Source organism: Shewanella canadensis (assembly GCF_003966225.1).
Taxonomy (GTDB): domain Bacteria; phylum Pseudomonadota; class Gammaproteobacteria; order Enterobacterales; family Shewanellaceae; genus Shewanella; species Shewanella canadensis.
The window spans coordinates 288,358-519,043 of sequence record NZ_RXNU01000002.1 but is presented as its reverse complement, the minus strand read 5'-3'; the positions used below and the strand labels follow the sequence as shown (position 1 = coordinate 519,043).

At 47.3% G+C, this 230,686-nt stretch carries 187 protein-coding genes, 1 pseudogene and 1 riboswitch (2 of these 189 running past the window's edge); of the genes and pseudogenes, 99 read left to right on the top strand and 89 right to left on the bottom strand.

Translation table 11 applies throughout. The features are described from left to right. Positions 1–22, top strand: partial view of a lactate utilization protein B gene (locus EKG38_RS05720; RefSeq protein WP_126519284.1) — the final stretch only. 1,352 nt of this gene lie to the left of the window's left edge; 22 of the gene's 1,374 nt are visible here — the last part of the coding sequence; its start codon lies off the left edge, out of view; the stop codon is at positions 20–22. Positions 23–26: 4 nt separating this feature from the next. Next, complete coding sequence (locus tag EKG38_RS05715) at positions 27–596, top strand: LutC/YkgG family protein (protein ID WP_126519283.1); 570 nt, start codon at positions 27–29, stop codon at positions 594–596. Positions 597–757: 161 nt separating this feature from the next. Here the strand turns inward: EKG38_RS05715 and EKG38_RS05710 are convergent, their stop codons facing one another. Both EKG38_RS05710 and EKG38_RS05705 read right to left on the bottom strand, forming a co-directional pair. After that, positions 758–1,654, bottom strand: coding sequence for a LysR family transcriptional regulator (locus tag EKG38_RS05710; protein ID WP_126519282.1), 897 nt, complete (start codon positions 1,652–1,654; stop codon positions 758–760). 154 nt (positions 1,655–1,808) lie between these two features. Then, positions 1,809–2,549, bottom strand: coding sequence for a substrate-binding periplasmic protein (locus EKG38_RS05705; protein ID WP_126519281.1), 741 nt, complete (start codon positions 2,547–2,549; stop codon positions 1,809–1,811). A gap of 403 nt (positions 2,550–2,952) precedes the next feature. Here EKG38_RS05705 and EKG38_RS05700 point away from each other — a divergent pair, with 403 nt between their 5' ends. Further along, positions 2,953–5,004 (top strand): cation:proton antiporter, encoded by a 2,052-nt coding sequence (locus EKG38_RS05700; RefSeq protein WP_126519280.1) that lies wholly within the window; start codon positions 2,953–2,955, stop codon positions 5,002–5,004. Between the two features lie 130 nt (positions 5,005–5,134). Here the strand turns inward: EKG38_RS05700 and EKG38_RS05695 are convergent, their stop codons facing one another. Then, complete coding sequence (locus EKG38_RS05695; RefSeq protein ID WP_126519279.1) at positions 5,135–5,839, bottom strand: oxidative stress defense protein; 705 nt, start codon at positions 5,837–5,839, stop codon at positions 5,135–5,137. Positions 5,840–6,149: 310 nt separating this feature from the next. Here EKG38_RS05695 and EKG38_RS05690 point away from each other — a divergent pair, with 310 nt between their 5' ends. The 3 genes from EKG38_RS05690 (at position 6,150) to EKG38_RS05680 (ending at position 9,864) form a co-directional block, all read left to right on the top strand. Then, positions 6,150–6,770 (top strand): hypothetical protein, encoded by a 621-nt coding sequence (locus EKG38_RS05690; RefSeq protein ID WP_126519278.1) that lies wholly within the window; start codon positions 6,150–6,152, stop codon positions 6,768–6,770. A 352-nt stretch (positions 6,771–7,122) separates the two neighbouring features. Beyond that, entirely contained in the window at positions 7,123–8,520 is a 1,398-nt protein-coding gene (locus EKG38_RS05685; RefSeq protein WP_126519277.1) for a tryptophanase, read from the top strand. A gap of 273 nt (positions 8,521–8,793) precedes the next feature. After that, entirely contained in the window at positions 8,794–9,864 is a 1,071-nt protein-coding gene (locus EKG38_RS05680; protein ID WP_126519276.1) for an HD-GYP domain-containing protein, read from the top strand. A gap of 222 nt (positions 9,865–10,086) precedes the next feature. On the opposite strand, the gene EKG38_RS05675 is transcribed toward EKG38_RS05680, so the two are convergent. Then, positions 10,087–10,731, bottom strand: coding sequence for a NifB/NifX family molybdenum-iron cluster-binding protein (locus EKG38_RS05675; protein WP_126519275.1), 645 nt, complete (start codon positions 10,729–10,731; stop codon positions 10,087–10,089). A 62-nt stretch (positions 10,732–10,793) separates the two neighbouring features. Then, positions 10,794–11,084, bottom strand: coding sequence for a DUF134 domain-containing protein (locus tag EKG38_RS05670; RefSeq protein ID WP_126519274.1), 291 nt, complete (start codon positions 11,082–11,084; stop codon positions 10,794–10,796). 866 nt (positions 11,085–11,950) lie between these two features. On the opposite strand from EKG38_RS05670, the gene mpl reads away from it, so the two are divergent. From mpl to EKG38_RS05645, 5 genes are all read left to right on the top strand, one after another. Further along, positions 11,951–13,357, top strand: a complete 1,407-nt coding sequence (mpl, locus tag EKG38_RS05665; RefSeq protein WP_126519273.1) for a UDP-N-acetylmuramate:L-alanyl-gamma-D-glutamyl-meso-diaminopimelate ligase — start codon at positions 11,951–11,953, stop codon at positions 13,355–13,357. A 31-nt stretch (positions 13,358–13,388) separates the two neighbouring features. Continuing rightward, on the top strand, positions 13,389–14,048 hold the full coding sequence (locus tag EKG38_RS05660) for a flavin prenyltransferase UbiX (protein WP_126519272.1): 660 nt from the start codon (positions 13,389–13,391) through the stop codon (positions 14,046–14,048). 18 nt (positions 14,049–14,066) lie between these two features. Continuing rightward, positions 14,067–14,597: a hypoxanthine phosphoribosyltransferase gene (gene hpt / locus EKG38_RS05655; RefSeq protein WP_126519271.1), complete on the top strand. Its 531-nt coding sequence runs from the start codon at positions 14,067–14,069 to the stop codon at positions 14,595–14,597. Between the two features lie 82 nt (positions 14,598–14,679). Continuing rightward, positions 14,680–15,639 carry an ABC transporter ATP-binding protein gene (locus EKG38_RS05650; protein ID WP_126519270.1) on the top strand — a complete coding sequence of 320 codons (960 nt, stop codon included), beginning with the start codon at positions 14,680–14,682 and terminating at the stop codon, positions 15,637–15,639. A 2-nt stretch (positions 15,640–15,641) separates the two neighbouring features. Further along, complete coding sequence (locus EKG38_RS05645; RefSeq protein ID WP_126519414.1) at positions 15,642–16,412, top strand: ABC transporter permease; 771 nt, start codon at positions 15,642–15,644, stop codon at positions 16,410–16,412. Positions 16,413–16,476: 64 nt separating this feature from the next. Here the strand turns inward: EKG38_RS05645 and EKG38_RS05640 are convergent, their stop codons facing one another. The 10 genes and pseudogenes from EKG38_RS05640 to EKG38_RS05595 all read right to left on the bottom strand — a co-directional run bounded on the left by EKG38_RS05640 (position 16,477) and on the right by EKG38_RS05595 (position 24,677). Then, positions 16,477–16,842, bottom strand: coding sequence for a DUF4144 family protein (locus EKG38_RS05640; protein ID WP_126519269.1), 366 nt, complete (start codon positions 16,840–16,842; stop codon positions 16,477–16,479). Between the two features lie 12 nt (positions 16,843–16,854). Further along, positions 16,855–17,271 carry a hypothetical protein gene (locus EKG38_RS05635; protein ID WP_126519268.1) on the bottom strand — a complete coding sequence of 139 codons (417 nt, stop codon included), beginning with the start codon at positions 17,269–17,271 and terminating at the stop codon, positions 16,855–16,857. Between the two features lie 125 nt (positions 17,272–17,396). Beyond that, positions 17,397–17,918, bottom strand: coding sequence for a DUF4124 domain-containing protein (locus tag EKG38_RS05630; protein WP_126519267.1), 522 nt, complete (start codon positions 17,916–17,918; stop codon positions 17,397–17,399). 290 nt (positions 17,919–18,208) lie between these two features. Next, positions 18,209–19,054, bottom strand: coding sequence for a pantoate--beta-alanine ligase (gene panC, locus EKG38_RS05625; RefSeq protein ID WP_126519266.1), 846 nt, complete (start codon positions 19,052–19,054; stop codon positions 18,209–18,211). 118 nt (positions 19,055–19,172) lie between these two features. Further along, positions 19,173–19,967, bottom strand: a complete 795-nt coding sequence (panB, locus tag EKG38_RS05620) for a 3-methyl-2-oxobutanoate hydroxymethyltransferase (RefSeq protein ID WP_126519265.1) — start codon at positions 19,965–19,967, stop codon at positions 19,173–19,175. Positions 19,968–20,047: 80 nt separating this feature from the next. After that, positions 20,048–20,539 carry a 2-amino-4-hydroxy-6-hydroxymethyldihydropteridine diphosphokinase gene (gene folK, locus EKG38_RS05615; protein WP_126519264.1) on the bottom strand — a complete coding sequence of 164 codons (492 nt, stop codon included), beginning with the start codon at positions 20,537–20,539 and terminating at the stop codon, positions 20,048–20,050. Beyond that, positions 20,539–21,996: a polynucleotide adenylyltransferase PcnB gene (gene pcnB, locus EKG38_RS05610; protein WP_185826791.1), complete on the bottom strand. Its 1,458-nt coding sequence runs from the start codon at positions 21,994–21,996 to the stop codon at positions 20,539–20,541. The genes folK and pcnB overlap by 1 nt, the downstream gene beginning before the upstream one ends. A 223-nt stretch (positions 21,997–22,219) precedes the next feature. Then, entirely contained in the window at positions 22,220–23,092 is an 873-nt protein-coding gene (gene gluQRS / locus EKG38_RS05605) for a tRNA glutamyl-Q(34) synthetase GluQRS (RefSeq protein ID WP_126519263.1), read from the bottom strand. A 222-nt stretch (positions 23,093–23,314) separates the two neighbouring features. Next, positions 23,315–23,759 (bottom strand): annotated as a pseudogene (dksA, locus tag EKG38_RS05600) (RNA polymerase-binding protein DksA). Between the two features lie 159 nt (positions 23,760–23,918). Continuing rightward, positions 23,919–24,677, bottom strand: coding sequence for a DNA/RNA nuclease SfsA (locus EKG38_RS05595; RefSeq protein WP_126519262.1), 759 nt, complete (start codon positions 24,675–24,677; stop codon positions 23,919–23,921). Between the two features lie 269 nt (positions 24,678–24,946). Here EKG38_RS05595 and pepB point away from each other — a divergent pair, with 269 nt between their 5' ends. Further along, positions 24,947–26,224, top strand: coding sequence for an aminopeptidase PepB (gene pepB, locus EKG38_RS05590; protein ID WP_126519261.1), 1,278 nt, complete (start codon positions 24,947–24,949; stop codon positions 26,222–26,224). 458 nt (positions 26,225–26,682) lie between these two features. On the opposite strand, the gene EKG38_RS05580 is transcribed toward pepB, so the two are convergent. Both EKG38_RS05580 and EKG38_RS25340 read right to left on the bottom strand, forming a co-directional pair. Beyond that, positions 26,683–27,351 (bottom strand): 2'-5' RNA ligase family protein, encoded by a 669-nt coding sequence (locus tag EKG38_RS05580; protein WP_126519260.1) that lies wholly within the window; start codon positions 27,349–27,351, stop codon positions 26,683–26,685. Between the two features lie 102 nt (positions 27,352–27,453). Further along, positions 27,454–27,576 carry a hypothetical protein gene (locus EKG38_RS25340; RefSeq protein WP_281276946.1) on the bottom strand — a complete coding sequence of 41 codons (123 nt, stop codon included), beginning with the start codon at positions 27,574–27,576 and terminating at the stop codon, positions 27,454–27,456. Between the two features lie 73 nt (positions 27,577–27,649). On the opposite strand from EKG38_RS25340, the gene hrpB reads away from it, so the two are divergent. Both hrpB and mrcB read left to right on the top strand, forming a co-directional pair. Next, complete coding sequence (gene hrpB, locus EKG38_RS05575) at positions 27,650–30,226, top strand: ATP-dependent helicase HrpB (RefSeq protein ID WP_126519259.1); 2,577 nt, start codon at positions 27,650–27,652, stop codon at positions 30,224–30,226. Between the two features lie 156 nt (positions 30,227–30,382). Then, positions 30,383–32,746, top strand: coding sequence for a penicillin-binding protein 1B (gene mrcB / locus EKG38_RS05570; protein ID WP_126519258.1), 2,364 nt, complete (start codon positions 30,383–30,385; stop codon positions 32,744–32,746). Positions 32,747–33,143: 397 nt separating this feature from the next. On the opposite strand, the gene EKG38_RS05565 is transcribed toward mrcB, so the two are convergent. Beyond that, positions 33,144–33,848, bottom strand: coding sequence for a hypothetical protein (locus EKG38_RS05565; RefSeq protein ID WP_126519257.1), 705 nt, complete (start codon positions 33,846–33,848; stop codon positions 33,144–33,146). A 144-nt stretch (positions 33,849–33,992) separates the two neighbouring features. Here EKG38_RS05565 and EKG38_RS05560 point away from each other — a divergent pair, with 144 nt between their 5' ends. Next, positions 33,993–34,172, top strand: coding sequence for a hypothetical protein (locus EKG38_RS05560; RefSeq protein ID WP_126519256.1), 180 nt, complete (start codon positions 33,993–33,995; stop codon positions 34,170–34,172). A 72-nt stretch (positions 34,173–34,244) separates the two neighbouring features. On the opposite strand, the gene EKG38_RS05555 is transcribed toward EKG38_RS05560, so the two are convergent. The 4 genes from EKG38_RS05555 to EKG38_RS05540 all read right to left on the bottom strand — a co-directional run bounded on the left by EKG38_RS05555 (position 34,245) and on the right by EKG38_RS05540 (position 39,406). Continuing rightward, on the bottom strand, positions 34,245–35,039 hold the full coding sequence (locus tag EKG38_RS05555) for a PepSY-associated TM helix domain-containing protein (protein ID WP_126519255.1): 795 nt from the start codon (positions 35,037–35,039) through the stop codon (positions 34,245–34,247). Between the two features lie 85 nt (positions 35,040–35,124). After that, complete coding sequence (locus tag EKG38_RS05550) at positions 35,125–35,643, bottom strand: FMN-binding protein (protein WP_126519254.1); 519 nt, start codon at positions 35,641–35,643, stop codon at positions 35,125–35,127. A gap of 120 nt (positions 35,644–35,763) precedes the next feature. Then, positions 35,764–36,939 carry a porin gene (locus EKG38_RS05545; RefSeq protein WP_126519253.1) on the bottom strand — a complete coding sequence of 392 codons (1,176 nt, stop codon included), beginning with the start codon at positions 36,937–36,939 and terminating at the stop codon, positions 35,764–35,766. Positions 36,940–37,207: 268 nt separating this feature from the next. After that, positions 37,208–39,406 carry a TonB-dependent receptor family protein gene (locus EKG38_RS05540; RefSeq protein ID WP_126519252.1) on the bottom strand — a complete coding sequence of 733 codons (2,199 nt, stop codon included), beginning with the start codon at positions 39,404–39,406 and terminating at the stop codon, positions 37,208–37,210. A gap of 282 nt (positions 39,407–39,688) precedes the next feature. Between EKG38_RS05540 and EKG38_RS05535 the strand changes: the two genes are divergently transcribed. The 9 genes from EKG38_RS05535 to EKG38_RS05500 all read left to right on the top strand — a co-directional run bounded on the left by EKG38_RS05535 (position 39,689) and on the right by EKG38_RS05500 (position 54,082). After that, a complete protein-coding gene (locus EKG38_RS05535) occupies positions 39,689–40,390 on the top strand; it encodes a DUF3581 domain-containing protein (protein WP_126519251.1) in 702 nt (233 codons plus the stop codon). A gap of 541 nt (positions 40,391–40,931) precedes the next feature. Further along, a riboswitch (glycine riboswitch) is annotated at positions 40,932–41,095 on the top strand. Continuing rightward, on the top strand, positions 41,094–41,231 hold the full coding sequence (locus tag EKG38_RS24885; RefSeq protein ID WP_185826783.1) for a hypothetical protein: 138 nt from the start codon (positions 41,094–41,096) through the stop codon (positions 41,229–41,231). (Overlaps the previous riboswitch by 2 nt.) Before the next feature lie 286 nt (positions 41,232–41,517). Beyond that, on the top strand, positions 41,518–42,897 hold the full coding sequence (locus tag EKG38_RS05530; protein WP_126519250.1) for an alanine/glycine:cation symporter family protein: 1,380 nt from the start codon (positions 41,518–41,520) through the stop codon (positions 42,895–42,897). A gap of 391 nt (positions 42,898–43,288) precedes the next feature. Further along, complete coding sequence (locus EKG38_RS05525) at positions 43,289–46,963, top strand: ATP-binding protein (RefSeq protein ID WP_126519249.1); 3,675 nt, start codon at positions 43,289–43,291, stop codon at positions 46,961–46,963. Further along, on the top strand, positions 46,963–47,616 hold the full coding sequence (locus tag EKG38_RS05520) for a condensin complex protein MksE (RefSeq protein WP_126519248.1): 654 nt from the start codon (positions 46,963–46,965) through the stop codon (positions 47,614–47,616). The genes EKG38_RS05525 and EKG38_RS05520 overlap by 1 nt, the downstream gene beginning before the upstream one ends. A gap of 1 nt (position 47,617) precedes the next feature. After that, positions 47,618–48,838, top strand: coding sequence for a phosphoenolpyruvate carboxylase (locus EKG38_RS05515; RefSeq protein WP_126519247.1), 1,221 nt, complete (start codon positions 47,618–47,620; stop codon positions 48,836–48,838). A gap of 532 nt (positions 48,839–49,370) precedes the next feature. Then, positions 49,371–50,645, top strand: coding sequence for a dicarboxylate/amino acid:cation symporter (locus EKG38_RS05510; protein ID WP_126519246.1), 1,275 nt, complete (start codon positions 49,371–49,373; stop codon positions 50,643–50,645). Positions 50,646–50,807: 162 nt separating this feature from the next. After that, positions 50,808–52,043 carry an urea ABC transporter substrate-binding protein gene (locus tag EKG38_RS05505; protein ID WP_126519245.1) on the top strand — a complete coding sequence of 412 codons (1,236 nt, stop codon included), beginning with the start codon at positions 50,808–50,810 and terminating at the stop codon, positions 52,041–52,043. Continuing rightward, a complete protein-coding gene (locus tag EKG38_RS05500) occupies positions 52,040–54,082 on the top strand; it encodes a sensor histidine kinase (protein ID WP_126519244.1) in 2,043 nt (680 codons plus the stop codon). The genes EKG38_RS05505 and EKG38_RS05500 overlap by 4 nt, the downstream gene beginning before the upstream one ends. 68 nt (positions 54,083–54,150) lie before the next feature. Here EKG38_RS05500 and EKG38_RS05495 read toward each other — a convergent pair whose 3' ends face one another. Both EKG38_RS05495 and EKG38_RS05490 read right to left on the bottom strand, forming a co-directional pair. Continuing rightward, a complete protein-coding gene (locus EKG38_RS05495) occupies positions 54,151–55,533 on the bottom strand; it encodes a sigma-54-dependent transcriptional regulator (RefSeq protein ID WP_126519243.1) in 1,383 nt (460 codons plus the stop codon). Then, on the bottom strand, positions 55,530–57,542 hold the full coding sequence (locus tag EKG38_RS05490) for an ATP-binding protein (RefSeq protein WP_185826790.1): 2,013 nt from the start codon (positions 57,540–57,542) through the stop codon (positions 55,530–55,532). The genes EKG38_RS05495 and EKG38_RS05490 overlap by 4 nt, the downstream gene beginning before the upstream one ends. Before the next feature lie 408 nt (positions 57,543–57,950). Here EKG38_RS05490 and EKG38_RS05485 point away from each other — a divergent pair, with 408 nt between their 5' ends. Further along, the gene (locus tag EKG38_RS05485) at positions 57,951–59,741 is read left to right on the top strand and encodes a flavocytochrome c (protein WP_126519241.1); all 1,791 of its coding nucleotides are present in this window, start codon (positions 57,951–57,953) and stop codon (positions 59,739–59,741) included. A gap of 1,575 nt (positions 59,742–61,316) precedes the next feature. Here EKG38_RS05485 and EKG38_RS05480 read toward each other — a convergent pair. The 4 genes from EKG38_RS05480 to crp form a co-directional block, all read right to left on the bottom strand. Continuing rightward, positions 61,317–62,642: an ATP-binding protein gene (locus tag EKG38_RS05480; protein ID WP_126519240.1), complete on the bottom strand. Its 1,326-nt coding sequence runs from the start codon at positions 62,640–62,642 to the stop codon at positions 61,317–61,319. Then, on the bottom strand, positions 62,639–63,313 hold the full coding sequence (locus tag EKG38_RS05475) for a response regulator transcription factor (protein WP_012144209.1): 675 nt from the start codon (positions 63,311–63,313) through the stop codon (positions 62,639–62,641). The genes EKG38_RS05480 and EKG38_RS05475 overlap by 4 nt, the downstream gene beginning before the upstream one ends. 47 nt (positions 63,314–63,360) lie before the next feature. After that, complete coding sequence (locus EKG38_RS05470; protein WP_126519239.1) at positions 63,361–63,699, bottom strand: PepSY domain-containing protein; 339 nt, start codon at positions 63,697–63,699, stop codon at positions 63,361–63,363. A gap of 82 nt (positions 63,700–63,781) precedes the next feature. Further along, positions 63,782–64,417: a cAMP-activated global transcriptional regulator CRP gene (gene crp, locus EKG38_RS05465; RefSeq protein ID WP_012144207.1), complete on the bottom strand. Its 636-nt coding sequence runs from the start codon at positions 64,415–64,417 to the stop codon at positions 63,782–63,784. A 445-nt stretch (positions 64,418–64,862) separates the two neighbouring features. Between crp and EKG38_RS05460 the strand changes: the two genes are divergently transcribed. The 5 genes from EKG38_RS05460 to EKG38_RS05440 all read left to right on the top strand — a co-directional run bounded on the left by EKG38_RS05460 (position 64,863) and on the right by EKG38_RS05440 (position 72,211). Further along, positions 64,863–65,639: an SEL1-like repeat protein gene (locus tag EKG38_RS05460; protein ID WP_126519238.1), complete on the top strand. Its 777-nt coding sequence runs from the start codon at positions 64,863–64,865 to the stop codon at positions 65,637–65,639. Positions 65,640–65,967: 328 nt separating this feature from the next. Continuing rightward, entirely contained in the window at positions 65,968–66,282 is a 315-nt protein-coding gene (locus EKG38_RS05455; RefSeq protein ID WP_246033098.1) for a hypothetical protein, read from the top strand. Between the two features lie 137 nt (positions 66,283–66,419). Then, positions 66,420–67,766, top strand: coding sequence for a TolC family protein (locus EKG38_RS05450; RefSeq protein WP_126519236.1), 1,347 nt, complete (start codon positions 66,420–66,422; stop codon positions 67,764–67,766). Next, positions 67,766–69,064 (top strand): efflux RND transporter periplasmic adaptor subunit, encoded by a 1,299-nt coding sequence (locus EKG38_RS05445; protein WP_126519235.1) that lies wholly within the window; start codon positions 67,766–67,768, stop codon positions 69,062–69,064. Before EKG38_RS05450 ends, EKG38_RS05445 begins: the two co-directional genes overlap by 1 nt. Before the next feature lie 9 nt (positions 69,065–69,073). After that, positions 69,074–72,211, top strand: a complete 3,138-nt coding sequence (locus EKG38_RS05440; RefSeq protein WP_126519234.1) for an efflux RND transporter permease subunit — start codon at positions 69,074–69,076, stop codon at positions 72,209–72,211. A gap of 516 nt (positions 72,212–72,727) precedes the next feature. On the opposite strand, the gene EKG38_RS05435 is transcribed toward EKG38_RS05440, so the two are convergent. The 3 genes from EKG38_RS05435 to EKG38_RS05425 all read right to left on the bottom strand — a co-directional run bounded on the left by EKG38_RS05435 (position 72,728) and on the right by EKG38_RS05425 (position 74,931). Then, a complete protein-coding gene (locus EKG38_RS05435; protein WP_126519233.1) occupies positions 72,728–73,618 on the bottom strand; it encodes a phosphoribulokinase in 891 nt (296 codons plus the stop codon). A 102-nt stretch (positions 73,619–73,720) separates the two neighbouring features. After that, on the bottom strand, positions 73,721–73,957 hold the full coding sequence (locus EKG38_RS05430) for a YheU family protein (RefSeq protein ID WP_126519232.1): 237 nt from the start codon (positions 73,955–73,957) through the stop codon (positions 73,721–73,723). Continuing rightward, on the bottom strand, positions 73,951–74,931 hold the full coding sequence (locus EKG38_RS05425) for a hydrolase (protein WP_126519231.1): 981 nt from the start codon (positions 74,929–74,931) through the stop codon (positions 73,951–73,953). Before EKG38_RS05425 ends, EKG38_RS05430 begins: the two co-directional genes overlap by 7 nt. A 132-nt stretch (positions 74,932–75,063) precedes the next feature. Between EKG38_RS05425 and EKG38_RS05420 the strand changes: the two genes are divergently transcribed. Then, complete coding sequence (locus EKG38_RS05420) at positions 75,064–75,579, top strand: TAT leader-containing periplasmic protein (protein ID WP_126519230.1); 516 nt, start codon at positions 75,064–75,066, stop codon at positions 75,577–75,579. 74 nt (positions 75,580–75,653) lie between these two features. After that, positions 75,654–77,243, top strand: coding sequence for a GMC family oxidoreductase (locus EKG38_RS05415; protein WP_126519229.1), 1,590 nt, complete (start codon positions 75,654–75,656; stop codon positions 77,241–77,243). A gap of 59 nt (positions 77,244–77,302) precedes the next feature. Here EKG38_RS05415 and EKG38_RS05410 read toward each other — a convergent pair whose 3' ends face one another. Both EKG38_RS05410 and EKG38_RS05405 read right to left on the bottom strand, forming a co-directional pair. Then, positions 77,303–77,740, bottom strand: a complete 438-nt coding sequence (locus EKG38_RS05410; RefSeq protein ID WP_126519228.1) for a TIGR02444 family protein — start codon at positions 77,738–77,740, stop codon at positions 77,303–77,305. A 78-nt stretch (positions 77,741–77,818) separates the two neighbouring features. Beyond that, positions 77,819–79,729, bottom strand: coding sequence for an ABC transporter ATP-binding protein (locus EKG38_RS05405; RefSeq protein WP_126519227.1), 1,911 nt, complete (start codon positions 79,727–79,729; stop codon positions 77,819–77,821). A 193-nt stretch (positions 79,730–79,922) separates the two neighbouring features. On the opposite strand from EKG38_RS05405, the gene EKG38_RS05400 reads away from it, so the two are divergent. Continuing rightward, positions 79,923–80,123, top strand: coding sequence for a YheV family putative zinc ribbon protein (locus tag EKG38_RS05400; protein WP_126519226.1), 201 nt, complete (start codon positions 79,923–79,925; stop codon positions 80,121–80,123). Between the two features lie 48 nt (positions 80,124–80,171). Here the strand turns inward: EKG38_RS05400 and EKG38_RS05395 are convergent, their stop codons facing one another. Then, entirely contained in the window at positions 80,172–82,094 is a 1,923-nt protein-coding gene (locus tag EKG38_RS05395; protein WP_126519225.1) for a methyl-accepting chemotaxis protein, read from the bottom strand. 140 nt (positions 82,095–82,234) lie between these two features. Continuing rightward, positions 82,235–82,546 (bottom strand): hypothetical protein, encoded by a 312-nt coding sequence (locus EKG38_RS05390; protein WP_126519412.1) that lies wholly within the window; start codon positions 82,544–82,546, stop codon positions 82,235–82,237. 482 nt (positions 82,547–83,028) lie between these two features. On the opposite strand from EKG38_RS05390, the gene EKG38_RS05385 reads away from it, so the two are divergent. The 7 genes from EKG38_RS05385 (at position 83,029) to EKG38_RS24880 (ending at position 89,733) form a co-directional block, all read left to right on the top strand. Beyond that, complete coding sequence (locus tag EKG38_RS05385) at positions 83,029–84,438, top strand: MFS transporter (RefSeq protein WP_126519224.1); 1,410 nt, start codon at positions 83,029–83,031, stop codon at positions 84,436–84,438. A gap of 336 nt (positions 84,439–84,774) precedes the next feature. After that, positions 84,775–85,470 carry a DUF3313 domain-containing protein gene (locus EKG38_RS05380; RefSeq protein ID WP_126519223.1) on the top strand — a complete coding sequence of 232 codons (696 nt, stop codon included), beginning with the start codon at positions 84,775–84,777 and terminating at the stop codon, positions 85,468–85,470. A gap of 369 nt (positions 85,471–85,839) precedes the next feature. Continuing rightward, entirely contained in the window at positions 85,840–87,216 is a 1,377-nt protein-coding gene (dbpA, locus tag EKG38_RS05375) for an ATP-dependent RNA helicase DbpA (RefSeq protein WP_126519411.1), read from the top strand. A 576-nt stretch (positions 87,217–87,792) separates the two neighbouring features. After that, complete coding sequence (locus tag EKG38_RS05370; protein WP_126519222.1) at positions 87,793–88,344, top strand: hypothetical protein; 552 nt, start codon at positions 87,793–87,795, stop codon at positions 88,342–88,344. A gap of 81 nt (positions 88,345–88,425) precedes the next feature. Beyond that, on the top strand, positions 88,426–88,863 hold the full coding sequence (locus EKG38_RS05365; RefSeq protein ID WP_126519221.1) for a hypothetical protein: 438 nt from the start codon (positions 88,426–88,428) through the stop codon (positions 88,861–88,863). A gap of 120 nt (positions 88,864–88,983) precedes the next feature. Continuing rightward, positions 88,984–89,520 carry a V3/V1b-type arginine vasotocin receptor gene (locus EKG38_RS05360; RefSeq protein ID WP_126519220.1) on the top strand — a complete coding sequence of 179 codons (537 nt, stop codon included), beginning with the start codon at positions 88,984–88,986 and terminating at the stop codon, positions 89,518–89,520. Between the two features lie 45 nt (positions 89,521–89,565). After that, the gene (locus tag EKG38_RS24880; RefSeq protein ID WP_185826782.1) at positions 89,566–89,733 is read left to right on the top strand and encodes a hypothetical protein; all 168 of its coding nucleotides are present in this window, start codon (positions 89,566–89,568) and stop codon (positions 89,731–89,733) included. A 602-nt stretch (positions 89,734–90,335) separates the two neighbouring features. Here the strand turns inward: EKG38_RS24880 and EKG38_RS05355 are convergent. Next, a complete protein-coding gene (locus tag EKG38_RS05355) occupies positions 90,336–91,844 on the bottom strand; it encodes a DEAD/DEAH box helicase (RefSeq protein ID WP_126519219.1) in 1,509 nt (502 codons plus the stop codon). A 333-nt stretch (positions 91,845–92,177) separates the two neighbouring features. Here EKG38_RS05355 and EKG38_RS05350 point away from each other — a divergent pair, with 333 nt between their 5' ends. From EKG38_RS05350 to cydC, 4 genes are all read left to right on the top strand, one after another. Then, positions 92,178–92,381 (top strand): DUF3565 domain-containing protein, encoded by a 204-nt coding sequence (locus EKG38_RS05350; RefSeq protein ID WP_126519410.1) that lies wholly within the window; start codon positions 92,178–92,180, stop codon positions 92,379–92,381. A gap of 167 nt (positions 92,382–92,548) precedes the next feature. Then, complete coding sequence (locus tag EKG38_RS05345) at positions 92,549–92,908, top strand: DUF3622 domain-containing protein (RefSeq protein ID WP_126519218.1); 360 nt, start codon at positions 92,549–92,551, stop codon at positions 92,906–92,908. A 370-nt stretch (positions 92,909–93,278) separates the two neighbouring features. Beyond that, positions 93,279–95,108, top strand: coding sequence for a heme ABC transporter permease/ATP-binding protein CydD (gene cydD / locus EKG38_RS05340; RefSeq protein ID WP_126519217.1), 1,830 nt, complete (start codon positions 93,279–93,281; stop codon positions 95,106–95,108). Next, on the top strand, positions 95,105–96,919 hold the full coding sequence (gene cydC / locus EKG38_RS05335) for a heme ABC transporter ATP-binding protein/permease CydC (protein WP_126519216.1): 1,815 nt from the start codon (positions 95,105–95,107) through the stop codon (positions 96,917–96,919). Before cydD ends, cydC begins: the two co-directional genes overlap by 4 nt. Positions 96,920–96,985: 66 nt before the next feature. On the opposite strand, the gene EKG38_RS05330 is transcribed toward cydC, so the two are convergent. From EKG38_RS05330 to EKG38_RS05310, 5 genes are all read right to left on the bottom strand, one after another. Next, positions 96,986–97,162 (bottom strand): helix-turn-helix domain-containing protein, encoded by a 177-nt coding sequence (locus EKG38_RS05330; RefSeq protein WP_126519215.1) that lies wholly within the window; start codon positions 97,160–97,162, stop codon positions 96,986–96,988. A 131-nt stretch (positions 97,163–97,293) separates the two neighbouring features. Then, positions 97,294–100,488, bottom strand: coding sequence for a bifunctional proline dehydrogenase/L-glutamate gamma-semialdehyde dehydrogenase PutA (gene putA / locus EKG38_RS05325; RefSeq protein ID WP_185826781.1), 3,195 nt, complete (start codon positions 100,486–100,488; stop codon positions 97,294–97,296). A 309-nt stretch (positions 100,489–100,797) separates the two neighbouring features. After that, the gene (locus EKG38_RS05320; RefSeq protein WP_439332643.1) at positions 100,798–101,373 is read right to left on the bottom strand and encodes a TIGR04211 family SH3 domain-containing protein; all 576 of its coding nucleotides are present in this window, start codon (positions 101,371–101,373) and stop codon (positions 100,798–100,800) included. Positions 101,374–101,664: 291 nt separating this feature from the next. Further along, a complete protein-coding gene (locus tag EKG38_RS05315; RefSeq protein ID WP_126519213.1) occupies positions 101,665–102,933 on the bottom strand; it encodes an inorganic phosphate transporter in 1,269 nt (422 codons plus the stop codon). 24 nt (positions 102,934–102,957) lie between these two features. Beyond that, positions 102,958–103,638 carry a TIGR00153 family protein gene (locus EKG38_RS05310; RefSeq protein ID WP_126519212.1) on the bottom strand — a complete coding sequence of 227 codons (681 nt, stop codon included), beginning with the start codon at positions 103,636–103,638 and terminating at the stop codon, positions 102,958–102,960. 286 nt (positions 103,639–103,924) lie between these two features. Here EKG38_RS05310 and EKG38_RS05305 point away from each other — a divergent pair, with 286 nt between their 5' ends. Next, entirely contained in the window at positions 103,925–105,427 is a 1,503-nt protein-coding gene (locus EKG38_RS05305) for a CYTH domain-containing protein (RefSeq protein ID WP_126519211.1), read from the top strand. A gap of 82 nt (positions 105,428–105,509) precedes the next feature. Here EKG38_RS05305 and EKG38_RS05300 read toward each other — a convergent pair whose 3' ends face one another. From EKG38_RS05300 to EKG38_RS05265, 8 genes are all read right to left on the bottom strand, one after another. Beyond that, the gene (locus EKG38_RS05300) at positions 105,510–106,316 is read right to left on the bottom strand and encodes an ion transporter (RefSeq protein WP_126519210.1); all 807 of its coding nucleotides are present in this window, start codon (positions 106,314–106,316) and stop codon (positions 105,510–105,512) included. 70 nt (positions 106,317–106,386) lie between these two features. After that, positions 106,387–106,716 carry a hypothetical protein gene (locus tag EKG38_RS05295; RefSeq protein ID WP_126519209.1) on the bottom strand — a complete coding sequence of 110 codons (330 nt, stop codon included), beginning with the start codon at positions 106,714–106,716 and terminating at the stop codon, positions 106,387–106,389. A gap of 66 nt (positions 106,717–106,782) precedes the next feature. Continuing rightward, complete coding sequence (locus tag EKG38_RS05290; RefSeq protein WP_126519408.1) at positions 106,783–107,436, bottom strand: hypothetical protein; 654 nt, start codon at positions 107,434–107,436, stop codon at positions 106,783–106,785. Between the two features lie 214 nt (positions 107,437–107,650). Beyond that, the gene (locus EKG38_RS05285; RefSeq protein WP_126519208.1) at positions 107,651–108,337 is read right to left on the bottom strand and encodes a PspA/IM30 family protein; all 687 of its coding nucleotides are present in this window, start codon (positions 108,335–108,337) and stop codon (positions 107,651–107,653) included. A 61-nt stretch (positions 108,338–108,398) separates the two neighbouring features. Beyond that, positions 108,399–108,812 carry a YjfI family protein gene (locus EKG38_RS05280; RefSeq protein WP_126519207.1) on the bottom strand — a complete coding sequence of 138 codons (414 nt, stop codon included), beginning with the start codon at positions 108,810–108,812 and terminating at the stop codon, positions 108,399–108,401. A 192-nt stretch (positions 108,813–109,004) separates the two neighbouring features. Next, positions 109,005–110,777 carry a polyamine aminopropyltransferase gene (locus tag EKG38_RS05275; protein ID WP_439332642.1) on the bottom strand — a complete coding sequence of 591 codons (1,773 nt, stop codon included), beginning with the start codon at positions 110,775–110,777 and terminating at the stop codon, positions 109,005–109,007. 90 nt (positions 110,778–110,867) lie between these two features. Continuing rightward, on the bottom strand, positions 110,868–111,767 hold the full coding sequence (locus tag EKG38_RS05270) for a DUF350 domain-containing protein (RefSeq protein ID WP_126519206.1): 900 nt from the start codon (positions 111,765–111,767) through the stop codon (positions 110,868–110,870). Between the two features lie 13 nt (positions 111,768–111,780). Then, positions 111,781–112,740, bottom strand: coding sequence for a hypothetical protein (locus tag EKG38_RS05265; RefSeq protein ID WP_126519205.1), 960 nt, complete (start codon positions 112,738–112,740; stop codon positions 111,781–111,783). Between the two features lie 220 nt (positions 112,741–112,960). Here EKG38_RS05265 and glnE point away from each other — a divergent pair, with 220 nt between their 5' ends. The 4 genes from glnE (at position 112,961) to EKG38_RS05245 (ending at position 118,385) form a co-directional block, all read left to right on the top strand. After that, a complete protein-coding gene (gene glnE, locus EKG38_RS05260; RefSeq protein ID WP_126519406.1) occupies positions 112,961–115,831 on the top strand; it encodes a bifunctional [glutamate--ammonia ligase]-adenylyl-L-tyrosine phosphorylase/[glutamate--ammonia-ligase] adenylyltransferase in 2,871 nt (956 codons plus the stop codon). Positions 115,832–116,009: 178 nt separating this feature from the next. Then, positions 116,010–116,774: a putative outer membrane beta-barrel protein gene (locus EKG38_RS05255; RefSeq protein WP_126519204.1), complete on the top strand. Its 765-nt coding sequence runs from the start codon at positions 116,010–116,012 to the stop codon at positions 116,772–116,774. A 152-nt stretch (positions 116,775–116,926) separates the two neighbouring features. Further along, a complete protein-coding gene (locus EKG38_RS05250) occupies positions 116,927–117,394 on the top strand; it encodes a hypothetical protein (RefSeq protein ID WP_126519203.1) in 468 nt (155 codons plus the stop codon). A 223-nt stretch (positions 117,395–117,617) separates the two neighbouring features. Next, the gene (locus EKG38_RS05245) at positions 117,618–118,385 is read left to right on the top strand and encodes a substrate-binding periplasmic protein (protein WP_246033097.1); all 768 of its coding nucleotides are present in this window, start codon (positions 117,618–117,620) and stop codon (positions 118,383–118,385) included. A 72-nt stretch (positions 118,386–118,457) separates the two neighbouring features. Here the strand turns inward: EKG38_RS05245 and EKG38_RS05240 are convergent, their stop codons facing one another. From EKG38_RS05240 to EKG38_RS05195, 10 genes are all read right to left on the bottom strand, one after another. Then, positions 118,458–119,249, bottom strand: coding sequence for an ABC transporter permease (locus EKG38_RS05240; RefSeq protein ID WP_126519202.1), 792 nt, complete (start codon positions 119,247–119,249; stop codon positions 118,458–118,460). Positions 119,250–119,432: 183 nt separating this feature from the next. Then, the gene (locus EKG38_RS05235; protein WP_126519201.1) at positions 119,433–121,100 is read right to left on the bottom strand and encodes a methyl-accepting chemotaxis protein; all 1,668 of its coding nucleotides are present in this window, start codon (positions 121,098–121,100) and stop codon (positions 119,433–119,435) included. 46 nt (positions 121,101–121,146) lie between these two features. After that, positions 121,147–122,007 carry a carbonic anhydrase gene (locus tag EKG38_RS05230; protein WP_126519200.1) on the bottom strand — a complete coding sequence of 287 codons (861 nt, stop codon included), beginning with the start codon at positions 122,005–122,007 and terminating at the stop codon, positions 121,147–121,149. Positions 122,008–122,180: 173 nt separating this feature from the next. Then, complete coding sequence (locus EKG38_RS05225) at positions 122,181–124,421, bottom strand: DUF6351 family protein (protein ID WP_126519199.1); 2,241 nt, start codon at positions 124,419–124,421, stop codon at positions 122,181–122,183. Between the two features lie 178 nt (positions 124,422–124,599). Next, on the bottom strand, positions 124,600–126,687 hold the full coding sequence (locus tag EKG38_RS05220; RefSeq protein WP_126519198.1) for a methyl-accepting chemotaxis protein: 2,088 nt from the start codon (positions 126,685–126,687) through the stop codon (positions 124,600–124,602). Between the two features lie 194 nt (positions 126,688–126,881). Then, the gene (zapE, locus tag EKG38_RS05215) at positions 126,882–128,036 is read right to left on the bottom strand and encodes a cell division protein ZapE (RefSeq protein WP_126519197.1); all 1,155 of its coding nucleotides are present in this window, start codon (positions 128,034–128,036) and stop codon (positions 126,882–126,884) included. Between the two features lie 66 nt (positions 128,037–128,102). Beyond that, positions 128,103–129,665, bottom strand: a complete 1,563-nt coding sequence (locus tag EKG38_RS05210; protein ID WP_126519196.1) for a M16 family metallopeptidase — start codon at positions 129,663–129,665, stop codon at positions 128,103–128,105. Next, on the bottom strand, positions 129,662–131,098 hold the full coding sequence (locus EKG38_RS05205; protein WP_439332645.1) for a M16 family metallopeptidase: 1,437 nt from the start codon (positions 131,096–131,098) through the stop codon (positions 129,662–129,664). Before EKG38_RS05205 ends, EKG38_RS05210 begins: the two co-directional genes overlap by 4 nt. A gap of 129 nt (positions 131,099–131,227) precedes the next feature. Further along, a complete protein-coding gene (norR, locus tag EKG38_RS05200; protein WP_126519195.1) occupies positions 131,228–132,781 on the bottom strand; it encodes a nitric oxide reductase transcriptional regulator NorR in 1,554 nt (517 codons plus the stop codon). A gap of 233 nt (positions 132,782–133,014) precedes the next feature. Continuing rightward, complete coding sequence (locus tag EKG38_RS05195; protein ID WP_126519194.1) at positions 133,015–135,300, bottom strand: nitric-oxide reductase large subunit; 2,286 nt, start codon at positions 135,298–135,300, stop codon at positions 133,015–133,017. Between the two features lie 573 nt (positions 135,301–135,873). Here EKG38_RS05195 and EKG38_RS05190 point away from each other — a divergent pair. From EKG38_RS05190 to EKG38_RS05165, 6 genes are all read left to right on the top strand, one after another. Then, entirely contained in the window at positions 135,874–137,598 is a 1,725-nt protein-coding gene (locus EKG38_RS05190) for a potassium/proton antiporter (RefSeq protein ID WP_126519193.1), read from the top strand. Positions 137,599–137,692: 94 nt separating this feature from the next. Next, on the top strand, positions 137,693–138,874 hold the full coding sequence (fliB, locus tag EKG38_RS05185; protein ID WP_126519192.1) for a flagellin lysine-N-methylase: 1,182 nt from the start codon (positions 137,693–137,695) through the stop codon (positions 138,872–138,874). Between the two features lie 379 nt (positions 138,875–139,253). Beyond that, positions 139,254–139,721 (top strand): TlpA family protein disulfide reductase, encoded by a 468-nt coding sequence (locus EKG38_RS05180; protein WP_126519191.1) that lies wholly within the window; start codon positions 139,254–139,256, stop codon positions 139,719–139,721. A 3-nt stretch (positions 139,722–139,724) separates the two neighbouring features. Beyond that, entirely contained in the window at positions 139,725–139,940 is a 216-nt protein-coding gene (locus EKG38_RS05175) for a DUF4266 domain-containing protein (RefSeq protein WP_126519190.1), read from the top strand. Continuing rightward, positions 139,931–141,229, top strand: a complete 1,299-nt coding sequence (locus EKG38_RS05170; protein WP_126519189.1) for a DUF3570 domain-containing protein — start codon at positions 139,931–139,933, stop codon at positions 141,227–141,229. Before EKG38_RS05175 ends, EKG38_RS05170 begins: the two co-directional genes overlap by 10 nt. A gap of 25 nt (positions 141,230–141,254) precedes the next feature. Then, positions 141,255–142,169, top strand: coding sequence for an FAD:protein FMN transferase (locus EKG38_RS05165; RefSeq protein WP_126519188.1), 915 nt, complete (start codon positions 141,255–141,257; stop codon positions 142,167–142,169). A gap of 410 nt (positions 142,170–142,579) precedes the next feature. Here the strand turns inward: EKG38_RS05165 and EKG38_RS05160 are convergent, their stop codons facing one another. Further along, complete coding sequence (locus tag EKG38_RS05160) at positions 142,580–143,503, bottom strand: LpxL/LpxP family Kdo(2)-lipid IV(A) lauroyl/palmitoleoyl acyltransferase (RefSeq protein WP_126519187.1); 924 nt, start codon at positions 143,501–143,503, stop codon at positions 142,580–142,582. A gap of 159 nt (positions 143,504–143,662) precedes the next feature. Between EKG38_RS05160 and hldE the strand changes: the two genes are divergently transcribed. From hldE to EKG38_RS05140, 3 genes are all read left to right on the top strand, one after another. Continuing rightward, positions 143,663–145,093, top strand: a complete 1,431-nt coding sequence (gene hldE, locus EKG38_RS05155) for a bifunctional D-glycero-beta-D-manno-heptose-7-phosphate kinase/D-glycero-beta-D-manno-heptose 1-phosphate adenylyltransferase HldE (RefSeq protein ID WP_126519186.1) — start codon at positions 143,663–143,665, stop codon at positions 145,091–145,093. Next, the gene (locus tag EKG38_RS05150) at positions 145,090–145,965 is read left to right on the top strand and encodes a hypothetical protein (protein WP_246033095.1); all 876 of its coding nucleotides are present in this window, start codon (positions 145,090–145,092) and stop codon (positions 145,963–145,965) included. Before hldE ends, EKG38_RS05150 begins: the two co-directional genes overlap by 4 nt. A 385-nt stretch (positions 145,966–146,350) precedes the next feature. Further along, positions 146,351–146,830, top strand: coding sequence for a TetR/AcrR family transcriptional regulator (locus EKG38_RS05140; protein WP_126519185.1), 480 nt, complete (start codon positions 146,351–146,353; stop codon positions 146,828–146,830). Positions 146,831–146,995: 165 nt separating this feature from the next. Here EKG38_RS05140 and EKG38_RS05135 read toward each other — a convergent pair whose 3' ends face one another. Together EKG38_RS05135 and EKG38_RS05130 are read right to left on the bottom strand one after the other, a co-directional pair. Continuing rightward, positions 146,996–147,271, bottom strand: a complete 276-nt coding sequence (locus tag EKG38_RS05135; RefSeq protein WP_126519184.1) for a hypothetical protein — start codon at positions 147,269–147,271, stop codon at positions 146,996–146,998. Positions 147,272–147,579: 308 nt separating this feature from the next. Next, entirely contained in the window at positions 147,580–148,962 is a 1,383-nt protein-coding gene (locus tag EKG38_RS05130) for a MipA/OmpV family protein (protein ID WP_126519183.1), read from the bottom strand. Between the two features lie 351 nt (positions 148,963–149,313). Between EKG38_RS05130 and EKG38_RS05125 the strand changes: the two genes are divergently transcribed. The 6 genes from EKG38_RS05125 to EKG38_RS05100 all read left to right on the top strand — a co-directional run bounded on the left by EKG38_RS05125 (position 149,314) and on the right by EKG38_RS05100 (position 157,552). Continuing rightward, positions 149,314–151,089 (top strand): assimilatory sulfite reductase (NADPH) flavoprotein subunit, encoded by a 1,776-nt coding sequence (locus EKG38_RS05125; RefSeq protein ID WP_126519182.1) that lies wholly within the window; start codon positions 149,314–149,316, stop codon positions 151,087–151,089. A 120-nt stretch (positions 151,090–151,209) separates the two neighbouring features. Continuing rightward, positions 151,210–152,919, top strand: a complete 1,710-nt coding sequence (gene cysI / locus EKG38_RS05120) for an assimilatory sulfite reductase (NADPH) hemoprotein subunit (protein WP_126519181.1) — start codon at positions 151,210–151,212, stop codon at positions 152,917–152,919. Then, complete coding sequence (locus EKG38_RS05115) at positions 152,912–153,679, top strand: phosphoadenylyl-sulfate reductase (protein WP_185826780.1); 768 nt, start codon at positions 152,912–152,914, stop codon at positions 153,677–153,679. Before cysI ends, EKG38_RS05115 begins: the two co-directional genes overlap by 8 nt. 645 nt (positions 153,680–154,324) lie before the next feature. After that, positions 154,325–156,073, top strand: a complete 1,749-nt coding sequence (locus EKG38_RS05110) for a hypothetical protein (protein WP_126519179.1) — start codon at positions 154,325–154,327, stop codon at positions 156,071–156,073. Between the two features lie 84 nt (positions 156,074–156,157). Continuing rightward, on the top strand, positions 156,158–156,571 hold the full coding sequence (locus EKG38_RS05105; protein ID WP_126519178.1) for a DUF3010 family protein: 414 nt from the start codon (positions 156,158–156,160) through the stop codon (positions 156,569–156,571). Positions 156,572–156,697: 126 nt separating this feature from the next. After that, positions 156,698–157,552, top strand: a complete 855-nt coding sequence (locus EKG38_RS05100; RefSeq protein WP_126519177.1) for a PA4780 family RIO1-like protein kinase — start codon at positions 156,698–156,700, stop codon at positions 157,550–157,552. Positions 157,553–157,852: 300 nt separating this feature from the next. Here EKG38_RS05100 and EKG38_RS05095 read toward each other — a convergent pair whose 3' ends face one another. From EKG38_RS05095 to EKG38_RS05080, 4 genes are all read right to left on the bottom strand, one after another. After that, on the bottom strand, positions 157,853–158,383 hold the full coding sequence (locus EKG38_RS05095) for a peroxiredoxin family protein (protein WP_126519176.1): 531 nt from the start codon (positions 158,381–158,383) through the stop codon (positions 157,853–157,855). A gap of 55 nt (positions 158,384–158,438) precedes the next feature. Then, positions 158,439–158,819: a hypothetical protein gene (locus EKG38_RS05090; protein ID WP_126519175.1), complete on the bottom strand. Its 381-nt coding sequence runs from the start codon at positions 158,817–158,819 to the stop codon at positions 158,439–158,441. A 95-nt stretch (positions 158,820–158,914) separates the two neighbouring features. Beyond that, the gene (locus EKG38_RS05085; protein WP_126519174.1) at positions 158,915–159,262 is read right to left on the bottom strand and encodes a hypothetical protein; all 348 of its coding nucleotides are present in this window, start codon (positions 159,260–159,262) and stop codon (positions 158,915–158,917) included. A 128-nt stretch (positions 159,263–159,390) separates the two neighbouring features. Then, positions 159,391–160,935, bottom strand: a complete 1,545-nt coding sequence (locus EKG38_RS05080) for a S41 family peptidase (RefSeq protein ID WP_126519173.1) — start codon at positions 160,933–160,935, stop codon at positions 159,391–159,393. A gap of 952 nt (positions 160,936–161,887) precedes the next feature. Here EKG38_RS05080 and cobA point away from each other — a divergent pair. Beyond that, positions 161,888–162,697 (top strand): uroporphyrinogen-III C-methyltransferase, encoded by an 810-nt coding sequence (gene cobA, locus EKG38_RS05070; protein WP_126519172.1) that lies wholly within the window; start codon positions 161,888–161,890, stop codon positions 162,695–162,697. Between the two features lie 155 nt (positions 162,698–162,852). Here the strand turns inward: cobA and EKG38_RS05065 are convergent, their stop codons facing one another. After that, positions 162,853–163,686: a TIGR03899 family protein gene (locus EKG38_RS05065; RefSeq protein WP_126519171.1), complete on the bottom strand. Its 834-nt coding sequence runs from the start codon at positions 163,684–163,686 to the stop codon at positions 162,853–162,855. A 60-nt stretch (positions 163,687–163,746) separates the two neighbouring features. Further along, on the bottom strand, positions 163,747–164,937 hold the full coding sequence (locus EKG38_RS05060) for an MFS transporter (protein ID WP_126519170.1): 1,191 nt from the start codon (positions 164,935–164,937) through the stop codon (positions 163,747–163,749). Between the two features lie 242 nt (positions 164,938–165,179). Here EKG38_RS05060 and EKG38_RS05055 point away from each other — a divergent pair, with 242 nt between their 5' ends. The 7 genes from EKG38_RS05055 to EKG38_RS05025 all read left to right on the top strand — a co-directional run bounded on the left by EKG38_RS05055 (position 165,180) and on the right by EKG38_RS05025 (position 173,248). Then, positions 165,180–166,040, top strand: coding sequence for a formylglycine-generating enzyme family protein (locus EKG38_RS05055; RefSeq protein ID WP_126519169.1), 861 nt, complete (start codon positions 165,180–165,182; stop codon positions 166,038–166,040). Positions 166,041–166,307: 267 nt separating this feature from the next. After that, entirely contained in the window at positions 166,308–167,705 is a 1,398-nt protein-coding gene (locus EKG38_RS05050) for a porin family protein (protein ID WP_126519168.1), read from the top strand. 62 nt (positions 167,706–167,767) lie between these two features. Then, entirely contained in the window at positions 167,768–168,916 is a 1,149-nt protein-coding gene (locus EKG38_RS05045; RefSeq protein WP_126519167.1) for an imelysin family protein, read from the top strand. Positions 168,917–169,062: 146 nt separating this feature from the next. Next, complete coding sequence (locus tag EKG38_RS05040; protein ID WP_439332641.1) at positions 169,063–170,682, top strand: di-heme oxidoredictase family protein; 1,620 nt, start codon at positions 169,063–169,065, stop codon at positions 170,680–170,682. Between the two features lie 241 nt (positions 170,683–170,923). Continuing rightward, entirely contained in the window at positions 170,924–171,445 is a 522-nt protein-coding gene (hemG, locus tag EKG38_RS05035; protein WP_185826779.1) for a menaquinone-dependent protoporphyrinogen IX dehydrogenase, read from the top strand. 98 nt (positions 171,446–171,543) lie between these two features. Next, entirely contained in the window at positions 171,544–172,080 is a 537-nt protein-coding gene (locus EKG38_RS05030) for a cytochrome b/b6 domain-containing protein (RefSeq protein WP_126519164.1), read from the top strand. A gap of 118 nt (positions 172,081–172,198) precedes the next feature. Continuing rightward, entirely contained in the window at positions 172,199–173,248 is a 1,050-nt protein-coding gene (locus EKG38_RS05025; protein ID WP_126519162.1) for a glycosyltransferase family 4 protein, read from the top strand. A gap of 93 nt (positions 173,249–173,341) precedes the next feature. On the opposite strand, the gene EKG38_RS05020 is transcribed toward EKG38_RS05025, so the two are convergent. From EKG38_RS05020 to nfsB, 3 genes are all read right to left on the bottom strand, one after another. Then, entirely contained in the window at positions 173,342–174,004 is a 663-nt protein-coding gene (locus tag EKG38_RS05020) for a thiol:disulfide interchange protein DsbA/DsbL (protein ID WP_126519160.1), read from the bottom strand. Positions 174,005–174,174: 170 nt separating this feature from the next. Continuing rightward, positions 174,175–174,834, bottom strand: a complete 660-nt coding sequence (locus EKG38_RS05015) for a DNA-J related domain-containing protein (RefSeq protein WP_126519158.1) — start codon at positions 174,832–174,834, stop codon at positions 174,175–174,177. 136 nt (positions 174,835–174,970) lie between these two features. After that, on the bottom strand, positions 174,971–175,624 hold the full coding sequence (gene nfsB / locus EKG38_RS05010) for an oxygen-insensitive NAD(P)H nitroreductase (RefSeq protein WP_126519156.1): 654 nt from the start codon (positions 175,622–175,624) through the stop codon (positions 174,971–174,973). 582 nt (positions 175,625–176,206) lie between these two features. On the opposite strand from nfsB, the gene EKG38_RS05005 reads away from it, so the two are divergent. After that, a complete protein-coding gene (locus tag EKG38_RS05005) occupies positions 176,207–177,856 on the top strand; it encodes a CHASE domain-containing protein (protein WP_126519154.1) in 1,650 nt (549 codons plus the stop codon). A gap of 161 nt (positions 177,857–178,017) precedes the next feature. Continuing rightward, the gene (locus EKG38_RS05000) at positions 178,018–179,670 is read left to right on the top strand and encodes a diguanylate cyclase domain-containing protein (RefSeq protein ID WP_126519152.1); all 1,653 of its coding nucleotides are present in this window, start codon (positions 178,018–178,020) and stop codon (positions 179,668–179,670) included. Between the two features lie 125 nt (positions 179,671–179,795). Here EKG38_RS05000 and EKG38_RS04995 read toward each other — a convergent pair whose 3' ends face one another. After that, positions 179,796–181,064, bottom strand: a complete 1,269-nt coding sequence (locus EKG38_RS04995) for a lipopolysaccharide biosynthesis protein (protein ID WP_126519150.1) — start codon at positions 181,062–181,064, stop codon at positions 179,796–179,798. 258 nt (positions 181,065–181,322) lie between these two features. Between EKG38_RS04995 and EKG38_RS04990 the strand changes: the two genes are divergently transcribed. The 8 genes from EKG38_RS04990 (at position 181,323) to EKG38_RS04955 (ending at position 190,986) form a co-directional block, all read left to right on the top strand. After that, positions 181,323–182,399, top strand: a complete 1,077-nt coding sequence (locus tag EKG38_RS04990; protein WP_246033094.1) for an endonuclease/exonuclease/phosphatase family protein — start codon at positions 181,323–181,325, stop codon at positions 182,397–182,399. 124 nt (positions 182,400–182,523) lie between these two features. Beyond that, complete coding sequence (locus EKG38_RS04985) at positions 182,524–183,855, top strand: BamA/TamA family outer membrane protein (RefSeq protein ID WP_126519147.1); 1,332 nt, start codon at positions 182,524–182,526, stop codon at positions 183,853–183,855. Positions 183,856–183,912: 57 nt separating this feature from the next. Beyond that, on the top strand, positions 183,913–184,842 hold the full coding sequence (locus tag EKG38_RS04980) for a hypothetical protein (protein WP_126519145.1): 930 nt from the start codon (positions 183,913–183,915) through the stop codon (positions 184,840–184,842). Positions 184,843–185,185: 343 nt separating this feature from the next. Continuing rightward, positions 185,186–185,389, top strand: coding sequence for a hypothetical protein (locus EKG38_RS04975; protein ID WP_126519142.1), 204 nt, complete (start codon positions 185,186–185,188; stop codon positions 185,387–185,389). Positions 185,390–185,754: 365 nt separating this feature from the next. Then, positions 185,755–186,243 (top strand): hypothetical protein, encoded by a 489-nt coding sequence (locus EKG38_RS04970; RefSeq protein ID WP_126519140.1) that lies wholly within the window; start codon positions 185,755–185,757, stop codon positions 186,241–186,243. Between the two features lie 321 nt (positions 186,244–186,564). Continuing rightward, on the top strand, positions 186,565–188,454 hold the full coding sequence (locus tag EKG38_RS04965; RefSeq protein ID WP_126519138.1) for an HD domain-containing phosphohydrolase: 1,890 nt from the start codon (positions 186,565–186,567) through the stop codon (positions 188,452–188,454). A gap of 129 nt (positions 188,455–188,583) precedes the next feature. After that, positions 188,584–189,579 carry an ABC transporter substrate-binding protein gene (locus tag EKG38_RS04960; protein WP_126519136.1) on the top strand — a complete coding sequence of 332 codons (996 nt, stop codon included), beginning with the start codon at positions 188,584–188,586 and terminating at the stop codon, positions 189,577–189,579. Between the two features lie 78 nt (positions 189,580–189,657). After that, entirely contained in the window at positions 189,658–190,986 is a 1,329-nt protein-coding gene (locus EKG38_RS04955; protein WP_246033093.1) for a diguanylate cyclase domain-containing protein, read from the top strand. Between the two features lie 165 nt (positions 190,987–191,151). On the opposite strand, the gene EKG38_RS04950 is transcribed toward EKG38_RS04955, so the two are convergent. The 3 genes from EKG38_RS04950 to EKG38_RS04940 form a co-directional block, all read right to left on the bottom strand. Continuing rightward, positions 191,152–192,075, bottom strand: a complete 924-nt coding sequence (locus EKG38_RS04950) for a DMT family transporter (protein ID WP_126519134.1) — start codon at positions 192,073–192,075, stop codon at positions 191,152–191,154. A gap of 285 nt (positions 192,076–192,360) precedes the next feature. Beyond that, positions 192,361–192,576 (bottom strand): ribosome alternative rescue factor ArfA, encoded by a 216-nt coding sequence (locus tag EKG38_RS04945; RefSeq protein WP_126519132.1) that lies wholly within the window; start codon positions 192,574–192,576, stop codon positions 192,361–192,363. A 210-nt stretch (positions 192,577–192,786) separates the two neighbouring features. Further along, a complete protein-coding gene (locus EKG38_RS04940; RefSeq protein ID WP_126519130.1) occupies positions 192,787–193,851 on the bottom strand; it encodes an MBL fold metallo-hydrolase in 1,065 nt (354 codons plus the stop codon). Between the two features lie 363 nt (positions 193,852–194,214). Here EKG38_RS04940 and EKG38_RS04935 point away from each other — a divergent pair, with 363 nt between their 5' ends. Next, positions 194,215–195,696: a protein adenylyltransferase SelO gene (locus tag EKG38_RS04935; protein WP_185826778.1), complete on the top strand. Its 1,482-nt coding sequence runs from the start codon at positions 194,215–194,217 to the stop codon at positions 195,694–195,696. 45 nt (positions 195,697–195,741) lie between these two features. On the opposite strand, the gene EKG38_RS04930 is transcribed toward EKG38_RS04935, so the two are convergent. After that, positions 195,742–196,623, bottom strand: coding sequence for a pirin family protein (locus EKG38_RS04930; RefSeq protein ID WP_126519128.1), 882 nt, complete (start codon positions 196,621–196,623; stop codon positions 195,742–195,744). Between the two features lie 366 nt (positions 196,624–196,989). On the opposite strand from EKG38_RS04930, the gene EKG38_RS04925 reads away from it, so the two are divergent. The 5 genes from EKG38_RS04925 to EKG38_RS04905 all read left to right on the top strand — a co-directional run bounded on the left by EKG38_RS04925 (position 196,990) and on the right by EKG38_RS04905 (position 203,182). Continuing rightward, positions 196,990–197,961 (top strand): LysR family transcriptional regulator, encoded by a 972-nt coding sequence (locus EKG38_RS04925; protein WP_126519126.1) that lies wholly within the window; start codon positions 196,990–196,992, stop codon positions 197,959–197,961. 86 nt (positions 197,962–198,047) lie between these two features. Beyond that, entirely contained in the window at positions 198,048–199,454 is a 1,407-nt protein-coding gene (locus EKG38_RS04920; protein WP_126519124.1) for a reductive dehalogenase, read from the top strand. Positions 199,455–199,456: 2 nt separating this feature from the next. Continuing rightward, a complete protein-coding gene (locus tag EKG38_RS04915) occupies positions 199,457–199,741 on the top strand; it encodes a VcrB family reductive dehalogenase putative membrane anchor (RefSeq protein WP_012144102.1) in 285 nt (94 codons plus the stop codon). A 229-nt stretch (positions 199,742–199,970) separates the two neighbouring features. Then, positions 199,971–202,874, top strand: coding sequence for a flavodoxin domain-containing protein (locus tag EKG38_RS04910; protein WP_185826777.1), 2,904 nt, complete (start codon positions 199,971–199,973; stop codon positions 202,872–202,874). A 101-nt stretch (positions 202,875–202,975) separates the two neighbouring features. After that, the gene (locus tag EKG38_RS04905) at positions 202,976–203,182 is read left to right on the top strand and encodes a hypothetical protein (protein WP_126519120.1); all 207 of its coding nucleotides are present in this window, start codon (positions 202,976–202,978) and stop codon (positions 203,180–203,182) included. A gap of 108 nt (positions 203,183–203,290) precedes the next feature. On the opposite strand, the gene EKG38_RS04900 is transcribed toward EKG38_RS04905, so the two are convergent. Beyond that, positions 203,291–203,944, bottom strand: a complete 654-nt coding sequence (locus tag EKG38_RS04900; protein WP_012144099.1) for a LiaF domain-containing protein — start codon at positions 203,942–203,944, stop codon at positions 203,291–203,293. A gap of 370 nt (positions 203,945–204,314) precedes the next feature. Here EKG38_RS04900 and EKG38_RS04895 point away from each other — a divergent pair, with 370 nt between their 5' ends. Both EKG38_RS04895 and EKG38_RS04890 read left to right on the top strand, forming a co-directional pair. Continuing rightward, complete coding sequence (locus EKG38_RS04895; protein WP_012144098.1) at positions 204,315–204,680, top strand: response regulator; 366 nt, start codon at positions 204,315–204,317, stop codon at positions 204,678–204,680. Positions 204,681–205,041: 361 nt separating this feature from the next. Continuing rightward, on the top strand, positions 205,042–205,701 hold the full coding sequence (locus EKG38_RS04890; protein WP_126519118.1) for a hypothetical protein: 660 nt from the start codon (positions 205,042–205,044) through the stop codon (positions 205,699–205,701). Between the two features lie 131 nt (positions 205,702–205,832). On the opposite strand, the gene EKG38_RS04885 is transcribed toward EKG38_RS04890, so the two are convergent. The 6 genes from EKG38_RS04885 to EKG38_RS04860 form a co-directional block, all read right to left on the bottom strand. Beyond that, positions 205,833–206,438 carry a hypothetical protein gene (locus tag EKG38_RS04885; RefSeq protein WP_126519116.1) on the bottom strand — a complete coding sequence of 202 codons (606 nt, stop codon included), beginning with the start codon at positions 206,436–206,438 and terminating at the stop codon, positions 205,833–205,835. Between the two features lie 12 nt (positions 206,439–206,450). Next, complete coding sequence (locus EKG38_RS04880) at positions 206,451–206,975, bottom strand: uracil-DNA glycosylase (RefSeq protein WP_185826776.1); 525 nt, start codon at positions 206,973–206,975, stop codon at positions 206,451–206,453. A gap of 403 nt (positions 206,976–207,378) precedes the next feature. After that, on the bottom strand, positions 207,379–208,104 hold the full coding sequence (locus EKG38_RS04875) for an amino acid ABC transporter ATP-binding protein (RefSeq protein ID WP_126519112.1): 726 nt from the start codon (positions 208,102–208,104) through the stop codon (positions 207,379–207,381). Further along, positions 208,097–208,777, bottom strand: a complete 681-nt coding sequence (locus tag EKG38_RS04870; protein WP_126519110.1) for an amino acid ABC transporter permease — start codon at positions 208,775–208,777, stop codon at positions 208,097–208,099. Before EKG38_RS04870 ends, EKG38_RS04875 begins: the two co-directional genes overlap by 8 nt. Before the next feature lie 7 nt (positions 208,778–208,784). Then, positions 208,785–209,522, bottom strand: coding sequence for a basic amino acid ABC transporter substrate-binding protein (locus EKG38_RS04865; RefSeq protein ID WP_126519108.1), 738 nt, complete (start codon positions 209,520–209,522; stop codon positions 208,785–208,787). A gap of 417 nt (positions 209,523–209,939) precedes the next feature. After that, the gene (locus EKG38_RS04860) at positions 209,940–210,269 is read right to left on the bottom strand and encodes a hypothetical protein (RefSeq protein ID WP_246033092.1); all 330 of its coding nucleotides are present in this window, start codon (positions 210,267–210,269) and stop codon (positions 209,940–209,942) included. A 534-nt stretch (positions 210,270–210,803) separates the two neighbouring features. On the opposite strand from EKG38_RS04860, the gene EKG38_RS04855 reads away from it, so the two are divergent. After that, positions 210,804–212,105: a multiheme c-type cytochrome gene (locus tag EKG38_RS04855; protein ID WP_246033091.1), complete on the top strand. Its 1,302-nt coding sequence runs from the start codon at positions 210,804–210,806 to the stop codon at positions 212,103–212,105. A gap of 275 nt (positions 212,106–212,380) precedes the next feature. Next, positions 212,381–213,058, top strand: coding sequence for a 2OG-Fe(II) oxygenase (locus EKG38_RS04850; RefSeq protein ID WP_126519107.1), 678 nt, complete (start codon positions 212,381–212,383; stop codon positions 213,056–213,058). A gap of 32 nt (positions 213,059–213,090) precedes the next feature. Here EKG38_RS04850 and EKG38_RS04845 read toward each other — a convergent pair whose 3' ends face one another. Further along, the gene (locus tag EKG38_RS04845) at positions 213,091–214,257 is read right to left on the bottom strand and encodes a membrane dipeptidase (protein WP_126519105.1); all 1,167 of its coding nucleotides are present in this window, start codon (positions 214,255–214,257) and stop codon (positions 213,091–213,093) included. Between the two features lie 404 nt (positions 214,258–214,661). Here EKG38_RS04845 and EKG38_RS04835 point away from each other — a divergent pair, with 404 nt between their 5' ends. Then, positions 214,662–216,905, top strand: a complete 2,244-nt coding sequence (locus tag EKG38_RS04835; RefSeq protein WP_126519101.1) for a peptidase U32 family protein — start codon at positions 214,662–214,664, stop codon at positions 216,903–216,905. Positions 216,906–217,030: 125 nt separating this feature from the next. Here EKG38_RS04835 and EKG38_RS04830 read toward each other — a convergent pair whose 3' ends face one another. Together EKG38_RS04830 and EKG38_RS04825 are read right to left on the bottom strand one after the other, a co-directional pair. After that, positions 217,031–217,684, bottom strand: coding sequence for a glutathione S-transferase (locus EKG38_RS04830; protein ID WP_126519100.1), 654 nt, complete (start codon positions 217,682–217,684; stop codon positions 217,031–217,033). Positions 217,685–217,969: 285 nt separating this feature from the next. After that, positions 217,970–218,326, bottom strand: coding sequence for a TM2 domain-containing protein (locus EKG38_RS04825; RefSeq protein ID WP_185826775.1), 357 nt, complete (start codon positions 218,324–218,326; stop codon positions 217,970–217,972). Between the two features lie 620 nt (positions 218,327–218,946). On the opposite strand from EKG38_RS04825, the gene EKG38_RS04820 reads away from it, so the two are divergent. Next, positions 218,947–219,198, top strand: coding sequence for a hypothetical protein (locus EKG38_RS04820; RefSeq protein WP_126519098.1), 252 nt, complete (start codon positions 218,947–218,949; stop codon positions 219,196–219,198). 51 nt (positions 219,199–219,249) lie between these two features. Next, entirely contained in the window at positions 219,250–221,430 is a 2,181-nt protein-coding gene (locus EKG38_RS04815; RefSeq protein ID WP_126519096.1) for an ATP-binding protein, read from the top strand. 198 nt (positions 221,431–221,628) lie between these two features. On the opposite strand, the gene EKG38_RS04810 is transcribed toward EKG38_RS04815, so the two are convergent. Further along, positions 221,629–222,228 carry an SH3 domain-containing protein gene (locus EKG38_RS04810; RefSeq protein ID WP_126519094.1) on the bottom strand — a complete coding sequence of 200 codons (600 nt, stop codon included), beginning with the start codon at positions 222,226–222,228 and terminating at the stop codon, positions 221,629–221,631. 711 nt (positions 222,229–222,939) lie between these two features. On the opposite strand from EKG38_RS04810, the gene glnD reads away from it, so the two are divergent. Next, a complete protein-coding gene (gene glnD / locus EKG38_RS04805) occupies positions 222,940–225,543 on the top strand; it encodes a [protein-PII] uridylyltransferase (protein ID WP_012144080.1) in 2,604 nt (867 codons plus the stop codon). Between the two features lie 632 nt (positions 225,544–226,175). On the opposite strand, the gene EKG38_RS04800 is transcribed toward glnD, so the two are convergent. Further along, positions 226,176–226,421, bottom strand: a complete 246-nt coding sequence (locus EKG38_RS04800) for an HP1242/YdcH family protein (RefSeq protein ID WP_012144079.1) — start codon at positions 226,419–226,421, stop codon at positions 226,176–226,178. A gap of 691 nt (positions 226,422–227,112) precedes the next feature. Between EKG38_RS04800 and EKG38_RS04795 the strand changes: the two genes are divergently transcribed. After that, the gene (locus EKG38_RS04795) at positions 227,113–228,834 is read left to right on the top strand and encodes an ammonia-forming cytochrome c nitrite reductase subunit c552 (protein ID WP_126519093.1); all 1,722 of its coding nucleotides are present in this window, start codon (positions 227,113–227,115) and stop codon (positions 228,832–228,834) included. Positions 228,835–228,916: 82 nt separating this feature from the next. Here EKG38_RS04795 and EKG38_RS04790 read toward each other — a convergent pair whose 3' ends face one another. Next, complete coding sequence (locus tag EKG38_RS04790; RefSeq protein WP_185826774.1) at positions 228,917–229,357, bottom strand: PACE efflux transporter; 441 nt, start codon at positions 229,355–229,357, stop codon at positions 228,917–228,919. Positions 229,358–229,451: 94 nt separating this feature from the next. Here EKG38_RS04790 and EKG38_RS04785 point away from each other — a divergent pair, with 94 nt between their 5' ends. Both EKG38_RS04785 and EKG38_RS04780 read left to right on the top strand, forming a co-directional pair. Beyond that, a complete protein-coding gene (locus tag EKG38_RS04785) occupies positions 229,452–230,330 on the top strand; it encodes a LysR family transcriptional regulator (protein WP_126519090.1) in 879 nt (292 codons plus the stop codon). Positions 230,331–230,533: 203 nt separating this feature from the next. Continuing rightward, a protein-coding gene (locus EKG38_RS04780; RefSeq protein WP_126519088.1) for a flavin-containing monooxygenase crosses the window boundary here: on the top strand, positions 230,534–230,686 show its start. Its footprint extends 891 nt past the window's final position; 153 of the gene's 1,044 nt are visible here — the first part of the coding sequence; its start codon is at positions 230,534–230,536; the stop codon falls past the right edge of the window.

Sequence of the window (230,686 nt, the reverse complement as noted above, 5' to 3'; positions counted from 1 at the left end):
GTTTAAGAAAAACAGAGGCTAAAAAGATGTCGAGTAAAGATTATATTTTGAATGCGCTTAAGAGCTCGGCCATCGCCCCTCAGGCTATGCCGGTGTTTAATGTGGCTCCGCGAATTGATGACCTTGTGGGTCAGTTTGAGACCAACCTTAATACCGTGGCGGGAACACTCCATAGGGAAGGCGGGTTAGAGGCGTTGCAGCAGAAGGTTGATGAGCTTATGGCTCAGGGGCTGCAAGTTATCTCTATGGTCGATGGCATTAAGGGAAACCGAGCGGTCACAGAGACTGCACATGAACTCAGAGATATCGATTATGCGGTGATCCCCGGCGATCTCGGTGTGGCCGAGAATGGGGCTATCTGGGTGAATAACAAAAACCTGGGCCACAGAGTCACGCCATTTATCTGTGAAAACCTCTTTCTGGTTATTGAAGCCGATACGATTGTGGCCAATATGCATCAGGCTGCCTCTAAGGTCACTCTTGAGAAGGGAGAGTTCGGTACCTTTATCGCGGGCCCGTCAAAAACCGCCGATATCGAACAGGCGTTGGTTGTGGGTGCCCACGGAGCCTGTAGCTTAAACGTATATCTGGCATAAGTTAGAGAGGCGAAGTTCCGGTTGTTTTGCAATTGGCTTCGCCTTCGTCTATTCGATATTTGATTGTTCTGCCCTGAATTTCAGGGTTTGCTAGCCGCAGTGAACTTGATAATACAGTGGTGACTCTAATCTTTGAGTCGCCATTTTTGGCTTTAATCCCTCTATACCGTAAAAAGATCTTGAGCTTTTGACTGCATAAATTCAATAAAGAGTTTGACCTTAAGAGGTTGCTGGCTACGTTGATGATACAACATGGAAATCCGTCGCTGCTCTCCTGTCCATTCAGGCAGTACTTCGACCAGCTGGCCGGATTTTATCTGCTGCTTCACAAATAACTCGGGTCCATACAAGATGCCACCGTCATCTACGGCGGCATGGACTGCACCATACAGATCGCCTAAGGTAAGTTTGGCCGGGCCATCATAGTAAAAATCTTCACCACTTCGGTGTTTAAGCGTCCAGTTAAACAGGGGCCACACCTTGATTAAGGCGTGTTGCTTCAGCTGATTTGGGTGGTCGATTTCTGCGGCCTGCGTTAAATAGCTTGGTGAGGCATACAGACCATAGTTGAGCACACCCAGTGAGTTCGATACCCAGGATGAGTCGGGTTGAGCACCACCGACGATAGCAATATCGACACCCTCTTCAACCAGATCTATAGCGTTATTATTTTGAGCTATATGCAGTTGAATATCGGGGTGCATCTTTGAAAATTCATTTAACGCACCGATAAATATCATTGATATTATCGATACCGGCGCCGCAATTCTCAGCGTTCCTTCCGGTTTGTTTATCGCTGAGTCGGAACAATTATCGAATTGAGATATGGCATCTTGATAACGCTTAAATAGCGCTTCGCCCTCTTCGGTCAAACGCAGTTTTCGGGTGCTGCGCATGATGAGTTGAGTATCAAGGCTCTCCTCAAGTTTATGCACTTTACGGCTCACCGTTGCGATAGGCATGTTTAGCGCTTTTGCGACCTGTGAGAACCCGCCAGTGTTGACCAGATGGACAAAAAGGTAGATTAATTGCAGCTCGCAAGCGGGGTTTGCACTCATTTGAACAGCCTTTCGCGTTAATACAGATGGAGGAATTATAGCAAGGCTCGTTTGAGCCTTATTGAAGTAAATCAGTAAATGTCTATTTAGCAGATTGTTATATTTACTCTTTCAACGCTAAAGAGGGCCATTATAGGTAATCGTTGGGCTCATATCATTTCAGATATTTATCATAGATCTCTTGATAGCGCCCCGTCTCTTTAAGGTGTTTTAGACCGGCATTGAAGTCATCTCGAATATGTTCATCCCAAAAGACAGGTCGATAATCCATTGGATTAAGTTCTACAAAATGATGCTCCTCAACAGGCTTGGGGTTGAATCCTTTTTCCCGTTGTAGGTGTAAAGTGAAGTATTTGAAAATATTTCGGTCGCTGAGCACCACATCATAATGTTGTCTGTTGAGGGTCAGTGCCTGCAATGACTGGTTATTCTGTTCGAAATAGAGGTTTGAATCTTGAACACTCTGGAGCCATTGGGGATATCGTTTTGCGGCGCCTTGAAAGGCAATCACACTCAAGCCTTGTAGATCTTCCGGCTTCTCGATAGTGAAGTTTCGTTCCTTTAGTGTGATAAATACATTGTCATAAAACACCGCCGGATCGCCGTAGAGAGCGCCTTCCGACTCCATATCCTGGCCCAAGTCGCTCATGGCGGCATCGACAGTGCGCGCTAAAAAAGTGACCGGGATTCTGGCAAAGGGATAATATTCCGGTTTCAGTACGTGACCGCGATGGGCCAAAGCCTCACCTATCACCTCTAGTTCAATCCCCGAGTCTGTCGCAGGGAAACAGAAGGGCGGTATCTTCTCTCCGAAGGCCACCGTGACCTCTGCCGCGAATAGCGGTGAAGCAGATATCCAAAGCAGAACTATTATTAATATTTTACTTATATTCATTCTCTAGCTCTTGATTTTGGCTACATTGCCATTGGCCACATCAAATATGGGTCAGCTCGAGACAGTTCGCTAGCTCACTATGATATCCATTCGGTTAGAATTAACGGTTCTTAGCTGATTAGTATCAATTGTAATTCAGGTGTTACTAAGTGATCGTACAACATATGGACATGTTAGTCAGTTTAAACTGTACTTAACTGTTCAGATCAGACCTCTGAATTGTGACGGCACTCAATCACTGCGGCTAATTTCAGATAAGAGATTGGAAGTGGGTTATGTCCGGTGTGATGCCGTTGGCAATCTTACACTGATGGGTATTACCTTTGGGTAATTGCGCTTTTACGACTACTTTTAATAGAGAGGGATTCGACAATTTTTGTCAGGCAATTTGATAGGTGGCGTCATGCATATGCAAACGACCTTGCTGCTGTTGGTCTTTTTTGTGATAGCGATTTTATTGGGAATAATACTGCGCAGGTTACTGAAAAATACTGCGATCCCATACTCGGTGGCCCTGTTGTTGCTCGGCATGTTAATTGGTACTAGTCTGAATGTTGACTCGCATATTCCAGTCTTGAATGAACTCAATTCGGCGTTTGTTTTAGCCAGCCAGTTAGATGCCAACCTCATCATGTTTATCTTCCTGCCTGCATTGGTGTTTGAGTCAGCCTTCTCTCTCGAGGTGCATCTATTTAAACGTATGTTCTCACAAATTGCGGTATTGGCTATCCCCGGTTTGGTGATCTGTACTCTATTTACGGCCATCTTGAGCCTGACGGTGTTGCCATGGAATTGGTCTCTCGGTACGGCCTTGATGTTTGGCGCGATAGTGAGCGCGACCGATCCCGTTGCCGTGGTGTCTCTGCTCAAGGAGATGTGCTCGCGGGTTAGGTTGCAGACATTAATCGAGGGTGAGTCGCTGCTCAATGACGGTACGGCGATCGTGATGTTTACGCTGTTTCTCTCCCTGGCGACTCAGGTCAAACCTGAATTTAATACGCTGGAGGTGATTGTTGAGTTCTTCCGTGTCGTTTCAATCGGTGTGCTTATCGGGGCTGCGGTCGCGGCGATAAGCCTTAAGTTTATTGGCTCTATATTCAACGATAGCTTGATTGAGATCGCGCTGACATTGGTGTTGCCCTATCTGGTTTTTTATCTGTCAGAGCATCTTTTTCATGCCTCTGGTGTCGTGAGTGTTGTCACCTTAGCCCTGATATATGCAGGCCCGGGTCGAACACGCTTTTCTCCCGAGGTGATGGAGCATCTGCACCATTTTTGGCATACACTCTCTTTTCTCTTCAATACCCTGATTTTTCTTCTGGTTGGATTAGTCGTCTCTACCCGCTTGGGTATCGCCGATCTCGCAAATTGGCAATATCTTGCGGTCATCTTTGTCGGGATCTTAGTGATCCGTGCCGTCGTCATTATCGGCCTGATGCCTGTTCTTGCCAGGATCGGGATAGGTTTAACGAAGGAGAAGTCAATTGTATTGATATGGGGCGGGCTGCGTGGCGCCGTTTCATTGGCCCTGGCTCTAATCGTTGCCACCAACGAGTCCCTGGATATTCAGCTGCGGGATCAAATCCTGTTTCTGAGTGCAGGCATCGTGGTATTAACTATCATAGTGAATGGATCATCCATGCGCTTCGTGATGGCAAAGTTAGGCTTAGATAGGCTCCCTAAGGCCAAGCAGCAGGCGTTTGCCAAGGTACAGCACAAGATCTCCGATGAAATTATCATGGTCAGAGAGCGATTACATGCCGACGAACATCTGAAAGCCGTTAACTGGCCCCTGGTAGATGGCAACATAGTGACGGTCAGTGAGCCTTTTACAGATGAACAGAGTTTAGATACTGAGGTTGAGTTTTTACGTAAGCTATTGGAATCGGAGCGACAGTTTTACTGGAATCAGTTTGCCAAGGGATTACTCAGTCAGGATGCAACCCATATTCTGGTCGAGGCCATAGAGAAAGCGCTCGATGGTACGCCTAAAATATGGCCCAGAAGTTCGATAGAGAAACATTGGAAAATTCCGCAGTGGTCCCTGCGCTGCGGTTCGCTCCCCCTTATTGGCGCCTATGCTCGCGGTGTAAGCTACAGACAACATATCATTATCTTTGAGAGTGCCAGGGGGTTATTCGAGGCGAGCCAGTATATACAAGCGCTGGCGCCGAGTTTATCACTGGAGCCTGCGCAGCTTGAGCAAGCTATGAAGCAGATAGTGCAAGTGAATCTATTTGCAAAGAATACCTTGAATGATTTCAGGCAAAAATCACCGCATCTGGTCGAGCGGGTCGAGTCATATCTGGCATTGCGTATCTTGTTAAATACAGAGCGAAAGATGATACAGGAGCTATCTCATGAGGGGATGATCTCTGAGGTCGATGCAGAGAAACTGATCGAAGCCGTCGAATTTAAGATGCATGAAAGTAAGAAGCAGAGCCAGTTAACTTAGCTAATCTCTTAAGCCAATAGTATTCGAGATAGTATTGGCTTTTTTACACTCTAATTAGAGGTACAGAGAGCCGACTGAACACTCTTATTTCAAGCTATCATCGGCTCCTGTTTTTAAAAATAGCCAACTGTTATTTTAACCGGTAGACCACCTCTATTCGGTCTCTAATCGTCACTTCCCCCTGCTGATAACTCTCGGCTACATCGTAACTCGCGCCTTTGGCATTCATACGTAGCATGACAGGTTGAACCGGATGTTGCTCGAAGTAGCGGATCTCCCAAACCCCCTCGATCTGTTCACCAAATCCTTCGGCCAGTAGTTGCGCTTTTTGTTGAGCATCTTTGATGGCTGCGAGTCTGGCCTTAGCCACATACTCATCTTCCTTACTGGATTTGAGTGCGATGTTATTGACCCGGTTGATGCCCTCTTCTAATGCCGAGTCTAAGATGGCGTTGAGGCGGGATAAATCTTGTATCGTGACGGTTAGACGACGACTGGCCCTGTAACCGGTCAATTGGGCGGGCTTATCTTTCTCATAGTGGTATTGCGGCTGTAGATTCAGATTTGCACTCTGGATAAGCGAACGCTCTATGCCCGCTTTTTTCAATCGCGCGATAAATTTAGCGACGGCCTTATCTGAACCATCTTTCGCGCCTTTGGCGGTTTTATCTCTAATAACGACTTCGACATTGAGTTCGGCCATGTCGGCTTCTACGGCCAGCTCACTGACGCCTATCGTCTCAAGGTGAGGGAAATTGAGTTCACTGGCTTCAAGCTGTGGCGCAGCCAGAATAAGGCTGCCGGATATGATTGCTGCTAATAGTGATTTTTTCATTATTTGGAACTCCAAAAGCGAAAGGTAAAAGTGATTTCTGAAGTTATAAACGCAGGCAACTTAAGAAAGGGTTTTATTTTTCCTTTATATTTTATTTTTCCTTTTTTTAGGGACTCCCCTCCCGGTGCATCAAATTGTTACCTATAGTCAATATAGATTGTCTTTTACGCCGTAAGATATCAAAGTGTTATTTATAGGTTGTTTTTTTGTGTTTTTGGTCGAGCCTAAACCAGAAACTGAGCGGGTATCTGGCAGGCCGTTCGCTTCAGATGAGAGTGCCTGAAACAACGAAAACTAAGGTGAGGTCGGTATGTATTCTATAAAAAGAAATCTGCTTTTAGGCTTAGCTATTGTCTTTTGCTACATCTTCGTCAGTATTTATAGTGCCAAACTTGATGATGTCTCTTTCGCAACCCAAGCCCATCAGTATGGCACCGACTTGGCCTATAACGCGTCAGAGTTTGGCGATCTCAGAGTGTCACCCGCGACTATCTACAACAGAGCCAAGATTAATCATCTGCACTCAGTCGGAAGGGATAGTCGTGAGAGAAGTGATAAGGAGAGTAAAAGCGGAATTAACCGTAATAATGCTTATAGAAGTAATGAATATGGGAGTTTAAATCGCAGAGCCGATAATGTTGGTGTCACACAAAAATCCCAGATAAACAGTGTTGAGCTAGAAAAAACGAGAGTCGCGGGTATACTCAACGCTGCTGTTTTTCTATTGGGTGTCACCATAGTTTCATTGGCATTTACCGGCGAAAACATCAAGTCAGAATTTGATGAGAAGGTTATATTCCTGTCGATACTGATTTTTATCGATGTCCTTTTTATCGGGGGGCAATATACCATGGCACTTCCAGTCTTAGGGCTTATTTTGCTTTATGGTAGACGCTATCTGGGAACCTATTTTACCCCGCATCAAGAGTAGCTTGTTTTAACCTCAACTCAAGGTTAGTCTTAGATAAACGACTTGCCAAAGGAGGATGACGCCGATGCTGAAACTGCTCGCCAACAACACGCCTGTGTTGTTCCATTGGTACAACTGCGATATTCAACTCGCCTACGATTTCCCCAACGTTTAGTCCTGCCCGATGCTGGCTGCATATCAGCCCGCACTTAAGCTAATTAAGCTAATTCAACTAATTAAATTAAGTCAGTTAATAATAACGTGCTACTTAGCCGAACTCTGCCACGCAATTTTGCTGACATTGTTGCGGTATTTAATCGACTCGGTAGGTGCACTAATACCAATTGGTATAAATGCTACAAGGGATTAAACAATGAAACGTATTCCAGAACCTTTTCGTATCAAGATGGTTGAGTCAATTCGAATGACTAACCTTGAAGACAGAGAGCAAGCCCTGACCCAAGCAGGTCTCAACCCCTTCCTGCTTCGCAGCGAAGATGTCTATATCGATCTGCTCACCGACTCCGGCACCGGCGCGATGAGTGATGTGCAGTGGGCGGGACTCATGATGGGCGATGAGTCCTATGCGGGTAGTCGTAACTATTTCAACCTGTGTGAATCTGTAGAACACTTCTTTGGTTATAAACTCACCGTGCCGGTTCATCAGGGGCGCGGCGCCGAGCAGATACTGTTTCCCTGCCTGATAGAGCGGATGAAACAGGTACGCGGTGGTACCGAGCCGATATTTATCTCTAATTATCATTTCGATACCACGGCGGGTCATATCGAGATGAACGGCGGTAAGGCGCTCAATGTCGTGACCGAAAAGGCGTTCGATACCGAGAGTTACTACGACTGGAAGGGGGACTTCGATCTCGATAAGCTTCGCGACACCATAGCCACCTATGGTGCCAACAATATCGCCGCCATCATAACAACTGTGACCTGTAATAGCTCCGGCGGGCAACCTGTCTCTATGGCGAACATGCGTGCCGTCTATGAGATCGCTCAGAAACATGACATTCCTGTCGTTATCGACTCAGCCCGATATTGTGAAAATGCCTATTTCATCAAGCAGCGTGAGGCAGGATATGAAGATAGCTCCATGTTGGAGATCATCCGTGAGATGTTCCAGTATGGCGATATGCTTACCCTGTCGGCGAAGAAAGATCCTATGGTCAACATAGGCGGGCTCTGCTGTGTGCGCGATCATGAAGAGTTATTCAGAGCCGTGCAGACACGATGCGTGCCCATGGAAGGGTTTGTCACCTATGGCGGCATGGCGGGTCGTGATATGGAGGCGCTGGCCAGAGGCATGCATGAAGGCGCCGATGAAGATTTTCTTCACTATCGAGTCAGTCAGGTTGCCTATCTTGGGGAACGTCTTCGCGAGGCGGGGATCCCCATCCAATATCCCACGGGAGGGCATGCGGTGTTTGTCGATGCGGCTAAGATGTTGCCCCATATTCCAGCCCATCAGTTTCCTGCACAATCTTTGTGTAATGCCCTCTATCTCGAGGCAGGTATTCGGGCGGTAGAGATAGGTTCATTGTTGCTTGGACGCGATCCCGAAACCTCAGAGCAGAAGGTGTCGCCTATGGAGCTGATGCGACTCACGATTCCACGAAGGGTTTATACCAATGATCATATGGATTACGTTGCCGATGCTCTCATCACCATCAAAGAGCAGGCGGCGTCGCTTAAGGGATTAACCTTCGATTACGAGCCGCCGGTATTGAGACACTTTACCGCTAAGTTCAACTCACTTTAGAGTACCATTGCGTTACAGCCCGAGGTGAGATTTCAAGCTCACCTCGGGTTAGATTTCCTCTCAAAAATTTATTCGGTTTATAAAGGATATTCAATTTAACTCTTTCTGTATTCACAACTTTTTCTTAAATTACATAGCTTCTATCTCATTGTAGGTACGTGAGTTAATGCACTTATAAATTTGTGATGCCCCAAAAAAGAACTAGTGTTAATCATAGGACATGTATGTGTTGGTGTGCTGAAGAGCATGACCAAGCCGCAATAGGGACGTTTGATGAATCTACATACTCAGGAGCCAGGAACGATAAATGTCGTTATCTGTGATGATTCGGTTACTAATGTTTTGATCATAGCTGAAATCTTAAAATCTATTGATATGGAGTTGAATGTCACTAAAATCACCGATCCGCGTAAGGTGATGAATGAATTGGATAGTCAAGTAACCCTGCTTATTTTAGATCTGGAAATGCCCTATTTTACCGGTTATGAAATTCTCGAAAAAATCAGAATACTTTACAGTCCCGAGAAATTACCCGTTATCGTTGTCAGTGGTTTGAGCGATCAAAAGTCTCAAATTAAGGCATTGAAATTGGGTGCAAATGATTTCATCTGTAAACCATTTAATGAGTATGAGCTTAAACTTCGGGTTATCAATCAGCTTAATATCATGAACGCTTTTAAGCTACAGTCCAGGCTCAATTATGAGCTTGAGAAACGTGTGAAATTGCGTACCTTCGAGCTTGAGCAGGCGACCGAATGTCTGATTAATAAGTTGGCTATGGTTGCCGAAATGCATGATGAAAATACCGGGCAACATATTCTTAGAGTGGGGAAATATTCAGGAGTGCTGGCTCGAAAGCTTGGGTTAACAGAGCAGGTGTCGTATATGATAGAAAAAGCCGCACCCATGCATGATATGGGGAAAATAATGATCCCTGATGAGATCTTATTTAAACCGGGTAAGCTTAGCGAATCAGAACATTTAGTCATGAAACAGCACGTTGAAAAAGCGAATGACTTGTTTGATGACCACCCATCGATGATGATTCAAATGGCTAAATCTATTGCAGTATATCATCACGAGAAATGGGACGGTTCTGGTTATGCTAAGGGCCTTAAAGGCCACTCCATTCCGATAGAAGGACAAATAGTCGGACTCGTTGATGTATTCGACGCGTTAACTACCGAGAGACCTTATAAACATGCATGGACAATCGAAGATTCGGTTCAATACCTAAAAGATCAATCCGGAAGCCACTTCGATCCTAAGCTCGTTAATCTGTTTATTGAACATCTGCCTGAGATATTGGAGATAAAGGCTGCGTTTCCCGAGAGGGCACTTTAGTGTTTCACTCGTTTTAAAGCGTAGCTTTTCGATGATGAAGCGTGATTTGGAGTTTTGAGTACCATAGATTACAGGTCCTCATGCCCACGCAAGGCGGCTGCCGGAAGTATCTGCTGCATCTACTGTTAGATAGAACCTGAATCTGAAGATGTTAATTACCTTCTAACTGCTGAAAGTGGGAACAGTTGAAATACAAGATATTTCAACTGTTATCAGGCAACACTACATTTTTCTAAAACCTGCGTAGCTTGCATTCTCCTGTGAAGCGTTAGCCTGGTCACCTCGACCCATCTGGCTCATGACCGATTCATCCCGGCTCTTGGTTTTACCGCCACAGCCACACCCACCAGACTTTCCATGTTCATGACCTGCATGGCCACCACAGCATCCACCGGCCTTTTTTCCTGTACTGCCGTGAGCATCAGAGTCATCGCTATGTGAGTGAGAGCCGCAACCACATCCACCCGACTTGCCATCTCCTGACTGGCCGCCACAACAGCCGCCTTTCTTCTCATGATTGAGTGAGGCTCTGCCCTGTGAGGCATCGAGAAGACGCAGATTCAGATTTCGTGTAGTTTGCAATAGCTCTTCGACGCAAAGAGAGCTATCGCCTTTGCTGACGCTGATCCCCGCATCGAGTAGCTTGACGAGCATACGCTCGCCGATGTGCTGCACTATGATGATGTTGGTCTTGTTATTGATGATTAGCTCCAACATCGCCTTCTTGGCGCTGCAACCTTCGGCCTGTAAGGCCGGGTTGGCGAAGCTGCCGATTAACTGATGCTGTTCGTTGAAGAAACCGATCTGTTGGGCTTTGGTAAAGTGGCTCGCGAGTCGGTCACGACTCATTGGCATTGCAATAATCATAATCATTCCTTGTGAGACCTTAATACTTGCCTATTAAGGTCCTATATTAGTTTGGTATCGACTTAGCTCTCTTGGCTTTCTTGAGGCAGCACCAGTGCATGTCCGCGGGTGATAGCGGTAGCGACTTTCTTACGTGCGCTGGCCAACAGGTTGCCGAATGTCTGTCTGGATATGCCCATCTTGGCCGCGGCATCGAGCTGACTCATCTTCTCTACATCGCCTAAATTCAGCGCCTCAAACTCATCGGCTTCCAGTTGGATCTTGGTTAACTCGACCGAAGGGATCCCATTGGGCTTAAACATGCTACAGGGCACACAGGCCGATAGACGACGACACTTTCTGGGTCTGGGCATAATGGATCGTCTCCGCTCTTGTTAGTCAAAAAAGTTATTAGTTATTGGCGTACGCTAATAACTAGAGATTATCATGTAAGTTCACAAAACAAACCGTGAAGTAGATCACTCACAAAAATATTCGTATAGGCTAAATAATCGGGTGCTTATGGCCTCACAAGGCGAATATGGCAAAGCCATGAACTGCAAATGATTCATGAATAAGATCATGCTGCTTACGGTCATCTAAGTTAGACCAATCAATATGGATAATTGGTAGCTTCATTTCTCCTAACACCAAATGCCATGAATGTGCCTCATACTTTTTCCTATCTCATTATTCTGTTTATCTTTTTGTGTGAGGCCTCAGATACTGAGTCTAATACTATTTTTATTAGTAGTGAGGTTGTTTAGTACTACTGAGGCTATAAATGAAAAATGCGGTCTCGGTTTACAAGAGTCCCCATTGAAGTTGCCGAAGTTCGTTGGAATCAATAGCGTGAGTCCAGACATGGATGTCTGGCTAACTTTCGGGGTACAGGATGTACCATCGGAAGTGATAGCTATTTATCCGTAAGCATGAGGCTCGTAATCAACTGCATGTAACTTCGTTGGGGCGTCATGGAGGATAAGGACGGGCAGTCCTCCTTGCCCTGGTGTGGAATGGAATTCCACGACTTTAATCCAAACGAAGTTTGGAAAACCAATTGTAAGCGTACCGCAGGTAATAAATACCATAGTAGCTATGGTCTACATCTCTTTCCCCCCAAATAAACACCACAAAAGTTAAAAGTTAAAACAGAAGTTATTTAAACCATTGTTAACTGACAATGGCCTCCCCAAGCGATAGAATACCCCTCAGATTATTCCTCATCAGAGCCAACCTCATGCATGTACACATCTTAGGCATCTGCGGCACCTTTATGGGTGGTCTAGCACTGCTAGCCAGAGCCGAAGGCCACAAGGTTACCGGCAGCGATGCCAACGTCTATCCGCCAATGAGCACTCAGCTCGAAGAGCAGGGCATCGAGCTTATTCAGGGCTTCGACCCGAGTCAGCTCGGGAAAAACGAAGATGATGCGCCGGATCTGGTGGTTGTCGGCAACGCGATGAGCCGTGGTAACCCATGCGTCGAGGCGGTATTGAATCGCGGCCTTAAATACACCTCAGGGCCACAGTTTCTGGCTGAGCATATTCTACCTAATCGCTGGGTGCTGGCGGTATCGGGAACCCATGGTAAGACGTCGACCTCGAGCATGCTGGCATGGATTTTAGAAGAGTGTGGCTATGAGCCGGGCTTCTTGATCGGTGGCGTGCCGCAAAATTTCGGTGTATCTGCACGTCTGGGTAACTCGCCATTTTTTGTGGTAGAAGCCGATGAGTATGATAGCGCCTTCTTCGATAAGCGTTCCAAGTTCGTTCACTATCAGCCACGTACCCTGGTGATCAATAACCTGGAGTTCGATCATGCCGACATCTTCGACGACTTAAAAGCGATTCAACGCCAGTTTAACCACGTGATACGCACCGTACCCGGTCAGGGGAAAGTTATCTGGCCGAAGGACAGTGTGGCGGTACAGCAGGTGATAGAGATGGGCTGCTGGAGCGAGCAGGAGACCTATACTAAGAGTCAGAGTCGTGGGCCTAAAGCGATAGAGCAACAAGCGCCAGCTCAAGGTTGGTCGACTCAACTTATTGCCGATGATGGCCATAAGTTTGAGCTGTTTTTTAATGGCGATTCCCTGGGCATCTTGGATTGGAGTCTGATCGGCCAGCACAATGTCGAGAATGCTACCATGGCGATTGCCGCGGCTCGTCATGTGGGCGTACAGCCTGAAGCGGCTATCGAAGCGCTCACCAAGTTTTTGCCACCTAAGCGCCGTATGGAGCTTATCGGTACGGTGAACGGCATTGAAGTCTATGACGATTTTGCCCACCATCCCACGGCGATTGCGACGACCCTGCAGGGGACTCGCGCTAAGGTCGGTGAGGGTAAGATCACCATTATCCTAGAGCCACGCTCGAATACCATGAAAAGTGGTGTGCACAAGGATACCTTAGCCGGTTCGATGGAGCTTGCCGATGAGGCCTATCTCTATCAGGCGGATAATATCGGTTGGGATGTACAGGCGGCGATGGATAAAGCCCAACTGCCCGTCACTGTGCTATACCAAATAGATGAGATAATCGATGCAGTGGCCAGTAAGGCAAAGTCCGGTGACACCATCATAGTGATGAGCAATGGCGGCTTCGGTGGCTTGCATCAGAAGCTGTTAGCTAAATTAAGTACCTAGTATCTAGGTTCTTGTAAATTGAGATTTTTAAATGAGTTACCCAAGAAAAACTAAATCTATCAGTCTGGCCTGGACCGGCGCCTCGGGGGCACCTTACGGCCTTAAGCTGCTGGAGTGTCTGCTTGCTGCCGATTATCAGGTGTTCCTGATGATCTCCTCTGCCGCCAGAATAGTGATGGCTACCGAGCATGGCTTGCAGTTGAGTGCTAACAGTGACAAGGCAAGAGACCAACTGCTCGAGCTATTTAGTGAACAGGGCGTCGAAACCACCGGAATGCTGCATGTTCTGGGCAAGGAGGAGTGGTTCTCCCCTCCGGCCTCAGGATCGGCTGCACCTAAGCAGATGGTGATCTGTCCCTGTAGTACGGGAACGTTAGCGGCCGTGGCAACCGGAATGAGCAATAGTTTGCTCGAACGTGCCGCCGATGTGGTCATAAAAGAGCGCGGTCAATTGATCTTGGTTCCCAGAGAAACCCCCTTTAGTTCTATACATTTAGAGCATATGTTGTCGCTCTCTCGTCTGGGTGCGACCATTATGCCTGCGGCTCCGGGCTTTTATCATGATCCCAAATCGATACAAGATCTGGTAAACTTCATGGTCGCCCGGATACTTGACCATTTGGGCGTTGAACACGAATTAACGAATCGCTGGGGCTATGATAAGCATAGTGCCAGTGACAGCGACAATTAAGACTATGTTGAGAGTACTATGAAACACACCATCGAAGAGATGATCTCTACCCAAGAGATAGACGAGAAACTGGATCTGTTAGCCGAGCAGATCAATGCTCATTATGCTAACAGCGAGCGCCTGTTAATGGTGGGTTTGTTGAAAGGCTCAGTTGTGTTTATGGCTGATCTTTGTCGCCGTATTAAAGGCCATGTTGAGATCGATTTCATGTCGGTATCCAGTTACGGCAATGCGATGACCAGTACACGTGAAGTTAAAATTCTTAAAGACGTGCAATCGGATATCCAGGGACGCGACGTGCTTATCGTCGAAGACCTAATCGACTCGGGTAACACCCTCAATAAGATCCGTGAGATGCTTTTACTCCGTGAGCCTAAGAGTCTGGCGCTATGTACCTTGCTCGATAAGCCTGAGCGTCGTGAAATTGATGTGCCAGTCGATTTTATCGGCTTTACCATCCCGGATGAGTTTATCGTAGGTTACGGTATCGATTACGCCGAGCAGTATCGAAACCTGCCTTACATTGCGAAGGTTATCCCGCAAGAATAAGCTCGCTCGCTTTATCATTAACTCCCGCAACTGGCGGGAGTTTTTCGTTATACAGATATCGGTTTACTGCACTGGAAGAAAAATGTTAAATACAGAGAACGCATTAGTTATCGACTCGCTGAAGAAAACCTATAAAGGTGGAGTCGAAGCGGTAAAAGGAATTAGCCTTAAGGTTAAAAAGGGCGATTTTTTTGCGCTACTCGGCCCTAATGGTGCGGGTAAGTCGACGACCATAGGTGTGATTAGCTCGCTGGTGCAGAAGAGTGAAGGTAAGGTGTCTGTGTTTGAGCACGATATCGACAGTGAGCTGGAGTTGGCTAAGCTCTGTATCGGTTTGGTGCCACAGGAGTTTAACTTCAACCAGTTTGAAACTGTTCTGCAGATAGTGGTCAATCAGGCGGGTTATTACGGTGTGACCAAGGCTGTCGCCCTCGAGCGCGCCGAGAAGTATTTGACCCAATTGGATCTTTGGGAAAAGCGTAACAGTCCCTCACGGACACTGTCCGGTGGCATGAAGCGTCGTTTAATGATTGCCAGAGCGCTGATGCATGAGCCAAAGCTGCTTATTCTCGATGAACCGACGGCGGGTGTCGACATTGAGCTCAGACGTTCGATGTGGACCTTCCTGACGGAGCTTAATGCCGAAGGAGTGACGATTATTCTGACGACTCACTATCTGGAAGAGGCTGAGATGCTTTGCCGTAATATCGGTATTATCGATAAAGGTATCTTGGTTGAGTGCACCAGTATGAAGTCGTTACTGAGCCGTTTAAATCTTGAAACCTTTGTGCTCGACCTGAGCACGGATCTCACAGAGACGCCAATGCTTAAGGGGTTCATCTGCCGTTTAAGCGATGCTCATACCTTAGAGGTCGATGTAGAGAAAGATCAGAGTCTTAATGCGGTATTTACTCAACTCAGCGAGCAAGGGCTCGAGGTGTTGTCGATGCGCAATAAGGCCAACCGTTTAGAGGAGCTGTTTGTGGAGCTGGTAGAGAAAGGTAAGCATCAGCAACCTCAGGATAAAGGAGTGGCATTATGAATATGAGAGCGCTTTATGCCACGGCATTTAAGAGTATTTTAACCAAAGAGGTTAATCGTTTCACTCGGATCTGGATACAGACTCTGGTACCTCCGGCCATCAGTATGACGCTCTACTTCCTGATATTCGGTAACCTGGTCGGTAAGCGGATCGGTGAGATGGGTGGTGTCACCTATATGGAGTTTATCGCGCCGGGCTTGATTATGATGGCGGTGATCACAGCCTCTTACTCTAATGTGGCTTCATCATTTTTCAGCGCCAAGTTTCAGCGTAACCTCGAAGAGTTGATTGTTGCCCCGGTGCCTCATTATGTGATTATTGCCGGTTATGTGGGTGGAGGTGTTGCGCGGGGGCTGTGCGTGGGTAGCATAGTGACCGGAGTCGCTATGTTCTTCGTCGATATCTCTTTGCATCACGCGGGCTTAGTGGCGATAACAGTGCTGCTTACCTCGATTCTGTTCGCGCTGGGTGGCTTAATCAATGCTATATTTGCAAAGAGTTATGATGATATCAGTATTGTGCCAACCTTTGTGTTAACGCCGCTCACCTATCTCGGTGGTGTGTTCTACTCCCTATCCCTGTTACCCGATTTCTGGCAAGGTGTGTCGGCACTGAACCCCGTGGTTTACATGATTAATGTGTTTCGTTACGGCTTCTTAGGCTACGCCGATATCAGTGTGCCGTTTTCGATTGCCGTTATGGTGGGCTTCTGTGTCGGCTTGTGGAGTCTGGCGTATTATCTGATCAGCCGTGGCATAGGTTTACGTAGCTAGAAGGTTAGAAGATTAGAGTTTCGGTGGGAGTCATATCTGGCTCCTTTTTCTGGATCCCGAACCTTTAGTTTTCTTCTATATATTTCATTATCTCAAAAACCTGCTCCATAGTTTCAGCCCCCAGCTTGGCGGTGCAGCAGTGACCTGACACACTGGCATGCACTCTGACCAAAGCCAATACCTGAGGTAAACACAGAGGTTCATCCGATACTTGCCAGCTTAGTCGCGTGTCTGGCTTCAATTGAGCACGCTGCGCCAAGGAGAGATTATAGGTGACGCCCGATGCGTCTAAAAGACGACTCATTTCCTCTATGTGGTTCTGTTCCTCAAGTCGCCACTCTTGCTCCGATGCAAGATAGACGAGCTCGGCTTGTTCTTCTTGAATGAGTATTGCTGGCCACTGAATATGCCTGTTCTCGTCATGGTTCATATCGTCTTCTTATTACTTGTTTTTCTTACTTTCTTTGAGCAGCCAAGGATATTGACTGTTGCAGCTATATTGCTCGAAGGCGGTGGCTTTATCTGCAATAGCGTCGGCGATTCCGAAGGCGTACCCCTTCACGTAAATCAACACGAATAAGGCACGCATCTCGCCATTATCCATAGGTTTAAGTTGCTCATTTAACGTGAGGTTGAGGCGCATGTTATCGATTTTATGGCCATTACTCATGGCGAGTTTGCTACAAACGAGCAGATCCATCACTTCTGGCATATTAAGTACTGCATGTGCAGTATCGACAAAACCGTGCATCCCCATGCCGCCTCGACTGGCGATGATCTTTTGCAGCGTGAAATAGGATAGGAGGGAGCCCAGGAGTAAGCCTGTAATAAAAAGAGTGAGATAAGTGAGTTTTTTCATCGAAATGTTGAATGCTTCTGTTTTTGAGTAAGGGAAAGCCACGAGTTAAAGACAGAGCTAAGAAAGTCTCGAGTCGCGAAAAGCATGCCGTGGCTGATTGCTCGTGGCTCGCAGCCCGCAACTGTTTATTGCGGCTCCACTTCGGCTTCTATCAGCGCCTTGCGCTCTTGCAGGAGATCTATGCTCTTCTGGTTATTCGAGATAAGCTCATTGAAATAGAGGTGCATCTCCTTTAACTCTTTAAGGTACTCGGGGTCATCTTTTTCATGTTTCTGCCAGTAACGCTTTCGCTCAATCTTCTGAATCTCGCTGGCTCTCAATATATCGAAATAGCTGTTTTCCTGCTTTAAACGGTACATCTCTCCGTTGATCAGCTGCATCAGCTTCTCTTTCGAGATAGTTTTCATATCGAGCAGTGCAGATAGAGGATCGATAAAACTTTGGGGTTTATCTGAATCGATCTCTGTGGTGATCCCCAGATCATATTCGATCTGGTGCTGACTGAACTCTTTCGGACAGGTGGTTTGGCTAAAGACGACCTTGTCATCCTTAATACATTTAAAAATGCTACCAGCCACTGCAGTGCCGGGTAATAGCAGGCCTGAAAAAGTCAGACCGATAAAAATAATGGGTATCACTCTTGCCATCAGGCTACACATCCTCTGTTCAGCTTTCGACTCACTCATAGGGTGAGTGTCATGTTTTCCGGCTGTATATCGAAAAATACCTGAGTATTATTCGAACATCCATTCAGCCTTATTTATGATTACTTTTATGCATACTACTATGGCGTAACTTGCTTGATAAAACCAGTGTTTTGAGGATGAGTTGCGTCTATGCTTAGCCGGATTAATAAGAAAATCGTGAGAGAAATAGCTATCAGGAAATGCAGGGCTAAGCAGGGCACGAAACGTGCCCTCGATAGTGCAGTAATTATTTAGCGAGTGAAGCAGAGGTTATCTATTAGGCGAGTATCGCCCATGTAGGCCGCAGCGAGTATGACTAGTGAAGAATCTTCGCCGGATGCCGGTGACAGGTCAGATGTACTGCGTATCTCGAGGTAATCAGGTTTGAATCCTGCCTCACACAGTTGGCTATTGCCGCTTTGAATCGCATTGGCAATCGACTCGCCTTGCTGTATTGCTACAGACATGGTGTCCATGGTTTGCTTAAGCGTCGCCGCCTTATCTTTTTGGTCCTGGCTGAGGTAGCCATTACGCGAACTCATGGCTAAGCCTGAGGCTTCACGTATGGTGTCGACGCCAATTATCTCAATAGGCATAGAGAGATCTGCCACCATGGTCTCGATCACCAGCAGTTGTTGGAAATCTTTACGACCGAAGAGGGCAATATCGGGCTGGACGATATTAAACAGCTTACAGACCACTGTGGCGACGCCACGAAAATGTCCCGGACGGCTCGCACCACACAGTTGCTCGCCGATGTTGGGCACCTCGACAAAGCTCTGCTGCTCCATCCCTTTGGGATAGATTATCTCCGGTGTAGGAGTGAAGAGTAGCTCAGCTCCTGCTTCGGTTAAGGCTTGCTGATCGACCGTTAATGTTCTCGGGTAAGCATCGAGATCTTCGTTCTGACCAAACTGCATCGGATTGACGAAGATTGAAGCGACAACGTGATCGGCACGTTTGACGGCTTCTTTAATGAGTGTGATGTGACCCAGATGCAGATTGCCCATAGTGGGAACAAATGCGACGGTTTCGCCTTTTGCATGCCATGCACGAACTTGCTGACGGATCTGACTGATTTCTTGAGTGGTGATCATAGTAACTCTGCACTATTTTGTTTTGCTTAACATGCTTGCGACTCATCAGAGCGCATATGCGCTCAAGTCAAACCGCTAGTGAATCTTAGGGCTCACAAGCGGCTGAGTAAGCGTGAGATTAGTTAAAAGTGTGGTCGCTGCCAGGGAAGATACCTTGTGCAACTTCGTCGATATAAGCCCGGATAGCCTCGCGGATCTCACCAGTTTGCTTCAGGTAATTCTTTGAGAAACGAGGAATGTAGCCGCTGGAGATCCCCAGCACGTCGTGCATCACTAATATCTGACCATCGGTGTCTGCGCCGGCTCCGATGCCAATTACCGGAATCGTCAATGCTTCACTGATTGTCTTGGCGAGAGGTGCCGGGATACATTCGACAACGAGCAGTTGAGCGCCAGCAGCTTCGATGGCCTTGGCCTCATCGAGGATACGTTGGGCATTATCTGAGTCGCGTCCCTGAACTTTAAACCCACCGAAAACGTGAACCGATTGTGGCGTCAGCCCCAAGTGGGCACAGACGGGAATGCCACGTTCGGTGAGTTTACTGATGGTTTCGAGTAACCAGTGACCGCCTTCAAGCTTGACCATATTGGCGCCAGCTTGCATCAATACGGTGGCATTGGTCATCGCTTGCTCGCTTGTGGCGTAGCTCATAAAAGGCATATCGGCGATAAGCAGGGAGCGCTCGATACCGCGACGTACACAACGTGTATGGTAGGCAATATCTTCGACCGTTACCGGTAGCGTATCATCATGTCCTTGAAGCACCATCCCCATAGAGTCGCCAACGAGCAGTACATCAATTCCTTCACTATCGAAGGCGCTGGCAAAGCTTGCGTCATAAGCTGTGAGTGCAGTGAACTTTTTACCTTCCTGCTTAAATTTGAGCAGGGTAGAGCTAGTTATTTTAGACATAGTGATGATCTTAAATCGATTAATTATATTAGCGCTTAGATAGTGTGCTTTTATATGCCAACACAGAGCCAAATTCAATCTTATCTGACAATTTGTTCTAATTCTGCGGTCAATTCGGCATTTATCAGTCGCTCTAGTCTTGTGCCACAAGGAAGCAAAAGCTGGGGGGCGATATCGGCTAATGGGACTAATACGAAGCTTCGCTGTTTCATTCCATAGTGGGGGATAGTGAGTCTTGGAGAGTCTATGGTTTGATTGTCATACAGGAGAATATCGAGATCTAAGGTTCTTGGACCCCAGCGCTCCAGCCTCACCCGGCCTTGCTCGTTCTCAATTTTCTGCAGTGCATCTAGCAACTCGATAGGTTCGAGTGTCGTATTAAAGCCAACAACGGCATTGACGTAATCGGGCTGTACCACCTCTCCCATAGGAGCGGAACGGTAGTAAGGTGATACTTGAAGTGTCGAATTTGAGGAGCATAAAGCCAGCTCGATAATCGCTTTACAGGCGTTATCGAGCTGAGTCACAGGGTCGGTTAGGTTTGCCCCTAGAGCAACAAAAACTAACGGCATTACTCTGCCGGATTCGTCGTTTTCTTCGATGCAGGCTTACGACGTTTCCGTTGGTTCGAATTACGGTTACGGCTGCCCTTGTTTGCCGAGCGCGCGATGACATTGCGCTGCTCTTCGCCACCTTCGACGAAGCTCTTCCACCATGCGGCAGATTTCGCCACTGAGCCACCTTCGGCGCTCCCTCTCAACAGGAGTAGGTCATAGGCCGCGCGGAATTTAGGATGCTCGATAAATTTAAATGCGCGTGTACCTTGGTTTCGGTCGAACCTAAGTTGTAACTGCCAGATATCTTTTGCCGGAGTGCTGAAACGACGCGGAATACTGATAGTTCGGCATTGCTGTTCCATGACATCACCCATAGCTGCATTATATGCATCATATAGGCTTAGCCCGCTTTCCAGTGCGATATCATCGGCACGTTGACTCAACGGATACCAGAGTATGGCGGCATAGAAGAATGCGGGGGTTACCGTCTTCTCTGCGCGAACTCTCGCATCGGTACTTTCCATAACAGCCTGAAGCATTTTCGCCGCAAAGCCGTCTGGCTCATCCGCTAGTTGTGAATCAACCAGAGGGAACAGTGGCGCAAACAAGCCAAACTCACGCATCATGGTAAAGTTATTTGTTGCCTGGCCGTTGAAGAAGAGTTTGAGTATCTCCTCATACATGCGCGCTGCAGGAATATCTTTCAGCAGTGGAGCCAATTCATGGATAGGGTCAGCCGCACCTTTATCGATAGTCATGTCGAGCTTAGTCGCAAAGCGGACGGCTCTGAGCATACGTACGGGATCTTCACGATAGCGGGTGTTAGGATCGCCGATTAACCTGATGGTTCTCGATTTTAGATCTTCCAGACCGCCGCCATAGCTATGTATAGAGAAGTCACTGATATCGTAATAAAGCGCATTGACGGTGAAGTCCCGACGCTCCGCATCTTCATCTATGGTGCCATAGACATTATCGCGTAGCAGTCGGCCTTCGGCATTGGTTTTTGAAACCTGCTCGACATGTTCAACATGGTGACCACGCAGGGTCGCGACTTCGATGACATCCCGGCCAAAGACAATATGGGCCAGACGGAAGCGTCTACCGACGAGTCGACAGTTACGGAACAGTTTCTTGATCTCTTCCGGCGTGGCATTGGTCACCACATCGAAATCTTTAGGCTGTAGGCCCAACAAGATGTCACGCACACCTCCACCCACGAGATAAGCCTTAAATCCGGACTTATGCAATCGGTATAATACCTTTATGGCATTTTCGCTCATCTGTCTGCGAGATATAGAGTGATCTTGTCTCGGGACAACCTCCAAACTTAGGCCTGTTTGTGTGGTTTCTTCAGCTGTTTGACTGTCATCAAAGAACTGCTTACAGAATTTGCTAATACGGCGAAAAATGGGACACCTCGAACTGGGGACTGAACTGCGATTTAAAATAAGTCGGCTATGATAACTCAAATATGGCTCAATGAGTATACGATTGATCACCATTGACTCACGTAGATTTGAATTTGTTTTGCGATCTTTAATGATTGATCCGATAAAGTCGGCCGAAAGCGCCGAAGAGCTATCAATTATCGACCGCAATATTCGTGGTTTTTGTTTCGTTTTAAGTGTTTCAGTTTGCCGTAATGTGAGCTGAGGAACACTTTTGAGAGGGCGCCCAAGTCACGGTAAGTGTTTAACTGAGAATTATCTCGGTTTGCTTGGGAATGAGCTCGATATCAAATTGTGAGACGGCCTGCTCCAGCATCAGTCTCATCTCTTGTCTGGGCTCGACCTGCGGCTGGCCTAAGAATTGAAGCGCGGCATTCAGGCTCGTCTGTGGCTCAGCTATGTCGATAGCCGGCGCATGGTTCTGCTTCGAAAGCTTCATGCCGGGTGTAGTGCAGACTAAGGGAAGGTGCAGCCAGGTTGGTGGGGTTAAACCAAATAGTGCAAACAGACTCTCCTGTCTGCAGCTGGTCTCTAACAGATCGCAGCCACGAACGACTTCGGTGATCTGTTGAAATGCATCATCCATGACTACGGCCAATTGATAGGCGTAGAGACCATCACTGCGTTTTATAATAAAGTCTTCTTTTGCGAAGGCTTTATCTAAGTGTATCTCACCCATTAATGTGTCTTGAAATTTATCTATGCCGATCGTATTGCGTACTCTGATCGCCCCACTTTCCAGAGGCGTTTCCAGCGCGCCGCAGCGACCATCATAGCTCCCACCCATAGCGTGGATCTGTTTGCGTGTGCATTGACAATAGTAAGCGAGATCGTTGGACATCAGACTATCGAGCCTGGCCTGATAGGCATCGAGACGCTGACTCTGATATAAGACCTCACCGTCCCATTCCAGACCATAAGCGACTAATGTTCGCAAAATGTCATCACTGCTACCCGGCACTTCCCGGGGGGGATCGATATCTTCAATTCGCACCAACCATTGACCCCCCATAGATCGAGCTCGCAGAAAACTGCCTACTGCGGCTACCAGTGAACCGAAGTGAAGCGGACCCGAAGGTGAGGGAGCAAAACGGCCAATGTAAGGGGGATGACTCAAAGCGACGATACCTATAGTTGATAGGTTATAAAACCAGTGAGGATCATAATACGTTTAGGTTGTAGTTAACAAGAAAGATCTATCGGGCTGCTGGCAGGAAAGGTGTGACAAGAAGGTCGTTAATAATTGAGGTGCGCGGTAAAGGGATAAATGAGCAGATAGAGGTAAATAGTAAAGCGGGGCCTGAAACCCCGCTTAACTCATGCAGTGAAGAGAGACGGATTAGCCAGCCATCTGCTTCTCTTTAGATCTCTGCAAGTGTCTTACAGTCGATACATTGATCGGCCGTTGGACGAGCTTCGAGGCGGCGGATACCGATTTCGATGCCACAAGAATCACAGAATCCGAAATCATCTTCTTCAATCTTCTGGAGTGTCTTTTCAATCTTCTTAATCAGCTTACGTTCTCTATCACGAGCACGAAGTTCAAGACTGAACTCCTCTTCCTGTGCTGCACGGTCTACAGGATCCGGGAAGTTAGCCGCTTCATCTTGCATATGGTTAAGAGTGCGATCGACCTCTTCACGCAATTGATTACGCCAAGCGTCCAGAATCGTTCTGAAGTGGTCCAGCTGATCTGCGTTCATATACTCCTCACCAGGCTTTTCCTGGTAAGGTTCTACACCTGCGATAGCGAGCACGCCGAGTTTTTTAGTGCCTTCTGGCATAACCCATCTCCTGTTAATCGTTTGCTTTTTAGGACGCTTGTATTTTAAGGCCGATATCTATATCAGAAACAGATAATCCAAGCAAACTTTTTGTGTCCATTTGACGTTATTCCTTGACTATGTCCCCTATTCTTCATTAATTCAACTTTTAGCTGCTAATTAGAGTTTGACAGGGCAGGATTTAATCAAGCAAGCCCCATTTGGGGACATCTCAGTGCTATAGGCGATAATTTCGACTCCGGCATTATGGGCTTTAGTCAGCAGTGACGCGTAGTCGGGGTCGATATGAGCCGCCGCCTGAACGGAGTCGATACCTGTGTGTTGCACCACAAAAAGCAGTACGCCTCGGTGGCCTGAACTCACCATCTCCATCAGCTCTCTTAAATGCTTCTGACCACGGGTGGTGACGGCATCGGGGAAATAACCTTGCCCCTCTTCGAGTAAGGTACAACTCTTCACTTCGACATAGCAGTTTGGCTTGCCAGGCTCTGTGTCGGGGGAATCGGTGCCTGCGATAGTGGTGTCAGTCAAACCAGCATCGTCGCTGAGTAGAATATCGATGCGACTATTTTCACTGCCGTATTTAACTTCGCGTTTGAGGGCGCTGTAACCGCTCAGTTCGGTGATCACGCCAGCTCTGATAGCGTCCTCTGCCAGCTGATTTGCTCTGCCGGTATTGATCCCTATGATATGCCCCGCATCAGACTCTGCCTGCTCCCAGGTACGCGAGTACTTACGTTTAGGGTTATCAGATGTGGAGAACCACATCTTTTCCCCCGGGAAGAGGCAATTTTTCATGGAACCCGTGTTGGGGCAATGTATGGTGACTTCACTGCCATCGCTAAGTTTAATGTCGGTGAGGAAGCGTTTATAGCGTCTCAGTAAGACGCCCTGTTCGAAAGGGGGAGTGAACTGCATGAGTCAGGTCTGGTCTCATTAAGGAATATCAGATGATAGTTAGACTATCAGCTTATTGGTCCGAGTATGTCTCTTTTGTCTTAAGACTGGTGGAGGTATTTCTACCTGTAGTCGTTTTTTCTCTGGCTAATTTAGCTTAATACTATCAATTGTGACGGCTTTCGGTATCGACTTCTTTGCAGTACACTTCGGACAAAGCAATATCTGGCTATTTAGGTCGCTCGGGTAAGAATCTAATTATAAAAGATGTATAAAAGGAAGGATTAGGCATGACAGAGTTAATGAAAGTGAGCCTTACTAAAGAGGCTCCTGCCGCCCATTGGGGCAAAGCCGATGTGACGTTCCAAAATGACCAGGCGGTTATTCACCTGCAAGGTGGAGATGAGCTAAGACAAATTCAGAAAGCCGCACGTAAACTGCGTAGCCAAGGTATCGCTTCACTTTCATTAGAGGGCGAGTTGTGGGATCTGCATTCTCAATGGGCTTTTGCTCAAGGGTTTGCCACGGCAAAATCTAACCCTGATATCCGTTGGACCGGGGATGAAGCAATGCAGACCGAGCTGGAAAACAGACTCGACAGTGCCAGCTTTGCCCGTCAATTAATCAATGAAACGCCTGAAAATCTTGCGCCTGTGAAGTTGGCAATACTTGCCGCGCATTGGTTATCTGAGATAGGCGGAGATAAGGTGACTTATCGCATCATTGAGGGCGCCGAGCTGCTCGAAGAGAAGTGGGTTGGGATCCATGCCGTTGGTCGTGGAAGTGAGCGGGCACCCGCTATGCTAGAGCTTGATTATAACCCTTTAGGGGATGATGCTCCGGTATCTGTCGCCTTGGTAGGTAAAGGGATCACGTTTGACTCTGGTGGTTATAGCATTAAAGCCTCTGAAGGCATGCTAGGGATGAAATGTGACATGGGTGGCGCGGCCACCGTGACGGCAGCATTGGGGCTTGCGATGAAGCAAGGCTTGAACAAGCGAGTTAAATTGATCCTTTGTTGCGCCGAAAACCTGATCAGTGGTCATGCTTATAAGCTAGGAGACATCTTAACTTACAAGAATGGCGTCTCTGTCGAAGTGGTCAATACTGACGCCGAAGGACGTTTGGTATTAGCGGATGGATTGCAAGCGGCTTCTGAAACGGGTGCCTCTTTAATTATCGATGCGGCCACCTTAACCGGTGCGGCCTTGATGGCTGTGGGAACTAACTACAACGCTATCTTCTCGCCATCGAGCGAAGTGTTGGCGATGGCGCAAGCTAAAGCTGCCGAAGTGTGTGAGCGAGTTTGGCCACTGCCACTGGATCCCTGGCATCGTGAGATGTGTCCATCGGCCTATGCCGATACCGCTAATAGTCGAGCTATGAAGGGCGGCGGTGCCGGTGGAGCGTCTAATGCAGCGGGCTTCCTTTGGCATTTTGTTACGCCTGAGGCTAACTGGTTGCATATGGATCTAGCGTCGGCTTTTGCCGATAGCGCGAATGCACTGTGGGCGGCCGGTGGAACGACACACGGCGTGCTGACTATCGCAGCTTTACTGCAGGATTAAGAAACTAAGCTTAAGGCACTAAGCTTAAGGCACTAAGCTTAAGACTTGCCGCTTCTGAGTAAGCGGTACCTTAACAAAATTAAAAGAGCCGGTGTCTGAAAAGATACCGGCTCTTTTAATGTCAGTATTTGCTTTATTGGTATTTATACCAATCAGTATAAAGATGTGATCGCTCAGCGAGAATTTAGCGCTTCAGAGGCAAGGTCATTAATTGCTCCTGCATAAATGACATTTGCAACATCCATGTTGCTCGCAACGAGTGAAGAACATAGTTATTCTACGTTAAAGCTCGTTAACACCGCATCGGATGCGCTAAAACTCGCCTGTTAGGCGTGTTTTTGACTGCCTACTTCTGTGTTGAATGGCCTCACAAGGGAACAACCATTCCATCATCCATTCGCCTTGAATTAGTTGCCAAAAAACACGCTGAGTAGATCACTTTCTTATACTGATTGGTATTAGTTTAACGTCCAGGAACGCAAGATATGGTATTCGACTCCATCGGCGGTGTTAACTGACTCATAGAGATGCATCTGCTGTGGTGACAGTGTCATCGGGATGAGTGAGCGTTCTATTAACTGGGCTCGCAACAAACCCGTTTGCGGCAGATGACTATCAGGTATCTTCTTTGCTTTTCGAAACAGGGTGATATGGGGAGTGAAAGCAGGTTCACTGCTTTTATTCGGTTTGTCTGTTTTCCCACTGAAAAGACCAGCCTCTCTGGCGGCATATCGGCATCTGTCTACCGCAATTTGCAAATTTTCGTCTTCGGGTTTTCCCGAGAGGCAGAGCACCTGAGGTTTTCGCCACAGCGTAAGCGTATCTAATGCTACATCGAAGGAGGGCCATTGGTTTGCGTTGATGGCGTAGAAGCTGTCCAGTGTTGACTCCAGTTGGGCTTGCATCTCATCGCTGACGGGGCCCAAGAAGGCGAGTGTCATATGAAAATTCTGTTTATTGACGCTGCGACCGACACAGGTGTGATAATGACTAGCAGAGTCTTTGTCGGCATCTCGCCCCTCCAAAGCTCTCTCTTTATCCCCTGCTTCGAAAAGGGCTGCCTGGATCTTGAGCAGTTGTTCGACCTGCTTCCCGTTGGGTGATACGCCTAAAAATAATCTTTTCATATTAGCCGCTCCATCTGAAAGAACTCTCTTGTAAGTTTAATCAGTTATCTGAGACTTAATACCGATTGGTATAATTACTATTTGTGCTTAATTTTAGCAAAATCATATGACTTTTTGGGTGAATGCCATAACCATCTTCGCAGATGGCGCTTCATAGAGTCGATTGTATCTACATTCGCTGGCTTCGGGAAAGGGGCTACATTGGTTACCGAGACCTTGTGTCATCACGCTCCCCAGTAGGGAATTGAATCGTTCAGATGCTTGGGTATAAAGCCCAATCCTAGTACACTGGTTCGCAGTGTGTTATTCAGATGTCATCTCCTTGGAACAGTTACCCGTACATAGTCTGCTCAACCCTCTGCGTAGGGCCTTTGGCCAGCATAATCAAGTGATCCTCGAAGCTCCGACGGGCGCAGGTAAATCTACTGCACTGCCTTTGGCCATGCTCGATTGGGCGGAGATAGAAGGTAAGATATTGATGCTGGAGCCCAGACGGGTGGCGGCCAGGAGTGTGGCTCACTATATTGCGAGTCAACGAGGCTGCGCTATCGGTGAGGAGATAGGCTTCAGGGTCCGAGGGGAATCTCGCAGCAGGGCGACAACTAAGCTGGAGATCGTCACCGAAGGTATTTTGACCCGAATGATCCAGCAAGATCCCGAGTTAGAGGGGATAGGGTTGATCATCTTCGATGAGATCCATGAACGCCACCTGACCACAGATCTCGGTTTAGCGCTGGCCCTTGAGATCCAGGGTTCGTTTCGGGAAGACCTTAAGATTCTAGCCATGTCGGCGACGCTTTCAGGCCTGCCATTGGATAGTGTCATGCCCGAGGCCATCTCCCTGAAGAGCGAGGGGCGCAGCTTTCCTGTCGACATCATTTATAACGCCGTTTCCGCTTCAAAAAACAGATCCCAACATCAGTCCCACTCCCAGTGGATAGAGCATATGGGACGATGCATACTGGACTTGCTCAAGGGCGATAACGCCGCGAGTGAAGGCTCTGATGACTTATCTAACGGCTCACTGCTGGCATTCCTGCCCGGCCAGGGTGAGATCATGCGTCTGCATGACTTTTTAGCTAGCCGACTGGATTTGAATCAATTTTCCCTCTGTCCGCTCTACGGCAATTTACCCGCGAAGGCACAAGACAAAGCCATCGCTGCGGCAGACGATGGTAAACGTAAAATCGTGCTCTCAACCAATGTGGCCGAATCGAGTCTGACCATCGAAGGGATCACCATGGTGGTCGACAGTGGATATAAGCGGCAAGCCCGTTTCAACCCTAAAACGGGTGTGACCAAGCTATCGCTCAAGCGTATCAGTCAGGCCTCTGCTGCCCAGCGTAGCGGTCGTGCGGGGCGTTTGGCTCCGGGGCATTGTCTGCGTCTTTGGAGTCAGGAGGAGCAGGGCCGATTATTAAAGGCCGATGAGCCCGAGATCCTACACACAGATCTCTTACCTATGGTACATGATGGAGCGTGCTGGGGAGTGAAGTCACTCTGTGAACTTCCGCTGTTAACTCAGCCCTCACAGGCAAATGAATCGGTAGCCTGGCAGCTACTACAGATGCTCGACGTGGTCGATGAGCAGAGAAAAATTACGGCTCATGGGCAGCAAGCCTATGAATTGGGCTGCCACCCAAGATTGGCGCATATGCTGCTTAAGGCCAAATCTCTATCGACTGGGACAGGCTCCGATGAACTCACGGGGTTAGCCTGCTTATTGGCCGGTGTTTTAGAGTCTCGCTCCCGCTCACGTCAAGGCACCGATATAGGCAATTATTTAAGAGAGGCCGGTCAGGGAGAGTCAGGGCAGCAGGTACGTCGATGGATGAAGAAGCTTAAGGTGAATATGTCTCTGTCTGAGATTATTGCCGGTGCCGCCAGTTCAGATATCGCTTTCTTGCTCGCGCTAGCGTATCCCGATCGTATCGCTAAAAGTCGGGGAATGTCGGGTTATCAGCTGGCCAATGGTACCGGGGTGATCCTGCCCGATAACGATCCACTCTCTCATGTAGATTGGCTGGTGGTGGCTGATTTTCAGGAAAGTGAAGGCAGAACGTCCGGCCGGGTTTACCTTGCCGCCGAGATTGACAGTGCGGCGTTTAAGGAGCAGCTCTCATTCTTGGTGTCGACCAAAAACTATTGTGGCTGGGATGAGTCGAAAGGACGCTTCTTTGCCGAGACTCAGAAATGCATCGGTCAAATAGTACTGAGCAAGACGGCATCTAAGAAGCCTGAACCGAGTCAGATAAAAGCCGCCATCACCGAACAGATCCTTGCTAAGGGGCTGGGTCTGCTCAATATGGATGATAAGCTGGTGCAGCTACAAAACAGGGTGAAGTTAGCGGCAAAACTCGATAGCGAACATGGCTGGCCCGATATTGACGATGCAAGCTTACTGGCAAATCTGGATGACTGGCTAGGCCCCTATTTAGGCGATGTCCGAAGCTTGTCACAATTGAAGGCCCTTGACTGTTATACTCTTTTGCTCAATTGCCTCGAGTGGGATAAACAGCGTAGGTTGGACTCGTTACTTCCTTGCCACTGGCCGATGGCGACGGGTACGAAGGCGAAGATAACCTATGATGATAGCGGTAGAGCCCTGCTCAATGTAAGACTGCAGGAGGCGCTGGGAATGGCACAGAGCCCGGTTTTGGCCAATGGCAAGCTCACCGTGACGATGGAGTTGCTATCGCCGGCCCGAAGACCCTTGGCGTTAACGGCCGATCTTGCCAGTTTTTGGCAAGGACCCTATGTCGAAGTCAAAAAAGAGATGAAAGGAAGGTATCCAAAACACCTTTGGCCTGATGATCCTGCCAATACCTTACCGACTCGTTTTACCAAGAAAAAGACATTTAATGCAAAGAGCTAGGAGCGTGACTCTTTCACCTGAATGATGGTGAGGTGAGCGTTCGTTATATTGTCATCCCGGAGTCGAGAAATGAAATATCCGGGATCCAGCTTATACCTATTACAAATTACTTAGCGGCTGGGATCTGGCCGCTGAAATCGTTTTACCGGAATAAAGATGACACAGAAAGAGACGACAAAGAGAGCGGCTAAGAAGGCTGCCCCTAAAAAGAGTACGGCTAAAGCCAAGCCTAAAAGTAAAAAGCGCGCATCGAAGAAACCATCATCTCCGGGCTGGGGACGTCGTATCTGGTCGATAAGCTGGAAATGCGGACTTATCGTGATAGCGGCCGTCTTTATCTATGGCATCTACCTGGATCAGATCATCGCCCGCAAATTTGAGGGACAGAAGTGGCATCTGCCCGCACAGGTATTCAGCCGCTCCATGGCCCTCTATCCGGGCGCAGCGGTGAGTCATAACCAGCTCATTGCCGAACTTAAGTTACTCGGTTACCGCAAGGTCGCTAACCCAAGACAGGTTGGCGAGTTTTCGGCCTCGAAAACTAAGGTCGATCTGTGGCGTCGCCCCTTCCTCCATCCACAAGGTTCTCAGGTGGAGCAGAGGGTGATGATCACCTTCGACTCTCAGGGAGTCAGCTCGGTTTCCAGAAACAAAGATCGACGTCAGTTAGCCATTTTCCATCTCGAACCTGTGTTGCTCGACCGTATTCTTACCGGAGATGGTGAAGACAGATTATTTGTACCCGCAGAAAAGATCCCGCAACCGATTATCGATGCCCTTATCTTAGTGGAAGATCGCAGCTTCTATGAACATCATGGCATCAACCCGTTTGCCATAGTCAGGGCATTGATGGTTAACATCAGCGCCGGAAGAACGGTGCAGGGGGGCTCGACCCTGACTCAGCAGTTGGCCAAAAACTTTTTCCTCTCCAGCCAGCGCTCTCTGGTACGAAAAATTCGAGAAGCCTTGATGGCGGTGATTATCGATTTTCGTTATGGCAAAGATGAGATATTAGAAGCCTATCTCAATGAAGTGTATATGGGACAAGATAAGGCTCGTGGTGTACACGGTATGGGGCTGGCCTCTCAGTTCTATTTCGGTCGACCGATTGCCGAACTGACCTTGCCGCAACAGGCCTTTCTGGTGGCGGTGATTAAGGGACCCTCCTATTACAATCCATGGCGCTCCCCTGAGAGAGCACAACAGCGAAGAGATCTGGTCTTGAGGCTGTTGATGGAGGCGGATCAACTCAATGTCGCTCAGTACACGGCGGCGGTCGAATCCCCTCTGGGGCTTCGTAAAGCGGATAAGCCTGTGCATCAGAAGCTACCGGCATTCTTTGCCGTGGTGCAACATGAGTTGGCAAGGCGCTTTGGCAACTCTCTGCTTAAGCAGTCCGGTATAAAGGTCTATACCACGCTAGACCCTATGGCTCAGGAAGCCGCGGAAAAAGCGGTTAAGAAGACCATGGCACGCTTAGGCAAGAGTGATAAATCTCTGCAGGTCGGTATGGTTGTTACCGACAAATACTCGGCCGGTATCGCCGCCATGGTTGGCGACAAAGTGCCGGGTTATAAAGGATTTAATCGCGCTGTCGAAATTCGTCGTCCTATCGGTTCTTTGGTAAAGCCTTTCGTCTATGCCACGGCGCTGAGTCATGGCGATAGATACAATCTGGCGACGCCGATAAAAGATCAACCCATTACACTAAAGAGTGGTCAGGGGAAGAGTTGGTCGCCTAAGAATGTGGATAGGCAGTTCAGGGGGGAAGTCCCTCTGTTAACAGCCTTCAAAAAATCGATCAATGTCCCTACAGTCAATTTAGGCATGAGCATTGGTGTGGGCAGTGTGGCGACCACATTAGATAAGGCGGGTTGGCGGGATAAGATCCCTGAGTACCCCTCTATGTTACTTGGCGCGGTTAATGGTTCTCCCTTGATGGTCGCGCAGGTATTTCAGACCATCGCCGACAACGGTCGTTACCGAAAGCTAAGCTCCATCACTTCGGTGCTGGATATGGATAATAATCCGCTGCCGGCATCGCCCATAACACCGGTTCAGGCACTGGATCCTGCGACTAACTACCTAGTGCAATATGCGATGACACAAGTGGTGGACTCAGGCACCGCCTCCAGACTCGGCAAAGCCTTTCCGCGCACCACGCTGGCAGGCAAGACCGGGACCAGTAACGACTCCCGAGACTCCTGGTTTGCCGGTTTCGACGAACGTAATGTCGCCGCTATCTGGGTTGGCCGTGATGACAATGGTAAGACGAAGCTTTATGGCAGCAGCGGCGCCATGGCCGTGTATCAGGATTTCTTAGGTGACAGGCCACCGATCAGTCTGAGAAGAACGCCGATTCATGGCGTCGTTAACGGTCATTTCGAGCGCACCACCGGCGTAGCCAAACAGGCGGGCTGTGAGAACTCGATTGCACTGCCAGCGCTGGAGTCCAGTTACCACCCGGCAAAGAACTGCGGTGACCCGCTCTCCTGGTGGCAGAAAATCACTGGTGGATAGAAACGGAGGGGGCTTGTCGAATAACAAGCCCTTTAAGTATTTCTGTTTGGTTTCATTTGGCTGAATGCGTATTGGGTTAGCCTTCTGAAGCCTTTTACTTCTAATTTATCTATAGCCTGCGGCTCGCTTAATGTGCAAACACTTCAGTGACACGCCGCAAGCACAATCCCTGTGGGCTCTGCGACAGCTTCCCTGCTGTCGAAGGTCACTGCCGCGTTTACACCTGAGTGTTTATTTCTTCGATTTTGCTTTATTTTCTGACACGATTTTGGACATAAATGTATGGTAACGGCCTGATAAGCACGCCTTGCTAAGTGGCGCATTCGTCGAACTTACAAAGACAATTACACTTTAAACCAAGAATGCCGAGTGTAACTGCGTCCGTTTGAGCAATTTGTTAGGCCTTTTCTCGCAGAGTGTCAGTAACTTCAAATTGAATAACACCATATTCATTTGAACTAATACCTTTTATTAGTACATTACGGATTATGAATCCATTAAAAAAGTTTTTCTCAGTTACGTAGATTGTTTGTAGAACATCGATTGTATTGGATTCTAATTTATTTATGATTTCAAATACATATTTACCTTCGTTTCTTCCACCATATCTTAGAGCCCAGTTATCTATGTTATCATTTGTAATAATAAAAAATTTACCAGTTTTATTTAACGCCCATCTGCGACCTTTTTTAGTTCCTTCCAATTGAACTAATGGCTTATCAGTTATTAAATTTTCATTTTCATCAAGAACAACGCCAATAGTTCCTTTGTAATATTCAGGTGTTGTATAAACGATTAAGTCACCTGACTTACCATCATTATATTTATATGTTCCAGTCCAAGTAGAATTTTGAGGAAATTTTTTGCCTGTAGGAGCATTAACTGTAATTATTTCATTCTTTCCTGTAATGTACCTATTCATTATAAATAATTCATCACCAATAGTCGCAGATAAATATTTTTTATCATTTAAATCTATTGACGATAAATATTGTTCACTGACCACATCTCTTTTAATCGGTTCTTCTAGCTTAGTTGTATACGAGTTATACGTACAACCTTGAAGGATCAAGCAGGAAAACAAAAAAAACACATTTTTCATAATTAACTCTCAAAAATTAAAAGTAGATCATACTTTTAATGCATTTAAAAAGGGCTTAACAGAATATCCAGCCGACTGTCAGCAACTTTTTCGCAGAGCACAACTTATTTACAATAATTTTAGTAACTTATCAGCATGGTTTCTGTGAAGCAACGACCATTTGTTGGCGAAATTGAGAGTTTAGATAATCGAAGAGATAAAATATTCGGTGTAAGTGAGATCGAGGGCTTCGATTTCAGGGATGAAATCGCAGAGCGCCCAGGGATGGGTCTACAGCGTACCGAGAGATTACTTGCACGTAAGCCCGCAGCAAGCGATAGATAACAATGAAGGTACGACCTTCATTGTTTCTATCCAATGCCAAATGAATTAAGACCAATAAAGGATAAAACGAATTTACTTTCGTTTTCTTAGTTTTTTGGGTTTCTGTTGCTGCCAGATATAGATGCCCGAAATGGACATGATGATCAACGCCAGCGCCACCAGATCCATAAACCAGGGACCTAAGCTGCCGAAGAAGCGTCCGCTGTGAATATCCAGCAAGACGCGCTCCCAGGTGAGGTGGCTCGAGCGAGCTTGAAGGGCGATCATTTCACGTTCATTAACGACACTAACCTCAACAAGTGGCTTGCTCCAAGCGATAGGGGCGAGCGTTTGAGTCTGCTCCCACTCGATAAGGTCATCGTCCGCCAAATAGGTCCCATCGCTCGCCTTTAACCAGACCTGCTCATCATAGCCGATAGCTTGGATCCCACGGGGAAGACCCGTCGCAGCATCTTGTTTCTCTAACAATTCGCCCTCTTTCGAGAGCAGGTAGAGGTTGTTACTGTCGACGGCGATCAGCATTCTGCCCAGAGAGAGCATTCCCTTAATCGATGAATCGGCTTCGACGGTGAGTCGATTGTCTATCCAGATAAGGTTATCTGAACTAGCAAGCTTAAGTGGCGATGTTTGGTAGATATTGATTTGGTTGGGCGGGGTGATGCCATAATAATCCAGCAACCATTTTTGCTCCACATGGGCGCTATCGATGGATAGGTGGTTGCTATGATTGATCAGCATGCCGGTCAGAGCCATCAGTAATATGAAGAGCGCGCTGATGACCCCAAGGCTGCGGTGCCAGGGGCGAAGCTGTTTGGTTATTTGAGTTCTGAGACTTTTCTTACGATGATGGTGATGCTTATGAATCATTTAGTTATTCTTATTCTTTATTCTTAATATGGCATAAGCACCATATCGAGGGCATAGGCTGTAAGTTTAAATACCTCTTACGCTTTTAGCCCTTAGTGACATGGTTATCCAACCATAGTGCAATGCGTGATAGTTTGGTCAGAGCCCTGACGGACAGGGTGGCCCCGGTTATCCCGTCGATATGCTGATCGAGTTGAAGATCGTCCCTTAGTTTGGCTGATTTGAATTGATCAGTAAAGAAATCATGTCTTACCTCATCGCCGCGGCTCTCCCGATAGACGAGCACTTTGGTTTGGGCTATCTGCTTATCTTTGATGTGAATAGCGACAGTGATAAGCGACTCTTTACCTATCTCCTCTAATATCCAAACCGTTTCGGCTTCCTGTTGCCAATATCTGAGGCGCATTTTCTTGAATTTATGTGCCAGTATCTGTTCGATAACCTGCTGAGCTTCATCGTCAATCCAAAAGACTTTCGACTTTGGAGTGGGTGCATTAAATGCCTGACTGATAAAATCTTCAGGTTGCTGATAAACACCCTTGGAATGAGCAGTAAAGCTTAGAATCAGAGAGGAGAGGATAAGGAGCACAGAGCTTAGCTTCATAATGGACTCAGTTATTCTTTAAAAATTTTGACTAAGGTAAAGCTGAGAAAGGTGCTAAAGGCAATAGCTGTTAGCACCTGGAACCTAGTATCTAGTACTTAGGTACTCATACTCAGATAATTAGAACTGGTAGCCAACACCCAGGTTGAAACCGTCTGAATCTTTAGCGCCACCGACTTTCTCGTAGTCAGCCTTGAATACTACGTTCTCGTGTAACCAGTAGTTAATACCTACGTTGGTTTGCTCAATTGTAGTGTCGTCGCTGTTACCGGCGTTGTTGTCATACTCGTTGTAGCGAGCAAACAGACCAAAGCTTTCGTTGATGCGGTATGAAGGCTCGATGTACCAACCGTTTTGCTCATCACGACCTAAGGCTTCGGCTTCTTTACCATCGATATCCCACTGTGCATAAAGGGCTTTAACTGTGAAACCCTGTATGCTGTAGATAGCGTGTGCAGTCAGTAACGTTGCAGAAGCTGTGTCTACACCACCTGTGCTTTGAGTCACATCAGACTGATACTGAGCCGTCGCTGCCAGCTCTAAACCTGGAACGCCTGTGTACTTAACGCGAGCCGTGTAAGCAAGATCTGAAGCATCTGCCTTAGCCACTTTTTGACGACCGTTACGGATCTTGTAAGACTCGTCGACTTTCAGGCCAGAGGTAATAGCACCATCGAATGCAAGGCCAGGAGCGGCTTTAACATTAAGTGCTGCACCGGCTTCCCACCAAGTTGCAGGAAGAATGTTTTTCTCAACAGGGTTACGCTCAACACCATAGAATGCTGGTGGCTCATGAGTTTCGTTGATGATGCCGACAGGCATAAGGAACAGACCCGCTTTAGCGGTCAACATCTCGCTGAAGTCATGTTCGATATAGGCTTGCTCAAGTTCAACTTCACCTGGCTGACCATCGCCGGAAATTGAGTGTTCAACTTCAAGCTCAGAGAAGAAACGCGTCTTTTCGCTGAACTCATGGCCGATGAAAAGTACGAAACGGTGGAAATCGATTGATTTCTTATCGTTGCCAGACTTGTTATCGGTAATATTGTTGTAGTGAAGTTCACCATAACCACCGATAGTTGTCGCACTCTTAGACTCTGCAACCTCTTCCACTACATCGGCTGTTCTCTCGACGCGAGTTTCAGTGGCTTCGAGACGACGCTCAAGATCTTGTAGCACCTTTTGCTGCTGCTCGATCACTTTACGTAACTCTTGAGTCTCTTCAGAAGCAAATGCAGTTTGGCTGGCGAAAAGGCCAACGAGTGCGGTTGCTATCAGTGTCTTTTTCATCATCATTTTGTTCCCTGTTGTTATTTTAGGGTTATTAAATTTGGAGCGATTCTAACAACTGATGTTGATAATGCAAACGGTTATCATTTAGTTTCTTGATCGGGATCAACAAGTGTAAATATAAGGTAAATCACTTTGATGCTAGTTTGTATTAATGTTAAGCGTGGTGTTTTCTTTGTTTTACAATGGATTAATCGATTTTAAATAATAAAAAAGGCGAGCTAAGCTCACCTTTTTAAAGATTTAAAAAATTAATTGGTTTTTAAATTTATGGTTAAAACTTGTACGAATATCCAACTGTTACAGTCATTGGCTTGCCCGAAAAGTTTGAACCATGGACTTTCGTGGTGACATATTTCTCGTCAAACAGGTTTTCTGCCGTCAGATAAACCTCCTGAGCTTCGGAGATAAAGTAACGACCCGAAAGATCGACTATGGTTTTGGCTTCGATTAACTCATCTTGGATAATATTGCCCTGACCCGCTGTGGTGCGAATATCATCGGTGAAGCGAGCCGCCAGAGTGAGTTCCCAACTCTCACCAGCCATACCCGCTGATGCAAACAGCATGTTTTCAGGAAGATATGGTAGCTTATCGCCCTCAACTACATCGCCCCAAGGATCGAAGTCGGATTCGAAGCTGTTGGTGAATTCTGCATTGGTGTAGGTATACGCTAACTTGACGGGGAAGTTCACGCTACCCGATGCATTGAACTTGTATCCCAGGCTAAACTCTAGGCCCGATACGTTAACTTCACCGGCATTGTATTGGTTATCCAGGTTTTCGTCGTCACAGCCTTGCGCCGCGGTGCAGTTACCATGCATGTTACTGTAATCACTGTAGAAAACTATCGCTTCGGTGCTGAATTCTCCAGTGTTGAAGCGGGTACCAGCCTCGTAGTTCCAGCTCTCCTCTTCCTGTCTGTCTGCATTTCCCGGTGCGGCAGGAGAGAAGCCTTTCTGAACGCCCGCCAGTACCAGCCAATCACTATTTAGCTGATAGGTTGCTGAGAGTGAAGGCAATATAGCTGAGAAGCTGTTGCTGATATCTTTTTTCGGCTCACCGTCACGTCCGACATTCTCTTTACCCCAGTCGAGGCGATTGGTGGTGACATCTTCATAACGTAGTCCGGCGGTGATATTGAGATTGCCCAGCTGGATTTTATCCTGAACATAGAGGGCGAGGGCGTTAGCACTATCTATTCGGTTTGAATCTGTACCCGGTGTGCCGCTCTCCTTGAGCGTCATGACCTGATTTGCGTTTAAGTCGTAATGATCTGCCCACTGAAATCTGTCCATCTCATCTTCATGGTAACGTGCGCCCAAGGAGAGTTCATGATTATCCAGGTACCAGTTCAGTTCGGTTTGAATGCCCTGTGAAATATAGGCGCGGTTATTGGCTTTAACCCGAACATCGATAGGCTCAGAGGTTGGGTTTTTATCGAAGGCTGAGGCGTTTTCTATCCCGCCTTTGCTCAGGCTGTCACCATCTACTTTATCGGCTTTATACCAGTTACGGCTAAAGTCATTGTGATAGGCCGTGGTGCCTAAAGTTAAATTATCATTGAAATCGATCATATGGTTGATCTGCAGCTGCTTATGTTCGGTATTCATCACATCTTTCTGGGAAGCCGAATAACGGGCATAGGGAGTGGCGGCAAAATCTGCATCTGTTAGCCCCATATAGGTTTCATTCGATGTTTCATCCGAATACTTTATTTTAAATTCCAAAACCTGCTCAAAGTTAGCGTCTTTGTCTGAGCGAATAATCACCTTGGCCAAGGCATCATTCTTGGTAAAGCCTGTGTTACCGCCGACCCCATTTATATCTCTGAAACCATCGGCCTGATAGCGGTATAGATCGACAACTGCCCCCACACGTTCACCCTGTCCACCGGCATAGGCATGAAGCTTTCCGAAACCATCTTGGCCTGCTGCTACGTCGACTTTACCCGCTAAATCCTCTTCGGGGATCTGGCGAGAGAGCATATTGATCACACCGCCAGTGGTACGCGGGCCGTGCTTAACCGTTGAGCTGCCTTTTAGGATCTCCACAGACTGCATTCTGCCTGAGGTCGGAAAGTAATATGCTGCCGGAGAGGCGTAGGGAGCGGGAGCTGCCAATACGCCATCTTCCATTATGGTCACTTTCTCTGAGCGGTTCTGTCCCGTGCCCCTCATGCCTAAGTTAGGACGCAGTCCATAACCATCTTCCTCCTGAATATAGACACCGGGGATCGACGATAGGGTGCGCATAATGTCTGTGTATTTAAAGGTATCCAGCTGAGCCTGAGTGATCTTATGCCCACTTCCCGGGACGGTATTGAGCGGGTTTCGCTTGCCAAAGATACTTATCTGTTCCATCGGACTGGCATGTTCATCGCCTTGAATTTCCTGGGCGAACGATGAGGTTGACAGTGCGGTGAGTAGAGCCGTGGAAAGCAGGCTGAGTGACAAGGTTTTAGGGTTAGGCATAAGATCTCCGTTACGCAATTAATACCAAAGGTAAAATAATCGAAGTCGACTTATTAAACTTGTTAATGAGAGTGGTTATCATTTCTATGCGCATCCTAAGCTGGTTGTATTAAAATTAACTTAAGCTCAGCTTTCTTTACAATTGTTAACTCGTCAGGGCTGTTGCCCAAAGTCTGTATTTGGCTTATAAATTCTTGAGCGTTAAGTCATCGGGTGAGTGTTTAAGGGATTTTGATATAAAATGTGCGGCTATTTTATGCTTCAACAATTATTTGAGTGACTATGTTCCTAACTCCATATTATAAAAAAGAAAATCAATCGGTCTCAATTCTCCCATCTCAGGCGAGTGACTTTGCAAAAATCGTGGCTCAGGATTTTAATCCTATCCATGATGAAGGTGCTAAGCGTTTCTGTGTGCCAGGTGACCTGTTATTTTCTTTGGTGTTAGGGGAATATGGTTTAAGTCAGAAGATGAGCTTTACCTTCGCCGGTATGGTGGGAGATGGAGTGAAGTTGGAGTTCCCAGAGTCAGTCGGCGAGAGCTTTGATGTTCATGATGATAAAGAGAAGCACTATCTGAGTGTTGAACGACAGGGTGATGTGAGAAATTGCGAAGCCCAGATAGAATCCTTTATCCGTAGTTATGTGGCTTTTTCCGGATTGAACTTTATTCATGTGCTTGTGCCTATGATGAAGCAACATCAGGTGATGATAAACCCGGCACGTCCACTGGTTATCTACGAGAGCATGTCATTCGATTTGAATACTCTCGATTTTACCAAAGTGACACTTTCACTGGTTGAACAAGAACTTATCGTCGACGGTAAGCGCGGTAATGTCACCCTGAAGTTTGAGCTACATAGCGGCGATACCTTAGTGGGCACGGGAGTGAAAACCCTGGTCATGAGTGGCCTGCGTCCCTATGAGGCAGATAAAGTGCAAGGTATGTGCGATACCTATGAAGGCCGCAGAACCAGCTTTTAATGTCTGCATGCTGGTCATCCTGAACCCGTTTCAGGATCCAGCCTGAATGCCTGAATGCATTGATTTACCGTCATTCTGAACTCACTCTTTGTAAAGAGCTGAATCCAGACCATGTATCGAAAGTCTTTATCTTATGGCTCGAAACGTTTAAAGATTCGCGGCTAAAGCCGCTCCTACATAAAAGAACTCTGGCCTCTTCCTCGCATCTAGAACCTAGAACCTAGCATCTCGAACCTCGCCCCTCTCTTTCTGTCCAAAAAAAGCACATCTGTCGAATCTAAGGTAAAAGTGTGATCTAACCGACTTGAGCAAAGCATTAGATTGCTGCATTCTGTGCAACCTGCCAAATCTATCGCGATTATTCACGATGCATTTGGCAATCCGTTCGGATGAAGGTAGCAGGAGAGTGGGGAATTGCCCCCACACCGACGAGGCAACTTTGGTTTAGCGCTTTTTATCTCGTACTTTTAATTGAGTACATTTATTTAGTTAAGCCAAATACTCTTTCAGGTGCCAATTGTGATTGGCGTGGACTGTTACTGGACGAGCCTCTGGAGAGATCGTAAACAACTGTTCAAATCTGAATAACTGTATTACGGCGCCGAAGGCGAAAGTGTCACAGTGAATTCGTTCACTGACCAATAGCCAAACTTATCGTTTGGCTATCGACGCGAAACGCTCAGGCAAAAGGACAGAGGAGAGGATGACTGCACAGTCCCTGTCGTTTGTCGTCGTGGGCTATTTTTACCGTTTGGCTGTATTGCCCGGTGAATATGGCTTGCTATTGCGTCCGGCGCGTCGCTCAACAGCCATTTCTTTTCCTCCTCCGTTTATTAATTAAGTAGTAATACCCAAACCACCTCAATATGCAGAATTCAGCAAATCGAGAAGTGACAGAGTTCAAGGCATGAAATAGCAGGACTAGTTATTCTAATTCAATATTTCATAACACAGAAAAATGTTGCTTATCGATTTGCCCTTCGGGAGTTCCCGTAGAATATCGGTGCAGCGTTAGTGATATCGACAAGGGAGCAACCATTCTCTCAATCACTGCCTTGCTCGGCTATCCTACGGGAGCTCTGAAACTCGCATCATGAGGTGGCTTGGGTAATAGACTCGAGGAATGTATGAATTTTCAACTCTTAATCGCCGACCTGCTGGCTAATGTTAACGCCATCGTTTGGGGACCTATTACCTTATGCCTTTTGGTTGGTACGGGACTCTATCTCACCGTCAGACTCAAGCTTATTCAGGTATTTCGCCTGCCTCTAGCGCTGAGGTTATTGTTTAAACCCGCGACTGGTAAGGGAGACCTCTCATCCTTTGCCGCCCTTTGTACTGCGCTCTCTGCGACAATCGGTACCGGTAATATTGTCGGTGTCGCCACCGCTATCAAGATTGGCGGCCCCGGCGCGCTGTTTTGGATGTGGCTGGCGGCCTTCTTCGGTATGGCCACCAAATATGCCGAGTGTATGTTGGCTGTTAAGTATCGCACTACAGATGCAAGGGGACAGATTGCCGGTGGACCCATGTATTATATCGAGCGTGGTCTGGGACTGGGCTGGATGGCAAAATTGTTCGCCGTGTTTGGTGTCGGCGTCGCTTTCTTCGGTATAGGTACCTTTGCGCAGGTCAATGCTATCAGCGATGCCATGACCATTGCCTTCCATGTGCCGACCTGGGTAACTGCCCTGGTGTTAACCGTGCTCGTTGCGGCGGTCACTCTGGGTGGGGTTAAGCGTATTGCCAATGTGGCGCAGAGGTTAGTACCGACGATGGCGCTAGGCTATATTCTGGCCTGCGTGTGGATCTTAGTCGCTTTTTCAGATCAAATTCTGCCGGCATTTCAGCTAATTATTGAGTCAGCCTTTACGCCTATCTCTGCTGCCGGTGGTTTCCTCGGGGCGACGGTAGCACAGGCGCTGCAAATCGGTATTGCCCGCGGCGTGTTCTCAAATGAAGCGGGACTGGGCAGCGCGCCGATTGCCGCCGCCGCAGCCAAGACCAATGAGCCGGTAGAGCAAGGCTTGGTCAGTATGACGGGCACATTTTTCGATACCATCATCATCTGTACCATGACCGGACTCGTATTGATCATTACCGGAGTGTGGAGTGGTGAAACTGCTGGTGCGGCCATGACCAGTGCCGCCTTTGCCAGCGGTGGTTCGGCATTGGTCGGCCAGTACTTAGTGACGGTCGCTCTGGTCTGTTTTGCCTTTACCACGATTTTAGGTTGGCACTATTACGGTGAGCGTTGTTGGTACTATTTGATGGGAGACAGGGGCCTACGGCTTTATCAGGGATTGTTTCTGGGCCTGATTGCTGTCGGGGCCTTCATTCAACTGGATATGATCTGGTTGCTTGCCGATACCGTTAATGGCCTGATGGCGATTCCTAACCTGATAGCAATTATCGGCCTACGTCATGTTATCCACGCTGAAACCGTACGTTATTTCTCCAAGCGTGACAGTAAGCTTGTGGATAATGCCGAGGTGATGCCGGGCTAAGGTCGCCAAGGTTAAAGGTGCGAGTGAATAGGTGGATATAAGCTCGCACCTTTAATTTAAATGGCTATATTACTCTGGTTTACTTCTCTTTCTCAGTTCCTTTATCTTTACTATAAACATGGCCGTTAGTGCCACTTTCGATTGCTCTTTCCTTGAACGTCATTTTGATGCAAATTAGCGTATGATCCCGCTTTTAAACTTCACTGAACATTGCCTGCGTGCACTTGATTGCGCTCGCTGCCGCTTTGATCTATTTTAGTGTCTCTAAAAAGATCGCTACGTGAGCCCTAAGGTTAACGAAAAGTGCAGAGAACCGACCCCGGCTCTGTGTTTGTGATGCTCTATTGCCTGCTTTGGCCTCAAAAGAGGCTCCGTTTGGATAAGGAAAGAAATGCCAAGCTTGAATCGAATTGTGCTTATCGATACGCACCTACCTGGCGTAGTGGAACTCGCCCTCGACGGTCACACGAATATCTGTGGTACCAATGCCTCAGGAAAGACAACGCTTCAGCGTTTGGTCCCGGTTTTTTATGGTGAGTATCCAAGTCGAGTCGTGCCCTCTACCCGAGATAGTTTTGAGCGTTGGTATCTGCCTCATGATTCAAGTTTTATCATCTATGAATATAAGCGCGCCGATGGCTTGTTAAATCAAGCGGTTCTGGCTTCTGCCGGTGATGGTAAAGGGGTTAATTATCGTTTCATCGCGAAGGAGTTCGAGCTTGACGATTATGTGAAGTCAAAAAATGGCGACACAGTGCTTTGCTATACCATGGCGGAGCTGGGCAGGGAGATGAAGCGTGCCGGCATCGCAGTGACTAACCTGCTTAATACCCGGGAATTTCGCGCCATAATTCAAAACGATCGTGCCCTGTTGAGCACGGGGAGTAATCGCACCGAGCTGCGCACCTACGCGAGACAGTTCTCTTTATGTGAACCCGAGCATTCACTGCGTCATATCGAAAAGTTAGCCAAGGCGGTGCACTCGAAAGAGGGCAAGATGGAGACGATAAAATCGATGATCGCCGCCATTTTGGAAGAGGACGGAGTTAATCCGCCGAGTTCACGTCTGAACCCTCAGCGTGTCGAAGCCTGGATACGAGACAGCCAGTTGATTCAGGGGTTCGAGCAGATCCGCCCGGAATTTGAAAAGCTTGAGCAGGAGTTTAATCAACTCTTGAGTGCCGAGCTGCGCCTTTCGAGTCTTAAGCGTGGTTACAGTAAAGATGAAACTACAGAAGTGGAGCGTCAGGAGCATAACCAAGACCTCTCCAAAGCGCTCAATGGTGAGTTAAGGCAGCTAGATGATGAGTGGAAAGAGCAGCGTGATGAGCTCAGCTTAGATCTGTCTGCCGCGAAGGGGGACGTCGCCAAGTGTGAGTATGAGTTAGACGCGATAGAAGACCAACACGGTGCCTTCTTAGATGCCGATATCGAACAGGCCAAATTGGACTTAGAGCAGCTGCCCAACTGGCGTGGCAGTTTGGAGAACTTGACCGAGCGCCATAAGCTGCAGACTGAGAAGCATCAGGATATCGAAGCGGCATACAATGCCCGTCGCAGTAAAATTGGTGAAGGGCTTAACAGGGAGCTGGAAAACCTGCATCAGGCTCAAGATAAGCAGCGCGAAGCCAGAGACAAGCAGCGTGAACAGGGGCGAAGCGAGCTGGAGGCGTTGGGCGGTCAATGGCGCGAGCTGATGGACAGTGGTCGTGAAAAGTTTCATCAAGAGGAATATCAACTTAAGTTATCGACAGCCGAACTCAAGGTGCGTGTCGATAGTGTGACCTATACAGAAGAGGAAAAGCTGGCATTGGCCGTGTTCGATGAGCGGATCACTCGGGCCGATGAAGAGCAGGAAGTCTGCAATACCAAGGTCGACAGGTTCACCATTGAGGAGCGTAAACTGCGTGCCAAGCGAGATCAGGCCAATGAGAGTCTGCGTCTGGCCGGTATTCGGGTGACTGAACGTGAGAGTGAGCTCGACGAACTACACCATGTTCTGTTTCCTCAATCTCATACACTGCTTGAGTTTTTACGCAAAGAGGTCGATGGCTGGGAGAACAGTTTAGGTAAGGTGATCAACCCTGAGTTGTTACATCGCAGCGACCTGCACCCAGCCATGCTCAGTGATGACTTAGAGGCCCTCTATGGAATTCAGCTGGATCTTAAGGCTATCGAGTCGCCGGAATATGCGGCTTCTGAGCAAGAGTTACGTATTCGTCATGCTAAGGCCGAAGAGGCGTTAGTCGGCGCCAAAGAGTTACAGGCCGAGGCCGAAGACAGCCTGGTCGCCATCAATGCAGAATTGGATGGGTTGACCCGGGAATTGACCTTTGCCCGTACGGCCTATAAGAACAGTCGTGACGATCTTCGCCGCCTGTTCGATGATAAGCGCGCCGAGCAAGATAAGATCAATAAAGCACTCAAGGAACGAAAATCAGAAGCGCAGAAGCAACTGAGCCGTTTAGACAGTGATATCAAGCAGCTGAAGCATCAACACCAGGAATGGCTCGAAGAGCAAAAAGAGCAGGCATTAGAAGCCAGAATGGAGAAAAATGCCTACTGGCAGGAGGTGGTTGGCGCGTTAGACACTCAGCTGGAGCAGACAAAGGAAAATATTCAACAAAGACGCGATCATGCTAAGAGCGAGCTCAAGGCCTGTGAGCAATGGTATAAGAACGAGCTTAAATCTCGTGGTGTCGATGAAGATAAGATCCTGGCACTTAAGCAAGAGATCCGGGGGCTGGAGTCGAGTATCTGTCAGGCTGAACAGCGTCGTAACGAGGTACTCAGATATGAAGATTGGTATCAGCATACCTGGTTAATGCGTAAGCCTAAGTTGCAAACTGAGCTGAGCACAGTCAAACATGCAACCTCAGATCTCGAGCAGCAACTCAAGTCAAAAGCCAATGAAGTTAAAGCGAAAAGACAGGAGCTGGATGGCCAGCGTAAGCAATCTGATGCCATACAGGTAGAGGCATCGGAGAACTTAACTAAACTGCGTAGCGTGATGCGTAAGCTTAGTGAGCTTAAATTGCCGGCTAATAATGATGATGCTCAGGGGGGCCTCACCGAACGTCTGCGCCAGGGTGAAGACCAGCTACTGAAAAGAGACAGCTTATTAGGCTCGGTTAAGCAGTATGTGGAGCATTTCGACTCGGTTATCGCCAGCAAGTCAGGCTCGAGTCTGTCTGAGACCTGGGAGCGGGCTCGTGAAGAGTCCAGCTTTGTAAACGATAAAGGGATCCGCCTGTTGGATTACCGCAAGCTGGTCCCTCAACTCGAACAGCTGCTCAATGTGATGGTGCCGCAATCGATTATGGCGCTGCGTGAGCAGGGACGAATTTTTGGTGTCGATCTCACCGCATTTTATGATGTACTGGCCGATATCGATCGCCGCATCGCCTCGCAAAGTGCGCGGATCACCCGTGAAGTGGGTGAAGAGCTGTTTCTCGACGGGGTATCCGAGTCTGCGGTTAAGATCCGTTCACGGATCAGCGAGCTGGAGTTCTGGCCTGAGCTGGAGGAGTTTGTTAAAGCCTTCCGTCAATGGAAAGCCGATGGATTCAGCGAGCTTCCCGGTGAAAACTACACCAATAGTATGCGCCGGGCCCTGGATATTATCGGTCGAGCCGCACTTTCCGGCGGTATCTCTAAACTGCTCGAAATTGAGCTGAGGCTAAAAGAGGGTAACAGCGATCTGGTGATCCGCACCGATCGCCAGCTCAATGAGTCTTCCAGTCACGGTATGGCATATTTGATCTTATGTAAGTTCCTGCTGGCATTTACCCGCCTGCTCCGTGGCCGCTCGGATGTCACTATTCATTGGCCAATCGATGAACTCGGCACCTTGCATCATACCAACGTGAAGAAGATTTTCGATGCCTGTGAAAACAACAATATTTCCGTTCTGGGCGCCTTCCCTAACCCAGAATCTGAGGTACTAAACTTGTTCGCTAACCGCTACATCATCAATAAACAGACTCGGAAACTTCAGGTGGTGAAGCCTCAGGCTAACCCTATCGCAGATAAATTGAATAAACGATTCGCAAGGGAGGCGGTGTAATGAGTGAGATGACAGAAACCGCAATTGTCGGAACGGGCGCCATCATAGAACGTCTACTTAAGGGAGAGTTTATCTGTCGAACGACCGATGAAGAAGCCTGGCGTTCACTGAAGAGTTCAACCACTAGAGAGCGGGTCGAAACCTATCTGAACCAGATAAACCGGACCATAGGTTCGGCGGGGGAGGGCGAGGTGTTCTTCTGTGGCTACCTGCAGCTTGGGGATGCGGAGCGTAAAGTGATCTCTTCTCAGTTCAGGGATATCTGTAATGCACTCATCCCGCTGGTCGAGTGGCTGGTGCTGGTACAGGAGTCCAGTGGACAAGACGCCCCCCTGTCTGAGGGCGCCGCGGTACGTTTGACTGAGCTGCAAACCCGCATAGAAGACACGCCAGCATTTCGAGAGCAACTGGCTAAGATAAGCCATTACCGTCTGTTTGGCTCGACCAGCAGCAACGTCGATAACCAGATTAAATTGGTGTTCAAACGTTTAGTCGAGTTGGGCTACCTTACCCGTCCCAATGCCGAGAAGCAGATCTTTATCGCCACCGGCAAGTTAGATTATCTCTATGAGGTTATCCGTTTTATCGATGAAACCGAAGGGCTGAGTCTGGAAGCGCAGGCTGAGACCGCCACCCAAAGGGATCTGGTTTAAGATGAGTACAAACTTACATCAGGCCGGGGTCAAGCTGCTTAAGCAGTTGGGAAGACACGCCGATCTCGTTATGGATGTCTACCTTTCGGGCTCCGTACCCGAAGGGGGAGAGAACGCGGCCGCGATCGAAAAGCTGCGTAAGAGTGAAATCCTGTGGCGTCCTGAGCCGGATCAGGAGTTACGTCTCAAGCGTTCGGTGCGCGCTGTGCTCGAAGAGGCGCTGAGTGATGAGCGTAATCGTCAGATAGACTCCAATGTCGGCTCCTCCTTAGCCAGTATTAAAACCTTGGCGGGTCATTATAAAGAGGCACGCCATAACGTCGATTATAGTGCTTCTGAGGCCTATCTAGCCGACTTGAATGAGCACGTGTATAGCTTCGCCGAAGGGCTGAGATACTCGATACGTGTGCTGTGGAGTCGTATCAACAACGAATTTGGTTATGTCGGTACCATTAACGCCAAGATCCGTGAAAACGAGTTAGCCCAGAGTCAGGTGACAGAGCTACTCAATGGCTTGGAGATGTTCCAGTTTAGTGAGTTGGGTGAAATAGCGGGTGATATTCGCGAACTGCGAAAACTTCTGGTCACTAGCCTGCAAGAGACTCTGAGTGATTGTACTCAGGAGCTCAGTGTGGTGCAGGGACGATTACTCGAGTTGCTCGGGCGCTTCCGCCAAATAAGAGGGCGTACCCGTCTGCTTAAGGGGTGGCTGCTTTATACCGATCTGCATCCGGATTACATGCCCGTCGATCATGTCAGCCACAAACAGTTGCCCACGCTATTTAACCGCGCGGAAGCCATCCTGGCGCCGGCTGCGGTGGATGTACATAACACAGGTTATGAGCCCGAGCTGTTAGATATCGTTTCACGCATTAAAGCCATCGCTCGTACGAATCATGATCCTCAGCTTCGTGAGCATGATGTCAGTGTCTCCCTGAGCCAGGCTGAAGAATTTGATATTCCGGATAACCCGCTGAAACTGGCCGTCGATGAGTATTTCTGCTCGGTTATCGACTCGGGACGGAATCAATCTGCGTTGGAGTACCTTGATGAACAGAACCTGCCTTGGGAGAGGGAAAGCTGGTTATATCAGGTTATCTGTGGCTATGAAGGCCTTCCCGAGGAGCACAGGCACTATTTTGAGCTGGAGCCTATCGGTGAGCCCGATCCGGTCTACACAGGTAACTTCATTATTCGGGATGTAGAGATCTGGCTGGCTTAAATACTATGTCTTAAATACCTCGCCTTAAATACCTTGTCTTAAATACTCAGTCTTAATATGGACTTGTGCACTGTAAGGGCCGTTGATAGGTTTCCCCCATCAACGGCTTTTTTTTAACCAAAAAACAAACTAACTATCCTGATGTGAGCTTATTACTGGCTTTCCGCTCTGCTATGCGTTTATTTGTCAGCGTAATCCACTGCTTCGGCGTTGCGTGTCAGGCGTATTGACTATTGAAAGTGTGTCCGCGCTGGTGCACGTGTTGCATAAATGGTAGTGATGTAAAAGTTATTATTGGTGTCGGCAGCGTTACTGTCTGTTTGTTCGTGTTTTTATGCTTGTTTATGTGAGGGTTATGAAATTGTATCAAATTGCATATTTTCGATTCTGATTGAAATTGTGGCCAGCATGATTCACTATCGGTTGCAAAGAAGGGAACTCATTCCCTCAATTAAAAGGCATCTGCACTAAAAGTGTCCGATGTTGAATTAAAAAGGCACGCAAAAAGAGGTGCCGAATTGAAGGCAGGCATATGACAAAATCACTTTCTACGCGGATCTTTATCGGTCTGTTCTCCGGATTAATATTCGGCTCCATTATTCAATACCTTCTCGGCGATATCGGCTTCTTTTCCGGTACTGTGGTCGAACTCTCCTCCGGTGTCGGTACCATGTTCGTCAATATGATCATGATGCTGGTCGTGCCGCTGGTGTTTGTCAGTATCGTATGTGGTGTTTTGGAGCTTGATGACCTAAAGAGCTTCGGTCGTTTAGGCGGGAAAACATTTGGTTTCTACATCATCAACACGCTAGTCGCAATATTTGCGGCATTGACGGTGGCACTGCTACTGCAGCCTGGCTTAGGTGTAGATATGTCAGGTGGGACGGGCGCTGAAATTACCGCAACAGAGCTCCCTAATCTGGTTCAGCTCATCGTTAATATTGTTCCTAATAACCCGGTCGCGGCTTTCACCTCGGGTAACATGCTACAGGTCATCTTCATGGCATTGCTTTTTGGCGGTGTGATTAAGTCTCTGGGTGATGCCGTACCCCTGTTGGTGCAAGGGTTCCAGGAAGGCAATAAGCTGATGATGAAGCTTATTACTGTTGTGATGCAGCTGGCTCCCATTGGTGTTTTCGCCTTGATGCTGAAGCTGGGTGCAACACTCGAGGCGAGTATCTTCCTGAGTGTACTCGAGTATCTGGTCGTTATTTTAGGCCTGTTGTTGACGTGGATCTTCATCGTCTATCCGATGGCGGTCGGTGCCTTTACCTCAGTATCGGCGAAAGAGTTCCGGGCTAAAACCCGGGAACAGATCTTATTCTCACTCTCTACTGCAAGCTCGAATGCTACCATTCCTGTGACCATGCGAACCTTGACCGATAAGTTAGGCGTTAAGCGTGCTATTGCGGGCTTTGGTGTCCCCCTTGGGGCGACCATGAATATGGGCGGAGTGTCTATCTATATCACTATTGCCATCTTCTTCGTTGCTAATGCCTTTGGCGCACCTATTGCGATGGATCAACTTCCCGCCTTGTTATTCAGCATCTTCTTGCTGTCGGTGGGAGCCGGTGGTGTTCCCGGTGGCGGAATGGTGATGATAGGTGTGCTCATTCACCAAATGGGCCTGCCAGTAGAAGCATTCGCCATTGTGGCAGCGTTAGATAGGCTGATCGATATGGTGCTGACATCTTGTAACGTGGTTGGTGATGCGGCTGTCCTGACTATTGTCGATGAAACCGAGAAAGGTGTCGAGGATGAGAGCGATGCCGGAGCCCTTCCGGTTCAAGAAACCAATCAGGCATAAATGATTCGCTGAACGCTAAAAGCAAAAAGTCAAAATCGGAACAGCCCACAGATTAACTCTGTGGGCTTTTTTTTTGCCTGCATCCCACCTCCCTTCGAGTGGATAAACCTCACTTATCTGCCAAAATTAAACTTGGTGAATCCAGTTTTACGACAATGACCTATGGCAATGGAAAGAGAGTGCACACCTCAAGGGTATCTCTGCAGGTGGAGATGGTTAGCGATAGCCATACTTCTTGCTGTGGGCATTGTTGCCTGTGATACAAAAGATGATGCCACCATAAAGGTTGGTATCTTGCACTCTATGAGCGGCACGATGGCATTCAGTGAACGAGATCTGGTCGATGTGCTTATCATGGCAATCGAAGAGATTAATGCCAGTGGTGGGGTATTGGGAAGACAGTTAGAACCTGTTTTGGCCGACGGTGCATCGAACTGGTGGCAGTTTTCAAAGGAGGCGGAGCGACTCATTGTTCAGGAACGGGTTGCGGTACTCTTTGGTTGCTGGACCTCGAGTAGCCGTATCGCGGTTAAGCCTATTGTTGAACGTTATGAGCATCTGCTGTTCTACCCACTGCAATATGAGGGGCTGGAACAGTCGCCGAATATTATCTACACGGGAGCCACACCGAATCAGCAGATCATACCCGGTGTTCACTGGGCGCTGGAAAATATAGGCCAGAGCGTCTACCTCCTTGGCTCCGATTATATCTTCCCCCGAGCCGCTAATATGCTGATTAAGGATCAGCTGAAAAACCGTGGTATTGAGCCTCTGGGAGAGATGTACCTGCCCCTGGGATCATCAGATATCTCTCGTGCTATTGAAGATATTCGCAGGCTGAAGCCGGATCTGGTGTTCAATACCATTAACGGTGACAGTAATATCGCATTTTTCAATGGCCTGAGTGGGCTACAGGAGACCAAGGTGGTCTCTTTTAGCATTGCCGAACCTGAGGTATTAGCCATCGGCATCGATCAAATGTTGGGGCATTATGCCGTCTGGAACTATTTCCAGAGCATCGATAGCCCTGAGAATCGGCAATTTGTAAGTGCGTTTAAAGCGCGCTTTGGTAAAGAGCGGGTCGTTAACGATCCTATGGAGGCAACCTATATCGGTATTAAGTTGTGGGTTCAGGGGGTGGCAGCGGCTGGTACCTTCGATCCACTGAGGGTTAAACATGCCCTAGGCTATCAGAGTCTCAATGCACCTCAAGGTATCGTCTCAGTTGACATGGGCAGTCAACATTTGTGGAAAACGGTGCGCATCGGGCGGGTACAAAGTGATGGACAGTTTGAAATAGTCTGGCGAAGTGATTCCCCCATCAGGCCCACACCTTTCCCCAAGTATCACAGCCGGTCGATCTGGCTGCAACGCCTGCAGGAGCTCAAGTATCGATGAGACGGTATAACTTATCGACCATGCTTTTTGTCTGGCTACTTTTAAGTGTCATGACTCCGACTGTGATCTTATCCGGTCTATATCTCAGTTCTTTCAAGCACGCTTTCTTGCAACAGGAGCAGGTACACCTATCTCAGTTTGCCGATAATAAGGTGAAACAGATTGAAGACTATATAAGCGAACGAATCTCGGATGTATTTAGTCTGTCGCAGTCGGTCGAAACGGTAGAAGCCTTCTCTCAACTCTCCCCTCTATATCGCCATGGCGGTGAGCAGGCCCAGCAATATCCTCAACTACTGGCCGAGCTAAAGAAGCGATACCAACACTACCAAGATGATGGTTACCTCGATCTGTTACTTATCTCTGCCTCTGGTGATCTCCTGTTTTCGTTAGGGATGAATAGCCATTTTCCGTCAAAGGTAAATCTTGATCCTGAGACGGTTAGTGGCTTAAATTTTGTTGTAAAACGAGCTAAGTATTTTCTGGAGTCCTCCTCATCGAGCTTTGAGTATGACGGTCCGAGTGAGCAGGCGGTGGCATTTATAGGCTCTCCTGTGTTAGTTCAGGGGCGTCTGATAGGCATAGTCGTGCTTCAGGTCGACAGTCAGATCATTCAGAAGGTGACCTTAGAGGTAGGCGGTTCAAGGTCGAGTAGAGAGGTCGTTGTTGCGGCCAGACAGGGAGATTATTTCAGTTATCAGGTCGAGCTTAAATATGATGCCGATGCGATCGTAGGCGAACCCCAACCGATTTCGGCGTTATCCGAGTCACTTTCTAAGGCTCTGTCGGGTCGAAGGCATATCGGTGTCGATATTGATTATCGCGCAGTGGAAGTGCTGGCGGCTTCACGTTATATCCCGTCAGTACAGTGGGGATTAGTGTTCAAGGAGGATATGAGTGAGGTCGTTCAGGTTTACGATCAGATTTTTCAACTGGGGCTGCTGATATTGTTTGTGGTTCTGATTGGCGTTTTGCTTGTTTCTGGCTTGCTTGGAAGCATGTTGGCTAAACCATTCGAGTCCATGACACAGATGACCCGGTCCATTACCTCGGGTGAGACTGACGCCAGAATAAAGCCTGAAGGCTTCAGGGAGAGTTATGAGTTGGCACTCTGCTTTAACCAGATGTCTCATGCCCTCTCTCTGGCCAGAGAAACGTTAGAGCAGCAGGTCGAAGAGCGTACCTTAGAATTAACCAATGAGATTGATTTGCGGCAGAATAAAGAGGCTGCACTTGCAGAAAGTTATAAAAAATTAAATCTGTCGATGAAAAACTTGCAAGCGATGCAGTCACAGCTCATCGAGTCGGAGAAGATGGCGGCGCTGGGGGGGCTGGTTGCCGGTTTTGCCCATGAGTTGAATACCCCTATAGGTGTTGCCATCACGGCATCTTCGCTCCTGCTAAGGGAGTTAACCATCTTAGAGCAGAGTTACAGTAGCGACGAGCTGACTGAAGCGGTATTTAAACAGTATCTGGATGATATTAAAGCGGCGTGTACCCTGTTGGAGAAAAACCTTAAGCGGTCCGCTTCACTGGTGAGAGACTTCAAATTAGTGGCCGTCGAGCAAACGAACCTTCACAAAGAGAAGTTTGTACTTCGCGAATTGATAGAATCATTACTGACCAGCTTGTCTCCGGAGACCAAAAAATATCCTGTCGAAATATCCAATAGAGTTCGGGAGGATATTGTCGTTAACTCCTATCCGGGGGACTTCTATCAAGTGTTTACGAATTTAATCCTTAATTCATTAATCCATGGTTTTACCGGTTACCGGGATGGAGGGTTAATTATCGATGCATCGATGACCGAGGACCTGCTAACCATAACGGTTTCCGATAATGGCAAAGGCATTCCAGAAAAAAATTGCAGCAGTATATTCGAGCCATTTTTCACCACGAAACGCGGTAATGGCGGGAGTGGCTTGGGGCTCAGTATTGTCTACAACATAGTTAAACAAAAACTTCATGGTGACATCAAAGTAAGGTCGACATTAGGGCAAGGAACTGAGTTCATAATCACTTGCCCTGTCGAAGATTAAGCCCACTTCTATAACTCCGATTCAGATCGTGCGGAGTAGCCTGGGCTTATTATCGATTGGATTAACCGTTATTTCTCCTTTGTCATTCGTCTGCTCAGGGCACTTTGGCTTATGCCCAGCATCTGCGCCGCAGCGGTTTGATTATTTGCCGTGCGGCTCATGGCCTCATTAATCAGTGCATTACTCATCTCGGCTAAGGTTGGCAAACTCTTTGGAAAAACCAGAACGTTTTGTGGAGACTCACGGTCGCCTTTTTGCTCTTTTATCGCCTCCATGAAGGGGGAGATATTGAGTTGAACGCCATCGCTGCGGCTCACCGCATCGAAGACCATGCCTTTCAGTTCATGAAGATTTCCCGGGAAGGCGTAGTCTGCCAGTTGGCTCGCTAAGTTTCCGGGTTGCTGCGGGGCATCGAGATCCATCTCTTCAGCCGCCAGGGCGATAAAGTGGTTGATGAGCATAGAGAGATCTAGAGTACGGTTTCTCAGTGGGGGTAATTTTATCTTGTGTGAACGCAATCGGTATAGCAGATCGCTGCGAAACTTTCCGGCCTGATTCAGTGCCAGCAGATCGTTTTGAGTCGAGGTGATGATCTTACAGTTAACCGGGTAGGGGCGATCGCTGCCTATCGGATAGTACTGTTTATGCTCGATCACATCGACCAGTTTTGCCTGGGCTTCTAAGGGCAGATCGCCAATCTCATTGAGATAGAGCAGTCCGGTATTGACTTGATGTAACACGCCTGCCTGAGCGGAAACCTGACCGTCTTCGTGGGTATGGAGCTGCCCGAACAGCTGTAGTTCAAACGCGTCGGTACCGATCCCGGCAAGGTTCACGTTGATGAAGGGGGCATCGGGACAACAGAGTTTATGGCAAGACTTGGCAAATTCATCTTTTCCCGTACCGCTCTCACCGAAGATGAGGATGGGCTCGGGGCTTAGCGCGACGGCTTCCAAATATCTGAACTGATCCAGCAGGGCGGGTTCACAGGTCAAAATATTATTGAAGGCCTCCGGCTGACTCAGGGTGCGGCTCAAGAAGCTCTCTTTTATCCGCAGGTAGTTTCTTTCCAAGCCAACAACTTCAAGGGCTCTGCGTACCGTTCGGGCCAGGTCGTCAACATTGTCTGTCTTGATAAAGTAATCATAGGCGCCGTTTTTGATGCAGCGAACCGCAGTATCGACCTCATTGACTCCGGTTACTATGATAACGCGGGTCTTCGGAAAGTCTGCGCGGATCATCTCGAGCAGTGTCTCACCCGAGTGAAATGGCATCGTCAGATCGAGTAGCACTAAGGCGTAATCGCCCACAGTAAGACGGTTAACGACCTGCCTGCTGTCGACACAGGTATCGACTTGCGCTTCGGGTACGAGTCGATTGATTGTAACGGCTAAGGTTCTCAGCCATGAGGCTTCATCATCGACTAATAAAATATTTCGCGCGAGTTTCATATTAGCTGCTCCAATGAAAAGAGAAGTTTGATGCATGTTCCCTTACCCTGGCGAGAGGTTATCTGCATTTCACCCTTGTGTTCTTTGATGATTCTGCTGCATACCGATAAGCCGAGTCCGGTGCCGCCACAGGAGCGACGAGTCGTAAAGAAAGGCTCTGTTATACGTTGTAGCGTAGCTTGATCCATACCAGAACCGTTATCGCAGATGATTAAACAGGCTTTACCATCCACAATGCTGGTTTCTATTGTGATCATGCCGACATCGGTATCCGTTCCATCATCTTGGGGCGATGCATGGCAGGCATTTTGAATAAGATTAATCAGTACTTGATGCAGTTGCTGCGCATCGCCCATTATCATCGGCTCTGGTTGGTGAAGTTGGGTTCTGATTTTAAATATTTTAATCTGATTTGCCGTCAAGCGCAGTGACACCTGTACCACCTCATTCAGGCTTAATCTTTGGTGCTCGGTGGCAATATTGGGTAAGGCATAGCGTTTTAAGTCATTCACGATCCGGCTTATTCGGGTGGCACCCTCATCGATATTGAGGCAAGTATAATGCAGTTCATGTAGGGCGCGTTCCGGTTCCAACCCTGCGATTAGCCAAAAAGGATTTTGTTTCTGGTAGGCATCGGTTGCCGGCTGAAGATCTTTGAGTGCATCATTTAAGAAAGCCACGGAATGGATAATAATCCCAGTAGGGTTATTGATCTCATGGGCGATTCCGGCGGAGAGTTCGCCTAATGAGGCTAAGCGGCTCGCTTCATTATTGGCTTGTCTGAGTTGATGACGCTCCGTGGCTTCCTCCAATAGGATGACAGCCTGATCCTCACCTATGGGGTGAATTTGGAGCTGCCAGAATTGATCCAGAAAACTCATATCTTCAGTCAGGGATTTCTGACTGTTTAAGACTTCAAGCAGGGTGGTTTTTAGTTCGAAAGGTTCACCATGGGTAAAGTGAAATTCGGAGTTTTTGAGTAAGTCATTATTATTATCATTACTCCACAAACAATCACATTCCCTATTGAATAGCGTGACGCCATGGGGGATCCCATTCAGCACCGATTGAAACTGTTGAGATAGGTTGGATATTTGATGTTCGGCCTTGCGACGTTGTGCTAACTCAAGATTCAGTGAACGGGTACGTTTTCGAAGACTTCTGCTGATATAGCCGGTGAATATCATGCCGAGTGCCGAGATGATGCTCACAGCGATGGCCAGAGACAACATATTCTTCTGGGTGGAGGTGAGATCGACTTTTTCCCGACCCGTACCAAACCACTTATTGACGAGTCTGTCGTATTCCCCGGATAGTTTTAACTGCCTGAGGGCATCGTTAATTTGGCCCATCAGGGGCGCGTTGACGTTGTGACTCACAAAATTAAATGAACCATATATGAGTGCATCGCTGGAACTTCTTATCGATGGATAAAGCGGGAGGAGACGTCTGGCGACAAAGTTCTCGGCGAGAACCACATCGACCTCTCCCTTGATTAACAGCTGAAAGCCGGTCTCATAGAGATCTACATCGACTCGCTCAAATTCCTGTGGCTGACCCGATATATAGACGTCCACGAAGGCGCCTTTCTTGATGGCAACCCGCTTACCGACAAGGTCGTGCCAGCTGTTGATAAAGGATTTCCCCTGCAATGTGTATGCCTTGGCATGGGTGGCATAGATGGGATCAGACTGACTGAGCTTTCTGTCTATGCTGACCGGGCTGACAACGGCGATGACGTCGATAGGGCAGTCTGGATCATGAACATCGGTCAGCAGTTGCTGAAATGTTTTACGTCTGACAACGATTCTTTTATCGATGAGTTGTCCAATTCTGCCTATTAGCTCGAGGTTAAACCCTTGGTCAACACCATTGTTACGCCACTCCAGCGGGGCCGTTTTTGAATGAACACCAAACACAATACTCTTGTGTGACAAGTCTTGTGCCTGTGCGGCCAGGTAAGGTGCATGGAAACAGAGTGCCATGACTAATATAAGAAGATATTTCATAGCGGTGATTTTAACATGTTCGATAGCTAATGAACTGTGGCGATGGACGCAAATTTGTTTCAACATACTGCTCTAGCGGAAGAGCTAATCGGCGGTAAATGTCATCGAATCGGTTTTTTGTGATCCATTCATATATGGCCTATGCAAAATTGCATAACGGCTTGCTAAATTATGCATCTTTGCATGAGTGATATCTTCAGCTGTGAAGCCCGCTTGATTTTCGTTTTCTCTATCTCTGTTCACCTTGAGCAAGATGCCTGGATCGCCCAAAATTAATTTGAAACAGAAAGCTGAGAATATCCTACTCTTATGGGGTCAGAAAACTCAGCTCAAATACTAGAGATGAGCTTGTAGATATCGCGACTATTTAAACAAATGAGTTGTTCTATTGAAAAGCTAGGAGACGTGATGAAAAACTTTAAAAAAGCTATATGCCTGGCCACCTTAATTGGTTCCGCAGGAATGGTAGCGAACGCAACTGCTGCAGATAACCTTGCCGACTTTCATGCTGAAAACCAAGAGTGTGATAGCTGTCATACAGCGGATGGTGAACTATCTAACGATAGCCTTACTTATGAAAATGAGCAGTGTGTTTCTTGTCACGGCTCCATGGAAGAGGTCGCTGAAGAGACGGTACATGAGCATTACAATGCCCATGATTCTCACTTCCCTGGAGAGATCGCTTGTACCTCTTGTCACAGTGCCCATGAAAAATCTATGGTCTATTGTGATTCTTGCCACAGCTTCGACTTCGATATGCCGTATGTAGGCAAGTGGGAACGTCATGAGCCAAGCATTGCAGACCTTGCTAAAGATAAATCTGAGCGTGAAGCGGCATTAGCCCTTGCACCAAAAGATACTGTCGATGTGGTCGTTGTCGGTTCTGGTGGAGCGGGTTTCTCTGCATCTGTTTCAGCCCATGATCATGGCGCAAAAGTAATTCTTATCGAGAAAGAGCCAGTTATCGGTGGTAATGCAAAACTTGCAGCCGGTGGTATGAATGCCGCTTGGACCGATCAGCAAAAAGCTAAAGGCATCGAAGATAGCCTTGAGTTGATGACTAAAGACACCATGAAAGGTGGCCGTAACATCAACGACCCTGCACTCGTTGACGTGCTGGTTTCTCACTCAAAAGGATCTGTCGATTGGATGACAGCCATGGGTGCAGATTTAAGTGATGTAGGCCGTATGGGTGGCGCATCGGTTAACCGTACTCACCGTCCAACAGGTGGTGCTGGTGTTGGCGCACACGTTGTTCAGGTACTTTACGATAACGCCGTTAAGCGTGATATCGATATGCGTATGAACACACGTGGTATCGAAATCCTTAAAGATGACTCAGGTAACGTTAAAGGCCTGCTAGTTAAGGGGATGTACAAGGGTTACTACTGGATTAAGGCCGATGCAGTTATTCTGGCTACCGGTGGTTTCGCTAAGAATAATGAACGTGTTTCTAAGCTTGATCCTAAGCTGAAAGGCTTCGTATCGACTAACCAACCTGGTGCAACAGGTGATGGTATCGATGTTGCCGGCAATGCTGGCGCAGCAATGGTAGACCTTGAGTACATCCAGGCTCACCCAACACTTTCTGTGAAAGGTGGTGTGATGGTAACTGAAGCTGTACGTGGTAACGGTGCAATTTTGGTTAACCGTGAAGGTAAGCGTTTCGTCAACGAGATCACGACTCGTGATAAAGCCGCTGCTGCGATTTTACAACAAACAGGCAAATCAGCTTACTTGATTTTCGATGATTCAGTACGTAAGTCATTGTCGAAAATTGATAAGTATATTGGTCTAGGCGTCGCTCCTACTGCCGATACGCTTGTTAAGCTAGGTAAGCTAGAGAATATCGATGGTAAGGCTCTGACTGAAAGCGTTGCTCGTTATAATACTTTCGTTACCAGTGGTAAAGATGCTGATTTCGAGCGTCCAAACTTACCTCGTGCAATCAATGAAGGTAACTACTACGCTATCGAAGTGACTCCAGGTGTTCACCACACTATGGGTGGTGTGATGATTGATTCTAAAGCAGAAGTTATGAATGCTAAGAAGCAGATTATCCCTGGCCTATATGGTGCTGGTGAAGTGACCGGTGGTGTTCACGGTGCTAACCGTCTAGGTGGTAATGCTATCTCTGATATCATCACCTTCGGTAGATTAGCCGGTGAACAAGCGGCGGCTTACTCTAAGAAGAAATAATCTTCTAGAAATAGTCCTCAACTCTTTAAAGAGTTAGTACACTTAGAAACGAGTAACGCTCTCCGGTTTACTCGTTTCAATTAGCCATTAATGAAAAGCCACAGTCTCCGTGCTGTGGCTTTTTTATGTCTGGAACATTTATGAAGGTTTCCCAGGGATGGGAAGAAACCTTCGTTGCGTCTGGCCACAAATGTTCCCTCGATAACTGCGTCCTGCGTTACTCTACCTCCTATATCCATATAGTCGTACATTTGTTGGCATTCCCGCCTCTGACCCATAGGAATAGGATTGGAATAGGGGGAAATGTCTTCGAAGCGAAGGGAGCGCTTTAGACCCTGGCAGTCAGAACACTTATGAAGGTTTCTCAAGGGCCAATGATGCTCCCGGCATCAATATGGCATTGACATAAATACCATACCTACCCATGCATGGCGGTTGTGTGGGGGGCATAATTGTTCCAGACATAAATACCATACCTACCCATGCATGGCGGTTGCGTGGGGGCATATATGTTCCAGACATAAATACCATACCTACCCATGCATGACGGTTGTGTGGGGGGCATAAATGTTCCAGACATAAATACCATACCTCCCCATGCATGGCGGTTGTGTGGGGGCATAAATGTTCCAGACATAAATACCACACCTATCCATCCATGGCGGTTGTGTGGGGGCATAATTGTTCCAGATATAAATACCACACCTATCCATCCATGGCGGTTGTGTGGGGGCATAAATGTTCCAGACATAAATACCATACCTACCCATGCATGGCGGTTGCGTGGGGGCATATATGTTCCAGACATAAATACCATACCTACCCATGCATGACGGTTGTGTGGGGGGCATAAATGTTCCAGACATAAATACCATACCTCCCCATGCATGGCGGTTGTGTGGGGGCATAAATGTTCCAGACATAAATACCACACCTATCCATCCATGGCGGTTGTGTGGGGGCATAATTGTTCCAGATATAAATACCACACCTATCCATCCATGGCGGTTGTGTGGGGGCATAAATGTTCCAGACATAAATACCATACCTACCCATGCATGGCGGTTGTGTGGGGGTATAAATGTTCCAGGCATAAATACCACACCTATCCATCCATGGCGGTTGTGTGGGGGCATAAATGTTCCAGATATAAATACCACACCTATCCATCCATGGCGGTTGTGTGGGGGCAAACATGTTCCAGACATAAATACCATACCTACCCATGCATGACGGTTGTGTGGGGGGCATAAATGTTCCTGACATAAATACCACACCTATCCATCCATGGCGGTTGTGTGGGGGCATAAATGTTCCAGACATAAATACCACACCTATCCATCCATGGCGGTTGTGTGGGGGCATAAATGTTCCAGACATAAATACCACACCTACCCATGCATGGCGGTTGTGTGGGGGGCATAAATGTTCCTGACATAAATACCACACCTATCCATCCATGGCGGTTGTGTGGGGGCATAAATGTTCCTGACATAAAAAAGCCAGTCGGGAGTTCCAACTGGCTTAATAAAGGCCGTCAACCTATTTTAGGACTAGACAGAGCTCGGAATCGAGTTAGAAAGTTAAATTGATTTTTAAACCACCGAATCGTTCGCTATGGGTAAATTGCAAATCTATCTCATATTGTTCTGCTATGTCCTTGACGATGGAGAGTCCCAGGCCATGGCCCATGGTGGCTTCATCTAAGCGTTTACCACGACTGGTCAGTTGAGCTAGCTCTTCACTCGCGACACCGGGACCGTCATCTTCTATGATGAGGCTGATGACGTCATCTTCAATGCTTGCGTTGATCTCCACCCTAGATTTAGCCCATTTATGGGCATTATCGAGTAGATTTCCGATGAGCTCCATACCATCTTCTCTATGAAGGGGCAGTCTTAGCAGTTTCTCCGGAATATGGATATTGCACTGTATCTGCTTATGAAAATGTACCTTGCTCAATGTCTGACAAAGATCGTTTAAATCTTTGGGGAGTTGCATCTGAGCCGCCGGTAACATATCTCCGGTGATCCGAGCGGCAGCGAGTTTTCTTTCGATCATCTTGTGGACTAAGTCCAACTGCTTTTGAAGCGCTATCGCCGTATCGGGATCTTTGAGTCCCAAAGCCTCTACCTGTTGCTGCATCACCGCCAACGGCGTCTTTAACCCATGACTTAGATTACCGATATTATTGCGGCTTCTTTCGAGCTGTTTGCTGGAGTATTGCAACAGTTCATTGTAGGTCGAGGCTAACCCCTGCAGCTCGGGAGGAATTTTATTCAGCTCCAATGAGGTTATCTCTCCCTCTCTCAGTTTTGATAGGGCCGATTGCATATGGTTAATCGGTTTAAATGATTGTCTCAATACCAGAAAGATGCCGGCTATCATGGTTAATAACATCGCCAGGTTGACACCCAGTTTTGTGCCGTAAATCTGAGTGAAAATTTTACGTCCGATACTCAGGTCTTGTGCAACGGTTAGGGTGGCATCGACATTGAGAGAGTCAGAACTGAGCCCGATAGAGAGGAGCTGGATATCATGATTTTGAGGCCCTTTGGTTTGCCAGACACGACTATCTCCCTTCTCTAAAAGCTTAATATCGAGTTTCTGATCCCAAAGCGATCTCGAGCGGATCTCTTGGTCCGGCAGATTAAGTTGATAATAACGGCCTGAAAATACCGGCTTATAGAAGCCCGATAGCTGGCTTTGATCTATAGTTAGCTCATCTCCCTGAAGGTGAGTCGCCAGCATAAGCTGTTCAATATCTTCCTGTAATCTCGCGATAATCGAATCGTGGAATGCCTGTCTCAACATTGACTCGAAAAAGATAATACCAACGACCGTCGACAAGATGACTAACCCAGTAAGCCAGAGACTGAGCTTAGTTCGAATCGAGATCATTCTCTGATGCCGTGGAAGATGTAACCTTGTCCACGTCGTGTCTCAATGGCCGTTTTACCGAGTTTCTTACGTAGGTGGGTGACATAGACCTCTACGACATTACTCTCTTTCTCATCATCGAACTGATACAGCTTATCTGTGAGTTGAGATTTTGAGAGCAGTTTTTGTGGTGACATCAGAAAAATCTTGAGTAACCTGAACTCCATCGCCGTGAGCTCAAATAAATTCGATCCAACCATCACAGATTGTTGGTTTTCGTCGAGTGTAACTCCTGAGAAACTCAGCTCCTTCGATGGCAAGCTTGCTTTGCCGTGAGCACGCTGAATGAGTGCATGTATTCTTGCCAGCAACTCCTGAGTGTGGAAAGGTTTACCTAAATAATCATCGGCACCGGCATTAAAGCCTTCGACCTTTTCATGCCACTGACTCCGCGCCGTTAACATGATGACCGGTGTATTAATGCCTTGATTTCGCCAGCGTTCGAGTAGTTCGAGACCGTTACCATCGGGCAGGCCAATATCTAAGATCACGCAATCGTAATTTGTCTCTTTTAGCAGGTAGTCGGCTTCGGCTGCCTTATCTGTCACATCAGTAACGTAACCGGCTTGCTTGAGTTGTTTTTCGAGTTCTTCAACGAGTAGTGCATTATCTTCAACGAGCAGTAGTTTCATATTAACCTGTCATCAAATGGTATCGTTGTCCCAAATGGAACATTGAACTAATTCTCAAAAGCTCTGCAGTCATTGGGTAACGATTTATAGGGATCGGGCTGTCCGGTACTAGCGTCCAGACTCAGATCTATGATTTGGCCACGTTGCGCCTTAATTTGCAAATCATAACGCCACTTTCCATCTTCACGATAAAGGTGCGCATCGATAAGTTTGCCGTCACAAAAATGCTTGGTTTTAGAGAGGGTAACATCGAGAGATAGAATTTTTCCTGAACTAACTAATTGTTTAGCTTCATAATGTTCAAGTTCAATCAGGCTGGATGTGTGTCCTGTCATTGGCATTAAGGCCGCAAGAGCTAAAAAGCTAACAAATCGTGCCCTTGTCATTAATATTATCTCCAAAAAAAATGGCCTGAGATTATCTCAGGCCACTTTATCGAAGCTGTCTTAAATCTAACTTAATGTTAGCTTAGCGCGTGCCGTAAACCACGATTGTTTTACCGTGAGCTTGAATCAGGCTTTGCTCTTCAAGCATCTTAAGAATACGTCCCACAGTCTCACGTGAACAACCTACAATTTGACCAATCTCTTGACGAGTGATCTTGATCTGCATGCCATCCGGATGAGTCATTGCATCAGGCTGTTTTGCCAAATGTAATAATGTTTGAGCAATTCTTCCAGCGACATCGAGGAATGCAAGATCACCAACTTTCTGGCTGGTGCTGTGCAGACGGTATGCCATCTGAGAAGAAAGCTTCATCAAAATTTCAGGGTTAACCTGGATAAGCTGCTTAAATTTCTTGTAAGATATTTCTGCAATTTCACAAGGTTGCTTAGCACGTACCCAAGCAGTTCGTTCGGCTTGCTCTTCAAACAGACCAAGTTCACCGATAAAGTCGCCTTGATTCAGGTAAGAGAGGATCATCTCTTTGCCTTCTTCGTCTTTGATCAAAACAGCGACAGAACCTTTAACGATGTAATAAAGCGTATCCGATTCTTCACCAGCGTGGATTAAAGTGCTTTTGGCTGGATACTTATGTATGTGACAGTGTGATAAAAACCATTCCAAAGTAGGATCCGGTTTAGGCTTACCAATCAGAGCCATGCCTATGTTCCTCGACAGTTTAATGTAAATACAAGAATATGCTAAATAAGCAGTTTACGTCAATTAAGTCAACAAAACCTAGATAGAGATCTAGGTTTAGAAAGAATGAATGTTCGTAACAGGCTATCTATATTGATGTTTATTTTGATACATTAGTGATATAAGTCAACTAATACCGTATAAATATGCATTGATTGGTTTAACAATGCCGAGTTAATCACATCTTACCTCTGTTTCAGGTCGAACTTGTTCGATATTTATTTGTCATAAACTGAGTGTGAAACACACTTTTTCTCGACTTTGGCTGTTAAATCTGGCTAACTCAGAGGAATTGAGCGTTTTGTATTGAGTTTTTACTGCTTTTTTTGCTGTTCCAATTTAGTTTTTTCAACAGTAAACCCCCTTTGCGGGTTGGTTCGTATGCTGATTTCGATAGGAGTTGTTTTTGAAATATCATCCGTTATTTGTAGGCGTTGGTTTTGTCATATTACTCTTGACGAGTACTACAACTAATGCATTTTCAATTCCTCAGCCAGTGGCAGAAGTGGCCGCGAGTAAATTAGCCCATATTCAGCTGAAAGCCTCTCAAGGCGAGAAAGAAGCACAGTTTCTTCTCGGCCTCATGTATCTGTCCGGACGTTTCGTAGAGCAAGATCAACAACAAGGGATTAAGTGGGTCTCTCTGGCTGCAGAACAAGGCCACCCCAAGGCTCAACAGACTCTGGCGGATCTCTCATTCGAAGGCAATATTATTGAACGTGACCTTACGGTCGCAGAGCGCTGGTATCTCTCTTTAAGCGAACAGGGCAATAAGTGGGCTCAATTCAGGCTCGGTTTTATCTATGCCGCCGGTGGGAATGGTGTGGAACGGAACTGTGGTAAAGCGGTTGACCGATTCAGTTCGGTCGGCGATGAAGTTTCATTGGGGAATGTGGCTTGGATCTTATCTACCTGTCCGGAAGAGGAGTTCCGAAATGGTGATAAAGCCCTGCAGTTAGCACAGAGCCTGGTTGATGCGAATCGTGATGATCCGACTAACCTGGATAATCTGGCTGCCGCTTATGCTGAAACCGGTGACTACAGTGCGGCGATTATGACGCAGCTAAAAGCCATCGATGCCCTGAAACATAGCGAAGAGGTACATCGAACCGGTGAATTTGAGGAGCGTCTTCAGACCTATGAGCAGAATAAACCTTTCCGCGAAATCGTTCCCTTGATGTGATCACACGCGTTTAATCACCAGGCCATCTAATACCAATCGGTATAAAGATGATGGCCTCGGTCATATTTGATGACGTCATCACTCAATACCTTAGCGCTATATCACGAAAACCCTATTTACTCGTGTAAATTAGTCATTATCGATATCTTGTTTCTAGATCTTAAAACCTGACTCTGGTTTAATACCGCCTCACTCTGAATTGCGGCTTCAGTTTTTTACTCTTTAGCTTGATAGTCATTTTATTAGGAAATATTGCTTGTTCAACACGAAGGCTTCAACACAGGTTTTACAATCTAAGTTGACACTGGTTCTCCTGCTGGTGGTTTTCGTGTCTCAGTTATTTCCAACCTGTGTGGCGTCAGATATCCACACTAACGCATTTGCCTCACAAGAGAGCTCCCCAGCTCAAGCGACTCCTTTCGGTGAAAAGCAGGAAGATTGTTGTCATGTTCAGGGGCACATCTGTCATGTCTCTGCGGCCAGCGAGCAAGAGGAACATGATGACGATTTTCATACCTCCTGCCATCCACCTATGGAGCTACACTTTGCCTGTGACGTCAATCGAGTCGAAGGCGAAAGCCCGTTTCTTATAAGTTACCAAGATAGAAAATACGCACCACCCATTCCCCCTCCTCATAGTTAACTCCACGTTATTTATATAATTTTTATTTATTAAATCTGCCTGCAACAAGTTGTGGCTGAGGTGAGTTGCCGTGTCTATTTTCGATAAGACGCGACTCGCATCGTCATGTGTTCAGGCGATAACCGGAGTTTATTCTCGTGAAGAGATATCAAGAGATCACACTCGTGGCCTGCCAACGTGCGCTGGTCACCGTGAGTCTGTGTGTGCTTGCATTATTTGCAGGCAAGAGTGTAGCCCAGCCTGGCAAGGGCGAAGTGACCCTGCCTTGGGTGCTGGAAAAAACCTTGCTAAACAATGTTCAACTGCAAACCTTTCCCTATGAGCTCAGGGTCAGTGAAGCCCTGACCCTACAAGCTGGGATCACGCCCAACCCCGAGTTTTCGGTCGAAATCGAAAATGTGCTGGGCACGGGGGAGAGGCAAGGCGTCGATAATGCCGAGATCACTCTGGCATTAAGCCAACTTATCGAGCTGGGTGAAAAACGTCAGCGCCGCGTCGATGTTGCTCAAGCAACAGAGCGTCAAAAGTTGAGTGAATATGAGATATTGCGTCTGGATATCCTGGCCGAGGCCACCGGGCGTTACTATCAGCTACTTCGCCTGCAAGCCCTGCAAGACTGGAGCGAAAGACGTTTTTTGGTTGAGCAGAGCGCTTTAGAGGCGATCGAATCCCGCGCCAATGCCGGGGCAGTGATTCAAGCCGATGTGACTAAAATGGCTCTGCGCCTGTCTCGAACGACGGCGGTCAAGGAGCAGCTCGATGGCGAGACAAGACTTGCCCGACTGCGTTTAGCGGCCATGTGGTCGAAGGAACCTCACTTCACTCGAGCCCTTGGTACTCTGGACCTGTCATCGACGCTTCCCACGGCGGCGAGCGTGCTCAACGCTATCGAAACTGCTCCTCAATATCTGCAACTGTTAAGCGTCGAGCGTTTGATGTACGCCAGACGCCGTATGGAGGAATCTAAGGCGCAATATGATGTGACATTGGGGATGGGAGTTCGAAGCTATGAGGGGTTCGACGATGGTGCCTTGATGTTCAACTTCTCTATGCCCATTCCTCTCTCTAACCCCAATCAGGGTAATATTTTGGCCGCTAAAGCCAGTGAAGACAGAGCGATGGAGCAGCAAAAATTGGCCCGCGGTCAGTTAAGGCTTTCATTGATGGAGATCCATCAGGCCATGGTCAATAACGCCCGGCAAGCAAGCCGCATCCAGCAGCAAGTTCTGCCTTTAGCTCAACGGTTACTCGAAGACACTCAAGGTGCCTATCAAACGGGCCAAGCCAATGTGCTGCAGCTGGTCGATGCCCAATCTGAACTGTTTGCCATAGAGCGGGATCTTATCGAAGCCAAAGTGGCTGTCTATCAACAGAGGCTCGAACTCGAGCGCATCACCGGACAATCTATGACTGCCACAAACTCAAACCTTAGCTCAAATGCTCGTTCAAACATGACGCCGTTTGTGGCACCGGAGAACAGATAATGAATTTTAAATTGAATCAGCTTTCATCTGCATTGATGGCAGCAGCTATCGCTCTATCGGCCTTGGGCCTTTCAACTCTGCTGCCGGGAAACTTAGCCTGGGCCAGCGGCGATCACGGCCATGGCCATGAAGAGAAGGAGGAGCATGCTCCCGAGGGACCACATGGAGGCAGACTCCTGCACAGTGGTGAGTTTGAGGTCGAGATCACTATGGTCGAGTCGGGGATCCCGCCGGAGATGCGCGTTTATGCTTACCATAAGGGCGAGAAGCTGGACCCAAGCGAGATTAAACTTAAGCTTCTGCTTAACCGCCTCGGCGGCAAGACAGACAGAATAAGCTTTATCAGCGAAGAAGATTATCTGGTGAGTGAGCAGAGCGTCTCGGAGCCGCACTCTTTCGAGGTGGAGGTCCACGCAGGCTTTAAGGGTGAGTCCTTCGACTGGCACTATGAAAATTACACTGGCCGGACAGAGATCAACGACCGATTACTGAAACTTTCCGGGATTCAAACTCAGCAAGCCGGCAGCAAACAGCTCACCTTCGTCGACACTCTGTTTGGTATTGTCGCCCCCATTGCCGATAAGCAGTTCAGTGTTAATGCGCCTTACGCCGGGGTTATCGAACGACTTCATGTCAGCATCGGCGACTCAGTTGAAAAGGGGCAAATCATCGCAACCGTGCGCAACTCAAGCACACTGCAAGCTTATCAGGTCAAGAGCCCGGCCAGCGGTCAGGTTACCGAGCAGCTGTTGAGCCTGGGTGACAACACCTTTAATCGCGCCTTAGTCAGTATCAGCGATCTGTCGAGTGTCTGGATAGATCTCTCTGCCTTCCCCAAGAGCATAGATAAACTTTCTCTGGGTCAGTCCGTGACGATAGGTGACGATCACAAAGAAGCCAGTCACAACGCCGAGAATGTTAGCGCTTCAGCCCGCAGTACCATCAGTTACATAGCGCCAACCATGACAGGCGGTCATATCGCCCGTGTGCGCGCAGTGATCGATAACAAGCATGGACACTGGCGACCTGGCATGCACATTCAGGCCGATATAGAGACCCGTACTAAGCAGGTGCCTTTAGCGGTACGCGTCGATTCGCTGCAAACCTTTATGGAAAATCCCGCCGTATTTGTAAAGCATGGCAACACCTTCGAGGTGCGTATGCTGAAACTTGGCGAGAGCGATGGTGTGTATGTAGAAGTGTTGGCAGGACTGGATAGTGATAGTGAATATGTCACCGAAAATAGTTATTTATTAAAAGCGGACATCATGAAAAATGCCGCTAAACACGTGCACTAGGAGCCAATTATTATGGATGCAATAATCTCCTTCGCGTTAAGGCGACGGTTACTGGTGCTGGCGATGACCCTACTCATCGCGCTATTGGGTGTCTACAACACGTTAAAATTACCTATCGATGCCGTACCCGACATCACCAATGTGCAGGTACAGATAAACACGGCGATTGCGGGCTACTCTCCACTCGAGTCTGAGCAGAGACTCACCTATGTGATTGAAAATGCCATGGCGGGGATACCTAACCTGGATCATACCCGCTCCATCTCACGTTATGGCCTGTCTCAGGTGACAGTGATCTTCGATGAAGGTACAGACATCTACTGGGCAAGACAGCAGATCGCCGAGCGACTTCAGGGGATCCGTGGTGAGTTACCTGTGGATGCCGAACCGGCACTTGGCCCTGTGAGTAGTGGACTCGGTGAAGTGTTTACCTACTCAATTCGCGCCCTCGATGGTGCATTGAAAGAGGACGGCACCCCCTATAACGCCGAAGATCTGCGTACCATTCAGGACTGGATCATCCGCCCTCAGCTGGTCAAGGTGCCCGGGGTTACCGAGATCAATAGTCTGGGTGGCTTCGAGCGGGAATATCAGGTGGCGCCGGATCCCGGTAAGTTACTGGCGTTTAAGGTCACCATCGATGATGTGATCAGGGCGCTCGAGCGTAACAACCGTAACGCTGGTGCCGGTTACATAGAGAGAAATGGTGAGCAGTGGTTAGTGCGCTCACCGGGGCAGCTTAAAGATCTGGAGGAGATCCGCCAAGTTGTCGTGACTAAGCGAGACGATGCGCCGGTCCGTATCGGGGATGTGGCCGAGGTGTTCTACGGTAAGCAACTCAGAACCGGCGCAGCGACTCAAGATGGTGAAGAGACTGTGCTGGGCACCGCCTTTATGCTTTTGGGTGAAAATAGCCGCGTCGTCGCTAAAGAGGTGGGTGACAGACTAGAGCTGGTTAATGCCAGCCTGCCTGAAGGCATAGTGGCAGAAGCGGTATATGACAGAACGGGTCTGGTCGACAAGGCCATCGCCACCGTGCAGAAAAATCTGTTCGAGGGCGCCGTACTGGTTATCGTCGTGCTGTTTGCCTTGCTTGGGAACTTTCGCGCGGCGCTTATCGCTGCCCTGGTTATTCCGCTCAGTATGCTGTTTGCCATCACAGGGATGACGGCTAATCGTGTCTCAGGCAACTTGATGAGCCTTGGCGCTATCGACTTTGGCATTATCGTCGATGGTGCGGTGATCATCGTCGAGAACGCCCTGCGTCGACTCGGTATGGCTCAACATCAATACGGCAGACTTCTCTCACTCGAGGAGCGTCTCAAGGTGGTGTTCGATGCAACAAAAGAGGTGTTCCGCCCGGCAGTATTTGGTGTGCTGATCATCATGCTGGTCTATCTGCCTATTTTTGCACTCAGTGGTGTCGAAGGTAAGATGTTCCATCCAATGGCATTTACCGTGGTTGCTGCGCTTATCGGTGCTCTTATCCTCTCGGTTACCTTCGTGCCAGCCGCCATTGCGATTTTTGTTAAGGGTAAAGTTAGCGAGAAAGAAAACTTCCTGATGGCTAAAGCGCGTAGCGTCTATGAGCCGGTGCTGTTCTTCTCTCTTAAACGCCCCGCCATCATTGTCATCACTGCGATAGCATTGATAGTTGTTACCACCTATCAACTCAGTCGCTTAGGCTCTGAATTCCTGCCTAAACTCGATGAAGGCGATATTGCCATGCACGCCATGCGCATTACGGGGACCGGCCTCGAGCAGTCGACCGAGATGCAGAAGAAACTTGAATTGGTTATCGGTGAGCTTGATGAAGTCGAGCATGTGTTCTCGAAAATTGGTACTCCTGAGGTGGCAACCGATCCCATGCCGCCAAGCGTTGCCGATACCATCTTGATCATTAAGCCTCGCGATCAGTGGGCCGATCCTACCAAGAGTAAAGATCAGTTTATCGATGAACTGAGAGAACATGTTGAGCAGGTCCCCGGTAATAACTATGAGTTTACTCAACCTATTGAGATGCGTTTCAACGAGTTGATTGCCGGGGTTCGTGCAGATGTCGCCTTGCGAATTTATGGTGACGATCTCGATACACTTAAAGCCGCAGGCGATCGCGCCGAGGCCCTGTTCCATAAACTCGATGGCGCCAAAGATGTTCGTGTCGAGCAGATGTCTGGTTTACCAACGCTGTCTATCGAGCCTAATCGGGATCACCTTGCCCTGTTAGGTCTCACTATAGTGGATGTGCAGCAAGCGCTGCAAACCGCAGTCTCTGGTGTACCTGTCGGTCTCATCTATGAGGGAGATCGCCGCTTTAAGCTTGTGGTGCGTATGGCTGATAACATCAGCCAAGACCTCAGGGCGCTTGAGCGTCTGCCTATCGCCTTGCCGACAGAGCTCAATCCTGATCTCAGTTATGTGCCCCTTGGAGAAGTGGCCGATATTAAGTTCAAGGTGGGGCCAAATCAGATCAATCGTCAAAGCGGTAAGCGTCATGTGGTGGTGACCGCCAATGTCGAAGGTCGGGACCTGGGCTCCTTCATTAAGGACACTAAGGCGCTGATGGGGAGTGAGCTTAAGCTACCCAGTGGTTATTGGAGTGAGTATGGTGGCACTTTTGAGCAGTTAGAGTCGGCATCGAGTCGCTTGATGATCTTAGTCCCGCTTACTCTGCTGCTTATCTTCGGCCTGCTGTATAGCGCCTTTGGCTCAATCAGAGACTCGTTGATCATCTTCAGTGGCGTGCCCCTGGCATTGACCGGCGGCGTCTTGGCGCTGGTGCTTAGAGATATGCCACTGTCTATATCGGCGGCGATTGGCTTTATCGCCCTATCGGGCATTGCCGTGCTAAACGGTGTGGTGATGCTGAGCTTTATCAAGCAGCTCAAGCAGCAGGGACACGAGCTGCTGGAGGCAATCAAGCAAGGCGCGAGTCAGCGACTTCGTCCGGTACTCATGACCGCACTGGTGGCCAGCCTTGGATTTGTTCCTATGGCATTGAACGTCGGCACAGGTGCAGAGGTTCAGCGCCCGCTTGCCACAGTGGTGATTGGCGGTATCGTCTCCTCGACCCTGTTGACCCTCGTCATCCTGCCGGTGCTCTATCTGCTGGTGTATCGTTTTAGTAAGAAGGGAGTCGCTAAGTAAGCTTGAGGTTCGAGGTTCTAGTTCCTAGGAACTTACGGAGAGGTTCGAGGTTCTAGTTGCTAGTTGCTAGTTCCTCGGACCTTCTTTGAAGGAACTTACTGAGAGGTGCGAGATTTTAGGCCCTAGCTCCTAGGAACTGTGGCCTTCTTTAAGATCCAGCATACCGAGGACTGATTTTAAATCAGGAGCAGATTAATCATGGATGTGGAATTTTCTGAAAAGGTTCGAGGTTCGAGGTTCGAGATCCTAGAGCTTTGGAATTTACTGAGAGGTTTGAGCTTTGAGCTTTGAGGTTCTAGTTCCTAGGAACTTATCTTGATCCTCGTACCTTCTTTGAAGGGAATAGCCAGCATACTCAAGGAAACAAACAGATCAAGATGGGGGAATTTACTCCCAAGAGCATGCTAACTCATCAGTCTTTCGCCTGAAATCCCGACGAGAGAAAGTTTACTCGATCATACTTAAATTAAGCTTAAGCTTTCCTGAGTTGAAATGAAAATGGCTGACTTTTGCTATTCACTGTTCACTATCGAGCAACAAGAGTTGCTGACGCTTCTCTAACAGATCTCTGATCAAGGGAGTTAATATCAATTCCATAGCCAGAGACATCTTGCCTCCCGGTACCACAAGCGTATTGACCCTGGACATAAATGCACCATCGATCATCTTCAGATAATAGGGAAAGTCTACATTCTTGATCCCGCGAAAGCGGATAACAACGAAGCTTTCATCTAAGCTGGGGATATTTTTAGCGCTGAATGGATTAGAGGTATCTACCGTCGGGACACGCTGAAAGTTGATATGGGTGCGAGAAAATTGGGGAGTCATATGATTAATATAATCGTCCATGCTACGCACGATCGACCCCATGACTTTTTCACGGCTGTGGCCTCTTTCTGAGGTATCTCGAATGATCTTTTGAATCCATTCCAGATTAACGATAGGGACCATACCTATCAATAGATCGACATGTTCTGCGACATTACAGATGTCGGTTTTTACACCACCATGAAGCCCTTCATAGTAGAGCATATCGGTATTTTCCGGCAACGGGTGCCACTGGGTAAATGTTCCCGGCATCTGGTTGAACGGCACAGCTTCATCGAAGGTATGCAGGTATGCGCGGGTTTCGCCTTGACCCGTCGTCCCATAGTCGCTGAAACATTGCTCTAATTTTTCAAAGTCGTTCGCTTCGGGGCCAAAATAGCTGATATTTTTATCTTCGGTTTTAGATTTACGGATCTTTAATTCCATTTCTGGACGGGTAAAGTGATGAAAGCTGTCACCTTCGACCGAAGCTGCATTGATCCCGAGTTGCCGGAAGATATGCTTAAAAGCCGTTGTCGTTGTCGTCGTACCCGCTCCAGATGAACCGGTAACTGCGATGATGGGATGTTTTGCTGACATTAAATTTCCTAAATGGAACCTGAATTTATAATGAGTCGCTGAGCTGTATTTATACGGTAATCAGACCTGTCAGGTCAAACTCGTACGTGATTTAGCTGCTACCTAGTTATGAAGGTGATCATGTTGGCGGATCGCAATCGACTCATCATCTTCACTGTATTCAACGACTAACACTCCTTGCTTTAGAGCTTGTTTGCATTTGTTTATGGCGAGTTTTAGCGTTTCATCATCTGTGTCTGAAAAACTGCCATCTTCGACCTGAGAGAAGAGATACTCTTTAATTACACTCTCTAACGTTTCATGTGGTAACTGCTGCAGTGCATCATAGGGGACTAACATGTTTTGGTATCACTCTGTGAAAGAAAGGTGAGTATTCGCCTTTCCAGATAGTATTTGGGTTTTAATGGTGTGCCACCCTCGATAAAACCGACATGTCCACCGCGATTATGCAGCTCATAGACCACATGAGGTGACAACTTATCTGCGGCAGGGATCACCTCCCGGGTCATGAAAGGATCGTCTTCGGCGTGTATGACTAACGTAGGCTGACGAATATGTTTTAGATAGTCCATACCACTGGCTCTATGGTAGTAGTCGTCCACTCCCGTAAACCCGTGAAGCGGCGCCGTAACGCTATGGTCGAAGCTATAGAAGGTGTTGAGCTCATCTATCTGCGATATAGAAACAGGCATGCTCTCCCCAAGCTGCCTATCTTTGACCTTCTCGGTGAGTTTCTGCTGCAACTGTTTTATCAGGTAGCTTTGGTAAACCTTCGAAAATCCTCTCTCCAGTCTCTTGGCGCATGCAGCAAGTTTTAGCGGCGCCGATACCACAACCGCACGCTCGATGAGACTCGAGTCATCATGCTCACCAAGATATTTAGTCAGCACGTTGCCCCCGAGACTGTAACCTACGGCCCTTATCTTTGAGTTTGGATATCGCAATTTTAAGTGGGTCAGATGTGCCTGCAGATCTTGGGTGTCACCGCTATGATAGCTTCGGGCCAGACGGTTACGCTCTCCAGAACAGCTTCTGTGGTGGTGAACGACGGCACATAGGCCTCTATCGCGGCACTCTTGCAATATCCTACGTACGTAATGAGATTCGGCACTACCTTCCAGCCCGTGAATGATAACCAGAATACTCTGCCCATCTTTGGGAAAGCTTAACCAGTCCAGATCGATAAAATCCCCGTCACTGAGCTCAAGACGTTCTCGACTCAATACTGGTCTGTCCACCTTGGTGAATACCGGTAGAATCGTCTGAATATGTGGGCTTTTTGCCCACCATGGAGGTGAAAAAGAGTGCGTCATAATATATTGGCTATTGCTGAAAATTAAAACGTGTGTTTAATTATTAACGTGAGTTGCATTGTAGCATATTTGTTTGTTTCTTTTTTTCGATTGGATTTTCATCCATATTGAAAAGTTCAGAGAGGGCGGGGCATGAAACGACGGACTTTTTTAACATCGGCATTCGTGGGAACGGCATCACTAGCGCTAGGGGTCAGCATCTATTCGCCTGAATTTATCGCGGCCAACAGATCACAAGATAGCCAGCATAGATTGCTGTTCAGCGCGCTTCTTCCGATATTTTTGGATGGGGCTCTCCCCGATGTCGAAACGCTTCGCCGCGCCGCCGAAAATCGCACCTTAGATGCCATCGGGCAGACAATCGCCATCTTGCCCGAAGAGGGGCGAGTCGAGCTGGAACAGCTACTGGATATGTTGGAGCAGAGGCTGGGGCTGCTGATCTTGACCGGTAGCATGACGCCGCTGATGATGCGTACTCCGCAAGAGTTGATCTCAATGTTAGAGTATTGGCGAAACAGTTTCTTAGACTTGATGGTGACCGCTTATCAAGGTCTCAGGGAGCTGGTTATTGCAAGTTACTACTCCTGCCCCGAGCACTGGAGTCGATTGAATTATGAAAAGCCGACATTTCTGGGCCAAGAAGCCTAGGCAATAATGACTTGGCATTGCTGTAACGCATTTAAAATTATAACTAAAATAGTAAGTCGTTGGAGGAAGTAGAGGTGGTAATAGCAGATCCGATTGAAGAGGGACTGGCCTCGGGCTGGAAACATATCGATGCCAGCCTGTTAAATGAGAGTCAAACTCTCGAGGCCGATGTCGTTATCGTTGGCAGCGGTGCTGGTGGTGGTGTTGCCGCCGAGATATTAACCGATGCCGGCTTGACGGTTATTATTATTGAGGGAGGCCCACTGAAATCATCCCGAAGTTTTAATATGGAGGAGCGGCGCGCCTATCCTAATCTCTACCACCAAGCGGCCGCCATGAAAACGAAAGATAAGGCGATTGGCATCTTTCAGGGCAGGGCCGTGGGAGGCTCGACCACCGTCAATTGGACCACCTCTATCAGAACACCCAAAAATACCTTGGATTATTGGGCTAAAGAGAAGTCGGTTAAAGGCTTGTCCAGGGAGGCGTTGGATCCCTGGTTTGAGAAGATGGAGCAACGCCTGAATATTTCTGAGTGGCCATTTGCGCCCAATAGAAATAATGATGCATTAAAAACCGGCTGTGAAAAACTGAACTGGGATTTCACCGTGATTAAGCGCAACGTTAAAGGGTGCTGGAACACGGGCTATTGCGGCATGGGCTGCCCCGTGAACGCGAAGCAATCTATGTTGGTCACCACCATTCCGGCGGCGCTTGAAAAAGGGGCGACTCTGGTGAGTCGGGCCAAAGTGGTAAAGTTAGAGCATCATAAAGAGAGGATCTTCGCGGCTAAGGCTCAGGCTCTGGATGAGAACCTAAAGCCTACCTCCGTGGAGTTAACCTTTAAGGCAAAGCACTATATTATTGCGGCGGGCGCCATACATACGCCGACACTATTGATGCGCTCCGGCGTCACCGATCCAAATCAAATACTCGGCAAGCGTACTTTCCTGCATCCAAGCTTGTTGAGTGGGGCTATTTTTAGTGATCCCATTAATGCCCACAGTGGTGCCCCCCAATCCATCTATTCCGATGAGTTTGTCTGGCGAGACGGCGCAGACGGTCAGTTGGGTTATAAGTTAGAGGTGCCTCCGGTTCACCCTATTCTTATTGGTTCTAAAACACTGGGTTACGGTAAGAGTCATGCCGAGTTAATGGCCAACTTTAATCAACTTCAGGTGACGATAGCTCTGGTCAGAGACGGCTATCATGAGCAGAGTCAGGGGGGACAGGTACATCTGACCGATAAAGGATTTACCTTAGATTATCCCTTGACCGAGGCGTTCTGGAATGCGGCAAGAAGGGCGTTTTCCAGCATGGCGGAATTGCAATTTGCCGCCGGTGCTAAACAGGTTTTGCCGATCAGCGAAGGGATGCCTTACCTAAACAGCTGGGCCGAGGCCAAGACTAAGATAGAGACGATGGAGTTGGCGCCGCTGAAAACCGTTGTGGCTTCGGCGCATGTGATGGGGGGCTGTCCTATGGGGGAAGATCTTAAGATGTCCATGGTCGATAGCCATGGACAATCCCATTACTATGAAAACATGTCGGTCATGGATGGTTCTATCTTTCCCACCAGCTTAGGTGCCAACCCACAACTGTCTATCTATGGTATGACGGCCAGAAACGCGACACGTTTGGCCGAGCGACTGACCAAGGGGTAGCGCAAAAGAACAGGAGTGAAGCCTTCACTCCTGTAGGGGATATTTTTTACTTTTTCCGGCTAGGCTGCCAGCTGCTGATATTCATCCGCGTCGAGCCGATACAGGTCCAGAAAGACATTCAGGTTTGAAGATTGTCCTTCATGGGGGAGCTGTCTAAGCTTATGTAAAATTAGTGCCTGAGATTTTCGTTCCAACATCAGTTCGACTTCAAGCATCTGTTGATACTCTCCCTCGATTAAACTGTTCTTACTCAGTTTACGCAGCTTTCTGTAGGGGAGTAAAACCCGCTCTTCCCAGTGATGGACCTCATCTTTCATCTGCGACCAATCTGTTGGGGTTAACAGGTAGCCCTGCTTATCTAACCATAAGGAGAGCAAGAGTAAGTTCACATTGACTTGATGTTCATCTTGAAGCTGAATACAGAGCGTTTGATGCTGGTGGTAATAACTGTCACACATTAGCCAAAGAGAGAGATCAAATTGATTTAAATAGGTCATTTAACGCGTTTCCTTATGCATTTTTGTCTTGGCGATGTTCTATCCCAGATATGAACATCGCTATAGTCTGAGTTAGTATCAGAGAGCTGAACGAACCTCTTGTTCAATCTCTTCGATAGACTCCTGAACCTCTAACCATTCCATCTCACTCTCCTCCAATGCTTGGGTGAGCTGAGTTCGTTCACTTAAGACCTGAGTTAATTTAGCCTTATTTTCTGCCTCATACAAACTCATGTCGGCCAGCATCTCTTCGAGTTCAGATAAACGGATACTCGATTTTTGCTGCGCTTTCTCGAGCTTGAGCTGAACCTTTCGCATCGGCGATAGTTTTTGGCGCAACTCCGCCTCTAAACGCTTCTGTAGCTTCTTATCCTGAGCAGGTTTAGCCTCCAGGCTAGCCTCCTCTCTGTTTGCCGACTTGGCTGCATCGAGAAGCCATTGATGATAATCATCGAGGTCGCCATCGAAACTTCGCACTTGACCGCCGTCGACCAGATAGTAATCGCTGCAACTGAGTCTGAGCAGGTGTCTGTCGTGGGATACGATAATCATCGCCCCCTCGAATGATTGCAACGCCATCGTCAGTGCATGGCGCATCTCAAGATCCAGATGGTTGGTTGGCTCATCGAGAAGCAGAAGGTTAGGACGTTGCCATACCAATAATGCCAATACTAATCTGGCCTTCTCTCCGCCGGAAAAAGGACGGACGGGGGATAACACCATGTCACCATTGAAGCCATAACAACCGAGGAAGTTTCTCAGCTCCTGCTCTCGTGTCGTCGGGGCCAGCCGTGACAGGTGCTGAAGTGGGGTGTCATCGAGGCGAAGGCTCTCGAGTTGGTGCTGTGCGAAATAGCCGATATTGAGACCGGGATTGGTCTCGTACTTTCCCTTCATCGGGGAGAGTTCTTCGGAGAGTAATTTAATCAGCGTCGACTTACCCGCGCCGTTGCGTCCGAGCAGGCCGATACGCGCGCCGGGAACCAGGTTCAGTTGAACGCTTTTTAAGATCTCTGTGTCGCCATAACCCACAGACACATTTTCCATGGTGACGAGAGGGTTTGGCAGTGTTTCTGGCTCAAGAAATGCCATATGAAATTGACTGTCAGCCTGTGACGGTAACAGTTCTGCCATACGCTCCAATGCTTTGAGGCGACTCTGTGCTTGTTTTGCTTTACTGGCCTTGTAGCGGAATCGGTCGACAAAGGACTGCATATGAGCCCGTTCTTTCTGCTGGCGCTCGAAGGCGACCTGCTGTTGCGCCATACGTTCGGCACGGATCCGCTCGAAGGCGGTATAATTGCCTTTGTAATAGTTGAGCTTATGGTTTTCGACATGGATGATCTCAGTGACGATGCCATCAATAAAGTCTCTGTCGTGGCTGATCAAGATGAGCGTACCCTGATAGGCTTTGATCCATCCTTCGAGCCAATACATGGTATCTAAGTCAAGGTGGTTGGTTGGCTCATCGAGTAGCAAGAGATCTGAGCGACACAGCAGCGCTTGAGCCAGGTTGAGGCGCATACGCCAACCACCCGAAAAACTCCTGACCGGATTGGACTGCTCCGCTTCACTGAATCCCAGGCCGGCTAACAGGCTGGCTGCTCGTGAGCGAATAGCATAGCCGCCAATGGCATCAATTTTTCCGTGCAGGTGGGCAATAGCATTACCATTGTCATCGGCCTGAGCTTGGTGAAGTTGCCTTTCAAGCTCGCGATACTCAACATCACCATCGATAACATATTCGAGTGCCGATACGTCAAGGGCGGGCGTTTCCTGAGCAACTGTTGCTATCTGCCAGCCACTGGGCAGACTAATATCACCTTTATCTAAGCTTATTTTGCCAAGTATTAACGCGAGGAGTGATGATTTTCCTGTGCCGTTAGCACCGACTAAGCCCACTTTGTGGCCCGGATAAATCGTAAGAGAGGTTTCATCCAGAAGCGTTTTACTGCCGCGGATCAACTGTGCTTGATTGATGGATATCATGGAGTACGACTTGGTGATGTTCTGGAGACAATTGGGCTGATGATATCTCACAAATGACCATCATTACCACAAACGGAGCCACAAACTGCGCGACAAACAGAGTAAAAGTGACGAACAATACGGCGATTTGGCTTTGTTTATGGCAAAATGGGGGCCTATTGAGCAGTGACCCCAATCAAAGGTTGAGAATTAAGTGGCTGAAGCTAGAGTGAAGAGACGTTTTGTTGCCGGTGCTAAGTGTCCTAAATGTAAGGCGATGGATAGCATAGTCCTGTTTAAGATTAACGGTGTCGAAACGGTAGAGTGTATCGACTGTGATTACAGTGAGCAGCAGACCGATGAAAAGGTGGCTAAGAAAGCCACCGGCGATGTGATAGGCGTATTTAAGCCTTAAAAATAAGGTTCTAGGTTACTAGAACCTAGAACCTCGGGACTTTTCTACTTAAAACTTAAATCGTGACACCAACTCATTGAGTTGTACTGCCATCTCCCTGAGATCGCTGCAATCGACTGAGGTCTGCTGCACCACCTGACTACTGGTGCGGGAGATATCGGCGATAGCGGTGACATGGGGATTGATCTCCCCCACCACATTCGATTGCTCACCGGTAGCCGTGGCGATCTGTACGCTCATCTCGTTCATCGCCTTGATATTGTCTGAGATGCTCTGTAGGTGCTCACCGGAAGAGGTCGCTTCCTGTTGGCTGTTTGTACTCAACTCGGTACTTTGCTCTATCGCCTTGACTGCTTCATTGGTTCTCTCCTGCAGTTGCTCGATAATATTGCGGATCTCTTCGGTTGAGGCGTGACTGCGTGAGGCTAATGTTCTGACCTCATCGGCGACCACGGCAAAGCCTCGTCCCTGTTCACCTGCTCGGGCAGCTTCGATGGCGGCGTTGAGTGCCAGCAGGTTGGTCTGCTCAGAGACCCCGCGGATAACTTCGAGAACGGTATCGATGGAGCTTGCATCTTCGGCGAGTTTGCTGATGGTCGAGCTGGTATTTTGCAGTTGCTCGCTCATGGTTGCCACACTGGTAATGGTTTTTTGAACAGAACTGTTACCCAGTACCACGGCTTCCTCGGCGACAGAGGCATTTTCTGCGGCGTTATTAGCACTCCCGGCTATCTCCTCAGCCGTCATCCCCATCTCATGAATTGCGGTCGCTATCTGCTCTATCTTGCTCACCTGCTCGTTTATCTCATGCTCCATATGCTTAGCTTGGTTATCGATACGATCGACGGCCTCAAAGAGGTCACTTCCTGTCGCCGACACGCTTTGCAGGGTGCGGCTGAGATAGTCGACGAAGTGATTATATCCCTGTGCCATGTTACCGGTCTCATCCTGACGGGAGTCATCGAGCCTGAGTGTGAGATCGCCTTCGCCCTCGCCAATGGCTTTAAGCATCTTAGCCAGCTCCCCAAAGGGAGAGAGTAGGTGGTTTATCAGCCACATGCTGACAGCCATAAAGAAGAGGGCGATCACGATGCCCATAATAACCACAGACCAGGTGGCGTCGTCTAAGGTGCCAAAGATCTCATCCCGGGGGATCTGAGCGATAAGATACCAACCGATATCGGGCAGGTATCGACTCGCGACCAACATCTCTTTGCCGTTATCGGAATACTCTGTGGTGGCGAAATCCTGCTCTTTAAACAGTGATTCAGTATCTATCTCACCTAAACTACTCAACTGCTTGCCGCTATAACCGCTGTCTGGGTGGATCTTGATGGTGCCGTTGCCATCGACCAGAAAGACCTGACCATGGGTGCCAATATGGTACTGTTTAATGCTGGAGGCCATACTTGAAAGCGACAGGCCCACACCAGCCACGGCACTGGGTTTTCCGTCAATCGTCATTAAGTAGTTAATAAACAGCGTAGGGATCTGATTCGACTCATCGACATCTAAACTAAGAGAGTACTGTTTGCCACTCTTCATAAAGTTGTAAAACCACTGGTCGCTCGAGTCGGACTCGGAGATGGTTTTCAGTATGCCACCGGGGATGAAGTAACGGCCGCTATTGCCCGAGACCAGGAAGGCGGTGATGGTGTCAAACTTTTGCTGGATATTAGTGAGGTAATTGTCGATCGCCTCATGGGTATCCGGGGTGTCCCCCCGACGAATTACATCCTGATAGTCGATGTTATTTGCCATCACCTTGCTGATCGTTATCGGCATCAAGAGTTGGGCGTGAATGTCGTTAGCCACCTCGCCTAAGACTGCCGGCAGCTCTCTTTCCAGGGTGCTTTCGAGGATAATACTACGGCTGGTACTGAGCGAATAGATGCTGATGATCAGTATAGAAAGTACAACGGAAGCTAAGGTCGTTAAGACCACTTTGCGGCGAATATTCAGTTTTAACATTGGCATGTCTCCTAATCTGAAATAAGTATAGGAGACAGCGGGCATTAGTGTTGTTAAATAATAGCTTAGTCACTCCCTAACGTTAGATTTTAGGGGGGCTGCTAAGAGTTAGCTCTCAGTTTAGGCTGATAAATGGGGAATTAATCGCTAAATCCTTCGCGTAGAAACAGATGACGGGTCTGGTTAAAGTGTGACTCATCGGCCTGAATAAACTCGATGGCCAGCATGTAGTTTTCGAGGCGAAACTTCTCCTGCTTGGCTATCTCATATTCATTCATCACGATATTCATCGCTTCGACAGTCCACTCCGGCTCACCCTTGCCTATATCTGTCTCATCCGGATCGTAGTTGGTGACCATCCAGTCCTGAAGCTGATCCGCGGTGATCTTCTGCTCTCCCCAGGATTTGAGCATGTCGATGAGTTGCTGTTTGCTGATATTAGGTTTAGTCATTGGGTTGGTCTTCATGTGGCTACTTTGGGCAAAGGGTAACGCTATTTAGCCCGATAATCGAGGCTTGGCGCTCTTGTCTGAAGAAATATCGATTTGCTGTAGAAAGGTTGAGCAAGCATTAATACGCCTACAATCAGATGTTAACTCAGATTTATTGTTAGTTGGCATGGCTTTTTGTTAATAAGTTTGGCGTGTAGCGCGCTCAATATGGCGCATTAACTGTCTTGTCATTAACAAAATCATGATAGAATCCCGCGTTAAATCTTTTGGGGCATGTCAGGCCTTGTTCGGGGCGCATCGGTCAGAAGTCGATGTATATGAGTTTCATATTGGTTGGAGTCGTGTCTTCAATCGGCACGAAACTCAGGCCTCAGACGAATAGAGATAGAATCGAGATAGAATAGATATTGTCACAATTGCGTCATCACGGGCTAGATAATATGTTGATGCAGATAACAACTTCAGATCTGGAATAAAATAAAATGACTAACAATACGTCCTCATCGACGCAGCAGGGTTTTCCAAAGATGTTTTGGATTGCCAATGGTGTCGAACTTTTAGAGCGCGCCGCCTATTATGGCGTGTTCATTGTGATCACCCTTTATTTGTCACGAATCTTAGGATTTAGCGATGTGGAGGCCGCATGGCTTGCCGGTTCATTCTCAGCGGGCCTCTATTTTCTGCCGACCTTTAGTGGCGCACTCGCAGATAAAATAGGCTTCAGGGGAGCATTACTGCTGGCCTTCGGTCTGCTTACCATAGGTTACTCCGGTCTAGCTCTCTTCCCTGCATTGCTAGAGGGACAAGGACTGGTTGAATATGGTAAAGAGGCGACCTATCACGGGCTGAAAGAGGCCGATATTCGTTGGGCAATAGTGCCTATTCTTATCGTTATCATGATTGGTGGTTCATTTATCAAGGCGGTGATCACCGCTACTGTGGCTAAATGTACGACTACGGCTAACCGCGCTAAAGGCTTCTCCATCTTCTACATGATGGTCAATATCGGTGCCTTCTCGGGTAAAACTGTGGTTAAACCTCTGCGTGAGTCAATGGGCGATCTCGGGTTAATCAACCTGAACTATTTCGCGGCGAGCATGACGCTTATCGCGTTTTTCAGTATCTTTATCTTCTTCAAGAATGCCGAGACCAACAGCGAAGGAAAGTCTCTGGCTGAAATATGGGCTGCACTTACCAGAGTACTGAGTAATGGTCGATTAATCTCACTGACCGTTATCATCAGTGGTTTCTGGATGGTACAGCATCAGCTGTATGCGACTATGCCTAAGTACGTATTGCGTATGGCGGGTGAAGGGTCATCTCCATCTTGGTATGCCAACGTAAACCCGTTAGTGGTATTCCTGTCGGTCAGTCTGGTGACTGCCATGATGAGCAAACGTAGTGCGCTCTCTTCGATGACTATAGGTATGTTTATCATGCCATTTTCGGCGCTGCTTATGGCATCGGGTAATATGTTTGCGGGCACCGAAACTATCTTAGGCATGCATCCTATTGCGGCTATGATGATTATCGGTATCGTGTTCCAGGGCTTGGCTGAGTGTTTCATCTCACCGCGCTTCCTCGAATACTTCTCACTGCAGGCACCTAAGGGAGAGGAGGGGCTCTACCTTGGTTTTTCTCATCTGCACTCCTTCATCAGTTCGCTATTAGGCTTCGGTCTGTCCGGATACCTGTTAGAGGCATACTGCCCGGATCCTCGTAACTTCGATACCCATGTTGAATGGGCGTCTGCGGCATCGCATGCACATTACATCTGGTACTTCTTTGCCGGTATCGCAACGGTTTCTGCCGTTTCCTTGATTATCTATGGCGTCGTGATTAAGCGCTTAGATGCGAATAAGATCGAAGAGGCTGAGCTCGCTACGGCCTAGATTCATTTAGCCTAGTGTCGCGATAGACTCGTTACTGAAAGCCCCGAATATTCGGGGCTTTTTTTTGCCTTGTTTTGCTACTTTTCTGCAGAGAGGCCGAGAGAGAGCTGGAGCTATGCTGCGATTCACAAGAGATTCGATGAGTAGCAATGAGTTAGGGGCTGGCTTTTGGCGTGTCATTTCATTGAGCGAAATTCAGACACCTGTGTTACCATGACTAGACACTTGTGTAGACGTGCTTATATGAAGCACTTTAGCTAGCACTTGAGTTAGTCGTGCTTTTATTAGTTTTGACTTAGTTTTAAATCAGTTTTGAATTTGTTAAATAGGAATTTTATGAAATCTTGTCGAATCGCACTGAGTTTAGCTGTAAGTGTACTTGTAATGCTATTAAGCGGCTGTGGTGTCGTTCAGGATTATCGTCAATCACAGATGTTTAAAAGCTTCGATGACTTCAGGCCGGGACCGGAAGGTGGCAGCGACCTTATCTGGGCCAAACCGGGTATTAAGAGCATCAAAGATCTCAATGAGATTCTGGGGCAATACGATAGCGTTATCGTCGATCAGGTCTGGTTAGTTCTGGATGATAAGACCCGCTACGATAATCTATCGGAACAGGAGGTTATCGGCGTGTCTGAGTATCTGGTCGAAAAGATAAAACAGAAGGCCGCGACGCGTTTTGAGCTTGTGGATAGCCCCAAGGGAAAGACATTAAGGATCAGCGTTGCATTGACCAACATAGAAACGCCTAACCCTATCTTGGCGGTCACCAGTAGCCTGCTTCCCTTTGGGCTCGGGATCTCCACTATCTCTAAAGTTGTGACCGGAGAGCACACCAATGTCGGTAGTGCCACGATTGAGATGATGATAAGCGATGCTAACTCAGGTAAGCCTATCGTCGCGGTTATCGATAGAAAAGCGGGCAGTAAGGACCTGAGCACCATGATTGATTCGACAGATGATGCCAGAGATGCCATTGATTGGTGGGTAGATAGAATCGGTTCGACGCTACGCGGGGAGCAGCCCCAGTAATCATTAGTTTTGTCTCCCTTATATAGAGGAGAGGCATCTTAGTAGCCTTCCGGTTTGAAGAGTCAGGGGCAAGGATACGAGCAACTCATATCAAACCTTGCTATAATCACGGCCATTATTATTGAGCTTAAATATCATCAATTTCACAGGATGATAGTTAGCTCGATAAATTCGATTTATATCAGCGATGTATCAATAGCTTACATTTGAATGGTTGACTATTGTTTAGTCTATTATTGAATGATGCACTATTTGATTAGTTCTTTATAGATAGTCGCTTTCATGACGAGTGTTTCGTCGTGATAAAAATAGGAATAGACCTTGAGCCAAGTAACGCCAAATTCAGACTCTTCATCGCCAGAGAATAATATGTCATTTTCGACATTAACGCTAAAACCTGAACTACTCGATAACCTGAAAACAATGGGTTACGACTCGATGACGCCAATTCAGGCGCAGAGTTTACCTGCGATCTTAAATGGTGAAGATGTTATCGGCCAGGGTAAGACCGGCTCAGGTAAAACGGCGGCCTTTGGTTTGGGTCTATTGCACAAGTTAAACGTAAAGCGTTTCCGTATTCAATCTTTGGTATTGTGCCCGACTCGTGAGTTGGCCGATCAAGTGGCGAAAGAGATCCGTACTCTTGCCCGTGGTATTCACAATATCAAGGTCTTGACTCTATGTGGCGGCGTACCTATGGGGCCGCAGATCGGTTCTTTAGAACATGGCGCACATATTATTGTTGGTACTCCAGGCCGAATTATCGATCACCTGTCACGTGAGCGTTTAAGCCTCGAAGATGTGAATACCTTAGTGCTGGACGAAGCGGATCGCATGCTGGAGATGGGCTTCTTGCCTGATCTGGACTACATCATGGCCCAGATGCCACGTGAACGTCAGACCTTGCTATTCAGTGCGACTTTCCCTAAGCAGATCCAAAAGATCGCCGAAGAGATCATGTACGAGCCTGTAATGGTCAAGGTCGCATCGACACACGACAGTAGCAGTATCGATCAGCATTTCTATCAGATAGATAGCAACAAGGATCGCCAGAAGGCCCTGCGTCTGTTGTTACTGCAGCACAGACCCGAGAGCGCCGTTGTATTTTGTAATACCAAGCGTGAGACCAAAGACGTGGCCGCGACTCTGGCCAACGATGGTTTCAGTGTAGTGGCTCTGCATGGCGATCTGGAGCAGCGTGATAGAGACATCACCCTGATGCAGTTTGCCAACAAGAGTGCCTCTGTCATGGTGGCAACCGATGTCGCCGCTCGAGGCCTGGATATCGAAGCGCTGGACATGGTGATTAACTACGAATTCGCCTTCGATACCGAAGTGCATATTCACCGCATCGGTCGTACCGGCCGCGCCGGCAGCAAGGGCGCCGCCTTTACCTTCTACACCTATGACGATGACTATAAGATCAAGCTGTTAGAAGAGTATCTGGATCGTGATATCGTCAGCGAAGCCTTGCCGCCTGAGAATCTGCTCGATACCTTCCCGACTCAACCTAAGATGGTGACCCTGCAGATCGATGGTGGTAAGAAGCATAAGGTACGCCCTGGTGATATCTTAGGTGCGCTAACTGGCGAAGATGGCATTCAAGGTTCAGAGGTCGGTAAGATCAAGATCACCGAATTCCGCTCATACGTGGCGGTTGACCGTAAAGCCGCTAAGCGTGCCCTGCATAAGATCACCAACGGCAAACTCAAAGGCCGCACTTATCGTGCATGGGAAATGAGATAGTCTGATAGTTGAGACTAGGTTTCAACTTTGAAGGGGAGCGATTAAGGTCGCTCCCTTTTTTGTTGCCATTGATTTTTGCCAGTCTTGGCAGGAAGAGGCTTTCCAAACTTCGTTTGGATGAAAGTCGTGGACGTTCCGTCCACACCCGACCAAGAGGGAGATCAACAGCAATCCCCCTCTTGGATCACCCCGTGCCGCCCCGGCGAAGTTGTTCTCCTCATACTCCAATAAAAATAACCTAACGACTCAGATGCTACATCCATGTAGCCCCGAGTCTGAGCCATCATCCATGATGGCTCTACGGAATTTTTATCTACGTATTTCGGCAACTTCCAACGGGGAGCTGTTGTAACCCCAAATATCATTTGGTTCTTTCCAATATTTGATATGGCGCACTTTTTCATTAAATAGCTAAAAATATGGAAGAAATGACTATTGAATTGGACGAAAAATGGGCGTAGCGTCAAAGAGATACAAAGTGTGATGTCGAGATGATTAGGCATTAGTATGTAGCTTTGAGAAAGAAGGCTGCGAATGCACACTATGTAGCTGCAAGCCTTACCACAGGGAGAAAGTATGTCGGAAACAGAAAATATTATTATAAGTGTTGTATCAGGTCTTATTACTGCTTCAATACTGCTGATGATAAAAAATCTTTTTGTAAGTAGCTTTATACCTTGGTATCGCCATGTCATGTACAAAGGTACAAAAATAGATGGGGCTTGGTATCAGTATGCCAATGCTCAAAAAACACTAATGGAGCTAAGTCAAGAATGCGAAGTTATAACAGGTAAGGCTACAGTCCACTCACTTTCTCCAAATAATGATTACTTTGACGATTTAAAAACTTACAACATTAAAGGGAATATCTCTGAGCGTTTTATTACTTTAAATCTTACCCATACTGACCAGCAAAGAATTGGAATAATTACACAGCTTTTACAACTTGAAGGTGATGGTACTTTGCTCAAAGGGAAGGCTAGTTGGTATGCACCTCGAATGTCAGAGATAGTTTCTGGTGATGCTGCATATTATCGTGACGAAGTGGCTGCTCAGAAATGTCATGATGAATTTATAAGGAAGAGTAACGCCCTGAATCAATTGCCACTATCGAGACCTCAAGGCTGACAAACTAATAAATAATGATAACAATAGTTGGCTATTTCCATTAATGACAATTTTTAGTTCATTTTTCTAAAAGGAGAAATTATGCACGGATATGAAATTATTCATGTCTCTCAAATCGATGGAGAATTTGAAGGTTTTGATGACGAAGTTTTGTTCTTGCTAATGGATGGAACATGTTGGGTTCAAGATGAATACAACTACTGGTATCACTATGCTTATTGTCCTCGAGTAAATATTCTTCAAGGCAATGGAAGACTTTATATTCAAGTTGATGGTCAAAATGAAATTGTTCCAATTCGACAAATAGATGGAGTGATCAAAAGCAGAGTGAATGGCGAGTTCAAAGGTTGGGAGGGAGATACATCATATGAGTTAGTTAACGGGCAAGTTTGGCAGCAGTCTCATTACAAATATGAGTACAAATATGCCCATCGACCAGAAGTTCTTATTTATGATCCAGGTGGTTGTCAAGTTATGCAAGTAGCGGGCACTTCAGCCAAAGTGCGCCGTGTAAAATGAAAAACAACTATGGCGTCAATAATTTATTTTTTGCTACAGAATTCCACTTTTAATTGTAGATATTTACCAGATATAGATCAGGTAACCAGGTAATAAGTAGCAGAGGAAAAGGAGTTCAGTTTGAGTTCAATTTTAGAAGTTATAAATAGCTATTCACCTTTCGAGCAGAGTTTAATAGGTTCCGCAGTATTTTTGTTTTCTTCTTGGTTAGTTAGATTGATCTTCAAGAAAGCAAAAAATAGTGGTGCACATCTTTTTCATGAGTATTCAAAAATTGATGTGGTAAAGCACACTCTCCACAAAGAATACATAAATACAAATAACATGCAGTTTTCTACCTTCGGATCTTCAATGGCTTTACTGCATGCGAGTCGATGGGTTATTAAGGCTTTATTAATATCTGTATTTTTTGTTGGTTTATCATCAATTTTAAAAGGTGATTGGTTATATGTTGTAGCGTCTTGGTTTTCTTTTAACTGTATTTTGGAAGCTAATAGTTGGGTTAAAGACAGTAGTAGCGATGAGTGCGTGTCTCATGTACCAGAAGATGTTAAGAATGATATATATAACAGGCTTAAGCCCCAATTAAATGAACATGTCGAAAGTGGTACCAACAAGACATTAAAATCGGATCCAGTAGTTGAACCGGCTCAGTAGGCACTTCGTTTAACTATATTTAGCCAATAATTATGTACTTTAACGGTGACACTTATAACTTTGAGTGAACCTTATGTCGCAGCAGACTACGATATGTCCCCGTTGGAAGTTGCCGAAGGGCGTTGGAATAAATTGCGTGAGCCGGACATGGATGTCTGGCTAGCTTTCGGGGTGCAGGATGTACCATCGGAAGCGATAGCAATTTATCCATAAGCGATGAGGCCAGTACTCAATGCATGTAACTTCGCCGGGGCGTCATGGTACTTTGGTTTATGAAGAATCAAGGAGGATAAGGACGAGCAGTCCTCCTTGCCCGGTGTGGTACGGAGTACCGCGACTTTAGTCCAAACGAAGTTTGGAAAAGCTTATCCATGGATACGAAGGAAGGGTAAACTTAATCTCGCTGCAAGCGATAAACAACCATGAAGGTACGACCTTCAATACTCCGGGTAAAACCAAACACAGCAGAGAAAACATCCTAAGTCAGTGATGCGACTGACTACCCCTGTCGAGTGTCGGGATAACGAGGGGTATCATCTTTGATACACAACCACTCTAGCTGGCTGGCAGTATGAATATGGTATTTAACCGGCACCAAGTTTGGGTTATCCAGTGATGCAATACTCAATGAGAGGCTAACATGAAGGCAAAAAAAAAGCAGAGCGTGAACTCTGCTTATTTTGATCTTAAAACTTAGCGCTAATTTCAAAAGCTGGATGCTGAAACAAGTTCAGCATGACGGCTTTGATATCATCAGGCTGCAGCGAGTTTTCTCGTAGGCACTAAGTGCCGTACTCGTGGCTCGCACCTATGCACTACTTTCCCCAGATGCTGCTATTTGAACTTGGCTTAGTCGCTGCTGAACTCGCGCTATTGCCAGAGCGGGATTGAGAGCCTGAGCTACGACGACTGTGGCTGGCATTGCTATCATTTGGCTTATGCCCGCGAGCAGAATCACCACTGCGTTGACCGTCTTTATGCTCTACTCTGCCACCTTGACTACTTTCGCTACGAGAGTCGCTACGAGAGTCGCTACGAGAGTCATTACGCGATGAGCCACGTGAAGCGCTGCTACGAGAGTCGTTGTTTCTTGAACCTGAGTTTGAGCGACCATTGCCTCTGCCATTGGCATTGCGTGGACCACGGTTTTGACCATGCTTTCTCTCATTAAGATCGGTTTCGGCTACAACTTGAGTCGGCACAAAGCCTTCAACTTCTTTGCGAGGAATTTTTTGCTTAATTAAGCGCTCAATATCCCTGAGTAGCTTGCTTTCATCACCGCTGACAAGCGAAACCGCTTGACCATCGGCGCCGGCACGTCCTGTACGGCCGATACGATGAACATAATCCTCGGGTACATTTGGCAGGTCGAAGTTAACCACATTAGGTAGCTGATCGATATCGATACCTCGGGCGGCAATATCGGTTGCGACGAGTACGCGAACTTCACCACTCTTAAAGTTAGCTAAGGCCTTAGTACGTGCGCCTTGGCTCTTGTTACCGTGAATGGCTGCAGCGGTGAGGTCATTAGCTTCGAGGTTCTTAGCGATACGGTTTGCACCATGTTTAGTGCGGCTGAATACTAATACCTGTTTCCAGTCATTTTGTTTGATCAGATGGATCAGCGCAGCGGTTTTCTGCTTCTGATCGACCTGATAGATATACTGCTCGACGGTTTTTGCCGTAGCGTTACGTGGCGTAACAGAAATTTCGACAGGGTTGTTCACTAAGCCTTTGGCCAGTTTACGGATATCATCAGAGAAGGTTGCCGAGAACATCAAGTTCTGGCGCTTCGCTGGCAATACTTTAAGAATTTTCTTGATGTCATGAATAAAGCCCATATCTAACATACGGTCGGCTTCATCTAGGACCAACACTTCCAGTTGACTGAAGTTCAGGGCACGCTGATTGAATAGATCGAGCAGACGTCCCGGAGTTGCAACCAGAATATCTACGCCTTTACCTAACTTAGAGATCTGTGGGCCAATACCTACACCACCGAAAACAACTGCCGAACGTAGAGGCAGGTTTTTACCATAAGTCTCGACACTCTCGGCGACTTGAGCCGCGAGCTCACGAGTTGGAGTTAATACCAGCGCGCGTACTTGTTTGGCTTGGGCACGATTGCCTCTGGTTAGTAGCTCTAATAGTGGCAGAGTAAAGCCTGCCGTTTTACCTGTACCTGTTTGAGCTGCGGCCATAACATCCTTGCCTTCCAGCACAGCGGGAATTGCCTGAGCTTGGATAGGTGAAGGTGTATCGTAACCTTTTTGGGCAACAGCTTTTAATATTGGGGCTGATAACCCCAGGGAGGTAAAACTCATAGATTGGTCTCTCGGTGCTTTAAAACAGCAGAATTCATGGAGCCAGTGACTCTGGCGGGCGTGCATCTTACAGGATACGGGGTAAAAGAGCTAATTAATAAGCAGAGAATGGATGAAGTCGACCGCTTTAGTTGTGCGTTTTTTGTCCATAAATCATATGAGCCTCTTGAGTGCGCTATAGATTGAACTAATTAACTCACTTTCAGCCGAAATCGAAGATTAAAGTTGCAAGGAGCATTTTGTTTAAACTCTGTACGTGTTAATCTCCCGCTTTGAGCGCTTCAAAACTGGTTATCAATGCGGTGGCACATTCACCTTCAGTCTCTGTATGTTATGAAACAAGCCATTGTTAGTTACCTTAAAGATGATGAAAACCAATGGGTTGCCAGGCTAACATGCGGGCATAATCAGCATGTTAGACATATGCCACCTTGGGTGGTGAGGCCTTGGGTGATAACTGAAGAGGGTAGAACGTCTATGCTTGGATATACACTCGATTGCAAAAAATGTGATATTGGTGCGCCGAAAGACATTTAGGTTGATGATTAGCGACATGTCGCCAAGTCAAAATCTACTCAAATATTTATTTCTATCCCTGTGACTCAATGTTTGAGCCTTGGGATAGAGGAAGCTGGAAATAATTTTTACTTAACGCTTACCCATATCGGTGTGCGATAAGACTTTATCTGTAGGAAATAAGTAACATGACACAAACCAAGAAATTCGATTACCGCATAGTGCAAGACAAAGATGTGTGGGCCGCTGAAATTACTCGTCGTATGACAGCGAGAAAGACAATCGTTTCGAAAAGAAAAACAGGTTTTGCAACCGAAGCGGAAGCCACTGCTTGGGGTGAGAAAGAGCTTAAATCTTTCCTCGATAAGTTGATGGAACGAAATGAGCGTAAAGCTAAGCAACGTGAAGTGCGTACAGAAGCGACTGCAGCTAAAGAGTTAGCGGCAGACGTATGGCGTGATGCTCGCGACGTCGCAGATGGTAGCGACAATGCCAAGGATTTCGATGAAGATAGCGATGACTATGCTTCAGATGAAGCGTCTAAGTAAGTACGCTTATACGTCATCAGTTTTCAAAGAACTGTCTGATTAAAGCACTGTCTGATTAAAGATAGTCTGAGTCAAAAAATATGGCTGGTCGAGCAGATGCTCACCGGTCTTTTTTTTGCCTTTTTGAATAGTAGGCTTGTCTGGCTAGCTTTCTTGCCGTTAAAAACTCTCCACCCTACAAAAGTAATCACCCATTATTACAGCTAAGAATTTCGTTTTAGTTCCCTCTTTTATTGATCTAGCTCAATTTTTGTGAATCCGTTAACAATTACGGAGCTGGCGTTTTATTCCTCTATCGATGCCTGCGATACTGCGTCCCATCACCCTGTGGCTTATCCTAAGTCATGACTCGCTATCTTGCCGGAGAAGCATGGACAAATCGTTAGAAAAAGTACTCACCTCCTGGTTAAAACAACAGAAACAAGCCTGTGGCTTCTATCTTAATTTGACAGTGCTATTTGGTCTGTTGACCGGTTTATCCTTAGTGGCTCAAGCCTACCTGATTGCGACCATTTTGCATGGACTGATCATTTTGGAACTGCCCAAAGAGCAGTTTGCTACCCAATTCTATTGTCTTGTGGGACTCATCTTTATCCGGGCGGGGTTGGCCTATGGAAGAGAGAGGGTCAGTTTCGAGGCGGGAAGACGGCTTAGGGTTCAGATCCGTGGCGCGGTTTTAGATAAATTGACCGAGCTTGGCCCCTGCTTCATTAAAGGCAAACCCGCGGGGAGTTGGGCAAGTATCGTGTTAGAGCAGGTGGAAGACTTGCATGATTTCTATGCCCGTTACCTGCCGCAGATCATTTTGGCGGCCTTTATACCACTCACCATACTCGTGGTTGTTTTTCCCATTAATTGGGCCGCCGGATTGATCCTCTTGTTGACGGCGCCACTCATTCCCATGTTTATGGCACTGGTCGGCATGGGTGCCGCCGATGCCAACCGAAAGAATTTCAGTGCCCTGGCTAAACTCAGTGGCCACTTCATGGACAGAATGAAGGGGTTAAATACCATCAAGCTGTTTAATCGCGGCGATGCAGAGAGTGAAGCTATCGAAACCGCATCCGAGGAGTTCCGTGAGCGGACCATGTCGGTACTCAGGCTGGCATTCTTAAGCTCTGCCGTGTTGGAGTTTTTTGCGGCAGTATCCATTGCCGTACTCGCCGTTTACTTTGGTTTCAGCTATCTGGACCACCTGAATTTCGGCCATTATGGCGCGGGTCTCACCCTGTTTACCGGTCTGTTTGTGCTGATCCTTGCCCCCGAATTTTATCAACCGCTACGAGATATGGGTACCCACTACCATGCTAAGGCGCAGGCGATAGGTGCCGCCGAAGAGTTGATGGCGCTGTTAAATCATGAAGTCGAGTCTGACAGAGTGTCGGGAAGTGATTCACCGCTTGCTAAGGGGCTGGCCGACTCGCTAATTACAGAGAGCTTCAGGGCTGGAATATCGATTCAGGCAAATGCCCTGTGCGTCGACAGTCCCGACGGTACTCAGTTATTGGGGCCTGTAGATTTCAATTTAAGCGCGGGCAAGCATATGGCCGTAGTGGGGCCAAGCGGAGCCGGTAAAACCAGTCTGCTCAATGCTCTGCTGGGCTTTCTTCCCTATCGCGGTAGCTTGAAGGTGAATGGAGTCGAGCTTAATGAACTTAATAAACCTCTATGGCGACGTCACCTGGCTTGGCTGGGGCAGGACCCGCAGCTGTTTCATGGCACCATTCGTGACAATGTCGCCATGAGCAAGCCCGATATGGACGATGAAACCGTGATGGCCTTGCTTGAGAAAGCTAAGGTCTTGAACTTCGTCGAACGTCAAACCCATGGGCTGAATCACCCGATAGGCGAACAGGCATCTGGCGTCTCGGTGGGACAGGCGCAGCGTATCGCTCTGGCCCGCGCCCTGGGGCAGGATGCTTCCCTGTTTGTTCTCGATGAACCGACGGCGAGTCTGGATAATCACAGTGAACAAGCGGTACAGATGGCGCTCAGGGAGGCGATGTCGGGAACCTCTTGCCTGATGGTGACTCACAGGCTGGATCAGCTGCACACGATGGATAGCATCTTAGTGCTGGATAGGGGACTCGTCGTTGAGCGAGGGAGTTTCGATGAGTTAAACCAGAGTCAGGGTCTGTTTAAGCAGATGCAGGAAGAGAGCAATGATGAGTTTACTAACCTTAAGGGGCTTAACCGATGAAGGCGCTGTTTCCTTTTATAAAGTTGTTTAAACATCAGTGGTTGATGATGTTTACCGGTTTACTCCTCAGCATTACGACCTTGATGGCAGGGATCGGTTTACTTTCACTGTCGGGATGGTTTCTCTCTGCCGCCGCGGTTGCGGGTTTAACGGTTGTGACGGCGCAAACTTTTAACTATTTCACCCCCGCCGGTGGGGTTCGATTCCTCTCTATTGCCCGTACGGCGAGCCGCTATGGCGAACGCCTCGCGACCCACGAAGCGACCTTCAGGTTGTTGACTCAGCTGAGAAGCTGGACCTGGCGTAAGCTTTTGCCTCTGAGTGCCAAGAACCTGCAGGGGCTAAGGCAGGGAGATCTGCTCAATCGATTAGTCGCAGATATCGATACCTTAGATCATCTCTATCTGAGGTTACTGACCCCTATGGCCGCCTCGCTATTAATGCTGGGGGCCCTATATCTTTTTGTCGGCTGGTTTGACGCTCAGCTAGCCCTGACATTGTGTGGGATCTTATTGGCGGTATGGTTGCTGCTTCCCTTCATCTTCTACCGTTTGGGGAGAAAACCCGGCATAGAGCAACTCGAGGCTAAACGGCACTTCAGGGTGCAGTTGCTGGAGTTTATACAGGGACAGGCTGAGATCACTCTGTTCGGCGCAAGCGATCGATTCAGAGTCGAGCTCTCTAAAGCTGAAACCGCCATGCTAAATAGCCAGTCGGCGATGGCCAATGTCACCGCCTTGAGTCAGGCTTGTTTGATTTTATGCCACGGCGTGGCGGTGCTCATCATGCTCTATATGGCCGCTTCTGGTGTAGGAGAGCATGTGCCTCCCGGGCCAATGCTCGCCATGATGGTATTTATGACCATGGCCTGCATCGAGATGCTGATGCCTATCGCAGGCGCTTTTCAACATCTCTCTGCCTGTGTGACCGCGGCTAAGCGAGTCAATGAGTTGGTGGAACAGAAGCCTGATATCGTGTTTAATCAGGATTGTGACACTAAGGTCACCAAGGGAGAGTTGCTACTCAAAGATATCTTCTTCAGTTATCAGCCCAACAGCACTAATCGAGACACCGAGACTGATGAAGGGTCCGATCATACCGTCCTTCGAGGCATAGACCTGTCGGTGAAGGCGGGTGAGAAAGTCGCACTCCTGGGGCAGACCGGTTGTGGTAAATCCAGCCTCTTGTCGCTTATCACGAGAGAGTGGCAACCGACATCGGGCAGCGTCAGTGTCGATGGCCGGGATATTACCGAGTTTGGCGAAACTTCCCTTAGGGAGGGGATCACCCTTATCAGCCAACGGATCTATCTGTTCAGCGGCACATTAAGGAGTAACCTCACCTTAGCTCAGAAGCCGACTCAGCCACTGGCGACGCGTGCCCTGAGGCGGGAAGCGCAGGCGGTAAATGATGAAAAACTGATCCGGGTGTTAAACAAGGTTGGATTGACAACATTGACTCAGGGAGAGAAACCGCTGGATACCTGGATAGGTGAGGGCGGAAGGCAGCTCTCCGGCGGTGAGCAGCGACGTATCGGTGTCGCCAGAGCCCTGTTACGCGATGCTCCCCTGTTACTGCTCGATGAGCCAACCGAAGGCTTAGATAAACGCACCGAGCGGGAGATCTTAGCCCTCTTGTTTGAGTTTGCTGCCGATAAGACCCTATTGATGATAAGCCACAAATTAACGGCCATGGCGCAGATGGATCGAATTCATTTGATGGAGCAGGGAACAATTAGCGCCTCGGGAACCCATGAATCCCTGTTAGCAACTGATGACTATTACGCGAGCCTGCACCATAAGCTAGGTTAGCGACCGTAAAATATCAGGTGTTTCAATGAACCGACCGGGAGGAGAGTGTTTCTCCCCTTGTCGGGGCTATCCCAGACGCTTTGAAAACTCCAGATAGCGCATCACTTCATCTTTCTTAAACTTAAGCTCACCCCCTTCGCCAACATTGGTGAGTAAGTTTTCTCTGGCATAGCGTTTAATGGTGGCCGATGGCTTATTTAATATTTCACTGACCTCATCCAAGTCTAGAATGTCATCGCTCATGATTTTCTCCCTCGATAAAAGAAAGGTTATACAGATTGGAATTAATAGCTCAAGTATAGAAGATAAATGGAAGAGATAAAAAAACCAGGCACTTTGGCCTGGTTTTTAGACTGCTTGTTTAGAGTAAGCGGTTACTCTTCACTGTCACCCAGTGAAAGTAGGGTTGCATTCCCGCCAATGGCGGTGATGTTATTGGTGCGGGTCTTCTCGGTGATAAAACGCGTCAGGTAGTGCGGACCACCGGCTTTAGGACCCGTGCCCGACAGGCCTTGTCCACCGAATGGCTGAACACCAACAACCGCACCGATCTGGTTACGGTTGATGTAGACATTACCTACCTTGACCTTGCTGGCTAGTTCGAGGGCGTGGCCTTCGTTGCGGCTGTGTATGCCAAGGGTCAGACCGAACCCGGTGCTGTTGATCTCATCGATCACCTTATGCAGATCGGCGGCCTTGTAGCGGATCACGTGCAGGATAGGACCAAAATGCTCCTTCTCCAGCACCTTGATGGAATCTATCTCAACTGCCGTCGGGGCAACGAAGTGGCCATTCTTGGTACCCGCAGGTAGCTCCAGCTGCTTAAGCAGGGTGCCAACTTGCTTGATATGATCGATATGGGCATTAAGGTTAGCCTGTGCCGTGGCGTCGATCACAGGCCCTACATCGGTTTTGACCGAGCTTGGATCGCCAATAGTGAGCTCATCCATGGCACCTTTCATCACCTCCAGAACTCTGTCAGCGATATCTTCCTGTAGGAAGAGGACGCGAAGCGCCGAGCAACGCTGACCGGCACTGGTAAATGATGAGTCGACAACGTCATGAACCACCTGTTCAGGCTGAGAGGTTGAGTCGACGACCATGGCATTTTGACCGCCTGTCTCGGCGATAAGTGGGATGATCGCGCCTTCGCGGTTTGCCAGAGTGCGGTTAATCAGCTTAGCCGTTCCCGTAGAGCCGGTGAAGCAGACGCCACCGATACGCTCATCAGAGGTGATAGCGGCACCGACTGTCGCACCTGTTCCTGGGAGGAACTGAAGTACCTCTTTCGGGATCCCCGCTTCATGGGCAAGCTGGACGGCGCGGAAACCGACAATAGAGGTCTGCTCGGCAGGTTTAGCCACGACCGTGTTACCGGCGGCAAGAGCCGCTGCAACCTGGCCTAAGAAGATGGCCAGCGGGAAGTTCCATGGGCTGATACAGACGAAGATGCCACGACCCTGTAGGAACAGCTCGTTCAGCTCACCTGTCGGGCCAGGAAGCAGCTCCGGCTTGGCCATCATCTTCTTGGCTTGTACGGCATAGTAGCGACAGAAGTCGACCGCTTCACGGACTTCATCTATACCGTCCTGAATGCTCTTTCCTGCTTCTCGCGTACAGAGTGCGATCAGCTCTTCACGATTTTCTTCGAGAAGATCGGCCAGTTTCTGTAGTGCATTGGCACGTATTTCAACCGGGGTGTTACACCAGCTTGAGAAGGCGTTATCGGCACCCGCTAAGGCGTGCTCTATGGCCTGATTATTAGCGAAGGCGACTTTACCCACTAGCTTGGTGGTATCGAATGGGCTGACGACCTCTTTCGTTTCTCCACTTAAGAGCTCTCCATTGACCAAAGGTCCGACGTTCCACTGAGTGTCTTTAAATTTCTCGAGTGCAGCGAAGAAAGGCTCTGATTCAGAGATGATATTCATGTTGAGTCCCTTTGAGTTTTTACGCTCTGCGCCAAAAATATCGGCGGGTTGAACGATCTTATTATTAGATAGGGTTTTATACTTCAGAAGTGTCTTTATCGGGTGAACCACCAGTGAGTCGATGGCGACATTAGGGTCGACCAACTTATGGACAAACGAGGTATTGGCACCGTTTTCGAGTAGGCGACGTACCAGATAAGGCAGTAGCTCCTTGTGCTCACCAATCGGGGCGTAGATACGAATACGGGTATCGGGACTTTCGGCGAGTAGGGTGTCATATAGCTCCTGTCCCATGCCGTGCAGGCGCTGGAATTCAAATCGGCGATCACCGGCCATGTCCATAATGGCGGCTACAGATTGCGCATTATGAGTCGCGAATTCAGGATAGATAGCACCGCGGGTCGCATCGGACAGGACGTATCGTGCCGAGGCAAGGTAGGAGACATCCGTTCCTGCCTTTCGGGTAAACAGTGAGTAGCCCGCTTCACCGGCCTGTTGTGCCCACTTAAGCTCGCTGTCCCAATAGGCACCCTTCACGAGGCGAACCGGGATCTCATCGCCCTGCTCCTTGGCGAGGCGTGTCAGCCAGCACAGCACCGGAAGGCCACGTTTAGCATAGGTCTGTACCACGATACCCAGCAGTCCCCAGCCTTTAGCTGCGTCGGAGTTATAGAGTTTCTGGAAGAGTTTCAGGTGCAGCTCGAGTCTGTCCATCTCTTCGGCATCGATCGCTATGCCGACATTGAGTTCACGCCCTTTCTTAATCAGCTTGATTAAGGAGTCATAAAGCTCGGTCAGCACGCGATCTTCGTTGGCAACTTCATATCTTGGGTGCAATGCGGAGAGCTTGATGGAGATGGTGGGGCGCGGCGCCAGACTCTCATCATAGGTTTGTGCGCCAAGGGCGGCTATGGCAGCGGAATATTCACTAAAATATTTGTCTGCATCGACTATGGTCAGCGCGGCTTCACCCAGCATATCGTAACTATGGGTATAGCCAATCTTACGGTTCGCTTCGCTGTTTTTCAGGCCATCTTTGATGCTGGTACCTAAAACAAACTGTTTACCCATTATTTTCATGGCTGCCAACATCGCCTGTCGGATAACGGGCTCACCGACTCGATTGACAAGACGGTTCAGTAGGCTGCTGGGTTTACCCTCGATATCTTTATCCAGGGTGACGATTTTACCGGTCAGCATCAGGCCCCAGGTAGAGGCGTTGACGAGCGTAGAGTCACTCTTGCTCATATGCTCATCCCACTTAGCCCCGGAAAGTTTATCCTGGATAAGTGCATCGGCCGTCGCGCCGTCTGGAATTCGTAATAAGGCTTCGGCCAGACACATAAGGATAATACCTTCCTGTGTGTCCAGGCTGTACTGCTGCAGGAAGGCATCGATGCCAACCATTAAGCCTTTCTTGTCATATTGGCGAACTTTGGCTACTAAATCATGGGCACGCTTGGTAACACGCTGGATTTCATCGTCACTCGAAGGGACGAGCTTGATAAGTTCAGATAGATATTCATCTTCATCGACAATGTAGTTATTGGTGATGGCTGTAAATAGCTCATCGAGATTAGCTTGGTCATAGTGACCAGTCAGAACTTCACTCGCTTTGAACATAGTAATCGCTTCCATCTGGGCCGGTTAAGGGACAGTTTGCTTGAGGAAAAATCTTACCGAAAAGCTGCCTCGGTAAGTGTATTAAGATGCTTGTTATTTTTTGTATACAATCTGACATCTTCGCGCGCAATTATACATTCAAAATGTGACGAGGGACACTATTGTGATGCGGTATGTGAACTTTGTTTGATCTGGTCGGTGGAGTGTGTGAGCTGACGTCATTAGAGGGCGGGGATTTGCCTATAAAGAAAAAGCCAGTGCGTTAAGTGCACTGGCTTTTGCTCTTTAAAAAGGGCTTGAACTCAGGTGTTATACCGATTGGTATTACCAGCGGTTCTTCTGCTTACGTCTGGGTCTTGGTAGATAGACCAAGATAATACCCAGTAAAAGGCCGGCAGCGGCAATCAGTCCGCCCTCCTGCCACATCTGGAAGCGCTCATTTTTTTCAATGCTGGCAAGCTTAGTCGTTGCAATATCACGCTCGGTGCTGGCCTGCTCGAGAGACTTTTCTGCCTGAGCGAGCTGGCTCTTGAGCGTGCGAAGCTCTTGGAAGCTAGTGTCACTTGCGTCGTTCACCTGTTCGAGTTCGGCCTTGGTTTTTTCCAATTCGGCTTGAACTTCCGGCAACTGCTCACGGAAGCTCTTGTCAGCGCTAATCATCTTAGTTTCAATCCAGCCTTCGCGGCCTTTATGGTCGATGATCTTGGAGTAATCTCCCTCTTTTTGACCCAGTACAGAAATCGCTTGTCCAGCTTCAATGCTGCCTAAAATGCGGTATTGGGTTCCGGGACCGCCATGAAGATAGAGGTACACCTGGTCTGAGATATAACGGGGTTGGCCTTCAGCCAGTAGGCTGGGAGAGAGTAACATCAGTCCCACTAAAGCAAAGAATCTTAACACTTTGAATTCTCATCGAAGAAATATAGCCACATGCTAGGGATTTGCAGGGCTTTTTGCAAGGCTTTGATGCAAGACTTTGATGTAGGGGTTAGTTGGATGTCGTGATACCGATAGCTCGAAGTGCTGGGACAGATTGCTGAGTATTTAGGGCCGACGAAAAAGGCATCTGGATGGAGCCTTTTTGCGAATGTAACTCAGTGGTTGAAATTAGACAATCAAAAAGGGAAGCCTGATGGCTTCCCTTTTTATCTAACTATCTTTATCGAGCTAAAAGCCGAGTTTAATCGAATCTTAGTTGAAGATGCCTTTAATCATGAAGAAGAACATGATTGACAGTCCTGCACCCGCTGGAAGCGTGATAACCCAAGATACGACGATATTTCTGACTACACCGATATTAATCGCGGCAATACCGCGAGCCATACCCACACCTAAAACCGCACCGACTAAGGTTTGCGTCGTAGATATTGGAAGACCGGTACCCGATGCAATAACCACAGTAGAGGCGGCAGCCAGTTCGGCAGCAAAACCACGGCTAGGAGTCAGGTGAGTAATGTTCTTACCTATGGTCTGCATTACGCGCTTACCAAAGATAGCCAGACCCAACACGATACCAACGGCACCGAGAGGCAAAATCCACCAGACTAATGAAGATTGACCCGCTATATCGCCACCACTGTTGACAACAGAAACGACGGCTGCCAATGGGCCAATAGCGTTCGCAACATCATTAGAGCCGTGAGCAAAAGCCATACAACACGCTGTAACAACCATTAAGATAGCGAAGACTTTCTCTACGTTACCAAACTGAGTCTGAAGGTCGGCGCTCTTGCTCATCTTGAGACGCTTGATGGCAAACATTCCGGCAATACCAACCAGTACCGCGACACCAAAGGCCATTGCATAGGCTTCACCACTGCTGAAGTGCAGGCCGATATGTTTAAGACCCTTCTTGATGGTCACCAGTGACATGACAAAGCCTGCCAGTGCCATATAGAAAGGCACATAACGCTTGGCATTTTCCAGTGGATCTTCAGTATTGAAAATGAGTTTCTGTACACTCTGGAAAATCATGAAGGCGATAAAACCTGAAATTGCCGGAGTTACGACCCAAGAACCGACAATACCCGCAACTTTGCCCCATTCAACTGCATCTGTGCCTACACCCACCGCCGCAAAACCAACGATGGCGCCGATAATTGAGTGAGTCGTAGATACAGGCCAACCGAGCGCTGACGCTGAAATAAGCCAGATACCTGCTGCAAGCAGCGCCGATATCATGCCGTATACAAGCAGTTCAGGCGAGTCAACAAAGTATGCTGAATCGATAATCCCTTTACGGATCGTACTGGTTACTTCACCACCTGCCAGATAAGCACCGGCAAATTCAAAAATCATCGCAATGATGATCGCTTGTTTAATCGTAATCGCATTCGAACCTACTGAGGTTCCCATTGCATTGGCTACGTCATTGGCGCCAATACCCCATGCCATTAAAAAACCAAAAGCAGCCGCAATTGCAATAAGCATTGGGCCGTTGGTGACTAATACATCAACCATGTTGTTACCTTGATAACTTTGTTGTTAGACGCGAGCTAGCATCAGCTCTAAGCGGGAACCTACTCGCTCGGCAAGATCTGCCAAGTCGCCAACCCACTCAATTATCTTATAGAGGAACATCACATCGATAGGGTTCATATCGTTTTCGATAGCGAACAGCTGACGACGGATCTTGATTTGAAGATCATCCGTATCTTCCTCGATTTTATCGAGTTCGGCGATCATTTTTGCAACGAGATCGACTTCTCGACCACGGAAACCAGTTTCTAACAGGTCATCGAGCTCGTTGATTGCTTGTTTGGCATGCGATACTGCATCGATGCAGCGTTGCAAGTAAGCTTTGAAGGGTTCTTGTATAGCTTCAGGAACGAGAAGCTGACGGCCGATGATTCGACCCGAGATATCTTTTGCCTTGTTAGCGATTTTATCTTGCTGGGTTAGAAGCTCCAGAAGATCGGTACGTTCGACAGGCATAAACAGACCACCAGGAAGAGTGAGACGTATTTCACGTTTTAGTGAATCCGCTTCTCTTTCCGCGTAGCTTATCTGCTTACGTAGTTGAACAGCTTTATCCCAATCTCCGGCTACCGTAGCCTCAAAAAACGGGATAAGTATCGATGCACAATCGTGCACTTTGTCTATATGCTCTTGTAGAGGCTTAATTGGCGATTTTGCAAACACGCCCAAAATAGAGTTTACTGGCATTGCCGTGTACCTATTTAGGTTATTCCACTGTTGGAAAAAGCGGGCGCATGTTAACCCAAGCGACCGCGTATTGAAACTGTGTTTTTACATTAAAACTAACAGTTTTTATTCTAACGAGTTATATCTTAACTGCAAACCGCATCCTACGGCGAGTTTGTGACAGTAATATTACACGTGGCCCGATAGATGTTTTTTTGATTAAAATTTAATTAAACTTTAATGACAACCATTAGGAGAGGGGGAAATCACCGCTCCTATCAATAACGAAAAAGCGAGCAGCAGGCTAATGGACGCCGAGATAGAACTAAAATTATTTTTTCAATTAGAACAACAAGAAACCTTGGTTAGCTTACTGGATAGTTTACCTCACTCTGAGCCAAAGGGGGTAAGGAAACTCATCAATAGTTATTTCGATACTCCCGATCTTCTGCTTAGAAAATGGGATATGGGGCTAAGAGTAAGACGTTGTGATGGTGAGAGAGAGCAGACAATTAAAACGGCCGGCAGTGTGATCGGCGGGATTCATTCGCGGCCGGAATTCAATGTCGCTATCAAACAAGATACACCTGACCTCACTCAATTTCCTGAAAAAATATGGCCTGAACTGTCTAAAGTTTCATCAGTGCAATCTGAGCTGGTCTGTTTGTTCAACACAGACTTTGTCAGACAAATATGGCACATATATGTCGGCGATAGCTTAATTGAGCTCGCTCTAGATATGGGGCAGGTCAGTGTAAAAAGAGAAGGCGAAGTGATATCAGAGCCTATCTGTGAGCTCGAATTTGAACTTATGGCAGGTGAGACATCGGCACTCATTCAGTTAGGTTTATTGGTTGCCGAGCAGGTCCCGGTACGTTTAGGTAAGGCGAGTAAGGCACAGAGGGGATACCGTTTAGCCGCCCAGGCGAGCCCTCTGAGTCTGGAGGCGTTAGATTTTATTGCATTAGTACCAGAGCAAGATCTGAAACACACCTTTATTGCGCTTCTGAGCACCGGCCTCGAGCGTTGGCAGTTACTTGAAGCCATGATACTCGAATCCGGTGTTAAAGATGATGAGCAAGCCCCTCATCTTTGCTACAGGCTTAGGGCCTGTGTTCGTCTACTCAGATGTACACTGGCGCAATTTAATCTGCTCGATGACAAGTTAGCATCAAAGTTTGATTGTATCGAAGGGCATTTAGAGTTTATTGAAACGGGCTTGAGTCTGGTCGAAATTATCGATCAAAACAGTGTATTAATCGCCAAACTTCCTCAGAAGAAGCAGTTAACGGCCTTGACCTATGCTCAACTGAAAGCATTATCGATCCCTAATCTTATCGATAACATGCTCAATGATACTTGCTATGGCGGCCTTCAGTTAGCTTTGGTTGATCTGCTTCTTGGCTTTCAGGCGGGGAAAAAGGTCGTGGATAAAAGACTCGACCTGCAAGAGTTTGCCGATAAAATGCAAGAAGCTTCGTGGCAGAAAATCGTTGATTTGATGCCCTCTGATGAAGATCTCAGTAGTCAGGAGTACCAATCCTTTGCGCGTGCCCTCGATGAGAGTATTTTTGTCGGCGTCGCTTATGGCGCCCTCTATCCGACGAAAGCCAGAGATCTATTCAGGGCTCCCTGGCAAGATCTTGTTTTGGGTATAAGGACGTTAGCGGCATATCGACAATTGGCCGAATTGAGCCAAGCTAATGATATCGATCTCTCGGATTGGTTGCTTAATAAGGAGCATAGCCTGCTGTTTGCGATGGAGCACTCCAGGCGTTCGGCGTTAAAGAATGAGCCTTACTGGCGCTAGATATGCTCGATGATAAGAGGGCGTAGTCAGGTATCTCTGATGCGCCATCTTTCTACACCTCATGACCTCTTTTGTACAGATATTAGTGCTTTGGCGTATCTTTCTTTTCTTCTAGTTCCTGCTTCAACTGGGTAATTTGCTCCATCAAAACACCTTGATTCGCTTCCATTCTTGCCAGTGCTTCATGCAGTTCACAACGGATCTGCTGGCTTTGAGTTTCAAGTTTTTCTGCTTCATCCGGTGCGATAAACAAAGAGGCCATATAACCTGAAATAACACCGAAAAAACTGACGCCACAAATAATGACGACGCCACCAATGACGTGGCCAGAAGCTGTCACCGGATAGTAGTCGCCATAGCCCACGGTTGAGATGGTGACTAAGGTCCACCAGATCGCATCTTCTGCGGTATGTATGTTTGCGTCTGGTACGCCCGCCTCTACGATGAGCATTAAAACCGATGCGAAGGTCAGGATGGTGACCATAGCCACTAAGAGACTGGCCAGTGTCGCTTGTCTGCGCTGCTTTATGATGGGGATGATTAAAGACTGAGTCATACGAATCAGGCGTATCACTCGTAAAATTTGGAACAGCCTCGCTAGCCTCAGAGGTTCTATCGCTGGAATACTGGCAACGAAGTCGATCCAGTTGTGTTTAATATAGTCAATTTTATTCTCTGCCCTGAACAGGTTAACAAAGAAGTAGGTCATAAAAATCATGCAGATACTGAAATCAACAAAGAGCAGAAGTCGGTTGGTTTCTGAGTCGAGAGAAGCAAAGCTGAGAACAAGAACAACAATGACTGACAACAGTGAAAGCATCATCATTGCAAGTTGAAAAGGGGTTGGAGCCTGCTCCGGGTGAAGTAACCAGCGTTTTTTATCAGCCATTATCTCGTCCAATATCACTATACTTTATAGATTGCCCACCCATTTTATGGCAGGCATCTGCATGAGTGTACTAGCTTTTATCTACAAAGTGGATGAGATCGTCCAATACGTGTTTTTTTATTTCGAGTTGCTGTTCTGGCGATAGGGCATATTTTTCAGCTAACTGGAGATAATCATCAGGGCTGAGAGAGACGGTGAGTCTGGGACGTTTAGGTCGCTTGGTCACCGAAAGCCCCAAAATGGTACGAATTTGATCCGACGGGCTAAAGCCTGAATCTAACGCGGCTTTACGAATAGAGTACTGGAACTTCTCATCGAGATCGAAAGCCACCTGTGTCGCCTTGGCTGCTTTCTGGTTTTGTAACCATTGTTCCGGTAGTGGGCTCTTCTGCTTAGTCATACCGTTTACCTTAAAAATTGAAATCTAACTTAGAACCTAGGAGCTAGAACCTAGGTTCTAAAGAGTTTACTTCCCTGGCCAATAATCTCTTATATCGGACAATGGACGATACAAGGTTAACATGACATCGGTTTCACCGCCGTCATAGACTTCGACATCGATAGCAAATTTCTCTTCGTCATCCATTAATAAGTAGGATTCGAATGCCTCGCCTGTTGCCCCATCTTCATCCTGTGGTGGCTTATTGCCACGATAATCTTCACGATGAAAGTAACCAAATTGCGCGGAGTTAACTTGATGATATTCTTTGCCTAACCACTGCTCAAATTGTGTGGCGAGCTCATTGGGTAAAGCTTGAGTCGTAAGCTGTGCTTGTTCATCTTCTTCGAAGATAGCGCTAAAGTGTTCGAGATCGAAAATCTGTTCAACTTGTCCGCGGTTAATCTTAATAGAGAATGCCAGATAGGTTTCATCATCTTCATCGAGTGAAAGAAAAAGCGTCTCTTGACCATGCCCTTTAAGCACCCATTCAGCCTTTTGACTGCGCTCATACTCATAAGTACTGACAGATTCTACTCTTAACTGTTGTCCCCTGAGTTGAGGCGGCAGAGCAAAACTGTCATCGAGGGAGATCATATCGCCCTCCATTAGATGAGAGGGGTGATCGAGTTGACGTTTTGGCGCCTCTTTCTTACCGAAAAGGCCTTTTAAAAATCCCATCATCGACTCCTGATACTTTTGGTTATTGATACTTTTAATTATATAACTTGGGTTCGCTCGAACAATCCCAGTCTTAGGGTGAGCCATATCGTAACGTTAAATATTAACGCTAAGACGAAAATAGCGCCTTCCTTAGTCATAAGAAAAGCGCTACTTTTTAGCTATTGAATCTATTCAAGCGATTAATGCTGAATCTCTTCATTTTGCTCTATGTTTACTTGCGCGCTTTAAGGCGGTCAAGTACAGCGTTGGCATTAGACTTTTGCTCGCCAATGCCCGCTTCAGCTAGCTTAGCGTGCAGTGACTTATCACTGTTTTCATCGGCAAGTTGCTCAGCTGCGACCAGACGATCATCAAACTGCTGCTGACGAGCCTTGATACGCTCCAGTGAATCTTTAGCATTTAATAGCTTAGAGCTGCTACCTGCGAAAGAGTCTGTGATGCTAGCCGTTGCCTTTTGAACACTCTCAGTGGTCTTTACCATGCTCAGCTGACGTTGGTAATCGGTTAGCTGGCGCTCAGTTTTGCGTACGAGATCTTTAAGACGAGTCGCATGAGCGGTGAAGTTAACGTTTGCACCCTCTTGCTCAGCAAGCTCTTGGTCTAGTTGAGAGATCTTCTCAGCAACTTCCATCGCTAAGGTTTCATTCTCTTTCTCAAGTGCTTGAGTGGCATAGCCTTCGTGTTCGCTGATGGAGCGCTTTAAGCGGTCGACTTCGCGGCTGGCCTGCATCTCTTTGGCCATAACGTCAGTTAATTCACGTTTAGCTTTTGTCAGGTGGTTTTCCGCATCACGGATCTCTTGCTCGAAGATACGAGTAGAGTTTGCATCGACGATGCCTTGACCAACTTCTGTTGCACCACCACGAAAAGCGGTTAAAATTTTGTTTAGTATGCCCATAATGTGGCTCCTTTTACCTAGTCACGGTGACTTGAACCGGGACTAAAAAATTGATAAAAAATTACTTTAAGTACTCGACCATTTCGTCGATGACTTCCAGGCAGTTATCGGAAAGAACGGAAAGCTCCTGTTCTATCTCCAGCATGTCTGATCGAACAGACAGTGCGCCGTAAATCACATACTTATCATCGATTTTTGCAAATGATGACAGTGGCATCGGGATGTTGAGCTCTAACATTGTCTCAAACATCGCTAAACGACGGTCCTGATTTACTTCGTCTTCTCCCCAAAGGTAACTGATGCAGAGAACTTGGTTTTCTGTCACCGATACGAATACTGGGATCTCTTCACGTCCAACGATATTGACTTGTAAAACCTCTACTTCGCCGTCGATTGGATAGCAATCAAATTGCAAGCCGGTATGGCTTTTATCACAAAGGTCATTGAGGTGGTTGGCAATAGTGTGAATATTCATATTTGTCCTTATGACATATTATGTCTGCGATTAAAGATAGCATCAGGACATAATATGTCAAGTGCTATTTCTCGAAAAGTGTCATGCACTGAATTCAGTTCATGTTCCCAAATATTCAGCCATAAGCGAGGGGTGAGCCCGCTTATGGCCTGTACCTTCAATTTCGGTTAAACAAATCTAACGTTATCTATATTAGAAAAGTGTTACGCCTTGATTTTCTGTCCATGCCTTTTGGTGATATTGGTACAGCTGCATAGAGCCTATGCGATTTGGCTCAATCTTATCCTTCTCCTGATAGAAGTTGCCCGGGAACTCGAATGAGCCCTTGATGAGTCCCGGTGTTAACCAATCGTCCTCTATGGATAGCTGCTCAATATCGCTTAATCTGTTTTTAGCATTCTTGCCCGATGCTGTCGCTATGCTCCAGCCCCATTCACCAAAACTGGGCACATTGTGATGGTATTGGCTGACATTGAAGCCGGCCAAGGCCAAGGTTTTTCCGACGGATATAAAGGCCTTAGGGGCATGATAAGGCGAGGTCGACTGTACCGTTAGAGCACCATCAGCGCTTAAGAGTTCCTTCAGTTTCTTATAAAAAAGATCTGAGTATAGCTTGTTGAGATCGGGATGGCTGGGATCGGGTAAGTCGACTATGATGGCATCATATCTATCGCCTCTTTTAAGCAGCTTATCGACTCCATTAAAGGCGTCGTCGACAACGACCTCGACTCTGGGATCATTGAGCGCATCACCATTGAGTTTTAGCAGGGTCTGGCTTAATCGAGTGGGCATATCTGCGTCATGTGAGGTAAATAGCTTGAGAAGATCCCGGTCCAGATCCATCAGGGTGACCTGCTCAGGCTGCCATTTCAGTACCTGTTTTAGCCCTAAACCGTCGCCTCCACCTATGATTAATACCTTGTTATGCCGTGCGCTGGCTTCCAGTGTCGGATGAACTAAAAACGCATGATAGATATGCTCATCCTGACTGGAGAACTGCAGCCTTCCATTGATATACAGAGAGTACACCGGCTCCAGGCCGCTGCCTCTGAGCCTCTCGGTAAATGTTAGTTGTTGGAAGCGAGTAGATTTGGCATAGATCACTTCATCTTTATAGAGCAGATTATTAAAATTCTGCTCCCAGCCCGGGCCATGCCAGGCCAACACCAACAGAATGCCACTCGCGATAAAATGGCCTACAAGTAGAGTTTTAACAAATCTAATTCGATCCCAGAAGCGCCAGATGAAGATAAAGCCGGCCAAGAGATTAAAGCTGGCTGTTAAGGCGGCGGCAAGTTGGATATCGATGGCAAGCATAAAGCTGACCCAGATGGCTGCACCGATACCAGCTCCAACATAGTCAGCTCCGTAAATGGTGCCAGCATTGTGCATCAGGTGTTCATCACATAAAGACTGTCTTACACGCGCAATGAGCGGGATCTCCATGCCTATCATCAGACCCAGGAGTACACCCCAGAAATAGGGCAGGTATTCACTCAGATGCTGAAGCAAGCCGATAAAGCCACCTTCGGGTAGCTGATCCGGTGGCAGGCCTAATGTGCTGGCAATAATGAGTGGCAGCTGCTGACCAAAGCCAATAACCGCTGCTGTGATTAATATAGCCAGAGAGCCACACAGGGCGACGCTGAGCTCTAAAACGGCAAAACCGGTAAAGGCACAACGGATTTTCCTGGCGGCAAAGGCACCGACTCCCATGGAGACGATCATCAGGCCTATCATGGTATAGATGGCGGCTTCTAATGCACCTAAGATGCGACCTGCATAGTGAGATAGCAGGTATTCATAGATCAAGCCACAACCTGCTAATACGGCCATGATACCGAGCAGTAAGGTATCATCGAACCAGCTTAACTTTCGTTCTTTGTCTAGGGTATCAGCGCCTTGTGCTGGGGATTGGTCCTTTGCATCAGGCTGGGTTAATTTGGAACTGGTCACTTCACTCACTCGTATCTCACAGTCAAACGCTTGTGGATAAAATAAAACGGTTAATCAAATGATTAACCGTATTTTATGTGTTGGTATAATAGTACTGGGCTAGTACATCAGGCTCGTTAGAATAAGGGCTACAGCCACACTAATTGCCAGCTCTACGGTAGCGATACCAATATTGTGTTGCTGCTCAACTTCCTGGGCTAAATGGATTCCCGATAACACCAACTTTTTCACTATCTTAATCAGCACTGAAAGTGTGACGAGCATGATTATTGAGAAGATTAACCAGCCAACAAGGTTGGCTACATAGGCTTCCGGGTTATAGATGATGAAGTGGCTGGCAGCGTTGAAGCTCAGTGCCATGGCCAGCATGTAGCCGCTATGACGAATCGCGACCGCGGTGTGCCCTTGAACCAGCGCATCTTGCATTGAGGCATCTTGATTTCGTTTGGCGTAGCGGAATTCACGAAAGCGGGTAAGCACTACCAACATGATCTGTGAAATGGCGAAGGCACTGAAGATAGCGATGAAGGTATCTAAAGTCAGATCCTCGGCCCAGACCAATACCGCACGTATGATAATGGCTGTGGCGATGGCGGCGCAGGCATCGACAATCGCAACCGAAATATTACCTTTAAGGATCTGCTCGTTTTTATTGAGTTCATTAAGGGCAATCTTATCGTGAAAGTATCTACCTAGCTTAATCAGTAGTAAGCCAAATAGTCCGTATGCACTCATGCCAATCGCCTCGACGACATAAGAATCAGCTGCCTCACCTGAAATCGCGCCTGTTAGCACAATGCCTAAGCCAGCGATTGCACCAGCAGTGCTTATCCCGAAGGCAAAGTTGTCTTTTTCAGCCAGTTCCACGCGGCTATCGACTTTGGCTGTCCAGCCCTGAAGGTAACGCATCAAGGTTAAAAGAATAATGGCGATAGCCAGATCGATTACTAAAATAATGGCAAGATCTGTTGTGATGCCGAAGTTTTGAAAAAATGTCATGGTATTTCCTTATCTATTTGCCTCGGCGTACACCGCGAGTAGTGCGACTGTTAGAATTGCGGAAGTTACTGTTCTTAGAGTAATTAGAACGGAACTTGCTGCCACTTTTACTGCGAGTACCTGTCGAACTCGCCTTGGGTGTACTCGTGCTTTGACGCGATAAGCTTGTTGAGCCTGTGCGTGATTTTGCATAGGGGCTGTCGAATTTTTTCCCCTGTGAGTTGAACTGTTTCTTGGTTCGCTCGAAGGTTTTGTTCTGTGCACTCGCCTGTTTCGGTGAGGTGTAACGGTAACGTCCTACATCATTGTAGTAACTGTAGTTTCTTCGACCAGACCAGCGATCGTAGCCGATAGGGCCGCGCATCACATTGGAGAACATCGAGTACATGCCATACCAGGCCCAGAAAGACATGCCATTTGAGCCTGTTTGCCAGCTGCCATAGCCCGGGTTACCGACTAATTGGCTGCCCGCACCAAAATCTTCGGATCCATTGGCGAGAGCCGCAGCCTCACGACTGATGGAGTTGACTCGCGCCAGAGCACCATTTGACATGTCGGCGACGACGTTGAGTGGATCTGACAGCATGTCGTTATAGAGACTGGGATCGGCGGCTTGATAGATGTTTTCGGCTTCTGCCAGCTGCTGATCGAGATCGATGTAGTTGCCAGCATCACCCAGCTCGCGAACACGACGCACTAAAGAGGTAAACATAGGCCCTTTAGTGGTTGCATCTTTTGCCAGCTCATCGAGTAAGGGGGCCAGTTCAGTTTGTTGTTTTGCCAGAATACCCGTGTATTGCTTAAGCAGGGTGGCATTACGGATCTGACCGCTATCGAGCATCTGATTGAGTGAATCTATTCTCTGACCCGCTAATTGCTGGTATTGCGCAATGCGATCGGGCCTGTCATCACCGCAACCCACTAAGGTTAAAAGCAATGTAAGAGTGAGAACACGTATGAACATCGCTGCCATGTTTTCTCCATTTATATTCGGTAGAGGCTGATAAAATATAATCAGCTTAGTATTTCATTAGGTTATAGTAACCCTTACTTTGAAATAAAAAGTAATCTTTTTTTGTTTAAACTCAGTTCGGTGACTAGATTAAATCTGGGTCGTTACACGCTAGTCACAGTTAAGACATAATATGTCTTAATTGATAATAAGTCGATTGTCATAATTGTTAGGGATTATTATTACCATGGAAAATATCAGTAACAAGCCGTTACCCGCCATTATCACTGACGTTGCGGATCGTTACTGGCAAAGGTTAAATGAAGCATGGCCTGAGCTCACGACCTCAATAGACAAGCAACGCTGTGACGAGCTGTATCGGATCATGGGGTTGAGTGATTTTATCGCGGAGCAATTATGCCGACATCCTGATTGGATCCCCGCCCTATTCGATGGACTGTCAGACAGAGTTGAAAGGATGAGTTTCGATAAAGAGCTGCATGAACTCCTGGAGCCTTGTCCTAGCGAAGATGAAGCGAAAGCCATTTTAAGGCGCTACCGAAATCGGTTGATGGTGCGACTGGCCTGGCGAGACTTTTTTGGTTATGCGAGCCTCGAAGATTCACTGCTCGATCTATCCGCCCTATCTGAGGCGCTGATTATTGCCGGACGTGACTGGCTCTATCGCGAGCTCTGTCAGCAATATGGAACGCCTTGTGACAACGAGGGGAATCCTCAACCCTTAATGGTTATCGGTATGGGCAAGTTGGGAGGACGTGAACTCAATTTCTCTTCAGACATCGATCTTATCTTTACCTTCCCTGAACACGGGGAGACACAAGGTGGCCGCCGCGCCTTAGATAACCAGCAGTTTTTTATTAAAATGGGCCAGCGTCTGGTGAACCTACTCCATCAGGTTACCGTGGATGGTTTTGTCTATCGCGTCGATATGCGCCTTCGCCCTTATGGAGAGAGTGGCCCTCTGGTGGTCAGCTTTAGTGCTCTGGAAGATTATTATCAGGAGCAGGGCCGGGACTGGGAGCGTTATGCCATGGTCAAGGCGCGTGCTTTGGGTCCATGGACGGCATTTTCTGATGAGCTGCACTCTATGTTGAGGCCGTTTGTTTATCGCCGCTATATCGATTTTTCGGCTATCGAATCTCTGCGAAAAATGAAGCAGTTGATCACCCAAGAGGTCAGGCGACGTAAGCTTACCGATAATATAAAGTTGGGTGCCGGCGGGATACGGGAAGTCGAATTTGTGGTGCAGAGTTTTCAACTTATCCGGGGAGGACGGGAACCTTCACTGCGTCAGCAGAGTCTGTTTGCCGCTATCGATACCTTGTATACCTTAGGACAGCTTGAATATTTGGCTGTCGATGATCTCAAGCAGAGTTACCTGTTATTGCGACGAGTAGAAAACTTACTCCAGGCCATAGGTGATCAACAGACACAGACCTTGCCCGACAATGGACTGGATTGGTATCGATTGTGTCACTGCATGGGAATGGCGTCAGAAGCCGAACTCAGAACGCATATCGAGTCTGCGATGAGTAAAATTCATCGACACTTTAATGATACGGTCGGTGGTAATGAGCAGGATGAGTCATCACAATTGTGGACTCTGCAGCTGTGGAGCGTGCAAGAGGATGAGCATGCACAAGCGCTCATTAGCGAGCAGTCTATCGAAGATCCGGATCTCTGGCCCATACTGAAATCATGGCGTGACACCATTGCTAAACGTTCCATTGGGCCCCGTGGCCGAGATACCTTAGATAAATTGATGCCCTGGCTCTTACGTGAGTTGACTCCGCTGGTGTCTCCTTCGAAAGCCTTTGAGCCTGTGTCTAAGGTATTGGATCAGATTCTGACCCGTACGACCTATCTTGAGCTCTTGTATGAGAATCCCGGCGCTCGTCAACAGCTGGTGAGTTTATGTTGTGCCAGCCCATGGATTTCGGCTCAGTTGGCAAAATTTCCCATGTTGCTCGATGAGTTGATCGATCCGGCTCAACTCTATGATACGACCTCATTAGATGATTACGGCAGTGAGCTGCGTCAGTACCTGTTACGTGTGCCGGAAGAGGATATGGAGCAGCAGATGGAGGGGCTGAGACAGTTTAAACTATCGCAGCAATTGAAAATTGCCGCGGCTGACGTGACCGGAGTATTACCTGTGAGTCAGGTGAGCGACCATCTGACCTTGCTGGCAGAAGCGATAATTGAGCAGGTGGTGATGCAAGCCTGGTTACAGGTCAGTTCCCGCCATGGCGTTCCTACTCATCTCGATGAGGGGGATATGGGCTTTGCGGTTATCGGCTACGGTAAAGCCGGTGGGATTGAGCTGGGTTACGGCTCGGATCTTGATTTGGTATTCTTACACAGTTACTCCCGCGAACGTTTTCCGGAGCATACAGAGACTAATGGCGAGCGTCCGATAGAGGCTGGTCATTTTTATCTCAAGTTGGCACAAAGGATCTTACACCTGTTTTCAACCCGAACGACCTCGGGTGAGCTTTATGAAGTCGATATGCGTCTCAGGCCGTCCGGTGCTTCGGGTCTGCTTGTGAGTGAGATAGAGAACTTCGGTCAATATCAGCGTGAAGAAGCATGGACATGGGAGCATCAAGCCTTAGTCAGAGCCAGGTTTATGTTTGGAGATAATGCGTTATCCAGCCGTTTTAGCACACTACGCTCCGAGGTTTTGCAGCTGCATAGAGAGAAGAGTTCTCTGGCTCAGGAGGTGAGAGAGATGCGTTTGAAGATGCGAGATCACCTGCTTAAGGTGAGCCCGGATAAGTTCGATCTTAAACAGAGCGCTGGCGGGATCGCAGATATTGAGTTTATCGCTCAATATCTGGTGCTGGCTAATGCCAATGAGCACAGTGAACTCTGTATCTGGTCTGATAACATCAGAATATTTTCAACTCTCGGAGAGTTAGCCCTCTTGCCCCAGCTCGACGCTCAGGAGCTCATTCAGGCGTATCTGTTTTTACGTGATGAGAACCACAGGCTGACATTGCAACAAAAGCCCGGACAGCTTGCTTTGGAATTGGTGGAGCTACATGCGCAGCGGGTGATTGAAATTTATCAAAACGTGCTCGAGTTCTAGGGGCTGTTTATCTTTCTTGCTTGTCGCAAACTGCATCGCAGTTTGTGGCAAGAATTTGTCGCCGCATCTGATCTTATTCCTCACTCCTCCCTAAGCAGTTGATACTTATCACCACCATATTTGGCTGGCCCAACTATTGCTTATTATTTGTACAGGATTTTAGTTGAGGAGTGATGAGATGCTCATCGATAACCCAAATGACGTTAATATTCCATCGGCCCTGTCTATTTTGAGCCTACAATCGGTTTCAAGCCCCAATGAGCTTAAAGGGGAAGTTGAACACTCAGGTTTTAAGTCTAAGCGACGCATATTCCCTTCAGCCTGGTTGAGCGTTTTGCTCTTCTTATTACTCTGTCACCATGTGTCGGCGAGTGAACTTTTTCAGCGCAGTACCTCCCGCTCTGAACAGCTGGTTACTTCAATGACGGACTATCGACTCGCCAATCTACTCGAGAGTGATTCGGTTCGCCAGCTGATTAATGAGCTCAATATGAGCAGATTAGCCGATAGAGAGTTAACAACCACACCCGTATCACAGCTGCAAAATTCAGGTTGGCAGTTGAACTTAGATCATATCGAACTGGGGGGCGTAGGGAGCACTTCTCAGGATGTATGGGCGACACAGGACTATGGCTATCGAGACCTGCTGAGCCAAGACAGTCGCTTATATTCAGGTTGGGGAGCCAGAGTCGGTTACCGGTTCCGGCTCGCCTCCGGGGTATCTGCATTAGTCAATGTCGGGGCGTTCAATTGGGAGCAGGAGTCTGGTTTGCTACACAACAATAAGCAGAACCTTGAGCCTGATGGAATATCGCCATATTTAGGAGTGGGGTTTAATTTTAAGGTGTCTCCCAAATCAGATATTCGATTAGAATGGGATCATTTTGAACTTGATGATCGTAGCTTCGAAGTCATTGGGCTTAAGTTTGAGTATCGATTTTAAATGGTGCGGCGGAATAGAGGGGGGAGTTAATCTCTGACTCAGCAGAGGGCTGATACGAATTGTAGCATGAGTCTGTGCCCATGATTGTTTTACTGTATGGCGTTTTGCATTATATTATCGAATATGAGTGGTGAAATTCTGAGGCTAAAGTAATGATAATAAGTGGTATTAGTAATCCATCTTCTCAGAATGCCTCTCAGGCAGAACGTCAGACTAACACTCAGACGACCACGGAAAATCGTATTCAGGCTGGCACCGATAAAGCCCCCATTTCGGCAACGGACAGGGAAGCCGCCCAAACCACAAACCCCAGAGTGGAGAATAGTTCGGTTAATCTGTCCCCGACAGCGGTAAAGCTGCAAACTCAGGGCGGCAGCACTCCAATGCCTGCTACCGTTAACTTACCCGAAGTGATATCTGCTCCCACATCCCCAGACATAGAAGATGCAACAGAAAAAGATGAGACTTGTCAGTCCGCAAGCGTGAAGTCTTTTGCTTATGGGGCGCTAGGCATGGATCACCCCGATAAAGTGGAAGAGAAGGAAGATGATTCCTATACCGCAGGACAGTACCTTAAAGCAGCTGCAACCATAGGTAGTGTGATCGCCCTCTTCGTATAAATGACTTATCGTATATAACTTAACCTGAGCCCGAGACCGGTTCAAATAGTGTTCCTAATGACTAAATAACTCTGGGTATTAAAATGCATAGCTGTTTGGCACTATTTAGAGATAAATTCAGTGTTTTTATATCCTTAATGAATATCTAAGCTAATTTGCTTAGATATTGCTCTTCTCGTTTGTCTTGCTACACTCAAGCTAGGGATTGATTCGGGGGTTATACGTGCGGATAAAACAGGTCGTGATGATATGTTTAGGGATCGCAGCGCTTATCTTTAACGCGCGGGCTAACAGTTTGTCTGAGCTCGAGTATTTAACTGAATCCTACCCGCCATATAATTATCAGGAAGAGGGAGAATTAAAAGGAATTTCGGTCGATCTGCTGCGTGCAGCCTTAGCCAGAGCGGGTGAAGGGCTACCCAGAGATAATATTCAGCTTTTACCTTGGCCCAGAGCCTATAAGATGGCGTTAGCTGGCCCTGAACGGGTACTGTTTTCGACGACTCGCACCCAGCTTCGTGAGGATTCATTTCATTGGGTCGGACCTATCATTGAAACTCAGGTAGTGTTGTTAGCACGCTCTGGGAGTGAGATAAATATTCAATCGATAGATGAACTCTCTAACTACAGCATAGGTGCGATAAAGGATGATATCGGCGAGCAACTGCTGTTATCTTTTGGGGTGCCAGCGAAACGTATTAAGCGGGCACACAGTGCGAACTCTCTGCTCAAGATGCTGAATAAAGGGCGCATTCAGCTGTGGGCCTATGAAGAAAATGTTGCCAGTTGGAATATTCATAATTCGGGTTTAGACCCTAGTTTATTCGAGTCTGTTTTTACCCTTCAAGAGAGTGAGCTCTATTATGCCTTCAGTAAAGACACTGATCCTGAACTAATCAAAAAGTTGCAATTGTCTATCGATGAGATAAAGAGTGAATTTATTGGTGATGGCCATAATCTATATGAGCAGATCATCTCTAAGTATCGTTAGTCCCAGTCTTTCAATATCCAGCTTGCAGGCGCAAATCAGATGCCCGCTAACACCTAATACCTTTCATTCATTTTATGACTTGCCAATATGGATCTTGATAAACCCTGTGGGTTCAATACTGCTTCTTACCGACAGGACTAATGAAATAGTCACAGACACACTTAACATGACAAATATCGCAACCAGTATGACTAACTGATATTTGATTGCGACCATAGGATCGGTACCTCCCAAAATCTGACCCGTCATCATACCCGGTAGTGTAACTAGCCCCGTGGTTGTCATGGAGGCCAGAATAGGGGCTAAAGATTGCTTCAAGGCCGATTGAACGAAAGGATAGGCCGCCTGATTCGGTTTTCCCCCCAGGGCCAGGACGCCTTCGTACTCCATCCGCTTCTCTTCAAACGCTGTAAATAATCTTTGCAAGGCAACAATATTCCCACTGAGACTATTACCCAGTAGCATGCCGGCGAGTGGGATAGTGTATTGCGCGCTGAAGATGGGCTGCGGTTTTAATAAGACGGCCAGCAGGATAAGCATAAGCGGTGTTATGGCGATAATTAACCCGGTAAAAACGGGAAGGTACAAGACGCGCTTGGGGAGCTTAACGCCGCCGATGATCGCACTCGCTCCGATGAGGATCATGACGCTTAACCAGAGCATATTTAACAGTGGACTGTTGAGCTCAAACAGAAACTCCAGGTATAAGCCTACCAGGATTAATTGCACCGTCATTCGTATCACCGCAATGGAGATATCACGGCCTAATCTGAGTTCAAACCTTCGATTGATGAGCAGGGGAATAAACAGTACTGACATAAACAGGGCTAATTGCCCCCAACTGATATCTATGGTCGATCCCATTGTTATTAGGCTCTTAATTATCAAGGGATAAGGGATCTTATGCTTAATTCAGGTAGAGGTCAAAATAACCAGAGCCGGTTTCTGCCGTCATTTTTAAGAATAACGGCAGAAAGCCAAGTGTAGATTTTGGGTTTTTGTCGATAACCCAATACAGCTCGATAGTAAAGAGCGGCTAAGCAGGTATCAGGTTTGAAATTGTTTAACCTGGGTTTGCAATCTGGCACTGATCTCGGCGAGTTCCTGTCCCGCCTTGGCCGTTTCGGTCGCGCCTGTGGCAAGCTCGATAGACATATTATGGATTTTATCAATATTGCGATTGACCTCTTCAGACACGGCTGTTTGCTCCTCAGACGCCGAGGCAATTTGATCACTCATCTGATTGATGTTGTCCATCGCTTCTGCGATGGTACTCAGTGCATTCCCCGAACGACTGGCTAAATCTACGGCCGATTGTGACTGATGTTGACTCTTCTCCATTACAGATACGGCCCTGTGTGAGCCGGACTGTAGCTTACCTATGATCTCGTTGATCTCTTCGGTGGATTGCTGGGTGCGGGTGGCGAGTGTGCGCACCTCGTCGGCAACGACGGCGAAGCCTCGTCCCTGCTCACCGGCGCGCGCCGCTTCGATGGCGGCATTCAATGCCAACAGATTCGTCTGCTCTGCAATCCCTTTAATCACATCGAGCATAGAGGTGATTGCGCCGCTCTGGCTTTCGACTTCATTAATGGCCTGAGCCGACTCCTCCAGCTGAGTGGCGAGTTCATTTATCTGTCCAATAACCTGCTGAACTACCTTTGCACCGTTATCCGTCTCTTGTGCGGCGTGAGTCGCCGAGGTTGCTGTGTGGGCAATATTTGTCGCAACATCCCGACTGGTGGCCGTTAATTCATTCATGGCGGTGGCAACCTGCTCCGTTTCATCACGCTGCTTGTCTATGGTAGAGCTTGTTTGTGCTGTGACCATAGATAGCTCTTCGGCGGCTGTTGAGAGCTGAACCGTCATCTCCGAGATATCAGAAAGCAGGTTTAATAGCTTCTGACGCATCCCGTTCATGGCGGTCAGGAGTTCACCTATCTCGTCGCTACTTTTCACCTCTATGCTTTGAGAGAGATCCCCCGATGCCGTGGTGATGGCTGAGCGTATTCCGGTAATGATATTGTTAGCCGTGATCCAGCTCGTTATGATGCCGAATGTTATGCTGACTCCTGCTATGGTTATCAGCATGACGATAGCATTGTGTTCATAGTCTTCGGCGTGTCTGGCGCTGGCCTCGGTAAATCGACCAATTTCAGCTAGCAGGGCTTCGAGCTCTCGATCCATCTGGTCCTCTTCGTGCTCAACCTTCTGGGCCAGCTCCTCTGCGGCATGTAAATTACCCTCGGCGAGCAGAATAAACACCTGATGTGCATGCTCGACAAAATCTATATGCTCCTCCTCTACCTTTTTAAGCCCAAGGTTTAATGTTGTAAACTCTTGAAGCGTTTCCCCTGAGGCACCAACTATCACCGCCTCAATCATGGCATCGGCCTGATGCATCTCAGCCTCTATCTCTTCACTGCCAGCATCAAAACGTTGTACAGCTTTTCTGAAGTGTGCCGCCGCCCCCTCTGCAGACTGCAACTGGTTTCCGTAATGGAGTGCGCGCTCGAACTGAACCGCTTGCTCGAGCTGGTGAGTCGTTATCGCCGCCAGTTTTTCTGTCAGAGGGATATCCTGTTCTGCAATCGTTTCCAGCTCATGGCCTATGTTATTCATGGAATAGATAGCGAAGCCAGAGCTGAATATGAGCAGAAGAAGTAGGAAGCCAGCACTTCCCAGGAGTTTTGCTTTTAAAGACAGGTTGTTCATCAGTATTTCCTTTGTTGCCGCCTGATTTTTTGTGCCTCAGGTACGCTTATTCGGATATCAGCATGGAGCGCCAGTTTATCTCTTGCAGTGGCCGTGCATTATTGCCAATCAGCTGCGTAAAACGCTTAACCTGTTGATCCGACACTTGCATCTCACTCTTCATGACGAACCAATTCACGTTTTCGCTGCAGGGCGGTGTCGTCAACGAGCCTGAGTAATGAAAAAATTGACGATTAGCCGGAAGAAGAACTGAGGTGTTAATGGTGAGTCCCTGTGGTGCATTAACCTGATTGATGGTGGGTGAAGCATTATCGAGTATTTGCTGCAATATGGGGTTTTGCTTCCCGTGGCTAAGTAGCACGCCTACAACGGCTAAGTTGCCATCTGCGCTCTGGTGAACCATATGTACCTCCATGGCCGCACGTCGCCCGTTTATCGCATGCTCACTGGGAGTGTGGAAGTGAAGTTGCAGTAGTTTATAGGGCAGATCTCCCAGCATCATTTGGCTGATATACACAGGCTTTTGTTTTATTGGGTAGTTCTTACCACCTATCTTGACTGTTTCATTGGTTATCAAGGTGCCATAGTTAGCCTGAAGGGTATGTCCGTTATTAACGACCTGCAGGGGGATTGACTGGTGCCGAAAAACTAGCGGATAGAGGTTTGCGGGTGTCTCATACTGAATATCGACCGGAGACTGACGTTTACCGCTGCCGCATAGTGCAAATTTATCCGAAATCTTGTGCCAATTAGAGGGACCTGCAGAGCCCGAGTATTCCCAATGAACGGCGGAAGGAGAGTGGCTCTTTTTGGCGTCGGTTTCTGCGCTATGCACTAGGGAGGGAGCCAAGCTTATGAGCATGCTGGCTATCAGTAAGCCAGAATGAAGCAGATTCAATTTATTCATCTATGCTTCTCTGATTATCCGAAATGATATAATTAAGGATAACTGCAATCCCCCCTTTGTCCAGTTGGTTCGGGCACTTCGAATGCGGAGAAGAATGGCTCCTCTTGAGGCTGGAATAAGCTTAGTTATAGCCCCTGTTCCTGTGGATGAGGGGCTGTACTGAGGTTCAATCGTTATTTGGCTTGAGCCTGATTGCTGTATCTGATCTTAGGGTTCTTTTTTGCGTGCAGCATAGGGCTTAATCCCATATCGGGTCTGGCTATGTCACCTTGATTATAATCGCAGACGCCATCAGGAAATATCGATGTTAACTTTTGCAGGTATGGGGTCATAGATATGTCACCATAGGTACCATTTGCTATAGCACTGGTAACCGGGATCCGGCCACACTTAAAGATGCTGCCCGCCCATGGACCTCCCGCCTGAACCCGAATATTGCTGTAGTTAGGGAATATTTTACTACACTCTCCCGGTAAGCGGTTGTTCCACTCCCCGTCCCACACATTATCTCCTTCGAATAGTATCTCTCCCCGACTACCTATACAGGCATCGCGTAGCGATTCGGGTTTCGCAGCCACAGGATCTTTGTCATCAGAGGCTTTTAAGCTCATTAGCCAGCGATCTAAATACTCAACCCCCTCCCTGAGTGGGGTGTAGTCCTTGTGGGATATCCAGATAACCTGATTATCGTTATGGCCCTGATAACTCTGGATCCTGAGACGGCTCTCAAAAGAGGCGGCCGTATGATGCATATTGAGCTCATCTTCCAGGTAGTGGCGGATCTCTAAGATAGGCAGTTCCGCCTTTCCGATAAAGATCTGTCCATAGCGATAGCCATTAATGATCGCTTCCGGATCGGCAGGTTTTCTCTTCGCAATATCGGGAGAAGGTTCGGTAATGTTATTACGACTCCAAAGGCTTAACCACAAGGGGAATTTCATTCCCAATGGCGTAAACGCCGTCTCTTTTTGCATCTTATCCTGAGGAACCCAGGAGCCAATGTATTGATTGAGGTGAATAAACTCTTCGATACTGATGTCACCTCGGCGAAGTGCCATCAGGCCATATTGAACTCCCTCATTGCCCCAGGTCGTGCGAGCGAAGCCATTGTTATCGACCCCATAGATCTGTGCTAAGTCTTGCCAGTAAGTCCAATTTACCTGAGCTTTCACATCGTCAGAGAAGAAGGGCTTAATATAGCCCTGCTTGGGGTTATAGAAGAAAGTTGAGGCGATAAACCAGGAGTAGACGCATTCGCTGCTACCGTTAGGCATAGATGGCCATGCTCCTGCGAACAGTTGATTGAGAGGTACCAGAAAGGTATAGGGGTGCTCGAAATCATTGATGCCATTCATGCCTTCAATATTTTCTCTCTGCTCCCAGTCCCGCCACTTGTCATTGTCATTCGCTGTAATATTGAAGTAGTGCTGTAGCAAGTCACAATCGAGTATGAAAATTGATTGCGAGACCATATCCGGATAACTGTATAGCGGCATTAACCCATCCAGTATTCCTTCACTGTTTTGCGCTATCAGGTATTGGGCTAATGCTCCACCCGAGCCGCCAATGCCCAAGGTATATATGGGTTCGCCATAGAGGGAGGTGAATTGTTTCTTTACTCTCCTGGCAATATCTTCGGCCAAGAGCATGTTGTAGGAGTAGCTGGTGTTATTACCACTGGAACCTATGACTGCGTATCCTTGTGATAAGAGAGATCTCCGTCTGCCGATAAATCGCTCCGCCCCAATCTGACCTTGCCTGAAGCCGATGCTGGAGCCGCCTTTAAATTGATAGAGCAGCTTCTTGTTCCAGAACTGTTTTATATTGCGGTTACCCAAGCCATGTTCGGGCACTAACATGACGATATGATAGACGTAGCGGTTGATGCTGCCTCTTTCTAAGCGATAGATCTCAGGGACGAGCTTCCCCGCAACCTCTATATGCGCGATGCTGGACTTTGCTGGTGGGTTATCTATGTCGTAGGGTTTGATTGCGTAGTCATCATCTACATCGCCAGTCACTGCATAGTAGTAATCCAATCTCGATCTGATGAGGCAGTCTTTACTGTAGCCAATAATCTGCTCGTTGCCATCGTAGACCGGTACTCCATAGCCTTCCTCATTATCGACTAGAGGTTGCCCCAGACCGGCATCCAATGTCATGCAATAAAAAGGATATTGTCGCTGCCCGGAGTAGAGACTATCGGCGGGGCCGACTTCACCGAGTTGTATAGGGAAAGAGAAAGTCTCTTCTGGTCTGGGTGTGAGACTTATGTGCTTATCTATCTGTAATAGTGTATTTTCTTGGTTCATTGGAGCCACAGCTTTCACTTGCCGTTTTACCAAAGGGTCTTGTTCGCAGCCGCCGATAAGAAGTGCCAGAGCAGATAAAATAATTAACAGTCTTTGGCTCATTGATAACCCCCATGTCTCTATAATACTCCTTTTAAGTCTTGTTCTATTTGATAAAAAAGCAAACAATTTTATGGAAGAATGTCCTTGTATTTACCAATTGAAATCAAGTTGAGGTTGGAGATAAGGCTCGAAACTCGAGCCTTATTGGGGGGTTAAATAACCTGATATTGAGCGTTTATCAGTAGCGGAAATGATTAATTTTTTCGTTAACTTCATCGACGAGCCTGGCTGAGCTGCTGCTTTCCTCTTGAGCCGACACAGCCCCCTGAGCTAAAGATTCTGCCGCGTCATTGATAGCGACAATATTGCGGTTTACCTCTTCGGTCACAGCCGCTTGTTCCTCTGCCGCACTGGCTATCTGATGCGCCATATCTTGGATCTTACTACTCTGATTATTCACTTCATTGAGTTCTTCTACGGCCTGATTCGCATGAGTTAAGCAGGTTTGGCTCAGCACTCTACTTTCGCTCATGGTATTCACAGCTTGCTTACTCTTACTTCGAAGCGTATCAATCATCTGCTGTATTTCATCGGTAGAGTCTGCGGTTCGAGTGGCCAGCACTCTTACTTCATCGGCAACCACAGCAAAGCCTCGTCCTTGTTCGCCAGCTCTTGCTGCCTCAATAGCCGCATTGAGCGCTAATAGGTTGGTTTGCTCTGAGATATTTCGAATAACATCCAAGATGGAGCCAATACTCTCAGTTTGCTTCTCTAACTCAATAATTTCATTAGATGCATGGTTGACGTGTTCAGACAGAGACTGCAACCCCTCTGCATTGGCTTGAACCACCTCTTGGCCTTTTGAAACAGACTCTTGGGTGGTTGAAACTGAGTCAGCTGTTACCTGGGCATTATCGGAGACACTGTGGGCTGTAGATGACATCTCATTGGTAGCGGTGACGACTTGCTCTATCTCCATCTGTTGAGTGCTGATCTGTTCCCTGCCAGATTCTGAAAGGGCCGCATTACGCTCGGCGCTGTGGGTGAGCTCGCTCATGCTATTTGCGACATCCGAAACTATGGAACGTACGTTTTCGATAAAGGTATTGAGGTGAGTAGCGAGCTGGCCAGTTTCATCGCGCCGGGATATTTTTATCTCTTGAGTTAAGTCGCCACCCGATTGAGTTAAGTTGGCTACCACGTCGACTAACTCACGAATGGGACGATTGATTGAGCCTGACATGAGCCATATGAGTAGCATGCCAAAAATGGCGGCGATACAACCTACGAGGAGTTGTCCGCTAAGATTAGCGGCAAAGCCAGTTTCCAGCTGTTCAACAATGGCATTGGCTTCAGCTAATGCCAGCTCTTTGGGGACCTGGATTAAAATTTCCCACTGGGTATTTGTACCTGTGACGGCAAAAGTTTTACTGGCGATGATACTGCTATCTGTGATCGAAGCTTGCTGTTTTTGTCTGTCTGTAAGTAGCTGGCCGATATCTGAGCTGTTGGCTGACTTGCTAATATTGTTTTTATTGCGGCTATCGGCGCTGATAAGTCCTCTGGGGCTGAGGATTATCACTCTTGAGGCACCGTTAAAAAGATTATCGGCGGCCTGTGTTGCTAGTTGCTGCAAGAAGTTTAGTGAGTAATCGACGCCAACCATACCGACATATTGACCGTCACGTATAACTGGTGCGACAAACGAGCTTAACAGCGTATCGACTCCCTGGACTTCATATGAGGCGGGATCGACAACACACGGCGAGCGACTCTCCATAGGACACAGATACCATTCGGAGCTCCTTATTCCAGTGGCCGAGAGCTTTTCTGAATAGAAGTCGCTTAAAGGTTGAATATCAATTTTGCCTGATGCTGAACGTGTCCAATAGGGGGCGAAATTACCACCGGGTAGTGAGTAGCGGTTGTTGGTATTACCGGAATCAAGCCCATCGAATCGGTTGGCTTCCCATCCTGTATATATGCCTAAAATATCATGATTATTTTCGACCAGATTCTTAAGCATGCTGTTGACTTGCTCGCGGCTAAGACCGGGAGCTTCTGGAAACAGGCCCCCTGCTACTGAGGTTGCAATATCCATGGCATGGTCGAATGCGGCATTGATTTTCAATGCCTCTTGCTGGGCGGATAAATTAATATTCTTTATCACTTGATCTTGCGCCTGACTCAACACACTGTCGTGGACTTCATGCCGCAGAGATTGGTTGGAAAAGTAGCCATAGCCGATGATGGCTAGGGCGACAGCAAGCAAGCTTGTAGAACCAAAGAGTAAGATCTGGTGTCGAATACTGGAAAATTGAATCATTGTGCCCCCTAAAGGTAAAACTACATCTTCAATACTAGTTCACTATCTTGAGCTGAGGGGACTGGAAGTAAAAATTACGTGAAACCAACATCTTTACTCTGTTTCTATTGAAGGGCATGTATCGCCTGGAGCATTGCCAGGAGAAGCTCTGATTTTCAGAGCCTCTGAATGGGGAAGTTTGAATATTGGTTAAGTTAAGAAAGCACGCTTTTCGAGTTTGCGGCATACTCTTGCGACTGCATCTCCTGCAGTCGGCTTAAGGTTCTTCTGAACTCGAAGTTTAACGCACCGTCGCTATAAAGCTCGCCTAAGGGGACTTCGGCTGATAGATAGAGGTTTACTTGTTGGTCGTACAGTTCGTCAATTAAAGCGATAAAGCGGCGTGCAGGATCGTCGCCAACAGCATAGGATAATTGGCGTTCACCTGTTTGTGTTGCGATAGCGCCGTCTTCGGTACCTCTGGCACGGATCCAAGATTTAGGTCGGCCGCCAAGCACGGGGATATCACTGACAAACAAGGTATCGAACTGACTGGCAAGCTCAATATAATCGAGCTGCGATCTTGGCCCTTCACACAGAGCACCGAAACTAAACCAGGCCTGAGATTCACTGGCTTTGATCACTGGAATCGGGCGACCTAAGACCTGTAATGATTCATTTTCATGGGTAAAACCAGCGTTTGATTCGTCAAATATGTCACCAAAGTTAACTTGTTGGCTTAAGAAATAGATCTGTTTAAATTCAAGGTCACGTAATCTATGATCTTGCTCCCCCTTGAGGTGAAACTCAATGCTATGATCTTGCAGTAGCGCTATTGTGGGTAAGAAACGGTCTCGTTGAAGACCAGATTCATATAGACGTGAGATCGGGGTGTTCGAGGTGGCGACTAAAACCACGCCTTGATTAAATAATGCTTCGAACAATCTGCCCAAGATCATGGCGTCACCTATATCGGAGACGAAGAACTCATCGAAACAGATAAGCCTGCACTCCTTAGCGATGCGTTTTGCTATACGCGCTAGTGGCTCTCTGTGCCCCGATTCCTGCAACATCTCCCTATGAATACGAGCCATAAATCGATGAAAGTGTAATCTTAGCGGTGGTTGAGCCCCAGAGTCAGATACCGCCTCACAGAACAGGTCCATCAACATGGTTTTACCGCGACCAACATCCCCCCAAATATAGAGGCCCTTTAATCCTGAGTCTGCTGACTTGGCGGGGTGAGGAAAAGCGATGACCTGCTTAAACAAGCTATCCAATTGCTCAGCTGCTCGCTCCTGTACCGGATCATAGGCAAAGCCTACTTGGGTTAATCGTCTCCGGTAACGTTCGAGTGGCGATAAAGTCATGAGATGATACTTGCTTCGGTAAGGGGCTGAGAGTATATCAGCTCCCTTCGTCTGGGACTGTTCATATTAGGGAGTGATCATGTTTATCTGCCAATCGGGGAGTTTATTTTTAAGATCTTCGATGATGAGGTCGGCATCGCCGCGGAGTAAGATGGTTGGCGGTGAGTCGAAGATGGCTTGCGCCATCAGTTGTAACTTCTGAGCCGATAGTCTGGCAATTGCCTCCTGTTGACGCAGCACATCCCCATTGCTTTGAGTTAACGTCAGCCGCTTGATGTAACTTGCCTGTATCGCCGCCATGGAGCTGTTAGCCAGTATGTGCTTACTCTTCTCGAAGGTCTTAATCGCGTCGAGCTCAGTCGCTTGCACCGGTTCGCTCATCGCGAGTTTGAGATGTTCCAGTATGCCGGAGACGAAGGCGCCGGTATGTTGAAGTTGGGTACTGCCATAAAACTTCAGTGTTCGGGACTGAGGGTTGTCGAAACATCGACCGTAAATGCCGTAGGTTAAGCCGCGTTTTTCTCTCAGATCGTAATACAGGCGACCAGAGAAACTTCGGCCCAGCCAACTTGCCAACGTGTGGCAGGTGAGGGGATCACCGGATAGGCGTTCGTTACTCAGCTTTAACTGACCAGACTCGATTGGCAATCGATATCCGACTCTGACCTGAGTCTGAACGGCGCCGGGGGCGTCGATAAGATAGAGCTGTTTTTTCGAAAGTGTTCCTGAGCTCTCATGGTTAACTGTTGAGGAGTCGATCGCGGCTTGTGTGCCTGTTGAACGGAGTTGCGGTAGCTGGTTTGCTAAACTCAGCGCGAGCTTGTCGAGTGACTCTGAGCTATCCGAATGATTAGCCGAATGTTCACCCGAAATGAGCAGGTGCCATTTTGAGTCCGGTAATATGGCACCTTGTATGTCGATTAAGTCGGCTTGTGTGAGCGCTTGCAGCAGCTCTTGGTTGTTCAGGGCCAAGTTATAGGGATGGCGTTCACCCAGTATCTCTCTGGCCCAGACCTTCTCTATCTCCGAGCCCGTAAAGGCACTGATATGTTTGTTTAGTTTTAACTGCCTTCGAACGGTATCGATATCTATCTCATCGAAGGCATTATCTTGCCAGCTCGCGGCCAAGATGGAGAGTGCCGATCCTATCTCCTCGGTTGGGCAGGCCATCTGCAGCGCTATGCTATGCATGCCAGCTCTTACCTTCAGGCTTTCGATACACGACAGCGGTTTCTTGGCCGATAACCAACTTGCCCTCTGATAGAGTGCGGTGTTGAGTACGTCGATATCCTTAAATGGGCGCTGTGAGTTAATCAACACTAAATTGATGTAATGCAATCCTGAGTGACTGGCAGGAAACTGATGCAGCGTGAAACTTGGGGTTAATGGCATGACTCTAGGTTGAGTATTCCTAAGCTTGCTCTCATCCTCGTCCGCCAATTTAGCGGTAGGGGATAGTTCAGGTGCGCCTTTGAGGGGGACAAACTTAGAAATGACAGGTTCTTGCGTGTCGGTGAACACTAACTTTGTCTGCTGGCAGCCGACTATCGGCACTATTAGTAGTATTAGTAGTATCAGGTTGAGTAATATTGCTTTCCCCCTGAACTGACTTAGCTCAATTGTCATCATAAGACGAGATCCTCCAGAGTGTCACTCATCCCCGTTGGAAACCATTCGAGCAAGGTCTTAGTCCAGCGAATGTACCAAGGTGGCAGCAGATCCAGCCTGACATAACCTTGAGAAAAGTAAGTTTGTGCAACGGCTTGTAGCTGAGTCGGACTGACGGCATTGATACGTTCCCATGGCCCGGTTAACGGCGTTAAGCTATCTTGAGCTAAGGTCGCCGAGAGTGCTCTGGCAAGTAGTGATGGCCTTTCAATGAGTTGCAATCGCTTGTTGAGCCAGCTTGCCTTGAGTTGAGACAGGGCCTCGTCGGATATGCCGTCTGTGGCCAAGGACTTTATCGCCAGTTCTACATTGTTGGCTAGCCTATCCAGTGAGGTTTTAGCTCTGGGGACCATAACCAGGTTGGTCACTCCCATCTGCTCCATCGTCAATGGGATTGAATAGGTGAGCAGTTGATCCGGATCGGTTAATCCGCTCTGCTTAATCAAGCTGCTGCGATTTTGAAAAAGATAGTCTTCTAACAGAGATATTGCGGCGGCATCACGGTGCGTCTGCCCAACAGTATGCCAGGCGAGTAATAGTGCGGGCCATGGCCCCCTTTCATCGATAACCTCTGCATGTACAGGACTGTTCTCAAATTGCATATTAAGGGGCGCTTTTAGTGCCTGAACTGGGTTTTGCCACTGGCCAAACTCCTCTTTCACCCATTGTGATGTGCTGTCAGGAAAACGGCCAACGATACTCAGCTGCATGGCATCTGGGCGGTAGTGGGTCTGATGGAACTTTGTGAGTGCTTCAGTAGTTGCATTCTTAACGTCTTCCCGACTGCCTATCACCGCATGACCATAGGGTGTGTCTTTGGCCTGAGTCAGTAAAAACTCCATCGCCTTACGAACGTAGGGTTGATTATCTATGCTGGTCGCCATCTCCTCGAGCACTGTGTCCTGCTGATTCTTGACGGTTTTATCCGTTAGCGCCGGGCGAATAAATCTATCGGCTTCCAGCCAGAGGCTGAGTTTCAGTGCTTCTGACGGGATCGTCAGGTAGTAGTTGGTGAAATCGAAGAAGGTGGATGCATTAAATTGCCCGCTTAATGCGCTCATGGTTTGGGCGTAGCTATCTCCCGGGGCATTCTCACTGCCCTTGAATAACATATGTTCAAACAGGTGGGCATAGCCGGTTTGACCCGAGGTCTCATCTCTGGAGCCAACACTGAATTGACTGGCCAGTGAAACTAGCTGACTGTCGGCTAAAGGGAGTAATCTGAGCTGAAGGCCATTGTCTAGCCGATGAAAGGTGATCTGTTTCTCTGTGCGATACAGGGGGGCGGCCATCTGTTGCAAATTTAATTCATTGGCCGTGACCACAGGGACAAACAATGCCGCTGTGGTGAGCGAGGTGACCAGCATCAATAGACCCGTGATCGAATGATACATCAGGCCATTCATTGGGCCTGTGATGGCCTTAGCGCTTGAGACAATTCCCTTTTTCATTTAACGGCTTATTTAATCTATCGGTAACAAATTTATATCAGCTTTATGGGATTAATTCCAATTGGCACTGTGCTACTTCTTGAGTCCCAGCCGTTTTGCTAATCGATGCAAATTGCCAGAATCGACCTTGAGCTGACGCGCCGTTGCCGCCCACTGCTCGCGGTTTTCAGCTAAGGCATGTCGAATATATTGTGCCTGAAACTCATCGGTGGCATCCTTCAGACTGCCCGTGAGTGAGCTTTGAAAAGGACTCAAAACTGCATCAGAGGGTTGGGCCTTGTTGATATGGGCTTGTCCCGGTATATCGAAGTGTTGAGGCAGAATTTGGGGCAGATCATTGACCGCCTGTGACTTCGCCAACACGGCCGCACGATGGAGTGCGTGTTCCAGTTCCCGGATATTTCCCGGCCAATCATATTGTTTCAAAAGGCTCAGGCTTGTTGGGCTGAGGCTTAAGTTTTTTATGCCGAGTTTTTGCCTGCATCGTTCGACAAAATAGCCACACAGGAGAGTAATGTCATCGTCTCGCTCACGCAGTGGCGGCACCATCAGCGGGAAGACGCTGAGTCTGTGGTAGAGATCGGCACGAAAACGGCCCGCCAGGATCTCCTGTTTCAGATCTTTATTGGTGGCGGCAATAATTCTCACATCGACCTTGCGGCTGCGATCATCGCCTATTTTCTGAATATCACCATACTGAAGGACCCTGAGCAGTTTAGCCTGCAAGGTCAGGGGTAACTCACCAATTTCATCCAGAAACAGGGTGCCTTTGTCGGCAGATTCAAACTTGCCGCTGCGGTTACTGATGGCGCCGGTAAAGGCCCCCTTTACATGGCCAAACAGCTCACTCTCGGCGACCGATTCAGGCAGTGCGGCGCAGTTGAGGTAGACCAGGGGGGAATTTTTACGTTCCGAGCCCTGATGTACCGCCTTGGCGATAAGCTCTTTACCCGTTCCCGTCTCACCCAAGATAAGCACATTAAGATCGGTCGAGGCGACAACCTTAATCTCATCATTGAGTGATTGCATGCTTTGTGACTGGCCGATCATCTCAACATCGCTATCAGTGGTGATATTGACGCTCATTGCCGTGCCCGAGTCTTGTGACTGAAACGCCGCTTTTTCGAGTCGGTCTATCATTAGGGCGTTGCTGAGTGAGACTGCGGCAATCGCACTGAGGCTTCTCAGTTCGTTATTGGTGAACTTCTGAAATTGGTCGGGATCGAAGCCATCGATAGTGATGGCACCGATTAAACGCTCATCGGCATAGAGGGGCAGGCCGATGCAGGCGTGAACCTTAAGCTCATCCCCCTGATTTGGGATCAAGCCATCATAGGGATCCGCTAGATCGCTATCGGCGGGGAACCTGACGACATCGCCGGCGCGGGCAATTGCTTCCAGCCTGGGATGTTCATCAACAAGAAAACGCCGTCCAAGCACATCTGCATTGAGTCCATCGATAGCCAGAGGAATAAACTGCTGGCCCTGAAAGGCGAGCAAAGCTGCGGCATCACAGTTGAGGTTTTGGCGTATGATATCGAGAAGGCGAGAAAAACGGTCTCGATTAGACAGACCCGAGGTGATATCGAGTGCAATACGGGTTAGCTCTGTTTGACTCAAGGCCATGCTTTAGATCTCCGGTGGGTTTTCTCACTGTTGTTTATATCACTGCCTTGCACGCTCTGCGTCATTGGCTGTTTGTCGCCAGACCATAGTGTGTTCGGTCCACTGCGAGAGGGTAAGATACCTGAGTGAGGCATGATTGTCATATTGACATTTAATGATGTTGTCATTAATACATTTAGTCAATAAAAAAGAGGGTCGCGAACGACCCTCAACAGTGAACAAATAGTGGTAAATTAAGCGTTTGCTGAGACAGCCTCCTCCACAGTCTGGGTTTTAGAGCCTATAGCCTTCTTAATGATATCGAAGAAGAACAGGCCCATAAACAGACCACCGATACCGAAAATTACATCGCCGGGAACGCGCATCCAGACCAGTGTCTCGACGAGTGGGCTGTGGATCACCTCGGGTGAGCGGGCAAACCAGTAGCCATTTTCGATGACGGCGAAGAACTGCGTGATACCGACAGGTAACAGTGACATGAATACCATGCCTGCTAAACCGATATTCAGACTCCAGAACGCGCCTTTGAGTAGTTTTTCATTCCACTGCATCTGACCCGTTAGACCTCGTGTACAGAACAGCATCAAGCCTATGCCTAACATACCGTAGACTCCCATAAAGGCGGCGTGGGCGTGAGTGGCTGTGGTATTCAGCCCTTGGATGAAGTACAGGGCGATGGGTGGATTGATCAAGAAGCCAAGTACACCCGCACCGACTAAGTTCCAGAATGCGGTGGCCACGAAGAACATGATGGCCCATCTGTAGCGGATCATCCATGGCGCGGCCTGACGCATACGATAACTCTCTACCGCTTCATAGCCTATGATGGCTAACGGTACGACCTCTAATGCTGAGAAGATAGCGCCCCAGGCAACCACAGAGGTGGGTGCACCGGTAAAGTAGAGATGATGCAAGGTACCGATTAATCCACCCGTGAGGAAGATCAAGGTGGTAAAGAGTACTGCGGCATTGGCGCTTCGGGTACGGATAAGCCCGAGGCGTACTAACATGAGTGCAATAACCGAAGTGGCGAAGGTCTCGAAGAAACCCTCGACCCAAAGGTGAACCACCCACCAGCGCCAGTATTCGGCAATCGCCAGGTTGGTATGTTTACCCATAAACAGGCCGGCACCGTAGAACAAGCCGATAGCGATACAAGAGGAGTACAAGACCCAGATCACAGGGCTCATCTCGCCTTGGTTTTTAAGTGCCGGGCGGATAGCTGCCGTCACCAGCCCGAGCCAGATCAACAGGCCACCGAGTAACAGCACCTGCCAAACCCGGCCGAGATCGATATATTCGTAACCCTGATGGCCGAACAGGAAGTTCATGTCCAGATCGAAGTATTGCTGAACGCCGGCCCATTCTCCCGCCATAGAGCCCAGAACCACCACAACCAGCGCGGCCCAAAGCACGTTGACGCCCAGACGTTGGTACTTAGGTTCGTGACCGGAGAGGGCGGAGGCGATATACAGGCCGGTGCCTAACCAGGTGGTCGCAATCCAGAATACCGCGAGTTGGGTGTGCCAGGTTCGCGTGACCGAGTAGGGAAGAATTTCGGCCAGCGGTAAGCCATAAAACTCCTGACCCTCTACCGCATAGTGAGCCGTGATGCCTCCGAGGAGTATCTGTAACAGGAAGAGGCCAATGGCCGTAACGAAGTACTTACCGACCGCTTTTTGTGAAGGGGTGGGTTTCTTGAAAAACAGAGGATCTTGAGCGGCAGGCTCGGGGAGAGGTTCATGCTTACCACTGGCGTGATACCAAACGAGTCCGCCGATACCGGCGATCAGGGTGACGATACTCAGGATAGACCAGACAATATTGCTCGAGGTTGGCGTATTACCGAGTTGAGGATCGAATGGCCAGTTATTGGTATAGGTGTAATTAAGGTCGGGACGTTCGGTAATTGCAGCCCAGGCTCCCCAGAAGAGGAAGGCATTAAGCTGTTCGCGACGCGCTAAACTAGGAACTGTGCCCTCTTTCATGGCGTACTGCTCTCTGAGCGTAGAGAGCTTTGGATCGTCTCCAAACAGAGAAAGGTAGTGCTGGCTTATCTCCTCGATGGCCAGAATACGAGTCTTAGATAGGGTCACCCTAGTCGTATCGTCGGCATTGGTGACAACCGTGTTGTGACGAATATCTTCACGCAATAGCTGTTCTAATCCCGCCTGTCTTTCGCTACTAAGTGAGTCAAAATCTTGATTGAAACGTTCCTGCGAAGTGATGTTAAGCCATGCACCCGCCTCACGATGCAACCAATCTGCAGTCCAGTCGGGAGCGACGTATGAGCCATGACCCCAAATTGAACCTAGCTGGTGGCCGCCCATAGAGCGCCAGACCAGCTGTCCCTGTTCGACATCATCTTTACTGAAGAGTGTTTGTTCGTTGGTTGAGACAAATGCCGTTGGGATCGGGGGTTTCTCTCGATAAATATCACTGCCTATACTCAGTAGTACAGTGAATGAAGCAATTAGCACGGCGATGAGTGCGATTGCGGTTAATTTTAGTTTGCTCATATTTCCTCTTAGCGCGGTCATTGATATCAGGCATCAGAGATTTAGCATTTGTTGTGCCATAATTATAACCTGTTGTTTTGTAGTTGATTTGTCTGCTTTTGGCAGGTTGGTGTATGTCATTTGGACAGTGGTAATTAGTGTCCTAACGACACAGGATGTCATTTTGATACTTACTCGTAGTTAGCTATACTTGGACATATACATATAAATGTCACATTCGAATGGATAGGTGTTACTTCTCTGTATAAACCTACGCTTAGTGAGGTTATTGGCTGGTTTGTTACCCATTTAAATGTTTTTATTTTTTTTAATCTTGTTGTTTGTAAAGGTTTTTTTTAAGTTTTGATGTGTTTTGGTGCGCTAAGGTGTTGATTCTTTCTTTATGTATTAAAATTAATTGAAATTTGTATTTTTACTCTCCCTTGCTATTGTATAATGGATGGCTAAAAGTCATTCGATGTTTACAAGATAAAAACTGAGCTTACGACAGTGTTCATAAAGTAGTGTTCATAAATGTAATGTTCATAAAGCAGGCATCAGAGATTAGGTTCAAGTACCGGAGAAGGGGTCGTCGTGAGCGCTGAAACAATTAATCATTTTTTTCTTATTGGTGCGCTGTTAATTGCGGCTAGCGTGCTTTTGAGTGCGGTTTCCTCACGTGTTGGTATTCCTATCCTGTTAGTCTTTCTTGGTGTGGGGATTATGGCGGGAGAAGACGGCCCCGGCGGAATCCATTTCGACGACTATTCCGTTGCTTACCTGGTCAGTAACTTAGCCCTGGCCGTTATCTTGCTTGATGGCGGTATGCGTACCCGCGTCTCCAGTTTCCGGGTAGCCCTGTGGCCTGCACTCTCCTTAGCCACATTTGGTGTGGCTATTACGACGGGCCTTACAGGAATGATGGCCGCCTATCTATTCGACCTAAACTTATTACAAGGATTATTGGTGGGCGCTATCGTTGGCTCCACCGATGCCGCAGCCGTATTTTCACTGCTTAAAGGCAAGCGTCTGAACGAACGTGTTGGTGCGACACTAGAGATTGAATCTGGCAGCAACGATCCTATGGCTGTTTTTCTGACAGTGACCTTAATTGCCATACTCGCTAGTGTGGGTGATGGGGTCTCGGCAAGTTTCATGGTGATGAGCTTCATCAAACAGTTTGGTCTGGGGGCGTGCCTGGGCTTAGGTGGAGGCTGGTTGCTATGGCAATTAATCAACCGAGTTCAGTTGGCCGATGGCTTATATCCTGTGTTGGTGCTCAGCGGCGGACTAATCGTGTTTGCTATCTCAAATAGTCTGGGCGGTAGCGGCATCTTGTCTATCTATCTGTTGGGATTACTGCTGGGTAACCGCGCGATACAGGCAAGGCACACCATTTTGAGTGTGCTCGATGGCATGACCTGGCTGAGCCAGATTGGCATGTTTCTGGTCTTAGGCTTGCTATTGACCCCATCGGACCTGACTGAGGTGGCGCTTCCTGCGTTGGCATTGGCATTCGGCATGATCTTGTTTGCCAGACCCATTTCCGTTTGGCTGAGCCTGTTGCCATTTAAGAGTTTCAGTAGCCGTGACCGTTGGTTTATCTCCTGGGTCGGGCTGCGAGGCGCGGTACCCATTATTCTAGCCGTGTTTCCTATGATGGCGGGTCTTCCTAATGCTCAGCTCTATTTCAATGTCGCCTTCTTTGTCGTCTTGGTCTCCTTGCTGGTTCAGGGATGCTCTCTGGGCAGGGCAGCGAGACTCGCTAAGGTCGAACTGCCGACAAAGCCCAGCCCCATCTCCAGATCCGGACTGGCCATCTACCCTAAGAGTGACTGGGAGTTATTCGTCTACCACCTCAGCGAACATAAATGGTGTGTGGGAGAGCCCGTTCGCAGGCTCAACATGCCTGTGGGCACCCATATAGCGGCCCTGTACCGTGACAATGAGATGTTGAATCCTTCGGGGAGTACTAAGCTGCAAACGGGAGATATTTTGTGTGTACTGGGTCATGAAAATGATCTCGATGCGTTGGGAACCCTGTTCAGTGAAGCGCCAATGCAGCAGGAGCTGCCCCGCTTCTTCGGTGACTTCTTTCTCGATGTCGATATTCAATTAGCCAGCCTGGCCCCGATATATGGACTCGTACTCGATGACGAGGCGCAATCTCTCTGTGTTGGAGAGTTGTTGGTTAAACATTTGGGGGATGAGTTAGTGCTTGGGGACCAATTTGAATGGCAATCACTCAATTGGGTTGTCTCTGAGCTGAGTCAGGGAGAGGTCACTAAGGTTGGTATACGTTTACCCGATGATTTGTAAGCTTTTACCTGGGAGTTGGTAAGTTTTTATCATATTTGACTCGCTAGCCAACTTTGTTATCTTATAACTCCTTCTTATGTTTAAGAGAGTCAGTATGGATAGCGCCATTGTTACCCCTAAGTATGTCAGTGATTTTAGCTGTATAGGCCCGGATTGCGAAGACAGCTGCTGTGTCGGCTGGAACATCCATGTCGATAAGAAAAGCTATAAGAAGACAATGGCCCATCCTGAGTTGAAAGTCTTGGCTAAGTCGGCCCTGAAGAAAGTTAAACGTAGTGATAGTCAGTGGGCCATAATCCAGACCGATGCTACGGGAGCTTGCCTGTTTTTAGACAGCAACAAACTCTGTAAGATCCATTCTATAGCCGGTGAAGAGATGCTCAGTACCACGTGCAGAACTTATCCAAGGGTCACGGCCATCAGAGAGCATGATAAGTTTGACAGTCTTTCTTTGTCATGCCCGGAAGCTGCCAGGCTGATACTCTTCAGCCCTGATGCCTTTATCTTTGAGCGTAAGCTCTCTGGTTCAAAGGTTACCCCTCATTCGAGCCCTGATTGGGTGACTAAGACTTACGATCACAGCATCGACCTGCTGTTAAATGACAAGCTTAGTTGGCAGCAGGCGTTACTCGCCATAGGTTTCTTGATTAATTCGGCCGATAAGGTGTGGCAAAAGGAGTCTCCGGCTAGTGTACTGGATAGTCGCTTCGAACAACTGTCTTTACTAGCGGAGCAAGGTGTTCTGCAGGAGCAATACCAAAGTTTATCCTATGTGTGTGACCATCAGGTTCAGGCATTCGCCGCAATTTATGAGATGGTTATCGATGCACACCCAAGGGCCGGCGGGGAAAGGTTTAGAGAGATCGATGATGCTATCTCAGAGATGTTAAATGAGGATAGAGTCCTGGATATCGATAGAATTAACCGTGCATGGAACGATATCGCCTCCCCAGCATTAGAGGAGCACGGAGATATATTTAAGCGTTATCTCTTGTATTATATGTATCACGAATACTTCCCGACAACTCTGGATGATAAACCACAATCGGCCTTCAGGTTGATTGTGTTAGATTGCTTTATTATGCGGTGTTATCTGGCCGTTATTGCAAATAAAAATAATGGGTTATCAGAACGTGACATTATTCTCTGTTTTCAGGTCTATCATGTCGTTCGTCAGCATCAACCTACCTTTATTAAGGAAGTTACAGAGATAATGGAGAAGTTTAGCTTCTCCAATGTGGCTGGCATTATTAGCCTGTTAAAAACTCAAGATTAGTTTCGATCTCTTCACTGTAGTTCATTATAGGTCATTGCAATAAAACGAATCCTTCAGACTCACTCAATGTAGTTCGAGATGCGTGCATACTTAAACTTGAGTGTGCCGCAAGAGTCTGCCCATCACTTCTCCCCAGCTATAAACCTTCCCCACCGCTCATTAAATGTTAAATTCGCGTTGACATTTCTTCAGCATTTTCTGGGTTAGGCTAAAAAAAGATGTAGATACTCGTGCAGACGGTGCATATTTCATTGAAATTACCCATTTTATCCTAAGGTTGATTTCAATTTTAACGATAGCGGATTAGAGTGAGACTAATGTGTTCGTTATGTGTCGATTTGGTTAACGAATTAATGGTGGCAATAAGTCAGGAGCTATAATGAGAAAACTATTGCTGTTGCTGAGTTTTATGACGTGGAGCTTAAGTGCCGCGCCTTCGTTGGACTACCAGGTACAAAATTTTCAAGGCGAATTGGTCAGCTTGAGTGAGTTTAAGGGGAAGGTGGTATACCTGGATTTTTGGGCCTCCTGGTGTGGGCCCTGTCGTAAGTCTTTTCCCTGGATGAATGCAATGCATCAAAAATATCAGCAACAGGGATTGGCTATTGTTGCCATTAACTTAGATGAAGACAGGGCATTAGCTGAGAAGTTTTTATCAAAATTACCCGCCGATTTTCATATCAGGTTTGATCCCGAAGCCGATGTCGCCAGCCAGTTTGATCTGCAAGGTATGCCGAGCAGTTATATCTTCAATCGTCAGGGAGAATTAGTACAAACGCACCTGGGTTTTTTTGAAGAAAAATCTGCAGGTTATGAGAATGAAATAGTCGAACTGCTGAAGGAGTAACCCATGAATCGAACCATCATATCTATTGTGATTGCTATCAGTTTATCCGCTTGTTCGAGTCTCGGTGTCGAGCCATGGGAGAAAGATCAGCTGGCCAGAGCCGACATGGCGCTGGACAGTGAAAAATTAGATCTGGCACTCGATGACCATATCTATTTCAGTAAAGAGGGCAGCAGTGGTGGTCGCTCGTTAGCGGGAGGGGGCTGCGGATGCAATTAAAAAACAGACCAAAGATATCTACAGCATTAGCGATTGCCAGCTGTAGCCTGCTTGGTCATAGCGCTCAGGTTCAAGCCGGTGAAGAGGCGTTGGATGACTGGAAAGTCGATGCCGCCATCATGTACTACGGTGAGGAAGATAGAGTGCAAGCCGTTGAAGCTATCGGTAACGTGCAGAAGGCGTTTGGCGATGAGTCTCTGCTGGATATGAAGCTGGTAGTGGATAGTTTGACCGGCGCATCGGCATCCGGTGCCGTCGCCCAAGCAGAAACTCAAACCTTTACTCGTCCCTCCGGTGATGGTCAATATCAAACCGCCCCAGGTGAAACGCCTCTCGATGATACCTTCCATGATACCCGGGTGCAGGCAAGCGCCAACTGGGCGGAAATTCTCTCTCCGGTATGGAAAACCAATGTGGGTGTGAATGGCTCTAAGGAGTTTGATTATTTTTCTCTGGGTCTCAATGCTGGGGTAGAGCGCAGCTTCAATAAAGACAACACCACACTGGTGTTATCGGGGGCCTATACCTTAGATAACGTCGATCCGGTCGGTGGCAGACCCGTGGCTCTCTCTTCCATGGTACTCAGAGGCGATTATGACACCGAGGAGGAGTATAGAGCGGCGTTCGATCAGACTCGCATGGAGGGCTCGGAAGATAAGAAAACCATGGATATGATGTTGAGTGTCACTCAGGTACTGAGCCGCAGGTGGCTGTTTCAGGCAAACTACGGCCTGTCCAGCGTATCGGGTTATATGACTGATCCCTATAAAATATTGAGTCAGGTCGATGATACCGGGACAACACAGGGTTATCTGTATGAGAATCGCCCGGATTCTCGTCTCAAACACAGCTTCTATATGATGACGAAAGGGGCGCTGGATGCGGGCGTTGTCGATTTTTCCTACCGTTACACTACCGATGATTGGGACCTGAACTCTCATACTCTGGAGACCCATTACCGCTACTATTTCAGTGGGCGCTTCTATGGGCAGGTGCACCTGAGATATTATCAGCAACAAGCCGCCAATTTTTATCGCCCCTTCCTGATGACCGGCGAACCTCTTCCCGAATATGCCAGTGCCGACTACCGTATCGGTGATATGACCAGTTATACTTTGGGGCTCAAGTTTGGGCAGCGTCTCTCCGGCGGTCATGAGATGAGCTATCGACTGGAGTATTACCAACAAAACCCTGAGAATAATGGCTTTGATCTAGTCGGGCAGTTGCAAGATCACGATCTGTTTCCCGAGGTGAAAGCGATTATTGCACAGGTGAGTTACTCTTTTTAAAAAGTGCGAAATTGAAAGCGGGAGCATGAGTATTCAACAGCAAAGAGCATCATCCGGTTTTGAGTTGAGTCGTCGTAGCTGGGGACATTTAGGTTCGTTCCGCGCGATGGCGAGTCCCTGTGAGTTATTGATCGCTACCCAAGATGAAAATATTACGCGTGCCATGATGGCGTTGGCGACCGACGAGGCCCGTCGTATAGAACAGAAGTTCAGTCGCTTCATCGAGGGTAACCCCCTGTGGCAGATTAATCATGCAGCGGGGAAGGCCTCTCCCATCGATGCCGAAACAGCGAGTCTGCTGCAGTTTGCCCACCAGTGTCATCAGCTCAGTGATGGTCGATTCGATATCAGCGCCGGACCCCTAATGAAACTGTGGCGGTTCGATGGTGGTGAGATCCCCAAAGCTGCGGATATCGAGCAGGCGAGGGCGTTAGTCGATTTCTCTAAGGTGAGCTTTAATGAGCATCAACTGCAGTTTCCCGCCGGCATGTCCCTCGATTTTGGCGGTATAGCGAAAGAGTACGCCGTCGATAGAGTGGCTTATCTGCTTGCTGAGCAGTGGCCCGCTATTTCGGTGCTGGTTAACTTTGGTGGTGATATCGCCTGCCCGATATCTAAAGGGGCGAGTAATGAGCCCTGGCAAGTGGGGATCGAGAATCCACAACGACTCGACAGCGCTGCGGCGCTGCTGGAAATTCGTCAAGGCGCACTGGCCACCAGTGGTGATACCCGACGTTTTATCGAAAAGGATGGGAAACGTTTCGGTCATATCATCGATCCCAGAACCGGCTACCCTGTGCTCAAGGCACCACGTTCGGTCACCGTCCTCGCCCCCAACTGCGTCACCGCCGGTATGCTGGCCACCATGGCCATGCTTGAAGGCGAAAAAGCCGAAGTCTTCCTCAGCGAACAGGAAGTAGAGTTTAAGTGTTTCAGATAGCATCAAGATTTAAAGTATCTTAATGGTAAAACTTTAATCTTGCTTATCACCATATTGCTAGCAGCAAGAGCAGATGTAGCTACTTCTGTGGAACGCTATAAATATGTCCCTATACGCTCTGCGGTTTCATCCCTGAAACCGAAGCCCACAGGGAAGTGCTCGCGGCGACTCACAGAAGTATCTGCACATCCCCTCGCTGGAAGCGATAGATAACCATAAAGGTTAACTATCCTATAGCTCACCCAATATCAATGAACCATAGCAAAAAATGTAATCCACCTTCATTCGAAGGTGACCCGTACGAGGTGATAAATACCAATGAAGGTAAGACCTCCAATACACTTGCCAATAACAACAAGGTCACAAAAAAGCCCCGGAATAAATTCCGGGGCTGGTATCGCTAACAGCGATTAATACACCGATGGGTCGTCCTTATTAGGACGAGTCTTAAACCTGCGGTGGAGCCACATATATTGACTGGGGTTACGCATGATTATCTGTTCGATAATCCCGTTGCCACGTTTAGCATCGGCTATCTCATCTTCGCCGGGGAAGTTGTCCAGTGGAGGGAGTATCTCTATGTTGTAGCCCTTATCATCGGCATTTCGCACGACGCTGAAAGGCAGCACCTTGGCCTTGCCCAGACGTGCCAGGGTCGTTGCACCTGTGATGGTCGCGGCCTCAGGCATGGCGAAAAAGGGAATAAAGGTGGCACTTGAGCGTCCGAAATCCTGATCTGCGGTATACCAGATCACATCCGGGTTACGTAGGCAGCGTACCATTTTTCGCAGATCTCGCTTGGAGACTAAGGCCTTATTCGAACGAAGGCGACCCTTAACCTGCAGGTACTCCATCACGGGATTATCGTGAGGGCGGTAGACGCCAACTCCGGGTTGGAACTGACCGAAGATTCTGGCTCCCATCTCGAGTGGCAGGCAGTGGACCGCAAACAGAATAACGCCGTGGCCGTCATTGAGGGTCTGTTCCACATGCTCCTGACCCTTGATGGTCATATGACGTTGAACCTTTTCATCCGACCACCACCAGGCATTGATGGTGTCGAAAATAGCCTTACCCGTCTCTTCGAAGTTACGCTTGAGTAAGCTCTGTTGCTCTTCGACTGTCATTTTTGGGAAGCACAGTTCCAGGTTTCGCTTGGCCGTATTGACCCTTCTGCCCATAAGGGTCTTAGCCAATCTGCCTATCATGGCGCCCAGCTTCATCTGTATCTGAAGCGGGAGGAGTTGAGTGAGGCGCATCAAAGCGACACCGAACCAAAGCAGCCAGTATTTGGGGTGATATAAATGCGCTGAAAATTGGGCTTTCTCTACCACGGTAAACTCGAAAAATTGGAAAGTAAGGGGGTATTCTAACGTAAATTAACACCAAAAAGTGGGAAAATGATCGGCTATTGTCACTCCTATCTGTGCCTGTTAGTTAATGGCAAAATTAGGTACAATCGGTCATTAATTTTTGAAAAAGATAAGAGTGTTATGAAGGTTTCTCTACCAGCTTTTGAAAAAGCAAAGGTGTTAGTTGTCGGTGATGTGATGTTAGACCGTTACTGGACAGGCCCTACCGGCCGCATTTCGCCTGAAGCGCCTGTGCCTGTGGTTAAGATCTCACAGATCGAGGACAGACCTGGTGGGGCGGCCAACGTAGCGCTCAACGTGGCAACCTTAGGTGGCCAGGTGAGTCTTGCTGGTATCGTTGGCAAAGATGAGGCCGCAGATGCACTCACTACCGGCATTCAGGCCTTGGGTGTCGAGCCTAAATGGCATTGTGTAGAGGGTAAGCCTACCATCACTAAGCTCAGGGTTATGTCCAGAAATCAGCAGCTTATCCGCTTGGATTTTGAAGAGGCTTACCCTGAGGATGAGAGTAAGGCATTACTGGCTCAGTCTGAATCTGCACTGGATAATGTGGCGGTGGTTGTGCTGTCAGATTATGCGAAGGGGGCGATCACTCAGCCTCAAGAGTTTATTCAGAAGGCTAAAGCCAAAGGCGTTAAGGTGCTGGTAGACCCTAAAGGGAGTGACTTTTCCCGCTACCGTGGTGCGTCGTTAATCACTCCCAATATGAGTGAATTTGAAGAGGTTGTCGGTAGCGTCTCTTCAGAAGCCGAGTTGGTTGAAAAGGCACAAGCCCTGCTTAGCGAATTTGATATCGAGGCTATCTTAGTGACCCGCTCTGAAAAAGGGATGACTTTAATTACCGCCGACGCTCCCGAGCTGCATATTCCTACCGTGGCACGTGAAGTCTACGATGTGACCGGTGCAGGTGATACCGTTATCTCAGCGCTTGCAACCTCTTTAGCGGCGGGGAGCGACCTGCCTCAGGCTTGTGCTATCGCCAATGCCGCAGCCGGTATCGTCGTCGCTAAATTAGGGACTTCAACGGTAAGTCGAATTGAATTGATTAAAGCGCTGTCGCTTAATCACGGCGAGTCTGGCTTTGGCGCGGTCAGCGAAGATCAGCTGGTTTATGCCCTTGAGCAAGCGAGACTTCGCGGCGAACGGGTTGTGATGACCAATGGTTGTTTCGATATCTTACATGCAGGGCATGTGAGTTACCTTAAACAAGCCAGAGAGTTAGGTGACAGATTGATTGTTGCCGTGAATGATGACGATTCAGTTAAACGCCTCAAGGGTGAAGGGCGTCCGGTTAATCAGTCGGATCGTCGTATGGCCGTTTTAGCTGGCTTGGCCTCGGTTGATTGGGTGGTACCATTCACCGAAGATACTCCGCAGCGTATTATTTCCAGACTATTGCCGGATCTGCTGGTGAAAGGCGGAGATTACAATGTTGAGGATATTGCGGGTGGTAAAGAGGTGATTGCCGCCGGTGGTTCCGTGAAAGTCCTGGGCTTTGAAGATGGCATTTCGACGACGTCGATTATAGAAAATATCATGGCTAATCAGTGATCTGTTCAGCGCTTGCGCTGAGTGTTAGCTTGCTTTGGACCGATATCGGTTCAAAGCAGGCGATGATATGTGACCTACAGTCACTTCAATCGTGTTTAGATCAGTTACCCTCATCTGTTCGCCACCAATTACCTGCTAACTTCTCTGAATTTAATCAATTATTGGGCCAAAGAGGCGCCATGGTGATGGCGGTTGAAGACAGGTCTATCGCCGGATTGATTCTTACCTCGCCCGAGAACATTCCCGAGTCACTCTCTGTCAATTTGTCCGGCTCTATTGTCTCTTTTAATCTTGAAAACCAGCATCAGTTAACCTTGTGGCATGAAATGGGTCATTTGGAGGCCAAGGAGCTGCTGGATAGTGGTTTAATTGATGAACTTACGCCATACATGCATGAATGGCTGGCAGACTGTTATCTGGCCTGGCGAGTGGCGCGAGAGACAGGAAGCTTAGGGCTTATTTGGCAGCAATATCATCGAAGAAACATCGATGTGATGCAGAATGTGACAGCTATGTCGCACTGGACGGTGCCGGTACTGTCCCAGCTACTGAGCCGATATACGCTTCAGGAGTTGATGGCATTCGAGACATTCAGTGATTTGATGGTCGATATCCTCCCCCAATTGGCACTTCTTGAGCCCGATAGCCTCGCCGAGTTTTCCAGCTTGCTCCATCGCACCTTTAGTACCCAAGTGCTTCAGCCGTTACCTAACTATATGTTTTGGCGAAAACCTGATTTAGGGCACTATCTCGAGCCAACTCTGATTAAGCTGTTGGGCGAGGATGCGGCCCAACATTGGTTGCGAGAGCAAAGGATGTTGGCGGGCAATGACGTTTTGCCCGAGAAACAGAGTGAACAAGCTGAACTTTAGCTGAACCTTTGCTGAACGAGAGTCAGAAATTCAGTATATGCATCACCTTACTGAAGAAATCTCCAACCTGTTTTGATAGCATATAATACCAATCAGTATAAGAAAGTGATCTACTCAGCGTGTTTTTTGGCAACTAATTCAAGGCGAATGGATGATGGAATGGTTGTTCCCTTGTAAGGCCATTCAACGCAGAAGTAGGCAGCCAAAAACACGCCTAACAGGCGAGTTTTAGCGCATCCGATGCTGTGTTAACGAGCTTGAACGTAGATCAACTATGTTCTTTACTCGTTGCCTTGCCTCAGAAGCGCTAAATTCTCGCTGAGCGATCACATCTTTATACTGATTGGTATAAGGCATCATAAACGATAAGATTGGAGGATCGGCAATGGCTAAGCGCTCAAAAGTTCAAACTGAACAAACGATAAATCAAATTCTGGACGAGGCGCTAAATCAGATCCTTACTCTTGGCTATGAGCCGATGTCATACACAACCCTATCCGATGCGACGGGGATAAGCAGGACAGGCATTAGTCACCACTTCCCACGTAAAGTCGATTTTTTGACCCGGTTAGACCCAAATATTGCCCGGTTATTTATTCGTGGGTTAGACTTCTCCGGTTTAACTCAGCTAGAACAGTCCTGGATGGCGGCGTTAGCGCAACCAACCCATGCTGCTATATTGAGACTATTTTTTAGCTTGTGTGGTTATTCCGGCAATGAAGTCACCCTATTTCGAGCGGTCAGTCAGACCAGGGAAACGGCAATGTCAGAACTGGGCGACGAAGGGGGAAAGCTTGTCAGTGATCTGTTAGGGAGAAGCGCGGTAGCCTTGCTTGCTCAAACCGCAGAAGCCGAGGCGGCTTAGTCGAGTTGTGTAGATAGAATGTAAGACATCAGTCAATGAGATAAAAAGTCTAAGAGATAAAAAGTCTAAGAGATAAAAAGGAGCCGAGGCTCCTTTTTTATGGTTATCTGTTTATATCAGCTGGCAATCTGTTTCACGCGGCTCTCTTCTCACGCCGCTCTGTTTTCACGTAGCTCTATTCTCACGTAGTACGAGGCTCGGGTTGAAGTCGATATCCCCCTCATCATCGATAGTGACTAGCCTGTCATCCTGTCTTGCAACCGCCGTCTTCTCATTCTGTGATTGTCTGACAAACAGTAGCTGATACCCCAGTTTTGCAAGGGTATAGAAAGCGAATCTTTGCGCAGTGGAAAGACGGTGCCAGTGCTGCTCTAAATTGGGCTGAGTGACTCTTCTATCATTAAAATCTGCAAAAGAAGAACCCAGAGTCGATGCCTGCATGTTAACCACTCCTCACTGTCACTATTAGATAAGCCCGAACTTATATAAGCAGATGTTTAATTTTTATGCAAGTGACAAAGTGATACAGCTTGAGCCAATAGCTAATGTAAGTCAGGTTAATATTCTGTTTTATTTGGGGAAGCCTGTTAAAAATAGGGCTATAAGAAAAAGTGTGGGGTTATCAACTAACAGGGCGTTAAGGGATGATTTTTCGATAAGAAGATAAAACTGTCGCTCCTTATCAGTAGAGTCCACGACCAAAAAAGATTAATGCTTATTTGGTCGAGGGGATGAGCGGTTCATTGGGGTTAGAAATGCCACTGAAGGTAGAGGGTTTGATAGTTACTGCCACCACCGATACGGCCAAATGCAGAGCTTTTCTCATAAATGCCGGATCTATGGTGAATGCTGTAACCCATCCACATATTGCTTAAGTTACGACTTTTAAACAGATCCCCCATATTTACATCTAGCGAAAAGTCTAAATAGTTAAGCAGCTTAGAGGGCTTATAGCCTTTCTCTTCCATCTCAGTCCCTTCGATGTGAGTGACGCTGCTGACATAAGAGAGTCCCTCTGCCACACCTAAGCGCCACCTTGGTCCGATCTCGAAGGTGTAGAATGCCTTAATTGCCACCACGCCTTCTGCAAGGTTTCCCTGAACTTCAGAGTCGTGGTGCCAAACAGCACCAGGGGTGAAATAAAGCTCTATCGGCAGAGTAAACAGGGTTTCGGTGAGTCGAGTTCCGTAGAATACCGAAGTAAGCTGGTTATTATAGGGATCGGTTTTGGTCTGCCATGACAAGATGGCATTAAGGTTCGATGGGGTCGCCCAACCATGGGCCACTCTTATGAACTCATCATCTGAGTCAGCTTTAGGGGGGAATTTAGAGTTTGAATCAGAGTATGAATTGGGCGTTCTCTTCTTGCCTGAATCGGGATAGAAGCCGAAACCAAAAAATGATTCATATTGATACTGGCTGTCTATGGTCGGCAGGTTGACGATATCATCTTCGAGTCGTCCCACCCCAAACTTGCCTAACAGGTAGAGATTACTGACAAGGTGATAGCGTGCGGTGACGCCGGCATTAACCTCTACGCCACCTGAGGTGTCATATTGTTCTAAGCCGTAGTAAAACTGGTTGAAATCAGCACTCTTCCAATTCAACTCGGCATAAGGACTGAGGTACCAGTCACCGGACTCCCAATGGTATTTGGTTCGTGAATAACCATAACTGCGTTTGTTCGAGTCGGCCATGAATGCGACATCGGCTTCCCAGGGTCCCTTGATAAATCGGTATTGGAGGCCGAAATCGAAAGCTTGAGACTGAGATTCATTTTGTAGCTCTAAAGGGATATCGACAAACCTGAAGCGGGTGTATGCGTTGACCTGATGGTTCTCATTCTTCCAAATATGTGCGCCCGCCTCCATGCCATCGATAAATAAGTAATCGTTTCTGAATTTGATTAAAGGAAGAATATCGTTAACGCTATCATCGTCGACAGCAAATGGAATATCTCCCCGCCTTACCCCCATCGCGAGACCCCAATTTTCAGCTTGATATTGGGTCGCGTAAACCTGAGTCAATGGTTCGTCAAGTTCGTTACTCTCCTTGTTCTCGGAGGAAGCGCTCACTATGTTGGGGAGGGTCAGCGCGAAAATAGAGCTAATGAGCAGTGAGTTAAGTTTCATCTTTTTTTAATTATTATCGAACTTGTGATGCTAGTATAGAATGAAAACAGGAAGTTAAAAAATTATTTGTGTCAAAACTATTCTGTTGATAGTTGAGCCAGGCTTCTCGCTAGTTTCACTTTATCTCATCTACCGCGTGCGCGGTTCCATCTTCCCCCTATATTCGCCACTCTGTTTACTTGTATGAAATCTACTCGTTTTGCAGCCGCTTATGGCCATTTTGCCCCTATTCTGTCGGATATTTGATCACTCATATATCAAAAAGGAATTAAAAATTAGATTTTATTCTTTTTTGCTTTTCTGTATAGACGCTAAGCTAACCGATATTACACAGATATAGGGCCGTTTCTCATGTTGTTAAAAGAGCTTTCATCACTCGCTTCTCCCCTGTCACAAGGACAGGTCGATAAGTTAAAGCAGCTCACCTCTGAGCTGAGTGCCATTCAACTCGCTTGGGTGGGAGGATACCTGTCGGCGTCTGCCGGGCAAGCAACTGTAAATGTTGCGGATACTGAACCCGCGCAAACGATGACGATTTTATATGGTAGCCAAACCGGGAACGGTCGTGGCGTTGCCAGCGAACTGGCGGCGAAGGCTCGAACGCAAGGCTATGCGGTCAATTTAGCTTCTATGTCGGATTACAAAGTAAGACAGTTGAAGCAAGAGACGCTGCTGCTGGCGGTCGTGAGTACCCATGGTGAAGGTGAAGCGCCGGATGATGCGATAGAGTTGCATAAGTTTCTGGCATCGAAACGCGCTCCCCGACTTGAAAACTTAAACTATTCTGTGTTGGCTCTGGGAGATTCAAGCTACGAATTCTTCTGCCAGACAGGTAAAGACTTCGATGAGAGATTATCAAAGCTCGGTGCTACCTCGATTCAACCTCTGGTTGAGTGTGATGTGGACTACGAGTCTGCGGCGGAGCAGTGGCAAGAGAGGGTACTGGAAGCGGTTAAGCCACTCATTCAGACCTCCGGCGCGAGTGTGGTTTCTATCGCACCCTCTGTAGTGGAAAATGAATACACCAAGCAAAAACCTTATACCGCGGAGATCTTAGTCAGCCAAAAACTAACGGGCCGGGACTCGGACCGTGATGTTCGCCATGTCGAAATTGATCTGGATGAATCGGGCTTAAGCTATCAAGTCGGCGATGCCTTAGGTGTCTGGTTTACCAATGCCGAAACCTTAGTCGATGAAATCTTGACTAAGCTGGCACTCGATGGTGACTCACCGGTGACCGTTGGCAAGGACTCCCTGTCGCTCAAGCAAGCCTTAATTGAGAAGAAAGAGTTGACTCAGATCTATCCGGGTTTGGTTCAGGGGTGGGCTGCGTTAAGTGGAAACCGGGAGTTGCTTAATACCGTCGAAGATAAAGAGTTAACTCGTCATTTTGTGCTGAATAACCAACTGGCCGATCTCGTCGCTGACTATGCTGTGAAGATCACTGCGACTCAACTGCTTGAGTTACTTCGCCCTATCACACCTCGTCTCTACTCTATCGCTTCGAGTCAGGCCGAAGTTGAGTCTGAAGTTCATTTGACCGTTGCCCTGGTTGAAGATGAGCATGAAGGTACGACTCGATTCGGTGGTGCGTCTCAATTCTTGGCCCAGGCGGAGGAGGGGACGGCGATTAAGGTGTATGTCGAACCCAATAATCACTTCAGATTACCTGAAAATCCTGAGACTCCTGTGATCATGGTGGGGCCGGGGACTGGCGTCGCACCATTCAGGGCGTTTATGCAGGAAAGGTCTTCTCAGGGTATCGAAGGGAACAGCTGGCTTATCTTTGGTAATCCACATTTCGAACAAGATTTTCTCTATCAGACCGAATGGCAGCAATATCTTAAAGAGGGTTCGCTCGCCCGTCTCGATTTGGCTTTCTCCAGAGATCAAGCGCATAAAGTTTACGTTCAGCATCGTATTGCCGAGCAAGGCAAAGAGTTATGGGAGTGGTTGGAGTCAGGTGCTCACCTCTATATCTGTGGTGACGCCGAGCGTATGGCGAAAGATGTCCATCAGGCATTACTGGATGTTGCGGTTAAGTTCGGCGCTAAGACGCCAGGGGAGGCCGAAGCGTATTTCGAAGCCCTACGCAGCGATAAACGCTACCAAAAAGATGTCTATTGATCGCTCCGAGGCTTGATTCGACTGAGTGCGGATCCCTTGAGTGTGATTGAAATGATTAAGAATATTGATGTGACGCCCTGAGATTGGGCGTTACACCTGGATAATTAGTGAGACCTTGCCATGACTGTAGAAAATGTTGAAGAGAAATTATCGATAAATGAACACCTGAAAACCGACAGTGACTTCCTTAGGGGAGGCATTGAAGAGGGGCTCGATACGGCGGTCACCGGCGCATTTAGCGAGGGCGACCAGCAATTAATCAAGTTCCATGGTTTTTACCAGCAAGATGACCGGGATCTACGTAATGAACGTAAGGAGCAGAAGTTAGAGCCTCTCTATAGTTTCATGTTGCGCGCCCGTGTTGCCGGTGGTGTCTGTACACCTGAGCAGTGGTTAGGTGTCGATGAGATCTCATCGACATTGACCAGTTCAAACAGTATTCGACTCACGACGCGTCAGACATTTCAATATCATGGCATCTCGAAGCGTAACCTCAGAACCTTGATCCAGAGTCTGGACAAGAAGGCGTTAGACTCTATTGCGGCTTGCGGTGATGTAAACCGAAACGTGATGTGTAATCCAAATCCTGTTGAGTCACGTCTTCATGAACAGGCTTATTACTGGGCTAAAAAGCTGTCAGATATCTACCTTCCAAGAACTAAGGCGTATGCCGAAATCTGGTTAGGTGATGATAAGGTTGCTACCAGTGAAGGGGATGAGGTTGAACCCGTATACGGTAAAACCTATCTGCCGCGTAAGTTTAAGATGGCCGTTGCCGTGCCACCGGATAACGATGTCGACGTTTACACCAATGACTTGGGTCTTATCGCCGTTGCAGAAGAGGGCGAGCTTGTCGGTTTTAACTTGGTCGCCGGTGGTGGTATGGGGTCGACCCATGGTGAAGTCGAGACCTTCCCGCGTCTTGCCGATGACTTTGGTTTTATCAAGGCCGAAGACACCCTGAAATTTGCCGAAGCCATTTTGACCGTTCAACGTGATTGGGGTAACCGCTCTAACCGTAAGCAGTCACGACTTAAGTACACTATCGTCAAGCATGGCTATGAAGCCTTCAAGGCTGAAGTTGAAAAGCGCGCCGGCGTTAAGTTCGAACCCAAACGCGACGTGGTGATCGGCGATCGCGGCGATCGTTATGGATGGATCAAAGGGGTCGACAACAGATGGCACCTGACACTCTTCATCGAAGGGGGTCGAATCAAAGATCTTCCGGGTCAGCCACTGCAAACCGGTTTAAGAGAGATAGCTAAAATCCATAAAGGTGATTTTAGAATGACCTCAAATCAAAACTTTATCGTTGCCGGCGTTGCCGAGGAAGATAAAGACGCGATCGAGGCTCTGGCCCGCAGTCACGGTTTGATGGGCAAGCTTATCTCCGAAACTCGTGGCCGCTCTATCGCCTGTGTGGCTTTGCCAACGTGCGCACTGGCTATGGCCGAGGCGGAGCGCTATTTCCCCGATTTTCTGACTAAGGTTGAGTCCTTGCAGGAGAAGCATGGTTTTGCCGATCAGGGCATAGTTATCCGTATGACGGGTTGCCCTAATGGATGTGCCAGACCCTTCGCGGCCGAAATAGGCCTGGTGGGTAAAGCGCCGGGTCGCTATAACCTCTATCTTGGGGCGAGCTTTGAAGGGACTCGACTGAATAAACTCTATCGTGAAAATATTCAGGAAGCCGAAATCTTATCTGAACTCGACCAACTGTTCGCTCGCTATGTGAACGAGCGTGAAGAGGGCGAAACCTTTGGTAATTTCACGGTTCGCTCTGGCGTAGTGAAAGCGGTTCTCGATGCCGCTAAGGACTTCCATGACTAACTCCGTAAAGGTGAAGTCCATCGTCTCCTCCGATGAACTTCAGGCGTTACTGAACGCGCCTCAAGTTGAGCAAAAGCTTGAGCTTGAGCGTATTAATCAGTTTTTGTCTGAACTAACCCCGGCTCAACGGGTTAGCTGGGGACTCGATTATCTGCCGGGAAATCATGCCCTTTCGTCAAGCTTTGGGATACAGGGTGCTGTTATGCTGCACCTGGTTAGTGAGCGCAAGGCTGATATACCTGTGATTTTGACGGATACCGGTTACCTCTTCTCTGAAACTTATCGGTTTATCGATGAGTTAACCGAGCGATTAAAGCTAAACCTTAAGGTGTTTGCATCGCCGCTGACTCCGGCCTGGCAGGAGGCGCGTTTCGGCTTGCTCTGGGAGAAGGGCTTAGATGGCCTTGATCAATATAACAGGATGAACAAGGTCGAACCTATGCAGCGGGCTCTGGGTGAATTGGAGGTCGGGACCTGGTTTGCCGGGTTGCGCCGTTCTCAATCGAGTACCCGTGAGGCGCTCCCTATTCTCGCTATCCATGGTTCGCGCTATAAAATTCTGCCGATCCTCGAGTGGAGTAATAAAGATGTGCATGAGTACCTAACAGAGCATGATCTTCCCTATCATCCCCTTTGGGAGAAAGGGTATGTCTCGGTAGGAGATGTGCATTCCAGCAAGCCAATGGAGCTGGGCATGAGCGAAGAGGAGACGCGTTTTAACGGTTTGAAGCGAGAGTGTGGTCTGCATTTCGATATCTAACTCTGATAAGGGGGTTATTCTTGCTTTTTGAAGGAGATTCATTGAGTGATATGAGCGGCATAAATTCATGATTGTGGATAAAAGAGTGTTTCTGACATCGTTGTCATCTGGCTAATTTAATGAGTTTTTATCCACTCAGGTTATACTTTAGTTCTATTTTTTAATTTTTTTGTACATAAATACTCACAAACTTATGCACAGTTCGTTTTTTAGTCTATAGTTTGTGGTTCCCGTAGATGGTTTTAGAATGCTGTTCTGTATCGAGTCTGTCATCTGTTGAGTTGGACTCAGTGGTTTTTAGTTCTTCCTTGAGCTTATCGTCATTCATGTGATGATACTCACTAAGAGTCACAGACAGAGCTGTCAGCAAACAAAAGCCTTGCTCGTTTCACTCCTTGAGATGAGTTAGTGGTTTTGATTGGCTTGCTGGCGCCTGCTTAATCAAAAGCCGTTACACCTGAATAGCCCGACGTGGCTATTCAGGTCGTATCTCAGAGTCTGTTTATGCTTCCCTTTTCCATCACTCCCTTTTGCCCGCCCGTTATAGTATATTTAAAACCTATGTCTACAGGGAGTTCTCTTTAATATCGATTGGTATAAGTTAAGTAGACACGAATATTGTTAATTTTAAATGGAGTTTGATGGATGAAGAAAATAATAATTGCAGCAGCCGTAGTCGCCGCTGGTGCGGGTGGATATTGGTTGAGTCAAGACAAGCCAAGTTCCGCTTCCGGTCAGTCTGATACCGTTTTGGCCTCTGTTCCTGCCGATACTCCGCTATTTTCCGGTCAGCTGAAGCCTTTTCCAATCAAGTCCTACGTGAACTCTCTTTCCCAAAGCTATAAGACGGCCCCAGCTGAGCTTTTTGCAGAGTTAGAGCAGTCTGATGACGCGAGAGCTAAGTTTCTCTTGAGCCTGAGCCGCTCATATATGGACAGCCTGCAAAGCGGTGAGCAATTTATCGAGACCTTTGGGTTGTCGGAACAGATCCGTAGCTATTTCTATACTCTGGGCATCTTGCCTGTCGTTAAATTTGAAGTGGAAAAGCCTCAGGCGATATGGGCTTTACTCGATAAGGCTGAGCTAGACAGTGGTTATAGCCATGAAATAAGAACGTTGAAAGGGCTGGATTATCGTGTTTATACCCTAAGCGATATAGGTGACCCCGAGAAGTTAGAGCTCCTGCTTGCTCAAAAAGATGGCTTGCTGACGGTAACTCTCAATAGTGCATTTATCGATGAGCCAACTCTGGAAACGGCGTTAGGTTTACGCCCCGTGGCTCAGTCACTGGCCGATTCAGGAATTATTGAGCAGATCATTAACACTCATGGTTTCAGCGACGAAGCGATTGGTTATCTGAATCATCAGGAGATAGTCAAAGCAATTACCACGAAAGAGGGCAATCAACTGGCTCAGCAGATAACGGCTTTCTCTGCTCAAGAGGGGGAAGATCTGCTTGCCGAATTCAGAACCCCTGAGTGTCACAAAGAATTTTCTGCTATCACCGCCAATTGGCCGCGTACGGTATTTGGGGTAAATAGTACCAATATCGAGGATAAACAGAGCAGCTTCGATATCTCAACGATCATAGAGAGTAAGAATCAGACCCTGCTCGATGCCCTTAAAAAAATGCGTGGTTTCATACCCGATTACGCTAAAAATCCTGGTGACTCAGTGTTTTCAATGGGAGTAGGCATTGAACTTAACCAACTGGTTCCATCATTGACTGCCGTTTGGGATGAGCTACTGCAGCCACAATACCAGTGTCAGGTCCTGCAGGAGTTTCAGCAGGAGTTATCGGGTCAGAGCCCGGCAATGTTAGGCATGTTTACCGGCATGGCAAATGGAGTCAGAGGGGTGAGCGCCGCGATTATTGATTATAAATTTTCCGAACCATCGGCTTCAGGGCAGGGCGAACCAGGGTTAGAGAGTATCGATGCCATAGTGAGCTTATCTGCCGATAATCCGAGTATGCTGTTTAATATGGTGAAACCTTTCGCTCCCGAGTTAGCCAATATTCAACTGCCCCAAGATGGTAGCGTTATCGACCTCTCTCACCTGCTTCCTCTGCCGCCTGAGTACGGCATTAAGCCTAAGATGGCTGTGAAAGGCAGTCACTTGGTGTTGTTCAATGGTGAGAAGGCGAAGGCCATAGCTGAGCAGTTGGCCGCCGAACCGCTTACCGATAATGGCTTGTACAATATCGCTTTAGATTATAAAAAGTTATTCACGCCAATTGTGACCTTGGCAGAGATGACGGGTGAGCCGCTTCCCGAAGAGCTCTCTATGATGAAAGATTATGATATGCAGGTGAAAATGGGCGTGGATATCAATGAGCAAGGCATCGTTTTTGACTCATATATTAATAACAAAGTTACACCAGCGGAAGAGTAAGTTAACATCCCTCTTTCAGATAGAGCCAGCATCGCTGGCTCTTTTTTTTGCCTAATACCGATTGGTATAAAAGTAAGGTGCGATATGTTAGTTGCCGGAATGTTTTTGAAAGCAAATGAGGTTCGAATCGTCACCCTTAACGGGACACGTGCCACTCATGAATTGGTGGCTCCAAAAACGAATAAGTTCACCTTAATTAAGAATCCGACTCAGGATGAAGTTGTCGCTTTTGGTGAACAGGTGAAGGCATTTTGCATCGAACATGGTATCGACAAGCTAGTGCTGAATCGACGTGCGAGTAAAGGTCAGGGGGCAGGAGGCGCGGGGACATTTTTAATGGAAGGTGTGATTTTAGCCCTGTCTCCATCGAGTATCGAGCTCGTGCATCCGGCAACGGTTCGGGCGACAGATAAGCGCACATTAGAATTTAAAGCGTTAAAACCAAAAACCGTCGATCTGGGCAAGGCTTACGATCTGGCATTTGAGCTTCTAACTTAAGTGTTTAAAAAGTAGTAATTAATCATTTCAGTATGGCGAGGTATTGAGTGGTCATGAACCGATCTATTTTGAATGATAATTTGCTTAGATATTCCATCAAGCCCTTAAGTAGGGTATAAGGGCGCTATGAAAATTCCGAAACGTATTCAGCCTCTCGTAGATGAAGGCTTAGTTGATGAAGTCCTTCGTCCATTAATGAGTGGCAAAGAGGCCGATGTATTTGTTGTTCGTAGTGGCAGTGAAGTTCGATGCGCCAAAATTTACAAAGAAGCCGAGAAGCGCAGCTTTAAACAGGCTGTTCAATATCGTGAAGGTCGTAAAGGCCGTAATAGTCGACGCGCTCGTGCAATGGAGAAAGGCTCGAAGTTTGGTCGTAACGAACAGGAACAGGCTTGGCAGAATGCCGAGGTTGATGCCCTGTTTCGTCTCGCTCATGCCGGCGTAAGAGTACCTCAACCATATGGTTGCTTCGATGGTGTGCTGTTAATGGAGCTCATTACCGATGAGCAAGGGTTTGTTGCCCCCAGATTAAACGATGTCACCCTGACAACTGAGCAGGCTCTGGCGCATCATAAAGTGGTCATGAAAGATGTGCAGCGTATGCTCTGTGCTGGTTTGATCCATGGCGATCTGTCCGAATTTAATGTCTTGCTAGACAGCTGCGGGCCGGTGATCATCGATCTCCCTCAAGCCGTCGATGCGGCAGCGAATAATAACGCCAAGAGAATGCTTGAGCGTGATGTTAATAATATGACCCAATATTATGGTCAGTTTGCTCCAGAGTTGCTGAAGACCAAATATGCGAAAGAGATGTGGGCACTGTTCGAGTCGGGTAAGTTGAATCCTGAGTCAGAGTTGACCGGGAAATTTAAAGAGAGCACTAAAGCGGCCGATGTTGACTCAGTGCTGGCTGAAATCGAAGCGGCCTTCGATGAAGAGCAGGAACGCAAAGAGCGGATCCGTGAGTCGATAGAAGGGTAGAGCTAAGATGGTGCTGCGCTGGTGGAGCTAAGATGACGCTACGCCGGTGGAGCTGAGATGACGCTGCGCTGGTGGAGCTGAAATGACGCTGTGCTGGTGGGGCTGAAATGACGCTGCGCTGGTGGAGCTGAAATGACGCTGCGCTGGTGGAGCCGAGATGTCGCTGCGCTGGTGAAGCTAAGATGACGCTTCGCTGGTGGAGTTAAGATGACGCTTCGCTGTTAGGGCGAAGCCCGTCGAATAGGCTAAGCCGTCCGCGAAGCGATAGGTCGTAGACCGTCATCTTAGTTTCTTACTGCTTTACTGTTGTTTTTCAATTCCCAACTGTTTCAACGTTGCTGCAATATCTTCCGCTGCCGTTTCGGCGTTAATATCTTCGTCAATTTTTAAGATTGTTCCATCTTCACCGATATAAAATGTCACTCTACTGGCTACGCGAACAAAGTTGAGGACATCATAGGCTTTAGCGGTCTCTTTGGTCGGATCGCTTAACATCGGAAAATCTGCTTTCTGCTTCTTGGCAAAGTCCTGGTTATCTTCTAAGTCGTCGACGCTGGCCATCATATATGCCGCATTGTACTCACGGATTAAATGTCCCTTTTGAACGAGAGAACGACATTCGAGTGTGCATCCATGAGTATTGGCCATAGGATACCAAGCGAGCACCAATGTCTGTTTACCTAAGTAATCCTTGAGTTGATAGAATTCACCGTTGGTGGACTGTAATTTAAAGTCCGGCGCTTTGTCTCCGACCTTGAGATCGCTTGCCTGCACATAGGCCGAGCAAGTCAGTATCAAAGACATGATAAGTATTTTAGTCAGTTTAATCATTACTATCTCCTGAATCCATTAATCCAATTTAACTAAGACATTGAAAAAATCAAAGCTAACAGATGTTACAGCTTGTTTTTAATCTGATCCTCTCATTCCCCTCTACCAGAGTCGAAAGAGTTTCGCCGGATTCAATATTTACAAGTTGTTGTTTCGTTTGCGCTATATCGTCATCTTGATGTTCAATTTTTATTGAACAATCGAGCCGTATCATACCAGTGGTAGCGACCGTTGGGTGAAGATATATTGCTACCTGAGAAGTTGAGAATTGGCACTCTAAGTCGGCTAAACTTATTTGGGAGTCATTGAGGATGATGCAGTCATCGAGCCGCAGCTCTATGGCGATATTTAATTTAGGCTTGCTCGACAATTCAAATTTTTCAGCCTTCTTTCTGTACTGCGCATTCAGATAGAAGCCACCGATTGGACTACTCATTTTATATTCCATTATCTGTTTTATTATTTTTTGAGGCGACAAGCTTTCCGCAGAAGCCGAGTGTCTCACATTCGCCATTGCTAATATTTACTCTACTATGCATTTTGATTATTTTCTAGCTCAATGAGGTAGTTTGCATAGTTTACCCAGTCAATGATCAGTGCCTTGATAAGCATCTCTGTGCCCGGGTCTGCATTAGGATGCTCCCCCTTCGCCTTGAGTGTTTCGACGACATGCCTGACTTCTATCGGCTTAAGCGTTAACCTGAAATTATCTTTAGGGCTTGGGTTGGCATCCGATTGAGGATTAAGGGGCCCACTCATCTGATTTTGTACGCTAAGTGCCAATCTGGGATTGACTCCACGAAGCAAGGCGACTGTCATGCGCAGTGCCCCGCGGTTAAAGGTATCTGCCGTTAACAGGTGCTTGGCCTTATTGGACATCTAGGTTGCTCCTGAGGTACTCATAGTTAAGGGCTGTTTTAACTAATATTAACAGAAGCATTGCCTGAATTGATATCTGGCTTTCTCATCGTGTGTTTTGAGAGAGGGCCGACGCTCGTTAATTAATATTAAGGGGAGCTTTGCCTCCATAAATCGATGGGTGCTGAGTTTTTCGAATCGGCTGTTTCCACTCGTTTGAGCGATAGTTCAGGTACAGCAGCTTGATTATTTTCACCGGGCCTTCTCTCGTGTGAGAGTAGAGTGACTAAACCTTGCCAGTGAATGGTTTCATTGATTGGTAGCCTGATATCCGGGTGGGTACCCATACCCGATAATAATTGTCCTTTTGCGCTGTAGGCAATACTTGCAGTGACTCTTACCTCGATATTGCTCTGGGGTAACCTGAAACCGTATCGTTTGCCTAAGTCTCCGGAGGTCTTCTCTCCAATAAGTGTCACTCTGGGCAAAGACTTCGCTACGTAAGCTATCCATTCGCACTCTTGCCGACATTCGGGACCGATTAAAAGTGCGAGACGATGAGCCTTATTTTCATTAGTGTTTAATTTTTCCACTGCGGGAGAGCGTCTGGCATACCAGTGCCCAAAACGGGCTGCATTTTCATTGTTTATCGTGTGGCTGATATCTGAAAACTGAAGCTGCTCGAAGAAATTAAACTCATCGAAAGGAAGAAAGTTAAGCGGCCTGAGCAGATCGCCCTTAAAGTCCGTCGAGCGCCGATATTGTGATAACGCCATCAGGTATCTATCGCCTTCATCACTCCCACTAAATTGCTCTGGTCCTGCAAACTCACTTACCAGTAGCCTCAATAGCCTGTCACTGTTTCCGGTAACCTCTCTTAAGTCCAGGATGGTTAACGGGTGAGTAAAGGCAAGTTGTAACTCCTTAAGCGCCAAGGGGTTGGTTTCAAACCGGGTTAAATCTGTAATGCTAATCAGGGCGGCGTGGCTTTCAATATCGAGTGGGTCTTTGAGGATGAGTGCATCTTTTAGCGGGGAGTCTGTCTGCACAGCTAATATCAGCTGTATGTTCGAATCTCGGTTATCAGTCAGGGTGAGCCTGACTTTATCGGTAACGGTGAGTCCCATCTCGGCTCTTAGCATGTTCAGTTGCGAAAGCCATTGTGTCTGCTGAGAAGTACTTAGCCTCAGGGAGCGCGGAATAAAACGTAAACTGATATCTATCCAGCGAGAAAGTGGAATTCCATCGATATGAGTAATGTAGGGATGTTCCGGGTCTAACAGTTGCTCGTCCTCGTTCAGCGCGAGCCAGGTATCCCCCATGGGTCTCAACCGTAACGGTAGGATGCCTGAAGCTTGTAAATGCGTGGTGATGTTTGCGCCCGGGTCATCGAGCATGGCGATGAGTTTTATTACTTCGGCTTTGAATTTGTCGCTGGTAATATTGATGGGGTAGCGATAAATAATAGAGTCTACTGCCCGCTCAATGTTTTCCAGCCGTGAGCTATCCAGGCCAGAAAATGCCGAATATTGCCTGATCTCATCAACTAATATATGGAGATCGTGGCGCATTTCACCATGACGCAGATTCACCCTGTATTCTGTGGAGGTGAGGGTTAAATGCGCCAACTGCAGTGTACTTATCAGTAAACATAAGCCAAATGTATTTACTATCTCTTTAAATCCAAACTTCATATCACTCCTTGATATGTATACTTCAGCGCGCTATCTGCGAGAAGCTTCAGATAAAACAGACCCAAAAACCGATTCAAAAAAAGTGGATGTGATACACAAGATGGGTGATGAATACTCAGCTTATGTATCTCAATTGTAGTCTATCTGGCTTTATTCATAACCCTTTCATTCATCAAGTTATGGCGTTTGGCGGATAGCTGGCTCTTTGTATCTCATTGATATATTGGATTTATCGTTGGTTTTGTACTGCCCGATGAGTTGGGTTTACAGCCTGACATTTTCAGATGGATTGGAGATTAATGCCATCATCTATCCGGCGCCCTTCGCTGCCATCAGGCTCTATTCGCTGCCAATAATACCAATCGGTATAAAGATGTAATCGCTCAGCGAGAATTTAGCGCTTTCTAGGCAAGGCAACGAGTGAAGAACATAGTTATTCTACGTTTAAGCTCGTTAACACGGCATAGGAAGCGCTAAAACTCGCCTTTCAGGAGTGTTTTTGGCTGCCAACTTCTGCGTTGAATGACTTCAGAAGGGAGCACCATTCCTTCATCCATTCGCCTTGAATTAGTTTGCCAAAAAAACTCTGAGTAGATCACTTTCTTATACAGATTGGTATAAATGCTGAGTAAAGATTGTTTGGATCCGGCTACCTCAGCCTTTCGATTAGAATTATTTGAGATAAGTTAGTGTCAAAGTCGAGAGGGGTAATATTCTTGTCATTTAATTGTTTCGCTGCTTTAAATTATTGGACAATCCAAGCTACTGTTTTTTAATGGTTAATAAGTCAGTCTTGATATTGGCACTCAGTAAACGCTTTGTTTTGAGGTCATATCATTGGAACAGAATCGCCCTAATAACTATAAGTTATAAATATTAACTTTTAACTATTTATTAAGTTATAAGCTGGCCGTTATATTTCACTGTATTCAATAGTATGTGGGGCTGTGAGATGGAAATTGTAACTTTACCGGGTCAGAGAGCGGGTGGAAAAGTTTGGCTGGTAGGTGCAGGGCCGGGAGATGTCGAATTGCTGACACTTAAGGCTTACCGGATCCTAAAGAGTGCAGATGTCGTTCTCTACGATGCACTGGTCAGTGAAGAGATCATGTCACTCGTTCCCTTTGATGCTGAAAAAATTGCCGTCGGTAAACGAGCCGGTAAACATAGCGCCAATCAAGATGAGATAAACCAACTTCTGGTGACTAAAGGATTTACCCGTAAGAATGTGGTGCGCTTAAAAGGCGGAGACCCGTTTATCTTTGGCCGTGGCGGAGAGGAGTTGCAAAGCTTAGTTGAAGCCGGGTTGGAGTTTGAAGTTGTACCGGGTATTACCGCGGCCAGTGGCACCTCATCCTACGCGGGTATTCCCCTGACCCACAGAGATTATGCTCAGGGCGTAACCTTTATCACGGGACATTGTCAGTTGGGCAGCCGACCGATGAACTGGACAAACTATGCCAACCCCAATAACACCTTAGTTATCTATATGGGGATCCTCAATGCGGGGGTTATCAGCCAAGGGCTTATCGATGCAGGGCGAAGTGCGCAGACCCCGGTAGCCATCGTCTCTAAGGCGACAACATCCGAGCAACGCCGTTTTATCGGTAAGCTGGGAGAGCTGGAACAACTCGCGGCAGATCCTGAATTGAAGATGCCTGCCTTGATGATTATCGGCGAGGTGGTTCAGCTTGCCGATACGCTTAACTGGTTTACCCCCCAAGCTCATAGCGAGTCTAGGGCCATCAGTTATGAGCTATGATTTGTGAGATTTTCCATGTAGGAGTGGCTTTAGCCGCGAATGTTTTGGGATTTAAACCTTTAACTCTGGGCTTGTCGCCTTTAAGCCTTACGGTTTAAGGCTTCTCCCTCGTAACTTAAAACTTAAAACTGTCTTTCCCTGCCTTTAACTCGTTCTCACTCAATCTTAAAATCTTTTGAAAATAGTGCTTTGAAGACTTTTACGTATTCAGTGTCAGCCTTGGGGTGTATGAGTTGAGTTAACTCGTCACCGATAGGCGTTAATCGATAATAATTAAACAGCAGATGACCGCTCTTAGGGGTTAACTTCATTTTTTCATCGAGCAAGGTGAAGCTCATGGGAGTTTTGCTGTTTAATAGTCCGGTCTCGAACTCGCCTCGGTGCAGAATACCTGCATCGACTAAGGTCAGAATATTGGAGTAGGGCAGGCCAAAATTGGACAGACCGATATTGATAGGTGATGATTTTCTGAATATTTGCCCAAAACCGCCAGTGTATCGATAGCCTATGATTAGCTTTAGGCGTGATTCATTATTGACCTTTACCGCCATACCCAAGGCTTTTTCAAATATCTGAGCTTCTTTATGGGTTAACTGCTTTAGGGTCGATAAGGTCCTTAAACTAAAGTTACCTGGGGTGGTTATTTCATTGGCCAGTATTCGTCCCCATAACTCCTGCATCTTGCGGTTATGGATCTGCTCGGCGATTTTAAAAAATTGGTGTGCCCAGTCCGGATCCAGGTCGACCCCGGTTACATCGGAAGGCGTATTGCTGAGTGCTATCGCATAAATCGTTTCTAAATTAGCTTGGTACTGGCTGGATACTTTTTGCTGACGAAAGGCTGCCCGTTCGGCAACAGAGGCGCTGCTGGGGCGATAGCCCTCTTCACTACTTAACCCTAACTGGCGGCCCAATAGCAGCGCTTTTTTTCGGGCCGACACATCAGACTGTGCAGCCTTTGCCTCATTGATCCTTGCTAATTCAACCATGCTCTACCCACGGGGATGTTATCGAACGAATATTATACTCGCTATCTTAACCAAATTGGCTCATAGCTTCACTCTGTGTGCTGTTTTTTTTGGGCTCCATGACCAATTCACTTCATTTCCCTGAGTTGGCGTCGTTGGAATATTCCTGGCCAGAAGCAGCGAGCAGACTGCGAAGCCCGCTCCTATGCAGAATACCGCTTGAGGTGAGTATAACCAAAGCAGTCCCAGCAGGGCCGGGATCACGACGGCGGCGATGTGGTTAATCGTAAAGCTAACTGACATAGTGGCGGCAATATCTTTGCTATCGGCAATCTTTTGGAAATAGGTTTTGATCGCTATGGCCATCGCAAATAACAGATGGTCGATAACATAGAGTGCGGCCGCCATTTCAGGGTGTTCAACCAGTGCATAGCTGACAAAGATGATGATCAGTCCAAGATACTCAATCGTCAGCGCTCTTCGCTCGCCAATTCGACCGATGAAGCGACCGATAGCTGGAGCAAACAGTAGGTTAATGACATAGTTGATGAGAAACAATGTGGTAATTTCACTCACACTATAGCCAAATTTTTCAACCATCATAAAACCGGCAAACACCATAAATATTTGGCGTCTTGCCCCGGAGAAAAAAGTCAGCAGGTAATAGAGCCAATATTTTTTTCTGAGAAGTATCTTCTTATGCTGGGGTTCTCCTACCTCAAATTTGGGAAAATACACAGTAATAGTGATCACCATCAAGAGGCCCAAACAGCCTATCAGGGCGTACATCCACACATAATCCAGTTTAAGCCAGCTCATGATTAGCCAGATGCTGGCATAGCCTGACAGCGCCGCTGCAGAGCGCCATGCCAGTGCTTTACCCAGAAAGCCGGCAGTCTCCTTCTTATCCACCCATTGTAGTGTCAGGGACTGGTTGATGGTTTCGAAGTAATGAAATCCCACAGACATCAATATGGTTGTCAGGTAGAGGCCTAAGACCTGTGGAAAAAAGCCTGTGATCGCGACGCCGACACATAATAGGGCGAGCGAGAGTAACGCAAATGCTTGTTCGCGGATAAGCAGAAGAATGAAGATGGCGGTGAAGGCGAGAAAGCCCGGAACTTCTCGTAAACTCTGGAGCACGCCAATTTCGGCACCTGTGAATTGTGCCTGTTCGATAACGAAATTATTTAACAGTACCTGCCATACCGAAAACACCAGAGACATGATGAAAGTCATCCAGAGAAGGAGTTTTTTCGGGCTTTTACTCATAGTGTCGTTCCATGCTAATGATTATTATTTTTAGTAGGTCGATCAGTTTACATGAGTTAATTCTTATCTTGGTAGTATTTATTTTAAACAGTTAACTTTATAGTGAAAGGAACTTAAGGGGAGTAAGGTCTCATAATGACTGCGGCTGTTTATTGAACTCTTAATTGAACATTGAATTGAACAGCCCATTGAGCGCTTCAATGAGGAAGGGCCGTTTACAGAAATTACATAAGGAAGATGTTATGTCTGGTTTGAAATTATCTCACTTACCACTGCCAGTGTTATCGCGATTAATCGTGTCGCAATTAAGCCTGCTCGCACTCTTAGTGAGTTCATCGGTTTTCGCCGACTCAGCTAAGCAGAAATCGGGTGTTTTTGTGCCAGGATCGTCATTTCAGATGGGGTGTTCATTCCAAGATGATGACTGTGAGTCCGATGAAGGTAAACCCGGTGGCGTCTCCGTTTTTGTGCCTGCATTTTACATAGATACTCATGAAGTTATGGTCAGTGAATATCAAGCCTGTCTGGATGCGGGGAAGTGCAAAAGACCTAAAGATCATGACCGTAATCAATACTGTAACTTAGGGGCTAATGGGCGGGATAATCATCCCATCAATTGCGTCGATTGGTCGCAGGCTCAGGCCTTTTGCCAATGGCGAGGCCAGCGTCTGCCTTATGAGGCGGAGTGGGAGAAGGCGGCTCGTGCATCGAGTTTAACGCGATATCCTTGGGGAGATGCCGTTAGCTGTAAGCAAGCCATTTTGGATGATGGTAAAACCATGGGCTCCGTAGCAGGTGAACCCGATGGTTGTGGTGAGGACCGTACCTGGCCGATAGGTTCAAGACCTGCCAATGCATTTGGCCTATTCGATATGCATGGTAATGTCGGAGAGTGGACCATGAACTGGTATGCGAAAGATGGTATAGCACAATATGTCCAAGGGAACCTTGCGGATCAGAAACGCACCCCCCGTAAGGTGGTGAGGGGGGGCTCATGGGATGAGACGGCACTAAATCTACGCAGCTCTTTTCGTAATATCAAAGCGCCAATCAGTGGTGCAGGGATCTATGGTTCCATTGGCTTCAGGTGTGCGAATAACTAAGGTTTATGCCTTAAGACATTCGCGGCTGAAGCCGCTCCTACGTGGGGAATGTCTGACTCCTTCCTTGCTGCCGGAAACCTTCGCGGCTAAAGCCGCTCCTACACGCTTATTATCTGTACAACTCCCCTATCAGCTTTTATCCCATTTAGCTGCAAAAAATGTAACCAATCTGTAATTCTTATTGTAAATTTTAATGCAAATGATTCTCATTTGATTTAATTTGTCTGCAAATTTAGGGGGAACTGTTAATTCAGTGCGGATAACAATATGAAATTTAAGTTAAGTTTGCTGGCTCTATCTATCACAACGCTAAGTCTTGCAGGCCTGAGTAGTACACAGGTTTTGGCAGCCGAGCCTGAACAGCTCGAACAGGCGATCGCGAAGCAGGAAGCTGAGCTTAATAAGCTCAAGCGAGATCTGGCAGAACTTGCCGCGCAGCAAAAACTGCAGCAGCAAGAGCAGCAGAAGCAGGCCCTAGTGGTCACTGCAGCCAAGCAGGAGCTTGTTGAGAGTAAATTCAGTAAGTTTAAGTTCAAGTCATACGGCAGCATGAACTACACCAGCGCTGAGTATTTTGAAAATGTGCAAGATACTTCGCCAGAGCGTCGTGGTCGTTTCGATCTTGAGCGAATTGTGACTGAATTTGGCTATCAGTTTAACGACGAGTGGGATATGGAAGTCGAGATCGAATATGAGCACGGTGGTACAGGTACCGCCCTGGAATATGATGGTTTCGATGAGTTTGGTGAGTTCGAATCTGAGGTCGAGGCCGGTGGTGAGGTCATGATTGAGAAGGCTCAATTGAGATATCGTCCCAGCGATGCCTTCGGAGTTAAATTCGGTAATATCCATCTGCCAATCGGTCTGTCGAGTATTCTACATAAACCGGATCAGTACCTGACCGTGCTTCGTCATCGCAGTGAAGCGGCTATGATGCCTGCGGTCTGGAATGAAACCGGTGTCGGTCTATTTGGTGAAGTGGCTAATTTTCACTATCAGGCACAGGTTGTTAGCGGACTCAATTCAGAATACTTCAGAACCTATGACTGGGTTGCATCTGGCCATCAAAAGCGCTTCGAGCATGTGAATGCCGATGATCTGGCCTATGCCCTGCGTCTCGATTACGGAAACTTTAAGAACGGCTCCGCTGTCGGTGTTGCATATTACTACGGCAATACCACAGGTAATCGCCATAAGAGTAACAAGGTGTCCGGTGATGGTACTGTGAGCATTCTGGCCGTCTCAGGCGCATTCGTTCAAGGTCCTTGGATCTTACGTGGCCAATATCTCAATGGCACACTCAGCGATGCCGATGCCATTACCCAATCAAATAAAACCACCCCAGGTTTAAAGCCCGGTAACTTCGCACAATTAGGTTCAAAATCGGAAGCCTTCTTTGTCGAAGCCGGCGTCGACTTAGGTCAATTCACGCCAGTGCCAATCACCATTTTTGCCAATATTGATTATTCAAACCCCTTGGCTGAAGTCGAGACCGGCACTGCCACCAAGCGATACGAAAATACCTGGACCAGTGTCGGGGTTAACTACTTTCCGATCCCCGAGATCGTGCTGAAGGCCGAGTTCGGGCGCCAGCAGGTCGCCGTGTCATCAATACCCGATACCAACTTTTTCGCACTGGGTGTCGGTTACCAATTCTCGCTGTGATCCTTAAGGTCATATCGCGCATCAAACATGAAGTACAACATTAAGTAAAAATGGAGCTTTACATGAAATCATTAAAATATTCGGCAATTGCACTTGCACTCATCTCTACATTGGCGGCTTGCGGTGGTTCCGGCAGCGACGATACGACCCCTCCGATCGATGAGTCTAAGTTTGCATTTGCGGCCACTGAGATGATCACAAACCTGACCGATGACGTGATAGTCAGTGGTTATGCCAGTCTGGCGATGAAAGGTGAGTCGCTGTTATTGGCCACACAGACATTGGTCAACACGCCGACGCAGGCGAACTTGCTTGCCGCTCAAGAGGCGTGGAAAGCGGCGCGTCAACCTTGGGAGCAAGGTGAGTCGCATATCTTCGGTCCGGTTGACTCTTTAGGTATCGATCCACACTTAGATAGCTGGCCATTGAATACTACAGATTTGACCACTGTTCTGGCTAACAACTCAGGTTTTGATGCCGATACAATCAAGGGTTGGAACGACGATGTTCAGGGATTCCATACCATGGAGTACCTATTGTTTGGTGACGGTGTCGCAGACAATGAGAAAGCGATCGCCGACTTAACGACTGCCGAAAATGAGTACCTGATGGGCTTAGCGGAAGTGTTCCGTGATTACACTAAGGTGCTCGATGATGCATGGCAGGTCAGTCATGACGGACAAAGTGGCAAGGCCTATGGCGAACTGGTTAAGAACCCGGGCAGTGACGGTAACACCTTCTATAGCTCTCAGGTCGGTGTGATCCAGGAGTTAGTGAATGGCATGATAGCTATCGTCGATGAGGTGGGTAATGGCAAAATTGCCGATCCATTCGGCGTATCGTTAGAGGCTGCGGACACTTCCAAGGTGGAATCTCAATATTCCTGGAACTCGCTAACAGATTTCAGCGATAACATCGTAGGTGTTCGTAACGTCTATCAGGGAGAGTTAACGGGCGCGAGTGATAAGCAAGGGATTGTCGATTTCGTTAAAGCGGCCGATGCTACATTAGCTGCTCGTGTTGGCAGCGAGATAGATGATGCCATCATTAAAATTCAGGCCATCTCAGGTACAAACAACATGCCTTTCCGTCAGGCAATATCAGATGTTGAGGGCCGCGTTAGGGTTCAAACCGCAATCGATGCCTTATCTAAACTGCAAACCAGCTTAGAGTCCGACATATTGCCTTTGCTTAACGATTGGAAAGTGTAATTCCCGATTTATAAGCTCTTTTAAGTCAGTAAATTGAAGGGGGCATAGGAACGGCCTCCCTTTTACTTATGGATACCTGTTCACTGGTGGTGGCTATCTCAGGATAGAGGTGCCGTCGCCGGAACAGTAAAACAGTGTGAGATAAAATGATGATGACACACAGATACCCAGGTTTAGCCTTTGCGCTATGTATCGGTTTGAGCGCCTGTGGTGGTTCGGGTGATGATACCCCTGAGCCTAAACCGGATGAAAAAATCTACCCGGCATATACCGATATCAGTGCCAGTGGCGGTGAGACAACCACATTCGATGCCTCTGAGTCGGGTCATGGCTTTTCGACGCCGGCCCCTAACCTGTCTGATGCAAACCTAGAGCTTCATTTAGAGGGAGATCTCAGCTTCGAGACGGCATTTACCACAGCGCCGAACAGTGAACACCCGGATCTCGATGGTTTAGGCCCGGTATTTAATAATGCCGACTGTAATTCATGTCATCAGCGTGACGGGAGAAACTCGACTCCTATGGTTCCTGCCGGTAAAGATCGCATTAAATTGGGCTCTGAGGCCGGGTTATTTCTGCGGATCAGTAAAGTGCCCGCCGAACCATGTACCTTAGGAACCGAGGCAAATAACTATTGTGCCCCCATCGGGGTGCCAAATTTTGGCGGTCAACTGTTTCATCGTGGTGTATTGAAGGCCAGACCCGATTGGGAAGACAATCTATTTGGCGGTCAGGCTGATGTGTACCTCTCCTATGAGACTAAGCAAGTTACCTATCCCGATGGTACTAGTATCACATTGAAAAAGCCCCTGTTTGATGTCGAAAACCCTTATGATGCACCGGGTGAGACCTTAAGCAGTGCCAATGTAACATCTGAGTTATTACAAGATGACGTCTTGATGGGATGGCGAAATGGCATGCCGGTATTCGGACTAGGCCTACTGGAAGCTATTCCCGAGGCCGATATATTAGCCTTGGTCGATATCGATGATGCCGATGGAGATAAGATCTCCGGTCGGGCTAACTTCGTGTTCGATGCGGTAAAGGCTCAGGCCGGCGATCCCAACCCGGTCTCTTTAGGCCGTTTTGGCTGGAAAGCCAATACGCCCAGTGTACGAGTGCAATCTTTAGGTGCACTGCGTGGTGATATCGGAATTACTAACCCACTGTTTCCCGATGAGAGCATCGTCGGTACGGCGCTGCACGACAGTTATCTGACCCGAACCGGTTTCACCGATACCGGGGAAGATGAAAACGGGGCACCAGAGGCAAGCGCTGAGTTTAGTGATTCTGTGGTCTTCTACGCCGAAACCTTAGCGGTACCTGCGAGGCGCAATATTGAAAGCCTGGATGTGCGTGAGGGAGCTCGCTTGTTCGAGCAGCTCAATTGTACCGGTTGCCACAAGGCGAGCTTCGTGACTAAGTCAGCAGGTAGTATTGGTGGTTTACCTATGGCTGAGGCGCTCAAGGGGCAGACTATCTATCCATTCACTGACATGCTGCTCCATGACATGGGTGATGATTTAGCCGATGGGCGTCCTGATTTTCTCGCCGATGGCAATGAATGGCGTACACGCTCCCTTTGGGGAATAGGCCTGACACAAACCGTGAACCCTCAGGCGGGCTTCCTCCATGATGGTCGTGCAGCCACTCTCGAAGAGGCGATTTTATGGCATGGCGGTGAGAGCGAGCAGAGTCGTGATGACTTTATGGCGCTGAACCAGTCAGAGCGAGAGCAGGTGATAGCGTTTCTTATGTCACTCTAAACCGCCCGGCAACAACTTTTAACAGATAAATAACGGCCGTTTCAGTGTAACTGAGGCGGCCGTTGTTCATTCTATGTCGGCAAACGGATTAGCTTCCGGGGGAATGGAAATAAGGATTTGTGATGCAGGTAAAATTAACCCGGGTTTTGCAAATGTTTGCCGTGATCTGTTTCATGTAAATTAAGCGGTATTTATCTTATTATTATAGCAGTCAATTATTATCAAGTTTCAAGAGGTGCTGGTGAGCAACATCTTAATTATCTACTCAAGTGTGCATGGTCAGACGCGTAAAATCTGTGAATATTTAAAGCAACAACTTGAGACTGTTGGAAATACTGTGACGGCATCGAGTATCGATGACGTACCCGATTTGGTGGTATTCGACAAGGTAATCTTAGGTGCAAGTATCCGTAACGGTAAGCACCACCCATCCGTTTATGAGTTTATCTCTAACAATCGTGTTATGTTGGAACAGAAGGTTACCAGCTTCTTTTCGGTTAATCTGGTGGCGCGTAAGCCTGCAAAAAATACCGTCGAGACCAACCCATATACGAGGGCATTTCTCGAGAAAACAGATTGGCGTCCTACTTTGCTGAAAGTCGTTGCCGGTAATATTGATTATCAAGGTTACGGTGCAATGGATCGTAATATTATTCGCTTCATCATGTGGATCACCAAAGGTCCTACCGATGCCAACACCAAGATTGAGTATACCGACTGGACTAAGGTTGAGACATACGCTCAAGAGTTTCACGCACTTTAACTCAGTGACCAACTCCAGAGTATTTAGGGCCCTTTAAATAGGGGCTGCGCGGGTATCAGCTTCATCACATTCTATTTCGCTCATTTATGAGGCATCATATGTCTAAGCCTGTATCTGCAATTACAAAGTTATTCGCTAAGTTAAATGAGCTTCAGCACCTATTCATCATCATCTTATCGGCTTACCTCATTATTACCAGTGGTTGGATTTTAATCGGTCGTAGCTTGAGAACGAGCGCCTCCTTCTGGGATTTAACCCATGTTTATCTGGGGCTAATAACGGCTATCATCTCTTTCACCTTTCTGCTCTCTAATAGCTTGAAGGGGAGATGGCGTCAGTACTTTCCTTGGCTGAGGGGCGACTTCTCACAGATAAAGAAAGACATTGTGGGAATATACAAGGGAAAGATCCCCATTGCCGGTGGTAGCGGGCTCTTCAGCTGGATCGAGGGTTTGGGTATGCTGGTGTTCGTTGGCGTAGGTTTTACCGGCGTGCTCTGGTACTGCTTGCAGGGAACCCCGGATGCACTTTTATGGCGCGGCTACCACATTTTCCTGGCTAAGAGCTTTATCGGTTTCATTGCGCTGCATATTGTCTTAGCGGGTCTGCATCTATTAGATTTTATTCGAGATTGATCTACACTCTGTGGATAAGCGATTAATTAGGCTATATTTCCTCTAGTATCTAGTATCTAGTATCTAGTATCTAGTATCTAGTATCTAGTATCTAGCCTTTAGTGTCTGTGAGGTGCCTTTGCGACCGCAAGTGATCCATCTTATCGATGACAATAAATTGGGTGGCGTCAAGTTGGCGCTCGAGAGCCTGTCTGAATCAAACCTGAAGCAGACGTTTGACTTTAAAATTTTCTCCCTCAATTTACACTCCTGGTTTCCCCGTCGTTATAAGGCCGATATTATCTGCCTGCATGCTGCGGGCTCCTGGCGAAACCTCCCCGGCCTCTGTCTGCTTCGCCTGGCTAACATCGGAACGCCACTTCTCTATCAAGAGCACCACTACAGTGAATGCTTCGTTAAGCATAGAGTCGCCAAGCCTTGGCGTTTCTTGCTGATGCTGAAGCTCTGTTACCGTTTAATGACTCGAGTGTTGGCTGTGTCGGATGCACAAGCCAATTGGATGAAAAGGGAAAGTCTGACGGCTCCGAACAAGCTCATTGTGATGGGACAGGCAAAGGATGTAACCCCGTTTTTGATGCTGACAGCGAAGCCCATTGGTAGGCCCGTCGTGCTCGGTGCCTATGGACGCTTCGATTCCCAGAAAGGGTTTGATCTCCTGCTCGAAGCTATGAGTCAACTTTCACCTGAAAAGGTTGAACTCAGGTTAGCAGGCGGGGGAGAGGAGTTAGAGGAGCTCGAGGCAAAATGGGCGAGCCTGCCTCATGTGCGCTTTGTCGGTGAGGTCCATGATGTGCCCCAATTCCTCTGCGGATGTGATGCCGTGGTGATCCCGTCGCGCTGGGAACCTTTTGGCCTGACTTGTCAGGAGTCTTTAACCGCGGGAAAAACCATTATCACCAGTGGCGTCGACGGACTCAATGAGCAGCTCGAGGAGATCGAATCATTGGGACTGAATCGAACCGGGGACTTGATAAGGCTTGCCGAGCTGACCCCTGAAAAAATCGTTGAAGCGATCGATAAATTGATTGATCGCGCCGAAGCGCTGCTTGGTGACAACAAAGAGTCGAATGCGTCACTGGGCTTGAGTCGTCAAGCAAGGCAGATAGTGGCGGCGCGTTGGCCGGTATTACTCGAAAAGTGGCGTCAAACATTAAACCAGCATTTGTGAGGGCTAGGCCGGTGAAGGTCGCCCATAAAAAAGGCTCCTTCGGGAGCCTTTTTTGCATTCAGTGAGCTGAAACTTATCTTATACCGATTGGTATTACTTATGCTCAACGGCCAAGTAGTTAATCAGATCGATAAGTTCGCCAAGAGTACGGACCTGTCCCATATTGACGGCGTATTTGTCGTTGACGATAAATGCCGGAACACTTTGAATGCGAAACTCTCTTTGCTGGACGCGCCACAAGTCAATTTTGTCGTTCACGGCTTTGCTGTCGGCGATAGCATCATATTTATTGATATCGAAACCATTGTTGGCAAAGACTTTCTTGATATCATCTCGATTGTTCAGCTCAGGCTTCTCATGAGCACTATGGTCGTGATCATGGCCATGACCATTGGCACCTTCATCACCCTGAATGGCGGCGAACATAGCATGAGTCATCTTATCACCTGCATCCAGCTCCTGGATGACGGCCAATGAACGCATGACTTCGGTACCAATTTCGCTATTCATAAAGTCAACGTGCTTACTATCAAACTTCACGTTTTTATTTAAGTTAGCTTTGATATCGCCAAGATACTGGGTCTCCATGTTGAAGCAGTTATGGCAATAAAAAGAGTAAAACTCAGTAAGCTTAGGTTGGGCACTCGGTGCTTTATCAGAAATTTGAGTGAAATGCTTACCTTCAACAAACTGTGCGGCAAAGCTGCTCAATGGTGCAACGGCTAATGTTAATGCTAGTGCAATATGTTTAATCAATCTTTTGTCCTCAAAAGTGACCTGCGGCTCGATTAAATATCGCAAGAGCCTGCAAAGGTGCCTGAAAAATTCAGCTAAATTTAGCATAGAAGCTTAAGCTTAATTATGACTGAATTTACAACAGGAAACAGGCCTACTAATGTGACTTAGGTTGGGGTTTTAGGGAGATTTTAATATTTCTCTCTTAAAGCTTGCCAGGCTTCACACACTTTTCGGAATTGAGCCGCATCGCCATCGGGACGGTCAGGGTGCCACTTTAATGCCAGCTTACGCCATTGGCGACGTACCTCCCTGTCCGTAGCATTCATATCCAGCTCGAATACGGCCAGTGCCTGACCCTTATGCATCAAGTTTGGGTTGGTACCGATATAATCTTCATATCTATTCCAGAAGGACTCGAGCATCTCTTGTATGATATTGGGACAGGTATCGTAGTTAATCCAGTTAAGGTAATACTCTCTTAGTGCATCATCTTCTCTGAGGCTGGAATCTAAATTGCTGGGGATGATTCGAAATATTTGGATCTCCATCGCTTTAACCTGGAGCCAGTGTTGTGGCAATAGCATAGCCTGGAGCTCAAACAGGGCGTTCATCAACAGAAAATTGCGTTTGAAGAGGGCTTTTTGTTGATCCTCATCGAGATCTTGCATCAAGCCTTTATTTTGTAATTCGGATGCCAGGTGATGGACTTTCCAGCTCTTATTTGAGGTCTGTAGTAAGCTGAGCAGTGGCCAGATAAGCGGGTTATCACCTTTGATAACAGAGATGTCGGCGACTGATGTCGAATCAGAAAGGGCCGGGAGCGTCGTTGAATTTTTGGCAAAAAGCATACTCAGAATCCATCCTCAACTGGCGATTCCTCTCATTCAAGAGAGTAAGATTAAACAGACTATGACACAGAGGATTAGGAATACAAGTGGGCAGAGTGATTGCCCCTACAGATATCGCAGGCAGGGGCTCAGGAGTTTATATCTCGGTGAAGATCTGCTCCTGTGGCAGCCTGGACTTAGGTAGTTTTGCATTGAAATCATCTTCTGCCTTGTAACCCAGAGCAACGATGACTGAAGCGCAATAACCTTGTTCTCTTAATCCCAATACCTGATTAAGTATAGTCGCATCGAACCCCTCGATGGGGCATGCATCGACATCTATCACGCTGGCACCCAGCAACAAGTTTCCGAGCGCCAGATATACCTGTTTTTCCATCCATTGTTGAGCGTCTTTTAACTCATATTTGTGCATGTTTGCAAAGAAGGAGCGACCATTATGCTGGCCCTGTTTCGCCTCTTCATCGGTAAAACGACCATCTTTGGCCTCTTGCTCCAGAACGGCTGACAAGTGTTGATCATCCATAAACACTTTTGTACACAGAACCAAAACATGTGACGCATTGAGCAGCTTTTGGGTGTTAAAGCCAAAATTTACCGTCGACTCAGCAATTGTGGCCTTACCCTCTTCAGAGGACGCCAGCACAAAATGCCAGGGTTGAGAATTGGTTGACGAGGGGCTGTATTGAAGCAGCGTCTTAATCTCTTCGATTTTGTCTGCAGCGATCTTTTTGGTTGGATCGAATGCCTTGGTGGTATAACGCTTTTTGGTCAGGTAGCTTAGTTCGCTCATTTACAATCTCCATTGGATAGCTGCGAGGTGGAAAACAGTTATTCTACTCTCCACTTTTATATAAACAATATCGATAATCGACGTATTAGTTTCAATTTATTTTTGATAATTTCTCTTCGCAACTCCAGAGCCGATTCAATGATAAATTGCAGCTCTTCAGACTCGTTATAGGGCCGTTCCTCCTTAACTTCGTCAGACGAAGATCTTCCTTATATATCCCCGTGGTAGCGGAGTATTGAGACTGGCTGTATTCATTTCTCTGGTAGATGATTGAAGATAATCGTTATTCCATGTTTAAGGGGGCGAATACAGGCCGAATAGTGCTTAGGTTGGGGATAAAGTTCAAACGATTATCATTTGATTTCCCTCCTTTTGGAACTAAGCTCAATGAATAAGGCTTTGCCATCGTTTCGATGCGCGAGTCGATGATTTTCATCTGCAGCAGAGGGCAAGTAATTATCATGGATAGCTCCTGCTTAGAGCATTATCGCTTGTTGGTTGGCATTAAGGAGACCATAGTGTATCCAAGTTTCACCGCCCTAAAGAGTACATCAACTTTAGGAAGGCTACAGTGCCTTAGTCATGCCCATATCTAACCCCCAAGCGCGTTATATTATCTTATTCACAGTATCGATTGGCATACTGCTTTCCGGCTTGATTGGCTACAGTTTTTATCAAAAAGAGACACAGGCCATAGAGGCTGATTTCAGAAGAGATGTCGATGATAAAGCATCAGCCTTAGAGCGTGAACTCTTGCTGAAACTTGAGGCTCTATATGCACTTAAGGGGTTGTTCGACAGTTCTGAAAATGTCACTGCGGCAGAGTTTAACAAGCTGGCGAGTGGTTTCTTAATTAGGCATAAGGACATTCAGGCACTGGAGTGGGTTCCTAAGGTTGTTCAGGAGCACAGAGATGCCTATGAACAGGCTGGTAGGCGTATGCATCCGGATTTTGAATTTACTGAGCGTGAGTCTCAAGGTCGTATGGTCCGGGCCTCTGATCGCGCCGTATATTTCCCTGTCTACTATGCGGAGCCTGTAAAGGGTAATGAAGTCGCCTTGGGGTTCGATCTCGCCTCGAATGAAAAAAGATTAAAAATAATCAATAAATCAAGAGACTTAGATCTGTCTCTGGCAACAGAGAGCATCAAGTTGGTTCAAGAGACCTCAGATCAACGAGGGGTGCTTGTTTTTATGCCTATCTATGACGGAGAACCGACGACTCTGAGCAAGCGTCGAGAGAAATTTTTGGGGTTTGTGCTTGGCGTGTATCCAATCGGTGATATGTTTGAAACCGCAGTTAGACATACCGGCGTACAAGGGCTCAACCTGAGCCTGATTGATAATACCGGTATCGAGGCGGCTCAACTCTATGCCAACTTTTCCACCGACCAAGCCCAAGATATGGCATTAGTTAAATTTAACTACAGCAAGCCGTTGCGCCGCTTTGGCGGGCGACAATGGACGCTTGTGGCCACACCAACCTTAGGTTATATCGCCGAACGCAGAAGCTTGCTGCCCTTGATGAGCGGCAGCTTCTGCACCTTATTTATACTGCTTGCCGGCGCCTATCTTTATGCTGTCATAAAACATTCGGTTCTTATTGAGGCCGAAGTGCTTGAACGTACTCAAGCTTTGCACAAAGTTAAGCAGGCATTGAAGGATAGCGCCCTTATCGATGGACTGACCAAGGTGGCTAATCGTCGGCAATTTGATACTCAATTCGAGACTGAGTGGCTGAGGGCTATTCGCGATGGCAGCTCGTTGTCATTAATCATGATAGAGATTGATCATTTCAAGTCATACAAGACGCATTATGGCGATGGTGCGGGTGATCAGTGTTTAAAGGATGTGACTAAGGAACTCTCGAATACATCGAGCAGAAACTCGGATCTGGTGGTCAGGTATAGTGGAGAAGCGCTTGCTATCTTGTTGCCCAATACAGAAGAACCTGCCATTTTGGCCGATAAGTGTCGCTCGAATGTAGAAAAGCTATATATTCCCCATGAAGGCTCATCGGTTTCCGAGTATGTCACTATCAGCCTCGGGGTGATGTCTATTATTCCGACTCAAAGATGTGACCCCGATGATTTTATCTCGAGGACAATAGCGGCTCTTATGGAGGCAAAGGAGTCCGGTAGGAATCGCGTCATTGTTGGCGATAAAGCCATCCAAACTAATCAAGGCGACATCATCGATTTTAAATCCCCCAAGGGCCATTCTCCGGAGTAATCCACTTTCTTACACTGTAAAGCTACTACTTTTTGATGATGAGTTAATATCGCTTAGATGAACCATATTTCGTTTCAATGTGAAAGAAATGTTAACTCTCAACTCTTCTCTCGTGTAAACTGTAGATTAAATGCCTGTTTTCATGGATACATTTTCACGGTATGAATTTTTTTTCAAAGTACATTCTCTTAACCGCTATCTTGATAGGCTTAAGCCTTTCGGGCTATATGGGAATAAGTTTCTATGAAGAAGAGACTAAGGCAATTGAGCAGGATTTTCACAAGGACGTCGATGATAAAGCGGCGGCCTTAGAGAGGGAATTACTGCTCAATATTGAGGTACTTTTTGCCATTAAAGGGCTGTTTGATAGCTCAGATGACGTAAGTTCAGCCGAATTTAATCGAATTGCCCAAAGCTTTCTTGCCAGGCATCAGGATATTCAGGCGTTGGAGTGGGCGCCAAAAGTGCTTGGGAATCAAAGGCTGGCCTATGTGGATTCGAGACGCGCCGAATTTCCCGATTTTGAAATTACAGAAGTGGGCCCCCAAGGTATGATCCGCGCCCTCGACAGGAACAGCTACTTCCCCGTCTCCTACGTTGCGCCAATAGCTGGTAATGAGGTGGTTTTGGGGTTCGATCTCTCCTCTAGCGATAAAAGAGTCGAGACCTTGGAGAAGGCGCGAGATCTGGATCAGTCGGTGGCATCGCCTGGCATAAGCCTGCTTCAATATCACTCGAACCAAAAAGGGATCCGTATCTTTGTACCCATATACACCGGGGAGCCCACTACGGTATTTAAACGTCGTGACCAGCTTCGTGGATATGTGCTGGGTGTTTATCGTATCGGTGACATGTTTGATAGTGCTATCAAGCGAACCTCGGCTCATGGAATCTACTTCTCCCTGGAAGATAGGACATCAAATAGCGACAGCAGCCTCTATTCAAACTTCCCTGCAGCACTCTCCCTGAACTCATCGCAGCAAACCTTTGCCTATGAAAAGTCGCTGACTCGGTTTAGTGGTAGACAGTGGACGATTGTTGCCGTTCCCAGTACGGGGTATGTCGTTGAGCGAAGAGGTAAATTGCCCTATATGATAGCGATATTCGGAGGACTCTTTGTCTTGTTGGGGGCATCCTATATCTATGCGATTTTAAGGCGGTCGGAGCTGATTGAGAGTGAGGTCGAGCAGAGAACCCATGATCTCAATGAAGCCAAACGTAAGCTGGAAGAGCTTTCTCAAACCGATGGCTTAACTAAAATTCCTAACAGACGCTGCTTCGATGAGACTCTGCAAGCATTGTGGCAAAAAGCGATAAGAGAGGAGTCGAAAATTGGCTTGATGATGATAGATATCGATCATTTTAAACTCTACAACGATACCTATGGCCATCTCGCCGGCGATCAATGCTTACGTGAAGTCGCCCAGGCATTAAGTCAGACGCTGAATCTGAATACCGATCTTGTGGCCCGTTATGGGGGGGAAGAGTTTGTCGTGTTATTGCCTGATACCCGAGACTGCCTCTCTCCTGCAAAGCGTTGCCAATATAATATCGAACGCCTGGGTCTTCCCCATAATACCTCACTGACCAGTGAGTTTATTACCGTCAGTATTGGCGTTGCCAGTATCTCACCGGCTCAAGATTCGGATCTTATAGACCTGACGACTCAGGCGGATCTGGCCTTGTATGAAGCTAAAAATTCTGGTCGAAATCGTGTCTGTTTCTTTAAACCTAAGCCGGTAGATATTTCCACTATCAGCCATAAAGAAAATTATCAGGCCAGCCACAAAAGCAGTGCTGTTTCACATAAATGATGAGTTGAGCCTCCCCTGCGTCAGGCTAGTCGTCATCCCAGGATCGAGGGGAGAGGGGGCGAGGAACAAGATATCCGGGATCTAGCTTGATAGAGCATAGATTCCGTATAAGTTCGTGCCTCACTTTACACAATGACGAATTTGTCACCGCGCTTTACGATCTGCCTTTCGACTATGCTCGATAAGATAAACATCAACAGATAGCCACTTCCCAGAGCCAAGATCACCGCAACGACATTATCTGTAATTCGACTGTAAATGTAGTAGCTGCCAATTAACGCCAGGATCCCACAGATCCTGATAACCAAACTCTGAGTAAACAGGCCATGAGCCTTAATGAAGGCTAACTGGTAGGCATTGAGCATCATAAACACGAAGAACATGGAGAAATGCATCAAGACGGGGGCGGCCTTGCTGTATTGAGGCGGGAATACCCAGCTCACTATCTCATGACTAAAGCAGAGCATAAGCGTAAAGAAACTGGCTCCTATGATAACGGCAAGCTTATATACCCAGCGCTTTATCTGTTTTATCTGCTCAAGGTCATTTTTACGCACGCAGACAGCGAGCTCCGGGAAAACAAATCGGTATATCGGAAAGACAAATAACAGGGTCAGATAAGCGATGATGGGCCTGACGACAACCTGAAAGTCACCGAGCTCATCTATGCTGAAATGGCCTATGGTCATCAGGACGGTGATATAGATCATCAATATACTTGCCCCGGCCTCGAGCGATGCGGTAAAGCTTTTCTTCACAAAGTTGCGTAGGTCCGGGTCTAAATTTACCGAGGCCAGAGGCGTGGTCGCTACCTGTTTACGTCGATTGATAAACATAAAGCCCGCCATCGTGATAGAGGAGAGCATTAAGCTGAAAAATAGTGAAGCGATGGCAGTCTGCTTGAGTAGGTAGAAACTGGCCAGAAAGATCACCACCTGACTCAGAGGTTCCATCCAGGTGACTCTGTTAGAGATGGTATACATACGGTACATGGCTATTTGATTGGTAAAATAGACCTTAAACCCCATTCCTAAGATGATCCCGACCAAGTGAAAATATTCCACATCGATATGTAATCTATGCTTTATGTAAGGCAGCACGACTCCCCAGGTGAGCAGTACCATGGCGATTAAGCTATAGCGAAAGATATTGGTGATATCTCTATCATTTTGAGTCTGGGAATAGCTCACCACCATGGAGGAGCGAAAACCTGTCATCAGGATCAGCGACAAGGAGACGATATCGACGACGGTGTGATAGAGCGCGAGATCCTCTTTGGCAACCCACTGTGCTAACCAAATTTTAAATCCAAAGCCAATCGTTATACTCACGAGCGTTGCCCATATCCCGGCAATAAAAGCCCGCTTTACTCGTTCGATTGAGGTGTCTTGCATGGTGATCCTTGATGAATGAAAGCTAAAAAGTAAACGTTGAGAGGGGGAGAGTTTTTAATCCTAACGTGCAATGAATCGGGTCAACAGCGCCACAGTGCAAAGATGTGACCGGAGTTCCCTCCTTGAAATCTTTATCATCTGCAGGGAACTTTTGTTATGCCTGAGTTCGACATCTAGTGCCATCATCTAGTGCCATTACGGGCATTTCATTGTAATCTAACCCTATTAATCAGTTGTGATCGAATAGAAGGTTTCTGCTTGCATAGTCAATCGACCAATGGCTCAGATACGTCAGAGCTTATCAAGATAGCCACCTTCAACCTGTTCAACTTCATTGAGCCGCCAGGGGCATTTTATGAATTTGAGAATATCTATACTCAGGAGCAGTGGCAGAAGAAGCTGGATTGGATCGCGACTTACATTGATGAGCATCAGCCTGATGTCATTGGATTTCAGGAGGTCTTTACCCCCGATGCCCTGGCGCAATTAACCAAGCGTTGCGGGTTGGAATACTTTGTCGTGTTAGATGCCCCCGAGGTTGTCGATGACTTTATCTATAGCAAGCCCGTCGTCGCCTTAGCATCGCGTTATCCCATCACAGAGGTTCACAATGTCACCGTGGGTGATGGCTGGGCATCCATGATGGGGCTGCAGGATGACTTTGGTTTTAGTCGAAAACCGCTGAGGGCGACCATCTCTCTGCCCAAATTAGGGCCCTGTGACTGTTACGTCGTGCACTTTAAATCCAAGCGTCCGCTTTTCGATGCTCAAGCACTGAACGGGCAGACGAAACCCCTAACGGGTTCACCTGACGGAAATGTCGGCCAGCTGCTCGCCATTGAGGCATTGGGTCAATGGGGATCGAGCATACAAAGAGGCAGCGAGGCTGCGCTGCTGCGTTATGCTATGGTCGAGCGCCGCACTCAAACGGGCAATCCCATGGTATTAATGGGAGACTTTAATGATATTTTAAGTGACGGAGTGCTAAGTGCGTTGACCTCTGTCGATACCCGGATTAAACCCGATCCTCTGCGGGGGGAAGTTGAACACCAACTGCGAGACCATAGGCTTAACGATGCTTATGAGCTCTATCAATCGAGTCAGTACAGCCTTTCTTGTCAACAACGGCCTTCAACACATTATTACTTTGCTAAAGGCTCCGTACTGGATTACATCTTGCTTTCGAGTGAGTTTGATATAAAAAATAGTCGCAGCTTGGCCGAGGTGGGAAGGTATGAGACCTATGACAGGCATCTCATCAACCCAAGGTTTGAGCGCGATAGCCAGAGTACAGACCATGCACCTGTGATGATAACCATCTCAATTCGCCACTAAATTATTTGAATTTTCGGTATATCGGTTGCGCCCCATATGTGGCTGTGGCAAGTTGAATAATTATGCTTGTATCAGTTTTTCGTCGTTTACATGCCATTGTTACTGAAAGGATTTCGGAGTACTTATGGGGAAGAGAAAGGTTATTGGTTCGGTCTGCACCGGCATCTTGTTGTGGGGCTCTATTTTTCCCGGTCAACTACAGGCCGCGCCTGCAGCAAATGTAAAAGCCTCGGTTAACCGCAGTGAAACCCCGGAGCGGGTTAAAGAGCGCCTGATATTGCCCTATCTGTTCAGTACCGAATCTATGGGGCTCAACTTTGGTGTAGGTGGAATGCTGAGTGGTTATTATCAAGACCAAATGACCATAGGGGGGACCGTATTCGGTGGCGAGGTGAGTAAGGCGGTCGGAGGTGGTGTATGGAACTTTAAATTGCCCCACACCGAGCGCTTATATCTCAGTGTTTATGGAATGCTGGGTTATTATCCGGATCAGCGAGCCTATGCAGGGAGCGGTATAATACCGACACCCGAGGCTTTTCCCTTACCCGGTAGCAACGATTCAATTAATACTCAATATCTTGAAGCCGATGGAGCCTCAAATTGGTTCGATATAAAGCTAGAGTATACCCTGCCCATAGGTGCTACGGCAGACAAAGGCTTGGTGGAATATAAGCTTAAGAATGGGCTACTTATCTCTCCTCCCAGTGGCGGGGAGGTGTGGAACCCTTGGGAAAGTGGTGCAACGGTCTTAGTACTTCGTCAGTTCAATCGTTATCAAAGTTTCGAATTTGAGGAGGGGGATCTGGATGGCACGGTGCACGCCATCGAATTGGGCCTTCTCTATGATAATACCGATTTCTCAATTAACCCCTCTACGGGTAGCAGTCAATATTTCTCGATTTCCCATGATGCAGCCTGGCTCGATTCAGATCATGAGTGGACCTTTATTAACCTCGATATGAGTAAGTACTTTTCCTTTGGTGAGTCAGAGTATGCTCACCAAAGAATATTGGCCCTCAACTTCTGGACCGGGTACTCACCTTCCTGGTCATTAGAGTATGCTGAGGATGGGAGTAGGCTGGTGAAAGATAATGCGCCCTATAATGAGGCTGCAACCTTGGGAGGCTTCTATCGAATGCGAGGTTTCGATCAGAACCGTTTCCATGATAAGGCCGTCATCTATGGCAGCGCCGAATATCGTTATACTCTGAAGTCCAACCCCGTTGAGGATGTGAACTGGCTCAGGTTTCTGAAGCTTGATTGGTTTCAGCTGGTGGGGTTTGTCGAGGCGGGCAGGGTCGGTGCTGAGTATAGTGCCGATGAACTGCTAACGGATATGAAGTTTGATTTTGGGGTGTCCTTGAGGGCGTTAATGGCGGGGCTGGTTGTCAGGGCCGATATCGCTCACTCTAACGAAGGGACAAACACCTGGGTGATGGTCGACCACCCCTTTTAACTGGTGGGCGTCAGATACAGACCTAACTTATGCAATTCTTAACCTTGAGTCGACATTATGCTTGATGCCATTTGTATGTTTGATGAAGATGAACCTGTCACCTATTCGGTGTTCAAGTTTCAAAAGCTCAGTGATGTGGATATCGAACGGTATCGGCAATCGCTTATCTGCCCACAGTGTCATGGGAAAGCCTATTATCGTAAGGCGTCGCTTGACGGTAAAGCCGCCTGCTTCGGCTCCCGCTATCATCAGGCGAATTGCAAAGAGTTTAAACCTTCACAGGCTAAAGCCAGAGAGGAGCAAGATGCCATCGAGGTTAATCAGCTGGTGGTCGACAGTGACGCCTTGATCATCGACTTCACTAAGCGCCCCTCTATTGATGCATCGAAGGCGAGTGCCAAATCTGTCTCAAAGGAAAAGTCGCTACAAGCTGATCCGGGGCAGAGTGAGAGTGAGATAAGAGAGAGTGATAAGGCTTACAGCACTTATGTTGAGAGTGCCAAAGAGGATAGCAGCAAAACTGAAAGCAAGAGTCAGCCAAATTTACCTGACGACAAACGAGTTTCAACTCAAGGGCTCGAGAAGCTTCTTCACAGCTTGCTCAGAGGCAGCGAACTGGCTGAGTCAGAGCTTTGGGTGTATACCGATGATAAGTACCGCTGGCGTGCAAAAAATCTCTTCGTAAACTTTGCCGATGCAGAGCCAACAGAAAATGGGGCGCCACGTATGTATTGGGGCACAGTATCCCATATCGATAAGGCGATGCAGTGGCTGAACCCCTCTGACAGTCGGGATGTCGGTATTCCTATAGAGGAATTTCAGACAAGTTTATTCAAGAGGTTCAATATCAAAGATCGCCGGGATATCGAAGGTGCGGGTATTATCCTTTTTGGAAAATGTTTCTGGAATAAAGAAAAAACAAGAAAAATAATTCAGCTATGGGGAAAAGACATCAGTCGGATATTTATCTCGAAGCTTGACGATTAAGCTGTCTGGTAAGGTTTGATTTTGCAAAATGAAAACTCATCCGCAAAAGGTGAGTGGCAAAATGAGAAACGGTGTCGCTGATTTTATCCTTGGCCTAATCCGACATAATGAACCTGCCACTTATCGGCCCGATTTTTCATCGAAGGTTGAATGCTCAACTCATCTCAACAAAAACAGCCGCTTATCCCGACTTGTTTCTCGTTTTTCCTTGCCGTATGTCGGTGACAATGAAGAGGCTAGATGTCGTTTTACTCGCTTGGCATAGTAAATGCTTTTATCTGGATACTGGTTAGCATTCACAAGTATCACTTGAGGTGCTAATGAATAACCTGAGGAACTGAATATGTCTTATACAGCGCCAATGCCAAAGCAGCTTAACTTTACGGTTAACCAACACCTCTATCAAACCTCTAACCACTATCGTTGCAGAGTCGACTATGTCATTAAGTTATTAGGGAGTAATGAGATGGCCGCCAACCATCAATCTCTTAATTACAGGGCGGATATCATTAATGAAGAGAAAGACTTTGTGCTTGGATATAACTAAATCTCGATCATGAGGAATAGAGGGGCGAGGCACAGAGAGGCGAGGACCAAGGAGGGTCTTTGTAGAGTTGATGATGCGATGGTATCCCCCTATTTTCTGTTTCAAACAGAGGAATATTCTGCAAATTCCAATTCACTCATCATTGATGCTTATCATCCTGACTGTTTATAGTGGTTAGCGCTACTTCTCTGAGTTAACCTATTGGACTGTAAAGTTAAAACTCCTCATTATTTGAAACCATCTCTGGATGTTTACTATTCATTGGGCTACCTTGGTGGGCAATGTTTTTGAGTGTCCGTCGATTGGACTTGGCTTTTACCGGCGCGAGTCTGTCTTGAGCCGATTAGGTTCGCCATGGAGAATCTATGCCTTCAAGTTTAGTTAAGCTTGCCGTCACCACCTGTACCCTCTTAGCTATCGGTAGTGGGATCGGGATCAGCGCATATCTTAACTCTGAGCATAGTGAAAATCATGACCACTTACTCCCTTTGGTTATCGGTTCCTGGGTTAAGATCCCCGGTTTTTGTGAAGGAAAAACGGTTTACCGCGACCAGATGGATATAGTGGATCAGCGGTCGATGATGATGAAGGGAGAACCCCTGGAGATCGTTAACTTTCAGTTGACCACTACCTCTCCCATAAATCTGACCTGTGAGCCCATAGGCGAGGTGGAGCTGTTTGCTCAAACCTCATTTATTGCCGACAAGTTTTCTCGTTTTTATGTGGGGAAAGTTTCGGGCTATACCGTGATGAAAGAGGTAAGCCCAACCGGAGACTTGTGGTTCAAATTAGACACCCGACTGCAAAAGAAACTACAAGCGATGAACAAAATGAATAATCGAGCAAGAATATAACTCTTGTGTCCGTTCTTGTTTCTATGAGCGGACAAACTAGATAGCCACCAATATCCAGCTTCATCTATTCCCCATATTTTCTCGTTTGTTCGCAGGCTCATCCCCCTTCCTTATACTTTCCATATACTTACATCATTAAGTTCAAGTCCTGAAACCGGGCCCTCAATATTAGCGTTATGGGAAAAACTTCAAGTCCATCTCTGGGGGGCAGATTAGTGGCCTAAAGGTACTTTGTGAACTAGATTTAAGAGGGTAGGCAAAGGCTATCGATGGCTGCCGCAATGGAAGCACTTGGTAATATCACAAGGATAGGAGTGGAGCTTGATATTCAGTAACCGAGTCGGCGATAGGGATAAACGCTTTTCTGGTTTTAATCGACTGGTTCGGGCTCGTTTTATTGCGTTATTTATTCCCCTTACCCTACTCAATATCGCCGCATTAATGCTGGCAAACTCCCTGTATATTAATGTCGAACAAGCCAAGCAGCAGGCCTTAGTCCAAGCCGCCATAGAGGTCGGTACCAATTTAGCTCAACATGATCTGACTACGGTCATGTCTCACCTCGAATTTTTAACCGCAAGTGAAAATGTTGAAAGCTTTATGAATAGTGGAATCGATGACAGTAAAGCGCATATCGAGAGGGAGTTTCTTAATTTAGCCAATACCAGCCAACTCTATGATCAAATACGCCTTATCTCTCCCTCCGGAATGGAGCTGGTTCGGATCGATTATTTCGGTGATCAAGCGGTCGCCGTTGTCCCCGAGCTGTTGCAAGACAAGTCAAATCGATACTACTTTCAGGAAGCTGCCGCGATTACTACAGATAAGATGTATATCTCGGCGCTCGATCTCAATCTGGAAAATGGCGTCATCGAACAGCCCCTGAAACCTATGATCCGATTTGCTAAGCCACTTAAAGATGAAAATGGAGAGTTAAGAGGGGTTATCGTTCTAAACTATTTCGCCAATTTATTGCTCGACAAGTTCAGAAACCAGATGATGTTTGCTCCGGGAGAGGGGGCACTGTTGAATAAGGATGGCTACTGGCTATCGAGCAGGGACCCCTCTCAGGAGTGGGGGTTTATGCTCAATCATAAACAGAGTTTCGGTGCCGATAGTCCGGAGCTTTGGCAGACCATATCCCTGACTGAGAAGGGCAGCGTTGAGAATTCAGATGGCCTGGTTACCTTCGCCACAGTGCACCCGATTAAAGACATTGATAAAAAAGTGGCCAATCGGGATCATTTTATCGATGAGTGGCGGATCATCATAGTTAATACCTATTGGGGGTTAGGTCCTGCTTTAATCCTATCTAAGATGGAGTTTCTGTATCCGGCATTGATCATCTACCCCATAGGTTTGATACTCATCTGGTTTTGGGCCCGAGCTTCAGTCGGGCGGAAGTGTGCCGAGCGGGAACTGAAAAAACTCAATAAAACGCTGACACTAAGAGTCGCGGAGCGAACGCGAGAGCTAGCCGTTATTAAGGATGTAACGATTCTCAGTATGGCTACTCTGGCCGAGACTCGAGATAACGAAACCGGGCAGCATCTCAGACGGACACAGACCTATGTAAAACTGCTGGCAGAAGAGCTACAAGATCATCCCGATTTTCACGATTTTCTGTCGGACAAAAATATAGATTTACTGTACAAGTCTGCCCCGCTTCATGACATTGGCAAGGTGGGGATACCCGATGATATCTTACTGAAACCCGGCAGACTGACCGATTTTGAATTCGAAATAATGAAGCGACATACAACCTATGGCAGTAACGCGATTAGCTCCTCAATTCATACGTTAACCAGTGAGCTGGCAGAAAATGATGGCCCAACATTTTTACAATTTGCTCAGGATATTGCCCATTACCATCATGAAAAGTGGGACGGTAGCGGGTATCCAAATGGTTTATCGGGTGATGATATCCCTATTGCGGCTCGGATCATGGCGATTGCCGATGTATTCGATGCGCTGTCATGTAAGAGGGTTTATAAGGGGGCCTTCAGTCGCGATAAGACTGAAAGCATTATGCTCGAAGGGCGCGGTACCCATTTTGATCCAAGGTTGATCGATGCTTTTTGCAGGATTAATGATTCATTCTGGGAGGTAAAAGCTCTGTTTGAAGATGAGCCCCCTGAAGTCACTAATGGCTGCATCGAGCATTTTCCAGTGGAGTATTCTCAACTGATTAATTTTGGTCAAGGTATTTAGCGGCAATGATAGGCTGTCTCTGCACCTTTTCTTTAGCGAGCTTCTTCATTTAGCGAACAGAGGAAAAAGCACCCACTGACTTCCTGAACTACAATTTTAAATGAATTGTAGTTCAGCATAGGTATGAGAATGATAAAGAAACTGTTGCTGTTATTAGCCTTTGTTGGTGTCGCCACCTATCTTATCGTGGGTGTGCAAACTGAAACTTCAAATGAGGCATTTACAGCCCCGATTAAGATAGCTATGTCCACTACGCCATTAAGTTCACCGTTAATTATTGCTCAAGAGTTATCACTGTTTGATAAGCATAAGGTTCATGTAGAGCTATTGCCTGTACGAGGTGGTCATCGTAGTTTCACCATGATGAGCAATGGCGAGGTAGATCTGGCGACCAGCTCCGAATCTGTGGTGATGTTTAATAGTTTCTTGCGTCAAGATTTCACCGTGCTGGCTAGTTTTGTCGAGTCGGATAACGATCTCAAACTCATCACGTTAAAAAGCGCCTCCATAACAGAAGCTAAACTATTGGAGGGGAAAAATGTAGGTATGGTTGAGTCCAGTGCCAGTGAGTTTTTCATCTATGCGTACATGATCTTGACCGGCAATAAACAGGTCAAATTTAATCGTGTATTTATGGATGCATCAGAGTTGGGGCCTGCGCTACTGTCGGGCAGAGTCGATGCCATCTCAATTTGGGAGCCCTTGGGTTATCAGCTTAATAAGGAGTATGGTGATCAAATCAGCCAATTCCAGACAAGGGGAATATACAACCTCTCATTTAACCTGGTAGCCCAAAAAGCCTCATTAGAGAATAGCATGGAGTCCTATGTGAGAGTTTTGGCTGCCATCGATGAAGCGCAAAGTTACATTGCCGATAACCCGAAGAGAGCTAAGAGTATCGTGAGTGATTTTCTTCATATTCCGGTGACAGAGCTTGAGTGGGGTTGGAGCGATTATCTATTTAGGCTCTCATTGAGCAATGTGCTGCTGTCCAACCTACAGACGCAGGCAAGGTGGGCGATAGCAACAGGCTCAGTTGTCGATACGAAAGGGATGCCCGACTTCAGGTTGTTGATCGATGGCAGGGCGTTGGAGCAGGCTGGAGGTCTAGTGACAGACCTATAACAGCGCACCTTTGATTACCCTAGCTGAATAGATTAATGAGCCGAGGGCGACAAGATAATTAAATAAATTGAGAGGAAGATGAAAGTAACTTTACGTCTTAAGATATTACTGATAGTGAGTCTAATGCTGACAAGTATCATCTTGCTCTCTTTTGTCACGCTTAAAGAGATACAGATGCAGACCAACTCGGAGTTGCATCAGGTCAGTGACATCGAACATAAAATTGATCTGATGAGCAGTGAGCTTTGGCTATTGCAGCAATATCATGATGAGGATGCACTGACTCAAACCCGTGTCGCTCATGAAGAGCTTAAAGCTTTATTAGATGAGGAGCTATTCAGTCAAAACAGTAAAAATACCATAGTCGCAAATTTAGTCAGAATGAACGCTAATATTGGTGCTCTGCTCGATCTGTCTCAAAAAGATCTCGACTCTAATTTTCGCCATGGGATCACCTCACCTGCTGGTATGCTTTCCGCGCGGTATAACATGACCATTCAATCGATGAATGAGGATCTGGGGAAATTAGAAAGGCTGGCAATAAAGGATTCTGAGCTATCACAACGAAAAATATTATATGCGGTAGTCATACTGCTTATTGTAGGTTCGGCGGTCGTTCTTATACTCACACTGCTTACACTTAAATCATTCAGTACTAACCTCAATGCATTAACTCTCGGGATAAAAGATCTGACCAAGGGTAACCTCAATAGCCGTATCGAGGTCAAGGATACCGACGAACTTTCGGTTCTTGCCCAGCAATTTAACTTAATGAAACGCTCTCTGGAGGAGACGACGGTTAAGAAAGAGCTGCTACAACTAGAGGTCGAACGTCAAACGAAAGAGCTGCAGCAACAGCGTGAAGAGTTTCAGCACCAGGCCAATCATGACAGTCTGACCAAGTTATATAGCCGAGGTGCATTTGAGGAGCAGATGCAAACGGCAATTGCTCGCTGCGGTCGTACTAATCAGAGCGCGGCACTGCTTTTCATCGACCTGGACCGATTTAAAGTCATCAATGATTGTCATGGTCATGCTGCGGGTGATGCGGTCTTAATTCAGATCGCTCAAAAGCTGTTAAAGACGGTGCGTTCATCAGATATTATTGCCAGAATTGGGGGAGATGAATTTGTTATCTGGTTAGAGCCCATCGAAAATGCCACACAGGTGATAACCGTGATCCACAAGCTGACCGAAGAGCTAGCCATACCCATTCAATATCAGGATCTTAACCTTGTGATCGATGCTAGTATCGGTGTGAGCTTCTTCCCTATAGACGCCATAGAGCTGAGTAGCTTATTAAAAGTTGCCGATGACAATATGTATAAAGCGAAAGAGATTGAAGGAACCACTTTTCAGCTGACCAGCAAGGTAACGGTGGGCCTCTCCGATGCCAAGATGGCTTAAGAAATAGGTTCTAGAACCTAGCATCTAGAATCTAGGAACTAGGAACTAGGAACTAGGAACTAGCCCCTGATCCTGTCTCGTTTTAGTAGCCTCTGCAATTTTTCCCCGAATTGATATAGCGCCAAACCAGTGATAACGGAGCTTGGACGCCGATGAACATAGGAACTAGCCCCTGATCCTGTCTCGTTTTAGTAGCCTCTGCAATTTTTCCCCGAATTGATATAGCGCCAAACCAGTGATAACGAACAGGGCACCGATGATTAATGTGTCGGTGATCATTTCGCCATTCAATGTGGCGCCTAATGTCATGGCAAAAACCGGTGTGATCAAGGTCACCAGGGCCACGGTGCTGGCTTTGAGGTTCTGCAGTACATAGAAATAAGCGATGAAGCCAATCAGAGAACCGAATACGCCCAGGTAGATAATGGCCCAGATAGATTTTAGCTGCCAGGTATCGACTGGTAGAGTTCCATCAAATAGTAACCAGGCCAAAGTGAACAGGGGGGTTGAGAACAGCAGTGCGCCGACTGTACTTGCTATGGGGTGGATGTTAATTTTCACCGTTTTTATCAAGACACCACTCAGGCTGAAGAGGGAAACGGCGGTCAATACCAATAGCAGGCCAATCCAGCTATCAGGGCTCAGTGAGAGTTTAGAGGAGCAGACGATACCCAGTCCAATAAATGCCATGGCCAGCGCAAGCAATTTCATCGGGCCAAACTTAGGCTCATCGAGGAGTTTCTGAGCTAATATTCCCGAAATTAACGGTGACAGTCCGAAGATGAGTGACATGGTACCCGATGCTAAATATCGTGCGGCAAAATAGCTCAGTAACATGCCGCCAACGATACCGATCGAAGAGAAACCATACAGCTTGAATGCGGTTTTCGTCCAGGGAAAGCGGATCTGAAAGATGACCAGAAGCAGGCTGCCTAATACCAAGGCTAGCACCATACGCAATAACACGGCCATGGTCGGGTGAACCGAGGCACTGCTCCATACGATGCCAAGGGGCGTCGTTGACCAGATGAGCACGACCGATAAAAAAGCGAATGGCACCATCTTAGGGAGTGGAACTGGGCTCTGCATTGCTGTTAACTCCTAATTTACTTGCCTGAATCGGAGGGCAAGCCGGAAATGGTTTTAGGTTTTTAAAAGAGGGCATTGAGCCATGTTGAGGGAACTCTCGACCGTGGTGTTAACGCTACTCTAAGTGGCTTAGTTTTTCACTTTTTAGCTTTGCTAACTTTTAACTCATAGCGAGCCGAGTCATAGTGATGTTCGAGGCGATAACTGTCAACCTTTTCGCTATTTGGGGAGTCGGATTAAGGCTAAAGGAGAACGGGAGTATCTGGGACGGTTAAGAAGACAGAGCTAATAGGCCTGAGCCGAAAAATCAAAAGGGGCAAAGCCCTTCAGCTTATGCCCCTTTTGTTGTTTGCGGTTATATGAACCTTTGCCTTTCTTCGGTCTTTCGGTTCGCATCTTAAACAGTTCACTGGTGACTAATGCTTTCAATGCGTTGTCTTTAATTGTGCCTCGCTTGCTATCGTGTTCGATATGCGATGAGGACTTTCGATGTTTTGCCATCGTCTGCTCCTGCTATTTTCTCATATGAGTCTCGTATGAGTCCCGTATTACTCTCTTATTGCTCTCATGCTATTCACTGTAAGAATGCCCGATAGCCTCCTGACATAGGAGACTGTCGGGCGCTACTATAGAACAGATTTGTCTGTTTAGTAAACAATTTTGTGCCGTCGGTGATCAGGTTTTTGCCATCAATTATCCGGGAGTTAAGTACTATAGCTCGTTTTTCCTCTCATTCCTGCTCTCAATTAACGGGTAACCCAGCTCCCGCCAAAGGTTTAAGCCATGATCCAGCGCTACGGCGCGCAAGAAGCCCATCTCTCTCAGGGTCGAGGTGGCTAAGACCGAGATCATGCCGTACTCACAATAGACGGCGATGCGCCGGGTTGGATCGGGAAGTAGTTCGTTAACCCGTAACTCCAGCTGTCCTCTGGGGATATGTATTGCGCCGGATATATGACCCTTGTCGAAGGCCTCTCGTTCGCGAACATCGAGTAACAGAAATTTAGGCGCTATCGATTGGCTATAACGCAGCACCTGCTCCAGTGAGACAAATGAGATCTTATTTGAGGCATCACTGATAAATTGTGCGATGGTTTTCCCGCCGCTTAAATTCGTGCGTAACGACTCGGTCAGCTGGCTCGGCATCTTAAGATCTAATGCCCGCATCTGGGTTACGAACTCATCTCTGTCTTTTTTTTGCAGCCTGGGATTATTGGAACGCTCCTCTCCGATAGTGCTATGGGTCCGCTCCGAATAGGCATGGGCCGGATAGACTTTTAGATCGGCAGAGAGCTTGAGCAAACCATTAAAGAGGCTATCGTAAAGTTGCTCGGGATCGCCGGTGGGGAGATCGGTTCGTCCTGTTCCCCCCAAGAGCAGAGTGTCTCCGGTAAATACCCTATCTTTCACAACTATAGATATGGAGTCTGCGGTATGGCCGGGAGTGTGCATCACAGTAAATCTGAGTTTACCGACTATGATGATCTCACCGTCATCGACGTACATATCGACGAAGGGGGCCGGGCTGTTGCAATGCATAATGACCGGGACGTTCAACTGATTTGCAAGCAATTTACTCGCCGAGAAATGGTCTGCATGGGTGTGAGTGTCGAGCAGATAATGGATCGCCAGTCCATCATGGCTGGCCAACCCCAGATAGTGCTCCATCTGAGTTATCTCAGGATCTATGATGATTGCCGAGTTAGTTTCACTACAGCCGATTAAGTAAGACTGACAGCCACGTTCTGTGCGGATCCGGTGAAATATCATCGACATCTTCTTGTCTCCTATGGATATTTGTCGACCTAAGTTGAGTTTCAAACAAGTTGAGTTTAAATATAGTCGATGGTTTAGCATTGATGAGGGTAAATATTGCTGAAAGTCAGTTCCTTGAATATAAGGGGGCGAGGTAAGAGGTAGGAGCGGCTTTAGCCGCGAAGCTTTTGGAGGTTCGAGCTACGAGGTTCAAGGTTCCCCATGTAGGAGCGGCTTTAGCCGCGAATGTTTCAACCAATCGATAGCCATAAGCTGTAAATGAGGTGATCTTGATCACTGTTTTGGTCTCCTTCTGTTGTCGATTAGGTTAAAGTAGGGGAATGAGTATCAAAGAGTCATTATCTCGACCACACGGACATAACGATGAGCAGCATGGAAATAGACCTGGGTTTAACATTCGACAACAGTTACGCGGAAGAGCTGGAAGGTTTTTATGTTGCTTGCCAGGGGGACAGGGCGCCGAGCCCCGAATTAGTGAAATTAAATGCGCCCCTGGCAGAGAATATTGGCCTGACCAATACCGACTCCGGGGAGTTAGCGACAGTGTTTTCGGGGAGTGATGCACCTATTGGCGCATCATCATTGGCACAAGTCTATGCCGGACACCAGTTTGGCGGCTTTACTCCTCAATTGGGTGATGGCCGTGCGCTCTTGCTCGGAGAGGTACTGGATAAACAGGGCAACCGACTGGATCTGCAGCTTAAAGGTTCGGGCCCGACAACGTTCTCACGCCGTGGTGACGGCAAGGCGGTACTCGGCGCAGTATTGCGTGAGTATATAATGAGTGAGGCCATGCACGCCCTTAATATTCCCACCACCAGAGCATTAGCCGTCGTCACTACCGGCGAGTCTATTATGCGAAGCCAGTTTCTACCCGGCGCGGTGCTTACCCGCATCGCATCGAGTCACCTGCGTGTCGGTACATTTCAATTTTTTTCCGCCCGTGGTGAGCAAGACAAGGTTAAGCAGCTCGCCGATTACGCCATAGCCCGTCACTATCCTGAGCTAAAAGAGAGTCAGCAGCCTTATCTGGATTTTATCTGTGCGGTTCGGGACAAACAAGCCGAGTTAGTGGCCAAGTGGTTACTCGTCGGCTTCGTCCATGGCGTGATGAATACCGACAATATGACCATCAGCGGTGAAACCATTGATTATGGCCCCTGTGCCTTCGTGGATAACTATGACACTAATGCCGTATTTAGCTCCATCGATGAACAGGGTCGCTACTCCTATAACAATCAACCCGTTATAGCGCAGTGGAACCTGGCGAGGTTAGCGGAAACCTTATTGCCATTGATAAATGACGATAGAGACGAGGCGATAACTCAGGCTACCGAAGCGGTCACCGGCTTCTGGGACAAGTTCCATCATTTCTGGTTGACCGGCATGCGCGCTAAGCTAGGATTATCGACTGCAATGGAGACCGATTTGGCACTGTGCGAGCAGTTACTCGAGACCATGTCGGGACAGGAGGTGGACTTTACCCAACTGTTTCGTCAACTTGCCAGTGACTTAGCAAGTGGCAATAGTGAAAGCCAAACCCTATTCAAAGATGCCGAGAAATTTAATCTGTGGCGAGACTCCTGGTTAGCGCGCCTAGCCCAAGAGAGCCTGTCGACGCCCGATCGCGTAGAGATGATGAATGGGGTTAATCCGCTCTATATTCCCAGAAATCATCTGGTTGAGCATGCCATCGATGCTGCCGAGCAAGAAGGAGATCTCCAGCCATTTGAGAAACTTATCGCCGTGCTCGCTACCCCTTACACTCCACAGGTCGACGCCGACGATTACGCCAAGCCTGCGCCCGAGAGTTTTGGTCGTTACACGACTTATTGCGGTACTTAGGTTATGATGCACAAGAGGCTGGCGCCTCTTGTGTCTAATGAAGGGTTAGACCGGGATCTCGCCGAAACGGCCCTCCTGGTAGTCTTTGATAGCCTGCTCTATCTCGGCCTGAGTGTTCATCACAAAGGGCCCCATATGGACAATCTTCTCCCTGATAGGTTGTCCGGCAAACAGCAAAAGCCCTGCGCCATCGGCGCCTGCCTGAAGCTTGAGTATCTCCTGACTATCCAGGATCAAATATTGACCCGCAGCATAATTGTTAAGGGGGTGCTTATGGGAGCCCTGGGCATCATTGTTGCCGATAAGCGTTCCCTCGTAGAGATAGAGGCCGACAAACTCATGCCTGTCCAGCTGCAGTTCGGCCATTGCTTCGGGGCTTAACATCAGATCCGCAATCGCGGCTTTACCTGCCAGATCCTGTATCGGCGCGCTGATGCTGCTTTGCCCTGTAAAGGCCCAGTTACCGGCCAGCGCCCGCAGAACAGCGCCTTTATCGTTAGTTGACTCTGGGTTCGCGGTTTCACTGCTATCCTCATACCTTGCCGGACGCATCTTCTGATTTGCGGGCATATTCACCCAGATCTGAAACCCGTGCAGCCCCTCATCGGCATCGGCTAAAGGCATTTCAGAATGGATAACCCCGCTTCCGGTGCTCATCCATTGCACATCTTTAGCCCGAATCGCTTTTACATTACCCAGCTGATCTCTGTGCTCGAAGCCCCCCTTACGTATATAGGTAAAAGTTTCTATGCCGCGGTGTGGGTGGGGCGGAAAGCCACCGATAAAATCTTGCTTATCGTCGGACTTTATCTCATCCAGCATCAGGAAAGGATCGAACCTTAGATTGTTAAAATCCGCCACCCGGCGAATATTCACCCCATCACCATCCATCGCGGGTCTGGCGGAAAATTGATTGATGACTCTCATTAAATACCCCTCAATGTGGCCCGAACCTCACTGTTAAAAAGGCTAATGGGCGAACTAATGAGTCACAGGGTAACAATTAAAGTATCGAACAAATATCGCTAAAAAGTGCGAGAATTATTCGATAAAATAGAAGTAAGTTTGGTGACTTCGTTTGAACTCTTAACTTTAGACCTTCAGCGTCAGCACTCCGCTTGCTATAGAAAAGTCACTGCAGTAAGTCATAGCAATGTTATCCGATGAAACCAAATGTGAACTGGCTTACTGACGACTCAAATTATCTTAATTACCCTTCGCTGATAAACAAAAAGACAATTTCGACTCGGTATCAGGCCTGAAGGTTGCGGGTACACAGGAGTGATTAAAATTATGCAACGAAGACGCCCCCCTCAACAACAAAGTACCCCCGAAGAGTTGGCCAGCCAACTCAGATTAGATGAGATCAAGTTGTTTAACCTGGTAGCCAAACTGGGCAGCTTCAGTGCCGCCGCCAAGCAATTAGGCATCAGCCAGCCTACCGCCAGTCGCCGCGTTCGTCGTCTCGAGGAGAGCCTGAGTCTGCGGCTGTTCGAGCGTACGACCCACACAGTGACTCTGACTGAACTTGGGACGCAGTTTTTGCAGCACAGTCTGCAACTGATGGCCAATTTCGACAGTACCTTGAGTTTCGTGCAGCAGACCAGAGAGGAGCCGGCGGGCCTATTAACCGTGGGACTTCCACTCTGGCTACTACAAACTATCGACAGCCGTTTTTTTGCGGACTTTTTGCAAAAATACCCGAAAATCAGACTCAACTTTTATAATGTTTCCCCGGTGCGACTGCAGGCCGAGAGCTTTGAGTGCGATGAAATGGATCTGATGCTGCATTTCTTTCTTCCCGCCGATCGCAAGATGACAGCCCGGCCGCTGCAAGTGTACAAGTTTGATTTTTTTGCCAATCCCAATTATCTGGCAAGGGCCCCGACACTGGAACATCCTCGTCAATTCAGCCAGCACGACTGCCTGTATGTTCGAAATCCATTTCTACAGGACAAGGGCTGGCTCTGGACCGAAAACGGCCAGTCCAACTCGGTCATCATCAATGCGCTGACTACATTTGAGACATTCACTCCGGCGTTAGACTGGGCTTTACAGGGGATTGGGGTGATCTGGTGCCCCACCCCTCTCATCGATAAAGCCGATCCGGCGCGGCAGATGATAAAGCTGTTTGACGGTGCCTATGCGACAAGCTTAATCCTTAACGCCATCTACCCGTCCCGGCGACTCTTGTCCCCCAAAGTAAAAGTATTTATGGAGGAGCTGACCCGCTTCCTGCGCAACGGTCATGCAGCAAGCGCATAAACGGTTTCGGCTGACGCTACTAAAACCACACAAATAGCAAGGGTATACTCCGGCGGCATAAACATGTTGTTAATTAAGGTAACCCTATGACTACAGAGAAGGATAACAATTCCACTGATGCGCCAGCGGATCCATCCCGGCGTAAGATGTTCAGACTCAGTGCGGTGGCGGCCGGTATCGCGGCAGTGGGCGGTGCAGGCTCTTTCATCAGCCATCGCGTTGAGGGCGTTCCCTTTGAGGGCGGCTTCCCTATGCCAATTGATGACAAGGTGCTCAAGCCATTTAATCAGCGTAACTGGATCTTTTCTCAAGGCGGCTCCGAGAAGAACCGGGCCGAATTTCCTAACAGGGATAAGGCATTTTCTGAGCTGATTGGCGAAGAGGGCTGGTCCTTCCAGGATGGCATGTTTGCCGCGTCAGATTATACCCGCAGCCCGGAGCAGTGGGACAATGCTCGTCCCGGTTACCAGCAGATCGACTGGGCACTCTTCTGTGCGGCCTCTCACCCGTTAGAATACCTGGGCAAGATGGCAAAATTTGGCATGCCGAACGCTCCGGGGATCTGTGGTTGGCCCCAGAAGAACCTTGCGCCGGTGAAGTGGCAGTTTACCTCCCAAAAAGAGGCGGCCACCAAAATCAAACGCGCCGCTAAGCTGTTCGGCGCGACCCGGGTGGGGATCACTTATAACGATCCACGCTGGAACTACGAACCCATGTACAACATCTTCGAGTCTAAGGAGGTCTCCTGGGACGAGTACCCCTTCAAGCCCAAGACAGTCATCGTCATGCTGCACGAGATGGATTATGAAGCGATTAGAACCTCCCCGTCTCCCGCCTCTGTGGGAGCCGTCAATAAGGGGTACACCGACATGGCGGTGGCGGCGGGATCACTGGCCGACTTTATTCGGCGTCTGGGGTATAAGGCGGTAGCTTCGCACAATGATTCTATCAACAAGGTGGCCTACGGTATCATGGCCGGGCTTGGCGAAGGCGCTCGAAATGGCGCTCTGGTGGCCCCGGGATTAGGTCCGCGAGTTCGTATCTCGGCGGTGATCACCGATTTTGATTTTGTCGAATATGACAAGCCACGCAACTTCGGCATCATGGAGTTCTGCGAACATTGTAAATTGTGTGCCGACCGTTGTCCCTCGAAAGCCATCACATTCGATGACAAGCCTGGCTTCAGGCCCACCTACGAGGGGGCCGACAACCCGGATCTGGCTTGGGCCGGGCAAGTCGGGGTCAAGAAGTTCTACAATGATGCAAAGAAGTGTTTCAAGTTCTGGGCCGATAATACCGTCGCCTGCACCAATTGCATCAAGTCATGTCCGTGGAACAAGCCGGATTTCTGGCACCACCGCCTGATCGATGCCTCCAACACCTTCACCAAAGGTCCGGTCCACACCTTTATGAAGGATATGGACACCCTGTTCGGTTACGGCGATATGGATGTGGCTAAGGCTACCAAACTGTTTTGGAATAAGGAGGATTAGTTATGATGGGATTGCAATGGTATCTGATGGGAGTACTGACTATTTTTGCCTGGAACGGTTACTTATGGCTAGGGCGTCACTATCGACTCGACTGGAAGGCAAGCCTTGGTCTGCTCATCTCAGCCTGCACTTTATTAGTGTGCTTCGGTTGGTCATGGGCCTCATTCGCCGAAGGCGAGGCCAGATCCGGTGCCATGGGGCTGCTGCTATTCGGACTCGGTGGTCTGATGATATTCAGTGGCACCTGGCGCGCATTTATTAGGCCGAAGAAGCACTCGCTAAACTAGCAGGCAATGTCGGAGGCGTGTGTATTCGATGACATCACACCTCCTGACCCAGCCGACCGCTACTTTCAGATGACTTAAGTTAACTGACAATAACGGGCTAAAAAAAGAAAAAATCACTGCAGGAAGTCATAGCAATGCAGTCCGATAAAATGCAAATGTGAACTAGCTTACAGACGATTAAGGCTATCTTAATTACCCTTCACTGATGAACAAACAACCAGCAACTTTCATGAAAAAAAACTTAGGCCCCCATCTCGAGAAACTGTGGCTCTTGTTTGCATGGAGCACATTGATCTTAGCCTTCATCATAGGGCATATCGCGGCGAAGCCCGACTACCTGACGATGGCTAAGAGCCATTTCTCAAACTTTAACCTGGTTCCTTCCAAAGACTATACCAGCCTGCCCGTGGTCTTTGTGCCCTCAGAGGATAGCCAAAGCAACCAAAGTAACGCCTCGGGTGGCGAGCCGGGCGAGGCCGTGGTCATCGCCGCCGGCACCGGTTATGGCGGGCCATTTGTGCTGGGGGTGAGAGCCCTGAAAGGTGAGAACTCCGCCCGCATTAAAGAGGTGGTGGTCTTGTCGCACAAAGAGACCCCCGCTTACCTGCAAAAACTGATTAATAACAACTTTTTCCGGCAGTTTATCAATAAATCTGTCACCGATAATTTCCTGTTAGAGGAAGATGTCGACGGTATTTCCGGCGCGACGGTGTCCTCTAAGGGCTTTACCAAGGCGATATCAGAGGCCCTGCACAAAGGGGCTCAAAGCCATCTGGGATACGAGAAGACTTGGCATGAAGTCGAGTGGTCGCCGGGGCTGAATGAAGCCCTGATGGTGGCTCTGTTCCTGATGGTGCTGGTGGTCGTCTACGCGCCGAGAAACATAGCCAAGCCGTTTAAGTTGATCTTACCTTTTGCCAGCCTGGCCTTCGTTGGGTTTTATGTGAATGCCTCGATTAGTCTGGGTACTCTGGCTGGTATCGCCATGGGCTATGTTCCCGAATTCAGGCAATATCCCATCTGGTGGATCATTGTCGGTGGTGTGCTGGGCGGTATCCTCCTCTTGGGGCGCAACCTCTATTGTGGTTACCTCTGTCCTTTCAGCGTGATCCAGGATCTACTGCAAAAAGTAAGCGGTATCAAGCTGGCTCTGCGACCGGGCATGGCCAGAAACGCCAGACGCGTCATCTATGGCCTGAGCTGGTTGGCGCTTATCTTGATCTTCCTGTCACGCCACCCGGCCTTAGGTTCCTACGAACCCTTCGGCATGATGTTTTCACTTCAGGGGATGGGCATTCAATGGTACATCTTACCCTTTAGTCTGCTGGGTTCCTTCTTTGTGCCTCAGTTCTGGTGCCGCCTGTTCTGCCCGGTGGGTCTGTATCTATCCGAGGCGGTGCGTCTGCAGCATGCCACGGTTCGCACCGTAGGCAATATCTTAGTGAAAAATGTCACCGGACGGCCGAGTGATTCGAAAATTATTGCCGATAGTTACTCCAAGGCGACCGACACGCTTACCATCTTGTTTGCATCTCAAACCGGTAACTCGAAGCATCTGGCTTATCAGTTAAAAGCGAGTTGCGATGCCAATAGCTTGCCGGTGCGCATCGCGTCCATGGCCGACTACGATACCGATAACCTGCAGCGCGAAAGTCACCTGATTATCGTGACCAGTACCTATGGTGAGGGTGAGCCACCCGAGAGTGCCGAGGGTTTCTATCACACCCTCTTTGCGGACAATGCCCCACAGTTACCCGATCTCTCCTATTCGATACTGGCTCTGGGTGACACCAGTTATCGCTTCTTCTGTAAGACAGGCATAGACTTCGATGAGCGTCTTAGCGAGCTTGGAGCACAGCGCCTCCATGAGCGGGCTGAGTGTGATGTCGACTATGATGCCATGGCGGACACATGGATAACTTCTGTCATTAAGGTGCTGCAAAATCGACTGGAAGCCAGCTGTGCCAATGCCGTTATGCCCATCGAATCGACGGGAGCGGAGCAGGCTTACTACAACAAGGCGCGTCCATTTTCGGCCCGTCTGTTATGCAATGACAGACTCGCACCCGATGCCTGTGAAAAAGATTTTCGTCATATCGCGCTGTCACTGGAGGGCTCGGGGATCCAATATCAGCCAGGCGATCTGCTGAGCGTCTGGTTTAAAAACGACGAGACAGAGGTCGCAACGCTGCTGGCCAACTTGTCTATCCCGGCCGACGTCGAGGTTGAAGTTGATGGCAACATCAGAACAATTTCACAGGCCTTGATTGAAAATTATGAGCTGACCCAGTGTCACCCTGCCTTTATCGAAAAGTATGCGACGCTGAGTCAACAAGCCGAGCTACTTGGTTTAGTGGCTGACTTCGATGGGGTGCGTGACTATGCACGTCGCCATCAGATCTTCGAGTTGGTACGTCTCTATCCGGCCCGGCTTACGGCGGAGCAGTTGCTGTCATCTCTGCGCAGATTGACGCCGAGAAAATACTCTATCTCCTCCAGTCAGTCGGACGTTGGTGAAGAGGTTCACTTAACGATAGCCGTGGTCGAGTATATGTCGGGTCAAGGTGTCGAAAGTCATCGATATGTGGGCGGAGCCAGCGGCTACCTGTGTCAGCGACTGGCACTGAATGCCGAGGTGAATATCTTCGTCGAGGAGAATGAACACTTCCGTCAGCCAGAACACGGCGATGCGTCCATGATCATGATTGGTCCCGGCACCGGCGTTGCGCCGTTCAGGGCATTCATGCAGCAGCGCGCCGCGCAAAAGCATACAGGTAAGAGCTGGTTATTCTTCGGTAACCGTAATGAAGAGCTCGATTACCTCTACCGGGATGAGTGGCAACAACATCTGGACTCAGGCGTGTTGACCCGTATGGATCTTGCCTTCTCACGGGATCAGCAACAGAAAATCTATGTTCAGCATCGTATCGAACAGCAGGGCGCGGAGTTTTATGGCTGGCTCGAGCAGGGCGCGTATATCTATATCTGTGGCGATGTCTCACACATGGCTGTCGATGTAGAGAAGGCAATTTTGCAGGTCATCGAACTCCATGGGGAGATGTCCTGTGATGAGGCATTGAAATACTATGAACGCCTGAAACATGAAAAACGCCTGTTGAAAGACGTCTACTAACAGACGTCTACTAACAGACGTCTACTAACAGACGTCTCTCAACCGACGCCCCTATGGGCGCACAGGCACTGCAATTACAGATAACATATGAGGCACCGATTTTGAGTCAATCAAACAATACGGGTCATGAACAGAGTGGGAATAAGAGCAGCACATTCGAAACTAAAATGAGTTTTGGTTTGGGGATGATCACCCTACTGCTCATCTTTGGTTATTTCTATGAATCGTTTCAGGAAATTCAACGTCAGGAGATCATCGTTATCGCCATCGACAGAATAGAAGCCGCTTCAGACGCGAAAAAAGACTGAGGCTAATCGTTAACAGTCATCACCCCGACATCGACCCATAAGGATATGGGCTCGATGTCACTCCTGCTTCCGGTGATGGTTTCCGGCGACAGTTTGTAGCGATAGTATCTAACGCGCTTTCATATCGAACGCACTCTTCAGATTATTGGCAAACTCGATAAATTTCTCTTTGATGGTGCGCTTAATTGAAACATTGAGTGAACCCAAAACAACCTTGCCTTCGATAGTGATGACAGGTGCCTGGCGGTTAGCCAGCGACGGGGCTCGGTTCTCTATACTGCTCACTATCCCGTAGGTCTTGCAAACCACGTTGATCCCCTCCGGAACATAGATAATGGCGCCGCCCAGAACACAATTTAATTTAATGGTGACATGCTGGTGCTGAAAAATGGCGTCGCTAAAGTCCAGCGTCGACTCACCTAAGATGTTGCGTACATTAATCACCTTAGGCACCTGCCACTGGCCGCTGCGTTCATTATTACCGAGAATACAATTTAAACTGAGCTGGTCATCCTCGGTTTTATTTGAATAGCTTGGCGTAAATTGATGCTCTTTCTTATTGCTATAGTCGGTATCAGCCTTTAAGGAGAGATCGGCAACCAGATCGAGTATCTCTCGATGGGAGGAGGAGTTCATCGCATCATCGAGTCGGCGCTCGAAGGCCTCTGCCGAGATAACGCCATGGCTGTAGTTGACGATCAACTGATCGATCACCTCTTCACGTATTTGTTCAATGGGACGATCTTCAAGGATCACATCCATGCTGTCACTCCTCTGACTTAAATTATATTCGCTTGTATATGTTTGATCTAAATGAACTCGAATGAAAAATAAGCAATTTCCGAGCCAGTAAATTTAGCTTTTAAAAACAAAAGATTAAACTTTTACGTTTTTTGCAGGTCGTAGGAGTAACCGATAATTAGTGAAAATCATCATATAGCGTCGCCTAAATCAGATTAAGTCAGCTTAGATACAAGTTAGATAAGTAAGCTGTATTAGTTTGCCATGAATGGCATCAATTTCGATGAGTTTGAGTTCTTTCGACTCCGATAGTTCGGTCTCGATTAGCAGGTATCTTTTATCCTGAATTTGGATACAATGTAAGCAACAGTGATAGTTTGGAGTGGGCGAAATGGACAAAAGTAAAATCCTGATAATTGATGATGATCCTGTGTGTACCGGGGTCTTACTCGCTATCTTAGGCGACGATTATGATGTAACGACCGCCAACTCCGGCAGTGGCGGCATCGATATATTAAGTTCACAGACGCCCGATCTTATCCTGCTCGATATCACCATGCCGGAAGTGAATGGTTATCAAGTCCTTAAGTTCCTCCAGGAGGACCCGTCACGCATCGATATCCCTGTGGTGGTGATCAGCACCTTGGTCGAGAGCTCAGATCAGGAGTTCGCTATCAAACTCGGCGCCGACGATTACGTCAACAAACCTATCATGCCAAATGTGATACAGGAGAAACTCGAAAAGTATCTCCGATAACCCTCAGCTTTGTTTTTGTCGAACGACAAAGTTTGAAAACGTTCTACTCGTTAGCCTTGGCTGGGGTTATTCTTGGCTAGGGTTAACCTTTGACAGTTTATTGTTAAGTTAACCCTAGGTTGAGTTTAGTCTGTACCTCTGTCACTCCTCTCTCTTTTGCTTCCTGCTTACTCGATCTTTCTTATTTGTGGACTCATTAGCCCGATAAATTATGAGTCACAGGATTGCTTTGAATGTAACATACTCCTAACATGTGCTTGTAGCCTACTCTCTATAGGTGAGTGCCATAAAGAACCGTTTTTAATATCGTTAGTTGATGGCGCTAGCGAAAACGATAGCGCAGTTTAAAAGGAGTTTCCCTATGAAAGCCGTTGAGCTTGCAAAAGCAATACTTGTATCGACCTCATTGATGATGATTGCCCCGGCCACAATGGCCGAGCCGCCTACTAATACTGAGAAGAAGGCTGAAAATAAGGCTGAAAAAAAGGCGATGAAGGAGCAGAAAAAGAGTGAGAAAGAGGCTCGCAAGGCTGCGGAAAAACGTGAGCGTGAAGCGAGAAAGGATGCCAAAGAATATGACCGTGAAGCGCGCAAAGACGCAGAAGAGCGTCAGCGTGAAGCGAGAAAGTATGACAAGGAGTATGATCGCGAGGCGCGCAAAGATGTAGAAGAGCGTCAGCGTGAAGCGAGAAAGGATGCCAAAGAATATGACCGTGAAGCGCGCAAAGACGCAGAAGAGCGTCAGCGTGAAGCGAGAAAGTATGACAAGGAGTATGATCGCGAGGCGCGCAAAGATGTAGAAGAGCGTCAGCGTGAAGCGAGAAAGGATGCCAAGGAATATGACCGTGAGGCGCGCAAAGACGCTGAGGAGCGCGAGCTTGAAGTAAGAAAGGACGCCAAAGAGCGCCAGCGTGAAGCTCGCTTAGAGGCTGAGGAGCGTCAGCGTGAAGCTAAGGAAAAGGCTAAAGAGCGCGAAAGCAGGGACTGTAAGAAAAACGAAGAGTGTGAAGAATACCTCTGATATTCTTGCCCCGGCAGTAAGGCTTAACAGCGTTACTGCCATCGAGCCAGCCTTGTAACTGTAGCAACATGGATGGAGAACAGCAGCTAACTTAGTGGGGGGACTTTAGTAACCCTACTTATTCCTCATATTTAAATACTCTCGTTAACTGCTTTAGTTAGCCCTTTTAGTGAGTAAACTTTATCGTTTTTTCCAAATTGCCTAACAGTAAGTTTTCTGCCTTTTTTAAGGTCTTCTGTTACTCTGCTATCGTATGTAAATCGGTAAGAGCTATTTTGTGAATATCCGATCTCTTCGTCATCAACATAAAATGTCGGATTATCTAATCTACTTTCAAACCCAAAAGTTACTTTTCCATATACCCAGTGTTTTGTTCGTTCAAAGGTGAGTGTTATATCGCTACTTCGAATCATCCCTGGACCGACCACAGCCCATTTTGAACTGTTAGTTCTTAAGCTATCTTCCATACAAGGTATAATTTTTTCAATATTTTCTGAAAACTCTCTTAAACAAGCCACAAGCAAGGGGTCATATTTAGGGATAAGTTTCTTATCTAAAAACTCAACGATTTCTACGGCTTCTTCACTGGTCTTAACCGCTCTAGCTCTGGCGGTAGCGGTAGCAATTTTTGTTAACTCTGAGGATAACCAAGTATTTCTAATTTCGTCTTTTCTAATGTTGCTAGCTTGAACTGTGCTAGCTAAAAGTAAAGCCGCCAGTAAGGTTAACATTTTCATAAGTGGTTCTTATTAGATTAATTTGCTTTTACATTCAACCAGATCTTTTAAAAATACTGATCGATTTTGAGGGGCTCGAAGAATATAGCTAGGATGGAATGTTGGAAGAATATTTCCAAACCACCGACCTCTTAGCTTATTTATTCCTTGCATTTTTAATAGTGATTGGCAGGCTGTATTTCCACAAGCCATTATCACAGTAGGCTTTAGTTTTAAAATTATGTCATTAACAAAAGGTGCATAATGTTCAATCTCTATAGTTGTCGGAGCTCTAAACTTTCCATCAATACCTATTGGCATTCTGAAAACTGAATTTAAAAAGGCCACATGCGAGCTGTCGATGCTTATCTCATCGAGCGATTTATGTAATTCAATGCCAGCAGGCCCTACAAAAGGTTCACCGGCAATGTTCTCCTGAGGACCAGGAGCTTCACCAACAATCAATAATTTAGGAGCTATGCTTCCTTTGAAAAAAGCTAGCTGGTTGCCTTGGAAACTTAGTAAGTCATTATCTATTTGTGAATAAGAATCTATCAAGTTAGTTATATGCCTATCGTGTCTCATAAAAATATGTGCCTATTTAAAGGGAATTCAGTAATCACTGATGACAGCATGTATTAAATCTTATTTCTATACACCACTAGAGTGCTTAGTAAAGACGAGGCCGGTCGCAGTACTAGCCGAGATCATATAAAGGAGTGATTAAACTTGTCTGTTGCTTCGTTCTAGCCACTATATTCATGGCGTTGTTGGTAACTAGGATGGGGATAGTTGCTTGATGTTAGCTTATGGTGGGGGGGAGCTGGCGGAGGTTAACAATGCCCCACTTATTATCTTATGAGACCGCCCCTATCTATTATGGCTCGATAGAAGGGGAGGTCATCTTGGTACTTTACCTAAGCACTCTTACCTAGGAACTCTTACCTAGGAACTCAACACCTTACCTCAACACTTTACTCAAAAAGGCCTGAGTTCTTGCCTCTTTCGGTGCGCTGAACAGGGCTTCCGGCTCGCTGTTTTCTACGATAACGCCGCCATCCATGAAGATGACTCTGTCTGACACATCTCGTGCAAAGCCCATTTCGTGGGTGACGATCACCATGGTCATCCCCTTGTGAGCCAGAGATTTCATCACATCGAGTACATCACCCACCATCTCAGGATCCAGCGCCGAGGTGGGCTCATCGAACAGCATCAGCTCAGGTTTCATTGCCAAGGCACGAGCGATGGCGACCCGTTGTTTCTGGCCACCCGACAGGCTGGACGGGTAGGCATCGGCTTTATCCTGCAATCCTACCTGCTCGAGTAACGCTTCGGCTTCGCCGTCGGCCTCTTTCGCAGTCATCACCCCAAGCTTTACCGGGGCGAGAGTGATGTTTTGTTTAACCGTTTTATGGGGAAATAGGTTAAAGTTTTGAAACACCATGCCCACTTTCTGCCTTAGCTTATCGATGCAGGCACCAGGCTCTGTGATAGATTGACCATCGATAAGAACATCCCCCTGAGTCGGTTGCTCAAGCAAGTTGATGCAACGCAAGAAAGTACTCTTGCCACTGCCCGATGGGCCTATAACACTGACCACCTCTCCATGGTTAATCTGCTCATCGATCCCTTTCAGCACTTGGTTATCGCCAAAGCTCTTATGTAAATTATTAATCTTAATCACTTTGCTTTAACCTCGTTTCAAATTTAGACAGCAGTAGGGTGAAGCTATATGTCAGCAGCAGATAGATCAGCGCACAGGTAAATAGCGGCACACTGTCTTCGAAGGTACGGCTACGAATTATCTCACCGGCGCGCATCAGATCGACGCCACCGATAAAGCCTATTACCGCCGTCTCCTTCAGTAACACGATAAATTCGTTACCCAGAGAGGGGAGAATGTTCTTAATCGCCTGAGGCAGTATCACCTCTTTCATGGTTGCCCCATGGGACAGCCCCAAGGATCGTGCGGCCTCCATCTGGCCCTTATCGACCGCCTGGATCCCGGCACGAATGATCTCTGAAATATAGGCACCGCTATTGAGGCCGAAGGCGATAATGGCGGCGGTGATCTTGTCTACATCGAATGCGGCCAGCACAATAAAGTAAAGGATCACTAATTGTACAACTACCGGCGTACCACGAATAACGCTGACATAGAGGTTAGCCGGCCAACGCAGGTACCAATTGGGTGACATCTTCATCAGGGTGGTCGTCACCCCTAATATTGATCCCATTATCATGGCAAAAAAGGTCACAATCAGGGTGACTTTAAGGCCATTTAAGATGAGGTAGATACCGATTAAGCCATCTTCGCCGATGGGGGTAAACAGTGAAGCGTTAATTGCATCAATCATTATCGGCTCACTTCATATGCTTGGCGACAAGGGCTTCATACTCGCCGTTGTGCTTCATGGTCGTCAGAGTGTTGTTGATGCTGTGCAGCAATTCAACTTTCTCCTTGGCGACCGCAAATCCATAAAACTCGGGTTCGAAATCCAGCTCAACCATTTTAAGTCCGGGATTCTTATCCAGAAAGCTGGCCGCTGGTTCGCTGTCAAACAGCACCAGATCGACCTTAGCGTTTTTAAGCTCCATAACGGCCTCAAAACCTGTGTTGAAAGCGGTGACCTGCTGGCTGTAACTCTTGGCCATGATATCGCCGGTAGACCCCAACTGCACCGCGATATGTTTCCCCTTTAGGTCATCGACGCTCTTTATGCTGGTGTTATCTCTGTTGACCAGCACCACCTGCGTCGCTTCATAGTAGGGATCGGAAAAGTTAACGCTCGCCTGACGCTCAGAAGTAATGGTCATGCCGGAGGCGATCAGGTCGACCTTGCCCGAATTGAGCGCCACGATGAGTGAGTCAAACTTCATGTTTTCAACTTTTAATGTCTTACCCGCATCCTTGGCAATCTGACGAGCTAAATCGATATCGAAGCCTTTGATCTCATCGCCGCTCACCCCTCCGACATATTCAAAAGGAGGAAACGCCGCGTTAGTGCCCACAACAAGCACGTCATCACTCTTACCGCATCCGGTTAACATCAACACGCCTGCTAAACCTAAGCTCCCCACAAACAACATCGACTTCTTCATCTTCAACTCTCTTCACCAAAATACTCAACTGGCAATGACTATAAGCCGATATAAAACGAAGTCAATAATTATGCGTTAAAAATGATTATAAATTCAGTTAGTATAGGTTTGAATGCTCACTTACTAATCGGTTTGCCGTGTTTGTAACTCACTATTAACAGGTTTTGTGCTTGTTATGCTGTCGATGTTGAGCTAGAGCTACAGTTGCGAAAGGTGAATAAATAGTTAGAAGCTGTGGGTAGTAAGATGTAAGCAAGTGATAGTCGCAAATTAAGAGGCGGTACGTTTAGATTAGAAGAGGTATGTCCTCTCTTTTGGAAGCACTTTGCTATTGGTTGGTGTTGGTTCAACGAATAAATTGATGAAATTTTATTGGTAAAGCCGAGGTTTTACTCGGCTTCGTTTACTTATCTACATCTATTTTTTGACAGGACTTAGTCCTTTCTCTCTTGACTCAATAGCCGTCTTTAGATCAAAGCCACCTGCTTGCCAGTTACTGGCTTCTTCAGTATTAAATGACTGATTTTTCCATTCCATGGCGCTATCGAGCTTGAAGCCTGCTTTTGACCATTCGCTAGATTGTTCTGGTGTAAAGCCTGCACCATGCCAGGCTTGAGCTAGCTCAGCATTAAATCCGATATCTTTCCATGCGCTGATGTCTCGCTCTGACATTCCCTTCCATGTAGCTGGTGCTGATGCGCAAGCTGATAATATAAGTATTACCATTGCTGTACTGAGCTTTTTCATATTTTTATCCTTACAAGTAAATACTAACTAAAATTGTTATCTGTTATTTAGCAAAACTCAATTTTTAATCGAGATGTTCGGGAGCCTATCAAGGTGGTTAAACTTCACTTCTTTAGTATTGTAGATAGTCGTTAGAATTCAAGATGGAACCGTAATTATCTTTGGTAGTGAATGTATGGAATTAATTAACGGTGCCACCCTGTGCGCCGAGATAAAAAGGTAGAAGATTGGAAGTCAGATAGTCACATAGTAGTGAAGAGATAAGCGAACAAAATGGGCTAGCGCCCATGGCGGAGCATGTGGTGCGAAAAATACTGACACAGAGGAAATCACTTAAGCAGGAGTATGCCATTTCATTTCTGTGACAATCTAGAACTTATCGATTGGACTGACAGAGCGATTAGAAACAACATGGCTGTGCACTCTATCTTGATACCTCCCTCGCACACTTTTCACTATAGTTCTAGTTCAACTCTGCTTCTTCGAAAAAATAAAAATTCTCAATAATTTCATGATCAAACTGGCGACTCGGGCATGGCTAACTATACTTCTCTCGATAATAACCATAGAAAAAGGATGGACATGATGAGGGGATTGTTAGTTTCACTGATGTTACTACTGTGCACGTCGGTTTATGCAGCCGATAAATGCGTGTCATGCCACAAGGAGGTTACGCCCAACGCGGTTAAGGACTGGCAACTTAGCCGCCATAGCGAGAATGATGTGAGCTGTGATACCTGTCATGAGGGCGACCATTCATCGGCTAAGGATGTAGACAAGCTGGTCACCATTACTGCCGAAACCTGTGGCGGCTGCCATGGCGATCGCCTGGATCAATTCTCTAAGGGTAAACATGCCCTGGCATGGGCTGCGGTCAACGCCATGCCCACCACACATGCACAACCTATGGCACTGAATCAGGGGATGAAGGGCTGTACCGGCTGTCATAAGTTGGGTATAAAAACCGATGCCGAGATCGCCAAACTCAAGGAGCAGGGCAGCAAGTTCGGCCATGCCTCCTGTGATGCCTGCCATACCCGCCACACCTTCTCGGTAAAAGAGGCGCAACAACCCCAGGCCTGTCAGACCTGTCATATGGGCTTCGATCATCCGCAATGGGAGATGTGGTCATCGTCCAAGCATGGTGTTCGCTATCTGTTGAAGCAAAATGGCGTACTGCCCGAAGGCACACCAGCGCCAACCTGTCAGACATGTCATATGGTCGATGGTGACCATGAAGTGCGAACTGCCTGGGGCTTCCTGGCGGTGAGATTGCCACTGCCTGAAGATGATGAACAGTGGAAAGCCGATCAAGTCACTATCTTGCAGGCATTGGGTGTGCTCGATCCTAAGGGACAGCCCACCGGACGACTCGACGTTATCAAGGCGGCCGATGTTGCCCGTCTGGACAAGGCATCGTTTGATAAGGAGCGCAATAAGATGCTGGCCGTCTGCGGTGATTGTCACTCAGCGAACTTTGCCCGCAACCAGCTCGATAATGCCGATAAGCTGATCCGCGACCTCGACCATCTGCTGGCACAAGCTATTCGTATCATCACGGGACTATATCAGGACGGCATCATCGCTAAGCCTGAGAGCTACGCTTATGCCTTCCCGGATCTGCTAACTTTCCAGGATGCGCCGACCACTATCGAGCAAACCCTGTTTGAAATGCACCTCAAGCACCGCATGCGCGGCTTCCAGGGCGCATTCCACGCCAACCCCGACTATGCGCTTTGGTATGGTTGGAGTGAGATGGTGAGAGATCTGCAGGAGATAAAAGAGAAAGCGGCAGAGATGCGTGCGGCTCACGGCAAGTCGGCCTCAGCTCACTGATCACAAAGTAAAGGCTAACAAAGCCTGAGGCAGGGATATCGATTACCCGATACTCCCTGACCTCAGCTTTGGCGGAACTCTCATCAGCAAGATGGCTAAGGTTAAGATATCCACTCTCTTATGAAGAGTGAGTGACACTCTTATTCTTATAAAGCGTCAGTTCATCCGCAACGTATTCTCCTATCTTTATTCACGACTATTAGCGTATGTTGGTGGTCTCTGTTTATTAAAGTGACATAACTAATGTTAATTTTATCTTCTAAGACAGGACGTAATTGATTTCACATCGAACCTCTCAAACAGATGATAACCCATCTCTTTTTGAATCTATCGCCAATGATATCGCCACTAAAGGCTTTAGTATTAACCCTGCGGCACTTCCTCTGGATTTAACTCATTTATTAGCGCAACACATCACCACCATGCCCGACACTCACTTTAAACGTGCAGGCATTGGCCGAACGACTGAGCATAGGGTGAATGACTTTGTGCGTACCGATGCGATCTGTTGGATTAATGGTGACAGCGATGCGGAGATTGGGTGGCTTAACTGGGCCCGGTCGTTACAAGCATTCTTGAATAGAAGGCTATTATTAGGGTTATTTTCGTTTGAAAGTCACTTTGCTCACTATGCAAAAGGCGACTTTTATAAGAAACACAAAGATGCATTTACAGGTGAAGGCAATCGAGTGCTGACTGTGATTGTTTACCTTAATGAGCATTGGTCTACAGAAGATGGTGGCGAGCTGGTGATTTATCAAAATCAACAATCGACCTCAGCTGTAATTGATGATAACACTGCTAGCGTGACACTAGGCTTTGGTACGCTAGTGGTATTTTTAAGTGAAGGGTTTCCTCACGAAGTACTGGCTGCACAGCGAGACCGTTATTCCATTGCTGGCTGGTTTCGACTCAATTGCAGTATCGACAATAATATTGATCCGCCGCGATAACCTATATCGCAGCAGGGCAATAGCAAACCAGCTTATACCAATACGTTTTTAAGCACGCGTTGCCAGTTACCACCCAGGATGCGGTCTCTGTCGGTGGATTTGTAGCGCGCTTTGGCTAGTGCATCGTCGATGCGGCTCATACGGTCGATATCGTTGAGCTCGGGGATCACGACATGTGTGGGTTCGTGTTCAAATCCCAGCACATTTTTAGCGGCTAAGCTGTGCCACCAAGGTAAGTATTCTTTGATGCCTTCGGCATTATTATTGCCCAGTGCCAGTAAGTTTTCCTGGCCACGAAGTGGGAAGTCGTTGGCGATGGCGACACAATCTATGCCGCCGATACGGACGACGCGATCGAGTTGTTTTACATAATCTTTAATGGTCGGTAGGGGTTTATTGGTCAACCAAAAACTCATCATAAACACCCCGAATACGCCGCCGCTGTCACCGATAGCACGGATGACCTCATCGGGTGAGCAACGGGCATTGTTGACGATAGAGCGAACGGCGCCGTGGCTTTGTACAATCGGACTGTTACTGGCTTTTACGGTATCCAGCGCCGTCTGGGGGCTCGAATGGCTGACATCGATGAGCATGTTGCGCTGGTTAAGTGCGGCGATCAATTGGCGGCCATCGGCAGTTAACGGCTTATTTAACCCTTGATGACCGTCATTATCTAATGCGCCACCGGCAAAGCGATTGCCGTAGTGGTGCGTCAGTTGTAATACCCGTAACCCTTGCTGGTGAAATTGATCTAGGTGTTGCCATGAGTTGGCATCGCTATCGGCTTCGACACAATCGGCGCCTTGGATCTGAAAATAGACCGCGGTGCGCGCTTGCTCCACGGCCAGCGCGATGTCCTGACCTGTCAGCCCCGGCATTAATATGTTGGGGTTGGCGCTAACGATTTGGTTCGCTTCTTTAATGCTTCTCATACAGGCGTCGAAGGTACGCTTGTAGTTAATGGTGCCGTCGGCTTGTTCGATGGTTTCAATGGCTGAAATGTCGCAAAGGTAGGCATCGAGTTTAGAGGCACGGATATCGGTTAGATTTTCAGGAAGAAAGGATAGGCCATCGATATAAAGGCGTTTTTTGGCAGCAGCAAATGCAGGCGAAATCCCCAGAGGGCTTAATAATGAGGCGGCCGCTAACCCTTTAAGTATTTTTCGGCGGGTTGGATTACAAGCATTGTTGGTCATGGTGTTTCCCTTAGTACTTGCAATCAATATTGAAACTTGATCAGCTATAGGCGTGATAAAAATCTTTATCATCAATAAGTTCATGGTACAGCCATGCCTGGCTTTCGCAACCTTTTACTTGGGTATTTGACGGGTTAAATGGCTCATCGATTGCAGGCAATCATTTACCCGCGAATATAGAGAATGAATCGAGTCATCCACGTTTTATGTCGCTGTATCGGCGTGGTTAAGCACGCCTGCCATTGCGCACTTCTATTTTGAATAAGGGGCTATTCACCCACTTTTCTTTTATGAGTGTCCTGTCTTTTCTATACCGTTACAACAGTAAATCCTAATTTATGCTTAAGCTTGTGGTAGGATCCCCGCCGGAAATTTAACTAAGCAATGAAATGGGTAATGTCGCGATGAGTAGAAAAATTGAATTATTGGCACCGGGTGGGGATGTCGATGCGATCAAAGCCGCGATTGTTGCAGGTGCAAACGCCGTCTATTGTGGCCTGGATACATTCAATGCCCGTAACCGGGCGACTAACCTCTCATTCGATGATTTGATGGGGATCATTGGGCTTGCACACCAATACCAGTGTGAAGTCTTCCTCACCATGAATATCGTGATCCTGGAGCACGAGATCACCGGCTTAGTTAAGCTGCTCAATCAAATCGTTAATATCGGCATCGATGGCATTATCGTGCAGGATCTGGGGATATTTAATCTGGTCAAGAAACACTTCCCCAGTCTGGCCGTACACGCATCGACCCAGCTCACCACCCACAACCCGGGGCAGATACGCTTTCTGGCCAAGATTGGCGCCACCCGAGCCAACCTGTCGCGGGAATTAAACCTCAGTGAGATTAAGAGCCTCACCACACTCGCCCATGAGCATGATGTGCTTACCGAGGTCTTTGTCCATGGCGCGCTGTGTATCGCCTTCTCGGGCCAGTGTTATTCGAGCTCGGTCAGTGTCGGCAACTCCGGCAACCGTGGTCGATGCAGCCAAGCCTGCCGCGATGAATATGAGATCACCAATGCGGGCAACAAGTTCCCATTGAACCTTAAAGATAACTCGGCCTATTTCGACCTGCCGGAACTGGTCGACGCCGGCGTCGACTCGCTGAAGATCGAGGGGCGCATCAAAGGCGCGCAATATGTCCACACCGTGGTGGATAGCTGGCGCCAGCAGATAGATAAATTTGTCGAAACGGGCCAGTTGTTATCCGATAACACCAACCTTTATAAGGTCTTTAACCGTGATTTCACCAACTCCTTCTTAAAGGGCGATCTCACCAAGAATATGTTTATCGATAACCCCCGCGATAACAGCTTTCAGCATGCCAACGATAAACATAACGCCATCTCTGTGGTGCAGATCCAGGCCGTGCAAAAAGACCTTTCTGAAGAGAAAAATGTCATCGGCGCGCGTGTGGTCGAAAAAATTCAGCACTTAAGCATCGCCAAGCAAGCATTAACTATCCGCTTTAGCGGACAAGCCGGCAAGCCGCTAACGGTCGATGTCACCGCTGGCAAGCATGAATTTTACGTGCAATCTGAGATGCCGCTTATTGCGTCCGAGCAAGCGGCGATAGATCAAAGCGCCATCGAAAAGCGCTTCAAGAGCCTGCAACAGGGCAAGTACGCCTTGCAAGCATTCGACTTCAGCGGCCTCGATGCCGGCCTCAACATGCCGTTTAAGGAGCTGACCCGAATTAAAAAGCAGGTCGCCTTCCTGTTGAATGACGAGGTTGAAGTGATCCCGCCGGTCACCCTGCCTAAGCTGACAAAACATAGCAAGCTGACCGACACGCCCACGCTATCGCTATTGATAAGCGACGAGAAAGACCTGCACCTTTGTGATGTCACCGACGCCGATATCTACTTTAAACTACCGGAAAGCTTCAAGAAAAACTGCACTAAGTACATAGATATCTTGTTAAGAAATCCAAGGCTGATCCCCTGGTTTCCCGCCGTACTCATAGGCAAAGACTATCTCGAAGCGGTCAAAATTCTTGAGCGAGTCAAGCCTGCGCGAATCGTCACCAATAACACCGGGGTGGCATACAAGGCGTATGAGATGAACATCAGCTGGATAGCCGGGCCTTTCCTCAATACGACCAACTCCTATGCGCTATTAACCCTGCAGGAGGAGCTCAATTGTGCCGGGGCGTTTATCTCCAACGAGATCAACCAAAATCAGATCAGAAATATTGCGCGGCCGGAAAACTTTAAGTTGTTATACAGCATCTATCACCCCATCCTGATGATGACCAGCAGACAGTGTTTCTTCCAACAGACCGTCGGCTGCAACAAGCCCGCTATCGAAGATGGTTGTATGCTCAAGTGTGAAAAAGCCACCACCATCACCAATGTGAAGGGGATCTCTTTTGCCGTCGACAAGCAAAAAGGCGGTTATCCCAGCATCTATAACCATGAGCAGTTCTTGAATATGGATGTCATCGATGATTTCTCACACCTGTTCGATGAGTTCTTTATCGATCTGACCAACATCGGCTCGGGCTCCAAGGCGGAATTAAATAAGGCCCGGTTAATCCATCACTTCGAAAACCTAATCAAGGGTGACAGCGAAGCCAAAGCGCAGCTCGATACCATGGTGACAGTCTCGACCCATGCCCAGTACAGCCAAGGGCTGTGATATTGGCAGCAATAAGACACCAATCGAATCGCCTTGGCAGAGATTGAGTCTGGACCAATGAGGAATGAGCAATGAGCGATGGGCGATGGGCGATGAGCCTAGAACCTAGAATCTGGAGCTGTCGCTCATTGACCGCCAAATAAGACGATGTCCTGGTTATCCAGCCATAGAGGGCATGGCGTCATGGCTTTAGAAAATATCGGTTGCTCATAATGGCTATTCATCCAACGGCGCACATTTTTATGTGGCGACTGTAAATAGCCGCGATGATTGACTCGGGAAAACTGGCGAACAAAGGGGAGCAGGGCGTAGTCAACCAAACTCGGTGTCATTCCCATCAAGAAATGGTGTTCGTCTAGGCGTTGTTCGAGGTGGGATATAAAGGGCTGGCATTGGTCAAGATAATGCTCCTGGGCGGTGTCATGGTAGCGAGCGGCCGCTTTATATCGCTCTAAGGCTGGCACGAACACGTTATCGTTTCGGTCAATTAATGCCAGCATGGCAGGCAATGCATCGACCTGAGAGCTTAACAACAAGTCGCTGGGATCATTTTGTGCCAGGGCCCAAAGCATGATATCCAGGCTTTCCTCAATCACAGTACCGTCATCGAACACCAGCAGCGGCACGCGGGCATGTTTAGAAACCGCCAGCATCTGTGGCGGGATATTCTTCAACACGATTTCACGCAATATGACCGTCTGCTTTGAAAGTAAGATGGCCAGTCTCGCCCGCATGGTATAGGGACATCGTCGCAATGAATACAGTATTGGTGGTGACATAAGCAACCCGATTGCAGCCCTTGTCTCTGTACTATAGCCGATCTTTTACGGTGGGATTTGCTCTTTTGTAGGAGCGGCTTTAGCCGTGAAGTTTAAAGGTTTCGAGTTTCGAGTTTCGAGTTTCGAGATACGGGCTTGAGAGCCCGTCATCCTGAACTTGTTTCAGGATCCAGCTTTAGCTTTTAGCTTTGCTGGTTTCGAAAGCTGGATCCCGGCTAAAAGTATCGCCGGGATGACAATCAGCAATCCGCGACCAGCGTAATCCCAAATCCCGATTATTCGGGATCAATAATTATGAGCTACCCTACGATAATATCGTTGTTCAAAATTAAATGAGCTCATCTTCATGGTGCGGATCGCATCGACCCAGCCAATAATCATAGGCACCAGAGTCCAGCTAAATACCAGGTACAAACTACCCATTCCGTATTGACCTAAATAGAACTTATGTACGCCTATGATTCCGAATAAAAAACCAAACCAAATAGCGAGTTTTTGATTTTTTATCTGAATGTTCGGGTCTACTCCGGCTAAAGCCTCTAACCCTTGCGCAGTATGACATTGTGGGCAGATAGCCAAACTCGGATCGATCTTTTGGCTGCACTCAGTACATTCAGAGCGCGGGCAATCACTATTTTTCATTGCAGACTCCAGTTGTCATACGTTAGTAATATTGCTGATTACTTATTATGTGTACAAGTGTGCGCTGAAATACAGGTGCACAGTTCACAAAAATAAAATAAACAAGAATAAACAGCTTCAACGTGACGTCATTAAAGGCTGGGTAGCGCTCTCTTTCGTCTCTTCTGTCATGCCTTACGAGGTTTTAACTATGAAAAGGTGGGGGTAGTGAAGGCCGTGAAGCTTGTGGGGAGAGTGAGCAAAAATTAAAAAAGCAGAACAGATGTATCTTTTCTGTTAAACAAATTATATGCAGAACGCTATGTTAGCTATCGAAAAGATAAACGTAAAAGCAAACAAGGATGAACCCCAAAGGGCTGCTGTGGTAACCATTGCGTAAGCTGCTTAGGCGGAACTCACATCAGGAAGATGTTTCCCACTCTCTTTTTCTTACAAAGAGTCAGTGCCATACTTAAGATGCATCTAAGTTAAGCCTTTGATACAAATCAATAAACCTCCAGATACCGGTTCCTATCCCCTATAAAAGGTTTAGATTAGAAAAGATACGGCGGATAGGTAAGTTCAAAAAAGCTTAATCTGGCCCAGATTGTCCACAGGTTACTGATTTTAAGGGAATTATTATGAGCATTAAAGATGTAGTGCATTCAGCAGGAACGAACCTTCACACAATAATGATCACAGCAAGGGAAAAAGATGGTTCAGTTGAAACTCGAGAGGCGGAGCCATACAGCTATAGGGTAACTGCTGGAACGGAAAAACTCTTTTGCTATGACATAAGGAAGGATGGGGTAAGGAACCTATTTATTTCGAATATCATTTCAGTTGTTGAAACACAAAATGCTTTTAAACCAAGGTGGCCAGTTGAAGTGTAGCTGTGGTTTTCTCTGCAATTATTTTACTACTTTAAAAATGGTTAACACAGCATGAATAGACTAAAAATAGATCTTGAAAATTGTTACGGAATTAGTAAATTAGGCCACGAGTTTGACTTTTCAAAAAACGAACGAAATGATGGTGTTAATAGTCTTTATGCACCAAATGGCTCTCTTAAGACTTCTTTGGCAAAAACTTTTAAAGACATTCAAGATAATCAAGATAGTAAAGATCTTATATTTAGTTCGCGTGAAACAACCAGAGTGGTTTTAGTTGATAATGTTGAAATTGAAGCTCGTCAGATCATGGTTATTGATTCATATAATGAAAGTTATAGTTCTCAACAAGTATCAACCTTGCTGGTTAATGAGAATCTAAAAAAACAGTATGAGTTGGTATTAAAAGAAATAGAGGAAAAGCGCGGATTATTGATTAAGGCTATTAGTAAAAGTTCTGGTATTACTGGTCGAAAAGAGTCTGTAGAGTTTGTCATATGTTCAGCATTTGGAAGGAATGAAAAGGAATTTTTTGAACTTGTATCAGAGTTAAAGGGCCAAGTGTATCCTGATTTTACTATGCACAAAGATATTAAATACTCTGATATTTTTACGGATAAAGTTATTGCGCTTATTACTTCAGGTGAATTTTGTCAACAGCTAACAGAATATGTTGATACTTATGAAAAACTGATACGTGACTCACCAATTTTAACTAAAAAGTTTAATCATCAAAAAGCTGGTCAAGTTACAAAGAACCTTGGTGATGCAGGATTTTTTTCAGCTTCTCATTCTGTCAATCTTACTTTAGGTGGTGAGAAGGTTGAAATCGAGTCTCATGCTGATTTAAAAGCAATTCTGGAAGCTGAAGAGGAGAAAGTCCTTCAAGACCCAGAGCTAAAAGAGAAGTTTGAGCAAGTTGATAGCAGGTTAAAAAATGCTGAAACTCAGAAATTTAGAGATTACATTTCTGAACACCATGAAATATTACCAGAACTACAAGATCTTTCTGGTTTTAAAAAGAAATTATGTTTAGCTTACCTTCAGATACATACGGAGCTTTGGCAAGAGTTGATTGATACCTATCGAGTTAATCAAGAGCTCATCGCCAATATCATTAGTGAGGCTAAGAGAGAAAGAACTATTTGGGAGTCTGTTGTAGAAATATTTAATCGTCGTTTTAATGTTCCATTTAATTTAAGCGTGGATAATCAGGATGATGTCATTTTACATGATGCTGCACCAGTCATAAAATTTGAATTTAATGATGGACGTGGAGTCCAGCAAGTGAATCGTGGAAGTCTGTTAGAAACTCTTAGTCAAGGTGAGAAAAGAGCTCTTTATATATTGAATGTTTTGTTCGAAATTGAATTTAAGAAACAACAAGAAAATCATGTCTTAATTATTATTGATGATATAGCTGATTCTTTTGATTATAAAAATAAGTATGCAATCGTAGAGTATTTAAAAGACATCTCAAAATTTTCAACATTTAGCCTTTTAATGCTTACTCATAACTTTGATTTTCATCGTACTATAAGCAGTCGTTTAAGTGTTAAACGTCAGAATAGATTGATGGCTGTGAGGACTAATGAGAAAATAGTTCTCAATCAAGAGAAATATCAAAATGATGTATTGAATGCTTGGAAGAATAAATTGGGAGTATGTGAAGTCTGTTTGCTTGCTTGCATTCCTTTTGTGAGAAACCTTGTTGAATACTGCTATGGACGAAATAAATATTATACGACTTTGACGTCTTTACTACACCTTAAGCCTGAAACAATGAATATTAAAATTAAGGATATACAAATTATTTATAGAGATGTGTTTAAAGATAAGGCTAGGGTTGAATTAGCTGATAGTGAAATGTTGGTAAAGGATAAACTATTTGAACAAAGTGAAGCTTTAACTCAGCATGCTACCGATTCAATAGAACTGGAAGATAAAGTAATATTAGCAATAGCTATTCGTTTAAATGCTGAAGATTTTATGATTGGAAAAATTAATGATGCAGTCTTTGTTGAGGCTATAACTAGTAACCAAACGTATGCATTGTTTTCAAAATATTCTGAAACATTTCCAACTGAACTTGAAAATATAGCTTTACTTGATCAGGTTAACCTGATGACTCCTGAAAATATTCACCTTAATTCATTTATGTATGAACCTATATTAGATATGTCAGCTCACCACTTATATAAATTATATGGAGATATTAATGCGTTAATGCGTTAATGCGTTAATGCGTTAGTGATTGGAGTTAGTTGGACAGAGTCAATAAATAGGGTCAGAGTAAACTTTCCTCATGAAGTCCTAAAGAGGCAACAGATTACAACATTTCTCGTTGGAAGCTGCCGGAGTACGCAGATGAAAATGCCGTATAGGTATGATGACTGCTCATTTTAAAGATAGCTTAGAAACTGGGAAAGAATCTTACTTGAATAATTGCCCTGTCTCAGCATTGAGATGAATTTTGTTACTTGCAGTAGACCCACCACAATAAGTGAAATAAATTGGTTGGTTTTTGTACTTAGAAGATTTGATGAATCCTCCTATCTCTTTTAGCTCTGAAAATGTGCATTTTTTAGATTTAATTAAACTCTCCGCCGCCACAGTGAAGGCTTGTTGGTATATACGGTAATCATCTGATTGAGCGATGGCTTTAGCTACTCCGCTGGCATTTTTTCCAGGATCTGTTGGTCGCTGTGAAGATAAGTATTTTACTGAAACCCATTCTGCAAATTTTGCGTCGACAATTCCGTTTTCAGGTATGCAATGAGCGTTGCCAGAGTCAACGTAATTGCTAGTACCGTTTTGGCAGAAGGCATCATAGTATTTCGTAATCCTAATCCAATCGGACTTTCTTTCAAACACCTTAACTTGTTCACGGTAGAAAAGCTGGCCGACAACACCGCATGAGGTTGCAGGGCATGTCCTCCGGTTTAACCTGTCTGAAGTTACCCAAAATTCATCCGAAGAGAGCGTTGGGAAAGGGATATTCAATATGAGGATTGCTATAAGTGCTTTATACATAGTGAGCCTTTTACTAGCTGTAGTACATTTAGCATTCATTAAGTTTATAAATAAAAAGTGTAGAAAAAAAATGGAGGAGGGGGATGAAAAATATCAAAATTGTTAGTTCCAAATGCAGCCGCAGGATACAACATTCCCCGTTGGAAGTTGCCGAAATACGCAGATGAAAATGCCGTATAGCCATCATGGATGATGGCTAAGGCTCGGGGGGGCATGGATGTCCCATCTGAGTCGTTAGGCGATTTTTATTGAAGTATGAGGCCCGTACTTAATGCATGTAACTTCGCCGGGGCGTTAGGGTGGATGCAAGGAGGGCGAGGACGAGCAGTCCTCCTTGCCCTGGTGTGGAATGGAATTCCACGACTTTAATCCAAACGGAGTTTGGAAAGCCAAAGAGCTAGATTCCGGCTTAAAAGCATTGCCGGAATGACGATGCCGCCACTGGAATGACGGAATAAAATCCTAGATCCCGGCTAAGAACATCGGGATGACGGAATAAGTGGCACCGTTAAAAACGGTTAACCCCTCCGTTAAAACCCTCTGTTAAGAACCTTGAGTCACTGTTGTTGATTTGTAATTTTCGCTCAGATCATCTACCCTGTTGCTTCATTTTAAGGCAATTGCATCACGGTTTAATTAGCCTAGCTAAAGCTAGTAAATCCTAGCTAGTAAACCCTAATTATACTCAGTGCAAATAGCTACAGGAGAAACATGTCAGACCCTGATATATCACCTCAATTCAATGCAGAAATGGGCATTACTGATTATAAAAAAGTAATCCAAGATGCTGACAACTACTTTAATGAAAACTTTACCCACATTGCTATCGACGAGATAGTAAAGTTACGCGCTGATTTCTTTGATACTTTACTTCTCCATCTCTGGAAATGTGCCGATCTCGCTGACGAAGATATATCTCTCAATGCCGTAGGCGGTTATGGCCGTCAAACGCTACACCTGCACTCCGACATTGATATGTGTGTCTTATCTTCCCAAGAGCTTAGCCCTCATCAAGCCACGCAGATTGGCCAGTTTTTCACCCAACTATGGGATATTGGGTTGGAGCTCGGCCATAGCGTGCTAGCACTGAATGAAATTGATAATGCGTGTGAAGATATAACCATTGCTACCTCACTGTTTGAGATCCGCCATTTATCGGGACCAGAGTCTCATGCGAATCAGGTCTTAGACAGACTCTATGGTGATGACCTCTGGAGCAGTGAAGCCTTCTATAAAGCGAAATTCAGCGAGCAAGATGTACGCCATCAAAAGGCGCAAGGCAGTGCTTTTAGCCTGGAACCTAACCTAAAAAATAGCCCCGGTGGTATGCGCGATATCCAAACCCTGATCTGGGTAACCCGTAAGTATTTTGCGGCAGAGGATATGGCGGCCTTAAGGCGGTTCGGCTTCTTTACCGCCGACGAATATGCAGAACTGTTAGAGTCACAACATTTTATCTGGCGTACGCGTTGGGCACTGCACGCAGCGGCGCAGCGTTCTGAGAACCGACTACTTATAGGTTTGCAAAGTGATGTCGCCAGGCTGATGGGCTTTGGAGACAACAGTCACCTCGCTATCGAAAAAATGATGCGTCAGTTATACCGTGCAATGAGGCGGATTAGCGAACTCAATCAAATGTTATTGCAGTATTTTAAAGATGAAATCCTGGTACAAACAGACAAGAAATCTATCCCGTTAAATCAACACTTCGAAATAAATGGTCGACAGATAAATGCTCGCCATGATGATGTATTTGTTGATCGCAAACAGCTTATCGCTCTGTTTATCCATATTGCAGAAAACGCGAATGATATTGATGGTATTTCGCCGCAGACGATTCGGTTAATACGTCAGGTCAGACGACGACTATTAGGCGATCTGCAAGATTTTCATAGCTGCCGTAAAGAGTTTATTTCGCTGTTTCGTCATCCTCAAGGCATGGGGCTGGCGCTATCATTAATGCACAAACATGGGATCTTAGCGTCATATCTCCCCCAGTGGCGTGAAATTGTGGGTCAGATGCAGTTCGACCTCTACCATGTTTATCCCGTTGATGAGCATACTCATAAGTTACTGAAAAACTTATATTCACTGAACGGCAAATCTGAAAACCCGTCTCTTGTACAGCCTAGCGCTGTTTACAAAGCGATAGAGAATAAAGAGGTATTGTTGTTAGCGGCCTTGTTCCATGATTTAGGCAAGGGACGCGGTGGCGACCACAGTGAATTGGGGGCGGTCGATGCGCTGCAATTTGCTAAATTTCATGAGCTAAAACCTTCGCAAGCTAAGGTGATAGCCTGGTTAGTTAAAAATCATCTATTGTTATCCTTATCCTGCCAACGGTTAGATATCTATGACCCTTCGGAAGTTAAAAACCTTGCTAAAGCGATAGGGACTAAAGCCAGACTCGATGCGCTGTATTGTTTAACGGTTGCCGACATTAAGGCGACAAATGATGATCTGTGGACTAACTGGAAGGCAACCTTGCTCCGAGATCTCTATTTGTCGATAAGTTTCGCGCTGCGTAATGGCTTAGAAAATGTTTTAGAGCAGCGAACTGTCGTCCGTGAACACAAAAATGAAGCACTAGAACTGATGGGGGCGAGTGAAACGCCTGATGTGATCAAACAGCTTTGGAAGCGCTTACCGCTCTCATTTTTCAGTAATGCTCAACCCAGTGAAATAGCCCGTTACTCTCATGCCATGACGCAACATCCCGCCGATCATGCACTTATTCTGCTGGATGAAAGCAGTACTAAAGGTAGCAGTGATCTATTCGTCTACATGAAGGATAAGCCCGGCCTGTTTGTGACACTATTTAATACCTTAGCTTCACTACAGATCTCAGTTCAGCAAGCGAATATATCTAAGACTAAAGATGGTTATGTGGTGGAGTCTTTAAAAATACTGGATTATGATCATCACCCAATAAGAACCGCTGGGCGACGTGACCGTATCAAGCAAAGGCTGAAACAAGTATTGTTTGAAAATAGAAAGGTGCCTAAACAACGCCGTAATAGCAACATTGGCTCATTCGTCAGTGAGCCTAAAGTCGAATTTTTGCACTCTCGTAAAAAGGATAGAACGCTTATCAGCGTTACCGCACTCGATAATCCACAATTTATGAGTCACTTCTGTAACGGTTTCAGGCAGTTTGAACTCAATATTCACTCGGCAAAAATAACCACAGTTGGTGAACAGGTTGATAATGTATTTCTTGTCTCTGACAAAGAGGGCCAATCATTAGATGATGAGAGCAAACAAGCGTTAAAATCTTTCTTTGTCGATATCATTAAAGAAGAGGCGCCTGTTTAATTCATAAGTGGTCAGAGTAAGCTTTCCCTATTTCATCCAAATACCGCCGCAGGTTACGACAATTCCCCGTTGGAAGGCGGGTAATCACCTTTCGTGATTGTGCTTATGAGTGTATGAGCGAGAGCCAGGGGGGACAGGCTACTATGTCGGAGCGGCTTTCCTGAGTTCGTGGCCCTTCATGTAGGAGCGGCTTTAGCCGCGAAGCTCTGTCTTTGTAGGTTTAAAAAGCTGGTTGATGATGTTCCAAGGATCCCTCAGGGTCCGAGATAATTTCCCTATTTCATTCCAAATACCGCCGCAGGTTACAACAATTTTGACCATGCCACCGCTGCATTTGTGAATCTGACCTCCAAGGATGGAGTGAATGCCTTATTATGTAGGGAACATATAAGGCCATTCACGTCAGACGAGCAGTCCTCCTTGCCCTACTCTTTATTGCGAGAAGGGAATGGAATTCCACGACGCCTACTCTCTCAAAATAAGCAAACGGAGTTTGGAAAAGCTTAAAGGCTAGATCCCGGCCTAAAAGAACACCGGGATGACGGCATGAAAGAACAGATCCCGGCTAAGAGCATCGCCGGGATGAAGAAGTCGCTACTGGGATGACTATCTGAAATCCGCGACTCGCGTGTTTACTCGTGGTGTTCTTTTAACTTTTGGAATAATACGTCTTTCAAATTAGCGCGTTGTAATTTGAGCTGGTGCATATGCTCGTCATCGGTAGGACTGCCGTCAATTTCCAGCTGACGAATATCATAATCTAATAGGTGGTACTGTTTGGATAATTTTTTGAATGCTTCGTCTTTATAATTCAAATAAACAATGTCTTGTTTAAATTCTGGGAAGTCGAAAATAAGCGCATGATTCTCATTTAACATAGGTAACCCCTGAATGGTGAACTGAAATTTATTATTTTGTAACTAGAATCACTATAGCATCATGAAGTTTAAAAATAAGTGGGATCAGAGCAAAGTTTATCCAGTTAAACCGAACTAAGCCTAAAGCTACAATATTCCCCGTTGGAAGGCTAATAATCCCCTTTTATGATTGTGCTTATGAGCGAGAGGTAGAGGGGAATATGGTGTAGCCATACCCTTCATGCGCCATGATTGTCAATCTGGTTTTTACGCATAACTATTCACCTGGCAGGGGCCTTTGTCTACACCCACGCAATCCCACCCCTGTTAACATATCCTTAACTGAAACTTAATATCCTTACTAATTGTGGTGGTTAATAATGCTACAGCCCAGATACCGTGCTGTATACCACTATATTAGCGGTTAATAAATGAGCTAGCTGTTATTTTGTTCTTTTTGTATAGTAACTTAGGCTTAACTACTTTTGCTGAATATATCAGAATAGGTGTAAAACTTGATCTTAAACCAGTAAGTTGTATACCTCTTTAGGGATATTTGAATGGTATGCCAGTGACCATCCTCACACAAGTGTTAAGTTAATGTTTACCAAAAGCTCTCCATTTTGTTATAGGTTGACTCGTCTTTAGGACGCTGTGCTTACAATAATAAATTACATAAAAAGTGAATAAAATTCACTTGCAGGAGAGTAAGATGAGATTACAAAAGCTTGCGGTTGCTATTGCGGTATCTGCTGTTTTAGTTGGTTGTAGCGATGATGATGACACACAATTAATTACCTGTGGTGAGGGATCGCTACTCAACCCGGATACTAACATCTGTGAAGTACTTCCCGTTGACCCTGTAGAGCCCGTCGATCCGGTTGTGTGTGGTGAAGGAACCGTTTTAGATACGGAAACCAATACCTGTATCGTTCCGCCAACATCAGGGCCTGTTGATCTATACAACAGCGATAACTGGCAGGAGACCTTCCCTGATCAGCATGCTACTTGGGCTAGTAGCGAAGAGAACACCCCGGAATCTGGCACGCCAACAGATCTACTGGAAGCAAACCCTAATCTGGTCAGTGCATGGGCTGGCTATGGATTTGCGAAAGATTATAACCGCGCCCGAGGTCACCAGTTTGCATTAACCGATGTAATGAAGTCCTTGCGAACAGGCAGCCCAATTGTCGGTCACGACGGTAACGTTGTTGGTGAAGCAATGGCTGCATCTTGCTGGTCTTGTAAGTCTCCAGACGTTGCTCGCATGTACGATCTTGTCGGCGAAGACAAGTTTGCTAACAACAGCTGGTCCACTTGGGGCCATGAAATGAGTAACTCCGTTGGTTGTGCCGATTGTCATGAGTTGGGTGGAATCGACTTACGTCTAAGCCGTCCATACGCTGACCGTGCTATGACTAAAGTTGGCCTAACGTTCGAGGAGCAAGATCACAACGGTCAAGCCAGTCAAACCTGTGCTCAGTGTCACGTTGAATACTATTTCGATGGCACAGACAGTAAAAAGGTTCGCTACCCATGGGATCATTGGGTACCAGGTGTAGAAACCGATTACGCCAGCGTCGTTAGCTACACAGGTGACGACATGCTTTATAAAGGTTTCGCTGCCGAAGCTCAGTTAGCCTACTACGATAACATCAACTTTAAAGACTGGACTAACGCGATATCTGGTACTCCTTCGCTAAAAACACAGCATCCTGAATATGAGAACTTAATGGATAGAACATCTCATGTGATGCCTAACCATCTTGAGTTCAGCTGTAATACTTGTCACATGCCGAAAGCTGAAAATGCGGAAGGGCTTGAGTACTCCAACCACAACGTTAAGTTTGATCCTGCTAAGTTACCAAGCAGCTGTAAAGGGTGTCACGATGACAGCGCGATTGAGTCTATGCTGGAGTCGAGAAAAACTGCAATCAATAACCTTCGCTTTGCAGCCACAGGTACTGACCCACGTCTGACAGAGGCGCACTTTAAGGCACAGGCTATCTGGGCTGCGAACGGTGTTGAAGGCATCGATGCAGGCAAAACCATAGGTGAAGCTAAAGGCAACTATGAGGCAGCACTTAAAGCCGGTAATGATTTAGCTACCGAAATGAATAGCCTGCTAGGTAAAATCCGTAACGCACAGTGGTTCTGGGATAGCGCTACCGCATCTCACGGTATGTATGCTCATAACTTCACTGAAGCAAAACGTCTGTTGATAAAGTCTAATACTGTCTTAGATGGTGCGATTGCTGAAGCTGACGTACTACTCGCTAAATATGCGCCTAGCTACGTGTATGACGCAACTAAGTACGATACTAAGGCGAAAGTGCAACCGGAAGCCGGTCTTGATTATGACGCCATGAAAGCTGCTAAAGATGAGTTTATCAATGAGCGTGTTAAGAAAGAGTGGCCAATTGAGCTACGCTAACTAGTCGATTCATCTCCCCTCCGGATCGTCTCTAAGCAAAATGCCAGTCAGTAAAAACAGACTGGCATTTTTTTGTTTCGATTTATCTAGGGACGGCACTGCTAATTTCTGCTTTGCTACAGATAATACGCTCACGGAGCAAGTCATAACACCAGTTGTAGACAATCGCGTATACCAAGAAGAAAATGACAACGCCGATATCCATCACAAATACGGTCCAAAAATCTAGCTGCAGTACCCACATCATCAAGGGGAGTGTGGCAAAAATCATACCCAATTCAAAACCGAGTCCATGGCCTATGCGCATTTTAAATGTACGCTCAATGCGGTTATATCCAAATATACGGTCAAAGCCTAGGTTGTAAATATAATTCCAGCACATCGCAATTAATGACAGCCCGACAGCTAAGCCTGTCGCTGACTTTGCTCCTGCATCGGTAAAGACAGTGGCGGCAGTGATAACAAATACTAAGGCAATCGCTTCAAATAATACGCTGTGAAAAATTCGTTCTTTCGTGTTCATGCTAAATCTCATTTATGTTGTTCACTGGTTCTTGGTTGCTATAATCATCATTATTTACGAAAGAAGATAGTTAGTTACTATCAGGAAAAGTGATATGTATAATTTGGAACAGCTGAGAATGTTTGTAGAAACGGCACAATCAGGGTCATTCTCGGCATGCGCTCGTCAGTTGGGCAAGGTGCAGTCGGCGGTGAGTCAGGGGATTGCAAATCTTGAAATTGAGCTCAATACGACGCTGTTTGATCGTACCAGCCGTAAACCATCATTAACCCCTCACGGTGAGAGATTATTACCGTTTGCTCAAGCCATTCTGCAACAAACTTATGAGCTTGACTCGGTGACCAACGCCCTGAATTTATCCCATGAAACACAGATAAAAATGGCGGTGGACGATGCGTTGCTTCCTGTGACAACCAGCATTCTTAATGCTTTTGCAACGCGTTTCCCTGGCACCATCTTGGAGCTTTACGCCGTTTCAACCCCCGATGTGTTAACGCTAGTGCATACGGGGCGAGCCGATTTAGGGTTGATGTTTGCGAATAGCGATTTCCCGCAAGAAGTGGATTTGTGTTATGTCGGTAGCTTGCCGTTTAATGGCGTCGTGAGCCCGGCGCATCCACTGGCTAACATGGACATAGTCACAGTTGCGGATTTAATCCCACACCGTCAATTGCTGATCCGTGGCCTTGATGGTCAGGCCTTGGCGCACTGCCCTAGTATCTCTTCACATATCTGGTGGGGAAATACCTTTAATGCCGTTAACACCATGGTAAAAGAGGGGCTGGGATGGAGTTATATTCCTGCTTATATGGCAGAGCGATATGAGCATCAGGGTGACATGGTGCGAATGAATCTAAGTTTTGATCATAAGCCGTGGCGAGTGCCGATTGATCGTGTGATGGCAAAACAAAAGGCGAAAGGCCCCGCCTTAACGTGGTTGGCCGATGCCATCGTCAATGTGTTGGATGAATAGAAAGACAGGGACAGTCACATCTATCCAGGGATGGCAGTGCTAATTTCTGCTCTGCTAGTATGCTTAACCCCTTGTTTATCAAAAGTGATACGCCAAACTTTACAGTAAGACCATTGACCATTTCCCCCATTAGTCAGGTTCAATGGTCATGTTCTGTTAGAATGTTGCACATAATAATAACTATATGCACGCATTTGGGATCCATGAAAGAATTTATCATCATTGGGGCCGGTCAGTCTGGACTGGCTATGGCTTATAACTTATCCAAAAACAGTAAAGACTACTTAATTTTAGATGCCAATGAACACATTGGGGCACCTTGGCTAAAGCGTTGGGATTCTTTAAAGCTCTTTACC

Bases quoted from the DNA above. Each gene is read 5' to 3' on its own strand.
- EKG38_RS05030 (WP_126519164.1), top strand. From the start codon at position 171,544: ATGTCTAAGCCTGTATCTGCAATTACAAAGTTATTCGCTAAGTTAAAT.
- EKG38_RS05505 (WP_126519245.1), top strand. From the start codon at position 50,808: ATGGCAATGGAAAGAGAGTGCACACCTCAAGGGTATCTCTGCAGGTGG.
- EKG38_RS05635 (WP_126519268.1), bottom strand. From the start codon at position 17,271: ATGAAAAAACTCACTTATCTCACTCTTTTTATTACAGGCTTACTCCTG.
- EKG38_RS05425 (WP_126519231.1), bottom strand. From the start codon at position 74,931: ATGACGCACTCTTTTTCACCTCCATGGTGGGCAAAAAGCCCACATATT.
- EKG38_RS05305 (WP_126519211.1), top strand. From the start codon at position 103,925: ATGGACGCCGAGATAGAACTAAAATTATTTTTTCAATTAGAACAACAA.
- EKG38_RS05510 (WP_126519246.1), top strand. From the start codon at position 49,371: ATGACAAAATCACTTTCTACGCGGATCTTTATCGGTCTGTTCTCCGGA.
- EKG38_RS05140 (WP_126519185.1), top strand. From the start codon at position 146,351: ATGGCTAAGCGCTCAAAAGTTCAAACTGAACAAACGATAAATCAAATT.
- EKG38_RS05480 (WP_126519240.1), bottom strand. From the start codon at position 62,642: ATGATCTCGATTCGAACTAAGCTCAGTCTCTGGCTTACTGGGTTAGTC.
- EKG38_RS05370 (WP_126519222.1), top strand. From the start codon at position 87,793: ATGTCGGAAACAGAAAATATTATTATAAGTGTTGTATCAGGTCTTATT.
- EKG38_RS05390 (WP_126519412.1), bottom strand. From the start codon at position 82,546: ATGACTAAACCTAATATCAGCAAACAGCAACTCATCGACATGCTCAAA.
- EKG38_RS05550 (WP_126519254.1), bottom strand. From the start codon at position 35,643: ATGAAGCTAAGCTCTGTGCTCCTTATCCTCTCCTCTCTGATTCTAAGC.
- EKG38_RS05525 (WP_126519249.1), top strand. From the start codon at position 43,289: ATGCCAAGCTTGAATCGAATTGTGCTTATCGATACGCACCTACCTGGC.
- EKG38_RS05300 (WP_126519210.1), bottom strand. From the start codon at position 106,316: ATGGCTGATAAAAAACGCTGGTTACTTCACCCGGAGCAGGCTCCAACC.
- EKG38_RS04830 (WP_126519100.1), bottom strand. From the start codon at position 217,684: ATGTCACCACCAATACTGTATTCATTGCGACGATGTCCCTATACCATG.
- EKG38_RS05220 (WP_126519198.1), bottom strand. From the start codon at position 126,687: ATGATTCAATTTTCCAGTATTCGACACCAGATCTTACTCTTTGGTTCT.
- EKG38_RS04865 (WP_126519108.1), bottom strand. From the start codon at position 209,522: ATGAAGAAGTCGATGTTGTTTGTGGGGAGCTTAGGTTTAGCAGGCGTG.
- EKG38_RS05700 (WP_126519280.1), top strand. From the start codon at position 2,953: ATGCATATGCAAACGACCTTGCTGCTGTTGGTCTTTTTTGTGATAGCG.
- EKG38_RS05710 (WP_126519282.1), bottom strand. From the start codon at position 1,654: ATGAGTGCAAACCCCGCTTGCGAGCTGCAATTAATCTACCTTTTTGTC.
- crp (WP_012144207.1), bottom strand. From the start codon at position 64,417: ATGGCTCTGATTGGTAAGCCTAAACCGGATCCTACTTTGGAATGGTTT.
- EKG38_RS05475 (WP_012144209.1), bottom strand. From the start codon at position 63,313: ATGAAACTACTGCTCGTTGAAGATAATGCACTACTCGTTGAAGAACTC.
- EKG38_RS05280 (WP_126519207.1), bottom strand. From the start codon at position 108,812: ATGAATATTCACACTATTGCCAACCACCTCAATGACCTTTGTGATAAA.
- EKG38_RS05170 (WP_126519189.1), top strand. From the start codon at position 139,931: ATGCAATTAAAAAACAGACCAAAGATATCTACAGCATTAGCGATTGCC.
- EKG38_RS05125 (WP_126519182.1), top strand. From the start codon at position 149,314: ATGTTGTTAAAAGAGCTTTCATCACTCGCTTCTCCCCTGTCACAAGGA.
- cydD (WP_126519217.1), top strand. From the start codon at position 93,279: ATGGACAAATCGTTAGAAAAAGTACTCACCTCCTGGTTAAAACAACAG.
- EKG38_RS05060 (WP_126519170.1), bottom strand. From the start codon at position 164,937: ATGAGTAAAAGCCCGAAAAAACTCCTTCTCTGGATGACTTTCATCATG.
- EKG38_RS05255 (WP_126519204.1), top strand. From the start codon at position 116,010: ATGCTCATCGATAACCCAAATGACGTTAATATTCCATCGGCCCTGTCT.
- EKG38_RS05270 (WP_126519206.1), bottom strand. From the start codon at position 111,767: ATGACATTTTTTCAAAACTTCGGCATCACAACAGATCTTGCCATTATT.
- EKG38_RS05230 (WP_126519200.1), bottom strand. From the start codon at position 122,007: ATGAATAAATTGAATCTGCTTCATTCTGGCTTACTGATAGCCAGCATG.
- EKG38_RS05685 (WP_126519277.1), top strand. From the start codon at position 7,123: ATGAAACGTATTCCAGAACCTTTTCGTATCAAGATGGTTGAGTCAATT.
- EKG38_RS04825 (WP_185826775.1), bottom strand. From the start codon at position 218,326: ATGAAAAATAGTGATTGCCCGCGCTCTGAATGTACTGAGTGCAGCCAA.
- EKG38_RS05165 (WP_126519188.1), top strand. From the start codon at position 141,255: ATGAGTATTCAACAGCAAAGAGCATCATCCGGTTTTGAGTTGAGTCGT.
- hpt (WP_126519271.1), top strand. From the start codon at position 14,067: ATGAAACACACCATCGAAGAGATGATCTCTACCCAAGAGATAGACGAG.
- EKG38_RS05490 (WP_185826790.1), bottom strand. From the start codon at position 57,542: ATGAAATATCTTCTTATATTAGTCATGGCACTCTGTTTCCATGCACCT.
- EKG38_RS05110 (WP_126519179.1), top strand. From the start codon at position 154,325: ATGAAGAAAATAATAATTGCAGCAGCCGTAGTCGCCGCTGGTGCGGGT.
- EKG38_RS05670 (WP_126519274.1), bottom strand. From the start codon at position 11,084: ATGCCCAGACCCAGAAAGTGTCGTCGTCTATCGGCCTGTGTGCCCTGT.
- EKG38_RS05705 (WP_126519281.1), bottom strand. From the start codon at position 2,549: ATGAATATAAGTAAAATATTAATAATAGTTCTGCTTTGGATATCTGCT.
- EKG38_RS05385 (WP_126519224.1), top strand. From the start codon at position 83,029: ATGACTAACAATACGTCCTCATCGACGCAGCAGGGTTTTCCAAAGATG.
- EKG38_RS05445 (WP_126519235.1), top strand. From the start codon at position 67,766: ATGAATTTTAAATTGAATCAGCTTTCATCTGCATTGATGGCAGCAGCT.
- EKG38_RS04835 (WP_126519101.1), top strand. From the start codon at position 214,662: ATGAGTAGAAAAATTGAATTATTGGCACCGGGTGGGGATGTCGATGCG.
- EKG38_RS05040 (WP_439332641.1), top strand. From the start codon at position 169,063: ATGATGATGACACACAGATACCCAGGTTTAGCCTTTGCGCTATGTATC.
- EKG38_RS05050 (WP_126519168.1), top strand. From the start codon at position 166,308: ATGAAATTTAAGTTAAGTTTGCTGGCTCTATCTATCACAACGCTAAGT.
- EKG38_RS05080 (WP_126519173.1), bottom strand. From the start codon at position 160,935: ATGAAGTTTGGATTTAAAGAGATAGTAAATACATTTGGCTTATGTTTA.
- EKG38_RS04925 (WP_126519126.1), top strand. From the start codon at position 196,990: ATGCAACGAAGACGCCCCCCTCAACAACAAAGTACCCCCGAAGAGTTG.
- EKG38_RS05100 (WP_126519177.1), top strand. From the start codon at position 156,698: ATGAAAATTCCGAAACGTATTCAGCCTCTCGTAGATGAAGGCTTAGTT.
- EKG38_RS05130 (WP_126519183.1), bottom strand. From the start codon at position 148,962: ATGAAACTTAACTCACTGCTCATTAGCTCTATTTTCGCGCTGACCCTC.
- EKG38_RS05015 (WP_126519158.1), bottom strand. From the start codon at position 174,834: ATGCTTTTTGCCAAAAATTCAACGACGCTCCCGGCCCTTTCTGATTCG.
- EKG38_RS04960 (WP_126519136.1), top strand. From the start codon at position 188,584: ATGATAAAGAAACTGTTGCTGTTATTAGCCTTTGTTGGTGTCGCCACC.
- pepB (WP_126519261.1), top strand. From the start codon at position 24,947: ATGACAGAGTTAATGAAAGTGAGCCTTACTAAAGAGGCTCCTGCCGCC.
- EKG38_RS04810 (WP_126519094.1), bottom strand. From the start codon at position 222,228: ATGTATAAAGCACTTATAGCAATCCTCATATTGAATATCCCTTTCCCA.
- EKG38_RS04935 (WP_185826778.1), top strand. From the start codon at position 194,215: ATGAGCAGCATGGAAATAGACCTGGGTTTAACATTCGACAACAGTTAC.
- EKG38_RS04980 (WP_126519145.1), top strand. From the start codon at position 183,913: ATGCTTGATGCCATTTGTATGTTTGATGAAGATGAACCTGTCACCTAT.
- EKG38_RS05235 (WP_126519201.1), bottom strand. From the start codon at position 121,100: ATGAACAACCTGTCTTTAAAAGCAAAACTCCTGGGAAGTGCTGGCTTC.
- EKG38_RS05530 (WP_126519250.1), top strand. From the start codon at position 41,518: ATGAATTTTCAACTCTTAATCGCCGACCTGCTGGCTAATGTTAACGCC.
- EKG38_RS04970 (WP_126519140.1), top strand. From the start codon at position 185,755: ATGCCTTCAAGTTTAGTTAAGCTTGCCGTCACCACCTGTACCCTCTTA.
- EKG38_RS04855 (WP_246033091.1), top strand. From the start codon at position 210,804: ATGGCTAACTATACTTCTCTCGATAATAACCATAGAAAAAGGATGGAC.
- EKG38_RS05405 (WP_126519227.1), bottom strand. From the start codon at position 79,729: ATGATATCCATCAATCAAGCACAGTTGATCCGCGGCAGTAAAACGCTT.
- mrcB (WP_126519258.1), top strand. From the start codon at position 30,383: ATGACACAGAAAGAGACGACAAAGAGAGCGGCTAAGAAGGCTGCCCCT.
- EKG38_RS05595 (WP_126519262.1), bottom strand. From the start codon at position 24,677: ATGCAGTTCACTCCCCCTTTCGAACAGGGCGTCTTACTGAGACGCTAT.
- EKG38_RS05630 (WP_126519267.1), bottom strand. From the start codon at position 17,918: ATGGCAAGAGTGATACCCATTATTTTTATCGGTCTGACTTTTTCAGGC.
- EKG38_RS04795 (WP_126519093.1), top strand. From the start codon at position 227,113: ATGAGATTACAAAAGCTTGCGGTTGCTATTGCGGTATCTGCTGTTTTA.
- EKG38_RS05005 (WP_126519154.1), top strand. From the start codon at position 176,207: ATGCCCATATCTAACCCCCAAGCGCGTTATATTATCTTATTCACAGTA.
- EKG38_RS04800 (WP_012144079.1), bottom strand. From the start codon at position 226,421: ATGTTAAATGAGAATCATGCGCTTATTTTCGACTTCCCAGAATTTAAA.
- EKG38_RS05650 (WP_126519270.1), top strand. From the start codon at position 14,680: ATGTTAAATACAGAGAACGCATTAGTTATCGACTCGCTGAAGAAAACC.
- EKG38_RS04815 (WP_126519096.1), top strand. From the start codon at position 219,250: ATGAATAGACTAAAAATAGATCTTGAAAATTGTTACGGAATTAGTAAA.
- EKG38_RS05520 (WP_126519248.1), top strand. From the start codon at position 46,963: ATGAGTGAGATGACAGAAACCGCAATTGTCGGAACGGGCGCCATCATA.
- EKG38_RS05085 (WP_126519174.1), bottom strand. From the start codon at position 159,262: ATGTCCAATAAGGCCAAGCACCTGTTAACGGCAGATACCTTTAACCGC.
- EKG38_RS05205 (WP_439332645.1), bottom strand. From the start codon at position 131,098: ATGTATCATTCGATCACGGGTCTATTGATGCTGGTCACCTCGCTCACC.
- EKG38_RS04995 (WP_126519150.1), bottom strand. From the start codon at position 181,064: ATGCAAGACACCTCAATCGAACGAGTAAAGCGGGCTTTTATTGCCGGG.
- EKG38_RS05470 (WP_126519239.1), bottom strand. From the start codon at position 63,699: ATGACAAGGGCACGATTTGTTAGCTTTTTAGCTCTTGCGGCCTTAATG.
- cydC (WP_126519216.1), top strand. From the start codon at position 95,105: ATGAAGGCGCTGTTTCCTTTTATAAAGTTGTTTAAACATCAGTGGTTG.
- EKG38_RS05290 (WP_126519408.1), bottom strand. From the start codon at position 107,436: ATGGGATTTTTAAAAGGCCTTTTCGGTAAGAAAGAGGCGCCAAAACGT.
- EKG38_RS04885 (WP_126519116.1), bottom strand. From the start codon at position 206,438: ATGAAAATGTTAACCTTACTGGCGGCTTTACTTTTAGCTAGCACAGTT.
- EKG38_RS05105 (WP_126519178.1), top strand. From the start codon at position 156,158: ATGTTAGTTGCCGGAATGTTTTTGAAAGCAAATGAGGTTCGAATCGTC.
- EKG38_RS04790 (WP_185826774.1), bottom strand. From the start codon at position 229,357: ATGAACACGAAAGAACGAATTTTTCACAGCGTATTATTTGAAGCGATT.
- EKG38_RS05495 (WP_126519243.1), bottom strand. From the start codon at position 55,533: ATGAAACTCGCGCGAAATATTTTATTAGTCGATGATGAAGCCTCATGG.
- EKG38_RS05350 (WP_126519410.1), top strand. From the start codon at position 92,178: ATGAAACAAGCCATTGTTAGTTACCTTAAAGATGATGAAAACCAATGG.
- EKG38_RS05175 (WP_126519190.1), top strand. From the start codon at position 139,725: ATGAATCGAACCATCATATCTATTGTGATTGCTATCAGTTTATCCGCT.
- EKG38_RS05180 (WP_126519191.1), top strand. From the start codon at position 139,254: ATGAGAAAACTATTGCTGTTGCTGAGTTTTATGACGTGGAGCTTAAGT.
- EKG38_RS05090 (WP_126519175.1), bottom strand. From the start codon at position 158,819: ATGAGTAGTCCAATCGGTGGCTTCTATCTGAATGCGCAGTACAGAAAG.
- EKG38_RS05315 (WP_126519213.1), bottom strand. From the start codon at position 102,933: ATGGTTGATGTATTAGTCACCAACGGCCCAATGCTTATTGCAATTGCG.
- dbpA (WP_126519411.1), top strand. From the start codon at position 85,840: ATGTCATTTTCGACATTAACGCTAAAACCTGAACTACTCGATAACCTG.
- nfsB (WP_126519156.1), bottom strand. From the start codon at position 175,624: ATGAGCGAACTAAGCTACCTGACCAAAAAGCGTTATACCACCAAGGCA.
- EKG38_RS05430 (WP_126519232.1), bottom strand. From the start codon at position 73,957: ATGTTAGTCCCCTATGATGCACTGCAGCAGTTACCACATGAAACGTTA.
- EKG38_RS05545 (WP_126519253.1), bottom strand. From the start codon at position 36,939: ATGATGATGAAAAAGACACTGATAGCAACCGCACTCGTTGGCCTTTTC.
- putA (WP_185826781.1), bottom strand. From the start codon at position 100,488: ATGGAAGCGATTACTATGTTCAAAGCGAGTGAAGTTCTGACTGGTCAC.
- EKG38_RS05645 (WP_126519414.1), top strand. From the start codon at position 15,642: ATGAGAGCGCTTTATGCCACGGCATTTAAGAGTATTTTAACCAAAGAG.
- EKG38_RS05395 (WP_126519225.1), bottom strand. From the start codon at position 82,094: ATGTTAAAACTGAATATTCGCCGCAAAGTGGTCTTAACGACCTTAGCT.
- fliB (WP_126519192.1), top strand. From the start codon at position 137,693: ATGGATAGCGCCATTGTTACCCCTAAGTATGTCAGTGATTTTAGCTGT.
- folK (WP_126519264.1), bottom strand. From the start codon at position 20,539: ATGCCGTTAGTTTTTGTTGCTCTAGGGGCAAACCTAACCGACCCTGTG.
- EKG38_RS05365 (WP_126519221.1), top strand. From the start codon at position 88,426: ATGCACGGATATGAAATTATTCATGTCTCTCAAATCGATGGAGAATTT.
- EKG38_RS05240 (WP_126519202.1), bottom strand. From the start codon at position 119,249: ATGGGATCGACCATAGATATCAGTTGGGGGCAATTAGCCCTGTTTATG.
- zapE (WP_126519197.1), bottom strand. From the start codon at position 128,036: ATGACTTTATCGCCACTCGAACGTTACCGGAGACGATTAACCCAAGTA.
- EKG38_RS05565 (WP_126519257.1), bottom strand. From the start codon at position 33,848: ATGAAAAATGTGTTTTTTTTGTTTTCCTGCTTGATCCTTCAAGGTTGT.
- EKG38_RS04985 (WP_126519147.1), top strand. From the start codon at position 182,524: ATGGGGAAGAGAAAGGTTATTGGTTCGGTCTGCACCGGCATCTTGTTG.
- EKG38_RS05095 (WP_126519176.1), bottom strand. From the start codon at position 158,383: ATGATTAAACTGACTAAAATACTTATCATGTCTTTGATACTGACTTGC.
- mpl (WP_126519273.1), top strand. From the start codon at position 11,951: ATGCATGTACACATCTTAGGCATCTGCGGCACCTTTATGGGTGGTCTA.
- EKG38_RS04845 (WP_126519105.1), bottom strand. From the start codon at position 214,257: ATGACCAACAATGCTTGTAATCCAACCCGCCGAAAAATACTTAAAGGG.
- EKG38_RS05330 (WP_126519215.1), bottom strand. From the start codon at position 97,162: ATGAGCGATGACATTCTAGACTTGGATGAGGTCAGTGAAATATTAAAT.
- EKG38_RS05380 (WP_126519223.1), top strand. From the start codon at position 84,775: ATGAAATCTTGTCGAATCGCACTGAGTTTAGCTGTAAGTGTACTTGTA.
- EKG38_RS04785 (WP_126519090.1), top strand. From the start codon at position 229,452: ATGTATAATTTGGAACAGCTGAGAATGTTTGTAGAAACGGCACAATCA.
- EKG38_RS05675 (WP_126519275.1), bottom strand. From the start codon at position 10,731: ATGATTATTGCAATGCCAATGAGTCGTGACCGACTCGCGAGCCACTTT.
- EKG38_RS05265 (WP_126519205.1), bottom strand. From the start codon at position 112,740: ATGGCAGCGATGTTCATACGTGTTCTCACTCTTACATTGCTTTTAACC.
- panB (WP_126519265.1), bottom strand. From the start codon at position 19,967: ATGTCTAAAATAACTAGCTCTACCCTGCTCAAATTTAAGCAGGAAGGT.
- EKG38_RS05135 (WP_126519184.1), bottom strand. From the start codon at position 147,271: ATGCAGGCATCGACTCTGGGTTCTTCTTTTGCAGATTTTAATGATAGA.
- EKG38_RS05045 (WP_126519167.1), top strand. From the start codon at position 167,768: ATGAAATCATTAAAATATTCGGCAATTGCACTTGCACTCATCTCTACA.
- EKG38_RS04915 (WP_012144102.1), top strand. From the start codon at position 199,457: ATGATGGGATTGCAATGGTATCTGATGGGAGTACTGACTATTTTTGCC.
- EKG38_RS05660 (WP_126519272.1), top strand. From the start codon at position 13,389: ATGAGTTACCCAAGAAAAACTAAATCTATCAGTCTGGCCTGGACCGGC.
- EKG38_RS05420 (WP_126519230.1), top strand. From the start codon at position 75,064: ATGAAACGACGGACTTTTTTAACATCGGCATTCGTGGGAACGGCATCA.
- glnD (WP_012144080.1), top strand. From the start codon at position 222,940: ATGTCAGACCCTGATATATCACCTCAATTCAATGCAGAAATGGGCATT.
- EKG38_RS05535 (WP_126519251.1), top strand. From the start codon at position 39,689: ATGTTCCTAACTCCATATTATAAAAAAGAAAATCAATCGGTCTCAATT.
- EKG38_RS04820 (WP_126519098.1), top strand. From the start codon at position 218,947: ATGAGCATTAAAGATGTAGTGCATTCAGCAGGAACGAACCTTCACACA.
- cobA (WP_126519172.1), top strand. From the start codon at position 161,888: ATGGAAATTGTAACTTTACCGGGTCAGAGAGCGGGTGGAAAAGTTTGG.
- hldE (WP_126519186.1), top strand. From the start codon at position 143,663: ATGAAGGTTTCTCTACCAGCTTTTGAAAAAGCAAAGGTGTTAGTTGTC.
- EKG38_RS25340 (WP_281276946.1), bottom strand. From the start codon at position 27,576: ATGACACAAGGTCTCGGTAACCAATGTAGCCCCTTTCCCGAAGCCAGC.
- EKG38_RS04940 (WP_126519130.1), bottom strand. From the start codon at position 193,851: ATGTCGATGATATTTCACCGGATCCGCACAGAACGTGGCTGTCAGTCT.
- cysI (WP_126519181.1), top strand. From the start codon at position 151,210: ATGACTGTAGAAAATGTTGAAGAGAAATTATCGATAAATGAACACCTG.
- EKG38_RS04955 (WP_246033093.1), top strand. From the start codon at position 189,658: ATGAAAGTAACTTTACGTCTTAAGATATTACTGATAGTGAGTCTAATG.
- EKG38_RS05485 (WP_126519241.1), top strand. From the start codon at position 57,951: ATGAAAAACTTTAAAAAAGCTATATGCCTGGCCACCTTAATTGGTTCC.
- EKG38_RS05225 (WP_126519199.1), bottom strand. From the start codon at position 124,421: ATGAGCCAAAGACTGTTAATTATTTTATCTGCTCTGGCACTTCTTATC.
- EKG38_RS04930 (WP_126519128.1), bottom strand. From the start codon at position 196,623: ATGAGAGTCATCAATCAATTTTCCGCCAGACCCGCGATGGATGGTGAT.
- EKG38_RS05715 (WP_126519283.1), top strand. From the start codon at position 27: ATGTCGAGTAAAGATTATATTTTGAATGCGCTTAAGAGCTCGGCCATC.
- EKG38_RS05065 (WP_126519171.1), bottom strand. From the start codon at position 163,686: ATGGTTGAATTAGCAAGGATCAATGAGGCAAAGGCTGCACAGTCTGAT.
- EKG38_RS05195 (WP_126519194.1), bottom strand. From the start codon at position 135,300: ATGAGCAAACTAAAATTAACCGCAATCGCACTCATCGCCGTGCTAATT.
- EKG38_RS05345 (WP_126519218.1), top strand. From the start codon at position 92,549: ATGACACAAACCAAGAAATTCGATTACCGCATAGTGCAAGACAAAGAT.
- EKG38_RS04890 (WP_126519118.1), top strand. From the start codon at position 205,042: ATGAAAGCCGTTGAGCTTGCAAAAGCAATACTTGTATCGACCTCATTG.
- EKG38_RS04910 (WP_185826777.1), top strand. From the start codon at position 199,971: ATGAAAAAAAACTTAGGCCCCCATCTCGAGAAACTGTGGCTCTTGTTT.
- EKG38_RS04860 (WP_246033092.1), bottom strand. From the start codon at position 210,269: ATGAAAAAGCTCAGTACAGCAATGGTAATACTTATATTATCAGCTTGC.
- EKG38_RS04950 (WP_126519134.1), bottom strand. From the start codon at position 192,075: ATGCAGAGCCCAGTTCCACTCCCTAAGATGGTGCCATTCGCTTTTTTA.
- EKG38_RS05580 (WP_126519260.1), bottom strand. From the start codon at position 27,351: ATGAAAAGATTATTTTTAGGCGTATCACCCAACGGGAAGCAGGTCGAA.
- EKG38_RS05690 (WP_126519278.1), top strand. From the start codon at position 6,150: ATGTATTCTATAAAAAGAAATCTGCTTTTAGGCTTAGCTATTGTCTTT.
- EKG38_RS04900 (WP_012144099.1), bottom strand. From the start codon at position 203,944: ATGGATGTGATCCTTGAAGATCGTCCCATTGAACAAATACGTGAAGAG.
- EKG38_RS05295 (WP_126519209.1), bottom strand. From the start codon at position 106,716: ATGACTAAGCAGAAGAGCCCACTACCGGAACAATGGTTACAAAACCAG.
- EKG38_RS05500 (WP_126519244.1), top strand. From the start codon at position 52,040: ATGAGACGGTATAACTTATCGACCATGCTTTTTGTCTGGCTACTTTTA.
- EKG38_RS24885 (WP_185826783.1), top strand. From the start codon at position 41,094: ATGACTGCACAGTCCCTGTCGTTTGTCGTCGTGGGCTATTTTTACCGT.
- EKG38_RS05055 (WP_126519169.1), top strand. From the start codon at position 165,180: ATGTCTGGTTTGAAATTATCTCACTTACCACTGCCAGTGTTATCGCGA.
- EKG38_RS05435 (WP_126519233.1), bottom strand. From the start codon at position 73,618: ATGTCAGCAAAACATCCCATCATCGCAGTTACCGGTTCATCTGGAGCG.
- EKG38_RS05115 (WP_185826780.1), top strand. From the start codon at position 152,912: ATGACTAACTCCGTAAAGGTGAAGTCCATCGTCTCCTCCGATGAACTT.
- EKG38_RS05515 (WP_126519247.1), top strand. From the start codon at position 47,618: ATGAGTACAAACTTACATCAGGCCGGGGTCAAGCTGCTTAAGCAGTTG.
- EKG38_RS05250 (WP_126519203.1), top strand. From the start codon at position 116,927: ATGATAATAAGTGGTATTAGTAATCCATCTTCTCAGAATGCCTCTCAG.
- EKG38_RS05555 (WP_126519255.1), bottom strand. From the start codon at position 35,039: ATGATTCATAAGCATCACCATCATCGTAAGAAAAGTCTCAGAACTCAA.
- EKG38_RS05680 (WP_126519276.1), top strand. From the start codon at position 8,794: ATGAATCTACATACTCAGGAGCCAGGAACGATAAATGTCGTTATCTGT.
- EKG38_RS05640 (WP_126519269.1), bottom strand. From the start codon at position 16,842: ATGAACCATGACGAGAACAGGCATATTCAGTGGCCAGCAATACTCATT.
- EKG38_RS05285 (WP_126519208.1), bottom strand. From the start codon at position 108,337: ATGGGCATACTAAACAAAATTTTAACCGCTTTTCGTGGTGGTGCAACA.
- EKG38_RS04870 (WP_126519110.1), bottom strand. From the start codon at position 208,777: ATGATTGATGCAATTAACGCTTCACTGTTTACCCCCATCGGCGAAGAT.
- norR (WP_126519195.1), bottom strand. From the start codon at position 132,781: ATGGCCTTGAGTCAAACAGAGCTAACCCGTATTGCACTCGATATCACC.
- EKG38_RS04945 (WP_126519132.1), bottom strand. From the start codon at position 192,576: ATGGCAAAACATCGAAAGTCCTCATCGCATATCGAACACGATAGCAAG.
- panC (WP_126519266.1), bottom strand. From the start codon at position 19,054: ATGATCACCACTCAAGAAATCAGTCAGATCCGTCAGCAAGTTCGTGCA.
- EKG38_RS04975 (WP_126519142.1), top strand. From the start codon at position 185,186: ATGTCTTATACAGCGCCAATGCCAAAGCAGCTTAACTTTACGGTTAAC.
- EKG38_RS05540 (WP_126519252.1), bottom strand. From the start codon at position 39,406: ATGCCTAACCCTAAAACCTTGTCACTCAGCCTGCTTTCCACGGCTCTA.
- EKG38_RS05000 (WP_126519152.1), top strand. From the start codon at position 178,018: ATGAATTTTTTTTCAAAGTACATTCTCTTAACCGCTATCTTGATAGGC.
- EKG38_RS04895 (WP_012144098.1), top strand. From the start codon at position 204,315: ATGGACAAAAGTAAAATCCTGATAATTGATGATGATCCTGTGTGTACC.
- EKG38_RS05410 (WP_126519228.1), bottom strand. From the start codon at position 77,740: ATGACCTATTTAAATCAATTTGATCTCTCTCTTTGGCTAATGTGTGAC.
- EKG38_RS04920 (WP_126519124.1), top strand. From the start codon at position 198,048: ATGACTACAGAGAAGGATAACAATTCCACTGATGCGCCAGCGGATCCA.
- EKG38_RS05695 (WP_126519279.1), bottom strand. From the start codon at position 5,839: ATGAAAAAATCACTATTAGCAGCAATCATATCCGGCAGCCTTATTCTG.
- EKG38_RS05310 (WP_126519212.1), bottom strand. From the start codon at position 103,638: ATGCCAGTAAACTCTATTTTGGGCGTGTTTGCAAAATCGCCAATTAAG.
- EKG38_RS05210 (WP_126519196.1), bottom strand. From the start codon at position 129,665: ATGATGACAATTGAGCTAAGTCAGTTCAGGGGGAAAGCAATATTACTC.
- EKG38_RS05355 (WP_126519219.1), bottom strand. From the start codon at position 91,844: ATGAGTTTTACCTCCCTGGGGTTATCAGCCCCAATATTAAAAGCTGTT.